Below are 228,270 nucleotides of genomic sequence, written 5' to 3' on the forward strand. Positions count from 1 at the left end.
GATGGGGAGTTTAGAACTGAAGCATGAGTCTGCGGCGGGTGATGAAGGGCGGCTGGGTGGATCGGAAGGCCGGACCGCGCGGGCCGAATGGACGAGGGATCTGCCGCTGGTGCTCGCTGGAGGTTCCGCCGCGGAGGTATACGTTTTGTTCCGCCTATTGCGTGCATGAGTGGAAGCTGCGGACGCAGCCGGGCTATGTGCGGGACAAGGTGTTTGAGCGGGATCGGGGAGTCTGCGCGTGCTGCGGGGTGGATGCGCCGGCGGCGGAACGGCAGTTGCGGTATTCGCGAGGGACTCGGCGTGCAGAGCTGCTGAAGCACTGGGGATTGAAGACGCGGACGCGGAAGAGCTTGTGGGATGCGGATCACATTGTGCCGGTGGCCGAAGGCGGCGGAGAGTGCGATCTGGAGAATATCCGGACGCTGTGCTTAAGGTGTCATCGGGTGGTGACGGTGGAGTTGCGGGTGAGGATGAGGGCAGGGGGGCGATCTATTGCACCGTAAAGGTGGCCCTACCAATGGTCGCTGACAGGCCGAGCGAATCGTAGCCTACAGCTGAAACCGTGTGCGTACCCAACGACAATCCCGAAGCCGCGTAGGTCAAGGACCAGCCGGAGTATTTATATGCAGCGTTGTTGTATGCGGCGGCCACATCTGGCCGATAAAGGCTCAGAGTAGCGTCACCCGCGTTGTTTCCATCGATCAAGATTTGCACCCGGCTCACGGGAGCGCCATCCTGCGGGTCTAGTGCCCAGCCCCCGACCACCAGATTATCCGCCTGGCTGACGGTCCTCGAGTGTGTCCGCGCATCCATGACTTGACTGATCGCGCCCCACGGAGGACCGACGCTCGTAGTAGCCACTGTGAAGGTGGCTGTGCTGAACATCCCCGAAAGGTTTAGTGAGTCGTAACCCACAGCCGAAACCGTGTGTTTCCCCAGCGACAACCCCAATGCCGGATAGGTGAAGGTCCAGCCGGAGTTCAGATAGGCAGGATTGTTGTAAGCGGCAGCTACATCGGGACGGGCCAGACTCAATGTGGCATTGCCCGCGTCGCTTCCGTCGATCAAGATTTGCACCCTGCTCACGGGAGCCCCGTCCTGCGGGTCCAGTGCCCAGCCCCCGACCACCAGATTATCCGCCTGGCCGACGGTCGACGAGTGTGTCCGCGCATCCATGGCTTGACTGATCGCGCCCCAGGGCGAGCCGACGCTCGTAGTAGCAACGGTGAAGGTGGTTAGGTCGAGCCTCCCTGCAAGGCCTAGAGAATCGTAGCCCACCGCCGAAACCGTATGTTTTCCCAGCGACAACCCCGATGCCGGATAGGTGAAGGTCCAGCCGGAGTTCAGATAGGCAGGATTGTTGTAAGCAGCAGCCACATCGGGACGGGGCAGACCCAACGTGGCGTTGCCTACACCTTTTCCGTCGATCAGGACCTGCACCGTGTTCACAGGAGAGCTATCCGGCAGGTCTAATGCCCAGCCCCCGACCACCAGCGTGTCTGCCTGGGCGACGGTTTTCGAGTGTGTCCGTGCATCCATGGCCTGACTGATCGCGCCCCAGGGCGGGGAAACGGGGGATATCGTGTCGGAACTGCTTTCGGCGTACAGCGCATCGCCCTCATAGACGGCCTTGACCTGATGCCCAGCCGGGACGCGGATGCCGCTCAGCGTGGCGGTGGCGGTCGTAGTTAGCTTGTTGATTACCACGCCCATGCCCCCAGGGTACTGCGTCAGCTCGGCTTCGAAATCCTCGATGCCGTCCCCGTTGAAGTCCGCCCCATCACGGAGGTTGACTTCTCCCGGGATATCGATCGCCGGTTCGAACGTTCCGTCTCCGTTGGCCGGGAGTATGAAAGAGACTTCGTGGTAATTCACATATTTACTTCCCGCGAGATCCGCTATGGAGTCCCCGTTGAAATCCCCTATCAACGAGGCGAGTGGTGAGGTATAGGACGCCCTCTTAAAGCCGCCGCCGCTTTCCCCAAGAAGCACCCATTGCCCCACCGAATCCCCCGAAACCCCCGCATCCAAGTCCAGGAGACCGTCTTGGTTGAAGTCCGCAACGGCTAGATAAAAAGAATAGCCCGGGTGTTCGCCCGTGTCTTGGGTCGCGTAAAAGGTACCGTCGCCCTTGCCCATGAATATGCCCACTTCCGAGTCAGGGGGTGGATAAAGTGAACCAGCTATATCTAGGTTGCCGTCGCCATTGAAGTCTCCCACCCCTAGGGGGCTAAGCCCACCCGTCGGGAACGTAACCTCCGCGCGGAAGGTGCCGTCACCATTTCCCAGCAATATACCCGACGTCGTTTGCATGTGGGACACCGCGAGATCAGGCATGCCGTCTCCATCGAAGTCCGCCACCGCCATGCCCCTGACATAATCGTTATCGTTTATTGTTATCGGGACGTCAATCGCCGGTCCGAACGTTCCATCGCCCTTGCCCAGGAGCACTTTAAGTGGGCCGACATCCCCGGAGGGGAAGACGAGGGTTGCGGCACTGATCACAACATCAAGATTGCCGTCTCCGTTGAAGTCTCCCACTGCCATGCAGTACGTGTGACCAATGTCGTCATGAATATCGTCTTGGGAAGTTCCCAGCGCGTTGAATGTGCCATCTCCGTTGCCCAGCATCATTGTCCGCCAACCTGAGACATTGCTTCCCGAGCTTTCTTTCGTTTTGACGAACACATCCGGAATGCCGTCCCCATTGAAGTCCCCGACGACCTTCGCACCACCAATCCTAGGGGCATTGACGATGGTGAAGCTCTGCGCCAGCGTGCCCGTTCCCAACTGGGCAGTTCCCAGAACCGCGTTGGCATCTGATCGATCGACAAAGGACACCTTCCCCGTCGGCGCGATCCGGCTTGCTGATCCCGTAACGCTCGCCTTGAGGGTATAAATCCCCTGCCGCCCCGTTCCGCTCTGCGTAATCGAGGTGGACGTCGCGCCGTCCGTCACGCTCAGGGTGGAGGCTGGCGATGTGCTGGGCAAATAGCTTCGCGTACCCGCAAACACTGCCTTGATGCTGTTTTCACCCAGCCGAGGCCGCAACCTCAGCACTGCCGTGCCCGCAGATGTGAGCTGGGCCGAGCCCAGAATGTGAACGTCTGTACAATATGCAGCCGCCGCATCGCAGAAGTTAACCAATCCCCTGGTCAGCGGTGTCGATCCGGACTTCACGGTTGCCGTCAGTGTCAGCACGTCCCCGAGGGAAACTGAGCTCGCCACCGCACCCCCCGCGGTCGTCACTTGAAGATCCACGGTGGTGCTAACAGCCTGCGCGCTGGCCCACGGTGCGCAACACGCACTCCAAAGCAAAAATGCTGAAAACAACGCTGAGAGCGGCTGAGTGGTCGTTCCGCACATGAGGGCGTCCCTCCCTTAGCTCGATTCGCGGGGGAGATTTTACGCATCATGATTGGAAGACACCGTGATCACCGGTACGTTGGAATGTGACAAAGTCCACACGGGGGCAATGGGCCGCGGAAGGAAGGTTAGGGGCGGCGTGATTGAAGACCATAATCGAGCTGGGTGATCGCGAGGAGGCCGCTGCGAAGCTGGGGGCAATCATGGGCGAGTATCGACATTCCTTCGAGAACGGTGACGTGGAAGGCGAAAAATACAGGTCGACCAACGTTTTGAGCAGATTCGATTCACATTACGAGCTTGCATTGGAGTTCTACAACGGTCACACATGCGAGCGCGAAGGCAATGCCAGGTAGCGGCGCGCAGGTGCTTTCGTCGATTTGCAGAAAGATGATGAGGGCCGAAGCTGTCGTTCGAGATTGTTGCAGCAGCCACCGGGTGGAACTGGCCAATCCCAGGGGGGAGTGTGTAGGTTGACCGATTGCGGGAACCGGGGCGGCTACGACGGTATGAAGTTCAGTCTCCGCGAAAAATTGAAGGCGGGCGCCGAGGCAAAGTAGTTGCCCGGGGGTTGAAGCCCGACTTGATTCCTGGCGTTCGGCACTGTTGAACAGCTAGTCGAAAAAGTCGGCAGGGGACGGCTCAATCATCGGGTGGTTACGGTTGCGCTGCGGGTGAGGATGAGGGTAGGGGAAATCTGGATCTATCGAGTCAGTTATCCGGGTAAACTATTGATTAAGAATCTGCTTTAATGAGAATTCCCTGGCCGGTAGGGACCGTCAGAATCATTCGATTCTTGCTGGCTGCAAAGTCGTTCCATGCGCGGTGTTGAGTCTCGTAGTCAGTAAACGCATAGTCGTCGAGGACAACAATTGCACCGGGCGACAACTTAGGCCATAAACGTTCGATGCTGGCTATCTCTGGGGCAGCGTTATTCAGGTCGATAGAGAGGTATGCGATTCGTTCGATCTGCGCTGTTGCGAGGCTGTCCGGAAGAACTCCCCGAACAAGTCTGGCGTTCGGGAATGGTGCGAAATTGCTTCGGGCCACGTCATAACAGTCAAAATAGGAGACCGCGTTCAACTCTGCGGCATGCGCCCTCTCCTCCGCCGACACTCGCTCTACGGGAATACCCTCGAAAGTGTCGAAGAGCCAGAATGTTCGATTCAACGTTGCGAAGTTCAGGAAATGGCCGACGGTCAGCGATAGTAGACCCGTGTTGACGCCGCATTCAACGAAATCCCCCTCCAGTAAGAGAGCGTTTCGGGCTGCCCAGCAGCAGACGTGAGCACGCCACCGAACATCAGGTACTCCGTTCGGCCAGCCCGCCCTATTCAGACGGATGGACTCGTGGTAGGCGTGATCGAATGCGCTTTCCGAAAGCGCGGAGAGGTTTTTGCCTCTCACCGCAACCCCATCAGCGTGATAGTCGGATTTGCGAAGAAGCAGAATTCCCCGCCGTTCGAGCCAGGTTCTGATTCCCAATCCCATGCTGATTTGATCCTTTCCGCAAGAGTTTCAGCGTCCGGCTGATTGGTATTGCGAGAGGAAGGAGCTTGTCGAGGATGCGTCTAAGGTACCACGTCCAGCATGGCGACAGTGAGCGCGCCATGACAGATCGATCCTGGATTACGCACAGACAGAGCAGCCGCTCAGTTCCAGCGGGAGCGGTCGTTGTGGTCTTCGTCGATCTGGCGGCCGCGGCTGTCGAGGCGGACGGTGCGGCCCTGCTTCTTCATGTAGATCTCGAATTTGCGTCCGGCGCGGCGGCGCTTCCAGCGATAGTAGCGGTTGCGAAGGCCGTATAGCCATTCGCTGGTCATGAAGGAGAGCCCTTTGCGCGGGGCGAAGCGGATGAAGAGCAGGCCGGCGAGTGCGCCGCCGAGCTGGGAGAGGGCCACGATCCAGCTTTGGCTGAAGAGCATGGCGAACGCGACGAGCGCGTAGATCAGAGCCATGTATTTGGCTTTGATGTTGATGATGAACATCATCATGAATTCGGTTTCGCCGTAGAGCACACCGATGGCGACGAGAAGGCCGAAGATTCCGCCGAAGCAGCCAAAAAGCACGGAGGAGGGGAGGACGCCGCGCCCGAGGCGGTCGGCTATGTCGTATGTGGCCGCGGCGGTGAGGGCGGTGCCCAGGACGGAAGAGGCGTAGAGGCCGGTGAGCCAGCCTGAGTCTCGGTATTGCTCGAGGAAGCCGAGCAGAAACCAGAGGGAGAGCAGCTCGAAGAGAGTCTGGGTGATTCCGACGTGGATGAAGCTGTAGGTGAAGGGCTGCCACAAGTAGCCATGCAGGAAGAGCGGCGGGTTGAACGAGAGGATGCCAAAGAGCATCCGGCCCATAGCGGGCGCGGTGAAGCCGATAACCAGAAGGGCGAAGTACGCGATCAGGTTTGCGAGTAGCAGCTTTCGGGTGGTTCCCTTGAATTCGGGGAACCCAAACGGCATTGAGCCCATTCTGGCCATCGTTGTTCAGGTTAACGCGAGCGACGCGGCGGTGTCATTCTGTTCGTACTGACAGGGTTAAGGGACGACCACGATGCCGCGGTGGCCGGCGGCGTCGACGGCGCGAACGCCGAAGATTACGTTGTCTTTGGAAATGGGCACGGTGACGGTAAGCGGACCGTTGTTGGCAGCGGGGGAAATCTTCTTTACGTACTGCCAGTCGGGCATGATGGTGTCTCTCCAGAGCAGCTCGTAATGATCGACTTTGCCGGGAGCGCCTTCCCATTTGAGGGTGGTGCCATTCTCGAGCTTCTCCGCGTCGATTTGCACCTTTTGGGGTTCACCTGGAGAGGAGGCGAGGGTAGCAAGCGTGGCGGCGTTGAGCCGGGCAACCTTTGCGACGTAGGTGAAGTCTACAAAGTCCACAAGGTCGCCGAGCACGGGATTTGCGTCACGCTGCACGTTCTGGTGCTGGTGGTTGTAGTCTTCGCGCCACTCAGTGATGCGTACGGCGGCGAAGCCCTCACGATTGAAGGAGCTATGATCTCCACCGCGCAGATAACGGTCGGGCCGGGAAACCAGAAAAGCATCGAAGGAGGTGCGGGTTTTGGCGGGGAAGTAGGATTGCGAGGCTTCCTGCATGGCGCGGGCAAGCTCGCGACTGGGCGAGTCGTTCTCGTTGCCGATGGCGCGAATGCGGCGGGCCTGCTCGGGGGTGGCGGAGACGGGAACGCCTTCAGAGAACACGCGAACGCGGTCTTTGAGCTGGAGGGTGTCGCCTGGAGTGGTGTTGCCGCCGACGATGTCGTTGTTAAGCACTCCGAGGAGATTCCAGCCCTGCTCTTTGGCGACTTTGGCCAAGTGCGCGGAGCCGACGAGGCCCTGTTCTTCTCCAGCGACGGCGACGAAGACGAGGCTGGCAGGGAACTTCATCTTGCTGAGTACGCGAGCGCATTCGAGGGAGACGGCCACGCCGGAGGCATCGTCGTTGGCGCCGGGCGCGAAGCCGTGGTCATCAAGCACGTTGGTGTTGCGCGAATCGTAGTGGCCGGTGACGAGGTACATGGTGTTGGCCTGAGCGGAGTCAGAGCCGCGCAGGATGGCGTAGACGTTAGTCATGCGCGTGGGCCTGGGGATGCGCTTTGCCCACTGGGTGCCTTCAGTGCTCTTGGGATCGGCTGTGAAGGTGTCGCGGCGGACGTCGAGGCAGCCATTGCAAGCGGTGGAGATCTGCTGGAACTGATCGTAGATCCAGTCGGCGGCGGGCTGGATGCCAGTGCCGGCGGGGAGATCGGTTTCCATGCTGGAAAGGGAGTTGCGGGTCTGGAAGCTGACCAGCTTTTCGATGATCTGGCGGATGCGGGCCGAGTCAACGCTGGCGATAGCGCGGGCGATGGCCGGATTGGCGGGTGCGGCGGCGAACGGGCGTGCCTGCCGCATGTAGTCGGGCTGAGCGTCGCAGAACTGAGCGCAAATGAAGATTCCAAAGGCAGCAAGCAGGGGAGCGAGGCGCATAATGAGTTCTCCTGGGAGGGGCGTTTTCAACTCTCTGGGGAGCAATCGAAGGCGGGTGCCCTCTTGACCTACGGGGGGCATCCATCTAAAACTAGCGGAGTCGAACTCCAAGTAAACGCAATCCTACAGTACGACGCTGCAAGGTCTATTTTGGGAAAGAGAGGTTTGGGTCATGGCGAGCTGCCCTGAATGCGAGAGCGATCTCGATATTGAACTTGATGAGGTGGAAGAAGGCGATGTGGTTTCGTGCGAAGAGTGCGGGACCGAGTATGAAGTAGTTGCGGTCGATCCTTTAGAGCTGTCCCGCGTGGGTGAGGATGACGAAGAGGATGACGAAGACTACACCGAAGAGGAAGAGGAAGAGGAAGAATGAGATATCGCACACGTCTGGTAGCGGGTGTTGTTCTGGCTGCGGCCGCTCTGGGATTTGCTCCCATAGCCAGCCGGATGGCCGTGCCTTCTGCCGAGGCGCAGAATATAGGGCAGCGCGTGGTAAACGGGTCGGTTATGGATGCGGAGTCAGGCGCGGTTGTGGGGGCAACTGTATTCCTGCGCAATACGAAGACCAAGGCCATTCGCAGCTATACATCGACGAAGGACGGGCGTTTCCGCTTTGCCCAGGTTGATATGTCACAGGACTTCGACCTTTGGGCCGAGAAGGAAGGCAAGAAGAGCCCGACCAAGACCATCAGCTCGTGGGACACACGCAAAGACGTGGAGACGGAGCTGAAGCTGAAGTAACGGTCGGATCATTTTTTCCTGTCCTTGCTTGAAAGCACGAACTGATTTCCATCGGGGTCTTTGAAAACGGCGGCCGTTCCCCAGGATTCGGCCGCAGGCTCCTTGATGAAAGTCACGCCTTTCTTCTTCATGGCGTCAGCCGTGGCAAAGACATCATCGCACCAGAACGAGACAGACTGGAACTTCCCGATCTGGTCTTCGCGACCGGGCGGCGTGAAGAGCGCGAGCCCGGAATCTGCGCCGGGAATGGTCAACTCGATCCATCTCTGGGTCGGGGTAAATGGCTGGTCGGTAAGGACCTTCATTCCAAGCGATTCAGTGTAAAACTTAAGCGCGACGTCCTGGTTGGAGACGGGGATGCCGATGAACTTGATGCCTCGAATCATGACTGCTGCCCTCCACTGTGGCGAGAATAGCCATCCGCCGAACCGGAATCAATGAGGCAGGCGTTGCTATAGTAGTAGTCGGTATAGCTATGCCGGTACTGGATGACTACATTACCGACGTCTTGATGCGCGACCTGGTGGGGCACGATCGCAAGCCGGCCGCTTTCCTGTTGTATGTATGGCTGGCAGCGGAGCAGGCCCGGCGAAAGAGCGACGTGCAGGTCAGCTATGAAGATATGGCTGAATCGATCGGGATTTCGCGAAGCTCTGCGCAGGCAGCGGTGCGATGGCTGCTGAAGCGGAAGCTGCTCGTCGTGAAGAAGCAGACTGTGACGGCCACGCCGAAGTACACGGTGCGCAGCCCCTGGCGCGATGGAGCGCGCGGCTAGCCCTCGAGCTTCTTCGTCACAAGCTCATTGAGGAGCGCAGGGTTGGCTTGCCCTTTCGAAGCCTTCATGATCTGGCCGACGAAGAAGCCGGCGAGCGTTTTCTTGCCGGCGCGATACGCTTCGACTTGCTTGGGATTCTCAGCGATGACCTGATCGATCATCGCTTCGAGCGCGGACGTGTCAGAGATCTGCTGCGGCTTCTCGCGTTCGTAGACGGCGGGGAAGTCTTCACCTTTTTCAAAGGCGATGTCGAGCAGGCCCTTAAGCTGCTTGGAGCTGATGGAGCCCGCGTCGAGCAAGTCGGCGGCAAGGACGATGCCGGCCATGGAGACGGGCGAGCTTTCCTGATCGAGGCCGAGGGCGTTGAGGCGGCCGCCGATTTCGCTAAGGAGGAGGTTTGCCACGCGGCGCGGATTCTTCGCGGTCTTCGCGGCTGCTTCGAAGCGGTCAGCGAATTCGCGAGAGGCGGTGAGGGTGCGCGCGTCCTTTTCATTCAGGTCGTACTCGGCGATCATGCGCGCGCGGCGCGCTTCGGGCAACTCGGGGAACTCCTGCTGGCGAGCGGCGAGGAATTCTGCGGAGAGGATTAGCGGAGGCAGGTCGGGCTCGGGGAAGTAGCGGTAGTCGTGGGCCTGCTCTTTGGAACGCATGGAGTAGGTGCGGCCCTCGTTGGCGTTCCAAAGGCGGGTTTCCTGGAGGACGCGGCCGCCGGATTCGAGGACTTCGACCTGGCGCTCGATCTCGTATTGCAGCGCTTCGCGGACGAAGCGGAAGCTGTTGACGTTTTTGACCTCGGCCTTGGTTCCAAACTTTTCCTGGCCGCGCGGGCGGACGCTTACGTTGGCGTCGCAGCGGAGAGAACCTTCTTCCATATTGCAGTCGGAGACGCCGGTGTAGAGGAGGATCTCCTTGAGGCGCGTGAGGTATTCGAAGGCTTCTTCGGGCGTGCGGATGTCGGGCTCGGAGACGATTTCACACAATGGCGTCCCGCAGCGGTTGAGGTCGAGCGAGGTGAACTTGGCGGAATCGGGAAGGCCGTCGTGGAGACTCTTGCCGGCGTCCTCTTCCATGTGAAGGCGGGTGATGCCTATGCGCTTCGTGCCACCCTGGGCGGTGGGGACTTCGATCCAGCCGTGCTCGGCGATGGGCTTGTCGTATTGCGAGATCTGGTAGCCCTTGGGCAGGTCGGGGTAGAAGTAGTTTTTGCGCGCGAAGATGGAGCGCGGGTTCACGGTGCAGTTGATGGCGAGCGAGGCCTTGGTGGCGAACTCGACCGCTTTCTGGTTGAGAACGGGGAGCGAGCCGGGGAGGCCGAGGCAGACGGGGCAGACGTTGGTGTTGGGCCCAGAGCCGAATTTGTTAGCGCAGCCGCAGAAGATCTTGGTTTCGGTCAGAAGCTGGACGTGCACTTCGAGGCCGATGACGGGCTCGTATTTGGCGAGGATGTCTGGGCTTAGTGCGGCTGCGGAGGGCATAGATAAATTTTAGCGCGGGGTGCGGGTGGTGGAGAGTTACACTGCGGCTTGAGCGTTAGGAGGAGTTGCACGGACAATCAGATATGGAGAAGACGGTTCGCAAGTACACTAGCCTGAAAGAAATGAAGGCAGACGAGTACCGATATTGGCAAAGCAGGCCAGTACACGAAAGAATGAGCGCAGTTGCCGAAATCACACTCGCTGCATACGCGCTGAAGGGAAATGCGCCCAGTGTTCCCAGACTTCATCGCACTCCTGTCTGCCTTCAACGCCCACAGCGTTAAATATCTGATCGTGGGCGGTTATGCGGTTTCATTGCATTCGCAGCCCCGCGCGACGAAAGATCTTGACATTCTGATCAAGGCAGATTCGGCCAACGCCGAGGCTGTTTATCGCGCATTGGCGGCATTTGGCGCACCGCTCGAGAGCATCAATGTTCGCGATCTTGCCGACCCAACCAAATTCTTTCGCTTCGGACAGCCGCCGGTTGCCGTGGACGTTCTTTGCTCAGTTGACGGCGTGGATTTCGACGCGGCATGGGAACGGCGGATCGAAGATTTGGTTGATCCAGCCAGCGGAGAGAAGGCATTCTTCATTTCTCGGGAAGACTTGATCGCATCGAAGATCGCGGCGGGACGTCTGCGCGATCTGGCGGACGTTGAAGAAATTCGCGAGGCTAGCCAGCACGGGAAGGGCTGAGAAATGGGGCTTAGGCTAGATTAATTACGGGGTTGTGTTTGGTGAGGATTTCAGGGCTTAGGGCGGCTGCGGAGGGCACATCGGGGTTTTAGCGCGGCCAGCGTAGCCAAATCCGGCCGCGCGTGAGTTTTACTGCTTCGTATCCAGTGGGTGGGAGATCTTTTCGAAGTACTCGTTCTGGATGCGGAGGCTGTCGTTGTCGGCTTTGATGGCTTTGAGGGCGTTGGCGATCTGGCTGGCCCAGGTTTTCTGGTCGAATTCGCCGAGCTCCTTTGTGGCAGCGGAGCCTGTGCCGGAGTAGTGGTTGGGGAAGCGCGCGTACCACCAAATGCCGGTGTAGACGTTGTCGGGCAGGCTAAGGCGGTGCTGGTCGGCGCCGGACTGCGAGTCGGCCTGGCCCATTTTGACGAGGTCGGGGCGCGCGATGAGCATGTTGGCGGTCTCGGTTTCGCCGGCGTGCATGTCGTTCTTGGGGTCGGACCTCATGGCGGGGCGTCCGGGCACATTCTCATTCGGCAGGCCGAAGACGTAGACGACGTAGTCGCGCGGGGTGGCGAGCTGTGCCTGCGCGAATAACGGCAGGAGCGAATTGTTTCCGCCGTGGCCGTTGACGATGACGACCTTCTTGCAGCCGTTGCGAGACATCTCCTTAACGGTCTCTTGCAGCAGTGTGAGCTGGGTGGAGAGTGAGTAGGCGACGGTGCCGGGCTGCTGCTGCGCCTCGAAGATCTGGCCGAAGTAATACGGCGGAAAGACGACAGCGTATTCCTGTTGCACGGCATTGGAGACGGCATAGCGGACGTCGAGCAGGTCAGTGCCGAGGGGCAGGTGGGGGCCGTGCTTTTCGATGATGCCGAAGGGCAGTACGCAGACGCCCTGCGCTTGATGGATGGCCTGGACGAAGTCGGGTGCGGTGAGTTCTTCCCAGTGCGGGGAGAGCTTTTGCGATTGAGCGGCGGTGGCGGCGATGAGCGAGACGACGAGTGTGAGTGCGATCTTTTTAAACATGGGCCCCTCAAGTGGCGCAAGGCGGTTGGTGTGAACTTCAGGCGCCAAAGAACAACCGCAAATTCTTCGACTCCGCACTGCATGCTGCGCTCAGGATGATAACGAGTGCTGATGGCCAGCCTTATTCCGATGGGTCGGGTGCGGTGAAGGGCGAGCAGCAGGGCTTCTCGGTGGCTTTGAGGTTCATGAGCTCGGCGCGGATGCCGTCGGGGTCATACATGTTGAACTGGCCCTTGCCGTCCTTGCCGATCTTGGTGGAGGAGTCGGCGCGCACGCCTTCGAGGCGGTTGCCGGCCTTTAGCGTCTTTAAACCTTCGTCGACGGAGTTCTGGCCGATGGCGATGTGGTCGAGCACGCCAAGGGTCTGCTGCGAGATGTTGGGGCTGTTGTTCATCATGTATTCGACCCAGTCGTGGCCGTCGGGAACCTGCTGGCTGATCCAGTCGATCTTGTCGTCGGTCATGCCGCCGAACCAGTAGGGCCGGAACCCGAGCAGCGTGCGGTAGAAGGTGTCTTCTTTGGTGCGATCATGCACAACGAAGCCGACATGGATGATGTGGTGACCGATGGCGTTGGGGGCGTCGACTTTGGCGTTGGCCGGCGGCTGCACGAACTCGATCTTGTTGCCCTCGGAGTCTAGCACCTGGAAGCGGCGGCTGCCGTCGGAGGTTTTGGTGACGGAGGCGGGCACCTGCCAGCCTTTGGCGGCGAGGTATTTGCGCATGCCTTCGGCGTTGTCGGTGTTGAAGGCCGCATGATCCATGCGGTTGACACCGGCGTTCGCAGGCAGGGGCAGTACTTCGACATATTGTGTGCCGCTCAGCGCGTACTTGACGCCTTTGGGGTTCTCGGGGTCGGCCATCTTTGCGGCGCCGATGGTGAAGGTGTAGTAGTGCTCGGTGGCGGAGGGGTTGGACGTGTAGATCGCCAGGTGCGAGACACCGGTAATTTTGGGGCGGGCCGGACCGCTCTGGGTGAAGCCGCAGATGGCGGTGGAAAGCAGCAAGGCAGGGAGGATTGTTTGCAGACGCATGGGCACCTCAGATTGGCTGACCGCACCACGATAAATCGGTTTGGCGGGGCGCGCAATGCGGAAGAGCGCTCGAAGGGGAACAGGGCGCGATGTTACGCGCGACGGGTACAATGCCGCCATGCGTTTCTTGCGATCGGACTTCCCCAGAGTTGCCCGCCTGGCGTGCCTTGGACTTTTTGCTGCATCTTCACTTGTGATGGCACAAGAGATTGCTCCGCTGTCGGCTGCCGATAAGGCCGAGGCCCGCGAAATCTTCAAGCAGCTCATCGAAATCAACACGACGGACACGCCGAAGGGCAGCGTTACGGCCGGCAACGAGGCGATGGAGAAGCGCTTTCTGGACGCGGGGTTTCCGCGCGAGGACGTGAAGCTGCTGGGGCCGGACAAGAACAAGCTGAACCTCATCATCCGCTACCGCGCGCCGGGGACGTCTGATGCCAAGCCGGTGCTCTTCCTGTGCCACATGGATGTGGTGGAGGCGCTGCGGTCGGACTGGCATACCGATCCGTTTGAGTTTGTGGAGAAGGATGGGTACTACTACGGGCGCGGCACGCAGGACATGAAAGACTCCGATGCGGGACTGGTGGCCACGTTTCTGCGCTTGCATCGTGAGGGGTACAAGCCGAAGCGCGATCTAATTCTGGCGCTGACTGCGGACGAGGAGGGCGGCAAGTTCAACGGCCCGATATGGCTGTTGAAGGAACATCGCGACCTAGTGGATGCGGCCTATGTGATCAATCCTGATTCGGGTGGCGTGGAACTGGATCATGGCCGTGCGGTGGTTGCCGATGTGGAGGCGACGGAGAAGGTCTACGCCGATTACCAGGTGACGGCGACAAATCCTGGCGGGCATAGCTCGCGCCCACGGCCGGATAACGCGATCTACGAGCTGACGACCGCGATCAACAAGCTTGCAGCGTACAGCTTTCCGTTCGAGCTGAATGATGTGACGCGCACGTATTTCCAGAACCTGGAGAAGCAGGAGTCTGGGCAGACGTCGGCGGACATTCGGGCGATTCTTGCTTCGCCGCCGGATATGGAGGCGGCGAAACGACTGAGCGCGGAGCCGAGCTTCAATTCGAACTTCCGCACGACGTGCGTGGCGACTCGGCTGGCCGCGGGCCATGCGAATAACGCGCTGGCGCAGAGCGCGCAGGCGAACGTGAATTGCAGGATTTTTCCAGGGCACTCACCGGAGGAGATTCGGCAGCAGCTTGTGCAATTGTTCGGGGATTCCAAGCTGACGGTGAAGTATGTTTCTGATGCGGGCACGGTCGTCGCTGATGTCGCGCCGGAGCGGAAGGCGATTGTTCCAGTTGCGCCGATGCCTGAGGTGATGGAGCCGCTGACGCGGATCACGCAGGCGATTTGGCCGGGAGTACCGGTGACCCCGGTGATGGAGAATGGCGCCAGCGATTCGATCTACTTCGCGCAGGCGGGCTATGCGACGTATGGCTACTCGGCTATTGCGCTGGAGCGCGACGATGATCGCGCGCACGGGCAGGACGAGAGGCTGCCGGTGGATTCGTATTGGAAGTCGCTGCAGTTCCTTTATGCGTTTGCGAAGGCTGTAGGTGACAGATGAGCGTTGCCGCGTCGGAGGCCGTGTATCGCAGGATCACGTGGCGGCTGGTGCCATTCCTGGTGCTGCTTTACACGGTTGCGGTTCTCGACCGCGTGAACATCAGCTTTGCAGCGCTGACCATGAATCGCGACCTTGGCATCTCCGATCGCATGTATGGCTTTGCGGCGGGCGTGTTCTTTCTTACCTACTGCCTGTTTCAGGTGCCGGCCAATTTGCTCCTCGCGCGGATTGGCGCGCGGCGCTGGCTGGGTATGCTGATGATGGTGTGGGGCGTGGTGTCGATGGGCACGGCGTTTGTGCCGAACTCCGGCGTGTACATCGGGCTGCGCGCGGCGCTGGGGATTGCCGAGTCGGGCTTTTATCCCGGCGTGATTTACTACTTCACCTTCTGGCTGCCGCGGCCGCAGCGGACGCGGGTGCTGGCGTTGTTCCTGCTGGCGTTTCCGCTGAGCAACATAGTGGGCTCGCCGATCTCTGCGCATATCTTGCTGATGGATCAGTTCGCCGGGTTGCGGGGTTGGCAATGGGTGTTTCTGCTGGAAGGCGTGCCGGCAGTGCTGCTTGGATTTGCGACGTGGTGGGCGCTTGCGGATGGACCAGCTTCGGCTGCATGGTTGTCGCAGCAAGAGAAGGAGAGGGTGGCCCAGGATCTCTCGCATGATGAGGCTGTGCATCGCGTGGGCTCAGGTAGTACACGGGTGAAGGTGGCTGGAGATGCAGCGGCGTACTTCATGTGGAGCTCCGGAGTGTATGGGCTCAGTTTCTTTCTGCCGAAGATTCTGGTGGCACGCGGAGCGACCGCACTGTCTACGGGATGGTGGGCGACGCTGACGTTCACTATGGGTGCGCTGGCGATGTACTGGGCCAGTCATCGGCGCGGGTATCGCATGCTGCCGGCTCTGTTTTTTGCGGCGGGAATGGGCTTTGCGGCAGCGGGGTACTTCCATTCGGTTGGCGGCGCGGTGGCCAGTTTCTGCCTGGCGGCCATGGGGTTGCTGTCGTCGTTGCCGATCTTCTGGAGCGTGGCTACCGGCCGGTTGAGCGGCAAGGCGGCGGGTGCGGCGATTGCATTTGTAAATTCAGTGGGTGCGGTGGGTGCGTTCGCGGGCCCGTACGCGATGGGGTGGCTGCACGATGCTACGCACAGCTACGTGGCTGGATTGTGGTCGATTGCGGCTTGCCTGGGCGCGGGGGCGCTGCTGACCTTGAATGCGGCCAAGCCTGCCAGCCCGGCGGCGGCAAGTTCGTGATCTTGGCGGTGCGCCTATAGGATTCATCCGACTGGTAAACTAGAGCTTGATGATTCTCCCGTTCGTCCGCGAGATTTTTGCGGACCTGGAGCATACGCCGGCATTCGATCGCGTTCGCAGGCACCTGAGCCTGGGTTCGGGGCGGCGTATTGTGTCCGGACTCACCGCGACCGCGCGTTCCCTCTACATTCCGCTGATGGCCCGGGCTGCTGGACGGCCTGTGATCGTTGCGGTCTCTGATAACAAGGCGGCCGAAGCGCTGGAGCCGATGATCCGCGCGGGCTGCGAGCTGACCGGGGCTGTCGATCCGGGGCGTGTGGTGCGGCTGCCCGCGCATGACGTGCTGCCGTTCGAGAATCTTTCCCCGCACCCGGACGTGCAGGAGCAGCGCGCGGCCGCTTTGTGGAAGCTATCGACGGGGGCGGCGTCGATCATCATTGCGCCGGTGGAAGCGCTGGCGATGCGGCTGTTCGATCGCGATTACTACGCCAGCCTTGCGGTGAGCCTCAAACGTGGGGAAGAGATCGATGTTGAGGTGCTGACCGCGCACCTGGCGAGCGTGGGTTACACGCAGATGGACCTGGTGGAGATGCCGGGGCAGTTCACGCGGCGCGGCGGCATTCTCGACGTGTATTCGCCGGAGTCGGACAGGCCGGTGCGCATCGAGTTTTTCGGAGACGAGATCGATACGATCCGCAAGTTCGATCCGGAGACGCAGCGCTCGCAATCCGGCCTGGATGAAGCGCAGCTTCTTCCGCTGACGGAGACGCCCGTCACCGAGCATCTGCTGGCGGCGGTGCATGCGCGGCTGAGCAGGCAGCGCGTCGAGATTGAGGGCGACGACGAGGCGGACGAGATGGCGATGGAAGCCGCGGCGGCCGGTGGGGTCAGCGTCTTTCCGGGATGGGAGTTTTTCGCCGCTGTTGCGGGAGCTGAGACGAATCTGCTGAAGCTGGTGCCGAAGGCTGTGCTCTTTGTGGATGAGCCGGGCATGGTGCGCAACCAGATTGACCGCTGGTGGAACAAGATTGAGCAGCGCCATGAGCGCAGCGGTATCGGCAACCTGGTTCGGCCGGAAGATATCTACCTACGGCCTGAGATTCTACAGGGACTGCTGCAGGCGCACTTCGGCATCGACGTTGATCAGCTTGGCGCGGTGGATGTGATCGATGAAGATTCGACGCTGGGCGAGATCAGCCTGAACACGCGGCCGACGCTGCGCTTCCACGGATCGATCCCCGCATTGATCGAACAACTGCGCCGGCTCATGGAAGTAGAGACGCACATCGTTGTTGCAGCGGCGAACCAGGGAGACGTGGAGCGCATGGCGACTGTGTTCCGCGAGTACCAGATCCCGTATCGCTTCGGGAGCCGCGCTGCGTCGCATAGCGGCGAGACGATGCTGGAAGAGGCCAGCTACATGGCCGGCGATCTGCGCGTGCCGGTGATTGTGCGGACGCCGATTGCGGCGGGCGTCAGCTTTCCTGAATCGAACCTGATCATCTTCGGCGCGAACGATCTCAATGATGAGGCGGACATTGCTGCGCGGCCTGAGCCTAAGCGATCGAAGACTGCTGCGTTTGTCTCGGATTTTCGGGACTTGTCGATGGGTGATTATGTTGTCCACGTTGAGCACGGGATCGCGCAGTATCAGGGCTTGAAGGAGATTGTGCAGGACGGGCTCGCGGTCGAATTCATGATTCTGGAATTCGCAGAGCAGGCCAAGCTGTATGTTCCGCTCACGCGGCTGGACCTGATTCAGAAGTATCGTTCGACGGACACGGGGCCAGCACCGGTCCTGAACAAGCTGGGATCGCAGCAGTGGGTTAAGACGAAGGCGCGCGTGCGCAAGGCCATGCAGGACATGGCGGCGGAACTGCTCAAACTCTATGCAGAGCGGCACACTGCGCAGGGTACGGCGTTCTCGAAGGACAACGAATTCCAGAAGGAGTTCGAAGACGCGTTCGATTACAACGAAACCGACGACCAGCTCGCTGCAATCCGCGCCATCAAGTACGACATGGAGCAGCAGACGCCGATGGATCGGCTGCTGTGCGGCGACGTGGGCTACGGCAAGACGGAAGTGGCGATGCGGGCGGCGTTCAAGGCTGTGCAGGACTCGAAGCAGGTGGCAGTGCTGACGCCGACCACGGTGCTCAGCTTCCAGCATTTCGAGACATTCAAGAAGCGCTTTTCGCAGTTCCCGATCAAGGTGGAGATGATCTCGCGCTTCCGCACGCAGAAGGAACAGAAGCAGATTGTGGAAGAGGTGGAGCACGGCAAGGTCGACGTGCTGATCGGCACGCACCGGCTGCTGTCGAAGGACATCAAGTTTCAGGATCTGGGCTTGCTCATCGTGGATGAAGAACAGCGCTTCGGGGTGCGGCACAAAGAACGGCTGAAGCAACTGCGCAAGGAGATCGATGTGCTGGCGATGAGTGCCACGCCGATTCCGCGCACGCTGCACATGTCGCTGGTTGGGTTGCGCGATATGTCGGTGATTGAAACGCCGCCGAAGGATCGCATGGCGATTCAGACGGTGGTTGCGAAGTTCGATGAGAAGATCATTCGATCGGCGATTGAGTTGGAGTTGGAGCGCGGCGGGCAGGTTTACTTCGTGCATAATCGCGTGGAATCGATTTATGAGCACGCGTCGCGGATTCAGGAACTGGTTCCGGCAGCGCGCGTTGCGGTTGGCCATGGGCAGATGAGCGAAGGAGAACTCGAGAAGGTGATTCTTGCCTTCATGCATCACGAATTCGACGTGCTGGTGGCGACGACGATTATTGAAAATGGGATTGATATTCCCAACGCCAATACCATCGTCATCAATCGCGCGGATAGACACGGGCTGAGCGAGCTTTATCAGCTGCGCGGACGGGTGGGGCGGTCGAATCGCCGGGCGTATTCATACTTGCTGATCCCGCAGGAGGGCGAACTGAACGAGATTGCGCGACGGCGTCTTGCGGCGTTGAAGGAGTTCAGCGACCTGGGCGCGGGGTTCAAGATCGCCGCGCTAGATCTCGAACTGCGCGGAGCGGGCAACATGCTGGGCGGCGAGCAGAGCGGGCACATTGAGGCGATCGGATTCGAGCTTTACACATCGATGCTTGAGCAGGCAGTGAAGGAATTGAAGGGCGAGGGCGGGGAAAAGAAGCCTGCGACGCAGCTCAATCTTGGCATTCCGCTGCGCATTGATGAGAGCTACGTCGCGGAAGAGAACCAGCGGCTGCGCCTCTATAAGAAGGTTGCCGGCGCGCAGAGCGAGAAGGCGCTGAGCGAACTTCGTTCTGAGATGGAGGACCGGTACGGGCCGCTGCCGGACTCGACCGTTTACCTGCTGGAGGCTGCGTCGCTGCGCCTGGAATGCGAGCGACTGGGCATTGCGCAGATCGATCGCAAGCGCGCCGAGCTGCAGATTCGCTTCAGCGAGAAGGCACAGATCGATCCGCAGCACCTGATGCGGCTCATTGCGAAGAATGCGAAGCGCGGCGCGCAGTTTACGCCGCAGGGCGTGTTGAAGTTTCCGCTGGCGGCACTGCGGCCGGATGAGATTCTGCTTGAGATTCGCGAACTGATTACCAACCTGGCGCCTGCGCCGGTGAATGCATGAAACACAGAGAGACGAACAGATGAAGCCCAGCCTTGCTGTAGTCGCAATTGGAGCGTGTATGTGCGCCACTGCTTTTGCTTCCGCCGCTGCAACGCCGCAGGAGAGCTTTCAGAAAGTATCGGACGAGTATTTCGATCAGGTGTATTTTCCGTACTCGCCAACCGGCGGGACTCTGACCGGGTACCACCAGTACGATACGCAGCTTGAGGATTTTTCGCGGAAGACGCTCGATGCCCAGGTGATGGCGCTCAAGGCGTTTGAGACGCGCGTTGCGGCGATTCCGGCTTCGGGACTGGACGAGATGACGCGCGGCGATCGCGAAATGGTGCTCAGCAACATTCGGTCTACGCTGCTGTCGCTGGAGACGATCCGCATGTGGGAGAAGAACCCGGACATCTACTCGGGCAGCATGAGCAATGCGGCGTTCTCGCTGATGGAGCGCAAGTTCGCCTCGCCGGACGATCGGCTGCGCTCGCTGATTGCGCGCGAGAAGTTGATGCCATCACGGCTTGACGAGGCGCGGGCGAATCTCAAGAATCCGCCGCGGATCTACACTGAGATCGCGATTGAGCAGCTTCCGGGGATCGTCAGTTTCTTCGAGCACGATGTGCAGCTGGCATTCGCTGAGGCGAAAGATCAAGCATTGAAGGCGGAGTTTGCGCAGACCAACGCTGCAGTCATCGCGGCGTTGAACAGCTATCAGGCATGGCTAAAGTCCGATCTGCTGCCGAAGTCGAATGGGGACTTTCGCATCGGAGCGGAGACGTTCTCAAAGAAGCTGGCGTATGACGAGATGGTGGACCTGCCGCTCGACAAGCTGCTGGAGATTGGCCGGGCCGATTTGCGCAAGAACCAGCAGCACTTCAACGAGCTTGCAAAGGAACTCGAGCCGGGCAAGGAGCCGCAGCAGGTTCTCGAAGAGCTCGGGTCGCATCATCCGGCGCCCGATCAGCTGCTCGCCAGCTTCAGGGCTACGTTCGACAGCCTGATCGGTTTCATTCGCGATCATCATATTGTGACGATTCCGTCGGATGTGCGCCCGATTCTGGAAGAGACGCCGCCGTTCATGCGCGCGACCACGTTCGCTAGCATGGACACGCCCGGGCCGCATGAGAAGCATGCCACCGAGGCCTACTTCAACGTGACGCTGCCTGACAAGAAGCTGACGCCGGCGGAGGTCGAGGGCTACATGCACTCATTCAATGTGGGCACGATTATTTCGACAGCGGTGCATGAGGCGTATCCGGGGCACTATGTGCAGTTCCTGTGGGTTCCGCAGGCGCCGAGCAGGGTGCGCAAGCTGCTGGGGGCGAGTACGAATGTTGAGGGTTGGGCGCACTATTGCGAGCAGATGATGCTCGATGCGGGTTACGGACAGCCGGGGATAGGCGCAAAGGATGAACATGAGGCGAAGCTGCTGCGACTGGGGCAGTTGCAGGATGCATTGCTGCGCAATGCGCGCTTCATTGTCGGTATCGAGATGCACACGGGCAAGATGAGCTTCGACCAGGCGGTGGAGTTCTTCCAGAAAGAGGGTTATCAGTCGAAGGAAACCGCGATGGTGGAGACCAAGCGGGGCACGGCCGATCCGACGTATCTCTATTACACGCTGGGCAAACTCGAGATCATGAAGCTGCGCGAGGACCTGAAGAAGAAGCAGGGCGCAGCGTTCTCACTGCAGAGCTTCCACGATGAGTTTCTCAAGCAGGGATTCCCGCCGATCAAGATCGTGCGCGAGGCGATGCTGGGGGATACGTCGCCGACGCTGTAACGGGAAAATGGGCTAGCAGGTTAGCGAGTCAGGAGTCAGCGTGGTTCAACATCGGACTCAACGGCTTCTGACTCGCTTTGCTATTTCCACTTTATGTTGCAGCCGACGGAGGGGCGCTGGTCTTCGGTAACGGGCTGGCCTGCGATCACGGCGTCCAAGGCGGCACGCAGATCCTGGCCTGTGATCGGGATTGCATTGCCGGGGCGGCTTGCATCGAACTGGCCGCGGTAGGCGAGTTTCAGGTCGCTGCAGAAGAGGAAGAAGTCGGGAGTGCAGGCGGCTTTGTAGGCGCGCGCAACCTGCTGCGTTTCGTCGTAGAGATAAGGGAAACGGAAGCCAACGCGCTGCGACTGGGCCTTCAATCCGGCTGGATTGTCGTCGGGATACATCACCGCGTCATTGCTGCTGATGGCCACGATGCCGAGTTTGCCAGCGTAGTCATTGCCGATCTCGGCAAGGCCCTTCTCGATGTGCTTGACGTAGGGGCAATGCGTGCAGATGAACATGACAAGCAGGCCCTTTTGGCCGCGGAAATCATCGCGGCTCACGGTTTTGCCGCTGACTACATCGCGCAGTGCGAAATCCGGCGCTTCTGCGCCGAGGTCGAGCATCATCGTGGATTGAGTGAGTGCCATGTTCTACCTCTGGAACGAAGGATAGATTGCGTCCGTATCTATTCTCGCGCGTGGTCCGGATCCTGGGTAGTTGATTCGGTTGTGGTCCACCAAAACTTCGCGGACCGATGCGGGTTTCAATGGATGTAAGGCAGGGCCGAACGGAGGTCACAAGTGAGCATCGAAGGGGTGAAGTTTTGCGATCTATGCGGCGGCGTGATCAGCAGGTATGATGTCGCGCCGGTGAGGGTGGACGAAGGCGGCCACCGTGTGGAGTTGCATCTGCATAACCGTCACAAGGGTGATTGCCTGGCGCAGCAACTGGATTTGTGGACTGAGGCGTATGCGGGCGCAATCATTGCCGCCGGAAAAGCCGGATGGACGCAGGAGGCTGTTCAGCACGAAGCCTGAAATGTTCGGCGGCCTGCGACTTCCCCTTGCAGGCTACGAAAACAGGCCAGGCTGCCGCCCCGGCATGCTGAGGCCGAAGTGCTCGTAAGCCAGCCGCGTGGCCACCCGGCCGCGCGGCGTGCGATCAAGGAAACCGATTTGAATGAGAAAGGGCTCGTAGACTTCTTCGAGCGCGTCTTCTTCTTCGGCAAGGGTCGCAGCAAGAGTGCCCAGACCCACTGGGCCGCCATCGTACTTTTGGATGATGGTCATCAGCAGGCGGCGGTCGATCTCATCGAATCCATGCGCATCCACTTCCAACATGGTGAGGGCTGCGTTGGCCGTGGCGCGATCGATCACGCCCGTGCCGCGCACCTGGGCGTAGTCGCGCACGCGCCGCAGCAGGCGGTTGGCGATACGCGGCGTGCCTCGCGAGCGCAACGCGATCTCGGATGCGCCATCGTGGTCGATGGGAACACCGAGCACTTCAGCGGAGCGCTCAACGATAACGCGCAGGTCTTCTTCGGTGTAGAACTCGAGGCGGAGAAGGATGCCAAAGCGCGAGCGCAGCGGCGAGCTGAGCAGGCCGGGCCGCGTGGTGGCCCCCACGAACGTGAAGGGGCGGATGTCCATCACGTGAGTGCGCGCGGAAGGGCCCTGGCCGATGATGATGTCGAGCTTGTAGTCCTCGAGTGCGGTGTAGAGCTTCTCCTCGAGTACCGGCTGCATGCGGTGAATTTCGTCGAGGAAGAGGACCTGTCTCTCGCGCAGATTGGTGAGGATCGCGGTGAGGTCGCCCTGGATCTGGAGGGCTGGGCCTGATGTTTGCTGAAATCCTACGTCGAGTTCATTCGCGATGATGGTGGCCAGCGTGGTTTTGCCCAGTCCCGGAGGTCCGAAGAGAAGCACGTGATCCAGCGCCTCGCCGCGCGACTTGGCGGCTTCAAGCGCGATGGAGAGCTGCTCTTTTGCTTTTGATTGCCCGATGAATTCCTTGAGCCAGCGCGGGCGCAGCTTCAGCTCAAAGCCCTGCTCTTCATCAGCGCGCGAGGCGCTGACCAGCCGTTCCGGCGACTCTTTGCGTATGGCCATGCTGGGTAGAAGTGTAGCGGGTGCTCTTCGCCGGGGCAAATATCCGGCGAAGAGCTGCTTCTGCTATACCGGAACCTTGACCTCGGGCCAATAGCGGAAGTTGCGGAATGTGGCTTGTCCTTTGCCAGCGGCGAACACCGCGGGCCGCAAGTCGAGGAAGCCGCCGAGGACGTTGTGCTGCATGCCTGAAACCTCGGCCGACTCTTCCGTCTTGCGCCAGTCGCCGCCGGGGAGCCGGTAGTAGAAATCGACTTCCTGATCATCGTTGACGGCGCGAAGCGTGGCACGCGTGACGCCCTTGTGCGAGCGGGTGGCAATGTAGTTGTTGGCTACGCGCACGCCGATGCCTTCGTCATCGAGGAGAATGCCGGTAGCGTGCTCGGGGCTGTAGAAGAGCATCAGGCCGGAGGCGCACCCCGGAGTTACTTCGACGTCCATCTCGATGGTGTAGGAGTGGCCGCCGACGGGTGTTGTGAGCGCGGGCGAGTTCTCAAGTGACGTGCCTTTCGCCTGTAGTACGAGAGTGCCGTTGCCGGTGGTGAAGCGAGCGGGATCTAACTCGTGCCAGAATGCCCATTGGAGACCGAGCTGCGGCGACTTGAAATCATCCGACGGATCAAGCAGCGGCTGTTGTTGCGTTCCGGGGATCGGCACGGGGATGGCGGATGCGGGCGTGATGCCTTGGGTTACGCGGAACCATCCGTCGTCGGTCCACTCCACCGGCAACAGAAGCAACTGCCGGCCGATGGCGCGGTAGTCCTTCTCGTAAGAATGCACGGTCATGTACCAGCGGCCGTCGGGAGTGTCGACGAGGCGACCGTGGCCGACGCTCATCCAGCGGTCGGTGCGCGACATGGTGCGGACGATTGGATTGTGCGGCGAGAACTCCCACGGGCCTTCCGCGTGCTTACTGCGCATGGCTACGACGGAGTGCGCGGTCGCGGGACCGGCGGTGCCGCCTTCGGCGACGATGAGGTAGAACCAGCCGTTGTGTTCGAGGAGCTTGGGGGCTTCGAGGCAGGTGCACTCCATGCGCGGAGGCGTGGGCATGGGCCAGGGCTCGAATGCCTTGCGCGGCGGCGTCTTTACACTGAGACCGTCGGCGGCGAGTTCGGCCATGAGCCCGCCATTCATGTAGAGGAAGCGCCGGCCGTTCTCCCCGATGTGCGCGGGATCGATGGCGTTGATGCCGAGATCGACGGGCTCGCTCCATGGGCCGGTGGGCTTGTCGGCGTGGACCACGTGCAGCTTCTGATCGGACGGGTAGTAGATGTAGAAGTGGCCCTGGTACTCGCAGAGGTAGGGCGCCCAAACGCCGCCGTAATAGCGTTGGAGCGCGGCGGCAACCGGCTTCCAGTTGATGAGGTCGCGGGAGTGCCAGATGAGCAATCCGGGCGCGTAGTCGAAGCTGGAGTGCGTGAGGTAGAAGTCGTCGCCCACGCGAATGGGACTAGCGTCGGGATGATCGCCGCCGAGGATCGGGTTGTGGTAGCGTGCGCGGGTCTCTGCTGCGGAGATCAGTGCCGGTGCGGAGGAAAGGGCGGCAGCGGCCGCGCTGCTGCGCATGAAATCGCGACGTGTAAGCATGACGGGCCAGTTTAGTCGCGCGGGGAATGCCAAGTAAAGCGATTCAACGGGGCGTGAGATCGAGCGTGTCCCGCCATTTAGACTAGAGGTGGCCCTACTCAAGAATGACGCATCATTTCGCACGGCTTCGCCGCTTCCATTTCAATTTGCCGCAGCGCATTGCCGCTGTCCTGCTGCTCGCGTTTCTGGCGCAGGGCTTTTGGCTGACTGCGCATCAGACTCTCAGCGATCGTGACTACCAGTACGCGCGCTGCGGCCGCGAGATGTGGGAGAAGCCGTCGCCGCTGGCGGGCTACTACACCAGTTGCGGGAACATTCACGATGGCGTAATTGCGTATCGTGCGGCGGGCCTGCCGCTCACGCTCAATCTGCTGGTGGAGCGAGGGCTGGATCAATTTCGCAAGCCGGAAGACCGTGTGATTCAAAGCGGAGGGCAGCAGGGTCCGCAGATTAGTACATGGGAACTGCGGCACCAGATGCCGCACGTACTGCTGCTGATGCGACTGCCGTTCCTGTTTGTGGGCGGCGTGCTGGGCGGTGCGCTGTGGTGGGTGACGCGTCGCCTGTTCGGCAACTTTGGTGGATATACGGCGCTTGCGCTCTACTGCTCTTCGCCCGCGATTCTGAAGGCTTGCGTCTCGCCCGAGCCGGACATTCTGGCCACGCTCGGCATTTACGCCGGCATCTACACCTGCATTGGTGTTGCGCACGCGATGCAGGGTCCGCGACGGAAGTGGCGTCCTCGCATTGTGCTGCTTACGTTGAGCTTCGGGCTGGCGGCGGCGTCGCACATTGCGGCGTTGCCTGTAGTCGCGTTGCTCGGACTCATCGCAATGTTGTGGATCGCAGAAGGGCGGCGTAGCCAGATTCTGCCGATCGTGCTGCTGGCATGTGTTGGAGCAGTGCTTCTGGTGTTTGCCTGCTACGGATTTTCGCCGGACGCGTTCAGTTATCTTTTCCGCTCGGCTGCCGGGTTCGTGTGGTTCTCGAGTGAGCCGGCAAAGCACTTCTTCTCCTCGCTTCCGAATGCGGGAATCACGATCGCCGCCGCGGCGTCCCTGGTTCTTTATCTCGGCGTTCGCCGCTCGCGCTACTTTGGCAACACGGCTCCCTTGCTTTGCGCGCTGGTGCTGTTGCTGCTGGTGACGACCGGCGTGACAGCCTCGCCCTGGCTATGGGCTCAGCCGTTTCTGCTCACGTTCGTCGGCGGCATTTTTGCTGATGCGTATGAGAGCCCGCGGCCCCGGCTAGCGCTGACGGCAGGCGGTTCCATTGTGGTTTTGCAGGCGATTGTATGCATACTGAGCCTGCCGGGGCTCATTTGATGGCCATTTCGCCTGCTGAATGGCGCCACCACCCGAGGCGCGGCGTTTATTTATGCCTGCCGCTCCAACCTAGTGAGATCGGAATAACATCTCAATCCGTGAGTGCGGCAGCAGTATCGACGCCGGTTCTAAAGCTAATTAAGATGACAGTCACAGTTTGTGCGCACCGTTTTGCGTGGCTTGCGATGCTGGCACTCGTTGTCTGTTCCGGGGCGGGCGCAGCCCAGGAACCTGCCTCACTATCCCAAGCCAGTCCCGCAGTAAAGCCGCCTGTTGCCCAGTCCGCTGATCCAGCAAACAGCTCAAGTGGCAGCGCGCCAAGCGACCCGCAGCCCGCCCCCAAGAGCGCCATGCTCGTCAGTCCTGTGCCAACTGTCAAACGCCCTGATTTCAATCGCAACATTTACTACAAGAACAAGCTTGAGTTCTCGCTTGAAACCGGATGGCTGCCCAACAATATTCCGTTCGTCTTCGACTTTATAGTGGGCAGTAAATACAACAGTTGGCCGCTGCATTACACACTGGTGCCGAATATAGCCTCTGTGCGTTGGCAACTAGACAATATCTGGGGATGGAAGCTGTTCCGCGGCAATACGGATTTCTCTTTCAGCGGGTCCTATACGGCGATTCCACGGGGAGCGGAGACGCGCTACTTCGCTTTTGACTATGGCATTCGACGGAATTTCATCCCGTCGCGATGGCGCGTGGTTCCTTACGTGGAGGGGCGCGGTGGTATCGGCAATATCAATGCCAAGCAGCCGCACGGGGTCTACTACTCGCAGGGACAGGACATGACCTTCACGCTCATGGTGGGCAGCGGCGCGCGCTACAACTTCGGGCCGCGCTACGCCGTGTCCGGCGGCGCCACCTACATGCACGTCTCGAATTTCTACCTCTCCGAGCCCCGTTATGAGGACTTCGGCATCAACGTCTACGGCGCAATCGTGGGCGTTTACATGCGCATTGGCAAGCCCAAAGCAGACCTCATCCGCTAGCCCGATCGCGCCTTCCCAAGCCAGAATCAGAGCACATTTCCGGTCTGCTTTTCCCGGCCCCTCTCCGGCTTGCCCATTGGTCAGCAATATCCGCAGCTAAATGTCAGAAAATAAATGCCTTGCAATCCGGCTTTCGCCTTGCTGAAAGGTGCTTCGAGCCGGTAAAATAGAAGGGCAGCCCGCACCCGGTTCCGGCCTCTCGTTACCGCTTGTTCCTGCCGCCCAGCGGCGGGCTCCCGAAACCTATGGCAGACGATCAGAATCCTCAGCTCCCTCTCGACGGTGGCACTCCCCCCGGCGGCTCCAATCACATCCCTATCAACATCGAGGAGGAGATGCGGCGGTCGTATCTCGACTACTCGATGTCGGTCATCATCGGGCGCGCGCTCCCTGACGCCCGCGACGGACTGAAGCCCGTACATCGCCGCGTGCTTTACACGATGAGCGAGATGGGTTTGGAGCACAACAAGAAGTACACCAAGTGCGCCAAGGTTGTGGGCCAATGCATGGGCGTTTACCACCCGCACGGCGACTCAGCTATCTATGACACGCTGGTGCGACTTGCGCAGCCTTTTTCGCTGCGCTATCCGCTGGTTGACGGTCAGGGCAACTTCGGTTCCGTGGATGGCGACCCACCCGCGGCGATGCGTTACACCGAGTGCCGCATGGAGCGCCTCGCCGGCGAACTGCTCGCCGACATCGAGATGGAGACCGTCGACTTTTCGCCGAACTACGACGAATCCACGTTCGAGCCGACAGTTCTGCCAACGCGTATTCCTAACCTGATCGTGAACGGTTCCAGTGGAATTGCCGTCGGCATGGCGACGAACATTCCGCCGCACAATCTGACCGAGATCATCAACGCCACCATCGACCTGGTGAACGATCCCAAGGCTGGCCTGGATGCAGTGCTCAAGCACGTGCAGGGCCCCGACTTCCCCACCGGCGGATTTGTTTACGGCAAGGGCGGGATTCGCAAGGCGTATGAGACCGGCCGCGGCCGCTTTATGATGCGCGCCAAGGTGGCTACGGAGAACCTGACCAAGGAAAAGCAGGCGATCATCGTCACCGAAATTCCTTACCAGGTCAACAAGTCTCGTCTCATTGAGCGCATTGCCGAGCTTGCAAACGAGAAGATCATTGACGACATCTCCGATGTGCGCGACGAGTCAGACCGCGACGGCATGCGGATTGTGATCGAGCTCAAGCGCGGATCGCAGCCTGAGATTGTGCTGAACCAGCTCTACAAGCACACGCAGATGCAGGAAAGCTTCTCGATGATTTTCCTGGCCGTGTTGCACGGCCAGCCGCGCGAGCTTGGCCTCGACCAGGCAATTCGCGCCTTCATCGATCACCGCGTTGAGGTTGTCCAGCGCCGCACCGTCTACCTGCTACGCAAGGCGCGCGAACGCGAGCATATTCTAGAGGGCTACAAGATCGCTCTCGACAATCTGGACACGGTGATTCGCATCATTCGGGGATCGAGCTCTCGTGCCGAAGCCCGGGAGAATCTGTATGCGTGGGGCAAGGGCAAGGACATCGTCATCAACCTCGACCGCGAGTTGCAGCCGCATGAAGAGCGCGGCCTCTCGCTGCGGCAGGTAGATGCGATTCTCGAACTGCAGCTCTATCGGCTGACGCAGCTTTCCGTCGATGAAATTTTGAACGAGTTGAAGGAGATCCGCGCGAAGATCGCGGAGTACGAATCGATCCTGGCGAGCGAGAAGAAGCTGCGCAAGGTGATCGTGAAGGAACTCGAGCAGGTGCGCGACAAGTACGGCGACGAGCGCCGCACGCAGATTGTCGACGAGTCCGCCGAGCTTCAGCTTGAGGACCTCATCGCCGACGAACAGGTTGCGGTCACGGTGAGCCACCAGGGGTATCTCAAGCGCACACCCATCAGCGTCTATCGCCAGCAGCGTCGCGGCGGAACGGGCCGCATGGGCATGAAGACCCGTGAGGAGGACTTCGTTGCCCAACTCATCATCGACTCCACGCACGCGTATTTGCTGTGCTTCACGAACTCCGGGCGGGTCTACTGGCTCAAGGTTTATGAGATTCCCGACGTGGGCGCAGCGGGCAAGGGCAAGAGCATGCAGAGCTTGCTCAACCTGCAGCCCGGCGAAAACGTCCGCGCCATCCTGCCAGTCCGCGACCTTGAAGAGGAAGGCAAGTTCGTCTTCTTCGCGACGCGGAACGGCACGGTAAAGAAGACTCCGCTCAAGGATTTTTCCAACGTGATGGCGAAGGGCATCATCGCGATTGGGATCGACAAGGAAGACGAACTGGTGGCCGCACGCATTACCGACGGCTCGCAGATTGTCTTCCTCGCCACGCGCCTTGGCATGGGCATTCGCTTCGATGAGTGCGATGTGCGCTCCATGGGCCGTCCGGCTTACGGTGTGCGCGGCGTTGACCTCGCCAAGAACGATTACGTGGTGGGCGTGGCTATCACGCCCAAGGAGCACGAGCCCGGCGCTTATCGCATTCTTGTCGTCAGCGAAAACGGCTTCGGCAAGCGCACGGACGTGGAGGAATATCGCCTGCAATCGCGCGGCGGCAAGGGCGTGAAGAACATGGCGGTGACGGATCGGATCGGCAAGGTAACGACGATTCAGCTTGTCGACGATTCGAGCGAACTGATGGTGATCAGCCAGTTCGGAAAGATCATCCGCGTCGATACGAAGACGATTCGCAACGCCGGCCGCGCTACTCAGGGCGTCCGCCTGCTTAACCTCGATACGGATGACAAGATCGCTGCAGCAGTGGTCATTCCGCCGGAGGAAGCCGCCAAGGATAACGGCGACGAGCAGGGTACGTTGATTCAGTAACGCTAAACGCTAAGTCCCAAGTCTCGATGGCCGAGACTTGGGCTTTCGTTCTTATTTGCGCGTGACTCGACCTCACCGGACAATGACCATTCAATCTGACCAAGCCAGTAAAGCCCAGAAATCCGGGAGCGCCTACTACCGCCCGGAACTTGATGCCCTCCGCTTCTTCGCCTTCCTCTGCGTGTTCAGCTTTCATCGCATGGACTATGTGCCCACCGATCCGGTGCGCGATCGCTGGCTTTATCTGATCGGAAATGTGGGTCCGTTCGGTGTTCCCGTATTCTTCCTGCTCAGCGCTTTCCTCATCACGGAGCTGTTGTTGCGCGAGCGAGATAAGACGGGGCGCGTTCACATCAAGGCGTTTTATCTACGGCGCATCCTGCGCATCTGGCCGCTTTATTTCGTCGCGTTTTTCGGACTGGCGCTGCTGAATCACTTCGTGCCGGGCCTCGGCACCTCCGATCCGCTCGCCTGTGTGGCCTTCACGTTCTTCGCGGGGAACTGGTACATCCTTCATCACGGCTGGATCGCGGGTGCCGTTGATCCGCTATGGAGCATCTCTGTCGAAGAGCAGTTCTACATCGCCATCCCGCTCATTGCCGCGCGTGCCGGCCGCCGGATGCTTGGCCTCGTTTCTGCCCTGCTGCTCGCCGTTGCGTATGTGACGATACTGCTGTACGCGTTGCACCCTACGACTGGAGATAACGGCGAGTGGACCAATAGCTTTCTTCAATTCCAGTTCTTCGCGGCCGGGACTCTCATTGCGCTGATACTGCGCGGCAGGCTTGTATGCGTTCCGGTCTGGATGCGCTTCGCGGGCTTCGTGCTCGGCTTCACCTTTTGGTTCACGGCGCTGATGCGCTTTCAGGTCAAGAGCTGGGAGCCGCATCCGACGCCCATGGGTGCGCTTGCCGGATGGCTCCTGGTCCTCGCCGGATCCCTTCTTTTCTTCCTTTCTGCGCTCGGCACTCCAGCGCGTTTAGTGCCGCGCTGGCTGGCATATCTAGGCAGGATTTCGTACGGCTTGTATCTCGTGCACTCGCTCGTCTTCTTCCTGACGTTTAACAAGGCGGTGCCGTACCTGCGCCGGAGCTTTCCTGGCGTCGCGATGCCCGAATCAGTTCGCAACCTGGTGTGGACGGTGGTTGTGCTTGCTGTCAGCATCGGACTGGCCTCTCTGTCCTTCCACTACTTTGAAAGGCCGTTTCTCCGCCTGAAGAGCCGGTTTACGTTCGTCCGATCGCGCGAGGACGTTGCACCTTCGGTCTGAGCGGGATTAATTACGCTGCGTGGGTGCCTCCCGTTTTGAAGCGGTTCCGCTTTTGGACCGGCGATCTGCCGAAAGGAGTGCATGGGCTTTGCTAGGTGGATCACGCCGGGCGTAGTTTTGGATGTATGGCGATTATGAGCGTGGACCTGGCATTTCGCCGCTGGACTGACCTGGGGCTGGTGGTGCTCGAGGGCGCGGACGACACCGCGCCAGTTCAATGCGAGATTCTGAGCTGGGACGACGGTGGCAACGGCCCCGGGCCCGTGCAGGCCGATATTCTGGCCGGACGGCTGAATCACTTCTGTAACGTGCATGGTATTCGGGTGCTCATGCTCGATGGTCCGCAGGCGTGGAAGTCGAGGAGCAACGGCCACACCCACGCACGCACCAGTGAGCGGCTGCTGAATACCGCGGCGAAGACGGGACTGCCGGGCGTGGTGAAGCCGATCACCTATCGCGGCTTCGCCGAGTTCTGCGTGGATGTGTACGACGCACTGTGCCGTCGCGGATGGCGACGGCTCGATACGACTGCCGGCCCAGATGCCGGGCAGGAGCGGGTGCTGGTCGAGAGCTATCCGTACGCTGCATGGAAGGCGTTAGGGCTGAAGCCGCTCGCCTCAAAGCGCCGTGCGCGGGTGAGTGATTTGGCCGAGGCGTTCGCGGTGCTCAATGCGCTGGTTCCGCTGAAAGTGAACAGGCCGCCGAATCACGATCAGTTGCAGGCCATAGTCGGAGGGCTGCCGGGTCTGGCGCTCGAGGCACGAAATTACGACGGTGCGCGCATCGTGGGCACGCCGCCGCGCCGCGAAGACGGCCAATGGCGTGAAGGATTTATCGTGCTGCCGGTGAGGCCCTCACGTGATCAAGTGATCAGGTGGTCAAGTTGACGCCTGGGACCGTTTCCGGGCGATCACTTGAAAACCAGACCGTTTGATCACTTGTCTTCGCTTACTCCGAAAGCTTTGTTGAGGAACTCGATCACGCGCTGCCTTGCGTCGTAGCCGTGCCACGGCTCGGGAACGGGGCGGCCGAACATGGCGCCGGCGAGTGGGCCGTGGTTGTCGCGCGGGTAGGTGACCAGCTCAACCGGTACTCCTTCCTGACGCAGAGCGCGGTACATTTCCTGCGCCTGGCCGAGGGGATCGGTAGTGTCGGCTTCGCCCTGCAGGATGAGGAATGGCGTCTTTGCGCGAGCGGCGCCGGAGAGCGGGCTCTGCTTCCACGCGTCTTGCATGTGCTCCCAGGGTTTGCCGAAGTACCAGCGGTCGTACCAGGAACCGCCCTCGGTGCCGTACTCGCTGAACTGGTCGATTACCGGTGCGCCGGAGATGATGGCCTTGAAGCGGTCGGTCTTGCCTTCGACGAATCCGGCCATTTCGCCGCCGTAGCTGTAGCCCATCAGGGCCATCTTCGATGCGTCGAGCGGATAGTGCGCGAGAGAGTAATCTACGCCTGCCATGATGTCCTGGTAGTCGCCTCCGCCTAGGTCGTTCTTGTTTGCGGCGGCGAACTTGACGCCATAGTTCGATGAGCCGCGCGGGTTGGGCCGCAGTACAGCCCAGCCGTGGCCGACGAGGAAATCGGCGAAGGGATCGTGGCGGTTCTCGAAGGCTCCGAAGGGGCCGCCGTGAACGTCTACGATGAGCGGGACCTTGCCGGATTTGGCTTGCGCGGGCATGTATAGCAGGCCTTCGATGGTGAACTCGCCGCTCTGCCACTTAACCAGTTCGGGTTCGACAGAGCGCAGATCGGCGGGTGCGAGTTCGGGGATCGGGAGCGCGGTGCAGGCGTCTCCGAGCTTGGCGGCGGTGCAGAGCTTTTCAGGCTGGCCGCCGGACTCAGCGAGCCACACCCAGCCAGTCTGCTTCCGATTGGTGTTGAGTCCGGTGATGACGGGAGCGCCGAGGTCGATGGGCTGCGGAGGCTTGCTGCCGTCGAGCGTGAGCCGGACGGGTGTGGTGCGTACTCCGATGCCGGCTTGCGCGATGAGTGTGCCGTCCGGCGTTACGTAGAGTGCCTGGCCGTTAAGCTGGCCGACGAATCCGGCTGAGAGGCGAATGACTTGTTCGCCGGAGGATCGCTTCGGTAGGGCAAAGAGCTCGTCGTAGCCGGGAGGTGCGTCTTCAGGTGTTGCCGCGGCGAAGACGATGGTGTTGGCGTCAGGTGTGAAGTCGGCGCGGCCGATTGTGGGCGGAATGGCGCTGAGCTTCTGCGGCTTGTCGGGGGTGGCGGCGTCGAGCAGGAACGCCTCGCCGGCGGGCCCGAGGTCAGAGAGATCATTGGGCGGCTCGGTGGTGACGAGCAGGCGGTTGTCGACGGGCGACCATGTTGCGCTGCGCACGTCGGGAGCAACAGATGTTACTTTGAGTTCGCCATCGATCTGGCCGTTGGCCTTCAGCGCGGCAAGATAGAGGCGCGTGCCGTGCTCATCGTGGTTGACCCACGTGGCGTCGGCCTTGGCGTCCTTCTGCTTCTTCTCGCCCGGGGTTTCGGGATCGCGCGCCCATACCGCCAGCATCTTGCCGTCGCTTGAAGTGGCGTAGCCGTTGATGTCGATGGCCAGCGGTTCGTCCTTCTTCGATTCGGGCTTCTCTTCTGGCTTCTTGTCGTCGGCCTTCTTGTCTTTTTTCTCGGCGCCGGGGGGCGGAATGGCGTTCTTCGCCTTCGACTCGTCGACTACGGGCATTACCTTCAGGTCGTAGGGCATGGCCTCGCCGCCGCGCAGATCGAGGCGGAAGAGCTGGGTGTGGTCGTTGCGATGCGCGAGGAAGAAGATGGCGGAGCCGTCGGGCGCCCACTGCGGTGCGCGTTCGCCGCGCTTGTCGGCCGGCGGGGAGACGGTGAGCTGGCGCAGCGAGTCCTTGTCTCCGCTGGCGGCGACAATCCAGATGTGGGACTTGGCGCCGTCGGCTGTGGTGTCGGTCACGACGAAGAGAATCTGCTTGCCGTCGGGCGAGAGCTGCGGGCCGCCGATGCCCTTGAGGTGGCGCAGGTCTTCGCTGGTGGGGAAGTGCGGCTCGGCGGACTTGTCGGCAGCGCGAGCGAGAGGAACAACGGTCAACACGGCACACAAGGAGAGCGATGCGGGGAAGAACCGGCTGAAGAGCATGGTGCAAGGATAAATCGCTGAAGCGTAACGCCGGCATCAGGAATATGGAAGAGCGCTGTCCTAGAAGCCGGCGAAGGCAGTTTACGTCATTGTGCGGGAGTCCACGTGCCTGCGGCTGCATTGAGGGACCAGCGATCGCGCCAGGTCATGGAGACTGAGGTGCCGGAGATTGTGAGCGGCAGCCATATGTAGGTTGAGGAGGCCAGGTCTTTCGGCATCCAGCGGTCGCCCATGTAGATGTAGGTGATGCCGCCTTTGCCTTGGACCGGAAGCACGAAGGTCGTCTGCGAGTTGAACGTGTGCGAGCCGGCGGGGGCGAAATTGGAAAGAGCCGACCACGGGCCGGCCGGAGACGGAGCGGTCGCGTACTGGTTGTCGTTCGTGTTCCAGCCAGTAAGGTGGGAGCTGAACAGGAAGTATTTGCCCTGCACCTTGATCATGGCCGGCGCTTCCATGTCGGGCAGCACGGCTACGGCCTTGGTTACGGAGAGATAGTCGCTGGAGAGTGCATCGATGCGCAGGCCGTTTACGCGGTCTTCGGTGAGCAGGTAGGCTGAGCCGTCGGAGTCCTGAAAGACGCCGATGTCGCGGCTTTGGAAACCGAGCGGGCGGAAGCTGCCGCGATAGGTGTAGTCGCCGCATACGGTCGGGCTGGTGGCGACGCCGACCTTGGCTTCGGCATATTTCGGGTCGTCGATGTGCATGTACATCACGTAGGTCTTGGTGCGTGCGTTGTAGATGATTTTGGGGCGCTCGACGACGCGATTGGGACCGAGGTCTCCGGAGGCCTGGAGCTTGAGCGTGTCGTTCACGAAGGTCCAATGGACCAGGTCTGTCGAGCTATAGCAGGAGTTGGCGTAGAACGAGCTGCCGTGGGTCTTGTTCTCGCCGATCCAGTACCAGGTTTTGCCGACCTGGATGATTCCGCCGCCGTGGGCTTGCAGTGAGGCATTGCCGGCCATCCATGGCTTTCCGGGCTGGATGAGCTTATCCGGCTGGCTGACGGCGGACTGAATGGCGAGGCACGCAAGGAGTGCGAGGCACAAGCGGCACAAGGTTCGCATGGCATCCAGCATATCCGGCGCGGAGGTGATTTGCTGGATTATCAGAGCGTGGGAGTGTTTACTGCTATGTAACTTTTGCGATTCAGGCATCAAATTCGGCCTATGAGATTTTGTATTTTGTTAAGTTGTTTGTATTTATGTTGTTATCGGAAAACTGAGACCGAAAAGCGAAGATTAGGAGAAGTAAAAACAGGGGGAGGGGTAGCTAATTTTCTAGTAAACTTCCGCTTGAATTGCGAAAGGCTGCGCTCGTCGGATCAAGGACAAACAGAGCACGGCCTTTGTGAAGAATAGCGCGATCAAAGGGGCCGAGGTCGGTGACGGCTGTCACGTGTCTTTCAGTGGTGGTTGGTGCGGATAATGGGGATCCGCGGCGGGTCGGCTGAAAACGAGCAGAAAGGTCAGGTCTCCTGATCCGAAACTTCCGAGTCGGGGGTCACTCGCCCCCAGTTCGGCCGTCGTTCCCAACTGCCTTATCCAAAGGTTCGCTTAAACGATGTCTGCCGTCGATGTACAAACGAGTTGCGACTTGCTCTGTGGCCCGCTATACTCCCGAAAAAATCCAATTCCCCAAGGAGGAGTAATGGGCAAGATCAATTACGGGCGGGTGATCCTTGGCGGTGTTGTTGGGGGAATCATAGCGTTTGTTCTCGACAGTCTTGTCAATGTGATTTGGCTAGGTCAGCAATGGCTCGATACCATGAAATCGCTCAACCGGCCGAATGGCAATCCCGGACCTTTCTTCCTCTGCCTCTTCCTTGCCGAGTGCGTTGGCGCTATCTTGACGATCTGGGTATATGCCGCCGTTCGCCCGCGCTTCGGTGCAGGTCTTCGGACTTCGGTCTATGCCGGTCTCGTCGCATGGGTCTTTGGGATTCTCCTGCCGCACGTGGTGCAGGTGGCACAAGGCCTGTACCCTCTGCGACTTATGATCTGCGACACTGGTGCTGACCTGCTCATCGCCGTCTTCGCTGCCATCATCGGATGCGCGCTCTACAAGGAAGCTGAATCCAATATCGCGGACCCGGCAACCGTCGAAGCCCGTCACACCACAGTCTGATGTGGAATCTGTTGGCCGACTGTACTTGTCTCCAGATCCTTTCCCTTCGCTTTGCTCGAGCGTCAGGATGGCAGTGCCTTGGGAAGTGGTTTGCGCCGGACTTCGGTAAGTTCTTCACGTAGGTGAAATGACGGAAGCCGCCCGTAGGGCGGCTTCGTGCATACAGATCGAAGACTTGTTATTGCGCGGCGGGGGCAGTCTGCTGCTGCGGAGGCGCGGGCGGCTTGGGCTTGGGTGGCTGCTGTTCCTGCTTCTTGCTGGGAGCCACGATGGCGTGCAGGATGGTGCCTTCCATGCGCGGCATGAATTCGACCACGCCGGCTTCGCCGATGTCCTGGATGAGGCGGTTGATGATGGCGTAGCCGAGCTCGCGGTGCGCCATCTGGCGGCCACGGAAGCGAAGGCTGGCCTTCACCTTGTCGCCCTCGTGCAGGAAGCGAACAGCCTGGTTCTTCTTGGTCTGGTAGTCGTGCTCATCCACCGTGACCGAGAACTTCACTTCCTTAATGGTGATGACCTTCTGCTTTTTGCGGGCGGCGCGCTCGCTCTTTTCCTTCTCGTAGAGGAAGCGGCCATAGTCCTGGATGCGGCAGACGGGGGGCACTGCGTTGGGGGAGACTTCCACCAGGTCCAGGCCGCGCTCACGGGCAATTTTCAGCGCCTCAAAGGGAGCCAGGATGCCGAGCTGTTCGCCGTTTTCGTCGATTACGCGGACTTCGCGCGCGCGGATACGGTCATTGATGCGAATAAAGGACTTGGCTGCTCGTTTGTCGAAAGCGATGGTACTCCTCCAAAGGGTCCGCGCGGCGGGTGTGACCTGGATGGTCCGAATAGCCGCTGTCTTACGGGACGCACCCTGAGTATAGCATTGGTTTGCTTGCGGTTGCGCCCCGGCAATCCCGGGGCGCAGGCAGGAAAAGGAGAACCTAGGCAGGAAGGCTTGTGGCCGAGCGATGGTGGGCTGGCGCAGCGCTGCCCACGGAGCGCTTGCCGATGAAGATCTCGTCGACCACGAGGCGGGCGTTGCCTTCGAGATCGAGGAATCCCACGCGGCGCTCTTCGCACATGGCGCGGTCCTGCGCCGACAGGTGCGAGGTAATCAGGACGGGAGTGGCGTCGCCCTTCTTACTGTCCGCGCTGGTGCGCAGCTTGTCGAGAGCCTTCTTCACGCCGTCCGGCTGGCCGTCAGCTACGCTGCAAACCAGCTTGTGGTTCTTGCCGAACACGTTGATGTCGGCAAGGATGTCGGTCTTGCGGTGGGCGGGCTGGAATTTGATATCGCGCGTTTTGATCGATGAGACCGAGTGCAGAAGCGCGTCCAGGGCCTCAGCCGCCCTTGACTCCATTTCATTTGGTACACGTGTTGACTTCATTGCCATCTCCTTGGGACTAGGCCCCGGGGCAGCCTGGCTGATTTAGGGGGTGGCTGCACCCGTTGTGCGGTGTTCGTTCAACTTGCTTGATGTTTCGGCCGGCCCGGCGTCCGGCTGCGTTCTGGTTCGCTTCAGGCCACCGGAATTGTCCGGTGGGGCTGCCGATGCGGCGCCGAGCTGGGTTTCAGCGTGAAGCTGTTCGTGCCTGATTGCACCATCTGCAGCGGGATCGGTTCGCCGTTGCGTCGTTCCCGCAGAACTTTGAACTTAAGCCATTCGCAAAGCCGCGGGTCGAAGATCTCCGGCTGCCCGTTCCAAAACGTCTCTGGCAAGTGACACCGGATATGCAGATCGTCGAGTCTCAGCTCCACCGCATTTATGGTGCGGGGGAAGTAGCGCCGCGCATTGGCTGCGCCTACGCGGAGACCGAAGTTGTCGCGACCGTTGCTATGCGTCCTGACGACCATTGGCTCTACCTCAAAATCTATCTGTGAGGTTAGCTAGGGGGATTAAGGTCGAACCTGGGAAGCGGTAAGATGGCGTACTTGAATAATGTCCTGGGGCCCCGTAGAATTCCGCATTCCCACGCACCAGATTAGTTCACTTTGCGCCTGTTTTAGTTGCGTGTCAAGTAAAGTTAAGCTAAAGCCATTTACCTGAAACCATTGATAAAAGCCGCATGAATAGAGGGCTGCAAAGGCTTGGCCCGAATAAAACTGATGCTCGTATGTTGGCTGAAAGACATAGCCAACGTCAGTGACGCGAGTCACACACGAGTTCAGCTTTGAGTACTCCACCGGGCTTGATTTCTGTGATCCGCGCGCTGATCAGCGAATTAGACGGCAGCGTTCCCTCTAACTCAATCGGCAGGAAGTTCTCGCTCAATAGGCTAGTGCCGTTCTTTTGCCGGAGCGCATCCGGTGTGTTGAGTGTGATGCAGGGGAGGGTGCAACCGATGAAGGTGGCGCGATGTTTTTCGGATTTTTGGTGGCCGAGCTGGCGCAGGGCGGCCATGCGTTCGTCAACTGCGGAGGCGGGAACGGGGGACTGGCGGTGAAGGTCCCAGCCGCGGGTGCCGGGGCGGGGCGAGAACGGGAACAGATGGAGATAGCCGAAGGGGAGCTGACGGATGAAGTCGTATGTTTCCTGGAACTCTCGGTCGGTTTCACCGGGGAAGCCGACCATGACATCGGCGCCAAGAGTGAGGGCAGGTCCGGCGGCTTCGCGAAGGGCTTGAACCTTTTCGACGTAGTGCCAGGGGCGGTAGCGGCGATGCATGCGGCGGAGGACGGAGTCTGACCCGGACTGCAGGGGCAGGTGGGCGTGACGGGCGAGGCGAGCACCGCCAAACTCCCGCATGAGGGTGATGAGGTCATGGTCCCAGTCCATGGGCTCGATGGAGCTTAGGCGGAGGCGGGGGAGGGGGGTCTCGGCGAAGATGCGGCGGACCAGCTGCGCGAGCGAGGAGCATGAGGATTCGGGGAGGTCGCGGCCCCAGCGGCCGAGGTTGATTCCGGAGAGGACGAGCTCGTTGCCGCCGGCGTCGACGAATCCGCGGACCTGAGCGAGGACTTTTTCTTCCGGCAGGCTGCGGGAGTTGCCGCGGGTCTGGGGGATTACGCAGAAGGTGCAGCGGTTGCCGCAGCCCTCCTGGATCTTGAGGTTGGGGCGGGTTTGTGCGCCGGGAAGGATCTGGGTTTCTTCGAGGAAGGAGTGGGCGAAGCGGTCGTCAGCGTAGATGGCGGGGCCGGCGAGGGTGTGAAGGGGGACGAGGTCGCTGATGGGCTGGGGTGCGGCGGAGGCCAGACTGGTAACGATTTGAGGTGCTAAAGCTTTGTGGCTGTTGCCGATGACGGCGGCGACGCCGGGAAGGCTGGCCAGCTCCTGGGGGGCGCGCTGGGCGTAGCAGCCGGTGACGACGATGCGGGCTTCGGGATTGAGGCGGTGGGCGCGGCGGATCCAGGCGCGGGCTTCACGGTCGGCTTCGGCGGTGACGCTGCAGGTGTTGACTACGACGACTTCAGCCTGGGGAGGGGGGGTGGGGGTCAGGCCGGAGCGGGTGAGGGTGTCGGCGATGGCTTCGCCGTCTGCGCGGGCGGCGCGGCAGCCGAAGTTCTCGATGTGGAAGCCGGCAGGCACTTCTTCATTTTAGTGGGGTGGCGGAGTGGCGGAGTGGCAAGGTGGGAGAGTCGCCTGTGGCGGCCGGGGGGAAAAAGAAGGCGCGACCGGATTGGCGCGCCCAATGCGTTTGGTTTGGTGAGCGGCGCCCGCGCCGTGCTCTCCCCCGAGAACATTGGCGCGAGACGCTCGGTCCCAATTTTCGGGACGCGTCCATCTAAATTGGGGAGTGCCTTGGGCCGCAATAACACGAACGCGGTAAGGCGCACTCTAACCTTATGTGAGCCAAATCACAGGTGCTCTCAGCAAGGCGATTGCGATTTTGGAAGTCTTGAGGCTCAAAGGCCTTTCGGAAGGGTATTATCTGTGCAGAGCCCTCCCCCATCATGCCCCAGCGGAGGTCTCTTCCCATGGTCTGCCGTAAGTGTGGCGCCAGGTATCTGCAACGAATCCCGCGCAAGGGCTTTTTCCGCGAGAAGGTGCTCCCGCGCCTTGGCCTCTATCCATGGCGCTGCGAATTTTGCGATTATCAGGGGCTCTACCGGCAGAGGGCGGTGAGCGTGCCCGATCGATCCGCTGAGATCGCTCTTGCAACGGCGCAGAGAAAGCTACGCAAACTGCCGACGAACTCCACCCCAAGGCCACCGTCTCAGACCTGATGCTGTCCGGCGTTGGGATGGCAGCAGATGTAGATCGCGCCAGGCATCGCCACGGCAGCAGACGCAACAAAACACCATGGGCAGTGTCCAGAATAAAACCGTGCAAAGTCCCCGACCGAACGCCATGACTTGCCGCAAATGCGGCTCGACGCTTTTGAAAAGGATGTCCCGCAGAGGCTTGCTGCGCAAGCGCGTGCTGCCGCTGCTCGGCTTTTATCCGTGGCGCTGCGACCTGTGCGACCATGAGGGCTTCTTCCGTCAGCGGCGCGCAACCCAGACAGACGAACCCAGCGACGCGTTAGACCGGAAGGCATCCTGAGCCGACACCCGCGAATGCGGTATTCATGGATACGGCGCAAGAGATAAAGAGGTGGCGGAAGAAAAAGGGCGCGGATAACTGCTCCGCGCCTGTACTAATTTCGCCCGAGACGCTGGCCCGGGCCTGTGGGCCGGTCGAGTCGTCTTTGATGGAATCTTCGTGTGTCGACCGGGGGAGGTAGTTGAGTCGACCGGGGGAGGAATGTGTTTCGACCAGGGAATAAAGGCAAGCTAGCTGGTTCGCACGGGCCAGAACAACTAGGAGCTTCCCTAGTGTTCGCTCTATCGCCGTCTGAGCAGGCGAGCCTAGGGAAAGCCCCAGTCGTTTGAATCTCGCATCAGGCCGTAATCTCTCTTAGCGCGGTGTCTCGCTGCGACCAAACGGGGGTGGGGATGCAAGATGGGCTCAGGGTCGGCGGGTTCGCGCGGCTCAAGTCTGGTGGTCCTGTGATGGAGATTCTTGAAATCAACGGCAGCATGGCGTTGTGCCGCTGGGTCGACCGCGGAGAGCTCCAACGCATGGTTTTGCCCGTCTCGGGTCTTGAGCTGGTGTTGAGATTGAACGAGGAGAATGAAGAGGGCGATCCAACAACATAGATAGAGCAAGCCTTAACTTGTCTATAGAAGTTGCACACGCCGCCGGGCTCAGGCGCTCTTCCGCCAAGCGCGCCTGAGCCCGCCAATTGCGCAGATCGTGACCGGGGCATCCTCGCGGGCCGTCCCTTAGCTAGCATTTCCACGAGGTCACAAACGAACCGAACCGTGACAAGCTTGGGAATGTGCATCGACAGCACGCGGAGATCGCAACGATGACAGACCCGCTCGTGATCTCCCGCCGGCTTATTCTTGAAAGCCAAACAGCCGTCGAATCGAGCCGCACCAGCATCGCCAGTGCCCACGGCGCCATTGCCTCAAGCCTAGCCAAGATCGCGCGGAGCGATAAGCTCCTTCGCGCCATCGATGAGGTTCTTAAATCGGAAGATGTTGTGGTTACGGATAAGGACTAGTCCGGCTCATGCCGCTTATGGTGAGAAAGCACACTGCTCAGCCCGCGGTCTAGACCGCCGCGGACCTGCTTCAAGCGAGACCACCAGTGGCGGGCGAATCAAGCATATTTGCCACCCGGAGCAGGAACTGTTCGGGGCCATCTTCAGAGAAGCAGGAAACTTCGGAGCCGACCCGTTCCCATTCACGTCGCCACGTCACGCGCATTATTCGAACATCTGGGCGAGTCTGCTTGCTTGCAGAAATTAACCTCAACGCTGCGTTTGTCTCGACGGTAGGGCCGACGATCACGAGTTGCACCTCATCCGGCATCTCTTCCACTCGCACGAGTTCGGAACTAGCAGAAATTACTTGGTATCCGGCGCCTTTCAGCAATAGTTCACAGGAGAACCTGACGCCTTCGTCGTTACAAATCAAACATATGCTCATAGATCATCCAATGCTTCGCTCTCAGTTTTGGAGCGAATTCTGAGAAATACGGGTCCTGAGAACTACTTCCGACTTGTGGAAGTGGCTCTGCGCTGAACTCGGCTCGCTCAGATCATTGGAAGCGCCCGTGCTTCGGTGCCGCTCGAAAGACGCAAATATGCTGGATGTTCAGAATTGCACGGATGTCGGTAGCAGTCGTTGCCCTGGATCAACTTGACTCGCGATAGACGCCGCGACACTGAGGAACTTACTGGCAGATTCTGCGGAACACCGCTACACAAGCCGCAGCTCTCCCCCTCTGAGTTAGAGAGATTGTTGCGATTAGGCTTCTTCAGAGTACGTCGCATCGAGACTTGATTTCTATGCTTGGTAATGCTCGGCCAGGCGGCGGCCCTGGCGGAGAACGCATAACGCGACGGTCATTACCATGGACGCCTCGCGCAAACCATGAAAGACCACAGATAGATCACCTATGGTCGGTGCGCCTGCGCATGTCCTCGCCTAGGCGGCGGCCATCTGCTTCAGGATTTCCAATAAATGGGGCGGCTGTACAGGCTTGATGAGCAGCTCAAAACGAAGGCCGTCCGTCTTTGCCTGATCCAGAATTCGATGAGTCGCCAATAGCCCGGTGATCAAAACAATCTGACAGCCGGGCATTGTCTCGAGAATGGCCAGCGCTACTTCGATGCCCGTGATATCGCCCAGGTGCACATCAAGCAGAGCGACGTGGGGACGGAATGTACGCGCCAGTGCGACCGCCTCCACGCCCGAGAGGGCCGACGCGGTTTCGAAACCCTGCATGTTCAGAATCATTGCCAGAGTTGATGTGATATTCGGCTCGTCATCGACGACGAGGACACGTACCGCCTGCTCCGTCATAAAACCCCTACGGTGGTTCGATCCCTGACAGGCGGTTTAAGCAAGTAGTCCGATTTCGAGGTCTTCAGTTTGCTAGCTGTAGCGGATGCCTTCCAGGCGCTGCATCATGGTTTGAGCCTACTCCGGGCGAGGGGCGGGTCCAACTAGGCATAACCCGAGGTTTGTTCCTAAGTTATGTCACTCGAGCAACTTACATTGCATTCATGGAATAGCATGCATGGCAGCTCGCCCCAACTCGGCGACCAGGTGGCTGCTCTGAATCATTGTGTCGTACTCTTCCGCTGCAGGTCGGAAAATGGGACGTCGTTGAGTTGCAGCGCAGCGCCGGATGCTGGAACAAGATCTACGGTGCGCGCTTCCTCATCGACCTTGATGACGATGAATGCTTTGTCTTGTTGTCCGCGAACGCGCACACGTTCGCTTAGACGGGGGGTATCCATTGAATTTTCAGAGGGGGAAGTCACGCTCTCAGTGGACACCAGACCGGATGCTATTAGCTGTGACGAATCGCACTCTGCCGAGGAGTGCCCCGGTCTTAGGTCTCCGCGCCGCGTGAGCGCTCAATATCGGAAAATGGCACTGCGTCTAACGCGATCGCGCGTCCAGCCGCTGAAATCAGATCTACCGTCCGAAATTCTTCATCGACCTTGATGACGAGGAAGACCTCGTCTCTTTCCCCGCGGACACGCACCCGGTCGCAAAGCCGTGGAACTTCCATTGAAGGCCCCCTGAAATGCTCCCTTGTCTCCGGGCTCAGTGGCCTATCGCTGACGGCGCGGGAGTAGAGCGAATCTACGCAATCGCAAGGGCAGATAACCACTCGGGGGAACCCCAGGTATCTGCTCCCAGCAGTGGGAGTGCGCTATGTCACGGAGGGCAACGCTTGGAAGTGCTAACTTCACTTCATCTCTGAATCGAGAAGATTGATGGGCTCGAACACAATAACGCTCACCCCGGGAACTTGCGTGCGATTGAAGTCAGGTGGTCCCACGATGGTTATCCTCGGCATTGACGAAGCCGGGGTATTTTGCGGCTGGCTCGACGGCGGAAAGCTGCGGGGCGATATCTTCGACGCCGCCGGCCTGGAACCCGCTCACCGCAACACATAGTTGCCGTGTCCGCGCCGATACGCTGGCCGGAACAAAACTGTACTCCGCCTCAGGACCGTCGCCCTGCGGCTCTGCGCTAATTTGAGTCCAGAGGGCCGCCGGCTGGATATGCGGACGGGGTGGGGGGCTGCGCTTGTATGTTCTCAATTTCGAGCGCGGAGATTCTGGTGTGGAGGATGCGCTTCAACTCGAGCACGCTGGGATCTTCGGGGTGCAGATCCGTGTTTTGCTCGAGGGTCTTGATGATGTCGCGAAGTGTTTGTGCAACGGCCTGAGCAGAATACATAGGGGAGCGCGTATAAAACGAGGCCCAAGTTTCTCACACAGATTCTATGCTTACGTCGCAATACGATCCAAAACAAATATTCGAAAGGTTTTGCTAGATCGAACCCTGTTCGTCTTTTTGCGACCGGGCTTCCATGTCAGGCTCTGGTTCGACTTCATCCAGGCGCACCTTAATCACCCGCGGCGCCCCATCAAGGGCCATCACGTGGGCAGTTCCATCCTCGACCGAGACCACGACGAAAAGACCTCGGCGGCCCTTCACGTAAAGGCGGTCACTCAATTTCGGATTCATGCACATGTTCGGTCCTTCTTCCGCGTTGAATAACAGTCAAGGCCGGTTTCTAGCCGACTCGTGCATTCCATGTCGCGGAGTGTTGGTCGTCAGTGTAGGGCCACCGGACGGTCAGTATCTACCCGTGACATCCCTAGGTTGTGATTTCATCCCTTCGACGAATCGGAGGGATTGCGGTCGTTCGGGAGGCCGGACGCTCGAGTGTTTCCGATTTCAATTGCGCGGATTTTCTCGAGCAAGATGCGCTTTAGTTCCCGCATGTCAGGATGGTCCGGACTCATGCCTGCCGTTTGCTCCACGCGCCGCATGGTATCGCGAAGCACTTCGGCATGACAACAAGGGTTCACACTTCGGCCTGCCCGTAAGAGTGCTTTGTAGCTGGCGCGGTTGCCTGGCACTCCCCCTGCGGGGAGGCGGTCTATTTCGCACCGCGGAGCAACCCTGGGTGGCAAGACCAGCATCCAGCTAAACAGGTTGGTGTCTATCCAAATGCAGTGCAAAGTGTGCGGTTCCCTTGAGGTATTTCGAGTGTCTCGCAGGGGCTTGCTCCAGAGGGTCGTGTTGCCCTGGTTCGGCCTGTACCCGTGGAATTGCGTGGTGTGCGGAGAATTGCGTTTGCTGCGTGCGCGGAGTGCGCGATCGGAGCAGACGAAAGCCGCGTAGCGGCCGGCCTGGTGGCTCGAGACGAAATTCTTTGGCGTAAGCGCATGCGCTGACGCATCAGAGAGCGCTGCAACATGCGCGTTCCCTCTTGCATTCGACTCCCACGTGCACCAACACCACTTCCGAATGTGTGCGTGCCGCGAGTATTCCGCCGAAACCGCCGGGTGCCCGAACGAAAAGAAGGGGCACGGCGTATCCGTCACACTCTTTGAGCGCGAACTTCAATAATCGTATGTTTTCTGTGAGCCCGGACCTATGACGCTGCTGATTCCGGCATAGTTGCCCGCCCCGGCGCCGTTATATGGAGCCCTGCTCGTCTTTGTGTGGCCGCGGATCCATTCTGTCGGCCAACTCAATCTCATTCAAGGGCACTGCGACGACCCGCGGCGCACCCTCCAGGGCCATCACATGGGCGGTGTGCTCTTCGATGGACACCACGATGAAAAGGCCTCGCCGCCCTTTTACATGAACGCGTTCGCGCATATCGGGAATGATGGTCATGCGTTCCCTCGCTTGCTCGCGGGAACGAGTGTTTGCCGGACGGCTGAAACAAGTAGCACCGCTTGAGCGGCAGACGACAGGGAAAAAGTGTAGGAGCGCAGCATAACTGCAGCTGGGACCTCGAAGTTCTAAGCTTATCTATCGTAGGACGATATGAGAACAGTTTAACGGAGCCGAGGAGGGGTGTCCACTGGGGACAACCCGAGGGTTCTGCGCAAAGAGAAGGCGCGGCCCCAGCCGCGCCTTCTCTTCCCCAGGCAATCCGCTCAGGCGGAAATCATGAGATCGTCTTCCATCTGCTGCAAGTCATCCGCGGGTGTGAGGAGAGCCAGCGGAATGCCTGTCTCCACCTTACGCAGGGTGCCCAGGCGGAGGAGATCGGCGAGGTGCCGCAGGTGATCGACGCGGAGCACCACGCAGATCTCGCCGACGCCTTCAATCTGCACCTTCTGGCCGGGAATGATGGGACGGTTCTGCATGGTTACAAGGTTCTTTGGCCTGCCGATGTTCCTGATTCTGGTAAGTAGAGTGACTATATCGGTAAGATCCGGCACAGAGCCACGCTCGTTTTCTCCCCAAGAGTCCTCCCGCCCCCGCGGGAGATTTCCCCGCTAAGTAAGATGCGCGACATTGGCGGGAGGGTTGGCCAGTGAAGCGCCTCTCCTGCATCAAGACAGTTTGAGGCCTTCTGTTCCTACATAGAGGGAGTAGAGGGACTGGCTGGCGGTCATGAAGAGGCGATCGCGCTTGGCACCGCCGAAGCAGAGGTTGGCGCAGGTTTCCGGTAGGTGGATTTTGCCCATGAGGGTGCCGTCAGGGGCGAAGACGTGGACGCCATTAAAGCCGTCTCCGGCCCATCCGGCGGCTGACCAGATGTTGCCGTCGACGTCGCAGCGGATGCCATCGGAAGAGCCCGGCGCCATATTCGCGAACATGCGACCGTTGGCGAGCTTCACTCCATCGACAACATCGTAGACACGGATGGGCGACGGGTCGCCTTTGTGCTTGGGAGTGCCGGTATCGACGAGGTAGAGCAGTTTCTCGTCGGGAGAGAAGCAGAGGCCGTTGGGCTTGGTGAGATCGGTGGCGACGACGGTGGCGACGCGCGTCTTGGGGTCGATGCGGTAGACGTTGGCAGGGAGCTCGAAGGCGGCTTTGTGGCCTTCGTAATTCGACATGATGCCGTAGCCGGGATCAGTGAACCAGATGCCGCCGTCGGAGTGGACGATGACGTCGTTGGGCGCGTTGAGCTTCTTGCCTTCAAAGCCATCCATGAGCACGGTGATGGAGCCGTCGTGTTCAGTGCGCGTGACGCGGCGAGAGTCGTGCTCGCAGGTGATGAGGCGGCCTTCGCGGTCGCGGCAGTTTCCGTTGCTGTAATTGGAGGGACTGCGGAAGACGGTGACTTCGCCGGTGTCCTCGAGCCAGCGCAGCATGCGGTTGTTGGGGATGTCGCTGAAGAGGAGATAGCGGCCATCGCCGAACCAAACGGGGCCTTCGGCCCAGCGTGCGCCGGTGTAGAGGCGCTCCACCGCTGCGCTGAGGATTTGGTACTTGGCGAAGCGGGGATCGACGACTTCGATGGCGGGATCGGGATAGGGCGTGGGGCGTTTCGTGTCCTGAGCGCCGGCGAAGGGCTTGAGGGCCGCGAGTACGGTTGCGCCGGCTGCCATTTGGACGAAGGTGCGTCTCTGCATTCGTGCCTCTTTCGTGAAAGGATCCGCTGCGGGCCACCTTATCACGGTGCTCTGATTGGGCGGAATGGTGTTTGTTGCGAGGAAGGAATGTCGAGAGGATGCCGAGCTGTGCTGGCCTGGTTTTCTGCGATTACTTTGCTACCGTTACCAAAGGAATGCGGCAGATGGTTATGCAAGGAATGGGATCAGGTTATGCACTAGGAGAGGAGGGGAAATTGCATCGCTCTGCATTGTTGCGGATGTTAAGCTGCCCCCATCATGATCCATGACAAGGAGCGGGTTGCGGCTTTCCGGGCTCGTGTGTTGGCGCAGATCGCGCTGATTAAGTCTCTCAAGGCGCAGGTTGCCGTGGGCGAAGTCAACTCGCTTGATATGGCTTTAAAGCAGGCTGAGGAAGTGGCGACGTTTTTCATTGCAGATCTGGACCGGCAGAACAGAACGCCGGTGGAGGAAGCGAGCTGGCTTTCGAAGGCGGAGTACATGCTGGGGATATGGCAGCCGTATCTCAAGAGATCGTCGCGGAGACTGCGGACGTCGAACGCAGTGCCGGGGCAACATTGGATGCAGGCGGGGCCGCAGCAGAATTAGAGGCGCGAGTTATTCAAGAGGCGAAGGCTGCTTGATCGGGTGGGTGGCCTGAAGCGAGGCTTCTCTAAGGTGCGGATGAGTTCCTTCTATGGCTTCCACAAAGATGGCTGAATCCCGTGCTCGTAAATTTGTGTTTCGAGTGGATGCCATGACGATCTGAGCTTGACGGCGAAGGAGTTCGTGCGTACTCTTTGGCAATGCGGTATTCGCTGGAACACAAAGCGAAGAATCACGAGAAGATTTTGTCAGTGGCGGCGCGCTCTTTTCGTGAGCGTGGCGGGGACACCAGCGGTATTGGAACGGTGATGAAGAAGGTGGGCCTGCAGAAAGGCGGGTTCTACCGGCATTTCAAGAGCAAGGACGACCTGTTTGTCGAGGCGGTGGCGCGAGCGCTGGACGAGACAGGACGCGGCATGGAGGAGGCTGCGAAGTCAGCGCCTGAGGGCCAGGGCTTGCGGGCGATCATCGATCGCTATTTAAGCGTAGCCCATGCCAATTCGCCGGGGTCCGGTTGCGTGCGTGCGGCTCTTGGACCGGAACTGGCGCGAAAGCCGGTAGCTGTACGACGCAGGGTTGAGGCGCTCCTGGCGGAATATCGGGAACGTCTATCGCCGTTCATGCCGGGACGCACTCAGCAGGAGAGGATGGAGAACTGCGGATTGCTGTTTTCGAGTATGGCGGGTGTTCTGATGATGGTGCGGGTTACAACGGATGCTGAGATGCGGGAGCAAAGGCTGGCGGCGGCGAGGAAGATGTTTTTGAAGTGCTTCTCGGACCGTTAATTTTTTTGCGTCGCAAAGAGTACGATCGCACTCTTTAGATCTATGAGCCTGGCGTTGGCCGCCAGTCACCAGCGTGAACTTTTACAGAAGGAGGACCGTCGTGCCACAACAGATGATTTTGTTTTTCGTGAGCATCGCATTCAGCCTCGTCGCGTGGGGGATCGTCACTCGTCGCTATATCTGGCCGGAACTGCGCGTCCGGTCGCGCGAGGAGGCCTTGCGGCCTCTTCTTATGCTGCATAGCTTCCGTTATATCGGACTGTCGTTCCTTGTTCCGGGCGTGGTGTCAGCCGATCTGCCATCTGGCTTTGCGCATTGGGCAGCTTATGGGGACATTGTCGCGGCGACGCTTGCGCTGGTGTCGCTGTTGCTGCTGCCTGGTGCCGCTGGCATTGCCGCAACATGGGTTTTCAACTTCGTGGGATTGGCCGATCTGCTCAGCGCTTTCTATCAAGCGGGTCGTGGTGGGATGCTGGCGGGACAGTTGGGGGCAACGTTCTTCCTTCCGACGTTGATTGTGCCGCTGCTGCTGATTACGCACGGAGTGATTTTCCGGATACTTCTGCAAACTCAACGGGAACCGGTCGTGCGACAACGGCCTGTTGGGGCTGTGCTGGATTGACCTATCAGCGGGTTCGACTTTCGGTCACCGCTGGAGGGCTGTAATCCCTGAGGTCGAACAGGGCCCAGTTGCTCGCGCCGGGCGGTTTTATCCATAGCTGGAGCGCAACGGAAACCACCGCGCCCTGATAGTAGGGCACGTGGACGGTGTGCTGGCCTTGTTCGAGACGAACGGATGCGGACCCTTCGCTCATTTCATGTAATCCATCGATGTCGATGATCTGTTTGTCATCGATTTCAAGCAGGGCTCCATCGTCGGATGCCATGTGGAAGCGGTATTCACCTGGAGTCGTAATCCAGAAAGAGGCGTGATAGTCGATGCCGAAGAGGTTGGTGCGCGGCGTCACGCCCGGAATGCCGCTTGTGTTTTGAAAGAACTGGTTGGGAACGTCGAGGGACGGGGTGTAGATGGCGCCGATTGGATCGAGAGCGCGGAAATCAGGCAGGCGGTCGGAGGGGCGCGCGAGTTCGTAGACATCGCCGCAGAACGAATGGGCTGCGGGAACGATGGACCCGAAGGAGCCGATAGTGCCCCGAGCCGGCTGATCCCAAACGGGAGGAGCTTTCTGGCCGTCCCTGCCCCCGGATGTCTCCCGCGGTTGCCGGTCTTTCGTTTGGCTGGTCGCGACTGGCGCGGCTTGCGAAGCCGGCCGTTGCTGGGGTTGCGGCAGCGTCAGATCGGCGGCGCCCATGTTGCCGGTGGCGCGATCGCGCGCAACGATCCGCGTGAGTGCGATGTGTGATGATGCGGGGAACTCGAGGATGTGAGGGAATCCGCGATCGAGGGCCCGCGCGTAGTCGGCGGAGGTGAGGACCTGCTCAAGAGGCGCGTGGAAGTAGCTGGCAGGTTTTCCGTCTGCGTCGAAGTTGCAGGCGCCATAGTCGACCGCGACGCTGCGTTGGAGTCCTGCGGAGGTTCTTGCTGTGCCATTGCTGTCAAGAGTGAGGAAGGCGAGCGAGTTTGCATCGACAGAAACCAGGTAGCGGACCACATCGGTTCGACCTGTATCGATCAAGCGCGCATGAAGCGAGATAGAGAGCGGAGCGACGGGGTAGTAGCAGGCCGACTGCTGGAGGAGCGCGTCGACATTCTGTTGCTTCAATGCTGGGGCTTCTGATGCCGATGCGGCGAGGCCGACGTAGTAGTGGTGGCGATAGAAGAGCCTTGTGTCGGGGCGCCGTGAGGTGATCGTGATCTGGTGGTAGCCGCTTGTTGAACCTGAGGGGCCGGGATGGATGGCGAGCAGATAGTGAACGGTGGAGCGCTCAAGACAGCTTGCCAGGATGCGAAAGCCGGTAGGCGTATCGCGTTGCGCGGAGGCCGGATTATTCGGGTCGAACAGGGAGAGGCTGGTGATCGGGTCGAGCGAGCGCTGTGCCGTTGACGCGCGGGAGAAGCGCGAGTGCTTTTTGTTCGGCTCGAGTTGGGTGCTTTCCGATACCTCGAGTTCGTCCGGCTTGAGATCGAGGACGGGCTTGTTGTGTCGATCAAGGGCGATGACATCGACGAGGACTTCGCGGGTGACGATACGGAAGGTGGGAATTGCCGTATCGCCCTGTGGGTTCTGATCGTGCGGGGTGCCGGCTGGTGCGGTCTGTGCGGCCAATGGAGTCGCAAGCAACGGCCGAACCAGCAGGGCGAGAAGCAGCACTTCAAGAAGATGTCGGCGCATGATGAATATGACGCTTGGTGTGATGATAGTCCAGAAAAGGGGCAGATGACGCGCCGCTGATCAATGTGTTCAATGCGCTCAAGGCGATGCGCTCGTTGAAGGGGAGAGCGAAACGCCGGTATTTCAATTTGATACTGGGCGATTGGATGTCTGAGCTGGACAACCAAGCGGTTCGCTCGAGTGCGTACCTATTCGGAGCGCAACGCCTGCATGGGCTCAATGGAAGCCGCGCGGCGAGCGGGCGCAAGCGCCGCGCAGACACAGATCAGGATCATTGCTGCAATCGCGAGAGCGAAGCTAGCAGGATCTAGTGGGGACATTTGATAAAGCATCGATTGCAGCGGGCGCGCAGCGAAGAATGTGAGCGGGATGCCCACCGCAAGGCCGGCCAGCATTACCCAGAGGCTTTCGCGCATAACCATGGCCAGCATTTGCGGGCGCGTTGCGCCCAGGGCGATGCGCAGGCCAATCTCGGCGGTGCGCCGGCTCACACGGAAGGAATGCAAGCCAAAGAGGCCTGCCGCCACAAGCAGTGCCGCCAGTACACCGAAAAAGCAAGCCATGCTGGCTAGCATCCTCTGACGGGCGTACGATTCTTCGAATTGCGCTTGTTGTGTCATTGGCTGCTCGAGCGGAACGTCAGGGTAGAGCCCGGCAACAGTTTTGCGCAATTCCGGCAGCACAGCCAACGCGCTTCCGCGGGTGCGGACTTCAATGTGCATGGCGGCAAGCGAACTCGCCTGCATCTGCGCATAGAAAGCCATCGGCATCTGTTCCTCGTCCACCGACGTGTACTTGCTGTCCGCCACGACGCCCACGATTGTCGAACGGTCTTTGCCCCATCCCAACACATGGCCCAGCGGGTTCGTGTTGCCAAGATATTTCTTCACGAAGGTCTGATTAACCAGCGCCACTCGCGAACTCTTCACAGTATCGGCGTCCGTGATGTCACGGCCCGCTACAAGCGGAATGCCCATGGTGTGATTGAATCCTGACCCGACGCTGTTATGACGCAACATCTCGCCTCTGTGGATGACGCCATCGAGCACGAACCCCATGTCGTTGTTGGCCATTCCCGAGCCGGGCCGCATTTGCGCCATAGAAACGGATTCAACCCCGGGTACCTGGCGAAGTCGGTCGATTAATGTGCGATAGAAGACATGTGTGTCTCCTTGCCCCTGCGGAGTTACTCCAAAGACGAGCAGCCCATCCATCTGCGCTCCAAGATCCTGGGCCGCATAATTCCGCAGCGTACGTAGCAGCAGGCTGGCTGTCATCAGCAATACGAGGCAAATGGCGATCTGACCCGTGAGCAAGATGCGACTGCCGAACAAGCGGACTTTATTTGCCGTGATGTTTGCCGCGGTGGTGCGCAATACCCCGGCGACCGGCGCGTGGGTCGCACTCCATAAGGGAACGAGACCAAACCCCACGGCAGCGACCGTCGAGAGTAACAGCGTAAACATGAGAACGGTCCGATCGGGATCGAATGCTGTCCCGGCATGCAGCGTGGCCGATAACAGACGCGTGGTCCAGAATGCAAGCAGCCAGCCGAGTGCCGCGCCTGAGCTCACGAGCAGCAGGCTCTCGCACAATAATTGGCGGAAGATGCTGATACGGCCGGCGCCAATGGCTACACGCACGCTGAACTCCTGTTGCCGCGCCGAATTGCGAGCCTGCACCATCATGGCCACATTGATGCATGCGATCACGAGCACCAACCCGACCAAAGCCATCATGATCCGCGCCGGCTCGTGAGCTTCGTCACTATGAACGCCTAAGCCGCGCGCGGGTACAAAGTCCAACAGGGGCTTCCATTTCGTAGGATCTACCGGACCCACAGCCTGCCGCACGACCTCGCCGAAGGTACCGGCGAGCGCCTGTTGGGCCTGCATCGAAGTCACTCCGGGGCGCAATCGGGCGATCATCCTCACGCACCACCACCGCGGCGAACCGTAGAGGGTAAACACGTCCGCGGGCGCCCCCCAGGCATTGAGCGCGGGGACATTCTGCAACGGAATCCAGAAATCTGTCGCGACGAGGGGTTCCACGCCTTCGAAGCCGTGTGTCGCCACACCCACCACCGTCATGGGGACCCCTTTTATGTAGAGTGTCTGTCCCACCACCTCTGGGTCCTGCGCATAGCTCCTGGTCCAAAAGTCGTAATTGAGAACAACGACAGAGGCGTGGGTCTTTTCGTCGGCCAGCGTCAATCCGCGGCCGCGCTCGATGCGCGCTCCCAGCCCCGAGAAGAAGTTGCCGCTGACCTCTTCTCCTGTAGCCTCCTCAGGAAGCTCTCCGTGGCGCACCGCGACTTTCGAGAGAGCGAGCGGTACATACGCAATTAACTCTTCGAATACATCGGTACGCGACCTGAGCGCCTCGAAAGTCGCTTCAGTGAAGGCTGTATTGCTGTCCCCGGTATTCGAACTGCTTCCCGCGGATCCCTGTCCGTTGGCCATTCGCACGTGCCTCAGCCCTTGACCTCGGCTGACCGGCAACAACTCGAACAGAACCGCATTCATCACGCTGAAGACCGCGGTATTCGTTCCGATACCGAGCGCAAGCATCAGCACTACCGTGAATGTGAAGCCTGGCGATCTTCGCAACTGGCGGAGTGCGTAGCGGACGTCCAGCAGGAATGCACGCATGTTCTTCACCTTGCTACAGGCTTCGACTGTAGCGTTCAGAAGAGTGAAATGCACGTTGATCGCCAACAATCGTGCTGCATTACCGGCAATTCGGTGATGTCAATCACAATTCCTTGCTCTTCCCGTGGATGGGTGTCCGCTTATAGAAGCGCATGTTCATTTGCGGACGTGTAGAGCAGGCAAATTGGAGGTCGGTTGATGCGATCAGGAGCGACGTACTCATTGGCGGGAGGCGCGGGAGATCGTCGCTACGAACTGGACGATATACTGAAACTTGAGAGTCCCGCGTCATTCTTCGCCGTTGCCTGCCGGAGATTCTCTTCATCCAACACAGACCATGAGTACGACTGCATCGGAGCGACTGAGTTCGCGGCGCATCATCGGCTACGTGTATTTCACCTTTGTGGTGTACCTGGCGATCGGGTTGCCGCTGGCGATTCTGCCGACGTATGTGCATTTCCGGCTGGGATTCAGCGCGGCGCTGGCCGGCCTCGTGATCAGCATCCAGTACATTGCGACGTTTTTGAGTCGGCCGTGGGCGGGGAGGATATCGGACCGATCGGGCGCGAAGGTGAGCGTGATCTGGGGGCTGAGCATGTGCGCGGCTTCAGGAGCGTTTCTGCTGCTGGCGGCGCTGCTTGATCACCTGCCGTGGATCAGCATGATCGCCCTGTTGCTGAGCCGCCTGGCGCTGGGAGTGGGCGAGAGCCTGGGGTCGACGGGCGCGACGCTGTGGGGCATTATGGCGGTGGGCCAGGAGCACACGGCCAAGGTCATTTCGTATAACGGCATCTGCACGTATGGCGCAATGGCGGTGGGGGCTCCGCTGGGCGTGCTGCTGGAGAATCATCTCGGGCTGAGCGCGATTGGGTTTGTCACGCTTGCGGTGCTGGCGGTGAGCCTATTTATGGCCATGGGCAAGAAGCCGGTCCCGGTGGTGCATGGGGAGCATCTACCGTTCCGGAGCGTGCTGGGGCGGGTAGCTCCGCATGGGATTGCGCTGGCGCTGGGCGGGCTAGGATACAGCGTGCTGGCGACGTTTGTAACGCTGTTCTATGTGAGCCGGCATTGGGGCGGGGCGGCGCTGTGCCTGACTACGTTTGGCGCTGCGTTTATTGTGGCGCGCCTGCTGTTCATCCACGCGATTGGCCGGTGGGGCGGGTTTCCGGTAGCGATTGTGTGCCTGTCGGTGGAGTCGGTGGGCGTGGCTTTGCTGTGGCAGGCGCGCGGACCGTGGATGGCGCTGGTAGCGGCGGCGATTACGGGTTTTGGGTTCTCGCTGGTCTTTCCCGCGGTGGGTGTGGAGGCGGTGCGGAATGTGCCGGAACAGACGCGCGGGACCGCGCTGGGCGTGTTCACGGGGTTTGCGGATGTGTCCTTTTTCCTGGTGGGTCCGGCGGCGGGCGCGGTGATTGGCTGGTGGGGCTATGCGAGCGCTTTTCTGTTTGCGCTGGTGTGTGTGCTGCTGGCCTTGGGAATTGTGTGGGCGCTGCATCGGAGGGACGGAGTGACAGAGTTACAAAGTGGCAAAGTTACAAAGTCAATGCGGGTCTAGTGGACGGGAATGGGGTGTACGAACAGAAAGCGGACGATGGCCATAGCGAGGGCGAAGGTGAATCCATAGCGGAAGCTTTCGATGGCGACGGGACGGCGCCCGCGGCGGCGGATGCCCTGGCCGAGGAAGCCCATGACGCAACCCATGGCGAGGGGGCTGAGGATGAGGCTGATGCCGTGGAAGCGTGATGGATGGACGAGCGGGTGAGGGAAGATCCAGACGCTGAGGAAGCCAGCAGCGAGACCGGCCAGGGCGAAAAGGAAGATCGTCAGCAGCGGGCCGGCGCGATGCGTGCTCACGAAAAACTTTCGCAGAAGGCGGGAGAGGCCGTCGGCGATGAGGGCGAGGAGCAGTTCGAACAGGAATTCGCCCAGGAGCTCGAAGAGGAATCCGAAGATCGCGCCGAGAAGCTCGTCCATATTGGGTTGAGGAATATGGTAGCGCGGGGAGGCGGGTAAGGCGCCGCGCAAAAGGAAACGGCCATCGCTGAGGATGGCCGTTTTCTTTTGCTCATTGTGGGTGGGTTAGGTTAGTTGGAATTGCCGGCGGTGTTTTCGACGGGGGTGATGGTGCCGAAGAGGCCGTGGGCTTCGCCGTCGCTACCGGCGCTGAAGTAGAGGGTTGTTGCCACGCCGTTGTTTCCGCCACCCGCGAAGGAGAGGCTCCAGAGTCCATCGATCATGATGGGGTTGTTGGTTTTGTCCATCAACAGGCCTTTGAAGCGGCCGGTGACGGGATCGTAGACGGCGATGTTGCCGGAGCCGAACTGGCCGACGAGGAGGTCATGGCTGTAGGGGCCGAAGTCGCCAGGCGCCATGGCGAGGGCCCACGGGCCGTTAAGCCACCAGCCGTGTTCGAGTTGACGGAGGAATTTGCCCCCGGGGGAGAAGACGGCAACATAGCCGAGGCCGGGGCCGTCGACTTCGTCGTGCTTCTGGGCGTCCTGCTTGGCGAAGGTGACGTAGATTTCGCCGCCGATGTTCTGGACGTTGAAGGGCGCGTAGCCGCGAGGCAGGTGCGCGTGGTTGTCATCGCCATGGCCCATCCCGTTGTGTTCCTCGTCGGCGAAGGCGTTTTCAATCCAGGATATGTGGTGGAATGACTCGTCGAAGACCTGGATGCGGCCCTTACGGAAGTCGGCAACGTAGAGCATTGTCATCGAGTTCGAGCCCATGGTCACGGTGGCGAGTGCTGCACCTTTAAATACCGATGCGCTTTTGGTGTTGACCTCAAGGACGGCGGCGGTGTTGGGAGTGAGGCTGGGGTTCCAGCCTGAGATGGTGCCGTCTTCAGTTACGAACATGAAGAAGGCAGGCTTGCCATTGGTGAGCAGGAAGTTCGAGCCGCCGGAGAAGACGGTGCCGGTCGGGGTGCCGGTGGGGCTCACGCTGGGGTCGCCAGTGGGAATGGTGACGACGAGGGATTGGGCGACTCCGGAGGCGTTGTAGAGAGTGCTAAGGCCGGTGCCGTTGTCGGAGATCCACCAGGGGCTGCCGGAGGAGCGCGAGAGGCCCCAGGGGTTGACCAGGTTGGGATCGGTGTTTGCGGCCATGCCGGACTGGTCGGCGGTGAGGTTGGTCTGGAGGTAGTGTTGGGCCATCGCGGGGAGGGCGAGGGGTCCGAGCATCACGGCCGCGAGAGCCGCGGCGGGGAAGCAGGAGCGAAGGTGCAGGGGCATTGTTCCTCCTGACGGTGCGGGAAGCAGCGTCAGGGAAACCGTAGTCCGCGGTGAGTGCAACTGTTGTCAGCAGAGTGTCACTGGATTGTCAGCGACGGAGAAAGTTGCGTGAACACCGGTACCGGATCAACACAGCGCAAAGCGGAGATGACAATCGGCGGGGTGTTTTGAGGTTGGACCGGGTTTCTCTACTGGAGTTGCAGAAGGCGGATTTTGCCGCCGATCCAGGCGGTGGGGAGAGCCAGGACGACGAGCGCGATGGGGTACCAGTGAGGGCCGAGGTTGAGATTCCAGGTGCCGATGGCGCCGGCGAGAGCGATGAGGGTGCCGATGGCTCCTCCGACCAGGGCGTGGCCCATCGGATTGTAGGGGGCCAGGCGCGCGGTGACCCAGGCGCTGAGAATGCCGTAGAAGGAGCGGTAGAGGGTGGCGACTGCGAGTTGCGATGAGGTGGTGGGCTGGCCGATGGAGGAATAGAAGCCGAATTGGTGCAGCAGGAGGTCGGTGACGAGCGAGAGCACGATGGCGACGAGGAATCCGGCAAGCAGGGCGAGGATGCTGCGGCCGAGATTGCGCGCGGGCGCGGGGACTGCGTGGCTGGACATGGTGCGGACCTCCCGATGCAATGAAGATGCTGGGGGGAATCTTGGGTTGCAGCTATTACACACCACGCATGGGGATGGTGGACACCAAACTTTCGAGCTTGTGTGTGGTGGGTCGGCTGAGGAGGCGGTGCTGTTTGGCGGCGGGTTCGGACGAGACAGGCAGGGTTGCCACGCCCTTCCCCACTTTCAGAATAGCGCAGGCGAGGCGGAGAAAACAGGCTGTATTTTTGGTGGCGATCCGCTACTCTCGCGAGGCTGGACAGAAACCCTGAGACAAGCGAGGAGACGGCGGGATGAAGGAATTTTTTGGGAAGGTTGCGGTGGTGACAGGCGGGGCAAGCGGCATTGGACGCGCGATGGCCGAGCGGTGCGTAAGCGTTGGAGTGAAGGTCGTGCTCGCGGATGTGGAAGCGGAAGCATTGGGTAAGGCCGGCGAAGAATTGAAGGCGATGGGCGGGACAGTGCAGTGCGTGAAGACGGATGTGTCGAAACGGGAGGAGGTGGAGGCGCTGGCGCGGCGGGCCTTCGATGAGTTTGGCGGCGTGCATCTGCTGTTCAACAATGCGGGTGTGGCGGCGGGTGGCTCGCCATGGGAAGCGACCTGGAAGGACTGGGAGTGGGTGCTGGGGGTGGACCTGTGGGGCGTGATCCACGGAGTGAAGGTGTTCACGCCGCTGATGCTGGCGCAGAACACGGAATGCCACATCGTTAATACCGCGTCGGCAGCAGGGTTGATCGCGGGAGGGTTTTCGGCTCCTTACTCGGCTTCAAAGCATGCGGTGGTGGCTCTGTCAGAGAGTCTCTACCTGGCGCTTGAGCAGCGGAAGGCGCCGGTGAAGGTGTCGGTGCTGTGCCCGGGCGTGGTGCGGACCAGTATCTTCAATTGCGAGCGAAACAGGCCCGAGGAACTGAAGAATGATCCCGTTCCGCTTTCGCCGGAGATGCAGGCCGGGCGGGCGGCAATTCAGAGCGTACTGGCCAATGCCATTCCGGCGGAGAAGGTCGCGGAGCAGGTTTTCGAGGCGATCCGCAGGGAGCAGTTCTACATTGTGACGGATTCTAGGTGGCTGGAGATGGCGCGGCTGCGGATGAAGAACATACTGGCGCTGGAGAATCCGGAGAATCCCGCGGCGATGGTTCAGCAGATTGTGAGTCAGGGAGCTAGCGGTAACAATGTGAAAGCCGCGCGTGAGTCCGATTAAAGGCGAGTTACAGGCAGCTACGGATCGAACAACAAAGCAACCGCACGGCAGAGATACTCATCTGCGGCTCCATTGCTGCTTCTCACAACTGGAGCGGCCGAGGAGTATCTGATGCCAGCTTTTAACGAGTTAGTGCGAGTCAGTGCGCTTTCACTCTGTGTTATAGCCACGCCCGTAGTAGCGCAGGTGACGATAACCGGGAACGAGCCAGTGAATGGAGGGACCTACACACTTCCGGCGCTTATCTCCGCGCACGCAACCTCTCCGCAGGGAATATCGGGGTGGCGCGTGTATTTCGGGAACACCTCGTACTACTCCAGCAGCACAGGGCTGGGCGGGAATCTGGATGTAACTATCGCATCGGTGCCGACAGGGACTTACAAGGTGACGGTTACGGCCTGGGATAATGGCGGTAACAATAGCTCGTATGTGGTGCAGACCGTGAATGTGGTGGCCTCGCCCATGCCCACGCCGCCACAGGGCACGAAAGAGTATGCGAATATTCAGAACGACTCGGCTGGCAGCTGGCAACCGTGTACTTCTAATATGATCCAGAGCAACGGGAAGCCATGCGCAGGGGGAACATCAGGGGGCACAAGCGATCTGAGGACAGGACAATCACCGTCGCTATCCGGCGGATCGCTGGCGGAGTACTCGGACTCGAGCGGCATTTATTACAACACGATGTATTACAACCACCTGGGATGCCCAGGTATTGGCTGCGATGCGGTGAAGAACATGTTGCTCGATGAGTGGATGTATCCGAAGCCGAGCCCCTCGAACGGCTTTCAGCAATTGGAGTTCGACCCGGATCTCTATGACACGAATGGGTATGAGTATTTCGGGTCAGTGGCGTGCGATATGAGCGGCGGCAGCTCCGGCACATGGAAGGTGTGGGATATGGGGGGAGGCCAGGGATGGATCAGCACATCGCGCAGTTGCACCATGCAGCCGAATCAGTGGCACCACCTTCAGCTGTATGTGACTTATAACGTCACTGGAATCGGGTGTCCGAACAGCGTTCCGTGCTACACCTACAAGACGATGACGTGGGACGGAGCGACCGTGTTCCAAAATCTTGGGTGGTCTTATAACGCGAAGAAGATAGCTAGCTCGGGTAATGGGACGCTGAATGTGGAACAGCAGATAGATAACTATCCCGCGCAGGGCGTGAATAACACTGTTTACTACGATAACTACAATTTGTGGGTGTGGTAAGGAGGGCCGTCCCCGGCGACTGTCGGCGCGCCAGGTCGCACCCTGAAGATCGAGGTCAAGATGCGCCGGCAGTAATATCCTGAAAAACAATCGCAGATTCTTCGCTTCGCTCTGAATAACATCGTGTTGGAGAATTTGGAGTAGAAGCAGAACGGCCACCTCGAGGGGTGGCCGTTTGCCGTGTCAGTCAAGGACGGGCGCGGTTCGTGGTCTCCCGCACTTGCTGTGCAAGGATGGAGCACCCGGGCTCCCGCTCGTTCTTGCGCCAGTTCGGGTCAGTTCGAGCTTCCGAAGATGTTATCTGGGTCATAGGGCCGGATGGTGCCAAAGAGCCCGTGAGTTTCGCGCGCCGGGCCGGCGGTGAAATAGAGCGAAAAGGACGAGCCGGACACCGTGCCGCTGGCGAAGGAGAGACCCCAGAGTCCTGGGATGGTGATGGGTGTGTTTGCGGTCGAGTTGAGCAGCCCTTTGAAGTTGCCGGTGACCGGATCGTAGGCTGCGACATTGCCGGATCCGAACTGGGCGATGAGGAGGTCATGGCTGTAGAGACCGAAATCGCCCGAGGCCATGGCCAGGCCCCAGGGAGCATTCAGCCATGAGCCGTGCTGGAGGCGACGCAGAAGGAGGCCAGTGCTGGAGAATACGTTGACATAGCCGTTGCCGGCCCCGGCCAGTTCGTCGTGCTTCACCGAATCCTGCAGGGCATAGGTGACGTAAAGGTTGCCGCCGATGTTCTGGATGTTGAAAGGTGCATACCCCACGGGGAGCGATGGATCCTGAAATTGGCCGACTCTAAGGACGGCGGAATGGAAGGATTGGTCGTAGACCTGGACCTGGGCCTGACGGAAGTCGGCGACATAGAGATAGGTCGTCAGGGCGCCGGAAGTCCCAGGGAACGTGGCGAGGGCAAGGCCTTTGAAGACGGATGCGCTTTTGGTATTGACCTTGAGGATCGCCTTTCCCAAGGAGACGTCAGGGTTCCAGCCAGAGACGGTGCCGTCCTCGGTGGCAAACACCAAACGAGCCGGCTTGCCGGTGGCAACTTCAAAGCCCGCGCCGCCATTGTAGACAATGCCTGTGGGAGCGCCGGTTGGGTTTTGGGTGGGATCACCCGCGGGGATGCTCACGGATAACGGCTGAGAAGCACCGAGGCTGTCATAGATCGAGACAAGACCGTTGGCATTATCGGCGACGAACCAGGCGCTGCCGCCGCCGCGCGCCAGACCCCAGGGGTTCAGCAAATGCGGGTCGATGTGGCTGGCGACGGCAGACTGGTCGGAGCTGAGATTGGCTTGCATGTAGTGTTGGGCCATTGCCGGCAAAGCAGGCAGACCGAGGGTTGCGGCGATGGAGAACGCAATCGCCAGAAAACGGGGGCAAAGAGACAAAGTCAGCAAGGAGTTCCTCCAGCCGGCGAGGAAGGACCGGCTGGATTGAACTTACCTCGGCGCACACCCCGCATTTGTCACGCAGTCGTCACTGGTTTGTCGGGGCGGCCAGCGTTGTTGCAAGGCGGTATCAAACCAAAACAGAACGGCCACCCCGAGGGGTGGCCGTTTGCCGTGTCCGTCAAGGACGAGTGGCGGTTTACCGCTCGTTCTTGCGCCAGTTGATGAGATCGCCGAGAGTGGTGGTCGAGCTGGAGACGGGAGCCTTGTGGGTGCTCTCCTTGTAGTGCTCCACTGTCGCGCGGCTGGCTTCGTGAGCCGTCGAGCGCAGGCTGAGGCCTACCTTCTTCTCTTCCACGTTGATCTTGATGATCTTGAAGTCGTGCTCGTCGCCTTGGTCCATCTTGGCGGGTGTGCCGTCGTCCGACACCGCCTCGGAGATGTGGCAGAGACCTTCCACACCCTCGGCGATTTCGACGAAAGCGCCGAACTGAGCGGTGCGGAGAACCTTGCCGTGGACCACGTCGCCGACGCGATGGGTAGCGAAGAAGCTCTCCCAGACATCGGGCTGGAGCTGCTTGATACCCAGCGAGAGGCGGCGGTTCTGCGGCTCGACGCCGAGAACGACAGCCTTGACCTTTTCGCCCTTCTTTACAACTTCAGAGGGGTGCTTGACGCGCTTGGTCCAGCTCAGGTTCGAGACGTGGACGAGGCCGTCGATGCCATCCTCGATTTCGATGAAGGCGCCGAAGTCGGTGAGGTTGCGCACGCGGCCTTCGACAACGGTTCCGGCCGGGTAACGCTCGGTGAGGTGCTCCCAGGGGTTTTCGAGAAGCTGCTTCATGCCGAGCGAGATGCGGCGGTCAGCGGGGTTGACGCTGAGGACAACCGTCTCGACCTCATCGCCGGGCTTGACCAGCTTGGAGGGGTGCTTGAGGCGCTTGGACCAGGTCATCTCAGAGAGGTGAACCAGGCCTTCGATGCCCTGCTCGAGCTCAACGAACGCGCCGTAGTCAGTTACCGACAGGACGCGGCCCTTGACGTGCGCACCCACGGGATAGCGCTCCGAGGCATCGAGCCACGGGTCAGGGGTGAGCTGCTTGAAGCCGAGCGAGACGCGCTGCTTGTCTTTATCGAACTTGAGCACCTTGACCTGGATCTCGTCGCCGACGTTGACCAGGTCGCGGGGGTGGGTGAGACGTCCCCAGCTCATGTCGGTAATGTGCAACAGGCCGTCAATGCCGCCGAGGTCAACGAACGCGCCGTAGTCGGTGAGGTTCTTGACCGTGCCGGTGAGCACGGCGCCCTCGCCGAGCTGCTCAAGGGTGTGGCTGCGCTTGGAGGTCTGCTCTTCCTCAAGGATCTCCTTGCGGGAGACGACCACGTTGCCACGCTTCTTGTTCAGCTTGATGACGCGAACTTCAATCTGCTGGCCGAGATAGCCGTCGAGGTTGCGGACCGGCCGGATCTCGAGCTGCGAGCCGGGCAGGAACGCCTTCATGCCGATGTCGACGGTTAGACCGCCCTTGACGCGGCTGACGATGGTGCCGATAACCGGCGTCTTGTCGTTGGCTGCCTTTTCGATCGAATCCCACACCCGCAGGCGCTGTGCCTTCTCGTAGCTGACGAGATAGCCGCCTTCGGGCTCCTCGCGCTCGATAACCACTTCGATCTCGTCGCCGGGATTGAACTTGACGGCGCCGGTGTGATCGACAACCTGCTCCAAAGGCACGAGGCCTTCGGACTTGAGACCCACGTCGACCACCAGGTTCTTCTCGGTCTGCTTGATGACCGTTCCGGTGACGACCTTGTCGCCGTACGCTTCAACGGCGGCGGCTTCCGCGGCCTGCTCGCGCTCGAAGGCTTCGAGGGCGGCGGAGAAGTCTTCCATCGACTCCATGTGCTCGGTTTCAGCGGGCTTTGCGGGCTCGGCTTGTACCGGGGTGGCGACTGGGGCCGGAACTTCTGCTGCAGCTTCGGGAGCCGTTTGGGGCTCTGTAGCGGCTACAGGTTCGGTTGTGGCATCGGCGTCCAGCGCGGGAGTGTTGACTTCAGCGGTCTCGGGGTTGGACGTGGATTCGTGCAACGGCTGTTCTTGCTCCGTCGCAGGCTGTTCAAGGGTGGGCATTTCCAATTCGGTGTTCAGGGTTGTGCTCTCGGTTTCGGGATTGAGGACGTCTGCCATCACTGCTGCTCCAGGACTCCATGGGCCGGATTATCTTGCGGTTGCCGGGGCCTCTGCGCAGCGGGTGCGAAGGGACCGTTAGGCCTGACTCCCTTCGAATCTGCGTGTACATGCGGAGTTCTCTCAGGGACGACGACGGAACCGGTTTGGCCGGTTGCTAATCTATTCGTCACCTTTGGGAAACACCCGGCAGGCAACTGCAGGCTGGAGGGCGGCCGCAGCTCACTGCTGGAATCCGCGCAGGAAGCTACGCTTTCAAGTGTATCAACCTTCAGATTCATGGTCAACGAAGCGGAAGGCAAATCCAAGACACCGCGCAGAACGTTGCCGCGGCGTTTATCCAGCTTTTGGGGGGTGTTCTGTGTTGTCGAAGACATCCCCCGGCGGCTGAAGCCGGATCGCCCAGGCCCTCGCACCGGCTCGCCTGAAGTCGTGCTCTCTCACGGCGTAACGGGTTTGTTCTCGCCGGCGGACGAAAGTGCGATTCAGGCTTGAGACTGGACCTCCTATACTGATGCGGACGGGCGGGAAAAGATGGAAATACTGTGGACTCCGTGGCGATTCACCTACATAACCGGGGCGGACCGGCGGGCGCGCCGCGGCGTGCCCGCGGCGCTGGATGCTTGGCCGGGCGACCTGAACTGCGTCTTCTGCAACTTGATTGCTGCCGTGGATTTTGCCGTTGAGCACGGGATGAGCCGCGAAGATGCGGAGGCTGCGGGCGGGATTGTGGTGCGGGGCAGCAACTGCTTTGTAAGCCTGAATGCTTATCCGTATATCTCAGGGCACGTGATGGTTATGCCCTATGCGCATCTGGACCGGCTGGCCAAGGTGCCGCCGGACGCGGCCCACGAAATGATGGATCTGGCGCAGAAGACGGAGCGGGTGCTGGACGCGGTGTATCGGCCTCAGGGATTTAATTTTGGGTTAAATCTCGGCGAGGCGGCCGGGGCGGGGGTAGCAGGTCACCTGCATCTGCATGCCATGCCGCGCTGGGTGGGGGATACGAACTTCATGACGACGGTGAGCGAGACGCGGGTGGTGCCGGAGGATCTGGAGGTTACGTGGCGGCGGGTGCGGGAGGGGTTTGCGGCGCTGCAGGGGTGAGCGAGTACATCGCCTAACTGGGGAGTAGGCCAGGCAGGAGGCGGGGGAGAAAAGTTGCAGGGTACACGGGGACCGAACTCGGGGGTTTGGATCTGGGCTATCCCGCCGCTTTACGTGCTTTTGCACGGGATCATCGCAACCTGCCTTCCGTCCCGCCTGGACGCACTCTCGACCGTATGCATCGTGCTGGCCGAGTGGGGCGCCGTGGCGGTGTCGATTCGTGCCGCAAAGCAGTCCGGACATCCGGCGAGGGCGTTGTGGCTGCTCCTCAGCGGCTCGATTCTGCTCCATTCCGTTGCCATGACCCTGGATGTTTTGGCGGAGACTACCGGCGCGACTGAATTCAACTTCGTTCCGGGATTTCAGATCTTCTTCTCGATGTTGTCGAGCGTTCCCATGCTCGTTGCGGTGTCGCTGCAGAGCGACCGGCGCACAGCCAAGATTGCACGCATCGCCTATTCGCTGATTTCTTTGGCGATCGGCGCCGTTCTCTATCTGCAGCTATTCACCATCCTCACTGTGAGCGGAAGCCAGAATCCCGCGGACGCGATTCTGATCATGCACCTGTTCGACGCGATCGATCTGTTTCTCGCGGCTGCCGCCACGGTGCGCTGGCTGGGTGCAGAACAGCCGCAGGAGGTTCAATTCTTTCGCGTTTTGTCGATCTTTCTCTGGATCGACGCGCTCTTGCCCGCAATTCACAATCGGATCATTCTCCGGCACGACTATGTCTGGCTGGATCTGTTTCTCTCAGCGCCTTACCTTATCCTCTGCGCGCTCATGCTGAGATCGAAAGAGCGGTCGGTGCGGGTCTCGTCACCGCGGGTGAGCCGGGTGATACGAAGCGGGAGCCCGATCTTTCTGACCATGGCGCTGGTGACTGTGGGCTTGTTCGCGATTCGCTCCCACTTCTATATCGGTCTGGGTGCTGTGCTGTTCGCGGTCGCGACCTACGGAGCATTGAATGTGCTGATCCAAACGCGCGGACTGGAGGCCGAAGCGACGCTTTTGGCAGACAAGCGTCTCCTGGAGCGACTGGCAGTGGTGGATGGCCTGACGGGGATTGCCAATCGGCGCGGATTCGACAAGGTTTTCCATCGCGAATTCTCCGCCGCACGCCGTGGGGGTACTCCGCTGTCGTTGCTCATGATTGACGTGGACCACTTCAAGGAGGTCAACGACGAACTCGGACACCAGGTTGGAGACGAGTACCTGATCCAGATCGCGCAGGCTCTTCGACGGGCACTGCCACGTGTCACGGACATCGTGGCGCGTTACGGAGGCGAGGAGTTCACGGCCATCCTGCCGGCGACGGGCAGCGCGGGGGCGGTCCATGCATGCGAGAAACTGCATGACGCGATTCGGCACCTGGGGCTTCATCACCCGACCGCGAAGGAGGGAATCGTCACCATCAGCATTGGAGTGTCGACATTCGATGGATCGGCGGCGATCGCGGCGCAGCGGCTGGTGGAGGCAGCCGACCGCGCGCTGTATCTGGCGAAGAGCGGAGGGCGCAACCGGTCTGAATCTATGGAGCCCGACGAAACGACGGTTTGATGCTTGTGTACAGGCGGCACTGCGGGGCCAAGTGGCAGGTTGCGTAAGCTAGTTCCCGTTGCAACCCGGCAGCCGTTCGGGCCATCTACGTAGCTGCAATAATGGGCCCTTCCGGTCGCGAGACCGATAGACACGATGGATTAGAATCGCCCTCCTGTAAGTTCTCTGTTCCCTTAACTTTGTGCGCTCTGCCGGTGCTCGTTCCCTTCAAGGAGACCGGATTCTATGTTGTTTTTTGCTCATCGCAGGGCATTGCTGTGTGCAGTGCTCTCGGCGGGTTTTGCGCTGGTGACAGCCGAGGCGCAATCCCAGACTTCGTTTTCAGCGCACACGGTGTATACCAGTTCCGACATAAGCGGCGTGATAGGCCATGGCGATTTCAATGGAGACGGCCGGGAAGACCTGGTCGCCTCGGATACGGCGAACGGCGCCTCGCAGAACGGGCTACTGTACCTGTCGAATAGCGATGGGACGTATGACGCGCCGATGCGGCTGCCGCAGCCGGTGACGGCGAGCCAGTTCGCCATCGGGGACTTCAACAACGACGGCAAGCTGGACTTTGTGGCCCAGGGGACGTCGGGCGCGCAGATGGTCGCATACCTGAGTAATGGCAATGGCACGTTCCAGGCGGCAAAAATCATCAGCGATGGCACGACGGATGTGCTGACGTGGCTGGTAGCCGCGGACATGAATCACGACAATAAGACCGACATTGTGGAAGCAGAGACCACGCAAGGGGGACCGGACATTCTGCAGGTGTGGATCAGCAATGGGGACGGGACCTTCAAGGCGGGGCAGCGGATCACCTCGGGAGTGATCGTTACTTCGTTCGGCATGGTGACCGGCGATTTCGATGGGGACGGCAAGCCCGACGTCGCCATCACCCACACCTTCGCGGCGGATGGCCCGACGACCATCCAGGTCTGGTATGGCGACGGCGCGGGCAATCTGGGCTCGCCGTACCAGGTGACTGATCCGCAGGGATATGAGGACATGATCGGCCCCGGCAGCGTGGTGGATATCAACGACGACGGCAAGAGCGATCTGTTGGCATCGCGCTTCCAGTACGGCATCAGTGGGACGAGCAAATACCTGCCGCAGATCGAGCTGATTGAGGGCAACGCGAATCGCACGCTGAGCTTTGTGACTGTGCCGACGAACAACTGCCCTGTTGCAGTGACAGGCGCAGACTATGACGGCAACGGCTACAACGATCTGGCCTTTGCCGAAGCGCCTTGCAGCTCCAGCATGACTACGGGGCCGTTCACCTACGTGATCAAGCCAGGATCTTCTTCGGGCACATTCGGTGCTGAACAGACCATCTACTCGACTTCGTACAACTCCGGGAGCGATCTGCAGACGATCAAGTCGACCGAGGCGAGCAAGCCGGACCTGGTGCTGACGGAGCAGACTACATCGAACAACAACGCCGGCCCGACCTCGACGGAGCTGTTGAGCAATACGAGCAGCGGGGTTTACTTCCCGCCTTGTAATACCGCAGCAATGGCGGAGGGAATCACCATGTGCCAGCCGACGGGGAGCAGTTCCACTTCGCCGGTTTATTTCTCGATAGCGGCCGCGGGGCCGACGCCGATGCGTACGGCAGCAGTGTGGGTGGACGGCCAGAAGCAATTCGAGCAGCTGATGCACTCGTTCTCGCATTACTCGTACCTGAACGAGTCGCTGTCGCTGTCGAGCGGTACCCATAACGTGACGATCTACGGCACGGGCTGGGACAACACGCTGCAGAAGAAGAGCTTCAGCATCACGGTATCGGGAACGGGCACTGGGTGCGCGCCGCCATCGAGTGCCGGTGTGCGCATTTGCACTCCGGCGAACGGGAGCACGGTCACCTCGCCCACGCAGGTGCTGGCCAGTGCCGACCTGCCGGGCACGCTGGCACGGATGGAGGTGTGGGTAGACGGTATGAAGGAATACACCGAGACCACAAGCACGCAGCTCTCGACGATGCTTTCCCTGAGCGCCGGATATCACCGCTTCGATGTCTACGCGGTGAACACGGCAGGCGCGAAGTACGAGTCAACCTCCTATGCCACCGTGAGCGGCGGATCGTGTCCTGCGGATCCGGGATACGATGTGCACATTTGCACGCCGATTTCCGGAAGCACGGTGAGCTCTCCGGTGCAGGTGCAGGCGACGGCGCACATTACCGGCACGCTAGCGCGGATGGAGGTGTGGGTGGATGGAGTGAAGAAGTACACGGAGACCACCAGCCTGAGCCTGAATGCCTCGATTCCTGTGCCGTCGGGGAAGAACCACCGCTTTGATGTGTACGCGGTGAACACGGCGGGTACGAAGTGGGAGACGACGGTGTACGCAACGGTTCCGTAGAGGCGGCTGAAAGTGAGCAGATGGCCCGGGTTCTCCGAGCCATTTGCTTTTTGGGAAGCAGGCGAGTCCCGCATTGCGCTCCGTCCGTCTATAAGAGCAAACTCGAACTTCCCGCGCTGTTTGGGAGACAATTCAGCTCATTGGAGACGGACGCATGAAGAAGCTTCTCGCATTGTGTGCAGTGCTGTTTGTGGCGATTGGCGCCGCAACCGTGTTTGCCCAGGCGGCGCCTGCCGATGTTACGGGCGCATGGACCGGCAGCATGAACGCCGGCGGCAACGATATGACCATCACCTTCCACCTGAAGCAGGATGGCGCCAAGCTGACCGGCACCGTGGAAACCGGCATGGGCGATCCGGTGGAGATCACGAACGGCAAGGTGGACGGGGAGAAGGTCTACTGGGAGACGAGCTTCAATGGATCGACGATTCAGCACGAGGGCACGGTGAGCGGCGACGACATGAAGATCAACGTCAAATCGAGCGGCGGGGAGTTTCCGGCGACGGATATGACGCTGAAGCGGTCGAAGTCGTAGCGGGGTTGGTTCGGCGAGAATTGCCGAAATGCACGTGCGCTCCATCTGGATGAGGTCGTGCATGCATCCAAGCAGTCCGAATGCCTGAACGGCATTGAGGAGAGTTGGATGGCAGACCAAAAAAAGTGTGCGCATGCGGCATGTACGTGTATGACCGACAAGAAGTACTGCAGCAAGTTCTGCGAAGACCGCAAAGACACGGCCGAGATTGCCTGCGAGTGTGGGCACCCGGGGTGCAAGGGCGACATCGCATCGTAGCTGTTAACAGAGGGGGAAGTTGCCTCCGCGTGGAAGCAGTTAAGATAGCTCCACGAGGACTCGGCTATGACTTCCCCTGATTCACGCCAAGCGTCTCTTTCGACTGTCGAAGTGTGGCCGGAGCTGCCGTGGGCGGCTTGGGGCGAAACGTGCACCACGCTGCAGATGTGGATGCAGATTGTCGGCAAGATCCGCATGACGCTGATGCCGCCGATTAATCACACATGGCACGTGACGCTGTACCCGTCGATTCACGGAGTGACGACCGGGCCGATGCCCTACGCGCGCGGGACGATGCTCGAGATCGATTTTGATTTCGTGGAGCACGTTCTTTCGGCACGGCGGTCCGACGGTACGAAAACGTTCGCGGTGGACCTGGAGCCGATGTCGGTGGCGGCGTTCTATCGGGAATTGATGGAAGGGCTGGATTGGCTGGGCACGCCGATGCGCATCTGGCCGCATGCGATGGAGGTGCCCGAGCCTGTGCGGCTGGACCAGGACGAGGCGCACCGATCGTATGACGCGGAATATGCGAACCGCTTCTGGCGCGTGCTGCTCGAGACCACGCGGGTGATGACGGAGTTTCGCGCGCGGTTTCGCGGGAAGGTGAGCCTGGTGCACCTGTTCTGGGGTGCGATGGACCTGGCCTGCACGCGGTTCAGCGGACGGACTGCGCCGGAGCACGCGAGCATGCCGGGGCTGCCGGATCGCGTGGTGCGCGACGCGTATTCGCATGAGGTGTCGAGTGCGGGCTTCTGGCCAGGCGGCCCGGGGATGGATGCGATGTTTTATAGCTACGCGTATCCGGAGCCCGCGGGGTATCGCGAGTACAAGATTGCGCCGGCTGCGGCTTCGTTCAGTGAAGGATTTGGCGAGTTCGTTTTGCCGTATGAGGCTGTGCGTAGGGCCGCGGATCCGGATGCGGCGTTGATGCAGTTTCTGCAGTCGACGTATGAGGCTGCGGCGGTTTGTGCGAAGTGGGATCGATCGGCGCTGGAAATCAGTGGGTAGTGAGGAGTGGTTAGTGGTTAGCTGCTGGGTTGAAGCTGATCTGCGTAAAATCGCGCACCCACGTTGCTCCGAGTAGTTCACTTTCTGGGAACGTGGTGCCAATCGCGATGACGGGCATGCGGGCGGCGCGCGCTGCGAGGATGCCAGCGGGCGTGTCTTCAATCACGGTGCAATCGTCCGGCGCGAGACCGAGCCGAGCGGCGGCCTGGAGATAGCCATCCGGGTCGGGCTTGCCTGCGCGCACGTCTTCATTGCCGATGAGGCACTGGGGAATGGGGAGGCCGGCAAAGCGGAGGCGGGCTTCAGCCAGAGCGCGCGGAGCCGAGGTGACGACGGCCCACTCGTTGGGCTGCAGAGTGTCTATTAGTTCGCGCGCTCCGCGCAGAGCGACGATGCCCTCGCTGCGGGTGACGGCGGCGTTGTCGAGCGCGATGGCTTCGGATTCGGCGTCGAGGTGTGGCGCAATCTCGCGGATGGTGTCGCGAGTGAGGCGGCCGTGGGAGATGGCGAGGATGTCAGCGAGTGAGATGCCATGACGTTGACCCCACGTACCCCACATGTATTCAACGCAGGCGGTGGAGTCGACCAGGGTGCCGTCCATATCGAAGAGGATGGCGCGGGAATGAATTTCAACCATAGGACCTCTGCTTGTATGGTCGCATTGGGGAGCGCGTTAGAATTCGATCAACTTCTATGCGTTTCTTTTCCCGCGCCCTAAGTGTTTGCTTTTCCGTTGCGGCTCTCGCGGTTGTTCAGAGCCTGCCTGCCCAGACGAAGTCCACGGTTCTCTCAGTCGACCTGGCGCACCCCGGCGCAGCCATCTCGCCGCAGATGTACGGCATTTTCTTCGAGGACATCAACTTCGCTGCCGATGGTGGGCTTTATCCCGAGCTGGTGAAGAACCGGTCGTTTGAGTTCAGCGAGCCGCTGACGGGATGGAAGGAGATCATGCCCACAACGGCGAAGGGCATGATTGCTTCGCACGGCGAGCTCGCGATCCTGACCGAGCAGCCGCTGAACGCGTCGAATCCGCATTACCTTGAGGCGCGCGTTCATGAGGCCGGCGGATATGGCTTCTACAACACGGGCTTTCGCGGCATGGGGATTCATGGGGGCGAGGATTATCGCTTCTCCGCTTACGTGCGGGCGAAAGGCCCGACTGCGATTCGAGCCGAAGTTACGGCAGGCGATAAGACGATCGCGAGCGGAAAGCTCGAGGGGTTCAGCGGCGAGTGGAAGAAGTACGAGACGGTGATCCATGCGAGCGAGACGGCGGATCACGCGCAGTTGAATTTGTATGTCGACGGGCTTGGGTCCGTTGATCTCGACATGGTTTCGCTGTTTCCGGTGGACACGTGGAAGGGGCGGCCGAATGGGCTGCGTAAGGACCTGGTGCAACTGCTTGCTGATATGCATCCGGGGTTCGTTCGTTTCCCTGGTGGGTGCATTGTGGAGGGGCGACAGCTTCTTACGCGCTATCGGTGGAAGACCACTATTGGCGACGTGGCGCAGCGTAAGACTATCATCAACCGCTGGAACGATGAGTTCGATTTTCGGCCGGCGCCGGATTACTTCCAGTCGTTCGGACTGGGGTTTTATGAGTACTTCCAGTTGGCCGAGGATATCGGCGCGCGGCCGCTGCCCATTCTGAACTGCGGGATGGCGTGCCAGTACAACACCAACGAAACCGCCAAGATGAGTGAGTTGGATGAGTACGTGCAGGATGCTCTGGATTTGATTGACTTCGCCAATGGCCCGGTGACTTCTCCATGGGGCAAGCTGCGGGCGCAGATGGGGCATCCCGAGTCGTTTCACTTAGAGATGTTGGGAGTAGGTAATGAGCAGTGGGGTGGCCGCTATGTGGATCGCTACAAGGTGTTCGCGGCGGCGCTGAAAGCGAAGCATCCTGAGATCAAGCTGGTTGTTGCGGCGGGGCCGTCGCCGGCGGGCGATCCGTTCGATGAGATGTGGGCGCACTGGCGCGAGCTGCACCCCGACATTGTTGACGAGCACTATTACATGGCGCCGGACTGGTTCCTCACGAACACCACGCGGTACGACAAGTACGATCGCAACGGGCCGAAGGTGTTTGCGGGCGAATATGCCGCGCAGACCGCAAGCACGACGAGTAGTGACAATCGCAACAACTGGAAGGGCGCGATTGCCGAAGCCGCATTCATGACGGGGCTGGAGCGCAACGGAGATGTGGTGACGATGGCCTCGTATGCGCCGCTGATGGCGAATGTGCACGCGTGGCAGTGGACGCCGGACGCGATCTGGTTCGACAACCTGCGGTCGTATGGCACGCCGAACTACTACGTGCAGTCTGTGTACGCGAATAACGTGGGCACGCGCGTGGTGCCGATTACGCCACTGGTGGATGGCGATGGGCTGTATACGAGCGCGACTCTGGATGAGCGCACGCATGAGTTGATTGTGAAGGCGATCAATCACTCGGCGACGGCGCGGGCTGGGACGATCAAGCTGTCTGGCGCGAAGGCGAGTGGAGCGGCGAAGGTGGTGACGCTGGCCGCCGCGGATTTGAGTGCGGAGAACAGCTTCGATCAGCCGACGAATGTTGCGCCGGTTGTGTCGACGATGGAGGTCGGTGCGGGCGATATCAGCGTGGAGATGAAGCCGTGGTCGCTGACGGTGTGGCGGATTCCGGTGCGGTAAGGGCGCTGATTGCGTCAACTGCCGAACGGGTCATCGCTTGTCACGCCCTGAGGCAAGGCCTGTACCGCTGACTGGAAGTTGGTCCAGGCGTTGGACGCGGAGTCGGACGTGAGGTTCTGGTAGAGCTGTGCGAAGGTTCCGCCGTTTCCGAGCGCGACCAGTGCCGGGGCGATCTGGTTGAGCGCGTAGCCTTGGCTGATGAGCCATGAGATGAAGGCCATGCCGCATCCCGTGCTGTCGGGGTTCTGATCCGTTGGATCGGTCTGGTTCACGAAGTCAGGCATGCCGTCCTGAAACCATTGGGGCGCGGTGGCGAAGTCGGACAGCGCATTATTGCTGACCGAGGCCGCGCACCAGCGCGACAGCGCTTCGCCGGTGCTTTGGCCGCAAATGCTCCCGCCCATGGAGCACTCGCTGAGCTCGGCCTCAAACAAAGCGGACACCCGGTTGGAGGCGCCATACGCTGCATCCACTTCGATCGCATTGCCGGTTGTAGCCGCCGTGGTCGGCGCCCCCTGTGCCGTCCGTGGCGCCGCCGAGGGCGAAAACAATCACGCTGACTGCTCCGCCGGTGGTACCAAAGATCGCATCGTTGGCGTTGGCTACGCGGTCTGCATCATTCAGCAGGTCCTGGGCGTTCTGTAGAGCAGGCGCGCCGAGGGGAGGATCAACATAGACCGTCACTCTTCCGGATGGGCTGGTACCTACTAACTGGGATGTGCCGGTGAAGCTTGGCCACTGTGGTGCGGCTGCTGCGAGTCGGGCGGTTTTACGAGGGAGTCTCAGGGGATGACTCATGGGAACGGCCTCCGGTTGCGGCAAATATGGCTATGAGAAGCGCAATCGGATTCTCGGGTTGTCGAGGGTGCGAGAGTAGCTTCGATCGGAGAAAGGATTTGCTGGTGGAGGTGTCGATGATGTTGGTGCGCGTCGGAATTCAGAGACATCGTCTCATACCAAGGACGTTTAGGTTCAACTGCAGATCCCTCCACTTCGCTGCGCTGCGGTCGGGATGACACCTTGGGAGGCCTACGGATCAGCAGAGCGCGGGTGTGGACACCCGCTACAGCCATTCTCCACCCCAGCGAGCACAAATCGCTCGCCGGGGACCCCGGGTCTGGAGACCGGCGCTACACCTGACCTATTCCGCGGTGGTCGCGTCGGCGTCAGAGTCGGGGGTGAGGGCCAGTTCGGCTTGATCCACTTCGGCGCGGTCGAGCAACTTCTGCGGAATGGACTTTGTGGTGCGGAGCCCCAGCTTCTTGAGCAGTTCGACCTGGCGGATGAGGTTGCCGCGGCCGTCGGCGAGCTTCTTCATCGCATTGGTGTAGTGCTGGTCGCTCTTGCGGATGCTGTCTCCGAGGACTTCCATGTCGGTGACGAAGCCGACGAATTTTTCGTAGAGCTCGGTGCCGCGGTCCATCACGTCTTTGACGTTGCGGGCCTGGCGCTCCTGCTGCCAGAGGACGTTGATGATGCGGATGACGTAGAGCAGCGTGGTGGGGCCGACGAGGAGGATGCCTTGCTTGTAGGCGTCGGCCCAGAGCTCGGCGTCGGATTGCAGAGCCATGAGGAAGGCCGGCTCGACGGGGACGAACATTACGACGAAGTCGGGGGCCTCTATTTCCGGGAGGCGGTGGTAGCCCGCGCGGGCGAGTCCTGCGACGTGGTTGCGGACGCTGGTGAGGTGCAGCTTGAGCGCAGCCTTGCGAGCGTCTTCGTCCGTGGCGTTGATGCAGTCGGTGTAGGCGTTGAGCGAGACCTTGGAGTCGATGACGAGATGGCGGCCACCGGGGAGGTGGAGGACCACGTCGGTGCGGACGGAGCGGGCGCGCTGGCCGGATTCGGCTTCGGCGGTGTGGGACTGCTGGAAGGTGTACTGCTCGTTTTCGCGGAGGCCAGCCTTGTCGAGCAGATCGCGGAGAATGAATTCGCCCCAGTCGCCCTGGGCTTTGGCGGAGCCGCGCAGCGCTGTGGTGAGGTTGTGGGCTTCATCGGAGAGTTGCTGGTTCATGGTGTTGAGGTTGGCGACCAGAGTCTTGAGTTCGGTGACGCCGACAGTGGATTCGGTCTGGACCTTTTCGACCTTCTCGCGGAATTCCTTGATTTGCGTTTGCAGCGGGGCGAGGAGGGTGTTGAGATCCTTCTGGCTGGACTCGGAGAAGGACTTGGATCTTTCGTCAAACAGTTTTCCGGCGAGCGCTTCAAAGTGATTCGCCAACTCGATGCGCGCATTCTTAATGAACTCGTCTCGCTCCTGGACCTTAGCCCGCTCATTCAGCAGTGCAGTTTCGAGCTCGCCAATACGGGCGGAGGACTTCGAGGCGGAGTCACTGGCGGCAGTTGACTGAGTATGCAGCGCATCGCGAGCGGTGATTAGATCTGCCGTGAGGCGGTCGATGGTGGACTGGCGCTCGGCGGAGAGGGATTCGAATCCGGCGCGGCGCTCGGCCAGGGTGCGGGACTGGGCGAGGTCGGCGCGCGCTAACGTGAGTTCGGAGGAGAGCTCTGCGGCGCGCTGGGCGAGCTGGGCCTTTTCGCTTTCGATGGCGGCGCGCTCGGATTTGGCGGCGAACTGGCGCAGAAGATAGCCGGCTACGATTCCGATGAGGGCGGCGAGAACGGGGATGAGAGCCTGCATGGCGATTTCCTTCTCTGTTCGCCAAATATACGCCTTTTTGTCTGTGAAATTGTGGGTCGAAACTCCGCCGGGTTTTCCTTCTGGTACGCGCCCCTCTCCAAAAGCGAGAGATCGGGGGCACCCGGAAATTGGATACTCGCGGGGCTTCCTCAGCGGTTCAGCAGCAGATTCCCTCCGGAATGACAGAAAGAAATGCAAGTGCAAAAGCGGGTCCTTCGCCTGCGGCTCAGGACGACAAGAGCAGAGAGTAGCGCGCCTTTACCGCAGCCCGGTTCGCCTTATAGACTTGGAACTTCGGGGACTTGCGCGATTTTTGCGCAGCGCCGGTTGTGCTGGGCAGCCGCTGGCCTATATTCTCGGCTGGATTGGCACAGGCGCGGACGCCCTGATCCGGGTTGAATCGCCTAAAGACTTTGAGGAGAGACACGCATGGCCGTGGAAGAGAAGGTTAAGCAGATCATTGTGGAACAGCTCCAGGTGGATGAGGCGGAAGTGACGCCCAATGCCAGCTTTCAGGAAGACCTGGGTGCGGACTCGCTCGACGTTGTCGAGCTGGTGATGCAGTTTGAAGAGGCGTTCGATCTGGAGATTCCGGACGAAGACGCGGAAAAGATCAAGACCGTCAAGGACGCAATCGAGTACATCGAGAAGCACGAAAAGACCGCGAAAGGCAAGTAGCCGGTGAATCGAAGAGTCGTTATCACCGGCCTTGGGCTGGTTTGCGGTGTAGGCAATACCGCTCTCGAAGTATGGCAGCAGTTGTTGGCGGGAGCCAGTGGTGCGGGGCCTATCCAGGCCTTTGACACCACGGGATTTCCTGTCACATTCGCCTGCGAGGTCAAGAATTTTGACCCGTTGAACTTCGTGGACAAGAAGGAAGCGCGCAAGATGGGGCGCTTCATTCATTTTGCCTTCGCCGCAACGCACGAAGCGCTGACGCAGTCGGGGCTGCAGATTACGCCCGAGATCGCGGACCGCGTGGGTGTGTTCATCGGCTCGGGGATCGGCGGTTTCGAGATCATTGAGCGTGAGCATGCCAGCCTTCTGGCGGGCGGGCCGCGGAAGATCTCGCCCTTCTTTATTCCTTCGACGATTGTGAACATGGCGGCGGGGCAGATCTCGATCCGCTATGGGGCGCAGGGGCCGATTTCAGCAACGGCCACGGCGTGTGCGACGTCGGCGAACTCGATTGGCGACTCGGTGCGGATGATTCTGCATGGCGATGCGGATGTGATGATCGCGGGCGGATCGGAAGCATCGGTGACGGCGCTGGCGGTGGGCGGGTTCGCTGCGATGCGAGCCCTCTCGACTCGCAACGACGAGCCGCAGAAGGCGAGCCGTCCTTTCGACAAGGACCGCGACGGTTTTGTCATCGGCGAGGGCGCGGGCATTCTGATTCTGGAAGAGCTCGAGTTTGCAAAGAAGCGCGGTGCGAAAATCCTGGCCGAGGTGATCGGCTACGGAATGAGCGCGGATGCGTATCACATGACCGGCATCGCTCCTGAAGGTCTGGGCGCGCAACGCAGTATGCGTGCGGCGCTGAAGGATGCGGGCATTGCGCCGGAAGAAGTGGGCTATGTGAACGCGCATGCCACGTCCACTCCGGCGGGCGACGGGAATGAGTCGCTTGCTGTCGAAAAGGTCTTCGGTGAGCACGCATTGAGCGGCAAGCTCAAGGTGAGCGCGACGAAGTCAATGACCGGGCACCTGCTGGGCGGCGCGGGCGGTCTGGAGGCCGGCATCACGATCCTGGCGCTGCAGAACCAGATGCTTCCGCCGACGATCAACCTGGAGAACGTCGATCCCGAGTGCAAGCTGGATTACGTGCCGAACCAGGCAATTCCGTACAGCTTTGATGTGGCGTTGTCGAATTCCTTCGGATTTGGCGGGATCAATGCATCGCTGATTATGCGGCGGTGGACGGAATAACGCAGGGAGTAGGCAGTAGGGAATAGGGAATAGAAAAGCGACGGCGCGCATCTTTGATGCGCGCCGTTTTTGTTCCTGAGTAGGACTCAAGAGAATGCTGCGTTCCAGCCAACGCCGATCAGGACGACGAGTATCCACCACCCGAAGGCTGCAATGTAACCAGAACTGCGTTTGACGCCGGCAACGGTGGCAGTGCCGATGCCCACCAAGATCAGAGTCCAGATGGTGACGATGTCGATGGACGTGGCGAGGCTGTAGATCGCCGGCCCGACGTCTGCCGGATTCAGAAAGGCTCCGACGTTGGTAGGCGCGAAATTCTTGATGTTGAACGACTCCGGCGCAGCCCCCGCGTAGATGACGATAATCCCCAACAGTGTCTTGAATATGGAGGGCAACATTGCGTACATCCAGACGGAGAGAACGCTGCCGAACTTCGCTCGGCCGCCGAAGCCGAAGTTGATGGTTCCCAGCATGACGCCGGAAATGACCAGACCCATAATGATGAGAAACACGGGTCCGGCGAGGAAGACTCCTTCCGTAACATAGGTGGAGATCTTCATCTGCTGTTCCCGCGCCTCAGGCGTGGCCTGCTGCATGCGCTCCTGAGCCTTGGGGCTGAGGTTGATCTGGTTTTCCATCACCTGGCGCATGCCGATCTTGCTGTTGACGGCGAAGAAGAAGACGTAGCCCAGCACTGCGTAAATCAGGAACGGCATCCACCAGCTACGGTGGCCATTCTTGATATCGGTAAAGGTCTTCGATGGCGCGGTGAAGGTGTTCGTTATGCGCGCGAGTTGAGACAGGCCGGGGGTGGATTCCGCCACCGGCTGAACGCTTGTGTCACTCATGTGTGCCTCTCAAATATCGGTTCACATACGTAGCCGTCGAGGGCGCAGAGGGAGTCTGCGTTTCGCGGGCCCGATTGGATCTTGCATTGAATACGCACTCTTACATTTTTGAGTTCAATTTCAGATGTGGAGTGCGGTCGCCGCGATTGTAACCCAATCCTGGGTGGAGGCAATCACATTCGTGTGAACGGGAGCCGGCGATTTAACGGCCGCGAGAGGCGAGCTCGGCTTCAGGGGCGGGCGAGTGCCTGTGGTGATGCGGGCCGGGCGGGGGCGGAGTCGGGACGTAAGTCTTGTAGACCGTGATGTGGAAGCAGGCCTGCTGGAACTCCTCTTCGACGTCGATTTGGCCGGCGACCTGGAGCGGCAGGAGCCAAGAGCGGACCCAGCCGAGTTCCTGGCGGCTCATTGTGCCTTTGGCGATGTCGACCGTGGCCCCGGTGAGGTGGGGGCTGACGACGTCGCCTTCAGCTGCGGCGGCGTTGCCGTTCACGAGAATGAGCTGCTTCTGGTACTCGACTGTGCGGACGGCGGAGCTGACCAGGATGGGGCGGTGGAAGCGTGCGGAATGGGCACGGGCGAACTCGGTGAGAAAGTGGGCGGTCCAGGGACGGCAGTAACGGCGATTCGTCGGCAGCTCGCTGTTGACCAGCAGCGAGGCAGAGGCGGGTAGCGGCACGAGAAGGTGCTGGGCAATGCGGCTGTTCAGGTCGTCGTTGTCGAGGATGCGCTCGAGGCCTTCGGACTCACTGATCTGGTTCTGGCGGGCGAGGGACAGGGAGGAGCCGAGAAGCGGGGGCGGCATGGGGGTCGGACGATAGCGATGTAGCGACACAGCTTCAACTGTGGGGCCGGCGGCGGTGAAGGGAGGGGAATGGCGGATTGCCGGCGAACGGTGCGCTTCCGGATTGTGGTGGGAGGGGCCGGCGGTGTGGCTGTGCGCCGCGAAATGGACAGCAGATCGGTGCGAGGAAGACACGTGGGCGGCCGAGGAGTTGTGACGTGCAGAGGTGCTCTGATGTGCAGAGGCTCGCGAACTAGCGGTCGCGGCGTGGGTACGCGGCGCGGCTGCATGCGAGTACGCCTTCGCCGGATGCGCTGAGGCTTTGGCGTGGTGAGAGGTGGCGGCCGTTCCGGCTGTAGCCGAAAATGCCGCCAACGTGAGCGCGATGAGGGGGTTCCGCAACACGCAGGAGTGTGCGGAGAAACCAGAGCAGGATCAGTGTAGGGTGTTTGGAGGCGTTCGCCGAGTATCAAGCAGGGTGCAGTTGGGTCTGATAACGGGACGGAAGGACCGGATGGGCCTGCGGGCTGGTAAGTGAGGACTTTTCCCGATATACTGATCGAAGCGCCTGAGGCGCAGGGGAATCCCTGTGTAGGGCGCGTTTCTGACGGGGTCCTCAGGGCTCCGTCGCAAAACGAGAAAAAAGATGCCCAAGTTGAAGACCCATTCGGGCGCGGCCAAGCGCTTCAAGAAGACCGGCACCGGCAAAATCAAGCGGGGCCACACGAAGACGCGGCACATCCTTTCGTCGAAGTCACCGAAGCAGAAGCGTAAGCTTGGTAAGAGCGCTCTCGTTTCTGACGGTGATCACGCGAAGGTAGCGCGCATGATCCCGTACGCCTGATCGTTGTCTCCGCCCTTGCGGGTGGGAACTTCAGGGCCTCAGTGGAGAGGCCCCCGGCAGCCGGAAGGCAGCCGAGTGATTAAGGCTTGCAGTCGCGAGTGAAGAGGTTCTGACCAGCCTCCAAGGCCGGTTCTCCTGCCTCCAGCCGCGTAAGACCACTTAACCAAACGGAGAAACACGATGCCCCGCGTAAAACGCAGCACAAAGCGGAGTGACCGCCGCAAGAAGATCCTTGAGCGCGCAAGTGGTTACTTCCTCACGAAATCGAAGCTTTATCAGGCAGCCCAGGAAGCCGTCGAGCGCGGCCTCAAGTTTGCATATAAGGGCCGCCGCGAGAAGAAGCGCCAGTTCCGTTCGCTCTGGATTGTGCGTATCTCTGCCGCAGCCAAGCTCAACGGCACCAGCTATTCGCAATTCGTCAACGGCCTGAAGAAGGCCGGCATCGAGCTGGATCGCAAGATCCTGGCCGACATCGCCGTGCAGGACGCCGCCGGCTTCACCAAGCTGGTGGAGCAGTCGAAGGCCGCGCTGGCCAAGACGGCAGCCGCCTAAGCAGACAGATTCTGAGCAGTTCCGAACGGCCTGAAGCCTTGCTTCAGGCCGTTTGCTTTTGGTGGAGCAGATCCGACCTCAGGCGTTCTCTTCAGTCGATTGTGCGGCTTTTCGCTCGATGCGAGGGTCGGGGACGAGCCAGATGATGGCGACCAGGACGTAGCCCGCCCCTGCAATCCATGCGTGCACAAAGGCCAGCGGAATGGCCGCGGCGTAAATCACGACTGAGAGCTTGCTTTTTCTATCTCGTCCGATGGATGTGGCCAGGGTCGAGCCGCGCCCATGAAGGCGGATAAGGGTTCTGGTGAGGATGAAATACGCTGCGCCTGCGAACATCAGCACGATGCCGTAGACCGCAGTCGGCCAAGATGCGAAGTGATTTTCGTCCATCCAGGACGTCGTGAACGGGATGAGTGACAGCCAGAACAGGAGGTGCAGATTGGCCCAGAGGGTAGCGCCGTTTACGTGCTGAGTGGCATGGAGCAGGTGGTGATGGTTGTTCCAGTAAATGCCGACGTAGACGAAGCTCAGCAGGTAGCTCAGCAACACGGGGAGCACAGGCGTTAATGCTGCCAGCGTAGCGTCGTGGGGCGGCCTCATTTCCAGCACCATGATGGTGATGATGACCGCGAGAACGCCGTCGCTGAAGGCTTCCATTCTTCCTTTATTCAATGATCCTCCGAGCGGGGCTTCCGCAGATCGAGATGAATGATGGCTACCCTCTCACGGATAGCATACGAGGCAAGGCATTCGGCGATTTCCGGCGTAGCGCTATCATTTGGGCGTGAACTTCCAGAGTCTTTTCGCGCACCAGGCCTGGGCGGACGCCGCTCTGCTTTCCGCCGTTCACGCGCATCCGCCGCTGCTCGAGGATGAGTGGCTGCAAAAGACGCTGCTGCACGTTGTCAGTACGCAGCGATATTTCCTCTGGCTGTTCCTGCAGCAGCCTTCCTTTGACCGTGAGAAGGAGATGCAGCCGCCCGCGTCGTTTGGCGAACTGGTTGAGCGATACCGTGCAACGCATGAAGCAGAGCTCGCGTTTGTGGAGGGCCTCGACGATGCCGGTCTCGAGCGACGATTCGAGTTGGCGTTCCTGAAGACCGAATTCACTGTAGCCGATGGGCTTACGCAGGTGGCGATGCACAGCCAGAACCATCGCGGGCAGTGCCTAAGGTATATCCGCAAACACGGCGGCCAGGCGCCTACGCTGGACTACATTCTTTGGGCGAAGGACCGGCCGGGGCCCGTGTGGCCGGAGTTTTGAGCGCGGCCCGACTGATGTGACGGTGAAACCAGCCATTACCGGCTTTTCTAAGGCATACTGGATGGCGCCGATCCCAATAATTCAGGCTAGGAGCGAACTGGATCGATACGAAGGTCAATTCAGGTGCGGGCGGAAGGCGGCGGGTTATGGCGGCGGGACGAACGACATGCGCGGTCCTCGCGATTCTGTTCTTCGGGCTGCCGTTGCTGTCCGTTGCGCCGATGACCGGGGCGCAAGCGAAAGGGGTTCGGACCAGGAACGTGCTGGTACTTTCCAGCGGTCGCGGGCGCAAATCCCTGAATCAAATGGAATCGTCGTTGCGGAGCCGTGTCCCATTTCCGGTAGATTTTTCAATCATTGATCTAGCGAATCCGCACTTCGACGAGGATTCGTTCCGTGCCAATCTAGCGAAGGCTCTCCACTCGGCCTACGGCGAAAAACCGGATCTCGTGATCGCCTGCATGGATCAGGCTCTGCGCTTCGCGACACAATACCACGACACGATATTTGCGGGTTTGCCTATCGTGTTCATGTCGGTCCCCAGCATGACGGCTGACCAGGAAAAATCGCCCGATGTCACGGGAGTGGCAGTGGTCCCCAGCACCCACGAGACTATCGATCTCGCGCTTCGCCTTCATCCGGATACGACGACACTTGCTGTCATATCGGGTAAGTCGGTGACGGGAGACTCTTTTCTTGCGGCTGTGCATTCCGAGTTGCTTCGTCATAGCAGCCGTGTGAAGGAGATTGACATTGTGGGGCCGCCAAGCGGTCAAATGCTCGAGAAGGTTGCAGCCCTGCCGCCCAGGACCGTGGTTTTGTTTCAACTATCTCCGGAAGATTCGGAACAGCCCGCTGTCACCGCATTTGATGTTCTGACCGAGGCCTCGCAACGCCTGCCGACCTACTCCTTAGAGCCTTCATTAGTTCTCGACCACGGCGGAATTGGAGGGGCAACCACCGACGCAACTCAGGATGCGGTTATGGCCGGGGAGATAGGAGCGCGTGTTCTCTCCGGTGAGGCGCCAGCCAGGATTCCCGTCGTGTATCTCTCAAAGTTCCAATTCCGCATGGATTGGCGGCAGCTTCAGAGATGGCATATTCCGGAATCGGCCTTGCCGCCGGGCAGCATTGTTCTCTACCGGCAGCCCACTCTATGGCAGCAGTACAAGGGGTACGTAATTGCCGGCATCTCGCTAATTCTGCTGGAAGCGGGGCTGATTGTTGCGCTGCTGTGGAACCGGGCGCGGCGCAGACGAAGCGAGAAGGAACTCGTCCTGCTTTATGACCGGCTCCGACTGGCAGTGGAGGCTGCGAGCTCAGTCAGTTGGGACGCGGACTACAAGCACGGCAAGAACCGGTGGCATGGGGACTTGCAAACCATGTTTGGCATCCCGGACAGCCAGCATGACGTGAACTTCGGGGACTTTCTTAAGCTCGTCCACCCAGACGATCGGGAAAGAGTTGCGGATACTCTGGCCAAGTCCAGAGAGAGCCGAAAGCCGTATGTGGCCGACTTTCGAGTTATTCGGACCGATGGGACGCTGCGCTGGGTTACGGCGCGTGGCAAGTTCTACCATGCGCCAAATGGCGAGCCGGAGCGCATGCTGGGCATCGCCACGGACACCACGGCGCGCAAGCTGGCGGAGGAAGCGCTAAGGCGGCTGAGCGGCCAACTTATCAACGCGCAGGAAGAAGAGCGCCGCCGGATTGCGCGCGAGATTCATGATGATTTTCAGCAGCGCCTGGCGGTGTTGGCGATCGAGCTGGAAAGCCTTTCGCAGGATATTGGGGAGAAGGATGCGATTGCGCTGGCCCAGTTGCGCGATCTTGCCAGGCAGGTGAATGCGCTCGGAACCGATTTGCATTCTCTGTCGCATCGTCTGCACTCGTCGACGCTGGACAGTATGGGACTCGTTCCTGCATTGAGAGGGCTCTGCGCCGAGTTCCGGAAGCATCATGACCTCGATGTGTCGCTGGTTGCGGAGAACGTGCCGCGGAAGATCCCGAACGAGGCGGCGCTGTGCCTGTTCCGCATTGCGCAGGAAGGGCTGCAGAATGCGAGGAAGCATAGCAGTGCGCGGTCAGCCGAGCTGCGTGTGCAGGGCCTGGAAGGGAAGCTCCACCTGTCGATCTCCGATGGAGGCGTCGGCTTCAATCTGGAAGAAGCCGTGCGTGAAGGCGGGATTGGAATCCGCAGCATGGAAGAGCGGGCCCGGCTCGTCAATGGGCGACTCGAGGTACGCTCGAAGCCGGGGAGCGGAACGACGATCGAGGTATGGGTGCCGGTTCCGGTGTCGGAGGAGTCGTTCCTGGAGGTCTAAAACACCCTACTGCCGCATGTTGTACATGAAGATGGCGCGGAGTTCGAGGAACGGTCCGTGGAAGTCGCGGGGCAGCGGCGGGTAGTTTGATCCGGTGAGCGCTCCCCAGGCGGCGCGGTCGAGCGCGGTGTCGCCCGAGCGGCCTTCAAGGACCATGCTGCCGTCCTGGATGCGGCCGTTGGGCAGGACCCGGAAGCGAATCTGCACCTGTCCCTGCTTGAGGATGGGCGGGTTCACTTCGTCGGGGATCAGCGGGTCCCAGGTCTTTTCGGTCTCGCGGTGCCAGCGAATGAGCCAGCTGTTGAAGTCGACACCCTGGGTGTCAGACAGGATCTGCACGCCGCCAGCACCTGCGCCGGGGTGCATGGACATTTCACCGGGGCTGGAGGGGAGCTGGGCGCCGTAGCCGGGGCTGCGAGAGGCTCCGCGCATGGCGTCTTTGAGCTGGTCGGCCGGATTCTGGGAACCGAAGGCGAAGCTGGGCCTTGCGGGCACGGCCTTGGGCTGCGGCGCCTCGACCTGTGACTGCGTCTGCTGCGCGGGCGGGATGGGTGGCGGCGCCTGCTCCTGTGGCTTGGGCTGTTCGAGCTTGGGCTGCTCGGGGGCCGGCGGTGGAGGAGCAGGAGGCTTGTTCAGCGCCTCGAGGGTCTTTCTGTCCACCTGGGGCTGAACACGTTTGGGCTCGACGGGCTTGACCTGCACCTTGGGCTGGTACTTCGAGACCAAGTCGGGCGGAAGGTCAAGATATTTCAGGTCTTTGCGCTGCTTGATGGCGTCGAACGGGTCGATGACCGGCGGCACCCTGAAGACGTACTTCGGAATCCAGGTGATGGACGAGAGCAGAAAGATATGGATGAGGACGGCCCAAAGGACGCCTTCGCGCAGGCGAGCCCAGCGGCGCTCGTCTTCGAGCTCGCTGATCATTTCGAGCAGTTCGTGGGTGTCGTAGTCGACCCAGCGGGAGGTGCTGCGGGGCTGGCGTTCGGGCTCAGGGCGAAGTGGAGGCTCTGGCGAGGGGTCCGGTTGAGGGGCGCTGAGTTGCGAAGAACCGGTGGGCTCGGTGGGCTCGTTCTCTCTGGTTGGCACTACGCTGAGGGGCATTCGTCCGGCTGGAGCAAGGCGGACGCCGGGCTCCGTTTGAGTCCTTTCATCTATTCTCTCATTCCTTTCAGTTCCGGCCAAACCAGCCCTGGAAGCTGCTCGAGAGGAGGTCCGCAGCCGTGGCGTGCAACCGAGGAGCGCGAAAGCGCGCAACGATACAATGGTCTTTCAGAATGGACGTTTGGGAAGGCTGAAAGGGAACCGGTTTGAAGCAGTTTTTTGCGCACTTGATGGCGAAGTGGAATGTGGTGATTCTGCCCGCCATCCTGAAGTTCGGGGTGTTTGGCGCGGGAGCCGTAGCCCTTTTGGATTCGTCTTCGATTCCGGTTCCGATGGATATCCTGATTGCCGGCTGGGTTTGGAAGGACCAGCAGCGGTTCTGGCTCTACTGCCTGATGGCGGCGGTTGGGTCGGCGATTGGTGGGCTGGTTCCCTACCTGTTGGGACGAGCGGGCGGCGAGCTATTCCTGCTGAAACGGGTGAATCGGGAAAAGTTCGACAGGCTGCGTATCCGGTTTGAAAAACAGGAGTTTCTGGCGGTGGCCATTCCATCGGCGCTGCCGCCGCCGACGCCGTGGAAGCTGTTTGTCTTCGCTGCCGGGGTGTTCGAGATCCCGGTGTGGGTGTTCATGCTTTCGGTGTTCTGCGGGCGGCTGGTGCGATGGCTGCTCCTGAGCCTGCTGGTGCTGAAGCTGGGGCCGGGCGCGGTGGGAATGGTGCAGCACCATGCGCTGAGCGCGTTTCTTGTTGTCATTGCCCTGGCGGCGATCGGGTTCGCAGTGTGGTGGCGCGCCAAGAAACGCAGCGGCGAATTGGAGACGGCTGAGCCCGAAAGCTGATTGAGCGGCCCGTCAGCCGAGCATCTGTCGGTTAGTGCAGGACTGCTAAACGTCGGAACGGCGGAGCAGATAATCAAGTCCGCCGGCTCGAAACCATCGATAGCCGTAGGGCTCGAGCACCACGGAGTACCGTCCGCGCGAGTCGGCCTCACTGTTGTCGCCGGACAGCAAATTGACGAGCAGGTTTCTCTCGCCCGCAAATTTCTTCGGCAGACGGAAACGGACCTCTTGAGGCTCCGCGATCAGGTTGTGGAGGAAGAGGACACAGTTGTTCCGCCACTCGTAGAGCACTGCCAGAGCACTGCGTGTGCGCAGCGGAAGGGTCGAGAAATCGCCCCAGCCGATCTCGGGGATTTCTTTTCTCATGCGGATGATGCGCTCCATCCAGTTGAGGAAAGAGTTGGGATCCCTGCGCTGGATGGCGACATTGACCTGGTTGAATCCGAAGGCGCCTTCCGCGATCACCGGCAGGATCGGCCTGGAGTGGGTAGTGAAGCCGGCATTCGGCTCCATGGACCACTGCATGGGAGTGCGGGCGCAGCTCCGCTCCGGCAGTTCCAGATTGTCGCCCATGCCGATCTCGTCACCGTAGCGCAGGACGGGTGTTCCGGGCAGGGTCATCATCAAGCTGTAGGCAAGCTCGAGGCGCTGGCGGTCGCCGCGCAGCATCGGAGCGAGCCGGCGGCGAATTCCGCGATCGTACAACTGCATGGATTTCTCGGGGCCGAACTCCGCGAACACGGTTTGCCGCTGGCTGACCGTGAGGCGCCCGAGATCGAGCTCGTCGTGATTGCGCAGAAACTGTCCCCATTGCGCGGTTGCGGGGCGGGGCTTGGTGAGTTGCATTGCTTCGATCAGCGGCTGCCCGTCGCCGCTTGCCAGCGCATAGAACAGGTGCTGGTTCACTTCAAAATTGAACATCATCTGCAGGCGCTCGCCCCATTTCCCGAAATACGCCAGATCATCTTTGGGCAGCACGTTCGCTTCGCCAAGAATGATGGCTCCGGCTTTTCTCCACGTCAGGAATTCGGCGAACGAGCGGAGCATGTCATACCGCTCCGCGGGGCGTTTCAGGTTGGCACCCTTTTTCGCAATTACGAAGGGCACGGCATCCATGCGAAAGCCATCCACACCCAATTCGAGCCAGAATCCCATGATCTTGAGGATCTCGGCCTGAACCTCTGGATGTGAGGTATTCAAGTCCGGCTGGAAGTTGTAAAAGCGGTGAAAGTAGTAGGCGCGCGCCTTCTCTTCCCACGTCCACGTGGCCTTCTGAACTCCGGGGAACACCACGCCAGAGCTCGCATCTTTGGGCTTCTTTTGCGACCACACATACCAGTCGCGGTACTTGGACTTCGGATTGCGGCAGGCATCACGAAACCACGGATGTTCATTCGAGGTGTGGTTGACGACGAGGTCGATGAGGACGCGAATACCGCGCTGGCTGCATCCATGCGTGAATTCGACGAAGTCGCCGAGGGTTCCGTAGCGAGGGTCGACGTTGTAATAGTCCGAGACGTCATAGCCGTCGTCGCGACAGGGCGAGGGCTGAAAGGGCATGAGCCAGATGGCAGTGATCCCCATGCCCTGGAGATAGTCGAGGCGGCGTGTCAGACCCTTGAAGTCGCCGACACCGTCGCCGTTTGCATCCATGTAGGTAGCGACGGACAGGCAGTAGACAACCGCATTTTTGTACCAGAGGTCAGTGATCATGAGGGGATCATAAGGGCAGTCTGCCGGCGCTCAAGTCGAATCCAGGAGCTAATCAATCAGATGCGCGATTTGGGATGGTGGAAACGCGCCGTTGTCTATGAGGTGTATCCGAGATCGTTTCAGGACAGCAATGATGACGGAATTGGCGACCTGCGGGGAATCTCCGCGCGGCTCGATCACCTGGTGGAACTGGGAGTCGACGCTGTGTGGATTGCGCCGATTTATCCATCGCCCATGGCGGATTTCGGTTATGACGTAGCGGATTATTGCGGGATTGATCCTATCTTCGGCAACATGGCGGATTTCGATGCGCTGCTGGATGAGGTGCATGCGCGCGGCCTGCGGCTGATTCTCGACTTTGTCCCCAATCACACTTCCGACCAGCATCCATGGTTTCTGGAAAGCCGTTCGTCCCGCGATAATCCAAAGCGAGACTGGTATATCTGGCGCGACCAGCCCAACAACTGGACGAGCAACTTCGGCGGCTCAGCGTGGGAACTGGACGAGGCGACGGGGCAATACTATTACCACTCATTCCTAAAAGAGCAGCCGGATCTTAACTGGAGAAATCCCGCCGTGAAGGCGGCGATGTTCGATGTGCTTCGGTTCTGGTTGCGGAAGGGCGTGGATGGGTTTCGTGTCGACGTGATGTGGATGATGATCAAGGACGATCAGTTTCGCGACAACCCTCCCAACCCGAGTTATCATCCGGGGCTTTCATCGAACCAACGGTTTCTTCCGCTCTACAACACGAACCGGCCTGAGGTGCATGAAATTGTCGCGGAGATGCGCGGTCTCATCGATGAGTTCCCGGATCGCGTTCTGATCGGAGAGATCTACCTACCTATTGCGCAGCTGATGACGTACTACGGGAAGGATCTGAAGGGCGCGAACCTACCCTTCAATTTCCAACTGCTGCAATGCGCGTGGTCGGCCGAGGCCGCAGCGCAGGCGATCGCGGATTACTACGAGGCGCTGCCGGAGGGCGCATGGCCGAATTGGGTACTCGGCAACCACGATCAGCCCCGCATTGCTTCGCGTGTGGGCAATCAACTGGCCCGCATCGCAGCCATGCTGCTACTCACACTGCCCGGAACTCTGACTCTGTACTACGGGGAAGAGATAGGAATGACAGACGTGCCCATTTCTCCAGAACAGGTGCAGGATCCGGCGGAGAAGAACGAGCCGGGGATCGGGCAAGGGCGCGATCCGGAACGCACGCCGATGTGCTGGGATGGAAGCGCGCATGCCGGATTCACAACCGGCGCGCCATGGTTGCCGCTTGGCCCGGACTGGGGCAGCATCAACGTAGCCGTTCAGCGGGAAAACGACGCATCCATGCTGACGCTGCACCAAAGGCTCATCGCCTTGCGTAAGAGCCATCCCACGCTGATCAGCGGGAGATTACACAAGCCCCAGGTGGAGAAGAACGTTCTGCGCTTTCGAAGAAGCGGCGACGAAGAGATCGAGGTCATCCTCAACATGACGCGCGAAGAGATTTCTGCGCCATTGCCTCGGTCGACGGTGTTGGCTGGGACTCGACTTGACCGGGAAGGGAAGATTGCGGGCGGCGATTCGACGCTTCATCCCGGGGAAGGACTTGTCCTTCTGTTGAGTTGATTCTCACGGCAATCCACCAGGAACGAGGAGCGCTCGTGTCGGCCACGTTGAACCCGGTCAGCGCTCGAAGAGGTTCTTCCACACTATGGCTGCCAGCAGGCCCAGGACGGCTAGAAAACGGATGATGGTGTGGAGGAAGGTGCCCTCGTTGGGGTGGTCGGCCATGAGCAGCATGCCATAGTTGACAGCCTGGACTGCAAAAAACAAGGTGAAAGCCGCAAACAGCGGGTCGCGCGTGGACTTCCAGAACCGCAGGAAGAACAGCGCTGCCACCAGTGAGCAGGCGACCACGAATCCCAACAGAAACACGTCGAAGAGCGGATGTGACAGTGGTGCGAGTTGTTGAACTGCCGCTGCGTTCATTGGCTCTCCCATACGAGGCCAAAGATCAGCAGTCCCATGGCGACAGCGGCGGCACCCAGGCGATAGGTGTAGAGGTCGGTCTGCAGGAATACGAGAAGATCGAGGATCTTGAGCAGGTTGGTTATGGTGAGCCCGACGAAGCAGAGGGCACTCCAAAGCAGGAGGCGCCTGCGCACCCGGGCATAGCCGCGGAAGAGCAGAACCGCGCAGAGCAGCGTGGTGATGCAGGTGAGGATATACACCGTGGCACTCACTGATCCTTGTCCTTTCTGAACCGGAATGCGCGGGCAAATTCTCGAACGGGGGAAGATGCTTTTGAATGTAGCATGGTCGAAATCCGGACGAGGTCGCGACGGTAGGCGTCGTCGATGGAGCGCATCAGATTGTTCTGCTCGTCGGAGCGGGGAAAGTAGGAGAACTTTTCGGGCGTGCCGGGGTGTTCCTGTATGACCTGCAGGCGAACCAGATCGCGGATGACGCCGTTGACTTGTTCGGAAGGGATGTAGAGACGCGAGGAAAGCTCATCGCAGGTCCAGCCCACGGGACGGCTGTTCCAAAAGAGGATCATCGCCTCCAGATGGGGCACGCTGTCGATGTATTCGTGGATGAACTCGTAAGGATCCACGACGTATTTGGCGGATTGATCGCTCATGGGCCCGTGACTCAGGGATCGCCGGGCGCAAACGAGCGAACGCCGCGGGCTGGGGAATGTCAGCTATCCCAAAGGACGGCTTGAGACGATTATTTCATATCGCCTCACGATGTAATAGGGCAAAGGTCGGGAGGCGCGTTGGGAAGGGCTGGGTTTCAGTCGAGCAGCTTCTGGATTTCGTCGAGATCGAAGCGGCAGACGCTGCCGGGCAGGTCGAATGCGGTTTCGGCCAGCGGCTCGAGGCACCCATTCCGGTAGCGGAAGTGCTTGCCTTGGGGGTCGAGCAGGAGAATGGTCTGAATGCCCATCGCCTCATAGTCGCCGAGTTTGATCATCATGCGGGCGAGAGTGTCCTCGGGGGAAAGGATCTCGAAGACGGCGATGGGGGGATGGGTAACGATCTGCTCTACCGGATGGCTCCGGTCGAGTACTGTAACGTCCGGCACGCGAAACTGATCCGCTGAAATCTGCACGCGAAGCTCAGCAGCCGCCCGGATATTCCACTCAATTCTGCGGGTACGAAAGAACTCCAGGATGGCTGCCTGCCAGTTTGCCTGGTTCCATTCTCCCGTTGGTCTTTCCTCGATCACACCATGGACGAACTCCGCGTCCGGCTCGAACGTGGAGCTCAGGTAGACCTCGAGGGGAGTGGGTTGTGGCTGCGCTGCCATGATTCCCTTTCGGGAGAATTGTACGCCCGAACCTAGCGGACCGCCGCGGCGGCCACCCGGGCCTGCTGGAGGCGCTTGACCAGCACCGGGACGCCAAAGGCCAGACCGGCCACCATGGTGGTCGAGGCGAGATCCCTGCCATAGAAGGGCAGTCCGGCGACGTAGCAGGTGATCAGACCGCCGAAGCTCTTGGCGTACATGGTGCCGCCAAGCCACACGGCGAAGTTCGACATGAGGAAGAACGAGGTGGGGCCTAACACGACGGCGGAGGCGAAGCGGGTCAACGTGGTGCGGCTGCGCAGCAGGATATGGCCGAGAGCCATGGCGGCGATATACCAGGTCCAGGTGGGGATGTAGTCCTGCCACTGGAAGCCGTAGTGGTACACGAAGAGGGTCAGGTAGAAGTCGGTTGCCACGAGGGCGGCCAGGGGGGCCAGCATCTCGCGCCAGGACCGCCGTGCGCCGAAGAAGAGCAGGGCGCCGCCCACCGCGGTGAAGTTCAACCAGTCAGGATGCGGAACCACACGGCTGAGTACGGCCAGCAACAGCAGCAGATAAGCAGGCATTTCGACCCTCGGATCTTTCAGATGTGCGCGCGTTCCGGGACGGGACGGTAGGCGGCTCTTTCCATTCTGAGGTGCGGGGGCCGATGGGTCAACTGGGAAGCACCTGCGGTGCGGCCAACTGCGGCTTCGCCGCCCATCTTGCCTGGGGAGGGGAATTGGGATTTTGGGCAGGGATCTCCTCTAGTGCGTTTGGGCGTGGGGTGAAGCGGCAATTGCTCTGGCTGTTTGATGGTCCTCTTTTCGCGGGTTGGCGGCACCTGCGGTGCGGCCACTGCGCCTTCGCGCGGTTCTTGCCTTCCCTGGGGGGGTGGGGGTCCTCTCTTGCTCACAAAAGCAGCGAGTCAGGCACCTGCGGTGCGGCCGACTGCGCCTGCGCCGGCACCTGCGGTGCGGCCGACTGCGCCTGCGCCGGCACCTGCGGTGCGGCCGACTGCGCCTGCGCCGGCACCTGCGGTGCGGCCGACTGCGCCTGCGCCGGCACCTGCGGTGCGGCCGACTGCGCCTGCGCCGGCACCTGCGGTGCGGCCGACTGCGCCTGCGCCGGCACCTGCGGTGCGGCCGACTGCGCCTGCGCCGGCACCTGCGGTGCGGCCGACTGCGCCTGCGCCGGCACCTGCGGTGCGGCCGACTGCGCCTGCGGCGCCATCCGTGCCCAAGGGGGAGGGGGGTGGGGGTGCCTGGGCCGGGGCTTTCTTGAGCGTTGGGTTGAAGGGCTCAGGGGCAGACTCGGTTGGGATCTGGCCGCCGTAATACTCCTCCAGAAGCGCATCCATCCGATTCAGCGCGGGAACCTGCGGTGCGGCGGCTGGTTTGGGTCCGTGGTCTCCCACATCTCCGGACGGTGAGGCTGTCCGCAGATATGGGGCACCCTCGGGCACCTGCGGTGCGGCGGCTGCGGCTTCGCCGACCTTCTTTCCTAGGGGGGAGGGGGGTGCGGCTGAACGAGATCCTTCCCCGGTCCCCAAGGGCGAGGGACCGGGGGCACCCACCTTGGTTTGGGCGCGGGCTTCTTTGTCGGCCTGGAGGCGGGCACGGCGGGAGGTGATGGCGACCTGGGCGGCATAGAGCAGTTTGGTGGCGTGAGAGGGATCGATGGCTCCGATGGCGAGTCCCTGGGCAACACAGGCGATGAAGGCGTCGACGTTGTCAGGAGTGGAGAGCCAGGGGAGTGCCTTGCGGTAGGCCTTGCCGGCGTAGTCGCGCTCCCAGACGCCGGGATCGACGGGGTCTTTGCAGTTCTTGCGGGCGAGGGCTTCGCGCCAGGCGTTGACGCAGCGTTGGACGGCAGAGTTGATGGTAATTTCGTCGGGTGAAGACATGGGAGGATTCCTTTACGAAGAGAATTTTTGGGCAAAGAAAAGCCCGCCGGTTTGAGCGCCGGCGGGCGGGTGTTTTCCTTCTTAATTCAAGGCTAGCAAATTCAGAGTAGTATTCGGCAATTTTCTTCGATTTGTATGTGGCTGATTCTGTGCCGCTTACAAACTATTTTTTGGGAACCCTCTTGACAAAGTTTTCCACAAGCACAGTTTTTGGTGCAGTTGCCGGGTGAACTGCGGGCTATTTTTGCTCGCGGCCGCCGATGAACTGGCCGCCGTCTTCGTGGTTGTCGAGGATGTAGACCCATCCGGAAAGGCCTGAGGGAGGCCGGGCGTTTTGTTCGCCGCGGAAGGCGTAGGCGAAACGGAGGTCGGTGAACTCGATGGTTGTCCAGGGACGGCCGGGGGGCAGGCTGGGCGGAGCGGCGCCGGGCACCGGCTCCTGGCCGAGATCGCGCACGACGGGCCATGTACTCCAGTCGAGATAGACGCGGCCGAGATATGTCTGCTTGGCGGCTTCGAGCGCGGGGGTATCGGCAGGCTTGTAGAGGATGTCGGACTGGGGGTCGGAGTCGACGGCGCCGGTGCGGGTGTTGATTTCGGCGGTCTGGTAGAAGGCTGGAGTTTCGAGAATGGCATGCCAGCGCCAGGGGTTGACGGGGAAGGGCTCGGCGGCGACGCGGGAGACGGGAGCGCTGGCGACGGAGGTGTTTTGCAGCAGGGACAGGGCGCGGGCGTGCTCTGCCCAGCGCCAGCAGCCGTAGATGGTCATGCCGAGGAGGGCGAAGATAGCCCAGCCGCGTCCGCGGAATTGGGTACGGCGGGCACCGATTTCGCGGTCGGCTAGACCGAACAGGGCCGGCATGATGAGGGCCAGGAGCAGCAGCGCCCACCAGACCGGCTCAGCGATGAAGACGAAGCTGCCGGCGTACCAGCGCGGGTTGAAGGGAAAGAACGGGCGCACGCCGTAGTTGTTGGTCCAGTCGAGAAGGATGTGACTGAGGGAAGCGATGAGGCCGGTGAGGTAGAGCCAGCCCCAGTGCAAAGCGGGGCTGGCGGAGTTAGCGGAGCTGGCGGGGCTAGCGAGACTCTTGCGGCGTTGGCGCCATAGGTGGAAGCCGCCGATGACGCCCACAACCACGGCTGCGACGACGGGTGCGCCGATGAAGGTGTGGGTAATGCCGCGATGGTGCTGGAGGTTCGCGACGGGTCCGCGGAAGCCCCAGACGATGTCGAGGTCGGCAGCTTCAGCCGCGAGCGTGGCGACGATGGTGGCGCAGGCGGTTTTGCGGTTGAGGCCGGCGCGGCCGATGCAGGCGCCGGTCAGGAAATGGGTGATGGGCTCCATTGCGTTCCAGAATACACACCTGCGGTGCGGCCAACTGCGCCTTCGCCGGCACCTGCGGTGCGGCCAACTGCGCCTTCGGCGCCGTTCATGCTTAGGGGGAGTATGCGGGCGTCAAGAGCAGGTCAGTGAGATTCGATCGTCAGGGCTCACTTTGGACCTACGCGGGGGTTGAGGATGAGGATGCGACCGCGGGTTGAGACATCCTTGCGCGCGGGGATTCCGTTGTTGAGAAACGGCTCAAAGAGCCAGCCGGTGACGCGAGCCTGGAGTTGCTCGATGACATCCCTCGGGAGCTTGCCCACGATCCTCACGTTGTCGACCCCGCCGGATGGCTCCACTGTGAAGTTGATCTGGACGTCGACTGGGCCGCTGGCTTCGGCGGTGTTGGAGACGAACATTGGAGGAATGTCGCAACGGATGCAGGGAGCGTCAGAGGGGTTCGGAAGTCCGAGCCGCGGGAGGGATCGCGATTCCCAGGCACCTGGAGGTTGGTCGTTGGAGGCGAATGAGGAGACAGTCTTGATGGCAGCGCATTGGATTGATCCCCTGGATAGCATGCAGAGGGAGTCTCCGGATCGGGCCCACTGATCCGAGAGTGAGTCGCGGGGTGGGAACTCGGCCAGCCACGTCTTCCCGTTACCGAGATCGACGGCTGAGCCATTGCGCACCATGCAGCCCTGGGGGGTGCATCCGCCGCAGCTCTCGCTGTTGCACGGCCCATTGGCGAGCGAGACGTGCTCCCATTGAGCGCCATCGTGGGAGCGGAAGGTCATCGCTACGCCGTTGCCGCCGCCGGGCTTGTCCTTACCTATGACTTCGTGGCCGATGGAGTAGTAGGCACCGTCGGCAACGAGCAGGTTGTGAATGCCGACATTGGGCAGGTAGTTCGCGCGCCAGGTGGCTCCGCCGTCGGCCGTCCAGAGATATTCGCCGTCGCTGTTTTCGCCTTCAGCCACGAGAACGGCGAGGTGATTTTTGTCGAGAGCGGCGAGGTCAATCGTAAAAGGGAATTTCTTCTGCCAGTCGGGATCATTGGCGGCGGTTATGGGATGCCAGGTTTTGCCGCCGTCGGTTGTAGAGAGGAGCGACGAACGGGTGCGGATGACTCCATTCTGAGGGTCGCCGAATGCTGCTAGCAGAATGCTTTCAGAGGCTAGCTTCTGACCGGACCAGGTTGCGCCGCCGTCGCGGGTGAACAGGACGACTCCGCCGGACCCCGCGGCGTAGCCGAACTGCTTGTTGACGAAATGCAGGACGCGGAGCACTGCTCCGTTAGCGTCGTGATGTTTGAGGGCCCAGTGAACGCCTCCATCGCTAGAGACGGCTATCGATTGCTGGGTTCCGGCGGCCCACATGGAACCATCCTTCGCAATCAATGTGAGCGGGGCAAAGCCAGGATCGGCTGAGACCCACCCGGCGGGAACTTGAGCAGGAGCCGGGGAAAGGGTGAAGGCACACCCAAGGAAAAGCACGAGCAGATTTCTTGTCTTCATACGAACGCAGATCAGTGTACCCCCGAGGAGAGCGGCTGGCGAGGGGGTTGTGGATGAGGTCAAATGCGTTATGCCCCTATAATTCGCGCATGGATGGGAAGAGGCAGACGAGCGAGACGGCGAAGCGCGCAGAGGAGTTGCGCGAAGAGATTCGGCATCATGAGCACTTGTATTACGTATTGGATGCGCCGGTGATTTCCGACCGCGATTTCGACAAGCTGATGAACGAGCTGAAGCGGATTGAGGCGGAGCATCCGGAACTGGTGACGGCCGACTCCCCGACGCAGCGCGTGGGCGGCAAGCCGGCGGAGGGGTTCAGGAAGGTGGCGCACTCGCGTCCCATGCTGAGCCTGGACAACGCATACAGCGAAGAGGAGCTGCGGGACTGGGACAGGCGGGTGCATGAGCTGGCGGGGAATCTACCGGTGGAGTACACGTGCGAGCTGAAGATGGATGGGCTCAGCATCGCGCTGCACTACGAGGGCACGCCGGATGGCGGGGCGCGGCTGGCACGAGGGTTGACACGCGGCGATGGGCAGATCGGCGAAGACGTTACGTCGAATGTGCGGACGATTCGAAGCGTGCCATTGAGTATTACGCCGGCGCGGATGAAGAAGGCCGGAGTGCCTGAGAGCTTTGAGGTTCGCGGTGAAACGGTGATGCCGGAGAAGGCGTTCGAGCAGATGAATAAAGAGCGCGAGGCGCAGGGGCTAACGCCGGCGGTGAATCCGCGGAATGCAGCGGCGGGCACGCTGCGGACGATTGATCCGAACATCGTGGCGCAGCGGCGTCTGGATGTGTATGCGTATTTTCTGCTGAGCGGAGGCGCGTATCTGGAGATTGGGCAGGAGGCAACGCTGGATGCTTTGACGGCGCTTGGGTTCCGCGTGAATCCGCACCGAGGGAAGGTGCACACGGTCGAGCAGATGATGAAGTTCATCGCCGATGCGGAGAAGAAGCGCGCCACGCTGGGGTATGACATCGACGGCGTGGTGATCAAGGTGGATGCGCAGGCGACGCAGAATCGGCTGGGGTACACGGGGAAGGCGCCGCGGTGGGCGATCGCCTACAAGTTTTCGGCTGAGCAGGCGCTGACGCAGTTGAAGGGAATTTTGATCACGACGGGGCGCACGGGGAAGCTGACGCCGACGGCGCAACTGGCACCGGTGTTCGTGGGTGGCGTAACGATTCGGCAGGCGACCTTGCACAACGCCGACTGGATTGAGCGCATGGGGTTGATGATCGGCGACTGGGTGAAGGTGGAGCGCGCGGGCGATGTGATTCCCAAGGTGGCGGCGATTGTGGAGGACGCGGAGCATCCGCGCGGGACCGAGAAGTTTGTGTATCCGACGAAGTGCCCGGTGTGTAAGCAGGATGTGGTGCGCGAAGAGGGGGAGGCCGACTACCGGTGTGTGAATGTGGACTGCCCGGCCGTGCTGCATGGGGCGCTGGAGCACTGGGGCAGCCGTGGGGTGATGAATATTGAGGGGCTGGGCGAGGTGAGCGCCGCGCAGTTGCTGGAAAAGGGGCTGGTGCGCAGCGTGGCGGACTTGTACACGCTGAAGCTCGAGGATTTGATGAGCCTGGAGCGGTGGGGCGAGAAGTCGTCGCGGACACTGCTGGAGGAGATTGAGCGCTCGAAAGGCGCAGGGCTGGCACGAGTGCTGATGGGGTTGGGGATCCGGTTTGTGGGCGAGAGGACGGCGGAGGCCATTGCGCAGGAGTTCGGGTCAATGGACGATATTGTGAGCGCAAGCGCGGAAGAGCTGGAGCGGGTGGAAGAGGTTGGGCCGCGTATCTCGCATGCGATTGTGGACTTCTTTGCGCGGCCAGCGAACCGGGAACTGGTCGAGCACCTGAAGGCTGTCGGCGTGAAGATGACCGCAGAGAAGAAGAAGCGGTCGTCAGAGCTGGCGGGAATGACGATTGTTCTGACGGGCACGTTGCCGAATCTGAGCCGCGAAGAGGCGAAGGCGATGATCGAGGCTGCGGGTGGGAAGGTGGCCGGCTCGGTGAGCAAGAAGACGAGCTACGTGGTGGCGGGGGAAGAGGCGGGATCGAAGCTGGACAAGGCGCGGGAGCTGGGGGTGACGGTGCTGGATGAGGCGGGGCTGCGGAAGTTGATAGAAGAGCGGAGCTAAGGCACCTGCGGTGCGGCCAACCACCTGCGGTGGGGCCAATTGCGCCTTCGGCGCCACTCGTGCAGGGCGGCGGGCGGCGGTCTTCTTCACTCGCGTTAGCAAAAGACGTGAGGGGCGTATTTCCCCTTGGCGATCTGGTTTTTCGCTCAGCAAGTCAGCGCCGCTGCGCGGCAAGCAAGTCAGCGAGTCAGCGGTACCTGCGGTGCGGCCAACTGCGGCTTCGCCGCGATTGCCCTAAAGACCTTTGTGGCGGGGGTGGGTGCGGAGCTCGCGGTTGCGCTCGCGCTCCCAGGCTTCGGCGCGCCAGCGGCGAGAGGCGTAGTTCGGGGTCGAGTCGATTTGCGGCGCGGGAGCTGCGGGCTCGGTGACGAGCCTTGGCTGCATGGGGAAGACCGGCGTGGCGATGAGGCGGGCGGAGGACTCGTCACCGTCGTAGGCGACGGATGAGGTTAGGCTGGCGTCGATTTCCGGGCGCGCGGGGGCGGGCTCGGAGGGGTCTGCGGTTGCGGCACGCGTGGCGGTGGTGCGGGCCATGAATTCGTCGACGAGTTTGTGAAGGCAGGTTTGCCCGCAGAGATGCTTGGTGCCGGGGCGCTGGCGCATGCGCGAGTTCCATGCACCGAGGCGGAGCTCGCCGGATTGTTCGCAGGCTACGTACCAGTGGTTGGTCTGCCGTTTTTCTGCGCCGCAGATATCACACGAAATGGCCTGCCGGATCACCGTATCCCTCTCCTGTCCGTTGGAACCCTTCTTCTATTTCATCGCGTGGGTGGAGGAACAGTTGAGCGGGAATGCGGTGTAATGAAGGGCGATTCCGATTCAGGATTGGAGGAGTGGGCGAGTGTCGGAACGGGAGGACGCAGCGGGGCTAGCGGAGTTAGCGGTGCTTGCGGAGCTAGATTCGTGCCGTGCAGAAGTTCCTTGCGGGCAAGACGCATCTCAAGCGAGTAGACTCTGCCCCTTCAAGCCAGCGGATTATCGGCATACGCGGAAAGGCCATCCCTGGCGGGATGGCCTTTGATGATTTTGCAGCAACCGTTACGGCTTGGGGGCGAAGTATCCCTTGCGGGCGAGCACGTTGTAGCGGCGGTCGTTGCAGTAGAGATAGATGGGCCGGAACGCGCCGTTGGCTTTGAAGTCGGCGGGAACGTAGGTGAGGGCGTACTGGCTGCGCAGGCTCTGCGAAATTTCGTGGAAGCTGTTGGCCATGTCTTCCGCCGAAGGGGGCCAGAAGGCCTGGCCGCCAGTGGCGTCGGCCATGCGCTTCAGCACGTCGTCGCCTCTGCTGCGGCTGGGTGTCCAGTTGGTGCTGATGGTGTAGATGATGGTGTCGGCGCGCTGGCACATCTTGATGGCTTCGTCTTCATGGACGCGGCTCTGGTCATCGTCGCCGTCGGAGATGAGGATCATGGCCTTGCGCACTGGCTCCTGGCCGCGCGCGGTGTCGAGCAGCTTGTCGCGGCAGGCGACGTAGACGGAGTCGAAGAGGGCGGTGCCGCCGGCGGGCTTGAGCCTGTTGATGCCGGTCTCGAGGGCGTCGAGATTGTTGGTCCAGTCCTGGCTGATGTGGGGTACTTCGGCGAAGTCCATCACGAAGGCACGGTCGTGGGCGGGCTTGACCATCTGCAGCAGGAACTCGATGGCGGACTGCTGCTCGAACTGGAAGCGGGTACGGATGGATGTGCTGGCGTCAATCACGAGGCCGACGCGGAGCGGGAGATTGATCTGCTGGCGGAAGGAGGTGACGCGTTCCGGAGCGCGGCCGTCATCGAGGAGCGCGAAGTCGCTTTGAGTCAGGTTGGGGATGAAGTGGCCGTGCTTGTCCGTCACCGTGAAGATCTGGATGACTTCGTTGACCTGCGTACGGATGGTGTACTGGTCCTGGTCGCTGGGATTAGCCGGCTGCTGCCCGGTTGCGGGCTGCTGCGTATTCGCAGGCTGCTGCGCGCTGGGCGCGGGTGTCTGGGCAGGTGCGGCAGGCTGTGATGCAGGCGCCGGATTTGGCGCGGGTGGAGCGGCAGGCTGCTGAGCGTTGACGAGGGCTGCCGAAAATGCGGCAGCAAACACAAGGCCCACAAAATTAGGCACGCGGCGACGCGGGGCCGCCGGCAGGAAGTTCAGCATGTCCATATCTAGGATGATTCTATCCAATCCAGGGCTGTTTCTAGTCTTTGGACGTGGCAGGTAGGGCGGCGTCACCTTCGAGGTGAGCCAGGAAGGCCTCGAGTTCGGCGGGGAGGGGAGCCTGCAACTGCATGGTTTTGCGGGTGATGGGGTGGGTGAACTCGAGTTCGGCGGAGTGCAGGAAATTGCGTTCGAGGCGCAGGCGTTCAGGGGCGGCGTTACGGCGGGCGGCGCGGGACGGGGCGGCCTGGGCGACGACCTGGTCGGTGATCTGGCTGGAGGCGCCGTAGAGCGTGTCACCGACGACGGGATGGCCGATGGACGCCATGTGAACGCGGATCTGGTGGGTGCGGCCGGTCTCGATGCGGACCTTGACGAGGGTGAACTTGCCGAAGCGCGTGCTGATTTTGCGTAGGACCTCGTAGTGGGAGACGGCAGAGCGCGCATTTTCCACTGGTTTAGTGGTCATGCGGGTGCGGCGCAGCGGGTCGCGTGCGATGGCGGCGTTGATGGTGCCGCGGGGACGGGCGACGTCGCCGTGCACGAGCGCGATGTAAGTCTTGCGGATGTCGCGGCCGGAGAACATTTCGGCGAGTTCGTTGTGGGTGCGGTCGTTTTTAGCGACGATGATCAGGCCGCTGGTGTCTTTGTCGAGCCGATGCACGATGCCGGGGCGCAGTTCGCCGCCCGTGGTCGAGAGCGACTCGAAGTGATGCAGCAGGGCATTGACGAGGGTGCCGCGGCTGCGCTCGTCCTCGGTCTGGCCGGACCCTGCGTGGACCATCATGCCGGCGGGCTTGTCGATGACGGCGAGGTTGTCGTCTTCAAAGACGATGCTGAGGGGGATGTCTTCTGCCGTAGCCTTGAGCGGGGCGGGATGCGGTTCACCGGTGATGGTGATGGATTCGCCGCCGCGGAGCTTGAGGCTGCCCTTCGGGCTCTTACTCCCTATGACGACATCACCTTGATCCACAAGGAGCTGCACGCGGGAGCGGGAGGTGTCGAGCTGCCCGGCGAGGAAGTGGTCGAGGCGCTGGCCTGCGGCTTCTGCGGGGACTTCGATGGTGCGGATTTCAGCCATGGTTGCCCTCGACGGTATCTTGCGTGAGGATGCGAGCGCCGGCGCGTTTGCGGAGCAGGATCGCGCCTGCGATGACCATGAGGACGGCGGCGATCTGCGGGCCGTTGAGCGCGCCATGCAGGAGGGAGCCGCGGCCTTCCCAGTCGCGCCAGATTTCGGTGAGGAAGATGACAACGCCCGCGCCCATGAGAGCGACTCCGGTGACATCGCCGCTCTGACGACGTGCGGGCAGAACAATGAGCAGGAGGAGCGACAGGGTGAGAAAGCCGATGGCCGCGTAGGCCTGCACGGGATGCACAGGAACGCCGAGGGGAGCGCCGCTCCAGCGCGCGGCAAGGACGTTGGTGTAGGTGATGGCCCAGCGCACGTGCGTGTCGGTGCCATAGCCTGAGCCCGCGAGTAGCGCGCCGAGCTGTTCGCAGGCGATACCGAGCGCGATGGGCGCGGCGAGAGCGTCTGCGGTGTTGAGCAGAGGGAGATGCTGCCAGCGCGCGTAGATGATCGCGGCCAATCCGCCGAGGAGAACTCCGGCGGCAACAAGCAGGGGATGATGAATGGTCGCGAGGCCAACCATCCAGAGCGGATGCCGCGCGACGTCGCGCCAGTTGATGACGAGCAGGAGAAGACGCGAACCGATGAGTGACGTGAGGAGCGCAGCGATGCAGAGGTTCCAGAGCTGAGCGGGTGGCACGCCGGCCGTGCGCGCGGTGCGCTGCGCAAGCATGAGCGCGAGAAGGACGCCGAGCGCGGCGAGTGCGCCGTAGCTGGGGATCAGCAATGCTCCGATGTGGAAGAGGACGGGATGCACTAGGAAGAGGATAGCCGAGCTAGCGGGGCGAGCGGAGCTGGCGGTGCTAGCGGGCACCTGCGGTGCGGCCAACTGCGGCTTCGCCGCAAAGTCCAAGAGCAGCGAGTCAGCGCGGAGGTTTGTGGGCTGGGGTATTGGTTCTCGAGGAAGAGGGGTATTTGGCGCGAGACGACGTGGCCGGAACGGAGCCGCAGGCTAGCTCCGCTTGCTCTGCTGCTATCAAAAAGAAGCCGACCCACTGGGCCGTGAGCAATGCGCCGGTGAACCCGTCCTAAGACGGTGGAGCTCCCCGCGGTTCATTAGGCATTCCGGACTGGCGGACACGGCACACAGAACCGATGGTCGAGTCGAGCTCCTGTTCAATGAATGTAGGTTCAACCAGCGTTGACCACCCACCTGCTTTGCAGGCCGGTTTCTATTGCGGAGTCTATGAGGACCGGGGCGGAATTGCAAGTCTTGTGCATGGTGAGTGGAATGTGCTAGGTCCGAACGGGAACGTCTGTTCATGTTGCGGAGTCGAATCAATTTTTCTGGTTCACGGGATCTGCGGCGACTTCGATCTGCTTGCGCTTCTGCACTTCGGCAGCACGTGCTACAAGCTTCTTGAGCTTGCCTTCGATATCTGCATCACCTACATGCTGATCTTCGAGCACTCCATCGGCGTCGATGGTGAACGTGGCGGGAATCGCATGGACGCCGAACTGCTTTGCGATGGACCCATCAAACCCACCATCGCGATATTGCAGCCAAGTCATGCCGTTCTTTGCGACAAAGTCTTTCCACTTGGCTTCGTCCTTATCCGAGTCGAGGCTGATGCTGAGCACCACCAGCGGCTGCTCAGAGAATTTCTGCGCGATTTTGCGGATGTGCGGCAATGCCTCGCGGCACGGGCCGCACCACGTGGCCCAGAAGTCGATGAGCACGACCTTCCCAGCCAGGCCATCGAGCGATATATGCTGTCCGTCGAGAGTGGTGACCGCAAACGGCGGCGCCATGACTGCGCGTGCAAGATCGATGTTGGCGAGGTATCGCTTTGCGCGTTCATGAACAACGGATGCCGAGTTCTCGCGCTCCAGATAGCTGCTGAATTCTTTGCGCGCCTGGTCATCCTGATGCATATGCGCGAGCGAAACTCCGAGCCCGAAGTGCGCCGCAATCAGATTCTGATCGGCATCAAGCGCCGCACGAAATTCGTCGCAGCTCTCGGTGAAGCACGAGTCTCTCTTCTTATTAACGCCCTGCTCCTGCAGGCTCAACCCGATCAGATAGTGCACGTTGGCCTTATCCTCGTTGGTCACCGCGGAGGGAAGCATCTCGCGGGCGATCTCTTCGGCGCCTTTGTAGTCGCCGGTGGTCAGAGCCAGCCTGTAGGCCCGGCGTAGGCACTCGGAGCAATGGCCGCCGTCCTGCTTGTTGGCTTTGCGGAAGTCGCTGATGGCGGAACCGTAAGCACGGTGGCGCTCCCAGTCGAGGGCAGAGTTCCAGGTCTTGAGCGCTTTGGGATCGGTGGGTTCGCCGGGCTTCGGCGGCGTGGCGGGAGTGTCGGCGGCGAAGACAGCGGTAGAAGCGGAGAGAGCGAGCAACAAAGAAAAGGCCAGAGAGCGGCGCATGCGGGACCCCGGAAGCCAATTGAATAGAAGGTTCCCGAGCAGTTTACCGCGAATTGTGAGCTAGGATCCTGTCTTGCGATCGTCGTCGAGGACTTCGTCTAGAAGACCGCGCAGGGTAATGGCGCGCGCCTGGCCTGTGCGGACCGTGGCGCCGCCTTTGGTGAGCTGCGAGAGTTCGTCGGCGAGGTTCAGCGCGGCGAGCACCGCGACGCGCAGGGAGTCGACGGTGCGGCCCTGAGCCGCGACGGCGCGCATCTTCGCGTCAACCTGCGCGGCGAGCGCACGGATGTGCTCGGGATCCTGCCCGGACAAGTGGTAGGACTGGTCGTAGATCTGGACGGTTACGTATTCGGAGGGCGCTTCGCCCATCGCCGTTTATACCTCCAGGGCATCGAGTTGCGAGAGGATCCTGTCTACGCGCTGCTTTACGGCTTCGCGCTCGGTGCGCAGGGAACCGATTTCCTTGTTCAGATTTTCGATGGTGCCGGTCTGTTCGGCCACTTTTTCTTCAGCGGCGACGGCGCGCAGTTCGGCTTCGCCGCGGGCCATGCGTTCGCGCTTGACCAGGTTGACGGCGCGCAGCACGCGCTCTTCAAGAGCCGTAAATTCATCGGCGCTCATGGCCACCGTGGCGGCGCCATTATGCTCGTTGTGAATCTCTTCCGCAACCGCGGTATCAAAGGACAATTCCGACATGTAAGGACCTCCGCGCCTGATGCGCTTTAAGTATCACAGTCGAGTATAGCCGCGGTGGCGGTTGTGGAAGGCTCAGGCGCGCAGCCGCGCACCTGCCTTGCCAACGGCTTCGACGACGCGGGTTTGGAAATCCTGCAAGTCCTCTTCGCGGAGGGTGCGATCGGGGGCCTGGAAGGTGACGCCGAGCAGGAGCGAGTAGTCGCGGCCGAGCTTTTTGTCGCGGAAAACTTCGCGGGCGTGCCAGTCGACGAGCTCGGCAATGCTGAGGCCGGCGATGGCCTGATCGATGCTTTCCCAGGAGATGCTTTCGTCGAGGATGAGGGAGAAGTCGCGGCGCACGGGCTGGAAGCGCGAGATGTCGCGGGCGGCGGGCTTGCGGAGCGAAAGCTTGTAGAGACGGTCGATATAGATTTCGCCGAGGAAAACGGTGTCTTTGATTTTGCGCGCGGCGGCCTCGCGCGGATGCAGTTGGCCGAACCAGCCGGCGGTCTCGCCTTCAACGGCGAGACGTGCGGAGCGGTAGGGATGCAGCCAAACGGGGGTGAGGCCGGATTCGGCGGGGAAGCGGTCGAAGTAGACGGAGTGGGTTTCGAAGCGCGCTGCGAGCTGCTCGACGATGCCTTTGAGGTCGTAGAACTCGATGGGGCGCGCGGCGTGAAGGGGACCCTGCTCGGGCGTGAGGCCGGCGGCGCCGAAGGCGAGGGAGGGGCGCTCTTCCACTTTGTCAGTGGTGCCACTGAAGACGGTGCCGAGTTCGAAGAGGCGGACATCGCTGACGTCGCGGTTGAGGTTGCCGGCGATCTGGGTGAGCATGCCGGGAACGAGCGAGGGGCGCATCACGCCGGCTTCTTCGCTGAGCGGGTTGCCGAGCGGGACGACGAGGCCGGGCTGCGGAGCGGTGAGCGTGGCGTCGGATGCGGAGCAGAAGGTGCTGCCAATGGTTTCGTGGAACCCGGCGGCTCGCATGGTGCTGCGCACGATCGCGTCGGACTCGGCCCAGGGGAGGGCCTGGACGCCTTCGCCGAAGGTGGGGAGGGTATTGGCGAAGCGGTTGTAGCCGTAGACGCGGGCGACTTCTTCGATCAGGTCGATTTCGCGTTCGAGATCGAGACGCCAGCTGGGGAGGGTGACTTGCCAGGCACTCTCGGTGCCGGTCAGGCCACATCCGATGGCAGTGAGGACGCCTTCGACGGTGGACGCGGTGATGCCTTCGGGATCGATGGTGGTGCCGAGAATGCGTTGCACTTCGCTGAGCGCGAGCGCAACGGCGGGGCGGTGCGCGGTGCGGGCTTCGGCAGCGGGGATACGGATGTCAACGAGGTCGCCTTCGATGTGGCCGCCGTTTTCGAGGAGAATGCTGCTGACGAGTGCCGAGGCGACTGGGGCGGCGTTGAAGTCTGCGCCGCGCTCGAAGCGGTGGCTCGCGTCGGTGTGCAGGCCGTGACGGCGGGCGGTGCGGCGGACGGCGACGGGATCGAACCAGGCGGCTTCGACGAGGACGTTCTTCGTGTTGGGGGTGATCATGGAGTCCCACCCGCCCATAACGCCGGCGAGGCCGAGGGGTTTCACGTGATCGGCAACGACGAGGTCTTCGGGATCAAGATTGCGGACCATGCCGTCGAGGGTTTTGAGCTGCTCGCCTTTGCGCGCACGGCGCACGATGATGCCGCCTTGAATCTTGTCGAGATCGAACGCGTGGGTGGGCTGGCCCATGGCGAGCCACGCGAAGTTGGTGGCGTCGACGGCGTCGGAGATCTTCTTCTGCTCGAGCAGATTGAAGTACGTGACGACGGGGGTGCCGGGCAGATCGCGGGATTCACCGATGGTGATGTTGCGCAGGACGCGGGCGGTGAAGCGGCCGCAGGCGTCCTGGGCTTCGATCTGGACGGAGAAGGGCTGCGCGGCGGGCTTTGCGTCGGGTAAGGCGAAGTGGAGCTCAGAGAGAGGGAGGCCGTAGATGGCTGCGGCTTCGCGCGCTACGCCGTAGTGGTTCATGGCGTCGACGCGGTTTGTGGTGATGTCCATCTCGTAGAGAGAGCCGTTGCCCGTGCCCAGGTCGTAGATGCCTTCGACGGCGATGCCGCGGAGGGTGAGGTCTTCGGCGAGTTGGGCGTCGGTTACGGTTAGTCCCGGTAGATACGCTCTGAGCCATTTGGTAAGAATCTTCATTGTTGGTTCTCTTTCAGCGAGTCAGCGCGCTTCGCGCAAGCAAGTCAGCAAGTCAGCCCGCAGTTCCCGGGCAAGTCAGCTGGTATTCCGTACAGCAGGTCAATGTCGGTTCGTCCGACTTGTGGTTCTCTTTCAGCGAGTCAGCGCGCTACGCGCAAGCAAGTCAGCAAGTCAGCGAGTCAGCCCGTAGTTCCGGGGAAGGTCAGCCAGTCAATCTGGTTAGGGATCCAGTACGCCCAGGAGTCCATTGATGAGGCGACCAACTTCGGAGCAACGTTCGAGGATGTCCTCTGCCGCGTTCGCAGGGAAGAGCTGCAGACTACCGGCTAATTCAGTCTGTGTTTCGAGCTCGTTCAGCGTGGCGCGGGCGGATCCGAGGCCTTTCTTCATTTCGGGATCGTTCAGGCGGCCGTGCGCGGCTGCGATGTAACTTGCTACGTGCACGGCGGATCGGCACATCGACATGCGCAGGCCGAAGGTTTCGCTCTTCGGGAACTGTTCCGTGTCGCGATATACGACGCGCGCCAAATCCATCGCTTTTTGCCAGGCGATGAGGTCGCGGTAATGGCGTGTTCTGCTCATGCGAATTGGTTCAGGAAGCGCATGTCGCCCGCGAAAAGCGAGCCGATTTCGCTGATGCCGTACTTCATCATGGCAATGCGTTCGACGCCCATGCCGAAGGCGAAACCGGAGATCTTCTTCGGGTCGTAGGCGGGCTGTTTCTCTGCCGCGAAGGCGAAGACCGCAGGATCGACCATGCCGCAGCCGAGCAGTTCAATCCAGCCGGACTGCTTGCACTTGCGGCAGCCCTTGCCGCCACAGAAGATGCAACTGATCTGGACGTCGGCAGAGGGCTCGGTGAACGGGAAGAACGATGGGAAGAAGCGCGTCTTCACGCTCGAGCCGAAGAGCGCCTTCATGGCGTGATCGAGCGTGCCCTTCAGATCGCTGAAGGTGATGTTGGTGTCGACGCAGAGGCCTTCGACCTGGTGGAAGATCGGCGAGTGCGTGGCGTCCTGCGCGTCGTTGCGGTGGACTTTGCCGGGGATGACGATGCGTACGGGGGGCGGCTGCTTCTCCATGGTGCGCATCTGCACGGGGGAGGTGTGGGTGCGCAGGAGAAGGCGGTCGCGCAGAGGGCGGCGGTCCTGGTTGGCGATGACGAGGGTGTCCTGCGTATCGCGCGCCGGATGGCCGGGCGGGAAGTTCATGCTCTCGAAGTTGTAGAAATCGGTCTCGACTTCGGGCCCGACGCCGACGGAGTAGCCGAGCGCCGCGAAGACGCTGACGATCTCGTTCATGGTGCGGGTGATGGGGTGCTCGGCGCCGAGGAGGCGGCGGGTGCCGGGGAGGGTAATGTCGATGGCTTCGGCGGCGAGTGCGGCGTCGCTGGGGCCGGAGCCTGCGGCCTGTTCAAGCAATTGCTCGACGGTGGTTTTGAGGGCGTTGAAGCGCTGGCCGAGGGACTTTTTGGCCTCGGCGGGAGCGGCTTTCAGCCAGCGGCTGGAGACGTCGTTGAGCCGGCCCTGCTTGCGACCAAGCCATTGCAGGCGGTAGGCTTCGACGTCTTCGTCGCCCTTGATTGCGGCGGCATCGGCGCGGGCCTGCTGCTCGAGCGCGGCGAAGGCTTTATCCAATGAGGCTTCGTCGAAGCCCCCCATTTCAGGAATCGGTTCGTTCGTCATGCGTAATCTTCAGGATAAAGCACCTGCGGACACCTGCGGTGCGGCTGACTGCGGCTTCGCCGCCAGTGCTGTCTGAAGTCCGCATTTTCCGTCCCAAGGGAGGCCTGGACGGGCACTAGCATCCCTCCCGCCCAAGCCGAGCTTGGACGGGGCACCCCCTACCCAGTGGCGGCGGAGGTTATTGCATCCTGAAGCGTTCGCGCATGAGGCGCTGGAGGCGCGGCCAGTAGATCAGGTTGAAGGCCAGTTCCTTGTCGGGGAACATGCCGAGGGCGAGACGACGGGTGTCGGCGACCATCTCGGAGGCCTCCTCCACGGAGAGGGACGAGTCCTGCGCGATGACTTGGGTGACCATGTTCACCACCATCTGAAGACGCCGAATCTTGCGGTTCTCTTCTTTGAGCTCCTCCGGCGATTGTGGGGCGGGATCTTGCGGGCTTGCGGAATCCAGCGGACCGAGCGGCGCCGGCAGCGAGTCAGGGTTGTAATCTGCTTCGCGGTTGTAATCTATGGAACCCATTGAGCGTGCCCTCCTGCGGGGAATGGGGAACGTTGCTGTGCATCGTATGCGCCTGACGGTGATTTATCCAGACCTCTTCTTTCGATGCGGAGGCAGTAGGCTGGGAACCAGATTGGGTAGCCAGCTTGCGGGGGCGCTCCCGACTATGCTGATTTGATTGAATTTGAGTACGGTAGCGAGGGCGGTGGTGTGATCGGGGTGACTGAAAGTAGTCCACCCGTAGAATAAGAATGGATGGCTTTCACTGAACAATACGATGTCGCCGTCGTGGGCGCCGGTCACGCCGGGTGCGAGGCCGCCATGGCCGCCGCACGGATGGGGCTCAAGACCGCGCTCATCACCATGAATATGGACCTCATCGCGCAGATGAGCTGCAACCCTGCTGTGGGTGGAGTAGCCAAGGGGCACCTGGTGCGCGAGGTGGACGCGCTGGGCGGGATCATGGGCGAGGTCGCGGATGCCGTCGGGATTCAGTTCCGGCTGCTGAATACGTCGCGGGGTCCGGCGGTGTGGAGTCCGCGGGCGCAGTGCGATAAGGCGCAGTACCGCGTGAAGATGCGGGAGGTGCTGGAGGGTCAGCCGGGGCTGCATATACGGCAGGCTGAGGTCGTGGATCTCGTCTTGGACGAGGGACCAGGCACCAGGGACCAGGGACCGGAAGGCAGGGAACAGGGAACAGGGAACAGGGAACAGGAAGGCAAAGGACAGGGAGTAGGGAGTAGGGAGCAGGGAGTAGAAGAGCGTGGCCGCAGACAGGTTGTGGGCCTCAGGCTGCGGGATGGGCGGCAGCTGATGGCGGGGGCCACCATCATTACTACCGGCACGTTTCTGAATGGGTTGATTCACTGTGGTGAGGAGCGGTATCCGGCGGGACGGAGCGGGGAGCCGGCGTCGGTTCTGCTGGGCGAGGCCCTGCGGCGGCTGGGGCTGCGGACTTGCCGGCTCAAGACGGGCACGCCTCCGCGGCTGGATGGGCGCACGATCAAGTGGCACATGTTTGAGGAGCAGCCGGGGGACGCGGATCCCACGCCGTTCAGCTTCAGGACGAAGAAGATTGTGCAGCCGCAGATCTCGTGCCACATCGCGTTTACCACGCCGGAGACGCTGCGGCTGATCCGCGAGAACGTGCATCGGTCGGCGATGTATTCGGGACAGATCGAGGGGGTGGGGCCGCGGTACTGCCCGTCGATCGAAGACAAGATCGTCAAGTTTCCTGATAAGACGCAGCATCAGTTCTTTCTGGAGCCCGAGGGGCTGAATACGCACGAGGTTTATATCAATGGCATGTCGACCTCGCTGCCGATGGAGGTGCAGTGGCGGATGGTGCACTCCATCCCCGGGCTCGATGAGGCCGAACTGCTGCGGCCGGGATATGCGATCGAGTACGACTCAGTGGATGCGACGGAGCTGGACCGCTCGCTGCAGGTGAAGTCGATGGAAGGGCTTTATCTTGCGGGGCAGATCAACGGAACGAGCGGGTATGAAGAGGCGGCGTGCCAGGGCATCATGGCGGGGATCAATGCAGCGCTGTGGGTAAAGGGAGAGGCGCCTTTCACGATGGATCGGACCGAGGGTTACACGGGGATTCTTATCGATGATTTGATCTCGAAGGGGACGAACGAGCCGTACCGGATGTTTACGTCGCGGGCGGAGTTCCGGCTGCACCTGCGGATTGATAACGCCGATCGGCGGCTGACGCCGTATGGGCGGAAGCTGGGGCTGATCAACGACGAGGCGTGGGCAGAGTACGAACAGAAGCAGGCGCGCATGGTGGCGCTGGAGAAGCTGCTCAATATCCGGAAGGTAGACGCGGAAGCATTGAATGCGGCGGATCTGGGTGGGCTTACGGCGGTGGCGGGATTGACCTGGGCGCAACTGTTGAAGCGGCCGGAAGTGACGATTGAGCCGGTGATGCGGGCGCTTGCGGAGGATTTGCGGAAGGAGCCGGTGCTGGCCGAATTTGTTGATCGGCATCCGGATGATGCTGTGGCGCGGGCGGCGTTCCGTAATGAAGCGCGGGCGGTGGAGACGGAGATCAAGTTTGCCGGGTATCTGGACCAGCAGAAGAAGTCGATCGAGAAGCTGAAGGCGGCGGAGGCTGTGTCGATTCCTGAGTGGCTGGAGTATGGGGCGATCAGCGGGTTGAGCCGCGAGATGCGGGAGAAGCTGGAACGCGTGCGGCCGCAGACGATCGGGCAGGCGAGCCGGATTCCGGGTGTGACGCCGGCGGCGTTGAGCCTGGTGCATGTGTCGATCCGACTGCAGGGAGCGCGGCGAGCGGTGGATCGGGTGGAGACTGCATAGAGCGACGGGAATTTCATGGAAGTGGAGAAATCCCTCCTGCCCAAGCGGAGCTTGGACGGGGCACCCGCGAATTGTTCCGGGCCAGCGAGTCAGCAAGTCACCCCTTAGGTTCCTGCTGGCAGGTACCGTGAAGCTGTGCAGAGGGCGGTAGACTTTGGCATGCACAAGCTCTCTGTTTGCTGTTTGGCAATGTTCTTGAGCGCACAGGTGGCGATGACGCAAAACGATTCCAGAATTGTTCGGGCAAGGGACCTGGGTGTGCCGTTCGACGGGACGCCGGGAGCTTTCAACGCCATCACGGATGTGCCGGGTGTGGAGGTTGGCACGACCACGATCATTCGGGGGGATGGGCCGCTGAAGGTGGGGGAGGGGCCGGTTCGGACCGGGGTGACGGCCGTTCTTCCGCGCGGCAAGAACGATACACATCCCACGTATGCGGGCTGGTTCAGCCTGAACGGCAACGGCGAGATGACTGGAACCGCGTGGGTGGAGGAGTCCGGTCTGCTGGAAGGGCCGATCGGGATCACAAACACGCACAGCGTTGGCGTGGTGCGGGACACCATTATTCAGTGGGCGCTGCGCAACAAGTTTGTGAAGGAAGACGAGTGGTCGCTGCCGGTGGTGGCGGAGACCTGGGATGGCTACCTCAACGATCTCAACGGATTCCACGTGAAGCCGGAGCATGTTTTCTCGGCGCTCGATTCGGCGCAATCGGGGCCGGTTGCCGAGGGGAATACCGGCGGCGGGACGGGGATGATCTGCTATGGATTCAAGGGGGGGACCGGGACATCGTCACGGGTGATTGCGAAGGAGGACGGCGGCTACACCGTAGGCGTGCTGGTGCAGTGCAACTGCGGCCAGAGGAGGCTGCTGACGATTGCGGGCGTACCGGTGGGCAAGGAGATTCCCATGGGAGCCGAGCAGGCGGCCAATGCGCCGGGCAGTAACTCCCGCGGGGATGTGGGTTCCATCATCATTGTTGTTGGAACGAATGCGCCTTTGCTGCCCCACCAGCTGAAGCGGATTGCGAGACGGGCGTCGATGGGGCTGGCACGGACGGGGTCGATCTCGGGGAATGGATCGGGGGATATCTTCATAGCTTTCTCGACGGCGAATGCGAATGCGGATAATGCGCCGGGTCCAAATAAGGTGGAGACCGTCTCGAACGAGAAGATCAGCGCGTTGTTCGAGGCGACGGTGCAGGCCACCGAAGAAGCGATTGTGAATGCGATGGTGGCGGCGAAGACCATGACGGGCGTCGATGGGCACACGGTTCCCGCACTGCCGCACGATGAGCTGACCAGGCTGATGAAGAAGTATCAGCGGTAGGGCAACCAGTCAGCGAACCGGCAGGTCAGCGAGTCAGACGCGAAGTTCTCATTGCCTTACTACTTGGAGATCAGGGGGATGTGGAACGGCTGTTCCGCGCCATTGCCCTGCTTTTTCTTGGATTTGCCCGGGGGGCCGTCTTCGCGGAGGATGGTTCGCTGCGAGTTCACGCAGATCCAGCTATTGCGCTGTTTTTCGAAGACATGGGTGAACACGCCCTTCTCGTCGACCGAGCCGGAACTGCCTTTGCGGTGCAGCTTGTAGGTGCCGTTGGCGACGGCGATATCGCCCAGCATGCGGACGGTGATCACGCGCTGATCGAGATGGTCGATTTTGTCCTGACCGCTGATGACGCCGGCCAGTTCCTGGTTGCGGGTGGTGATGTCGCCGGTGGCTGAGATACCCACAAAGACAGGAGACAACACAAGTTCCAGGGCGTACTGGTCGCGGGCGTTGACCGCGTCATCCCATTTGTCTTCGATCTTCTGAAAGGTCTGCACCTCAGGGGGCGCGGTGGAGGTAATTCCGGGCTTCGCGGTGGCTTCGGGCGCGGGGGCCTGATCCTGCGCGGCGACCGCGACACAAGAGAGCAAACCTGCAATGAAACAAAGCATTTTCCGGGTCATCGAGTGAAAAACTCCATGTGTCATGATGATATCTCTTTGACTCCGCAGGACGGTTTCAGTTGCGGGTTTTTGGTGGCCGGCTCATGGAGGGTTGGGAGTGAGGGTGGCTCATGCTAAATGCCGCAAAAAGGCCAGGATAGCGTGATGCCATCCCGGCCTTGGGAACGTAGGAGTTCGGTATCGATGCTACTGCAGCGATTCGAGCGGATCGAGGTGGTGAATTGTCACCAGCGCGTCCTCGATCGAGATCCAGCCATCTTTGCGGAACTGGCCCAGGGTTCGCGTGACCGTCTCACGCGTGGTGCAGGTCATGGATGCCATTTCTTCGTGGGTCAGCAACAGGGGGAAACGGATTTCCCCTGAGGGCAGGGTCTCGCCAATCTGGTTGCCGAGGTCCACGAGCAGATGCCCGAGACGTCCGGCCACCGTTTCAGCCAGCGCGATGCGGCAGGCGTCCTGCAGGGCAAACCGGTATTCCTGGCAGATGCATTGGACTGCGCGCATCTGGGCTTCCTTGTGGGCCCGCAGGAAGCTCTGGAAGCGATCGCGCTCGACGGGCCGCAACTGTGCCGGCGTGAGCGATTCGGCGCTGACTTCGTAGACTCCGTGCGAGAGCACGGCATAGAGGCCGAGCATGGAGCCAGGCCCCGCGACCCGGACGATCATTTGTTTATCGTGCGCACGGCACGAGGTCAGTTTCATGTAACCGCTGCATATCAGATAAAGGCAGCGGGCGTCTTCGCCCTGGGTAAACAGGGGTGCCTGCGCCGGCAAAGCGATGGTGCTAGTAGCTAATTCAAGATCGGCCAGGACAGCGCTACCGAGAGAGCAGAACCACCCAGGGCGCCGATTGGAACAGGCCGCACACCCCACCGGCGATTGCCGTGAGACGAACCGGTTTCGCGTGTGAGGTATCGGAAATTGCCCTAAATCCGCCATGTCAAACTTCGTTTCTGCCGCTACCAAGGGCATTTGCCGTCCACCGAGGCTCCAGGGCGGTCGAATACCCGAAGCAGTTCCGGCCCCGAGTAGATTTTTCCTTGTACCAATATTGGCCAAGTTTCGCCTCCACGAATGTGACGAGGCTCACGGTCATGAGTGTTTTTCGCGATATTCCATGGCTCTGGCGGGCGAACTACGCACAGAGGAATGCCCGGGATCCCCTCCCGGGACTCCCCGGGGGGAACGACTGTCAGTTTTCCGGATGTGATTGGGAGGGCTTATCTGACCAACTTGGAGCGTATGGCGTGTGATTAACATCACCGAGCAAGTCCACTATCCCCGGGTAAGCTCACACAGTAAGGTGACGCTGCGCACGGCAGTTGCCGAATTGAGAAGCAAAAAACTTGTGATTTGGGTATTGGAGCCGATGCATCCTAGGTGGCCCTGATCACAGGGAGAACGGTGCGAGGGGCCACAAGCTTGGAGGCAAGGCGGAATTCATGCTGATCGGTAATCCGTTACTGAAGTTGATACGTCGTGCGGTTCCGGGAAAGAAACGAGAACTGCAAGCTTGTTCATACCTCTTATTTGGGGCTTTGATACTGACCACGGGCGCACTGGCCGTTCCGGGCGCGAAGCCCGCGGGCAAGCAGGCGGCTGCTCCGGGTACCACTCCGGCTGCCGCTTCGGACTTTGTCGGATCGGAGACCTGCTCCGGATGCCACGAAGAAGTTTCCACCAAATTCGCGGCGAATCCGCACACCAAAATGGCCCAGATGCATGGCAAGCAGGGCGTGACCTGCGAAAACTGCCATGGTGCGGGCAAGGCCCATGTGGACGGCGGCGGCGATGTAACGAAGATCTTCAATCCCGCCAAGGCCTCGGCCAAGGAAGTTGACGCGAAGTGCCTGAGCTGTCACCAGGGCCAGCATGCCAACTTCGAGAAGTCAGGCCACGGGGAAGGGAACGTGAGCTGCGTTGGGTGCCACAGCGTCCACGCGGGCAAGGATCCGGAACACCTTCTCAAACTGGCGCAGCCGACTTTGTGTTTCCAGTGCCATTCCGATGTGAAGCCGCAGTTCTCGATGCCGTTCCATCACCGCGTGGAAGAAGGCGCGGTGAACTGCTCGGACTGCCACAATCCGCACGGCACCTTCAAGCAGAAGGGGCTGCGCGCATCGGCGCAGCAGGACGCGGTCTGCACGAAGTGTCACAGCGAGACGGCTGGTCCGTTCGTATATGAGCACGCGGTGGTCAAAACGGAAGGCTGCACTTCATGCCATTTCCCGCACGGCGGCCCCAATCCTCGGCTGTTGAACAGGGCGAACGTGAACACGATCTGCCTGCAGTGCCACTCGGTTTCTCCCAGCTTTACGACGGGTGAGCCGCAGGGACCGGCGCACAACCAGGCGACGCAGTACCAGTCGTGCACGATGTGCCACAGCGACATACACGGGTCGAATGTCAGCCCGGTGTTCTTCAACACGCACTAGGAAAGGGGGCGAGCGATGACGAATCAGACATATTCAGCGAAGAGTCTGGGCGGGTCGCAGGCCGGGATGGTTTCCCGGTGGCGCACCCTTTTGGTTGCGACGATGGTGGCCGGTGGATTGGCTCTCGCCGCTTATGCACAGGAACCAACAACTCCGCCTGCGGCGGGCCAGCCCGCTGCACCTCAGCAGCCTGCGACGCCGCCGAAGCCGGCGCCTACGCAGGCGAAGCCTCCTGCGGACACGAACGGAAAGACGATGGGCGGCTACCAGGTTCACTCGATGGTTGACCTGGGCGGGCGGTTCGCGGAAAAGAATGGCAGCAGGGCGATGTGGGCAACGATGGTGAACCAGACCACGGGCGCACGGGTTCTGGGGCAGGAAGTGCAGATGCACACCGTCGACCCGCACAAGACGCCGTTCTTCGATACGCTGAGCAGCTCAAGCTTTGGATATGGCGGGGATCCTTACGATGCGACGTATCTGAGCTTCTCGAAGGGCAAGTGGTATGACTTCGGGAGCAGCTTCCGCCGCAGCCGTCAGTACTTTGACTACAACCTGCTGGTGAATTCGCTGCTAGGGCCGAACCAGCTTGTGCCGCAGCCGAACTCACTGCACTTGTACAACACGGTACGCCGGAACACGGATACGCTGCTGACGGTTCTGCCGGTATCGCTGTTCAGTTTCCGCGCTGGTTACAACCACAACACGCACGAAGGGCCGTCGTACTCGACGATTCACCAGGGCGGCGACGTGCAGGAGAACATGTGGTTCCGGAACGCGACCGATACGTGGGTGGGAGGCGTGGATTACAAGCCTTTCCACAACACGACAGTCAGCTACGACCAATTCCTTGTTTTCTACAAGGGCGATACGAACTACCACCTTGCTCCTCCACCGTTTGTGCTGCCTAACGGGCAGCCGGTAACTGTGGGAGTGAACCTGCTGACGACATCGAAGTGCGGTACCTCGGGTACGGCGAACTATACGCTCGCGGTGGTCAACGGGGTAGTGAATCCGTTCTGCAGCGGCACTACGACCGAGGACCAGACTGCGCCGACGCGGACGAGCTTCCCGACGGAGCAGATGCGTTTTGCGTCGAAGGTGACGGACAAACTCGTGATGAACGGGCGGTTCCTCTATAGCGGCGGCAACAGCCGGGTGAACAGCTTCAATCAGACGTTCATCGGTTTGAACAGCCGTACGCTCTACAGGGAGATCATCGACACCGGCGCGCTGCCGAACGGGCATCTGGCGAACAACAAGCGTATCAACGTGAATGGCGATTTCAGCGTACGCGCCGAAATCAACCCGATCGTGGCTGTTTCGGACGTGGTGGATTACTGGGATGTTCGGGTTCCGGGGGAGACGGCGTGGAATGAGTTCACGCTGAAGGGAGTCGCTACTCAGAAGGGGCCACCGGTGAAGTACGGCACGTCGATGCTGACGCCGCTGAACGATCCGAGCCTGACGGCGAATACCGTGCTCAATACGGACTCGCACTATCTGGCGCATAAGAACATTGGCAACACGGCTCTGGGCATCTTCACGATAACGCCGCAGGTGAAGCTGACCGGCGGGTGGCGCTTCAATAATCGGGAGATCAGCCTCGACGACGATCCGACGCTGGCCTGGCACCAGAACTGGCTGCTGATAGGGTCCGTTCTGCAGCCGTCGTCGATGTTCCGGTTGAATCTGAACTACGAGCTGATGCATTCGAGTTCGTCGGGTTCTGCAACGACGACGAATACCTACACACGCGAGGCGCCGAACCGGATTAATGATTTCCGCGCGCGGGCGCAGATCAAGCCGGCGCACTGGATCAGCGTCGCGGCCGCGGGCATTCTGTACTACGCGGAAAACAACGATCCGACGGTCAATCACAAGGAGCATAACAACGATTTCAGCTTCAACGTGCATGTGACGCCGCGGGAGAATATGGGTCTGGATGTCGATTTCGCGCACGATAGCGTGTACTCGAGAACGGACCTCTGCTACCAGGCGAATCCAGCGCCGCCTGATGCGGTGCCGGGCGGCTATTGCACCAATTCCGCCAGCGGCAACACGCTGCTGGGGAACGGCCTGTACGAAGCTCCAATGACGTTCTTCAACGGCATGTTCAACTACGCAGGGTCGAAGTGGGTTGGGTTCGATGTAGGCGGCCGAGTGAATCATGTCACCGGTAGCGCGGAGATGCTGAATCCCAACATGGTTCCGGGCGCGTTGGATTCAACGTACTGGTATCCGTATGCGAACCTCATCATTCACATCGCGCCGAAGTGGTCGTGGCATGGTGACTGGAACCGTCCTGATTATGCAGAAGCAGGAGCACCGGGTCCGGCGCCGCGGAACTTTAACGGCAACATCTTCACGCTGGGCGTGAAACACCAGTTTTAGCAATTACTGCGGCAAGGATGGAATTCAGGCCAGCCTTGCCGCAACACCTCAACGCAACATCAACCCTGGTTCTGAAGCAAAGCCAGGGCGAAAGGGCCCGGCAGACTCAGCGGCGGGGCTGGCAATTGGCAGCGCCGCAGACATAGCCTTCGGCATTCTCTGTCCTGGCAGGTCGGGACGGGAAGTGTCGCCCTACAACGGGGACGTCACAAGGGAAAAGGAGTTTCTCGAGTGAATACAAAGGCCAGAGTCGCAGGTTTAGTGCTGCTTGCTTTTTCAGCGGTTGCACCAGTGTTGGCGCAGGATTCGGGCGCTGACGTTTACAAGGCGAAGTGCGCGAGCTGCCATGGCGCAACGGGCCTGGCAGACAGCGGCGCGGGTAAGGCCATGAAGGTAAAGCCGGCGACCGATCCGGATGTCAAGAAGATGACGCTGGACGAGATGATCGCCGTAACGACGGACGGGAAAGGGAAGATGCCTGCATACAAAGGCAAGCTGACCGACGCCCAGATCAAGGCATCGGTTGAGTTCTATCGGACCTTTGCCAAGTAAGCAGTTCGGATTTTTCTATGGTTGCGCGAGCCGGGGTGGGGATGATTGAATCCTGACCATCTCCGCCGGCCCGCATCGCAGAAGACCTTAGCGGCGTGATTTCCGGCCCCTCGGAATGTGCTCGCTTGAACGAAGGCAGTACCAACACGGAGGTCACGGGATGAATACCAGGATCAGAATGGCAGGAATGGTTCTGCTGGGTCTTTTGGGGGTCGCACCGATGATGGCGCAGGCGGGCGCCGACACTTACAAAGCAAAGTGTCAGAGCTGCCACGGCGCAACGGGCATGGCGGACACTGGCGCGGGCAAGGCGATGAAGGTGAAGCCCGCGAATGACGCCGATGTGAAGGCGATGACGGAAGACCAGATGATCGCAGTGGTAACGGATGGTAAGGGCAAGATGCCGGCTTACAAGGGAAAGCTGACCGATGCCCAAATCAAGGACTCTGTGGCGTACTATCGCACTTTTGTGAAGTAGGGGTCCTGCGATTCGCCTTTGGGCGCATCGTGCAATAAGCAGTAAGGGCCAGGCAACTCGCCATCGCCTGCCGGGTTTTAAATTCCAGGGAGTGATGAGATGAAGAACATGATTCGGAAGCAGGTAGTGTTGGCGATGGTTTTGGCCGCGGCCGGCACTGTGAGCTTCGCCCAAAGTGGGGGCGATGCGATTTACAAGGCGAACTGCCAGAGCTGCCATGGAAGCACTGGCACACCGAATGCCGGCATGGCGAAGATGATGGATATCAAGCCCGCCAAGGAGTACACGGCCAGCGAGAAGGATGAGATCGACGCAGTGAAGAACGGCAAGGGCAAGATGAAGGCTTTTGCCGGCAAGCTGACCGACGACCAGATCAAGGCCAGTGTGGAGTATTTCCGCACGCTGAAGTAGTTCGACTTGCAGTGCCCGAAGTAGAAGTTGTTGGACTCATGGCCCGCACAGGGTTTCTCCAGTAGTGCGTTATTGCGGTGGAGATGCGATGGGGCGGGCCATTTTATGCGGTGAACCTGGGGAGGTCACTTGCCCATTCTAGGGAGATTTCGCGAACACTGGGTTCGGCCGGCGCTGTTTTTCGGCAATAACCCGATAAGCCTTGCCGGCGGCGCCATTACCACGGCGGCCGGCGTAACGATGATCGGCCACTGGGTTCTTGAGATCGTCGGCCACTCGATCGACAATCCATATCTCAATATCATTTTCTTCCTGATTCTTCCTGCGCTGTTCATACTCGGTCTGGCACTGATCCCGATCGGTATGATCATCCGCCGCAGGCGTTTGCGGAGAGAGGGCACGATTCCCGCGGAGTATCCGAAGATCGATCTCAACGATCGCATTTTCCGGCATGGGATCGACATCGTCCTGATCGCGACGATCGTCAACCTCCTGGTTGTTTCCGTTGCGAGCTATCGCGGTGCTTCGTATATGGACTCCGCTGAGTTCTGCGGCAAATCGTGCCATGTGATGCATCCGGAGTACGCTGCCTACCAGGTTTCCGCGCACTCACATGTTGATTGTGTCGCGTGCCACATCGGCTCAGGTGCAGGATCCTACGTTCAAGCCAAAGTGAACGGCACCAAGCAGCTGATCGAAGTCACGCTGCGGCCGGTGGCTGGTGTCGCGCCCAAGCTGATTCCTACGTATCCGCAGCCGATACCATCGCCGGTGCATAACCTGCGTCCTGCACGCGACACCTGCGAGAACTGCCATACGCCTACCCGGTTCTACGGCGATAAGTTGCTGGTCAAGTCGACCTTCGCGGATGATGAGAAGAACTCGCAGACGCAGAGCGTGCTGGTGCTGCACCTGGGCGGACGAGATTCGCTCTCGAACCTGCTTGGTATTCATGGCGTGCACCTGGGGCACATCGAGTACATGAGCACGGATGCCACGCGCACGGAGATTCCGTGGATCGAGCGCACGAATCCTGACGGGTCGAAGACAACTTACGCTGCTTCGTCTCTGAAAGGGGAGATGCCCAAGGGCGAGCGCCGCACGATGGATTGCGTGGATTGCCATAATCGCGCAGCGCACACGATGCAGACCGCGGAAGATGCGCTGAATCGCGCGATGGCTGACCGGGTCATCAATCCTGATTTGCCGTGGGTGCACAAGGAAGGCCTTGAACTGCTGAAGGCCACTTATTCATCGAGCGAGGAAGCGCAGCAGAAGATTCCCGCTGCACTCGATGCGTTCTATCGCACACAGCACGCCGATGTGTACGCGGCGAAGTCGGCCGAGATCAAGGCGGCCGGCGATGGGCTGGTGAATATCTTTACGCACAATGTGTTTCCGGAGATGAAGGTGACGTGGGGAACGCATCCCAATCACATTGGGCACATGAGCTATCCGGGGTGCTTCCGCTGCCACGACGGCGACCACTCAACCAAGGACAGCAAGCAGACGATTAGCAATGACTGCGCCGCGTGCCACAACCTGCTGGTGGTGGACGAGAAGCAGCCCAAGGTGCTGTCGGACCTCGGCATCGCGCAGCAATAGAGCTTCACAGCAGTACCTTGCAACCAACTCCCGGAGGCCCGGCAAACCGCTCGAGCCTCCGGTTCTTTTTTGGTGCTGGTGATGCGGAGAAGGCTGCTTTACTGCGGCTGCTGTGCTCCCTCTTTGGCTCCCTCAGCAGCGCCCTTGGTGGTGCTCTTCGTCTTGTGCCAAGCCTTCTTAGTGCCGTTCTTGGTGGAGTGATAGGCCTTCTTGGTTCCGTGCTTCACGCCGTTACCTGCATCCTTCGCGGCGTTCTTGGTTTCGTGGCCGGCACTCTTCATGTCCTGCTTCGCCTGAGAGCCATTGTCCTGGGTCTGGGGCTGAGTCGTGTCGGTCTGTTGACTGAACCCGGGAGCCGGTACACACATGAGGGCGGCGCCGAGGAACATTGCCGGTACGTAGAATCTGGTCTTCATATAGATAAAGATTCGAATTGGAGGTTCAAAGTTGGTTTGAACGCCCTATTTGTGTTCTGGGGACGAATAGCTCCGGAAATTTCACCCGATTCTTTTCGCCCGGCCTAAAATAATCGCGCTTTCACTTCGTCTTCAGCTTTGGATGAGCAAGGTATCCGCGCGATGACTTCCGTTGAGCAAGACCGGCAGATCTCTGAAGTCATGGCGGAGCAGAGCTCGCGCCTGCGGAACTTCATTCGACGGCGCGTGCCGGCGGGCGAGGATGTGGAAGACATCCTGCAGGAGGTCTTCTACGAACTGGTTCGGGCGCACCGGCTGCTCATGCCGATCGATACGGTTTCGAGCTGGCTGTTCAGCGTGGCGCGAAACCGGATAACGGACTTGTTCCGGAAGAAGAAGCCGGATCTGTTCAGCGATATGGCCGCGGAAGGCGATGCCGGCGAGATGCTGGAATTCGAAGACCTGCTGCCATCGCCGGATGCGGGGCCTGAAGCTGCGTACCTGCGGAAGCAGCTTCTGCAGGCGCTTGAATCAGCTATTGCCGAGTTGCCGCCGGAACAACGCGAGGTATTCGTTGCCAATGAGGTGGAGGGCCGCAGCTTCAAGGAACTGGCAGCCGAAACAGGGATCAGTATCAACACTTTGCTCTCGCGGAAGCGCTACGCGGTGATCACGCTGCGACGCCGACTCGAGAACCTTCACAAGGAGATGAGTACGAAATGAGGCGTCCCATGAAAAAGCTATGGATTGCACTGATTGCACCACCGGCTATTGTTCTCTTCGTGTGGCTCTTCGGCGAGATCATCATGCATCTCTGGAACTGGCTGCTGCCGTCGCTGTTTGGATGGCATGTGATCACGTTCTGGCAGGCTCTCGGACTCCTGGTGCTGTGCCGCATTCTTTTTGGTGGATTTGGCAATAGCGGCAATCGCGGCGGGGGGCGACGCCGGCGGCGCGAACGGGAGATGTGGGAGTCGATGACGCCCGAAGAACGCGAGGCGTTTCGGCAAAGTATGCGGAACCGCTGCGGGCCGTTCAATGCGCCGGGCGGCGGAACGCAAGAACCAGCATAGGGGCAAGCGAGCCGGCCAAGTGATACGCGGTCCGGCCGGCTCAGCACTCACCGCGGGTGAGCTGTAGAGCTTCACCTGACAGGCGAGTATCTCATCGGGCGGTCGTTTCTGCCGCATGGCAGCGCCGTCAGGACGCGACATGCCTCCGCTCAAGAGCTGATCCCCAGCCCTTTCGACGCCAGCGAGCATCGCGCGACGAAATCGATTGAATTGTAAGATTCGGCGCGTATAGACCGCTGGATTCCGCACCTTTTTTGCACACTCGAAAACTGGCGCGTTCTCATCCCGCCACAGGATACAATCGCACCCAAACACAGGAAATGGGCAGTCCGTTTACCGAAAAGTGGTAGGGCTCAACTAGGGATCGCTGCGGGAAGATTAGATTGGGAATCCTGTGCAATATCCGGGCGGAAGTCACCGGGGATGGACATACGAAAGACGAGACATGGCATATATGCGATGGATGAGTTTGCCCCTGGCGCTTGGGCTTGCGGCCGGAGTTTCAGCCAATGCCCAAAACGCGACGACCGCAGTTGCCTGTTCCCCGGCCCCGGCCTCAGTGAGTTCGAATCAAGGTTCCGGTGGTTCACGCATTGTCGGCGATTGGCAGGCAAGCTCTGCTGTGTCTCTGCCCGCGAGCAAGCCGCCCGCGCTTCGTGAGGGAGTGGATCTGGGGCTCGCACCGGGCAGCACGCGTCTCGACCGCATGATCCTGCTGCTGGAGCCATCGGCGGCGCAACGCGTTGCGCTTGATGGGGAACTGGTTGCGCAGCAAACCCCCGGTTCGTGCGAATACCACCATTGGCTGACGCCGCAGCAGTTTGCGAGCGCCTATGCCAACTCCGTCGCAGATGTGAATGTCGTCGCGTCATGGCTTGGGGCGCAGGGCTTTACGGTCGCTCCGATACCGACCTCGCGCGGGTGGATTGAATTCTCAGGCACGGCTGCTCAGGTCACCCAGACTTTCGGCGCGCAGATTCACGCTTACTCAACCGCAACAGGAACCCGCTATGCGCTGCGCAGCGCAGTTTCTGTTCCTGCCGCACTGAGCCCAGTGATTCACGGACTGGTGTCACTCGATGGGTCCCGCTCCGCCGCTGCCATCACGACGCCGCTGAGCATGACGACATCCGCTGCCGCGCTTGCGGAGGAAACGGATGCCAGCCGAGCCGAGGCATTGACGCCGCAACTCGCTGCGCAGGCTATGCATTTCGATGGCATGCCACAAGGCGCAGGCGAGTCGATTGCTATTGCCGCTCGCAGCAATATTGAGGCTCAGGATGTCGCGTCATTCCGCAGTACTTTCGGTCTGACGGCGAACCCGGTTGGCGTCGCTCTCGCCGGGGCTGATCCTGGCATGAATAGCGATAGGGCGGCCATTGAACTTGCGGCCTCCTGGGCGGGAGCCGCCGCGCCCTCGGCACGCGTCCTTGTAGTTCCGGCAGGAAGCACTGCGGCGACGGACGGCGTGGATCTCGCGCTTACGGCGATTGTGCAGCAGTCTCGGGCACACACGATGCTGGTGGGCTATACCGCGTGCGAGGCCGCGCTCAGCGAATCGCACCAGGCATTCTACGCCGCGCTTTACAGGCAAGCGTCTGCGCAGGGTATCTCGGCAATTGCTGCCACGGGCGACAGCGGAGCGGCGGCGTGCCATGCTGCGGGCGTAAATGTTCCGGTGACCACGGGCTACTCGGTAAATGCGCTGGCTGCCACGCCGTGGAATACGGCTGTGGGCGCAGCGGCATTTGGTGTGTCGGGCGCGACTGAATTTGCGGCGTGGTCGCCGGTGAACGCGGCGGAGCCGTCGTATGCAACGGGTGGCGGACGGAGTGCAACCTACGCCGCGCCTGTGTGGCAGGTGGGGCTTTCCGGAAACTCTTCGCGGTCGTTGCCCGATCTCAGTTTTCCAACGGCGGTGGACTCGGCGCTCAGCCGGGGCCTTGCGTTCTGCTTCAGTGGTTCCACTTCGTCGTCCGGATGCAGCCTTGTGCGCGCGGGAGGTAGCGGCGCTGCCGCGGCAATCCTCGCCGGTGTCTCGGCTGCAATCGCTCAGCAGGATGGTCCGCAGGGCAACCTTGCTCCGCGGCTTTACGCATTGCGTAGCCGCGAGGGCGTATTCAGCGACGTTCAGACGGGAAACGCGCGATTGGCTTGTGCGGCCGGCACGCAGGGCTGCGATGCGTCAGGAACGCTGGGCTACGGAGCCGAGGATGGATTCGATCTTGCCTCGGGCCTAGGTGTGCCTGATCCCGTTGAGCTGCTGAAAGCGTGGCCCCAGGTTGGATCGGCGACTTCGATTGTGAATCTCAGCGTTTCACCTACTGAGCCCAACCAGACTTATAACCCGCAAGCTGCCATCACCCTGACGGCGACAATCACGGGGGGCGCCGGGACGCCGACGGGCACGGTGGACTTCTTTGATCAGAAAACCAACTCGAATCTGGGATCGTCGACGCTCGATTCGACGGGTGTGGCGGCTCTCGCGCTGCAAGGGAACATGCCGCAGGGCGGCAACACCATCATTGCGAAGTACCTGGGCGACTCGAATTATGCGGCAAACAATTCTTCTGCGTTGACGATTAACATTCAGCCAAGCACTACAACGACCACAGTCACGCCCTCGACGACTACGCCAAAAGTGGGCACGGCCTTTACAGTGAAGGCGACGATCGCCGTGGGAAGTCCGCCAGCCGGTGCAGTTACGCCTACGGGGAACGTCACCCTTACAGTGGACGGGCTGAACTACGCGATCAGCGCGGCTACAACATCGGGAGGAGTTACCACCGCCAGCTTCAACGTGACGATAAGTTCCACCGGCAGCCACAATCTGCAGGCTGTTTATGCGGGCGACTCCAACTACGATAATTCGACCTCGTCAGCAGTTGCTGTCAATGTGGCCAGCAATACTGCGGGCGTAACGCTGGCTGTTTCGCCGGTTCAGGGCACCTATAATCCAAGCGCTTCGCTGACGTTCACGGCGACTGTGGCGTCGCAATCGGGCGGAGCTACGCCGACGGGAACGGTGACCTTCGTTAACACGTCCACGGGGCACAATCTGGGCACGAACCCGGCCCAGCTCAGTGGTTCGGGAGTAGCCACGTTGACGGTGTCGAGCGGTTTCGCGGTGGGCAGCAACGCGATCGTGGCCCAATACAGCGGAGACACCGACTATGGCTCGGCCAACTCCAAGGCCACAACCGTGAATATGGCTCTCAGTTCCACCACGACGACAGTGACACCTTCGACGCTCACGCCAAGGGTGAACGTCGCATTCAGCGTTACGGCGGCTTTGACGGTGGGCAGCCCTACGGCTGGAACGCAATCGCCCAGCGGCAACATTACGCTCACTATCGACGGGACCAGCTATGCGAGCGTTGCGGTTTCGACGAGCGGTGGAACCACCTCCGCCACATTCACGGGAGTCAAAGTCACCACGCCGGGGAACCACAGCCTCCAGGCAGTCTATGCAGGCGATTCCAACTATGCCACATCGACTTCAACCGCGCTCGCGGTGAATGCCGCAGCCAACACGGCGAGCGTGACTCTTTCGGTGGCGCCCACGCAGCCGAATGCTACGTACAATCCTTCTGCGGCGATTGTGTTTACCGCGACGGTGATCTCGACTTCCGGCGGGTCTACTCCGACGGGGGATGTGAACTTCCTCGACCAGGCTACGGGTTCTAATCTCAACACGAGTGCGGTGGCGCTCGATTCGAGCGGGAAAGCAAGCATCACCGTCACGGGAGGGATGCCCCAGGGCGGAAACGCAATCATCGCCAAGTACGCGGGAGACGGGACGTATCCGGCGACCAATTCGCAGGCGTTGACGGTCAACATTCAGCCCAGCACAACGACCACTACGGTCACCCCGTCCACCACGACACCGCCGGCGGGAGTGGCGTTCCCGGTTACAGTGACGGTTGCGGTGGGCAGCCCGCCTGCGGGAACGGCGCCGCCAACAGGCAAGATCAATCTGAATCTCGACGGTCTGGCTTATGCGAGTGCCGATGCCTCGACGACGGGGGGTAAGACGTCGGCGACCTTCAGCGTTTCGCTTCCTGCCGGTGGTTCTCACAATCTGCAGGCCATTTATGGCGGCGACAACAACTACTCCGACTCGACCTCTGCAGCTGTAGCGGTGAACGCTACGAAGGGCGCCACCGTCACAACTCTTACAGCGACTCCGACCACGTTCAGTCCGGGAACTGCGGAGTCGTTTACGGCCACGATTGCCGCGGCGAGCGGTTCCTCGACAAAAGATACCTTCACCGGGACGGTGACGTTCTTCGACAACACGGGCCAGCTCGGAACGGCGACCGTCGCCTCGAATGGGGCGACGTTGTCGGATGTGAATCTATCGGGGACGTCGACGCATGTCATCACAGCCGTCTATTCAGGCGACGATAGCTGGGCTGGCAGTACGTCCAATGCGATCACGCTGAAGCCGATTCTGATTCCTACGATCACCACACTTGCGGTGTCTCCGGCGACAGCAGAGCCTGGGCAGGTGGTGACGTTGATTGCTACGGTCAAGCCAACCACCGCGCCGGCTACATCGGTGGAGCAGAACCCGACGGGCGACGTGGTGTTCTACAACGGAACCACGGTGCTGGCCACGGTGGCTCTTACGGCGGCTGCGAATAATACGGCGACGGCCCAGTTACTGTACTCGACTCTTCCGGCGGGCCAGAACTCATTGAGTGCCGTGTACGTGGGCGACTTGTTTTATGCGGCTTCGACGTCGAACACCATCACGATCACCGTGCAGGACTTCACGCTCACTCCGGATCCGGGCAATCCGCCCTCGGACCTCGACATCATCAAGGGCACGTCCGGCTCATTCGCATTTCAGGTTACAGGGCAGGGTGGATTTAATGCGCCCGTGGCCATCACGTGCGCGGTTCCTGCCACCGTCTATATGACGTGCGTGCCGAATGTGCTGACCGTCACTCCGAATGGCACGGTGACGTTCGTGGTGAACACGTTCCTTACTGGAGGCCTGAAAGCCGGAAGCAACACGCCGCCGCATCTGTGGCCGCATGCTGCCGCCGGCACGGCTCTGGCGGCGCTGCTCTTCTTCCTTCTGCCGTGCGGCCAGCGCGTGCGTATCTTCTCAGAGCGCGGCCGGCGCATGCTGATCCTGCTGCTTCTGCTCGGTTCCCTCGGGGCGGCCGGAATGGGCTGCTCCAGCACGAGTGGCGGGAGTACGGGGGGAAGCGACGGAACGCCTTTGGGTGAGACGACTCTGAAGATCACGGCTGCTGCCAACGTGGACAACACAGTCTTCAGTCATACCGCGTTCATCAACGTGAACGTTCTGCCTCCGGGATCTACAAGTACTTCGCGGCCCGTGGTTGGATCCAAATGATACGCTGGGACTTTTCGGGAGCTTTCATTCATGCAGACCACGCACTCCACCCAGCCCGTGCATTTCAATCTTGTGGCTGCGGCACATGCGGCCATGCTCGAGCACGGATTTCAGCCTGATTTCCCGGATGGAACAGACGGGGAGCTGACAGCGATTCTTGCCGAGAAGACTCCGCCGTCCGCGTCGCCCAGATTTCGCAGCGATTTCGTCGACTTGCGCAGCCTGCTCTGGTCATCGATCGACAATGACACGTCGAAGGACCTGGACCAGATTGAATGGGCCGAGCGGCTGCCCGACGGCAGGATGCGCGTACTCGTAGGTGTCGCCGATGTCGATTCGCGCGTTGTGCGCGGGTCATTGATCGATACGCACGCACGGAGTGAGACCACGTCGGTTTACACGGGGGTCAAGGTGTTTCCGATGCTGCCGCCGGAGCTCTCCGAGGGCATTACCTCGTTGAACGAAGACGAGGAGAGAGCGGCTATCGTCATCGAGTACTGCGTGGACGATGCCGGCGCGGTTAGTGGAGGCAAGGCTTATCGCGCGCTGGTGCGTAATCGCGCACAGCTCGCTTACAACGGTGTGGGTGCGTGGCTCGAGGATCGAGGGCCGGCGCCTGCGAAGGTAGCCGCTAATCGCGAACTTGCCGCTCAGCTCAAGCTGCAGGATGAAGCAGCGCAGCGCCTGGTGGGAAGCCGTTATCAGCACGGAGCGCTCGATCTGGAGACAGTTGAGACTCACCCTGTCATGCACGCCGATGAAGCGGTCGACCTTGCGCGGATGGAGAAGAACCGCGCTACCTCGCTGATCGAGGAGTTCATGGTCGCGGCCAACGGGGTGCTCGCGCGGACCTTTGACGGCGCGAAGGTGGCTTCCATCCGGCGGATTGTGCGGACGCCGAAGAGGTGGGATCGGATTGTGGAACTCGCCGAGGGGTTGGGGCACATGCTGCCCAAGGAGCCGGATTCGAAGGCGCTCAACGACTTTCTGCAGACGCAGAAGGAGAAGGATCCGGAGCACTTTCCAGATCTGTCACTTGCGGTGGTGAAACTGATGGGGCCGGGTGAGTATGTGCTGGTGCGGCCGACTGATCCGGACCCCGGGCATTTTGGCTTGGCGGTGCAGGACTACACGCATTCGACGGCGCCGAACCGGCGTTTTCCTGACATGGTGGCGCAGCGGATTCTGAAGGCGGTGATCGGATCGACGGCGCAACCTTATTCGGAAGAAGAACTCAACGCGATTGCCGAGCGGTGCACGCTGATGGAAAACATGGCGCGGAAGGTGGAGCGCGAGATGCAGAAGCGGATTGCGGCGGTGGTGCTGCATCCACGGATCGGGCAGGTGTTCCGGGCTATCGTTACAGGCGTGAACGAGTACGGGACTTTTGTGCGAAGCCTCGATCCGCACGTTGAAGGGAAATTAATCAGAGGCGGAAAAGGATTGGACGTAGGAGATCGGCTTCAGGCGCGGCTCATCGGGACCGATCCTGCGCGGGGGTTTATCGACTTCGCGGCGTTGTGATCTGTAAGACGTTATCCCCGGGGCCGGGCCGACGACCCGGCCCGGGCAGCCGTGAGGTTATTGGAAGTCGTCCTGGGATGAGTTGGAGGACCGCGGGTTGGCGGCTTCAACTAAACCGACAACGCGACCTTCGGGATCAGTGAAGAGAGCGATGACTGGACCGTTGGGCAGGGGCTCGGGGCCCAAGACGCGCTTGCCGCCCCGGCTTTCTACCCGGCTCAATGCGTCCTGGATATTTTCGACTTCGACATAGAAAGTGACGTGGCCGGGTCCGCCGTCCATAGACTTGCCGATGCCGCCACTGATACCGCGGCCGGTGGACACCATCGCATAGGTGTCGGGCGCTTCGCTGTTGGCGGGTGTCATCTGCCATTCGAACAGGCCTGCGTAGAAGCTCTCCAGGGCGGCTTTGTCGCGGCCGAGAATCTCGAAGAAAACGACGGGATTGGGCATCAGTACTCCTCGGACGCTTGGATGCGGCTGCAGTTTTTCGTGGTCGCATGGCGGCGCGGCAGAGCTTGTTCTGTCGCATTTTCTAAAGGTGTGGGACACTCAGGCTACTCAGCCATTCGAAGGAAACGCAGGGGCACACACCAGGGGGACGCATGCCGGAAGCTCTGCTCAAGGCGGAACGGGATCGGCGACAGGGCCGCAGAAACGCGTGGATCGTGGCGGTGCTGACGGTGGTCGCGGTGTCGGCGGCACTGATTTTGAATCTGCCCTGGTTCTATTACCTGCGGAGTGATTGCCGGGCGATGGAGACTTTTCTGCGGAATCTGGATGCCGGCCGCTATGGGGACGCTTACGCGGTGATTTCCCCGGAGATGCAGGCCCGTACCGACTACCCGGCGATGGTGCGGCAGCAGGAGGGGATTGCGTCACGGCTGGGGCGGCTGCAATCGGTGAACGTCAGGCACCTCGACTCTCACGGGAGCCGCTCACGCAGGATCACCAACTTGCGGGTTCATGTGGTGTACGAGCGGGGCGCGACAGACTACCAGTTTCTACTGCTGGAGAGCTATGGCAGGTGGACGGTGTGGTCGTTCGAGCCAGTCAGCTAGTCCGTCAATCAGCGAGCCAACGAAGCAGGGAAAACTAAGTCTCGGGGTGCCTAGCGGATGGGCGGTGGAAAACTTTCCTGTTGACAAATATTGCAAATCGCAATAATCTTTATTGCAGATTGCGATAGGTTGATGTAGAGCAATGAGCCGATCGCAAGCGATTCCCGGGGATGATCTGCTCAACCGGCGGAATCGCGGAGCCAGTAAGTGAAGCTGGGCGACAAAATTCGCTACCTTCGCGAAGTGGAAGGCAGCCTCCGGGGCCTGAACCGGGCGATGAGCCAGTTGGAAATGGCACGCGCCATCGAGGCCGAGACCGGCTCGAAACTGAGCCAGAGTTACCTCTCCCAAATTGAGAGCGGGGCGCGGCCGCATATGACGGGGAAGACGCGGCAGATTCTCGCGTCGTTCTTCAAGGTGCACCCGGGGTACCTGGTGGATGACCCGGAGGGGTATTCGCCGGAGCTGCAAAGCGAGCTGCGGAAGGTGGAAGACCGGCTCGACATGTGGCTGGTGGATGGGGCGGAGCGGTTCCGGCGCGATCCCGAGCTCAAGCAGGCTCTGTTGACGCTGGCGCGGCACGAGCACTCGCGGGAGTGCCTTCTACTTCTGGAGGCGATTCTCGAAACTCCGGGGCTGGCGCCGAGGTTGAGTGAGGTGCTTCGCACAGGGAACAGAGAACAGGGAACAGGGAACAGGGAACAGAAAACGGGGCGCGGTACGAAACAGGGGGCGCAGAAATGATTACGTTCTACCTGGTTTGCTTTCTTGTGGGGCTGATGTTGAGCGTGGTGATGCTGCTGGGAGGGATGGGGCACTTTGCAGGGCACATGGGCGGGCACGTGCATATTCCGCATGTGCACGTGCCGCATGCTCCGCACGTGCCTCACGCCGGTGGGGGTACGCCGTCCATAGACGGCGCGGCGACGGTGCCGTGGTGGAACGGGTTTTCCATCATGATTTTTCTGTGCTGGTTTGGCGCGGCGGGTTATTTGCTCACCAAGTACGGCACGTTTGTTCTGAGCGTGGTGCTGGTGCTGGCGGCGATTGTGGGCGTGGCCGGAGGAGCAATTATCTTCCTGTTTCTCACGAAGGTGTTGATGAAGCACGAGCGCGAGCTCACAGCGGATGAGACGCAGGTAGTCGGAGCGGTGGGCCGGGTGTCGTCGCCGATTCGGGCGAACGGAACGGGCGAGATTCTCTACCAGCAGCTCGGCGCAGTGGTTTCGGCGCCGGCGCGCTCAGAGGACGGCATCGATCTGCCGCGCGAGGAAGAGGTCTTCGTGGTCCGCTACGAAAAAGGGATTGCTTACGTGCGGAGATTCGATGAAGCCAGGGAATAGGCAGTAGGGAATAGGGAGTAGTCAGTCCGAACTTATCTGGAACTTACACAAGGCCAGCCGAGTGGCAATTTCTGAGTTAGTCGCTGGAGGCTGCCGTGATCCGGTTGAAAGGACCGGAGATGCAATGACGAGCGATACGACCGTGCTGATGACGGACATGGCCATCCTGGTGGCGATCTTTCTGCTGGGATTCCTCGCCAAGGTTTTTCCGAAGAACCGCCGCAAGGCGAAAGAGTAAGCACCTGCGGTGCGGCTGACCGCGCCTGCGGGGCCGAGCCAGGGAAGTGTGGACGTATAACCATCAACCCTCTCACTCCCGGTTGAAAGGACCGGGATCGCAATGACCAACGAAACGATCATGTTTGTCGGAATCGGCGTACTGGTGCTGATTATCCTGATGGGCATTTTGGCCAGGATGTATCGCAAGGCGGGTCCCAACGAAGCGCTGATTGTCTATGGATTTCGGGGGCCGCGGGTTATCAAGGGTCACGGAACGGTGATCTTCCCGATGGTGGAGAACTGCCGCGAGCTCTCGCTGGAACTGATGAGCTTCGACGTAGCGCCGCAGCAGGATCTCTATACCAAGCAGGGTGTGGCGGTGACTGTGGAAGCTGTCGCGCAAATCAAGGTGCGCAGTGACCAGGCTTCGATTCTGACGGCGGCCGAGCAGTTTTTGACGAAGGCTCCGCAGCAGCGCGAAGGGCTGATCCGGCTGGTGATGGAAGGTCACCTGCGCGGCATTATCGGCCAGCTGACGGTTGAGCAGATTGTGAAGGAACCGGAGATGGTTGGCGACCGGATGCGGTCGACGTGCGCCGATGACATGAGCAAGATGGGGCTCGAGGTGATTTCGTTCACGATCAAGGAAGTCCGCGACAAGAACGAGTACATCGCGAACATGGGCCGGCCGGATGTGGCGAGGATCAAGCGCGATGCCGATGTGGCGACAGCCGAGGCGGAGCGGGATACGGCGATTCAGCGGGCGAATGCGCTGCGCGAGTCGGCGGTGGCTAAGGCGAAGGCAGACCAGGACCGGGTGATCGCGGAGACGGCATCCCAGACTCGCCAGGCCGAGGCGCAGCGCGACCTGGACATCAAGAAGGCGGAGTATGCAGAGCAGAGCCGCCGGCAGCAGGCGTCCGCCGATAAGGCGTACGAGATCCAGACGAACATCATGCTGCAGCAAGTCACCGCGGAGCAGGTGAAGGTGCAGCAGGTGGAGAAGGAAGGGCAGATCAAGGTGCAGGAGGCCGAGATCGCGCGCCACGAGAAGGAACTGATTGCGACCATTCTCAAGGAGGCCGAGATCAATCGCCAGAGGATCGAGACGCTGGCAGCCGCGGAGAAGGCTCGCCTGGTGACGGAAGCGGAAGGCCGCGCCGCATCGATCCGCGCAGAAGGCGAGGCGGAAGCGAGCATCATCTTCCAGAAAGGCGAGGCGGAAGCGAAAGCGATGAACGTGAAGGCCGAAGCTTACCAGGAATACAACCAGGCTGCCGTTATCGACAAGCTGCTCACAGGCCTGCCAGAGGTGGTGAAGGCGCTGGCCAGCCCCCTAAACAACGTGGACAAGATCACGATCGTATCCACAGGCGGGGACGCTGCGGGATTGAACAAAGTGACCGGCGATATCGCCAAAATGGCGGCGCAAGTTCCGGCGCTGTTCGAGACGCTGAGCGGTATGGACATCAAGCAGTTGATGGCCAACGTGCGGGGCATCAAGGAGAAGAGCAACGGCGAATCGAAGCAGGTGTAATGCCGATTGCGAGAGGATTTCATCGCTGTTCATCGCATAACGACGGGCACCGGCCAACGCTTAAAGACGTTGGCCGAGTGGCCGCAAACGCGGAGGGCAAAGCTCTCTGAAGGAAGTTGAAATGATGAATCGCTCGAAGTTGGTTGTTGTTCTCACGCTCGCTCTCGGTGCTCTTCCGTTTGCAGTTGCGCAGGCGCCTGCGACGGAAATTACGGAGGCGCAGACCAAGCCGACGCCGGTGGTGCCGGAGGATCAGCGGCCGACGGCGAGCCAGCTCGACCGGTTGTTTGAGGTGATGCGGCTGAAGGAGCAGCTGGCGTCGACGACGAAGTTGTTGCCACAGCTTGCGCAGCAGCAGATGGCGCAGGAGATGGATGGGATGGTGAAGGATCATCCCGAGCTGGCCAATCTCACACCGGAGCAGAAGCAAAAGGCGACGCAGGTGGTGAGCAAGTTTGCGGGCCAGGCGCTGACTCTCTTCAGCTCTGACGAGGTGATCGCCGAGATGAAGACGATCTATCAACGGCATCTGACGGGCAATGACGTCGAGAACCTGATCGGGTTTTACGGCACGCCGTCAGGCCAACACATGCTCGACATGGTGCCGGTGGTGATGCAGGAGTTTCTGCCGAACTTTATGCAGAAGATGCAGGCGAAGATGCGTCCGCTGGTGGCGGAGATGGCGAAGGAGATGGCGGCGATTGTCGCGCCGGCTGCGGGAGACAAGGCGCCCGCGAAGCCGGATCAGCCGAAGTAGAAGCTGGTCCGCATTGGGTTTTAACGGCAGCGCCGCGGAGGATTGCGGCGGCGCCGAGAAGGGGAATGGAGGTTTTGATATGTCGTTACTTGATCGCGTCAGCACGCTTCTGCGTGCCAATTTGAACGACCTGGTGGAGAAGGCCGAGGATCCGGAGAAGCTGTTGAAGCAGATCGTCCTCGACATGGAGAACCAGCTGATGCAGGTGAAGACGCAGGTCGCCATCGCGATCGCGGACCAGCATTTGCTGGAGAAGAAGCGCAAGGAGCATGAGCAAGAGGCGGACGAGTGGCGGCGCAAGGCGGAACTCGCGGTGGAGAAGGGCAATGACGATTTGGCGCGCGCCGCGCTGGAGCGCGCGCTGAGCCACGACCAGCTGATGCACGGGTTCGCCGCGCAGGCTGAGGATCAGAAGCATGAGGCCGATGGGCTACGGCAGGCGCTGCGCAAGCTGGAGCAGAAGCTGAGCGAGACGCGGGCGCAGAGCGAGATGCTGATTGCCGAGCACAGGCGGGCTCGCGTGGTGGGACGCACGACGAAGGTTCGGCAGGCCGTGGGCGCCGGGCAGGAGCACGCCGTCGAGAGGCTGAAGAGCCGGGTGAATATCGAGTCGGCGGAGAACGCGGCGACGGCGGAGGTGATGGTTTCCGAGTCGCTGGAGGACCGGTTCAAAGCGCTCGAGAACCACGACAAGGTGGAGCTGATGCTGGCGGAGCTGAAGCAGAGGAAGGCGCTTCCGCGGTAATTTCGTCTGTGCGTGCGGCGTCCTCTTGCGGTGGTCTGTGGCCGCGGGAGGGCGCCGTTTTATGTTTACTCGGAAATAACACTTCGGAAAAATTCCGCGAAAATTGGGGCGGAGGATATATGTTTTTTTGTATCGCATTAAGATGTTGACTCGGCGATACTTAACTGGAAATTTTGCCTCTAAAAGCGAAGAAATGGAGAAGTAAAAACAGGGGGAGGGGTAGCTAATTTTCTAGTAAACATCGGCGCTTCCATGTTCAAGGGATGAGGGCGGAGGACACTACCGCCGTCTGTGAGTACGGTAACGCGTTGAGGAGTGCGGGTCTGTGATGGTGGTCACGGGTGGCTAGCCCCCAGTTTTCAGTTGTCGGTTTTCAGTTGTCAGTCCACCAGGTGGCTGGGCCCGTTGTTCGTGTGTCGGAAGAGGGAGAACGGGCAACCGCAGATCCCTCCACTTCGCTGCGCTCCGGGTCGGTATGACAGGCTCTATGGCTGGAATAAACAAAGACAACTGCAGGTCCCTCCGTCCGCTGATGATCACCCCACGGACGAAGACCTATCCGTGGGGACCCCGATGAAACGCGCGGACGGTCGGGATGACACTTCGGTGGGGAACGGACCCATGCAGCCCGACAGCAAATGCAAAGTCTGTGGTCGGTTTGCAGAGCCTGCTCACTTGAATGCAGAGTCGGGGGTCGTGTTGGCCACCTGACTGGCTACGCCGTTGCCGGACTGGTCGAGGTGGACGCGGAAGGTGGGGGCGGCGTAGTCGGGGGGGAGGTGGGCGTCGGGTATGGTGACCTGGTTGCCGTCGCGGAGCGAGGAGTAGTGGGGCGACATGATCTCGACGCCGCCTTCATTGAACTTGTCCTGGATGTTGGCGTGGAGCTCGGCGTAGATGTCGGGCATGCGTTTGGCGTTATCAGTGTAGGCGTTGATCTCGTACTGGACGTAGAAGTCGCTGAGGGCGGTTTGCCAGACGAACGGGCGGGGTTCGGGGAGGATGTCTCTAGTCGAAAGGGCGGCGTCGATGAGAAGCGCGTGGACGGTGCGCCAGGGGGCGTTGTAGCCGATGGTGACGGAGGTGTGGAGGATGAGACCGGCGGTGTTGGCGTGGGTGCTGTAGTTGATGATCTGTGCGCCTAGGACCATGGCGTTGGAGATGGTGACTTCTTCGTTCTTGATGGTGAGGACGCGGGTGACGAGGAGGTTTTTCTCGATGACGTCGCCGAGGGTGTCGGCGATGCGGACGCGGTCGCCGGGGCGGAAGGCGCGCATGTAGGTGAGGATGACTCCCGAAACGACGTTGGCGACGGCGGAGGTGGAGCCGAGGGAGAAGAGGACGCCGACGAAGATGGAGATTCCGCGGAAGGCGGGCGAGTTTGAGCCGGGGAGATAGGGGAAGACGACGATGGCGGTTAGAGCGTAGATGCAAAGGCGGGCGATGTTAAAGGTTGGCTGGGCCCACTCGGGGTAGAAGCCGGAGATGCGGATGGTACCTTTTTCGATTTCATTGAAGACGACGCGGACGAACTTGATGATGTAGAACGCGAAGGCGAGGATGACGGCCGTGAAGAAGAAATCGGGGAGGTAGGCGCGGAGGGCGGCACCGATGGCCTTGAGGGGATCGATGATGTAGCTGAGGAGCTGCTGGGCGTAGGGGCGAGTCCAGGGGAAGAAGCCGAGCACGAGCGAGGCATAGATATAGAGCAACTGCAGGGTGATGAGCAGACGGATCAGCTTGACGAATCCGATGACGACGCGGCCGAGGCGGTCTGCGGCGGCGATCTCAAACTGCTGGATGTGCAGCGAGGGCATGCGGGCGGACCAGGCTTCGATCTTGCGGTAGATGCGCGGGAAGGCGAGGGCCAGGAGCCACAGCAGAACAAGGAAGATGATGGTGCAGATGGCGGCGTAAAGGGTGTTGATGGCCAGGCGACGTGGGCTGTGTTCTTCGCGCGAGGCCTTGATGCCGGCGGCGATTGCCTTCGCGCGATCCAGGGCCATCTCATGGCGGGTCATGCCGGAGTCTTCGGCGTCCTGGTCAGTGATGCTCATGACGATGAGGTCGCCGGCCATGATGTCGGTGGTTTCTTCCGCGTCAGCAACGGTGAGGGTGTCGGGGTTAAAGAACTGGTCTTCTTCGAGGTCCTGGATACGGGCGCTGAGGAGCGTGGCGCGCGTGGCGGCGGGCAGGGAGAGGATGCGGCCGATGGTGAAGAGCTGCCGGTTGCCCAGCATGACAGGGGCGTGGGCGACGACGGGAGCTTCGGGCTGGGGAGCGGGATGGGCCAGTTCGGTGGGGAGCTGTGTCGTTGCGGTGGATGCGGGATGCGGGGTTTCGGCGGTGGCCTGGGCGGGCAGACGGAGAGAGCAACTTGCAGCAATTGCCAGTGAGAGGAGTGTGGTTACGGCAATTCTGGAGGTGGTTTTCATCGGTTCCCTCCCCGCGGGACTGGTGCGGAGTTCGGTTGCGAGGGTCATGGTAGGCATGTTGAGGAGGGGGCGCAACTGGAAGGACTTACGGGGGTTCTGCTTTTCGGGTGGGTGCCAGTTGGGGCTGCGCGGCTCGTCTAACCGGCAGGGTTCCGGTAAAACGGCTGTCCTGGGGTTATCCGTCACAATAGACAGTGGTGCTGGAGGAGTGCGGTTGCGTAGAACTAGGGGTATGAGACGTAGGTTCGCCCTGGCGGCGGCTATAGCAGTTCCTGTTTGGTTGGCCGCAGTTGCCGGAAGCCGCAGTGCGTGGGCGCAGAACCTGACAGCTCCTTCTGTTCCTGTTTCTATGGAGAGCTTGCCCGATGTGCCGGTACCTGCGGGTCAGGAGCCGGGGACGCCGCCACCTGCACAGCCGCAGGGCGACAGCAGTTCGCAGAGTGGGCAGACGCCGGTTGAACAGCAGCCTGCTGTGCAGACGCAAAGCGAGCGGGAGAAGGCGCAGCAGCAGATCAAAGAGCAGGAGAAGCAGCGTGTGCTGGGCATCGTGCCGATGTTCAACACTTCGTATGTGAACGATGCGGTGTCGCTGACGGCGGGGGAGAAGATCAAGCTGGCGTTCCGGACGGCGATCGATCCGGTGAGCTTTGCGGGGCCGGCGGTGGTGGCGGGTCTTGGCGAGATCGATGCGCCCGAGAATAACAATGGCTTTGGATGGGGGCCGGGGGGGTACTTCAAGAAGTGGGGCGCGGCTTATCTGGATTCGTTCAACGGCACAATGCTGGGGAGCGGTTTTTTCCCCGCGCTCCTGCGGCAGGATCCGCGCTACTTTCGGCTGGGCCGCGGGAGCACGATGAAGCGGACGATGTACTCGATTGCGACCGTGGCGATCTGCAAGCACGACAAGACGGGGAAGTGGGAGCCGAATTATTCAAACATCGGCGGCAACTTCGCGGCGGGCGGGCTGGCGACGCTGTATTACCCGTCCGGCGGCGAGCGGCAGGGCCCGGAGCAGGTTGTGTCGAGCGCGCTGATTGTGACCGCGACGGGGGCGCTGGGTTCGTTGTTCCAGGAGTTCTGGCCGGACATTTCGCGGAAGATGTTCAAGAAGGATCCGACGAATGGGCGGGACGCGCAGATCAGGGCGGCCGAGGAGCAAAAGAAGACCTCCGGCAAGGAGAAGCAGCCGATTGCGCCGTCGCCGAAGTAGCGGTCAGGTGGTCAGGTGGTCTTAGGTGCTCGTGAGGGTCGGTCTGCGGCATTGAAGGTCTTTCAGGACAATCTACTTCTGTGGAGCTTTTCTGCGGGCCGCTCATCCCTTGAGTGAAGTTGCCTGTCGTTTGGTTGGCGGGTGATACTTCAATTCCGCGATGGATGTTTGTCGCGTTTTGAGGAGCGTCATGCCCGAAGCTGTTGTTGTCAGTGCGGTTCGAACTCCGGTGGGCCGCGCGCCTAAAGGGACTCTTGCTACTACTCGGCCCGACGATCTGGCGGCAGTTGCGTTGAGCGCGGCGTTGGAGAGGGCTCCGGGGCTGGATAAGGCCGAGGTGGAGGACGTCATTCTGGGCTGCGCACAGCCGGAGGGCGAGGCAGGCTTCAACATGGCGCGGTTTGCGGCGCTGAGGGCGGGGCTGCCGATCGAGGTGCCGGGCGTGACGGTGAACCGGCTGTGCTCGTCGGGGCTGGAGGCGATTGCGCTGGCGGATATGCGGATCCGCGCGGGGGGCGACAAGGTGGTGCTGGCGGGCGGCGCGGAGTCGATGTCGATGATTCCGATGGGCGGCGCGAAGCCGAGCCCGAATCCATGGCTGGCGGAGAATTATCCGGCGTCGCTGCTGACGATGGGGTTGACGGCGGAGCGGGTGGCGAAGCACTACAACGTGAGCCGCGAGGACCAGGATGCGTTCGCGCTGCGGAGCCATCAGAAGGCGGTGGCGGCGCAGGAGGCGGGCAGGTTCGCCGATGAGATTGTGCCGGTGCCGGTGACGATCGCTAGTCCGACGGAGAAGGCGGGCAAGCCGCGCGTGGAAGAGAAGATGTTTGCGGCCGATGAGGGGCCGCGGGCGGATACGTCGGCGGAGGCGCTGGCCAGGCTGAAGCCGGTGTTTCATGCGCAGGGGACGGTGACGGCGGGGAATTCGTCGCAGACTTCGGATGGAGCGGCGGCGGTGGTGCTGATGGAGTCCGTGCGAGCGAAGGAACTGGGACTGAAGCCGAGGGCGCGGCTGGTTTCGTATGCGGCAACGGGGTGCCTACCGGAAGAGATGGGCGTGGGGCCGATTTATGCGATTCCCAAGGCGCTGAAGATGGCGGGGCTGAAGCTTGAGGATATCGACCTGATTGAGCTGAACGAGGCGTTTGCGGCGCAGTCGCTGGCGGTGATTCGGACGCTTGGGATCGATCCGGAGCGGGTGAATGTGAATGGCGGTGCGATTGCGCTGGGGCATCCGCTGGGGTGCACGGGCGCGAAGCTGACGGCGACACTGCTGGCGGAGATGGAGCGGCGCGCGGCGCGCTACGGGATGGTGACAATGTGCGTTGGCGGCGGCATGGGGGCCGCGGGGATTTTTGAAAGACTAAGTTGAAGGGCGTTAGTGCCAGAGATCCCTATAAAGATCGGCTAGCTCAATCATGTGGTTCCATGTGAGCTTCATGCGGCAATCGCTGTATGCCACAGCTGCCTGACTTCTCTCCCATTGCGTCGACATGGATTTGCAGCTCTGTTCGCGGTACTGGTGCCACAGTTCCTCCCCCACATCGAAGGGGAGCTTCTTTGCCGACGGGGCCTCGCCGAGCAGCAGCATTCCACGAATGGCTCGAGCATAGGCAAGGTAGTTACTCTCCGTTATCTTGCCTTCAGCAGTCAGGCATTCGCCGATAGCAGCGTTGCCACCCGGGAAGGCCTTCTCGCACAACTCGACCTTGGCGCGGGCGCGCTCCCTTTCGAGTGCTTCAGTGCCTTGCGCGCGGAGTTTCGTCTGCTCGGAGTAGTCGATGGCCGAGTTTGCGTGCTGGCTCCATGCGGTCGCCGACAGGACGACCATTGCTGCCGGGAGGATCCAAAAGCCTTTCATGAGTCAGGCTTGAGGTGCCGCGCGCCGCGCGGACCAGAGCCATCCAGCAGACAGCAGGGTGAGGATCAGGATGAGGCCCTGCGAAATGACGCAGTAGAGGCAGTAGACCATCAACACGAACTTCTCGATGTAGGTGAGGTAGAGGGCGAAGCCCAGGCCGATAAGGGTACCGGCCAGTAGCAGGGCGCGCAAACGCATCATGGCCAGGACACCGAGAAGGACGTAGCCGGCCATGCCGATGGCGGCGACCGGCACGGGACCGATCATGGCGAAGGGGCTGTGATTCACTACGCCGCAGTCCCAGTGAGCATTGATGTCGCAGGGTTCGACGTCGTTGGAATAGTGGACGCGCAGGGCCAGGTACGATACGACCAGTCCCGCCAAAGCAAGCACCGTAATTATGTATCGCATAATTGTCATCGATAGTAAGGCATTTCGGCTGGGTGGAACGTGTTGGAAAGCGGTTTTTGCGCTGGCGCCCGGTTGCACGCGGTGACGTGGCGCTCTGAAGAGAGTCCTACAGGCATGCACGGAATGGATACAATGCTGGCAATGGTTTACAAGAAGAGCTTGCCCCTTCGTCTCAGTCTTGCGGTGTTGTTGATGGCGCTGGGCATAACGGCGCTGGCGGCGCAGTCAGGCCGGCAACCGACCAGCGTGAAGGACGCCTCGGCATTGCATCCGCCGGCGGGCGCGAACGTTGCAATTGTGGAGTTCAGCGACCTGGAGTGTCCGGCGTGCGCGCGGGCCAATCCTTACCTGATGCAGGCGGCCGCGCAATACAAGATTCCGTGGGTGCGGCACGATCTGCTCATTCCGAGCCATCCCTGGAGCCCGACGGCGGCAGTGAACGCCCGCTGGTTCGATGAGAAGGGTAACGGGCTGGGCGATGCCTATCGCAATGCCGTGTTTGCGAACCAGTCGTCGATCTACAACGTGAATGTGCTGGCCACTTTCACGCAGAAATTTGCGCAGAGCCATGGGGTGGCGATGCCGTTTGCGGTGGATCCGCAGGGCAAGCTGATGGCTGCTGTGAAAGCGGACACGGACCTGGGCATGCGCACCGGAGTGACGGTGACGCCGACGGTGTTCGTGGTGACGGCGCACTCGAAGGGTGCACCGTATATCGAAGTGCTGAATCCCGAGACGGATCTGTTCAGGACGATCGACCAGGCGCTGGCGGATACGAAGCAGCCGGCTGGAGCGGCGCGGCATAAGTAGGCCCGGAAACACGAACAGCCGGGAACGAGTCCCGGCTGTTGGGTAAACCTGAATTTTTGAGGAGCTTAGGCGGTAGCCAGGGCCTTGACGCGGGCGTTGAGGCGGGCCTTGTAGCGGGAGACAGTGTTCTTGTGGAACACGCCCTTCTGGACGCTCTTGTCGAGAGTGGAGACGGTCTCGCGGTACTGCTCCTGCGCGGCCTTGGCATCGCCCTTGGTCAGCGCCTCGCGGAGGGAGCGCAGGCTGGTGCGCACGCGGCTGCGGTTGGCGCGGTTGACGGCGGTGCGCTTCTCGGTCTGACGGGCGCGCTTGAGCGAAGAGACGTGATTTGCCATTCCAGTTCCTTGATTCTGAAAGAGATGATGCGGTGCAGAATGCAGTGAGAGCCGCATCCCTCGCAATTACTTAGTCTACGGGAAATTGGGTGTGGGGTCAACGGAGGAAGACAGGCGGTAGGGAGTAGGGAGTAGAAAGGACAAAGAGGCGGCGGGATGGGCCCTCGCTCCTCCATCGCAGAGGGTAAAGAGGCACGGCCCGTCCAAGCGTCGAAGCGGGGCCGAGTATCCGGAAAGAGAATCTGGTTCAGTTGTGCGGGGCGGAGCCCGAAGTGGGCTCGCGGAGGAGGTCGAGGGTATCGGCCTCTTGGCCGTCTCCGAAGTCGAGCGAGTCCAGCTCCCAGAACCTTGCCCGTTTGTGCGCTTCAACGTAGAGGTTCCCTTTGCCCTTGGGGCCTGAGACGGAGAACGTCAGTTCGGCGTGGCCGGCTGCTTCATTCACTGAGATTTCGCCCTCGGAGAACCAGCCGTACTTCAAGGGGTGGCCGAGCCGCGCGGCGAGGGTCGGGCTGGCATCCGCGCGGAGGATGGCCAGCTGGCGAGCCTCGCTGTTGTGCATGAGGTACGCGATCGGGAAGAAGATGCCGGCCAAGGCAAGGCATACGGGCAGGATCCATTTCCAATGTCTCTGGATCCAGCTCTTTTGCGGGGTGATGTTCGCTGTTGGCATTCGAGGGCACCCGTTAATGCGGCTGGTCGATTTTTACGTTGGTGAAGGTGGCGGTGGCGAGGCCGTCCTCATCGTGTGCGCAGAACCCAAGGCCCACGTAAACTTCGGCCGTCATTGGTACCCGGTAGCTGGCGAAGGGGTGGTCGAACCTGCCCTTCGGCCCTTGTGCGTAGGCGGTGAAGATGTCGCCTTTGCGCTCCAGGCGGAGGGTATTGAAAAAGCGCCTGGGAGCGGTCGAATCGCGGGTGAGGCCGCCTGAGTTCTCACGCCACTGGAGCGCCACGTGGCCATCACGGTGGATGGCCACGTCGGCATAGGCGGAATCCGGGGCGAGGGACTGGCGGACGATCAGTACGGCTTTGGCCAGTGGTGTCGATCCGATCTCGCCGGGGTAGATGTCGGCAGTGATGGTGATGTCGCCCGACAGCCTGATCCAGGTGAGGTGGAAGTCATCGGAAGTAGACCACATATCGGCGCCGCCGCCGGTGAGGTAATACGACCTGGTGACCGGGTCATACCGGTCGTTGCCGGGCTCCGTTTTGCCGATGTCGGTGGAGCCGGTGAAGAGGCCTTTCTGCGATTGAGCGGAGGCGGCCGCGGCTAGAGCAAGGAGCAGAGCTAGGGCTTTCATGGGTTTGGAGACACTATACAGCTGGTAGGTGGAAGCCGGTAGCCGGTAGCTTTCTAATCGAGGAACTACAATTTGTGGCAATGAAATGGATTGTGGCTTTGATTGCTTTCGCGTCCGCTTGGGCGTTTCCCGCACACGCGCAGACGACACAGCAGCTTAGCGAAGGCTGTGTGGAAACTGTTGGACAGAACAAGGTCAACGCGTTTCTTGCCTTCGATGCTGATTTGCGTGCTGCGCTGACTAAGGGCGATGCGGCGGCAGTAAGTATGTTGATCGAATATCCGCTGCGCGTGAATGAAGCGCCGGGGAGCGGGTTGTTGATCGAGGATCCAGGAGCGCTAGTCCGTCACTTTCATGAGGTCTTTCCAGAAAGAGTCATAAAGGCGGTGATGGAGCACGATCTGTTTTGTATTCACGGCGGCATCCTGTATGGCAACGGCGAGGTACAGGTGCATGTGATGAAGTCCGGGTTTGGTGTGGGAACCGTAAACGTGGAATCGCCTGAGACTGCGAAGGCATCTCAGTTCGCGCCTGTGTTTGTTTGCCGGACGGAGAAGCATAGCGTGCTAGTCGAGCGGGGACCTCGGCAGAGTGTGCGGTATCGCTCCTGGAACTCCGGGCATTCAGTTCTTGGCAAGCCGGATCTGGAGATTGCATCCGGGAAAGGCGAAGTCCACGGGACGTGGCCGTGCACTTATTCGGAATGGACCTTCAAGAACGGGAAGGCTACTTACACGGTCAGTGGACTCGGGTGTTTCCCTGATTCGAATCAGCCTCCGGAGAACGCGAGAGGGCAACTGAGCGTCAAGGTGGAGGGGCAGAAGGACGTGGTTTCACGGTGGTGCTACTGAGGTGCATTCGGCGGAAGAAGGTTGCGAGCGCCGTCCCTACGGGACTTCGAGGATATGAGTGAGGATGCGTTCCCCACGCTGAAGCGCGGGGCTAACGACCGTTGCGCCTCCGGCGCGGTTGAGTGCGGCCTCGATCCTTTTTGGGCACCTTTGGGGGCTGGTTTTCCGCCCGTGCCGAGGGACCTTGGAAGCCAGCTCCTAACAGCAGATTCCCTGCGGGAATGACAGAAAGAAAAGCAAGGGTAAAAACTAATGCAAATGCGGGTCCTTCGCCTTTGGCTCAGGATGACAAGGTTGTGGTGAAGGGGCGTCTTTTAATCGTAGGGGATTTCGATTTTGTCGCCGGGTAGGGGGACCTGGAGGTCGGGGCTGTATTCGCGCTTCTCGCCGGGGGAGAGGGGGTGGAGCTTGAAGAGGACGAGCTGGTTGCGTTCGGAGTGGTCCATGGCGGCGAATACGGCGACCTGCTCGAGCGAGTAGTGGATGTGGAGGTCTTCGAGGGTGCCGGGGTCGATGTCGTTCCAGGTGGCCCACCAGCCGGGTTGGTAGACGGGGAGCTTGTCGGAGAGGTCCTGGGTGCCGAAGTCATCGCAGAGGGAGGGGAGGTGGGTGATCATCGAGATCTCGTCGGCGCTGATGGAGACGAGCAGGCGATTGCCGTTGGGGTGCTGGTCGATGTAGCGGGTGAGGTTGCGGGCGGCATTGACGAAGGTGTATTCGGGATGGGCGAGGTACTGGGCGGTCGAGAGGGCGTTGAATGCGGTCGCGAGGGCCGTGGCGGCGACGATGGTGATGCCGGCCAGGCGCGGCCAACCTTCCCTCAGGGGCTGAAGCCCCGCCATTTGAAGCGGCTTTTCGGCACGACTGAAGTCGTGCCCCTTCAAGACCGAGCCAGGCGGAGTTTTCTTAATACCTGCGCCGGATGTGACGAGGGCTTCGGCGCCGAGGGCGATTACGAAAAAGGCGAAAAGGGCGACCACCACGTAGTAGCGGGGCTGCGGGTGGTTCTGGTAGGTCATGAAGAGGATGTAGCCGGCGAGGGCGAGGACGGGTGCGCCGAAGACGGGGTCGGCCCAGAGGCGGCGGGATGCGCCACGACGCAGGGCGAGAGCGAGCACAAGTAAGACGACGATGCCGGCGAGGGGGATGAGGATGTGGTCGGCCCAGAGTCCGCCCTTGATGGACCACCAGAGGCTGAGCAGAGGCCAGTACCATTCGGTGGGCTTTATGTACTTGTTGATGAAGAAGAGGTAGCGGTAGTCGCGGAGGACGCCGGCGTGGATGATGAGGGCCATCCACGCGCCGAAGGAGAGGGCGGCGGAGGCTGCGGCGGCGACTGAGCAGATGACGGCCTTGCGGCGGTCGGGCCAGAGGGCGGCGAGGATGGCCCAGCCTAGAGCGGGGAACAGGAAGACAGCGGTGGTCTTGGTGAGCAGCATCAGCGTGAACAGGACGCCGATGACGATGCTGACCAGGACGGGGCGGCGGAAGCGGGGGAGGCGCACGGCGAGGTTGAGTCCGGCGAGCAGGAACGTGACCAGCATGGGCTCAAGAATGGCCAGGCGGCTGAAGGCGTAGAGGAAGGGGCTGGTGACGGCGAGGGTGACGGCCAGGAGGGCCATCCAGCGGGGGCCCCGGGTGCGGAGGAGCAGGTAGCCGAGGATCAGTTCGAGTACGAAGAAGGAGACGGAGAGGGAGCGGGCCGCGACGATGTTGACGCCGGTGAAGGCGAAGACGATCCACTCAAGGAAGGGCCAGACGGGCACGGCGGGGGCGGGGTTGAAATCGCCGGGGACGTACCAGTGGCCGGTGAGGTGGGCGCGGACGGCGGCGTTGCCGTACCAGCCTTCGTCGGTGTACTTGGCCCAGTCTTCGATCCAGGGGGAGTGGTTGGGGAAATCGGCTTCGAGATGAATGTAATGGGAGACGGCGAAGGCGATGATGAGGACGAGCCAGGCGGCGTAGGCCCAGCGTTTGTAGGAAGTCTGGCGCAAAAGGCTCCCCCGTTGGCCGGAATGATTCAGGAATTTAGTGGACAGTCAAAGTATAGCTTGGAGTGCGGTTGGAGTTGGATGTCAGTCCGGAGGTGGTTAACAGCAGATTCCCTTGTATCTCTGAATGAGCGGCAGTTTCGGTGAGACTGTTGCAGTGGGGGAGCCGAGGCATCGGCTCCCCCGCGGGCGGGCGGCTCCCGTACGTCCCCAGGTGATCGCTCACCGTCCCGGAGCATAGGGACCGCTGCCCAAGTCACGTACGACCGAACAGTCGCACGATCTCATTCGAACATACAAGGCAGGTTATCGTGACACAGATGGTTTGTGGCGTAGATGTTGCTTCCGAGTCCCTGGAAGTTCGCATTGGCCAGCAGGGTGCGGCAGGGTCTTTCCCCAACACCCCCGAAGGGATTATGGCGCTGGGCGCCTTTTGCCAGGCACATCAGGTTGAAATGGTGGCCATGGAAGCCACCGGCGGGTACGAACAACTGGCGTTTGCGCAGCTATCGGAACAAGGCCTTGCGGTGGCCATCGTGAACCCGCGCGCGGTGCGCCAGTTCGCTCAGAGCATGGGCTCACTGGAGAAGACCGATCGCATCGACGCCGCCATGATCGCCTGGTACGCCGAAGTGAAGAAGCCGCAGCCAGCCTGCCTGACGCCGCCCGGCCAGCAGCAGTTGCGGGCGCTGGTCACGCGTCTTCGCCAGCTGACCGATGTGCGTACGGCGCAACGCAACCAGCAGCGGTTGGTTACCGATCGCGCCGTGCAGGTTTCCTTCGCCAAGTTGCTGGCCTTCGTTGCCCGCCAGATCCGCGATCTGGAGCAGCGCATCGCCAGGCTGATCGAGCAGGACCCGCTGTGGCGGGAACTCAACCAGGCATTTCGCACCATCAAAGGCGTGGCCGACCGCACCGTGGCGCGGTTGATGGCGGAGATGCCGGAGATCGGCCTGCTGTCCAACAAGACCGTCTCCAAACTGGCCGGGCTGGCTCCTTTGGCCAACGACTCGGGAAAGCAGCAGGGCAAACGCGCGGTGCGGGGAGGACGCGCCGCGGTGCGCGACATCCTCTACCTCGTGGCTGGTGTGGCGGGCCGCTTCGAGCCGGACTTCACCGCCTTTCAGCAGCGCCTCCGCGCGGCCGGCAAGCCGCCCAAGGTCGTCCGCATTGCGCTCGCCCACAAGCTGCTGGTGCGGCTCAACGCCAAGGCCCGCGAGGTGCGCTGTCGGCTGGCGCTTCAGACCACTTCCTCCCGGGCTTGCGCCTGAACATGCTAATCTCCCACTCGCCGTAGCCGCTCGGTTGTGGGAAAGCGGGAAACGCGCTCTCTGCGTTTTCCGAGGCGCAGCGCGCCGTCTTTTCCAGCAACCCCTCCATGAACCCTTGACAAATCAGACAGTCGCTCCGGGAATGACAGTAAGAAAAGCGAGGGTTCGGCCGGCCGGGGGCTGTGGTCTCCCACCCATCGCGCGATCAGGCTGCGCGATGGATGGGGCACCCGGAATCGTGCAGATGCCAAAGCAGATTCTCATTTGACTATTCGTAGGCGAGGGCGTCGATGGGGTCTTTTCTGGCGGCCATCCAGGCGGGGTAGAGGGCACCGAGGATGGAACCGGCGAAGGCGATGAAGGCGCCTTGGAGGAGCCACCGGCTGGGGATCTGGAACTGGAGCGTGGTGGCGTGGAGCATAGCCACACGCACGCCATAGGAGCCGGCGATGCCGAGAATGACGCCGACGACGGCGAGGATGGCGGTTTCGCGAAGGACGACGGAGACGATCTCCGGCTTAGAGGCGCCCATGGATTTGAGGATGCCGATTTCGCGGGTGCGCTCGAGGACGGCGGTGTACATGGTCTGGAAGATGACGAGGAAACCGACGACGACTGCGATGACGGTGACGGAGTTGAGGGCGAGGTTGAAGCCGGGGAGTTTCTCGGGGGTCATCTCGCTGAGCCACTCGTCCATGGTTTCGACGGGATAGTTCTGGAGGCCGCGGGTGTTATGGATGGCGTCGATGACGGACTGGGCGTTGGCGGGGTCGTCGAGCTTGAGGTAGAAGTTGGAGGCCTTGCCGGGGTTGTTGATGAGCTGGCCCATGGTTTCGATGGGAATGAGCTTGCGGCCGCCTTTGCCGTGCTGGACGATGCCGCAGATATGGAAGTCGGTGTTGAAGATGGAGAGGGTGTCGCCGAGCGTGTAGGGCTTGCCGGTGGCGGGATTGACCTTAGCGGCCAGGACGTCGTCGACGATGACGTCGTCGGGGCCTTTGAAGGGGGTTCCGGCTACGAAGGTGAAGGGGCGAAGGGCGTTGTAGGAAGGGTAGTCGATGCCGAACTGGATTTCTACGCCGCTGGTGGAGGTGATGAGCTGGAGGGCGGCGGGAGAGACGACGGTGACGTGGGGGATTTTGCGGAGTACGTCGACGAATTTGACAGGCATGGAGACGGGTCCGGCGCCGTTCATGTTGCTGGCGTTGGAGCCGCGCATGATGAGGTCGGCGCCGATGCCGTTGGTGCGCTGCTTCTGGTCATTGAGCATGCCCATGAAGATGCCGACGATGGAGAGGATCATGATGACCTCAATGGCGACGGCAAGGATGCTGATGATGGAGCGCAGGGGGCGGTGCAGCAGATTGGCGACGATGAGCTTGTTCATGCCTGAGTTCAAGGGTATCAGTAAGGCAGCCTCCAGCTGCCAGCTTCCAGCTCCTAGCTGAAGGCTTGGGAGTCCTCAGCAATGAGCCCTCAGCAGTTTCGCGGGTTACTTGATGGGAAAGCGGCCGATTTGGGCAGAAATCCCTAAGAATCCGTGCATAAACCGGAACATGATTTTGACTGGCACTGGACTTCCGTTTGCGATTGGGAGGAAAATCCACAGTAAGGGCCTTTAACCCCTGTCTGGTTAAGCCGATGGGCAGCTTCGGAGAAGACCTGCGCATGGAGCGGATGTCCCGCGGCATTGCGCTGGAAGACATCACGGCGGTAACGAAGATCAGCCAGCACCACCTGGTGGCTCTGGAGCAGGAGCGTTTTCGCCTTCTTCCGGGGGGAATCCTCAACAAGGGAATCGTGCGAGGGTACGCGAGTGCCGTGGGGCTGGACCAGCAGGACTGGACGGACCGGTTTATGCGGGCCTACCAGGCGTCGGGTCAGCCGGATGACGGCGACTGGACTACGTTCGCCTCGAATGTGGGCAAGGCGCGGCTGCAGCAACGGGAGGCCGCGGAGTTCCGGCTGCGCTGGCTGGGCGTGGTGCTGCTGCTGGCACTGGTGACGGCTCTGGGCTACGTGGCTGTGCGGATCTATGGCGCGAAGGCGGGCTGGTGGCCGACGGTGATTCCGTCGAACCATGTGGGCGAGACGGTAGGCACCTGGGTTTCGTCGGCGCGCGCATGGGTGGGGAAGCTGCTGGCCTGACGGCCGCACCAGTTCTTAGTTCGCAGTTCCTAGCTCGCAGTTGCGGAGAGTGCGGCGTATTGTTGGCATCGGGTGCAGCGCTTTGCTGCCGCTAACAGCTTGTGAGCTGCTTCGACTACCATGCTCCAGAATTGAAATCCCGACTTTGAAAGGGACGTCATTGAGGGCTGCGTCGAATACTGTCGACCTGCGGGCATGGTTCGAAGTTAGCAGGGCGTTACTCGTCGTCCTGGTGCTCTGGCCGGTGTCTCTCTATGCCCAAGCTCAACCTCAAGACATTACCTGCGAGAGCGGAAGCGGTGAATACAGCACACGCTTCTCCACCGGGGTCACTGTGAAGGTGAGTCCGTTGCGGAAAGGAGCCTTCGCGGAACGGGCATGCGCCGCGAAGCTAACGTGGGGCGCGGAAGAAATTACGGTTGCATCCAATGTCGAGCAAGTGGGCATCGATGTCCTGGGTGCTGATTTAGGTTTCGGTATGCCTGTGGTCGCGTTCCAAATCGATGGGACCGGAGATCATGCTCACCGCAAGTATCAAATCTATTCGCTGACGAAGCCGGCTCGTCTCCTCAATACGATCACCGGGGCGGATTCGTATGAAGCCGCGGATAGTGATCTTGATGGGCAAATAGAAATTTGGACCGATGATGCAGCTGCGCTTGATGGATTTGAGGGGGTGCCGCTCCGGTCCTTCGATTTTGCGCCAACTGTTGTGCTGCGCTTCGAAAAGAAGCGACTCGTCGATGTGAGTCCGGAATTCAGCTCGTACTACGATGCTCAGATAGCCGGTCTTCGCGGCCAACTCGATCCGCAGGACCTCGCCGCGTTCAAAAGCAGCGATGGGGCGCTTTCAATGAACATTTCCCGCTCCGGTGATGAACGGCATCAGTTGGCACGCACAAAGATCAAAGTGCTGGAGATCGTGTGGGCGTACTTGTACAGCGGGCGTGACTCGGAAGCCTGGTCTGCGCTGCAGGATATGTGGCCTCCTCAGGATCTCAATCGCATTCGGGTGGCGTTGTCGGACGTCCGCGGGCGCGGGATTCTTCGCGGCATCGATCGTGCTTCGAAGGCAACAAAGCACAATCGCCAGGTTCATGTTTATGACGCGACGGGCAGTTCAGGTGCGACGAGCCATGCAGTGTTAAACCCCAACGGGGGTGCACCTGAGACCTCTGATTACGAACCTATCGTTGTTCAGCCAAAGTCGATCCTGCTCCGTCGTCCGCCACCTGACGAAGTTGAGCAGCTTGGTGCGAGTGACGCGGCACTGGAACTGCTCGTTGACTCTGCAGGGAAGGTCCGGTCGGCGAAATTGTTGAATGGGACAGACAAACGGTGGATCCAAGCCTCTGCTGGTTGGCACTTTATCCCTGCGCTTCGCGACGGCAAGCCAGTCGCTTGCCGGTTCCGGCTATCGGTCTGGAATTTGAAGTAGGGTGCACGCAGGCAGAGACGCGTGTCGGGCCAGTAGGTCCGAGTCCGCATAGGGAGATCGAGTCCGAATCAAAAAGGCCGACCCGATCCCCTGGGGAGGGGCCGGCCTGAAGGAAGAACGCTCGCTTTGGACGCGGCGATTTATTTCGGAAGAGCGAATGAGGGCCGGCGATGTGAAGTAATCATCCGGTTCACTTTGAGGGAGTGGGCTTTCATGCCCTTCCAGTCAGGCACATTCATGCTGAATGCGCCATGAGCGTGAAGCTTGCCGGGAGTGGAGACTGTGCAGGAGTTTGCGGAGCCGAGTACCGGGTGAGGCAGGTCGGTTTCGAGGACCGAGGATTTATCGCAGGCGACGGCACCACCGGCATTGGAGCTGAAGTTCGAGCCTTCGATGTCGAGGGTGGCGTGCGTCAGGCCGAGAACGCCGGGGCCGCCATTGTTCCTGATGATGGCATCGGTGAGGTAGAGTTGCGAACCCTGTTCGACGAGGATTCCGGCGCGATGGCTGTCGGTGCCGGTGCCGTTGTGGGAGATCTGATTGTTGCTGTAGAGGACGGCTGCCTGGCTGTTGCCATAGAGGCTGATGCCTGCGGTGGTGTGATCAGAGATGGTGACGCCACCGATGACGGTCAAGCTCCCGCCGAACTCCGAAGAGATGCCGAAAGGACCATTTGCCTGAATGGTCTCGAGGTAGGGTGCCCAGGTGGTGTTGCCGCCGGTGGAGATTTCGGAGGACTCCCAGAGCAGGATTCCGCCGCCCTCGTTGCCGGTGATGGTCACGGGGCCAAAGAGGGCGAAGAGTCCCGCCTTGGCGCCGCCGAATTCGGCGATCCCGGAGCCGGTGGGAGTGGTGCTGTCCGACTGGGCGTGCGTATTGGTGATGGTCATGGTTCCGAATGCCATCATGACGGAGCGATCGAGGTTGATGCCTTTGTCGACGTTGTTGCTGATGTCGACATTTCCGCCCCAGGCGACCACGGAGAGAAGAGAGTTATTCCCGGCATTGATTCCCCTGCCTCCGTTGTTGCTGAAGGCACCTGCGCCACCTATGGTGACATTGGATGTTGCGATTGCCAGTCCCATGCCGGAGTTATTCACACTCTGAACGAAGGTGAATGAGACGTCAGTGCTGTTGTTGACGTTGATACCGTCGCCGTGGGGGTTGGTCACGACCATTCCCTGGATTTCAATGGTTTGCGAGGACTGGATGGTGAGACTTCCATTGAGGTTGAAGGTTTGCGCCCAGTCGGTGCCGATGGCGATGTTGCGGAGATAGCCGATGGTCACATTCTCGGTGCAGGTTTGTCCTGGCGGGACCCAGATTGAGGTTCCGTCAGTGGCTGCCGCGAGAGCGGAACTGATGGTGGGAAACTGCGCTGCAGGATTGGAGCAGTCGACTGCAAAAAACTGGGTGAACTGCTGTGCTGAGCCTTGAGCTGGGCCAGCAAGAAGGCAGAGAGAAACGAGTGCGCCGAGGCACGCAGGCGAACAAAGCCGAGGGATCATTGGTTGCTCCTTTTAAGCCGAATTGGTTCGGGCCCGGACGATCCGGCGCTGAGGCGCGCGGCCGGAGGAGGAGCAAGAGAGCCGTGCACCCTTCGAATTGGCGGCGCCAATCGTGCTGGCGGTTGAGGGCAGGCGAAGCGGGAGCAAGGATGCGACTCAACCGCGGCGACCATCTTAGCACTGATTCGGGCGAGGGTTAATGCATTGGGATGAAATGATTTAGGGCAGGTTTGGTCCAAAATTGTCGGGCGGCGACGGCGGCGTGGTTCAGGGTGGGCTCGAGCAGGACATCGATGCCAGTTCTCTTCATGACCCCATTAGGCCTGGCTGTTTCCCACTGTCGCCACAATCAATGCGACAGGTGGGGCACTCGAATCGCAACAGGCGTTATTCTGCGAGCGGCGGCGCTCCGCCTGTTGAGAGAGCAATGAACGGCGTCATGACCCCACGGGCGGAGAACGCCCGCATACTAATCGGGATTAAGCTGGCGCATACGGCAGTGTGGGCGATGTTTGCGGGGTGCATCGGGGTGTTGCCCTTCGCGGCGCTCACGCGGCATTTCAGGCTGGCGGGGTTTCTGGCGTTGGCCGTTTTGGCGGAGTGCCTGGTACTGGTCGTGAATGGACGGCGCTGCCCTCTGACCGATGTTGCGGCCCGGTATACGGAAGGGCGGCGCGCCAATTTCGATATCTATCTGCCCGAATGGCTGGCGCGCTCGAACAAGGTGATCTTCGGGACGCTGTTCGTTGTAGGCCTGATCGTGTTTGGTATGGCCTGGCGGATGCGATGACCGAGGGCGAGCCTCGCCCGTCCCTACGGGACTCGGGAGGAATCAATTTGGGGCGTGTCCCGGGACTTCCGTCCCGGGCTATTGTCGCGCGTTCCTCCGGAACTAGTCAGGTGCGCTGCGGGATCTGCGGTTGATCCACGCGAAACTCGCTGCGCGAGTGGGGCTGCTCAGAATGACGAGGTATGGAGGGACGGGCGGGCTATTCGTGGGTTTCCGCGGGACGGGGACTGGCGGTGTCTTCTTCGTGGACCGGCGGGAAGACGCGGACGCGGTCGATGCGGCGATCGGTGGAGGCGACGACTTCCATGCGCAGGCCGGAGCTGGTTAGCTCGACGACTTCGCCGGCAAGGGGGATGCGGCCTTCAATCTCGCTGACCAGGCCGCCGACGGTGGCGGCTTCGTATTCCTCGGGGACCTGGAAGCCGTTGCCGAAGAGGCCGTGGAGCTCGTTGACGGGGAAGCTGCCGGGGACGACCCAGGCGCCGGTCTCTTCACGCTGCGGGTTTTCTTTGGGTGCTTCGACGTCATGCTCGTCGCGGATTTCGCCGACGATCTGCTCGAGGAGGTCTTCGATGGTGACGAGGCCGGCGACGCCGCCGTACTCGTCGATGACGATGCGCATGTGCTGCTTTTCGCGCTGCATCTCGCGGAGGAGCTCGTATCCCTTTTTGGTTTCGGGAACGAAGGCGGCGGGGCGCTGGATGGAGGCGACGGTGCGGGTGCGGGCGTCGAGGTCGGCTATCTGGAGCAGGTCGTGGGCGAAGGCGATGCCGGTGATGTTGTCGAGTGTACCGGCGTAAACGGGGACGCGGGAGAAGTTGTGCTCCTTGAGCTCGACCAGGAACTGCTCAAGGGTGGTGGTGTCTTTAACGGCGAAGACCTGGGGGCGGGGGGTCATAACTTCCTTGACGAGTACGTCTCCGAATTCGACGGCGGAGCGGACGAGCTCGCGGTCGGTCTCTTCGAGGATGCCTTCTTCCTCGCCGGCTTCAAGGAGGGCTTCGACGTCAACGGAGCCTTCTTCTTCGTCGGCGGCGGGCGGCTCGGCCAGGGCGGCGAGCGAGAAGAAGAAGCGGATGACGACGGTGATGGGGGTTACGGCCCAGAGCAGCAAGCGGATGGGCCACATGAGGCGGCGCGGCCAGCGGCCCTCGGTGCGTTCAAACAGGAGCCAGGGGATGAACTGGTTGCAGAAGACGACGACTAGGATGACGCCGAGCGCGGCCTGCACAAATTCGCCGGGAGTGGCGCGGGCTACGTTGAAGGCGCGGTCGAAGAGGAGATCGGTGAAGACGATGGCGATGCCGCAGAGAGCGAGTTGCTGCGCGACGGCTGCGGAGAGGGCGGCGTGCTCGCGAGTGAGGCCGATGTGGGGCTCGATGAGCTCTTCCCAGGCGTCGAGGTTGTCCTGAACTTCGCGGGAGAGGATCTTGCCGAATTCGGCGTAGACGCGGCTGATGTAGGAGGCCAGGATCTCGAGGAGAGCGAGGGCGAGGATGGCGAGGAGGGCGGTCAGGGTCATTTTTGCCGCCTCTTCTTTGGTGACTTCGATGCCACCGGTGAAGACACCCGCGCTACAGCCGGTCGGGAGACGGGCGCTGCTTTTCGCGGCGGCGCTACTTTTTGTGGCGTGATGGTGCGTTCGATGAGGCCGAGGGGGAGGTTGAGCTGGGCGCGCAGGGTGCGCTCGCGGCGGGCCATCTGGCCGGTGTCGGTTTCGTGGTCGTAGCCGGCGAGGTGGAGGAGGCCGTGGAGGATGAGGACCTTGATTTCGGTAGAAAGGGGGTGGCCCTGGCCGGCGGCTTGGGTACGTGCCGTATCGATGCTGACGGCCAGGTCGCCGGCGGGTTGATCGGTGGGTCGGAGACCGGGGAGGGGGTCGGCGGGGAAGGAGAGGACGTCGGTCGCCTTGTTCTTGTGGCGGAAGTCGCGGTTAAGTTTGCGGATGGCGGGGTCGGTCGTGAGGAGGACGCTCACCGCGCCTTTGAGGCGGACGGCGGATTGGGCTTCGCGGAGGAAGGCGTTCAGGGTGCGCACGGATGGCAGGCGGGTGGCAAGTTCGGCTTTGCGGGATTCAGGCGAGGGTGGACCCGATTTCGTGGAGGGCCGGGAGTCGGGGTCCAAGTCTGGGTCGAGGATGATCATCGTGCGCGAGGCCGTCTGCGGGTGCGGACGGCCTCGATTAGTTTCATTTTACGCGAAGAGCCCGCATTTACTGAGGCTTAACCGACTGCTGGGTTCGGGGTTCGCGGGGTTGCGCTGGCTGGTCGTAGGTCTCGCCCATGTTGAGGGGGAGTTCCTGTTGCTGGGGTTTGGCGGCGTCGTAGGCGCGGACGATGCGCTGCACGAGGGCGTGGCGCACGACGTCGGAGTCTTCGAAATGGCAGAACCTGATGCCTTCCACGCCTTCGAGGACGTTGATGGCGTCGACCAGGCCGGACTTGCGCGGGTTGGGCAGGTCGATCTGGGTGATGTCGCCGGTGATGACCGCACGGGAGTTGTTGCCGAGGCGGGTGAGGAACATCTTCATCTGCTCGATGGTGGTGTTCTGGGCCTCGTCCATGATGATGAAGGCGTCGTTGAGGGTGCGGCCGCGCATGAAGGCGAGGGGGGCCACCTCAATGACGTTCTTCTCGAGCATCTTGTCGACCTTTTCGGGGTCGAGGAGGTCGTAGAGGGCGTCGTAGAGCGGGCGCAGGTAGGGGTCGACCTTTTCCTGGAGGGAGCCGGGGAGGAAGCCGAGTTTTTCGCCGGCTTCGACGGCGGGGCGGACGAGCACGATGCGGCTGACCTTTTTGGCGTTCATGGCGCTTACGGCCATGGCGACGGCAAGATAGGTTTTTCCGGTGCCGGCGGGGCCGACGCCGAAGACCATGTCGTTCTGCTCGATGGCCTCGACGTATTTCCGCTGGTTGACGGAGCGGGGCTGGACGGTGCGCTTGACGCCCGCCGAGCGAGCCTTGCCGCTGTCCGCCAGTGACTTAAGAGTGACGGAGGGGTCAGCGACCACCATCCGAAGCATGCCGTTCAACTCGCCGTTGTGGGGATTGATGCCCTGGCGGCGGAGGGTTTCGAAGTCCTGAAACACGCCCCGGACGCGGTTTACGCCCGATTCCGGACCTTCCACGTGTACGGCGTCGGAGCGGAGATCGATCCGGACGCCAAGAGAATCTTCCATCAACCTGAGGTTTTCATCGCGGGTCCCGAACAGGGGCTCAAGGTTTGGGGTGATCTCAAGAGCGATCTTCAAGGTTTTCGGCAGCCTCCAAGGCTTCTGGTTAAGTTGAACGTTCGCAAGCCGTTGCTGGTTCCGTCCGCCTGCTCTTTTGGCGGGACGGGATCAATAACGGCGCCTGTTCTTTGGATGCGGAAACAGGACTGAAGGCGCAGTGGCACCGGCGTGGAGACCGGAGCGCGTGCGGATTGAACTGGGGTGGGATGAGGCTGTTTGCAGGGGGTGGATCTGCCGGTCGCGGGGCGCAGGGTTGAGCGGAGGCTCTTTACTGCCGGTTGAGGGTGCGAATTGGTGTACGCGACCAAGTAGAGGTATCTGCGAAAGAGAGTAGCCCGACTGAGTTCCGGCGTCAACAGGAGGATGCATGAATATTTCGGGTTACTTAGGGTTTTGACGGGTAGAGGCAGGAATAGAGACAGGGAACAGGGACCAGGGAACATGAAAAGCGGGGTTAGAGACCAGGCATTAGGGATTAGGCATTAGAAAAGGGCAAAACATTGGAGGGTGTTGGGGTGCGCGTTGCATTGTCGTTGGCGAATGAGATGCTGCTCTGCTGATCCGGAGGATGGATCGGAGTGTGTCCTATGATGTGACGCTGCGTGGCTGCAATGCGGATGGCGGTCGTTGCGAAATGCATTTAGAAACGCGGCCTCATTTGGTACTGGACCGATGCACCGCGCGCGCACTGTGACTGCAATCACTCGACAGTGGTACATACGGATGTTACAGTTCCGGTGAAAATTTTCCCTCGTTCCAGAGGTCGCGTTTTTCGAGTCGTCCGTCATACGGCTTCAAACCTAAGTCTGGGAGGACTTGTGACTGTACAGGAGTGCGAGTACCTGTTTTTGGGAGTGATTATTTTGTCACTGATTGCGGCGTGGTCTTGTAGACGTCGCTTGGTTGGCTCGGCTGCAAGCTCCGTTCCGGGCTCCGTGGCTGTGCAGAGGATCGCGGCGGCTGTGAGGAACGGCATTGAGGGATTGCTGGGCCGGCGGTTGAGGACCGCGATGGCGCTTCTGGGTACGGTTGCATTGCTCCCGGCGTTTGCCGGTGCGCAGGAAAAGGCCGGTGGCGGAGAAGCCAACCTGGTACTGCCTGATCTGTCGAGCGTGAGTTTTCTGGGGATGACCGGGCATGCGCTGCTGACGGTCGGATTGCTGTTCTGCGTGGGCGGACTGCTGTTCGGCCTGGCGATTTATGTGCAGTTGAAGAACCTTCCAGTGCATCGCACGATGCGCGACATCTCCGAACTGATCTACGAGACCTGCAAGACCTATCTGTTCACGCAGGGCAAGTTCATCCTTCTCCTATGGGCTTTCATTGCGGTCATTATCGCTTTGTATTTCGGCGTTCTGGCTCCGGTGGGAAATGTTGGCGTGACGCTGCCCATCATCCTTCTGTTCAGCCTTGTCGGTATCGCGGGCAGCTACGGCGTGGCGTGGTTCGGCATTCGCGTGAACACGTTTGCCAACTCGCGCACTGCGTTTGCGGGACTGCGCGGCAAGCCGTATCCGTGCTATGCGATTCCGCTGAAGGCCGGCATGAGCATCGGCATGGCGCTCATTTCGGTTGAACTGCTGATCATGCTGTTCATCCTGCTGTTTATTCCGGGGAACTATGCAGGTCCGTGCTTCATCGGCTTCGCTATCGGCGAATCGCTGGGCGCGGCGGCGCTGCGTATTGCGGGCGGTATCTTCACCAAGATCGCCGACATCGGATCGGATCTGATGAAGATTGTCTTCAAGATCAAGGAAGACGATGCGCGTAACCCGGGCGTGATCGCAGACTGCACGGGCGACAACGCAGGCGACTCGGTTGGACCGAGCGCGGACGGATTCGAAACGTACGGCGTGACAGGCGTGGCGCTGATCACGTTCATCCTGCTGGCGGTACACGACCAGAAGACGCAGGTGCAGTTGCTGGTGTGGATCTTCGTGATGCGCGTGGCTATGCTGCTGTCGAGCGCGGGTGCGTACTTCCTGAACAGCGCGATCGCCAAGGCGAAATATGCCAATGCCGATGAGATGGACTTTGAGCATCCGCTGACCACGCTGGTATGGCTTACGTCGGTTGTCTCCATCGTGCTCACGTACATCGTGTCTTACGAACTGATCCGCGACATGGGCGATGGAACGATCTGGTGGAAGCTGGCTTCGATCATCTCGTGCGGAACGCTGGCGGGCGCGCTGATTCCAGAATTTGTGAAGGTGTTCACATCGACGAAATCGGCGCACGTAAAGGAAGTGGTGACGTCGGCGCAGGAAGGCGGAGCTTCGCTGGGAATTCTGTCGGGCTTTGTGGCCGGCAACTTCTCCGGCTACTGGCTGGGCTTGTGCATGGTTGCGCTGATGGGCACTGGGTACTACTTCAGCATGGGCATTCCTTCGGGGCCGGCCGGATTGATGCTGGCTCCGGCAGTGTTCGCGTTCGGACTGGTGGCGTTCGGGTTCCTGGGTATGGGCCCGGTGACGATCGCGGTCGACTCGTATGGGCCGGTGACGGACAACGCGCAGTCGGTGTACGAGCTGTCGCTGATCGAAAATGTGCCGAACATTGAAGCCGAGCTGAAGAAGGACTTCGGTTTTGCGGCGAACTTTGAAGCTGCGAAGCACTGGCTGGAAGCCAACGATGGCGCGGGCAACACGTTCAAGGCGACGGCGAAGCCGGTGCTGATTGGAACGGCGGTGGTGGGCGCGACCACGATGATCTTCTCGATCATCATGGCGCTGACCGATGGCCTGACGCACAGCGTTGAGAACCTCTCGCTGCTGCATGCTCCGTTCATGCTGGGCTTGATCACGGGCGGCGCGGTGATCTACTGGTTCACGGGCGCGTCAACGCAGGCCGTGTCCACGGGTGCTTATCGCGCGGTGGAGTTCATCAAGGCCAACATCAAGCTGGAAGGCGTGGAGAAAGCGTCGGTTACGGACTCGAAGAAGGTGGTTGAGATCTGCACGGTCTATGCGCAGAAGGGCATGTTCAACATCTTTCTCGGCGTGTTCTTCGCGACGCTCGCTTTCGCGTTCTTCGAGCCGTACTTCTTTATTGGCTACCTGATCTCGATCGCGATCTTCGGCTTGTACCAGGCCATCTTCATGGCCAATGCCGGCGGTGCATGGGACAACGCTAAGAAGGTTGTGGAAGTCGACCTGAAGCAGAAGGGCACTCCGCTGCACGATGCAACCGTGATTGGTGACACCGTGGGCGATCCGTTCAAGGACACGTCGTCGGTGGCCATGAACCCGGTGATCAAGTTCACAACGCTGTTCGGGCTGCTGGCGGTGGAGCTTGCACAGACCCTCAGTGGCGATAAGATGACAATGAAACTGATCCTGGCAGTTGCGTTCTTCCTAGTGTCAATGTTCTTCGTCAGGAAGTCGTTCTATGGAATGAGGATTCAGTCGAAGTAACTGGCTGATAACTTCGAGTTGCCAAACGCCGCCTGGAAACGGGCGGCGTTTTGTTTGTGCCGCAGGCGGTAAGATGGCGTCGAACGAATTCTTCTTTCGCTCGTCTTGTGCCTGAGGAGGGTCCTGATGAAATCGAGTCGGATATGTTCGGCTGTACTGTTCCTGGCTGTTGCTCCGGCGCTGCCCGCACAAGTTGCGCAAGAAGGCGGCGACGCCATCGCGCTGTTGGAGAGTGTCGCCAAGGCCTATGCGAGTGGGACCGATTCATTCCGGATTGAATCAATCATCGACAGTACAACACTGACGGAGTTGCGTCACGACTGGAACCGGACGTATCGGACTGCCATCAAGGGAAGCGGGAATCTGTACCGAATCGAAGTGCGTACGGGCTTTGGCTCCTATGTGCAACTTTCGGATCGCACGAATGAGTGGGTGTACCAAGTGGAGACGAATGCATATATCAAGCGTCCTGTGCCTGCCGATTGGCCGAAGTTTCCGAAGGTGATGGACATGGGCTTTAACGAGATGCGGCAGGCCTGGCAGCAGCAGCAATGGCTTGAAGAAACGGCGCTCGGCTACAAGCGGGCCAGGATGCTGCCGGAAGAGACCCTGGTGATCGATACACATCGCTATCCGTGTTTTGTGGTGCGAGCCAGCAGCGATGACTCAATTCACAGTCACGACAAGGAATTTCACGAGGAGGTCACGTTCTGGATCGATAAACAGACCCATGCCTTTCGGAAGATCCTACGCGATGCCGACTCGTACGTGATGGTGACGCCTAAGCTGCATATCCCCATGCGTACCGAGACGACGGAGATTTTTCCGGTGGTGGATTTCGGCCCGCAGAGCGCGCCGGAGGAGTTTCGGTTTACACCGCCAGCGGACGCCAAGGAGGTGGCGAGCCTGGAGCCGGATTGGGGTGGCCCTCCGCCTGAGCATCCCAAGGCGCAAATGGTTGGGCAGATGGCGCCGGATGTCACCCTTGCAGGGCCGGATGGAAAGAAGGTGGCGCTGAGCTCGTTTCGAGGGAAGCCTGTGCTGATCGATTTCTGGGCTACCTGGTGCGGACCTTGTTTGCTGTCGATGCCTTCGATCGGCAGGATCTACGCGGACGCCAAGGGATCGGGGTTGACGGCTGTGAGCGTGGATGAGAACAGCAACGCGGAGGACGGCGCCGTTTACTTTGAACGCCATCACTATGCGTGGCCGAACTTCCACGACAATGAGAAGGCGATTCAGAAGGCTTTCAAAGGCGAGGGAGTCCCGCTGACCGTTCTGCTGGACGCGCAGGGGAAGATTGTCTATTACGACTTCGGCGGGGATGAGGCGGGGCTGCGCGGCGCCATTGCCGGATTGGGGCCCGAGTTTGCTTCGCTGTCGGATGCGGGAACGAAGGCTCCTGAGTCGGCTAGAAAGCGATAGGGGAATGTTCACTGGCCGATCGAGTGGGATCCCGTCTTTTACAGTCGCCAACAGATGGTGCACCGGTAACAAGGCGCTGGTGAGCACCGCTCCAGGCTTGAGCAGAAGGACAGGCGCCAGCGGCGCCGGATGGGGTTTTCTCCGAATTGAGGTTACTTTCGTCTGTGGCCTTTGGTAAGGTTTCGCTCATGAAACTCTCGCCTTGACATTGATCAAAATAGGGATACTCTCCATCTAGTAACCCTCCCCCAACACGGCCACATCGACCTCATGTGGCGCGATTGAGCGCCAGGTATTCCTTTGTTGCGGCTACATCTCCTGCGTGGCCGCGTGGCATCGTGTTGAACCCGAGTTCGCTCAACTAATTCGGATTATCAAGATTGGAGGTTGTCATGGCTTGTACGTTAGATGTTTGCCCCACGGTCGAAGCTGATTACCAAGGTCCGACGGGCGCCTCTTTCGAAATAGCTGTCAGTTCTTCGTCCGGACTAGCGACGATGATTGTTGCACGTTACAACGGCATAACCCTCACCGCAGGGCCATGGAAATTCGATATTGCGAGCGGAGTGAACCTCCTGACACTCGTCATAGAGAGTACGGAGGTAGGCGACAGAGTGGCAGTGAACGAAGTTACGAACGGTTGCAGTCAAGTGCTGGATGCATTTCATTACTCCCCCTCGAGTGCTCCAGAGGGATTGGAGATTAAGGGACTATGAAGAAGGTAATTTTGCCGCTGCTTGCTCTTAGCTGTTTGCCCTGTTTCGCGCAAGGCGTTGTCAACAAATATGGCTACTGCGCAGATCTGGACAATGTGCTGAGCATTTCCAAAGTCACAGATAAGGCCAACAAGCCTCAAGTCCAAAAGGCCCTTGAGATCGGGCGCGGCTGCAACTTCACTATCGTTACAGAGTATATTTTGACGCACCCGAAAGAAATTTCCTCCCCGTTTTCCTCTGCCCAACAGGAGCAACTTGCTCAGCAACTCCTCAGTTACGCCGAGCAGGCCCGCCAAGACAAACAGGTTGGAGCATCCGAGAGTTCGAACGGCACCACGTCGTTGGTAAGCAAGGGGGTCGGGGCGATTGTGGGGATAGCCCTCGAGAGCGGCTCCATCAATCGAACCACCAATGGCAATACCACCACGGTCACGCTGAATGGCGGGCAAGCGGCCGATTTTCTGACACTCGGAAACGTTCCGCCTTGCGCGATTATCGAAACGTCGTGTGGCGTCGGAAGGACGCTTCTGACCGCCCTCACGGTATCGAGCAGTTTCGATGTCTCACAAGCCAACACGTCGAACACCAGTTCAGCGGCTCAAGATGCCCTTGCCGCGCTGGTCGGGAGCAATACTCCGGCGTTCTCTGGGATAGGTGCACGCCTCGATTTCCACGCTAGAAAGAAAGACGTGACGTTGCAGGATGTGATGCAAGCGTACCAAGACCCGAAATATCTCGACGTGGCCACCACCTATGCCGCAGCCTATGATGCCCTGACCAGCAAGGTTAGAGAAGATCCGGCCTACTTGAGCGCGCTCGGGCATGCGATCGAGACACTCGAGAGCCCAGGTACTACCAAAGCACCTGAAGACGTAGATCGCGCAATTCAGGAGTTGGTGCAGAAGACCGCGAGCATTATCAATGCAAACGCCGCGAATACGGTTGCGTTCCGAACGTTCGTATCAGCTCAGAGTGCGTATCGCGGTGCGCGCGATAAAGCGTTGGGGGCTGTGTTAAATAAGTGGACGGGATCCTTTGAGTACGACTTCAATCGTCTGCCGAATCAGCCTGACCAGTCCGATTTCAAGGCGATCTACAGTTACCGAGGTGATGCCAAGAACAGCGATCGCTTCGTGCAGGTCACCGCAAATGCCGGTGCAACCATGTACAACTCAACGCTCGGAAGCAGTACCTCGCAGGTGCGCAGCGCACAGGCCGCGCTCCAGTTCGACTACACCGCAGCGTCAACGTCATCGAAGGTTCAGGCAGCCGTAACCGGGGGTTATTACTTCCAATACATGATCGCCAACGGGCTGCTCACTTTACCCGCAGATCAGCTCGCGCCCGGCACCGCGATCCCTCTGCCTGGGAATGCATCCGAACTGTTGAATACCACAGGCCCGATCCATATCGGGCAGGGAAAGGTCACTATAAGTGTTAAAGGCACGAACGTGAACATCCCTCTAGCACTGACGTTCTCGAATCGTACTGATCTCATCAAGGCGTCAAAGGTCGGCGGCAATTTTGGCATCACTTACGATTTCAATTCGCTGCTCGCCAAACTCAGACCGAATTGAGATGTTCGGCTGAATCTACACGTCGAGGCCGCTGGCCACCGCTAGCAAGCCTTGGTGCTGACTGCCGTTTGAGTCGAAGTTGCGGACATCGAGCCACGATTCGAAGGCCTGCTTTCTTGCGGGCCATTCGTGGTCGAGCATGGCGAACCAGGCGGTGTTGCGGTTGCGGCCTTTGACGACCATGTGCTGGCGGAAGATGCCTTCAAAGGTGAAGCCGAGGCGCTGGGCGGCGCGGCGACTCGGCTCGTTCAGCGCGTTGCATTTCCATTCATAGCGGCGGTAGCCGAGATCGAAGATGTGGCGGCCCATGAGGTACATGGCTTCCGTGGCGGCGGTGGTGCGCTGCAGCGCGGGCGAGAGCAGGATGTTGCCGACTTCGATGACGCCGTGAGTCGGTTCCATGCGCAGATAGCTGGCGAAGCCGGCGGCGGTTCCTGTGGTGGCGGGAATGATGGCGTAGTAGATGCGGTCCGTCGCGCGCTGCTTGGCCTCGATGTCGGCCGTGAAGGCGGCTTCGTTGGCGTAGGGGCCTTCGAAGAGCCACTGCCATACCTCGTCGTGGTCCCGCACGGCGTTCCAGAGGGCCGCCGCGTGACGTGATGCGTCGAGAGGCTCAAGTGTGACGGTGCGGCCCTGCATGGGCTCGCGGCGGGGCAGGGGAACGGGCTGCCAGCTCGTGAGGATGGCGTGAGTTTCGGGCATATCTCCACGTTAACAGCATGCGAATCGGTGTATGATCAGGCACTACTGGCAGCCATTAAACAGCCTCGTTACAGGTCCTGCGCTTTTCCAATCCCCGGGTGCTCTTAGTTTTTTCCAGCTTCGTTGATTTCGAGGCCGGTGTACGTGTCTTTATCGGTCATGGAGGGGTCCTTATGCAGCAGTCTTACGAATCCAGGGAAGCCGCCCGGGTGCTGGGCGTGGATGAAATTGCGAGCTTGTATGAGGAGGGCAAGCCCGCGGATACGCTGATGAACGTGGTGGCGCTGATTGCGTCGCGGTTCAACACGGACGTGTGCTCGACGTATCTGCTGGAGCCGGACCGGTCGAATTTGGTGATGGCGGCGACGGTGGGGCTGCATCCGCGGTGCATTGGAACTCTGCGCATGCCGCTGCACGAGGGCCTGGCGGGGCTGGTGGCGGAGCATGTGATGCCGGTGGCCGTGCCGGATGCGCGGAATCATCCGCGGTTCAAGTACTTCAAGGAGTCGGGCGAGGAGGAGTACCGGTCGTTCCTGGGAGTGCCGCTGATCGATCGCGGAGTGCTGCAGGGCGTGCTGGTGGTGCAGACGAAGGAAGCCCGGACATTTGGGGACGAAGAGATCCAGTAGCTGGCGGATGCGGCAAGCGAGGTGGCTCCTGCGGTGAGCGAGGCGCGCACGCTGGACCGGTTTATCGCGCCGGCGCAGGAACGGTTATGGGCGCTAGCGAACAACATCTGGTGGAGCTGGGATCCGGAGTGCATCAGTTTGTTCAACGATTTGAATCCGATACGGTGGCGGCAGTTGAACCAGAATCCAATTGCACTGCTGAAGGAGACTCCGCTGCGCGAGCTGGAGCGGCGGGCGTCGGAACTCGGGCTGCACAGCAGGATCAACTACTGCTATCGGCGGCAGCAGGAGTATCTGAACGCGGACCGGACGTGGGGCGCGAACAATGCAGGCGTGTTGCGGCCGCGGCCGGTGGCGTATTTTTCGGCGGAGTTCGGGCTGCATGAGTCGCTGCCGATTTATTCGGGCGGATTGGGCGTGCTGGCCGGCGATCACATCAAGAGTGCATCGGATCTGGATATTCCGCTGGTGGGCGTGGGGCTGTTCTATGGGCAGGGGTATTTCCTGCAGCGGCTGGACGCGGATGGCTGGCAGCACGAGGACTACATTGCGACGGACGTGGGCACGCGGCCGATGCAGATTGCGATTGGCGAGAACGGTGAGCCGGTAACGGTGGAGATTGCCACGCGGTCGGGGTCGATCCACTCGAAGGTGTGGCGGATCAAGGTGGGGCGCTGCGATCTGCTGCTGCTGGACTCGAACGTGGAAGGCAACGCGCCGGAGGATCGCGAGCTGACGTCGCGGCTCTATGGCGGCGATGGAAGGACGCGCATCCGGCAGGAACTGCTGCTGGGCGTGGGAGGCCATCGCGCGCTTCGGGCCATGGGGATCTCTCCGGGTGTGCTGCACCTGAATGAGGGGCACAGCGCGTTTGTCGTGCTGGAAGCAATCCGGTGCCGCATGGAAGACGAGGGCGTGGACTTCAAGACTGCGGCGAGCCACGTGGCACGCGAAGTGGTGTTCACGACGCACACGCCGGTGCCGGCGGGGCATGACCGCTTCCCGGCAGACCTGATTGAAGAGCACCTGGGGCCGCTGCGCGATGAGCTGGGGCTTTCGCAGGAAAACCTGATGGGCTTTGGGCGCGTGTATTCGAACGACGATGCCGAGACGTTCTGCATGACGGTGCTGGGGCTGAAGCTGTCGCGGCGGGCGAATGCGGTGTCGGCGCTGCACGGTGAGGTTTCGCGCGAGATGTGGTGGAAGATGTATCCGGGCAAGCCGGAGGATGCGGTGCCAATTGGGCACATTACGAATGGAGTGCATGTGCCGTCGTGGCTGGCTCCGCAGATGCGGCGGTTGTATGACCGGCATCTGGGCGTGGGATGGGGGTTCCGCAGCGGGGACAAGCATACGTGGGCCGAGATCGAGAAGGTGGATGACGGCGAGTTGTGGGAGACGCACCTGAGCCTGAAGGCGCAGTTGATCGAATTTGCGCGGCAGAGGGCGAAGGAGCAGGCGGCGTTCCGCGGCGAGGCGCAAGAGGCGATCCAGCGGCTAGGCAAGGTGCTGACACAGGATGCACTCACGATCGGATTCGCGCGGCGGTTTGCTACGTACAAGCGGGCGAATCTGATTCTCAAGGATATTGAGCGGCTGGCAGGGATGGTGAACGATCCGAAGCGGCCGGTGCAGTTTGTGTTTGCGGGCAAGGCGCATCCGCACGATGTGCCGGGGAAGACGGTGCTGCAGGAGATTGCGCGGCTGATGAGGGATGCGGATCTGGGAGACAAGTTCGTGTTCATTGAGGACTACGACATCAACGTGGGGCGGCACCTGGTGCAGGGAGTCGATGTGTGGCTGAATAATCCGCGGCGGCCGCTGGAGGCATCGGGGACGAGCGGGCAGAAGGTGGTGCTGAACGGCGGGCTGAACCTGTCAGTGCTGGACGGGTGGTGGGCCGAGGCATACGACGGCCTGAACGGGTTTGCGATTGGGAAGGGCCGCACGCACTCGAATATGGATGTCCATGACCGGCGCGATGGCGACGATCTGTATCGCGTGCTGGATGAGGAAGTGATTCCGCTCTACTACCAGAGAGATCGCGATGGGCTGCCGCGGGGATGGATCCAGCGGATGAAGCGGACGATCCGGACGCTGGGGTGGCGGTTCAACGCCGATCGCATGGTGATGGATTACAGCATGAAGTGCTACGTGCCGGCGGCGGGCGGGACGTCGAGTGAGATTCGGGAACCCTAGAGGCAGGGAACAGGCAACAGGGAACAGGGATCAGGAAGGTGGGACAGGGGGCCGCATATCCCTGACCAACTGGTCTAGTAATTCTGGCAGTGCCCCTCCGGCATTGATTCTCATTAAATTGATCACCGCGTGGGGACACGGGTGAAATGCGTGGCCTTGTCCCTGCAAGGCGCCGTCAACCGCTGCTGCGAAGTCACTCAGCGTTGAATCGAGTGCAATGGAGGGCAAGTGAATTTTATATCCAAGTATTGGAAGGTGAGTACTGCCGTTGCGTTAGTCGTGGCTATGACAGCCGTTCCTGGATTTGCGCGCGAAAAGTATGAAACGATCGACGCCCAAGCCTATGGCACGAGCACCCAGTTGGGGCAAAATGGCACGATCAGGCTAATCATCTATGAGTATTCCACTGCGGAAGACAGACAGATTCTGGTCGAATCGTTTCAGAAGGGTCAGAACGATGGCCTGTGCAACGCACTTGAGAAGATGAAGGCAGTGGGCCGGATCACAATACCGGGGACCCTGGGTTTCGACGTCTCCTATATCCGCGAGATCAAGACTCCTACAGGACGGTCGATCCGTTTCATCACGAACCGCAAGATTGCTTTCGGGGAAGCCTACTGGTCCACCCAATCGAAGTCTTTCAATCTGACGGCGGGCGAAATCGTTATCGACGATCAGGACAAGGGCAAGAGCGGCGGCGTCCTCTACCCAGCAACTCAGCTCACCATCAACAAGGATGGCGAGCCACAGTGGGATCTGAGAATGAACCCCTGGAAGCTCAACAACATTATTGTGTGGCCGGGCGGGGATAAGGAGAAGGAGAAGTAAGTCCTTCCTGTTCGCGTCTTCAAACGGTGGTTCACAAGTCCTGCGAGGAATCGATCCATGAGAAAGCAGCTGCATTCGTGCAGAGTCGCGCTGGTGATAGCTTTCGTGCTGATGGGCAGTACCTTGACCCAGGCGAAGAGCAAGTACATCTGTGATGAACCGCAACCGGCGGACCTGTGCACGGCCGCCAATACCTGCGGATCGGCATCCGAGTCCTGCAAGATCGACATCCGGCGATCGGGGGGTGGTGCGAGCGTCAAACCGGGAGTTCCCAACGCAAAGAGCAATCAGTTCTTCTGCGTAAAGGCCGGCACTGAGGTCGTGTGGATGACCTCTAGCAAGAACACCGGCTTCTCCGTTTACTTCGGGACAGATTCGCCCTTTACTCCGGATGATCCGATTGTGGGTGGCGGAAGCAAGCCGGTAACGGTAAAGGCACAAACCCCCGGCTGCTACAAATACGACGCAGGCGCGTTCTACTCAGGCGCGGTCTTCGGCATGAGCGGTGGCAGCAAGCCGGAGCTTGTCATTCTGCCCTAGGCCATCCGGGATCATCGCTTGAGGCAGTTCCAGGTTCAGAGAGGGGCTGGGCCTGGAGAACCACGGTCGAAACGGTGACACCGAAATATCCTGCGGCCACTTCTGCGAGATCCTCGTCGGTCATGACGCCGTATTCGATGTGCGGCTCTTGGCCGGGTGCGATGAGGTAGTAGCCTACCTTGATTGGACCGGCCCGAAAAGTTAGCGTGCGCTTGCCTTTTTGGACGCGAAAGAAGCTTCCGTCCAACTCCCGGAATTCTATGCCGGCCCGCTGCAGTGTGGGGCCAACCTGGCCGGCGTAGAACACGAAGTCGCTGAGTGCGTCGGATTCCTCAGGTGCGGCATTCGACCTACCGTCAAAGAATGCGATGACAGTTGGTTTGACGATGGTGATGGTAGTCAGGGTCTGGCGCGTCTGGCTCCGCAAGGCAGGAGCAGAATCAAGGCCGCAAAAATGGCTAACGTTCTCATTGTTTGACAAATTGTCTACCACTTTCGAGGCATCTCCGGGGACTGATTCTTCTTCGTTCCGGAACGGGCTGATTCCCGAAGGCGAATTACGTCACCGGTTGTCCACATCTGCACAGGTTTGGCCTTTATTTCCACCGGGTTGCGGCCTTGTGGCGGGACGGCGTGCGGCATAGGCTGGAAGGGTCGAAGTGCCGGTGGATGCAGGGCCGCCGGCGAGATGGGAAGCGACGGGTGGGTATCTGGGCATTTGAGGGGCCGGACTTCGCGCTGCCACTGGCGATTTGCACTTTCCACAGGGCAAATGCTGGGGTTTTGAGCCTCGGATCCATCAAACGCAATCAAAACACAAGATATTGTGGTTTGGTGTTGACACGCACCATAGACAGCGGTATTTTTTCATCTGCGGCTGTAAAAGGATCATTAAACGGACTCAGCGTAAAGACGGCTTGAAAGCGCTGATAAACGCCGCAAATCGGATCACAATTCGCACTCATTTGTTTTTGCCCGGATTCTTTCTGTACGAAATATTTCGCGGGTTCACACCCGAGGTTTTTGATTGAGGAATCTTATCCGCTTCCGCCGACTAAGGAGACCCCCCATGAACGAGGCCCATGTACAAACGTCTACGACCACCACAGATACGAGCACTGCGATCCACGGCGGATTGAAATTTGCCCGCCGGTTTACGCGGCCAGGCATTTCGCCCTATGACGAAGTGCAATGGGAGAAGCGCACCGCGCTGATTACCGACAGCAAGGGCAACACGATCTTCGAGCAGAAGGACGTGGAAGTGCCCATCGACTGGTCGATGACGGCCACGAATATCGTGGCTTCGAAGTATCTGCATGGGCAGATGAACACGCTGGAGCGCGAGAGCGGCGTGCGGGCGCTGGTGGGGCGCGTGGCGGAGACGGTGCGGGACTGGGGCATCGAGGGCGGATACTTTGCGACGGCTGAAGACGCGGCGGTCTTCTATGACGAACTGGCGCACATGCTGCTGTCGCAGAAGGTGGCGTTTAATTCACCGGTGTGGTTCAACGTGGGGTGCGACCGGCTGGAGCCCAATGCGGAGGGTTATAGCTGGCATTGGGATCCGGCGACGGGATGCGTGAAGTTCGAGCCGACGGGCTACAAGAATCCGCAGTGCTCGGCCTGCTTCATCAATGCCGTTGAGGACTCGCTGGACTCGATTCTGACGTTAGCGAAGACGGAAGGCATGCTGTTCAAGTGGGGATCGGGCACGGGGACGAACCTGTCGACGATCCGCGGATCGAAGGAGACGCTTTCGGGCGGCGGCGAGGCGTCAGGGCCGTTGAGCTTCATGCGCGGATTCGATGCGTTTGCCGGCGTGATCAAGAGCGGCGGCAAGACGCGGCGCGCGGCAAAGATGGTGATCCTGAATGTCGAACATCCGGACATCATCGACTTCATTGAGTGCAAGGCAAAGGAAGAGGCCAAGGCCTTCGCGCTGATCAGACAGGGCTATGACGGATCGGGGCCGGACTCGGAGGCGTATTCGTCGATCTTCTTCCAGAACGCAAACAACTCAGTGCGCGTGAGCGACGAGTTCATGCGTGCGTACGAAGCAGATGGGGATTTCCAGACGCGTACGGTGAAGGAAAAGAAGCCTGTGCAGACCTACAAGGCGCGCGACATTATGCAGAAGATCGCGAAGGCCACGTGGGAGTGCGGCGATCCGGGACTGCAGTTCGATACGACGATCAACAAGTGGCACACGAGCAAGAACACGGCGCGGATTAATGCGTCGAATCCGTGCTCGGAGTACATGTTCCTGGATAACTCGGCGTGCAACCTGGCGAGCTTCAACCTGCTGAAGTTCGTGAATGCGGCGGGGCAGTTTGATATTCAGGCGTACCGGCATGGTGTGTCGGTGATGATCACGGCGATGGATATCCTGGTGGACAACTCGGGATACCCGACGGAGTCGATTGCGAAGAACTCGCATGACTATCGGCCGCTGGGACTGGGCTATGCGAACCTGGGCGCGCTGTTGATGGCGTTCGGATTGCCGTATGACTCCGAGGCGGGACGCGATCTGGCCGCGGCACTGACGGCGATCATGTGTGGTCAGTCGTATCTGCAGTCGGCGATTATTGCGGGCTCGTGCAAGCCACTGGCTTCGGCAACGACTCTGACGGCCAGCGTGGAGCGGCAGGGCGGCGCGTGCCCCGGCTTCTATGTGAACCGCGAGCCGTTCCTGGATGTGATCCGCATGCATCGCGCGGAAGTGAACAACATTGGCAAGTCTAAGGGGAGCACGGAGCCGTTTGTGGTGCCGCAGCTGGATGCGCTGCTGGATGCGAGCCGCGAGTGCTGGGACATGGCGCTCCTTTATGGTGAGCGGCACGGCTATCGCAACTCGCAGGTGACGGTGCTGGCGCCGACGGGCACGATCGGCTTCATGATGGATTGCGACACGACTGGCATTGAGCCGGACCTGGCGCTGGTGAAGTACAAGAAGCTGGTGGGCGGCGGCATGATCAAGATCGTGAACAACACGGTTCCGGCGGCGCTGTTCAAGCTTGGCTACAAGGACGAGGAAGTGAACGCGATCGTGAGCTACATTGATGCGACGGGCACGATTGAAGGCGCGCCGGGGATCAAGCCGGAGCACCTGGCGGTGTTCGATTGCAGCTTCAAGCCGGCGAAGGGCACGCGGTCGATTCATTACATGGGCCACATCAAGATGATGTCGGCGACGCAGCCGTTCCTGTCGGGCGCGATTTCAAAGACGGTGAACCTGCCGCATGAGGCGTCGATTGATGACGTGGCCGAGGCGTACGCGGAGAGCTGGCGGCGGGGCATCAAGGCAGTGGCGATTTATCGCGACGGCTCGAAGGGCACTCAGCCGCTGAACACGAGCCTCGACACGAAGAAGGAGCCTTCAGCTCTGGATGTGGTAGCAGCGCGCATGCTGAGCGACATCGCGGCTGGCCGGGTTGCGGCTGACGCGGATGTGAAGACGCTGGAAGCGAAGATCGGCGACAAGCTGGAAGTGACGGCGAAGCAGGTGATCGCGGCTGCCACCGCGTTCCAGAAGTCGATGGATGAGATCGCGAAGGCGGCGTCGGTCCCGGTGATCAAGGTGAACCCGGTTCCGATGACGCCGACACCAGAGCAGCAGGATTTGAATGCGCCTCCGAGGGCAGTGCGACACCGGCTGCAAGAGGAGCGCGCATCAGTGACGCACAAGTTCTCGATTGCCGGGCACGAGGGCTATATCACGGTGGGACTCTATCCTAACGGGCAGCCAGGCGAGATCTTCATCAAGATGGCGAAGGAAGGCTCGACTGTCTCCGGCCTGATGGACTCGTTCGCAACGGCGATTTCGCTGGCGTTGCAGCACGGTGTTCAGCTCCGCACGCTGTGCGAGAAGTTTGCGCACACGCGGTTTGAGCCGAGCGGCTGGACGGGCAACGAGCAGATTGGCTACGCAAAGAGCCTGATGGATTACATCTTCCGCTGGCTGAGCCTGCGCTTCCTGTCGGGCACGCAGCTCACGCTGTTCCAAGGACTCGCACCGCAGGCACCGCAGCTTCCTGCTTCGCCGACGCTGCTGAGCAATGCGGAAATCGAAGACGAAAGCGCGATTCCGCAGGATCAACTTTCGCGGCTGGCTGAGGAGGTTGCGCGCAAGCTGAACGAGGTGGGTGTGCAATCACCGGTGCAGGGGATGGGAAGCACGTCGTCTCCGGCGGGCGGGATTGCGCCGGAGATGCACGGGTCGAGCGCGGCAGCGGAAGTTCCGGAGTTGAAGGATCGCGGGATCTACCACGCTTCGGATGCGATGCGTGACCTGTACGACATGGGTGATGCGCCGAGCTGCGGAGTGTGCGGGGCAATCATGGTGCGCAACGGAAGCTGCTATCGATGCATGAGCTGCGGGTCGACTTCCGGGTGCTCATAGCTACAACGTAACTACCAGGACGACGACGACGGGAACGGGAGCAGAAGACTTCACGGTCTGCTCCCGTTTTTCTTTGGGGCAGAACGAGGCTGCTAAGCTGGAGCACAATGCGTGCCGTGGTACAACGTGTGTCCAAAGCTTCTGTGGTGGTGGACGGCCAGGCGGTTGGCGAAATTGGGTCGGGCCTGCTGGTGCTGCTTGGTGTTTCCACGAGCGATACGAACGGCGACGCTGACTACCTTGCAGAGAAGATCGCCGGACTGCGCATCTTTGAAGACGGCGATGGCAAGATGAACCGGAACGTGGCGGATGCGGGCGGCGCGGTTCTCGCCGTTTCGCAATTCACGTTGTATGGGGATGTGCGGCGTGGCAAGCGGCCCTCATTCGACGATGCCGCGCGGCCGGAGCGCGCTCGGGAACTCTACGAATACTTCGTTGCGGAGATTCGCCGGCGTGGTCTGCGGTGCGAGACGGGCCAGTTCCAGGCGATGATGTCGGTGTCGCTAGTGAACGAGGGGCCGGTGACTGTGCTCCTGGATAGCTCGAAGTTGTTTTAGCCGACTCAGGTGATGCGCGGATTGCCCTTGAATTTTGTGTAGGGTGGACTCAGGTCGTAGCGAATGCCGGGTTCGGTCAGGTCGCGCTGATTCGAGGAGAAGATCGCTGTGCCCTGTTTGATTAGATAGTCGGCGGTTCTTGCGGCGAGTGCTTGTATGGTGAGGCCGGGATTGGCCGAGCCTTGGGTGGGGAGAATGCTGCCGTCGCAGACGAAGAGATTCGGGATGTCGTGAGTGCGTCCGAATTTGTCGACGACCGATGAGGAAGGATCGCTGCCCATACGTACGGCGCCGACCAGATGTGCAAAGCGCGACTCTTGCACTACCTGCTTGGCGCCTGCGGCCCACATGACCTCCATCACCTTGTTCTTGCCGAACTCAATCAGCTTCTCGTCGTTGTCGTGAAGGTTGAATGTGACCTTTGCGACGGGTATTCCGTGCTGGTCCTTTTCTTCGGCGAGTTCGACGCGATTGTCTTCCCAGGGAAGGATCTCGCCGAGCACGCCGAGAGTCGCCCAGTGGTTGTAATCCATCATGACGCGGCGCATGCCCCAGCCCCACGCGCCCATGGCGGCCACCATCTGCTTGGCAAAGGCGACGGGAAGCGGGCCGACGGTTTGAATCGCGAAGCCGCGGGCGAATCCGCGGCGCGGGTCGGTTTCGTAGAACTCCTCTGAGAGCGCATGCGCGGGTGGCGCTTTGTAGAGACGAATAAGCTCATCGAACCTGCCGGCTACGACGTTGCCCGCTTGCGCCATAAGATATTTGCCGAGCGTTCGGCTTGAGTTGGCGAGGCCATGCGGGTGCGCAGGACAGACGGAGTTCAACAGCAGGCGCGGCGTTTCGATCGCATATCCGCTGACAATGACTGCGCGGGCGCGCTGGAAGTGTTCGCGACCTTCGCGATCGAAGTAGATGACGCCGTCAACGCGGCCGTCGCTGCGAAGACTGATGCGCGAAGCCATTGAGTGGGCTCGGATCTCTGCGCCGCCAGAGATGGCGTCGGGCACGTGCGTGATCAGCGTGCTGGCCTTGGCTCCAACCTTGCATCCCTGCAGGCAGAAGCCGCGATAGATGCAATGCGGCCTGTCGCCATGCGATGCGGAGAGAATCGCAACCGGGCCGCCTGCAACTGTGCGGATGCCAAGCGAAGTGCAACCGCGTACGAGCACGTCGCCCACACCGCCGAGTGGATGCGGACCATAGGGGTGGCCGTGCGGATCGCCCCAGGGAAACCAGGCAGGGCCTGCGACAGGGATTTCGCGTTCGAGCAGTTCGTAGTAGGGTTTCAGATCCCAGTAGGACATCGGCCAATCGACGCCAACGCCGTCCTGCGTGTAGACGCGGAAATCGGAGGGATGAAATCGGGGCGTGAAAGCGGCCCAGTGCACTGAGCCTCCGCCGACACCCTTGCCGCTGTTGTTGGAACCCAAGGCGAGCGGGTGCTTTCCGCCGGTGATGCGCAGGTCGTTCCAGTAGAGCTCGCGCGAGCCCTTTTCGTCGCTAACCCAGTCTTTTTCGGTGTCCCAGAAGGGGCCGGCTTCGAGCGCGACAACGCGAAAGCCCGCGCGCGCGAGTCGCTGCACCAGCACTCCTCCGGCGCTTCCCACGCCGACGATGCAGTAGTCGACGGTCTCGCCTTCATCGAAACGACGCATTGGTGATGGAAGCGTCTGCATGGGCCCGAGGCGATGAGGCATCAGTGACTGCCTCCATGACCATGCAGCGAGCCGTACTCAGGGGGGGCACCCTCTTCGTCGAGTTCCGACACCGAGTCTGCGGGCACGTTCCATTCATAGCGCTGTTCGTCCTTCTCCCACGGCTCGGGCAGGCCGTTCTCGAGGCGCATGTAACCGCGCGGATATGCAGGGCCGCCGAAGCCGATCTCATCCCAGGCCCACGGGTGCGCATAGTAGGCGGTGACGCAGTCTTCCATCAGCATGGCCCAGAAGCGATGTACGGGCATGCGATGCCACGCTGCGTGATCGGGATCGGGGTGACCGTCGTGCAATGACTTGAGGATCAGCTCCTGCCGATGCACGGTGAGATCGATGAAGGCCTGGCCGAAACGTTGCTGGGCCATTGCGTCGATGGCCTCGATGGCAAGCTTGTAGGCTTCCTGATCGGGCGGCATGTCTTCATAACGAAAGCCGCTGAGCTCGTTGTTGAAGAGCCGCTGGTCGAGAGCAGGGAGAATCGGAACTGTGTGCGCCTCAGCGCGATCGTCCTGCGGCAGGACGCGATCGATGATTGCTCCGAGTAGTGCGGCTTCCTGCGGCGAGAAGAAGCGGATGGGCGGCGTCTTCATCACGCGACTGGTCACGGTTTCGCGCGTTGCGTCATCCCACTTCCGCTGCTGCGCTAGAGTGCTGTAGCCGGCGTAGTAGCCGGGCTGCTGAAGAGCTCTGATCTCGCCGCCTGTGGCGCGGAACGGAAAGGATTTCTTCGTCATCGAGTTTCTCTCCGGAGCAGACTGGCCATGATGCCGAGAAATCCGCATGCAGCGAACAGGAGCGGCGCAAAAATGGGAGGACCGTAAAGGATGTTGTAGATGGGCTTCTTGACCCCGCCTGGCCGCCGCACGATGCCGCGCGCGTGATAGAAGAAGCCGACACCACCGTTGGCGAGGGCGAGTGTGGAAGTAGCGGGAAGAGCCGTGTTCGCGATGCGCCGGCTCTTGATCGCTCCGATAGCTGCTGCCATCAGAATCGGCGTCAGCAGGACCGGAGTCCATTGAGCCTTGTAGCGGAAGTTCGTTTTGTAATGCGAGTAGAGTGCTTCAAAGCCGCTGAAGAATGCCCATGCGGCCGTGACGGCCGAGAGATGCTTTTGAAATTTGCCGTAGCGGAGTTCGGTTCGCCAATCGGGGCGTTCGCTCTGCATCGAGTCGTCGGGAGCGTCTTCGGTTTGGCCCAGTTCTTCTTCGCGGCGGAGGTATGAGGCCATCAGTCCCAGGTAGGCGCTGGTGCCGAACAAGAGCGGCGCGAAGATAGGCGGCCCCATGACGATGTTCGTGATGGGAAGGCTCCACCCTCCGGGCTTGCGCGCGATGCCGCGCACGTGGAAGAAGAAGCCGATGATTCCGTCGGCGAGCGTTGCGATGCTGACGTAGCGGAGGATGCCGGTGGCTGCGTTTCTGCTAAATACGCCGAGCAGGCCGGCGCCCGCGAGCGCGCCGCTCAGCGCCACTGGCGTGTACATCACCGGATTGCTGTAGCTGCCTTTGTAGTGCTCGTATCCGACTTCAAGCCCGCTGGCAACGCTGGTTGCGGATACGACGAGACAGAGACTGCGCTGAAAGCAGCCCTGGCGCAGATGCTCAAGGGCAGTGGTAATCGCCTCAGATGCGGGCAAAGGAAGATTGTTTCGAGCGACCTTCTCAAGAGCGGTTGTAAGGATGAAGGTCACTTGCTTCTCCATGTGAGGTACCGCTCTGCGTCTTTGCGTTTGAATTCAAGGCCCAGACCAGGGCGCGATCGATCAGGCTTGAGATCGCCTTGCTCGGGCGCAATGAAGCCGTCGAAGAGCATCTGCTCGATGCGCGCGTGATCATGAAAATACTCGACGTGGCGGACGCCGGGAATCGCGCAGCAGATATGCATGTGAAGCGATGGCGCACAATGTGCGGAGGTCGGGCATCCAAAGCTGGCGGCGATGGCTGCTCCCTCAAGAAAGCCTGTGAATCCTTTGCAGCGGGTTGCATCGAGTTGAAGGACGTCGACAGCTTCGGCCTCGAGCATGCGCCGGAAATAGAGAGAGTCGTAGCCATACTCGCCAGCGGCAATCTCCATTGCAGCAGGGGCGCGGTCACGTACGCGCCGAAGGCCATTGAGGTTATCGGAGCTCACAGGTTCTTCGAACCAGGTGACGCGAAACTGATCGACCTTGTCTGCAAATGCAATTGCCTCGCGCGCGTTGAAGGCGCCATTCGCGTCAACGAAGAGTTCTACTTCAGGGCCAATTGCTTCGCGAGCCACGCGCACGCGTTGGGGATCATCTTCTGGATGTTGGCCGATCTTCATCTTCACGCGCTTCAACCCGCTGGCTGCCCAGCCGGACATCTGTGCAGCTAATTGCTGGTTGGTGTAGGTTGTGAAGCCGCCGCTTCCGTAGGCGGGTACACTTGCGCGAGCAGCGCCCAGGAGATCGAGGACAGAGCAATCGAACAGCTTCGCCTTGAGGTCCCAGAGCGCGATGTCAAGCGCCGAGATTGCCATCGATGCAATTCCGGAACTTCCGTCGTTGCGCGCCTGCTGAAGCATCGACGCGTGCAAGAGCGGGATATCGAGGGGCGAGCGGTTGTGCAGGCATTTAGAGCCAAGATGATGCGCCGCGTGAGCGGTGGCCGCTGCGCCGTAGCTGTATCCGAGGCCCGTTCGACCGGAGGCTGAGACCTCGCACAGGATCAGAGTCGTCGAGTCCCACATCAGCGTGCCGTCACCCTCGGGTGCATCGGTGGGGATTGTGTAGGCTGAGACCTCCACGCTCTCTATCGATGTGCTGGAAGGCTCTATGCGCAAGACAGTCCCCTGGCGACTACACACCCTTGGACGCGCGATAGACGGGCCGGGTTTGATCATACGTCAGAACCGTCTTGAGTTTTGAACTGAGGTTCCAAGTGCCAAACAAAAAAGCTCCTCTCTGCGCCGTGAATCGGATTATCCGATCACGGCGCGAAGAGAGGAGCCGGGAAGCTGTGAAGTTGGTTGCTGGTTTAGAAGGTGTACCGCAGGCCGAGTTCGAGAATGCGGCGCCCTTCCTTCAGAGGAGCGTACCCGAACTGCGGATTGGCCGCTGCGCTGGAGCTTTGCAGCGCCTGGTTCACGTCCATGCTGTTCGTGGCCTGGCTGAAGTTCATGGTGTAGTTCTGCGTGTTAACCGCAGTGAAGCTGTTGTTGGCGTGGTTGATGAAGTTGAACGCGGCAACGCGGAGCTGAATGTTGTTGCGATCGCTAATTTTGAAGTTCTTGGCTGCTGTGAGGTCCGTATCGAAGAACGCGGGCCCGGTTACGTGGCCGTAACGATACGCGCCGTTGGTGCCGAGCGCCGGCAGCGTGAAGGCGTTCGCGTTTACGTACTGATTCGAACCGCTGTGGATAGCCGGATTGGCAACCACGCGGGGCTGCAGGTTTACGTCCGGCGTGCCAAGGATGTTGGTGTTGCTGACCGCCAGCGTGCAGGTGCCGGTGCCGGAGGTCGTGGCGCAGGTGCTGTTGTTGTTGGCATTGACTGCCGCAACCGCACCCACCGGCACTGCGAGCGATCCACCGATTCCGAAGTTGGAGCTGATCATGGAGGGGAGGTTCGGGCCGCTCTGATATTGCACGATGCCCGAGAGCTGCCATCCGTTGGTGACGCCGCCGATGAACCGCTGCTTCACGAAGTTGCCGAAGTCGTAAGACCAGGCCGCGTTGAAGATGTGGCTGCGATCGAACGGCATGTAGCTGTAGTCGTTGTGATAGTTGAAGGGATCGGCCGGATAGCTGTAGGTTGACGAGCCGCCGATGCCGAGGATGCCCAGTGCCTTCGACCAGGTGTAGTTCACGGAGTAGTGCGCTTTGCCGGTCTGACGCGCGAGGCCCACCTGAAGGCCGTTGTAGTTGGCATAGGCGTTGTGCCGCGGCACGAACACGTGGTTGTAGAGCGGGAAGCGCTTGTAGGTGTCGATGTGCGCCTGGTCGAGCGAGCTGACGCTGGTGTTGTTTCCGCCGACCGTGGGACCAAACACTGGATAGACCATTCCGGCGGTGGCCGCCGTGTCAGGGCGCGAGTTGGGCTGCGGCTGGAAGAGCGAGCCGACAGGCAGTGCGTTGAGATCGTCGAGGGTGGTGTTCTGCGTGGAGCCGTCGTTCAGCAGCATGTCGCTGGAGTTTCCAACGTAGGAGAGCTCCAGGAGCATGTTGTAGGGGAGCTTCTGGTCCACGGACAAGTTGTAGGTTCGGACGCGCGGCTCCTCGTCGTCCTTGGAGTCAAATGCGTTGACGCTGGTATCAGGCGTGAAGCCGGAACCGTTGCTCACCTGGGACTGATAGGAGCTGATCGAAGAGAAAAGCAAGGGGCCGTTCACGGTGTACGTGCGCATGCCGATTACTGTCTGGCTCTCGTTCGACGCGTCGTTGTAGGAGTCGTGGGTGCGGTATACGCCGAACCCGCCACGCAACATGGTGTTACCCGTGCCGAAGATGTCGAACGCAAAGCCGAGACGAGGTTCGATAAAGCCCCAGCGCGTAGGACGGCCGGCGTTGGGGATGGAGTTATTCATTGCATGCCACTGCACGCCAGGCAGGGAAGGATTGGTTCCGTTGGCGTAGGCATCGGCTGAGAAGGTCGCAATTCCAACGCCGTGCGCATCGCTCCACGGGGTGGTGTGCTCGATACGCAGACCGTAGTCGATGCTGAGGCGCGGAGTGAGACGCCAGTGGTCCTGCGCATAGCCGGCCAGGTTCCAGAAGTACAGATTGGGCTCGGGCATGATGTTCGTCTGGTTGTACTGGAACACGATGCCTTCAGCGAAGTTGGCGAGATAGTTGCCGCCATTGCCGCTGCCCACCGCACCCGTAGAATGCAGGGTGCCCTGCACCGGGTCAGTGAACGTTTCGCCCACGTAGTACTCGTTGATGGTGCCGTTGGTGTTGATGAAGGGGGCGACCTGCGGATTGTTATCCCACTGGTAGAACATGCCTGCGCGGAACGTGTGCTGGCCCATCACCTTGGTCACGTTGTCGCCGGCAATGCGAACCTGCTTATTGGCGAAGATGCCGCCGTAGGTGGTATCGGGCGTGCGCAGCAGTGGCAGGCCGTCGTTGCCGTAGTCCTCAAGCGTGGGCTGCACATGGCTGCCGTTGTTGAAGACGCCCTGGTAGGGGTTGTTGTTGAGGGCTGACGGAGTCTTGGGCAGGAAGTTGGAAGTCACATAGCCGCCGCCTGCGTAGAACTCGTTGGTGAGCGACGGGCTGAAGATGTGCGTGTAGTTCAGGCTCATCACGTGCGAGCCGTACTTGCTGGTGAGACCGCCGCCGGGAACATTGATTCCGCCGAGATTGCCGCGCGCCGAGTAGTACTCGTTCTGCGGCACGTAAGACAGGCCCTTTTCAATCGAGTAGGTGGCGAACAGCTTATCGTTGTCGCTGATGGCGTAGTCGACACGGCCCTTTGCCTGCCACAGGTTGTTGTTGACGAGGTTGGTCGTGATCCAGTTGTAGATGCCGTTGCTGGTGGTGTTGGGCATCGGCATTTCGTTCATCACGATCTTGCCGAGCGGATCCATGTAGGGCGCGATGTTGCCGTTGGTGAGAGCACTGCCGTTGGGAGCAGTCTGAGGCACACGGCAGATATTGAGGTCTGGGATGTAGCCGGAGCTGGAGCCGTTGTACGTGCAGCCACCGCCGTTGGGACTTATGCCGTAAGCGGGTCCGAGGTACTGCTGGAGTTGCCCCGCGCTGAAGTCGCCGTTGCGCATGCCTGCGGTGGGGACAAGAGCCGTGAGAGTTGCACTGGAGGCGCTTCCATATGCGTAGGTGTTGCGCTGCGCATAGTCTTCAGCACCGACAAAGAACGTCAGCTTCTTGTCCTTGTTGAAGTTCGTGTGAGGCACCAGAACGGGACCGCCGAAGGTGAAGCCAGGATAGACATAGCGATCCGGGGGCTTGTTCTGTCCGCTGTACTTTGCAATCCAGTCAGCGGAGTTCAACTGCGTGGTTCGAGCGAAGGTATAGAGCGAGCCGTGGTATTTGTCGCCACCCGACTTGCCTACCGCGTTGACCACGATGGGACCGTGAGCCTGGTCGGCCGTAAAGCTGGAGGTTTGCACCTTCACTTCGGCAACCTGTTCGTAGTTCACGTTCTGCATGCCCTGGGCCATGTTGCCGGGATCGGTGATGTCCATGCCGTCGGAGAGAAGCGCCTGGCCGTTCACCGGAGTTCCGTTTGCGGCGTACTGGCCGAGAGCGCCGCCCGGAGTTACCTGGGCAGGATCGTACTGACGGTTGTCAACGTTGCCGCTGCCGCCGTTCGAAATGGCGAAGCCGGGGAGGATCTTCAGCAGTTCGGTTACGTCGCGGCCTTCGACCGAGAGGTGCTGGATCTGCTCGGCGGAGATGAGCGAGCTCTGTTCGCCGGAGTCGAGCGTGATGGAGTCGGCGGCGGACGTGACGTTTACGGTTTCAACGGCGCCAGACAGCTGCATCTGGATTCCGCGCACCGTACGCTGGTCGCCGGGATCAAGGTGAATGGCGGTCTGCTGGAAATCGTGGAAGCCAGTGGCGCTGATGGTGATGTCGTAGTTTCCAGTGGGAACGGCGGAAAACGAAAATGCGCCTGTACCGTTCGAAACTGAACTCCGAGTGTCGCCCGTCGACTCGTTCTTGAGCGTGATGGTCGCGTTGGGAATGACGGCGCCGCTTGCGTCCGTTACGACGCCTCCCAAAGTGGCGGTCGTAGTCTGCGCGCCTGCACGGTTAAAGGCCAATCCCGCGATCACGAACATCATGGCCCACAACGCAATGAGGCGCCCGTAACAAGAAGTAGTGCTGTTAATCATCTGGTCCTCAGGTCGAATGAAAAGGTATGAGAGGCTCTCTTCGCGCAAGAGGGGGCCCATGGCTGTGCAGCATTGCGCAGGCCAACGAGAGATTGCTCCGAAGATGCGAGGAAAGAGAACCTTAGGTTTGAACCGGGTTTAGCTGTTTAACTCCATAAATGCCGAACGAACTCGAAACGATATACGGGCCCGTTTCCTACATGCTGCTCGACTTTCATAACGTACGCAGAAAGCAGCTGTCAAATCGCTTTACTTGAAGGGTTTTGGATGGAACGCGGCAAGAAGAGCTAAATGCTTTGCAACGATGGAATTACATTTGGCCGCAGCGCGCAGAGCTGGAGTGCCCTCTAGTAAAGCGATTTTCGAACGAATTTATGCGATTCTAATCGCGGGTCCCACGTTGCGAAACCGAGTCTTCGCGCTAACTTGGGGGGTTGTTCCCAGAGTTCGCGCGAGAACAAGAGGAAGGAGGGGGGGGAAGTGGCTCCGAGTGGTGCCTACTCAACCGTCACTGATTTGGCGAGGTTCCTTGGTTGATCGACGTCGCAGCCGCGACGCACGGCGATGTAGTACGCCAGCAACTGCAATGGCACGATCTCAAGCAGCGGGGACAGTAGTTCGATCGTGGCCGGAATATGGATCACGTGCTCCACAAGCTGGCCGATCGTGGTGTCTCCCTCAGTAGCAATCGCGATCACGCGCCCTGAGCGCGCAGTGACTTCCTGAATGTTCGAGAGGGTCTTCTCATAGCGTAGTTTCGATGCGGGATCGGACTCGTCGCGCGAGGCGAGCACCACCACGGGCAGAGTCTCGTCGATCAGCGCATTCGGCCCGTGCTTCATCTCGCCGGCCGGATAGCCTTCGGCGTGAATGTACGAGATCTCCTTCAGCTTCAGGGCGCCTTCGAGCGCGATGGGGAAGTGGATGCCTCGGCCCAGATAGAGGAAATCGCGGGCATTCGAAAAATCCTTCGCGAGCTGTTCGCATTGCGGCGAGCTGATGCGCAGCACCTCTTCAATCTTGGCGGGAGTGCGGCTCAGCTCCTCCATCAGCGCGACGGACTTTTCCTTGTCCAGGCGCCCGCGCAGCTGTCCCAGCTTCAACGCGAGCAGAAATAAGGCGGTGAGCTGCGATGTGAAGGCTTTGGTTGAAGCTACGCCGATCTCTGGTCCTGCGTGCGTGTAGATGGCGCCATGTGCTTCGCGTGCAACCATTGCTCCAACGACGTTGCAGATGGCCACTGTTTTGGAGCCGAGGTTCTTCATCTCGCGCTGCGCGGCCAGCGTGTCGGCGGTCTCACCCGACTGCGTGATTAACAGTCCAAGTGCGTTGCGATCGGGGATTGGATTCCGATATCGATACTCGCTGGCATAGTCGACGTCAACCGGCAGACGCGCCAGCCGCTCGATCATGTACTTGCCGGCCATGCCCGCGTGCCAACTTGTTCCGCAGGCGGCGATGTTGATGCTTGAAGCGGCGGCGAGCTCCTCGTCATCGATATCCATCTCGCCGAGGTAGACCTTGCCCGAGTCGAGAGAAAAGCGGCCCAGGGTGGTGTCACGGATGGCGCGCGGCTGCTCCCAGATTTCCTTGAGCATGAAGTGCTTGTAGCCGCCCTTTTCCGCCTGGATGGGATCCCACTGGATGCGCTGCAGCTCGCGCTTGACCGGCTCGCCGGCGAAGTTGGTGAGCGTCACGCCATCAGGCGTGAGGATGGCCATGTCGCCGTCGGCCATAAAGTACATGTTGCGCGTGTGATGCAGAATGCCTGGCACGTCGGAAGCGATGAAGTACTCACCTTCGCCCACGCCGATCACCACCGGAGGCCCGAGGCGGGCGGCAATGATCTTGTCCGGCTCAGCGGAAGAGAGAATGCCGAGGGCGAACGCGCCGGTCAGATGCTTCACTGCCTGGCGCACCGCGTCTTCAAGTGAGATCGGCTTGTCTCCTGCTTCCGCGTCCTTCTGAATCTGTTCGATCAGATGGGCGATGATCTCGGTGTCGGTCTCGGTAACGAACTTGTGGCCCTTCCCGATCAGTTCGTGCTTGAGCTCAAGATAGTTCTCAACGATTCCGTTATGAACGACGACGATGCGGCCAGTGCAGTCGCGATGAGGATGAGCGTTTTCTTCCGTAGGGCGGCCATGTGTAGCCCAGCGCGTGTGGCCGATGCCGAAGGTGCCCTTCAGCGGCTTGTCGTGAAGGACGTCTTCAAGTTTCTGCAGCTTGCCAGGCGCCCGGCACACCTGCAAAAGCGCGCTTTCGGGTCCGCCAATTGCGATACCCGCCGAATCATATCCGCGATACTCCAGCCGACGCAGTCCTTCGATGATGACCGGAACCACTTCCTTCCGGCCCACATAACCTACAATTCCGCACATAGGCTGATTTTAAAGGGATGAGCCGTCAAGGAATGAGACAAAAGGATCCCGACGCATTAACTAATTCGCAATCCTGATGCGGTCTTTACTTATTCCTCAATGCGGTATGAGAATTCCTCGATCACGGGGTTCGTCAGCACGTCCCGGGCGATCTTCTCTACCTGCTCGCGCGCCTGGTCGGCCGCAAGCCCGTCGGCAAGCGACAGAACGAAATACTTGCCCTGCCGTACTCCGTCCACCTGCCCGTACCCGATCTTCCGCAACGCGTTCTGGATCGTCTGGCCCTGGGGGTCCAGGACCGAAGTCTTCAAAGTGACATAGACATGCGCCTTCATTATCCGTGATTATAGTTCTGTAAGTACCCCGCGCGCTCGGAAGGGCCCGCAGGCCCGCGATCTTCCCCAGTTGTCCGCTTTCACCCCGCTGCCAGGGAACATGACGGCCGGTCCATAGGTTTTTGTCACTGGCCCGCATCAAAGGATCGTGTAGCACTAGCGTGGTAGCACCCATCGTGCCGCACTCACGTGTAGCACTCACACCCGAGCCATAGGCTGCGAACTGCGCAGCACTACTTAGGAGAGCAAGAGAAATGATTAATTATTTGGAGCTGCCCATTGGCGATCGTTCGCCCGAGGTCTTCCGGGCTGTAATCGAGATCCCCAAGGACAACACAAACAAGTTCGAGTACGACAAGCAGTTGCACGTTTTCAAGCTCGACCGCAACCTGCACTCGCCTGTCCACTACCCCGGCGATTACGGCTTTATTCCCTCTACTTTGAGCGATGACGGAGATCCTCTCGATGTGCTGGTGCTGGTTCCGTCGCATAGCTTCCCGGGATGCGTGCAGGAAGTGCGGCCCATCGGCCTGCTTGAAATGCTGGACCAAGGCGTTCTGGACGAGAAGGTTCTGGCGGTCGGCAAGAACAATCCTCGCTATGCCAACGTGTGGAATTACACCGATATCTACCCGCACCTGCTGAAGGAAATCACGCACTTCTTCTCCATCTACAAAGATCTGGAAGGCAAGCGTGTCGAGATCAAGGGATGGCATGACGCAGCCTATGCCCGCGACCACGTGGTGAAGGCAACTAAGAACTTTGAAGAAACCAAGCTCAAGAACGCTACCGCCAAGCAGATCGAAGCCAAGGTCAAGGTGGGCTAAAGAGGCGAATTGGATTAACTGGATAAAAATGCCCTCGCCTGAGCGAGGGCATTCTGTTTTTGGAGGCTTACCAGAGCCGGGGGGGCCGGTGACTAACCCTTCCGGCGATAGAGGATCTGGAAGTCGTAGCCCTGATTTGCCGGGAACAGGGCGGCAACTGCTCGCAGGCGTTCGGCCAGGGCCGGCGCGGCCAGCAGCGGATACTCGCGCTCGCGCAGATCGTGATAGTCGAAGTCGACCGCCAGGGAGAGCATGTAGATGGCCAACGCGTCGGAAAATGCGGACTCAATGTAGACATTGCGCGCGCGTTCATCCACGGCGCGGCCGTTTCGATTGTCCTGAACACGACGGCGGGTTTCCCATGCATCCTGACTGGTTTCGCCGCGGACCTGCGCCTGGGCCTGCGACCAGGCCAGGGCACCGAATTCCTCCGGCACGCCGGCAACTTCAACAAAATTGTGAGCCACATTGATGAAGAACTCGAATGCCAGGCCGAAGCGGTCTTCGACAAGCCGCGTGGAGAGAAACACCGCTTCCATGGAGCCAAAGGTGCAATTGCGATGACACACTGCGCGATCGCCGAGGTCGGCTGTGTAGGCCGGCGCGATCATAGTGTCACCGGTGTCGGCGATGGCCAGCGGTACAAAATAGTAAGCGCGCCGACTGAGGGCCGGAGCCAGCGTGGCTGGTACCGCGCCGACTAGGCGTTCGAGGTCAGCGTCGGAGATCCGCGTCTCTCCCCATGCTGAGTAGCGGACTCCGTTCGGCGCTATGGCGGCTTCAGCCTGGGTGGCCACCTTCTCCGCTTGCCAAAGTTCAAGTTGTGCGCTGGATGCCATCGAATAGGTATTCTAGACGACAGGGGTCATGCTTCAAATGACGGATTCTGCACATATAGCGTCGGGCCACGCCACGAGACCGATCGGAGGCGGGGGCGGCAAGATATTCGGCTTCCCTTTGCGCGGCTTCGGACTGGTTTCGAGCCTGCTGCTCAGCTTTGCCTCGGCTTTGTTTACCTTCTGCGTGACCACGATGGTAGCAATCTTCGCGCTGCTGATCTACCGCGCGAATGGGCATGCCGCGGTGGATATGGCCATCAGTTACCGCGATTTCGGCTTCCCGGCCAGTTTGGTGGTGCTAGCCATCGCGCTGCCTCTTTTCCTCACGCTCTGGATCAGAGCCAAGATCATGGGTTAGCCAGATGCCAGTACACGCCATTTCGCTCGATGCGTTGAATTCGGCCTTGCATGGCGGCGAGGGTCAACTGCGCGCGTGGGCTGCACAGCTTGAGGCCGGAGGAGTGATCTACTTCCCGCAAACGCCGGTGCCCATTCCGCCCGCCGATCTGGAGGTGCTGCTGGGGCAGAAGCAGACGCACAGCAGCCTGCATAAGAACATCGCTTACAAACCCAATCGCGATGAGTTGACCGGCGTCGATGCGAAGTCCTCGCCCGCCGAGGCAGTCGAGCAGTTGCAGGGAATTATGCGGCGCTATTCGAAGAGCGTTGAAGGTTTTCTGGCGGAGTTTCTTGCGCCTTATGAGCAGCGCTGGACCCTGGATTACGCGAGCTATCGGCCGATCGAGGAGCAGGGAAGGGACCTGTCGACGCGCAAGCGGAACGACCTGCTGCACACCGATGCCTTTCCAACGCGGCCCACGAAGGGATGGCGGATCCTGCGCTTCTTTCACAATATCCACCCGACGCGAACGCGCGACTGGGTGACGGGCGATGCATTCGCAAAAATCGTGGGCAACTTTGCGCCGGGCAAGCTGGCAATTCCGCAGCCGGACGGCGCGGTAGCGAAGGCCGGAAAGGGGCTGGCGAAAGCAACGGGGCTGGCTGGCCTTGTTCCGCAGTGGAAGCGCACGCCCTATGATGAGTTCATGATGCAGCTACACAACGCCATGAAGGAAGACTCGGAGTTCCAGGGCGTCTGTACCAAGGAGTACTTCCAGTTCGCTCCGGGATCGAGCTGGATGGTGTACACGGAGACGGTGCCGCATGCGGTGCTCGCCGGTCAGTATGCGCTGGAGCAGACGTTCCTGGTGGATCCGGATGCGATGGTCACGCCGGAATCGGCGCCGGTGAGGGTGCTGGAAAAGATGGCGGGGGCACGGCTGGTGTGAAAAAGGCAGGCATTAGGGTATTGGTATTAGCGGCGGTGGATTCGACAAAAGAGAGAAAGGCCGCGAACTGGAGTTCGCGGCCTTTCGCTGTCTAATCCTTGTTACCTGCTCTTACATTCCTGCCGGCCGGGGATTCTGGGGATCGTATTGCGCGACCTTGATCTTCTTGGCCAGGCCGGTGACCTTGAGTAGCCAGATGCCCCAGTAGTTGGGGTCTATCTCGTACCACTTGAGGCCGTGACGCGCGGAGACCGGGTGTGCGTGGTGGTTGTTATGCCAGCCTTCGCCGCCGGTCAGCAGGGCTACCCACCAGCTGTTGCGCGAGTCATCCTTGGTCTCGAAGCGACGGCTGCCCCACAGATGCGTGGCTGAGTTCACCAGCCAGGTGGCGTGGAGGCCTACCGTAACGCGGAGGAATACGCCCCAGAGAACCATCCCAACGCCATTCTGCCATCCGCCAAACGCCCAGCCGAGGGTGAGCAGCAGGATGCCGCTGACCGTCACCGTGAGCCAGTGGTACTTGCTTAGCCACATGTAGAAGCGGTCCTTCTTCATGTCGGGCGCGTAGCGGCCCAGGGCCTCGTTCTGCGAGTGCAGCGTCTCCCCATAGAGGATCCAGCCGGCGTGCGCCCACCACCCGCCTTCATGCGGAGTGTGGGGATCGCCCTGGTGGTCGCTGAGCTGGTGATGCACGCGGTGCGTGCCGACCCAGAACATCGGACCGCCCTCGAGGGAGAGCGTCGCGCAGACCGTCATCGCGTACTCCAGCCACTTGGGCACCTGGTAGCCGCGATGCGTGAGCAGGCGGTGATAGCACATGCCGATGCCCACGTTGATGGCGAGCACGTAGAGGATCGCCGCGACGGCCAGCCGCTGCCAGCTGAAGAAGAACAGCGCAGCCAACGCTCCCACGTGGAACGCGCCCATGGCGACCAGCGTGATCCAGTTAATGCCGTACTTCTCAGTGGCGGCGCGGCCCATGCGCACCTGATCGCGGGCGGCCACAACGTGGAGCACGGGCGCAGCGCTGGGGTCTGCGACTCCAACCTTCAGTTTGGCTGGCGCAGCGGTGGTGGTTTCAGTAGGAGAAGGGACGGGGACGACAGATGCCATTCAGTAGGTTTTCCTCACACAGATGGGGCGGAGTCCCACCCATTTACCAATTGTAGCCGAGGGCTGGATTTTAAGGACCTGTTAAATCCAGAAATCACACGAATTAGCCATGGGCGCCTGGAATCAGACACTTCCGTGGCAGCCGTCGGGCCGACTCTTCCTCTCAGATGCTTCCCAATCAAAAAAGGCGTCCCAGGGTTCGGTGCCGTGAAAATTGTCTCCTAGCAACTCGCAATGCGGTACATGCAATCTACTCAATTGCACGCCTGGATCTACTTAGATAGAACCTCAGGAGTATCCCAGTGACAAGCAGTACCTACCTTCTTCCCCTCACAGTGTGGGCGGCTGCCGTTGTGTGCGCCGCACAGACTTCCCCCACTTTCTCCAATAAAGTTTCCACCCCCGGTGCGCGGCCCACCATTACCTTATCCGCCGATTTGAACAATGACGGCTTCCCTGATCTGATCGAGGACTCGGCTTATGCGCCCATTGGATTCACCATCCAGCTTGCCAACGGTGATGGCACCTTCAAAGCACCCGTCTTTCATTCCGTCTCAGGCGGGAACGGCTCGCCGGCTCCAATGGCCGTGGGTGACTTCAACAATGACGGCAAGGCAGATGTCGCCGCGGTCCTTCCCGGCAAGAACCAGGTTGCCGTCTATCTCGGCAATGGCGATGGCACGTTTCAGGCTCCGAAGTATTCCACTATCGCCCTCAACTCCGGCCAGACCTTCGCTTCCGCGCCCGTTGTCGCTGCGAACTTCAATGGCGACGGCAAGGTCGATCTCGCCGTCGTAGGTGTCGCCGGCAATGACCAGAGCGTCTATGTGCTCCAGGGCGACGGTGCCGGCGGATTTAACAGCCCCCGTGACGCCATCAATCTTCCCGCGTACTACCTGGTCCAGAACATGGTCACTGGCGACTTCGACGGTGACGCCAAAGCGGACCTCTTTTTTACAGGCGTCTTCGGCTGCGGTACCACGGGCAGCTGCACCACCAATGTCTATGGCCTGTTTGGCGATGGCAACCTAGGCTTTGAGATCACCACGCCATACTCGAGCTACAACACATTTGAAATTTCGGCCGGTGACCTCGACAGCGATGGCAAGAGCGATCTCATCGGCTATGACCGCGCGACCGAGCAGATGATCGCGTTCTACGGGCAGGCAGACCGCACCATTGCCAGTTACTCGTGGACCATACCAAACGTTAACGGCTACTTCGCCGACGGGTGGACGGGTCCTTTTCAGGTTGGCGACTTCAACGGCGACGGGCACATGGACATCGTTGGCCATTTCACGAACAACGTGAAAGACGGCACCGACTACGAGTTCCTCATTTTCCTTGGCACTGCAAACCGCGGTCAATTCACCAGCTATGTGCAATTTCTGCCCGCTTCGTCCATGCCGGTCGATATTCAGGGAACAGCGCCGGTAACCGTCGATGAAAACGCTGACGGCAAGCCCGATATTGTTGCTTATCAAACTCCCGGGCCCGCAGCCACAGGACCGAGCGACAACGCTCCCCTCCTCGTCACGGCAGTCAACGCCACTGCCAGCGGCAACTGGGGAGGCTGTACTTATCTGAACAAAGCGCAGGGAATCCGCCTCTGCAGCCCAGGATCCACTTCCTCCAGCCCAGTGAGCTTCAAGGCCTCAGCCACTTCCTTCGGACAGCTCCGCAAGATCGAGCTGTGGGTTGATGGCAAGAAGATGGCGGAGAACTTCCACGCGTGGGAGCACGACGCGTGGTTTAACTACACCGGGACGTTCCCTGCTGGATCGCACCAGGCCACTCTGTACGCGGCGGATGTGGACAATCGGCTTCAGCGGATGAGCTATACCTTCGCGGTCGGATCGGGTGGTACGTGCAGCGCGCCATCGTCCTATGGCGTGCATGTCTGCTCGCCCGCAAACGGCGCGACGGTGTCCTCACCGGTCAGTGTGCAGGCTGCGGCGAAGATTGCGGGCACGCTGGCGCGCATGGAGGTATGGGTGGACGGCGTGAAGAAGTTCACTGAGACCACCAGCCCCTCATTCACAACCAGCATCAGCCTGGCGGCGGGCGGTCACCGATTCGATGTGTACGCGGTGAATACGGCCGGGACCAAGTACGAGACGACGGTGAACGCGACCGTGAAGTGAGAACAGGCGGCAATAGGGAAGGAGGTCCCGCGGGAACTTCCTTCCTGTTTCGTTCTTCTATTCCGGCATATTCCCAGCCAGATTGCCGCCGAACGTGGTGAACAGCTTGTCGGCGCGGCCGCGCATGATCCGGTAGAGCGCGAACTGGCGGGTTGTGTCGCCCCGAAGCTCGAAGAGCAGCTCGCCGCGGTTATCGGCCAGTGCGTCGACCGCATCCACCAGGCGCATACGGGGCGTCTCGTCGAGGCGCGATCGGTCAGTGACGTTCTTCACCAGCACCATCACGTTGCCGTAAAGGTCTGGCTGAGCGATTAGCGTCACAAACTTCTGGTCAGCGAGTGGGCCGGTGGTGTGCGCAGACAGAACCATCGTCGCGCCCGCTCCATAGGCCAGTTCGAAAACCCGGAACTGCTCTTCTTCGAGCGGCGCAGGCGTGGGCGGTGGAGGCGTGACTACCTTCTTTGCCGCAGTGCTTCGATGCGCAGTTGATGTTTTCGCGGGCGGTGGAGGCGGCGTGATCCCGAGCGCCTTCCGTGCGATGTCCTCCATCTGCTCTTTCATCTTCATTTCGTCGTCGGGATTCGCCCAGCTATACGTCCACGTGTGCTCGGGGCGGTTGCGGGCGTCGGAGATGGCGACCGCCTGCTTCATATCGTCCGGCAAGCCCATCAGAGTCGGTTCCACTTTTGCGGGGCCGGCATCTTTGGCTCCGCGTTTCAGGCGCGGGCGGTCAGGATCATCGATATCGGGAAGCGAGCTTACGTTGCCGGCAGCATCCACAGGCGTCTCGGGCGCCTTCGGCTTGGGCTTTGTCATCATGGGCCGATCGGGATCTACAGGCGCTGATCCGCCCGAATTTTCGGTCGTGGTGTCTTCGGTCTTCTTGTGCAGCTTGGGGCGGTCGGGGTCGTCCTCGGCCGACGAGTTGCTCTTCGCATCCTTAGTGTTGCTCGAGGCTGTGCCACCGGATTTGGCGCTGGAGTCGTCGCCCTTGTGCTTGCGGTGCAGAACCGGCTTGTCGTCGTCCCCGAGGTCTTCGTCGATCTTCTGCGGAGCGGCCGCAGCCTTGGGCTTCGGGAGTGGCTTCCAGTCTCCGAAGCCGACCCAGGAGCCTTGGACCTGGCCCGCGTTCTTCACCTCGAAAAGGCCGATCGTCTTGCCGTTGTCTTTCAGTTCGTACTCCACCGCGTAGGAAACGGCCAGTGGATACGGGCGCGCGAGGTAAAGGCCGGCATCCTGCAACTGCTCGCCGTCATAGATGGTGACTGGCACAATACGGCTGGCGGTGGGTTTGCCGGCGTCCCCGGTCCACTCCAGCACCGCCACGGCGCGCATTTCGGGCGTCTTGTCGGCGGCCTTTTTGTTGACCTGGCCGGGATATTGAGCGAATCCAACATTTGCTGCAATCAGGCACAGCCCCGTCAAAGCCAGGGAGAGTCCACGCGATGACACGAGCCGGGCGGGTCGGGAATAATGCTGACTGACGGTCACTACCTTCACCTGATGAGGGGTCGCCCCATGGAACTGCACGATAAGATTGCTGATTTTACTCTTCAAACCGACGAGGATAAGACTGTAAGTCTTTCCGATTACTCCGGCAAGCCGGTGATTCTGTTCTTTTATCCCCGGGCGGATACGCCGGGCTGCACGATTGAGGCCTGCGGCTTTCGCGACCAGTTCGAGAAGCTGCAGAAGGCGGGTGCGGTGGTTCTGGGTATCAGCCGCGACACGCCCAAGGCCCAAGCCAAGTTCAAAGCCAAGTACAACCTGCCGTACACACTCCTTGCAGATGTAGACGAGCGAGTGTGCAATCAGTTTGGGGTGATGAAGGAAAAGAACATGTACGGGAAGAAGGTTTGGGGCATCGCCCGCACCACATTCGTGATCGGGCCCGACCAGACTCTCCTTCACGTCTTTCCAAACGTTACCCCTGAAGGGCATGCCGAACAAGTGCTCGAGTTGCTCAAGGAATGGAACAAGGCACATAAGAAGTGAAGATGCCGGGGCGGCTTCTGCCGCGCAAATTTTTCGAGACGCGGCCGGAGTGGGTCGCCCCGCGGCTGCTGGGTAAGCTTCTGGTGCAGCAGACCGACAGTACGGCCATGGTGGGCAGGATCGTGGAGGCGGAGGCCTATCTGGGTCCGCACAACGATCCTCCCGACCCGGCTGCCCACTCACATCGAGGTCCTACGCCGCGGAACCTGGTGTTGTTCGGGCTGCCGGGGCATGCCTACGTCTACTCGATCTATGGCAAATATTTTTGCCTGAACATCTCCTGCGAGATCGAGGGCCAGGCCGGATGCGTGCTGCTGCGGGCGCTGGAGCCGGTTTCGGGAATTGAGCAGATGGCGGTGAACCGCGGCCTGCCGCCGGACCTGGAACGCAGCGAGGCGTTTCTGCGCCAGCTCACGACCGGCCCCAGCCGGCTCTGTCTCGCCCTGGGGGTCGCGCGGGCCAGCCACAACGGTCTCGACGTAACCAGCGCCGGATCTCCGCTTCAGGTCCGAGACGACGGCTCTGCATTGACGGAGGCCATGGCAACGCCGCGCATCGGGATCAATCCGATGAATGAGGCGTTGGAATGGCCGCTCCGGTTTGCGGTTCCGGGGAACCGGTTTGTGTCAGGACCAAAGAACCTGAAGGGGAAACGCGTCCCGGTCCCGTAGTTTTCCGTCTTACAGATAGAACCTGAACAACATTCCCCGGCCGAGGTCTTCTCCGCTTGAAAAGATTCCTTTCGCCTTTATCTGCCGCCGCGGCTGTTTTATTGACTGCGGCGATTGTGGCCGCGTCCGTGGCCGCGCAGTCTCCTCAACCGCAGCCGGCGGGTGCAGCTGCCCAGCCTCAGCAGGGAGGCCCACTGCCTGGTGGACCCAGCGGACCGCCGCATGAGATGCCTGCCCCTAAGAATTTGAAGGTTCTGCCTAAGAACCTGACCGGGAATCAGGTGCACGACATCATGGAGGGCTGGGCCGGCTCGCTGGGCGTTCATTGCGATAACTGTCACTCGGTCGATCCTGGCAAGGTGGGGCCGAACGGTCGGCCGCGTCTGAACTTTGCCGACGATTCGAAACCCGAGAAGAACACGGCCCGGCTGATGTACACCATGACCCAGAAGATCAACGACGACACCATGAGCATGGTGAACGACGGTCAATCGAAGGTGACTTGCGGAACCTGTCACCGGGGTCATAAGAAGCCGGAGGCGTATGTGCCGCCGAAGGAACACGACGGCCCGCATCCGCCGGCTCCGGGCGAAAAGCCGCCCATCCCACGCTGATCGAATTCAGCGGCTTCGGAGCGTCTCTGCTTCGTTGAATCGGCCGGCAGTCTGCCGGCCGATTTCCTTTGCAGCTCAAAAGTGACGGCGAGTTTGGACAACTCGCCCCGCCTCTCCGCCCTCTCAGTACAGGAGCTTTCGACCCCTGTGAATGCGGTCATGAAGCCAAGGAGGATAGGCATGAAGTTGACTCGAGTGCCGGCGCTGGCCGGCTGTTTTGCCATGGCGCTGACTGTTTCCGCAACGTGGGCGCAAACACCGCGCACCCCCACCACAGGAGCGGGGCAGACAAGCGGCTCTACACCCGGACAGACGACCGGAACTTCAGCCGGGCAAACAAGCGGGTCTGCTGGTGGGGCGGGCGGCCAGATGCAGGGCGACACGATGGGCAACAGCCCCGCAGGCAGCGACAAGAAGTTCGTGAAGGAAGCCATGGAAGGCAGCATGGCCGAGATCCAGCTGGGGCAGCTCGCGCAGCAAAAGGCCACCAGTCCGGACGTGAAGCAGTTCGGACAGCGCATGGTCACCGACCATCAGAAGCTCAATGATCAGATGACTCCCGTAGCGAGCCAATTGGGAATAACACCGCCCGCAGAGCCGGATATGAAACAGAAGGCAATGCAGAAGAAGCTGCAGGCAATGTCGGGCGATGAGTTTGACAAGGCCTACATGAAGGCTATGGTGAAGGATCACAAGAAGGATCTTGCGGAGTTCCAGAAGGAAGCTTCTTCAGGCAAGAATCCGCAGGTAAAGGACGCGGCGCAGCAAGGTTCGCAGGTAATCCAGCAGCACCTGCAGATGGCCCAGGATGTGGCGCAGAAGGTGGGCGCAGGTGGCGGCAAAGGAAGCAAGAGCGGGATAGGCCGCAACGGCGACACCGGAGCAGGTACGTCGGACAACAAGGAACACCAGTAAGGGAACGGCAATATAGGGCCGCATCACGCGGCCCTTTCGCTGCCTACAAGCTAAGCCGCGCGCTTGAACTCGACCGTGGATCTTCGTAGCCGGTTGGCGGCGGTGAGGCTGGCCCGCAATTTCTCCCGCGTGATGTTGGCGAGTTCCCGCAGGATCTGCCCATCTTCGGCGGGATCCAGGCTCTTCTTCGCCAGCTCGTGCAATTCGACCCAATCATGCCATTCGCCGGCGAGGTCCTTGACCTCTCCGAGCGCATCGATGCGCTGCCGGTAGGTTTCTGGCGAAAGCTGCAGCATGTAACGCAGCTCCTTGGCGCGAATGCGGAACTCGTGCAGGTTGGCGGCATCGATCCTGGGCCAGTGGTCGAGCTCTGCACCTAGAATCTGCGGTGCAACCGGGCTGAGCATGGCGTTCCCAGATTCGAGATGATGCTCAAAACGACGAATAGCTCGCCGCACCGGTTTGCGACGTTGCGCGATGATTTGGCTGAGATGGACGACATGCTTTTCGCGCCGCCGCGCGATCTCCTCCGTAAGGCGCACCAGTCCTTCTCCGGTGGAGTCATCCCCGATCTGGTGGGTTTTGGCGATGAACACGTCCATATCGCGCACCTTGCCGAGTGCCTTCCTGACCGGCTTGGTGAGTTTGAGTAACCGCTGCGCCTCGCGATCGGAATCGGACGAGAACGTGTGCACGACCGCTTCGAGGCGGCGCGTTTCCGTTCGAAGCTTGTGCACTTCTTCGGGCGCAGGATGGGCGGGGAAATCCTTCAGCTTCTTGTGCAGCTTGCGGAGCGCCTTGAGCGCTGCCTGGACATCAACGTTCATGGGGAGGTTGGAACCTCGCAAGGGCCCCGGCGTTGCCGCGGTGATCAGATCCAATGGAGGGCAGCACATGATGGTTCAGGCTGTGGAAAAGAGCATACCACCGCCGGCCCGCTCGCGAATGTGATCAGGCTTGAGCCGGCAGCACGGTGAACCGCCGACGCACAATCCACAGCAGTACACCTGTGCACGCCCAGACGGTGCCGACGATCTTGGCTTTGGGATCCAGATTCCACCAGAGCATGGCGCAGGTGAGGAAGCCGCCCAGAGACAGCAGGATCGGAAACCATTGCCGCCCGCGACTGTGACGCCAGCCCCACAGCATCGAGGCGCCATTGACCCCCATGAACGCCAGCAAGGCGCCGAAGTTGAGTAGATCCGCTCCGAGCGAATAGCTGAAGATCATAGCTCCGCCGAGGCAGATTGCCCCGATGAGAATCACGTTGTTGCGCGGGATGCGGTTCTTCTGTGAGACGCTGGCGAAGAAGCGGCGGGGCAGTGCACCGTCCTGACCCATGGCGTAGAGCAGGCGAGCCGCGCCCAGTTGCGATGCCATCCCAGAGCCGACGTTGGCCAGCAGGAGCGCGCCGTTGACGACGGCGAAAAGCAACGGGCCTCCCACGCGTCCAGAGACGTAGACGTAAGCTGTGTTGATGTCAGGAAATGCCGCGCCACGTGGCCAGATGAGTTGCGCGAAGTAGACCTCAATGGCGGCCAGAATGCCGGTGATCAGGCAGGTCAGAACAATGGCGCGCGGCACGTTGCGTTCAGGATTTCGTGCCTCATCGGTGAGCGTGGATATGCCATCGAAGCCGATGTACGTCAGTACCGCCGTCGCTGTTCCGCGCAGTACGGCGCCGGTGTGGAAGGTCGATGGGTTATACAGCGGATCGAGGAACATCGCCGCCGAGGGATTGACGATACCGAGCATCCAGCGCACCGAGGCCGCAAGCACCCATACGATGACAAGGCCCAGCACCGCTGCCATCAGTGCGTTGATCCGCGCCGAAGTCTCGATGCCATTGCAATTCAACGTTGTGAAAAGGATCGCGAAAAATGCAGCCCACGCAACGTAAGGCACATGCGGCAGAAAATTCATGGCCGCGCTGGAGCACCAGATCGTACATATTAGCGGATTGATTATGTAGTCCATCACCAGGCACCAGCCGGTGATGTATCCGAGGCTGGAGTGGATCTCCTTGCCGACGTAGAGGAATGCTGAGCCTCCATGCGGGTAGACGCGTGCCATGCGTCCATAGCTGATGGCCGTGAACAGCATGGCAACGAGCGCAAGGAGGATGGTCGCAGTGACGTGGCCATTCGACTTGTCGTAGAGCACACCAAAGACGGGCATGGGCGCAGTGGGCTGAATCAGGATGATGCCGTAAAGGACAAGATCCCAGAAGCGCAGGCTGCGCTTGAGTCCAAGCGTCTCTACGGAAGTCGTTTGGCCGGCCTCCACTATTCGCCACCACGCGCCGAGGCGGCAGTTGGGGTGAGAGTCATTGGAGCGATGTTCCAGCCATCGACGTGAATGACGGTGGAGGAGGGTCCGTTTTCGGGTAGGTCGGCTGTCAGGGTGACCGATTCTCCTGGCGCGAGTTCGACCCAGTTGTCGGACCAGAGCACCGGTGCGATCAGACCGCCGTCTGAAGTGCGCGGAGCGACCCTCACCTGGAATGCAAGCGTGGAGGATGGATTCTCAAGATGCACCGCAACGCGCTGCCCGTGCTGGGTCTGGTCCGTTGTCGCTTGCGCCTTGATTTCCGCCTTGGGCAAGGTCGTAAGAGCGGTCAGGTCTTCGTGGCGCTGTGCCGGCGTGTGCGTGTAATCCGTGCGCGGGAAGTCAAACGTCGTGAGAGTATAAGGAACCCAGTAGAAGTTGCGGCTGACTTCGCGGCCGTTTGCGTCCGAGAGCGAGAGATCGATGAAGAAGATCTTGTCAACTCCCGACATGAGGCTTTCCGGAAGTTCGAACACGGTCTGCGCACTGTCAGCGGTGGCATCCACGCTGGCCTCGGCGCTGTAGAGCTCTTTCCACCCAATTCCGTGAACCCGCACTTTTGCATGCAGCCCCGAGACAAGAGCATAGCTGCTGTTGACGACCACGATCGAGCGGTCATCGTACGAGTACTGAATGTGCAGCGGCTCGCAGGCTTTCTTCGCCGCATAGTAGCCGGCAGCGGTGTCGAGATAGTAGTCGTACAGATGCCAGATCATCGACGGCCACGCGTTGTTCAGCATCCATTGGATGACGCCAGTGGAAACGTACTTGTTCTTCGAGTAGGCCTCGAACATGGCGCGCTCTGAATCGTAGGCCATGGTTTGCGCAATGCGCTCGTAGTCCGCGGCCGAGCCGGGCTTCGCGTAGGCAGCGGCCATTGACTCATCCAGCACTTTCAGGTTCATGAATCCGCCGCCGCCGTTGTGATAGGACCAGTTGGCCGACGGTGGCCAGGCCTCGGGATCAGGCAGGAACTTCGCGCGGCTGGCCAGCGACGTGATCGCCGGCCCAGGGCTGGTTTCGGTGTTGAATCCATAAGCGCCGCCATTGTGCACGTCAACATACCAGTAGCTCGGCGCGACATAGTCATATGGCCCGGTCATCTTCACGCCGTTCGGTCCCCCACCGACGGTGTTCTGTGTGGAGGCAGCCGAAAGGATCGGATTCGGCCAGTGCACATCGGATTCGACTTGAAGGTATGCCTTCTCCACATTCGCCGGCGGCGCGTTGTCACTGCCGTTGAGCCACACCAGCAGGCTGGCGTGCGAGCGCAGGCGCAGTAGCTGCGAGCGGAGCGATGCAGTCGCGATGGGCAGATCCTGCGGGCCCCACTCATTCCAATGCTCCCAGTGATCGCAACAGCACCATCCGAGCATGACGAGAATGCCCTGCTCGTCTGTAAGGCGGAAGAAGTCCTCTGTCTCGAGCTTGCCTTCCAGGCGAATGGTGTTCAGGTGCATGTCGCGGACCATGCGGATCTGGTCGCGCAGGCGATGTTCATCGGTGCGGAGCAGCATGTCCTGCGACCAGCCCGCGCCGCGAATCAGGATGGGCTTGCCGTTGATGCGGAACATCCGTCCGCCGGTCGCAGTGAGCTCCGAGGTGATTTCGCGGACGCCGAAGGCCACGGTCTGCTCGTCGGTCTTGATGCTGCCCTGGTTGAAGCTCATGGTGAGCTGTTCGAGATGCGGTTCGCCCATCTGTGCCGGCCACCAAGGCTTTGGATTGCGAATGCGCAGAGTGGGGAACTGCTCTGGCGAGAAGACGACGGTCTTGTCTTCGTTGGCAGCCAGCTTCACCGGTTGCTCGATGCGCACACCAGCCACGGTGCCGCTGACTGTGCCCTGCACCTCATGGTCGGTAGCATTATGCAACTCGGCGTAGACGGTGAGCTCCGCGGCGGAGAGCGAGGGGTCCGTAAAGTGGGTCACCGTCATGGGCGAGCGCAGCGTAACCGCGCCGGTTTCGACGAGATTCACATCGCCCCAAAGACCCATGTCCTTGTCCGGCGGGCAGGGGTTCCAGTCGACCCAGTTGATGCCGAGATCCTTTTCGGTGGGCGCAAAGGTCTGCACGGCGAGGACATTCTTTGCGCCGGGCTTGACCGCATCGGTCACGTCGAATTCGTAGGTGCGGTAAGCGCCGGCCACCTGGGTGGAATCCGCGATGCGATGTCCATTGAGCCAGATCTCGCCACGGTAATTGATTCCGCCGAAGTGCAGCCAAACGCGCTTGTCGCGGCTAGTTGCGGGAGCGGTGAAATCGGTGCGATACCACCAGCCGCAGCGGTAGGGGCTGTCCTGCGGCATTGGCAGATTCGAGAAATTGTGCCCGATCGGATAGCTCGCGCCGGGAATGTTTCTCAGGTTCATGCCGAAGTAGGGATCGGGATAGACTTTGCCGGCGACTTGCGCGGCCAGGACCGTATTGGGCACCGAGGTCTTGAGCCAGTCGTCCGTTGCAAATCCTGCAGCCGAGATCGTTGCCCCGTCAGCCTTGATGGTGCATCCGGATTGCAGACGCCAGTTGTCGTGGAGCGGTGTGGTGGTGGCGTAGGAGGACGCGACGGGAACGAGAAGGGACGCGAAGAGAAGGATCGACTTGCGCACGTTCATGTGAGTGCCCCGATGGAAATTCGATGGCGCCGCCGCCGAACGTCTGAATGATCACCGATGGCTTATTCAAACGTTTTAAACAGGCTCGTGAGCGGGGCGCCGTCTATCGTCCGAATCGTATCACGAAGCTACCGCCTCGGGGTCACGGCAGCCGATTTTCGCACGGCAAGAGTGGTGATCAACTCACAATTCTTGTCGATCTGGTGGCCGGCGGACGATTTTTCAGTGATTGCGCCGGTAGGGCACGCCTGCACGCATTTACCGCAACTGGTGCAGCTCTTTGAGGCGCCCCAGTCGTCGTTCAGATCGCTCACCAGGCGCGACGCGATTCCTCGGCCGCTCACTTCCCACACGTGGGCGCCCTCCAACTCCGCACAGACGCGCACACAGCGCGTGCAAAGGATGCAGCGGTTGTGGTCGAGCACGAAGCGCGGGTGCGTCATATCGACGCTGAGGCGCGGACTGTTGTAGGCATAGCGAACGTGCGTTACTCCGAGCAGGCGGGACAGATCCTGCAATTCGCAATAACCGTTCGAAACGCACGAAGAGCAGATATGGTTTCGCTCAATGAGCAGAAACTCAATGGCCATCTGCCGATATTGCGTCAGCTTGGCGGACGACGTCTTGATCGACATGCCTTCCTGCATGGGCGTGGTGCAAGCGGGCAGCAGGCGTTCCGTCCCTGCCAGCTCCACCATGCACACACGGCACGAGCCAACGGGGCTCAGCCCCTTGAGATAGCAGAGAGTGGGGATGTGCTTGCCACATGAGCGCGCCACGTCCAGAATTGTCTGGCCTTCGATTGCCGTAACGAGTTCGCCATCAATACGTGCGGAAATGGTCCTGGGTGCCAAGGTTTCGCTCCTCTCGGTCATCCGTTCTGGTCCACTAGGACGCGCAGGTCGCAATGCAGACAGCGGCGGCATTCTTCCAGCGCCTCAGCAGCCGTGAGCGCGCCGACAACTTCTTCCTGCGAGTGGATGCGGCGGCCGGCCGGCAATGCGGGTGCGGCGTGGCGGCGAGAAAGGCTCGGCTCGCCAGGCGCCGTGTGGCTGTAGTCGAACTCGGGAAAGAGCTTCTGCCAACGCCGCTCGCCCGTGAGCCGTTCGTCGATGTGCTGCGCTGCCTGCTTTCCGGCGCCCATCGCGTTTGAGACGTTGGAGGCGCCGGTAATCACGTCACCCCCCGCGTAGAATCCTGCGCGGCTGGTTTCAAAGGTCAGACGATCGGTCTTGATGGTGCCCTCTTCCTTAAGTTCCAGGCCTGAGGCGCGACAGAAGTCGAGATCGAACGTCTCGCCTACTGCGAGGATCACGCCGTCACACTCGAAGCGCTGCACCTCGTCTGTCAGCACCGGCCGCCGGCGGCCCGATTTGTCGTATTCGCCCAGGCGCGTCTTCACTGTCTCGAGCGCCTTCACCTTGCCGTTGCTATCACCCAGAATGCGATGCGGTGCAGCGAGGAAAACAAAGCGCACCCCTTCCTCTTCGGCAGCGTGGATCTCCTCGTCGATAGCAGGCATGTCCTTGCGCTCGCGGCGATAGAAGATGGTGGCGCTTGCACCCTGGCGCAGCAGTGTGCGCGCCGAATCGATGGCCGCGTTCCCGCCACCGATCACAGCAACACGCGTGGCATTCAGAACCGACTCTCCCCGTGCCGCCGCCTCGAGGTACGGCAGAGCTGGATGAACGCCCTTCAACTCCGTGCCCGGCAAGTAAAGCCACGACTCCTTCCATGTGCCGATGGAGAGGAAAACCGCGTCGAATCGGCTGGCGAGGTCGTTCAGCTCAACATCGATGCCAACGCGCGTGTTGAATATGAAGCGCACGCCGGCGCGCTCAATCAGCGCTACCTCTTTGCGAAGCACGTCCTTCGGCAATCTGTACTCAGGTATGGCAAAGCGCAGCATGCCGCCTGCTTCCGCGCGCTCCTCGAACACCGTGACATCGTGGCCCAGCATCGCGAGATAGAAGGCCGTCGTTAATCCTGTGGGGCCCGAGCCCGCTACCGCGACCTTCTTTCCTGTTGTCGGTAGCCTCTGCGCCAGCAGTCTGCCGGCAATCGCGTCGAAGGTATCCGATGTGTAGACGGAGTCCGCAATGAAGCGATGCACTTCACGGATGTTAACCACCTCATCGAATGACTGACGCCGGCAGCGCGTGTCGCACGGATGCTGGCAGACGCGGCCCGTTGATGCTGGTAGCGGATTGTCGAGGATGATGGATGCAAATGCGTCTTCGAGCCGCCCCTCCTGATACAGCTCGAGGAAGCGCGGGATGTTCATGCGCAACGGACAACTGTTCTCGCAGGGAGATACCGCCAGATCCTGGCACACGCCCGCGCTGCAGCGGTGTGCGAGGATGTGGTCTTCATATTCATCCCGGAAGTGTCGAATCGTTGTGAGCACAGGATTCGGCGCAGATTGCCCCAGTCCGCACAGAGAGCACTCGCGGATCATCCTGCTCATCTGATCCAGCAGCGCAAGCTGCTGCTGATTCCCCTGTCCCTTCGTGACGTTGTTGAGTATGCGTAGCGCCTTGTCGAGCCCTACTCTGCAGGGTACGCACTTGCCGCACGATTCCGAATGGGTGAACTCGATGAAGTAGCGCGCCACATCAACCATGCAGTTGTCTTCATCCATCACCACCATGCCGCCGGAGCCCATGATGGACCCGATCTGCGCCAGGCTCTCATAGTCGACTGGAGTGTCGAGCATCTCGGCCGGAATGCATCCCCCTGACGGCCCGCCGGTCTGCACGGCCTTGATGGGACGACCGCTGATTCCGCCTTCGCCAATGTCGTAGATGAAGCTCTTCAGCGGCGTGCCCAGGGGCATCTCCACCAGGCCGGTGTTGCGGATCTTGCCGACTAATGAGAAGACCTTCGTCCCAGGGCTCTTCACGCTGCCGGTCTCGGCGAACCATCCCGCGCCGCGCGCAATGATGGGCGGGATATTGCACCACGTCTCCACATTGTTGATGTTGGTGGGCTTGCCCCAGAGACCACTCTGTGCCGGGTAAGGCGGACGCGAGCGCGGTCGTCCCGCCGCATCTTCAAGAGACGCAATGAGCGCTGTCTCTTCGCCGCAGACAAATGCGCCGGCGCCCTGTATTAGTTCAATATCGAAGTTGAAGCCTCGGTCGAGAATGTTCTTTCCCAGCAGTCCGTATTCACGCGCCTGCTCGATAGCCTTGCTCAAGCGGTGCACGGCCAGCGGATACTCGGCCCTGACATAAATGATGCCGTCGGTCGCGCCCGTCGCGTAGGCGCCGATGATCATGCCTTCGAGCATGGAATGCGGATCGCCTTCCAGCTCGTTGCGGTTCATGTAGGCGCCCGGATCGCCCTCGTCAGCGTTGCAGATGACGTACTTCACATCCGACTTCGCCTTCGCCAGGAAGTCCCATTTGTTGCCAGTGAGGAAGCCCGCTCCACCACGCCCGCGCAGGCGCGCTGCCTTCACCTGCTCGATCACCGTCTCGGGCCGGCCGTCGATCAGCACCTTATAAAGCGCCTGGTAGCCGCCAACACCGATGTACTCCTCGATGTCTTCCGGGTTGATGAGGCCGCAGTCGCGGAGCACAATCTTCTTCTGCCCTTTGAAGAAGTTCGTCCCATTCCACAGCGGAATCTCCGGATAGCCCTGCCCGTAGCGAACTTGCCCGGTGAGGTGGTCCCACTCTTCGATCTTGCAGTAGATCAGGTCGGGCGGCATCACATGTGTTGAGACGCCTTCAAGGATGCGCGATGCGTCGCTTGCCAATACGTGCTTGAGGATCACCAGCGGGCCCCCGGGCAACCTGACGGTTACCAGCGGCTCCTGGAAGCACGAGCCGAAGCAGCCCACGGGCGCAAGCAGAACATCTTGCCCGCTGCGATCGATGGCATCGAGCAGGGCGTGGTACACCTCCTCCGCTCCGTTGCCGCGGCCGCAGGTTCCCATGCCAACTGTAACTCTGGGCACGTTGGGAAGCAGCTTCGCCAGCCCCGCTTCGCGGGCCGCATTAAATGCGCCGATGTCCTGGATGCGCGGCATCATTTCCTCTCCTGCGTGAGTGTCTTCAGCTCGCGCTGCAGCGTGCGCTCATTTACATGGCTAAGGATGTGGTGATTGATCTCGACCACCGGAGCCAGTGCGCACTGGCCGAAACAGGCGACGGTCCGAATCGTGAACTTGCGGTCTGCCGTGGTGAGCGAGAGTTTGTCGGCATCGCTCAGGTCCTGCACATCCTGTCCGCCCAGACCCAGATCCATGCAGAGCTTGGTAAGCAGGTCGCGCGAGTTGCGCGTGTGGCAGGCCGTTCCGCGGCAGACGCAGACGACATTGTCGCCCTGCGGATCAAGGTTGAAGAGGGCAAAGAACGTGGCCGTGCTGTAAACGGTTGCGGGAGGAGTGCCTGTCTTCTCCGCCACGTAGCGCAGCGCTGCAGCAGAGAGGAACTTGTGGGTGTTGGCAGACTGAATCGACTCCAGGATGCTCAACAGAGCGCCGGCACGCCCCGCGTGTGCGGCAACGGCCTGCTCAATGAGCGTCTTCTCCCGGGCATCCAGAACGTGATCGGCACAAGGTCGCATTCGCAATCCTCCCTCCGCCGGACGGGAAGAACGCTACGACCGCGTGCTCTCCCCGAATCGTGCCCCGCAAAACTTTGCGCTCGACCGGTGGATCAGGATGTGCCGGGAATCACAGGCGGTTGTGACAGGGGACGGTAATTCCTATTTCGAACCCAGTTTCTATTCAAACCGGTGGCCCGAAACTTGATCACAACGGGAATTTTTGATCATTTCATTGCATGTTTGCATTGCATATGGCACTCTTTAGGAAACAGACCCGAAACGGCGATAGAGCGGATTCGATGCCCATTTTGAACCCTATATTTGAGTTGTGCGCACCTGGCTTGGAAGCCGCTATCGCCGCTGAGCGGGGCGGCGCAGATCGCATTGAATTGTGCTCCAACCTGCCCGTGGGAGGCGTCACTCCCGACACTGTCCTGCTCGAATCAGTGCTCGGGGCTATCTCAATTCCGGTGCACGTTCTGATCCGCCCGCGGGCAGGCGATTTTGTCTACTCCCGGGAGGAGTTTGCCGAGATGCGGCATCAGGTCGAGGCCGCGAAGGCAGCGGGGGCCGGTGGAGTGGCTATCGGTATCCTGATTCCCGATGGCCGTGTGGATGTGAGCAGAACTCGCGAACTGGCGGAGTTAGCACGTCCGATGAGCGTCACATTTCATCGGGGCTTTGATGAGGCGGCAGATCTGGACGAAGCGTTGGAAGCGGTGATCGAGACGGGAGCGGATCTACTGCTGACTTCAGGCGGAGCGGAGAACGTGATGGCCGGCGTGGACGCGATCGCTCGCATCCGCCGGCAGGCCGGAACTCGGCTCGAGATCATGGCCGGCCGCGGGCTCCGCCTTGAAAACCTATCCGAGATAGTTCTTCGCACTGGCGTCTCATGCGTTCACGGCTCGCTCACGCCGACGCCTGTCGGCAATGGCAACGGGTCCTACGCCAAGCAGCTTGAAGAAAATGTTCGTCAGGCGGTGCGCCTGCTGCGCGATGCCTGTTTGGATCGGCCGATCACCGCCGCCGCGGGATAATGTATTTCCTGAGTCGCCGTATCCGGGACCTACGCGATCGAATCGACGCGACCTCAAGGAGCGGCGACCCTGCACAAAATAGGCGAGGACACAGTAACTCAGGAAATGCCGTAAACCAGCGCGGCAGCGGGTGCACCCCGGGCAAAGGTTTGCTTACTGAGGAGTTACGGTCAGCTTCTTGCGTGCCGGCGGCTGGGCCGCGGCCGTCGCGACGATGCCGCTGTCGGGATTGGCGGCGGGCGCGGAGGCGGCATCGTTCGCAGCTTGCATCGAGGCCAGCTCAGCCTTGCCATACTTGGGCGCGCTTACGTAGCCGTGGATGTGGTCTTTGCTGATGCCGTTGATCACGATCTCCACTGGCTGAGGGCTGTCCGGCGTGTAGAACATCGACGGCTGGTAGAGATTGATGTGCTTCTGCGACAGGTTGCGGTCGTCGACAATCAGTTCCATGTCAGCGTACTGGTGCTTGACGTTGGCCTTCTTGAGGCGGAGGCCGAGCGGTCCTTTGTGCTGGAAGTCCTTAGATTTGTTGATGTCGAATTCGATGTAATTGCGCTCACCGCGTTTCTGGAGGAGGACCAGTTCCTCGTGCGTGTGGGCGATGGAGCCGGTCAGCTCGGTGCGGGTGTTGACCAGGTCACCTTGCGTGCCGGCGAGGGCATTCTGGGTGTCCTGAATGGCTTTGCCCTGGGCATCGAGCTGGGCCTGTAGCTTCTTATAGCGGGATTCCTGGTGGACGCCTGCGGACGGGCGCTTCGCGGAAGGACGCGCAGGTTGGGCAGCCGGAGCGGCTTCAGGAGCGGCCGCGGGCTGGGTGTCGGCGCGGGCGACCAGCATATTGACCTTGCTGGTGAGGTCGGTGAGCTCCTTCTTGGTGTCGTTCAGTTGAGACGTGGTTTGCTGATTCTTGTCGGCTAGAGCTTTGGCGGTGTTGTGCTCATGGATGGCGTATCCGCCGAGGGAGCCGCCAAGGACGACAGCGGCAGCAGTGATTGCAATCTTCTTAGTGGCGAGCGAGGCCGGCGAAGCAGAGAACTCGAACATGGTTCCTCCGTGGGAGAACGAGGACGTTCTTCAACTCAGGAGAAAGCACGTAACGGACCAGATGAGCGACTTGGAGCTAAGTTATTGACCCTGGGAGGCTTGATTGTGATTCGCCGTGAGGGGCGGAGGACGGAAAGGTTGCTTTGCAGGTAAAAGTTACCTGGATCAGAGGAGCTGTCTGGGAGCAGTTTTCAAAAAGGCGTCCGGCCGGGGTTTGCGAAGGCAGGAGCTGCTGTTTCGGGCTGTTTACTACGGAGTAACTTTCGTGTTTTGAGGCTCAAAATAGGCCTATGAGATTTTGTATATAGTCAAGTTATTTTGAATGAATAAATTAGCTAAAATTTTTGCCCAAAAAGCGAAGATTAGGAGAAGCCAAAACAGGGGGGAGGGGTAGCTAATTTTCTAGTAAACTTTGGCTCAGACTGCAAAGGGCTATGCTCCTGGACAAGAGCACAACCCATGCTGAGACGGTAGCGCGTGCCGGGAACCTGAGTCGGTGATGGTTGTCACGCTTCGCCAACTTCGCCGGACTCACGGCTCATAGCCCGGCCCGCGGAGCACTTTGCCAGGGAGCGCGTTCGTCATTACGCCGTTGGCGATCACAGGGACGCCGTTGACCAGCACGAAGTCCATGCCTTGCGAGAGCTGGTTGGGCTGCTCGAAGGTGGCCATGTCCTTAATCGTCGCGGGGTCGAAGATCACGATGTCGGCTGCCATGCCGGCTTTAAGCACGCCGCGGTCAGTGAAGTGCATGCGCTGGGCGGGAAGCGCGCTGAACTTGCGGATGGCATCTTCAAGGCTGAGGGCGTGCTCCTCGCGGACATACTTGCGGAGGATGCGGGGGAAGGTGCCGTAGGCACGGGGGTGGGGGTGCTCGCTGCCGAGAAGGCCTTCGGTCGAGGTGCCCTGCGAGTCGTTATCGACGGAAACCCAGGGCTGCTGGAGGGCTAGCTTCACGTCCGGCTCGGACATGCCGAAGACGGCTACCTCGGTGAATGCCTTGTCTTTAATAAGGATGTCGCAGAGGGCGTCGATGGGGTCTTCGTGCCATTGCTCCGCGACTTCGCTCAGCCGCTTGCCCTGGAGTGGGCGCAGGTCAGGATTCTGCACGACGGCGATGAGGATGTCCTTGGGGCTGGAGATTTCCTGCCATTCGTTGTCCCAGTCGCCTTTGGGGTCGAGCATGTCCTTGCGTATGCGGGCGCGGGTGGCTGGGTCCTTGAGGCGCTCGACGAGCCTGGCGTCGCCGCCATCGTGGGCCCAGGGCGGAATGAAGGCGGAAAAGGAGTTGAACCAGGCGGTGTAGGCGTAGGTGTTGGCGGAGATGTCGACGCCGGCATCGCGGGCGGCTTGGATCTGCGCGACGATCTGCGGCATCTTGCCCCAGTTGTTCTTGCCGGCAGCCTTGAGATGCCAGATCTCTACTGGGATGTGGCCTTCTCTCCCGATGCGGAGGGCTTCGTCGATGGCGGCGGGCTCCGCGTCGCCTTCGCTGCGCATGTGGGTGGCGTAAATGCCGCCGCGCCGGCCGGCGGTGAAGGCCAGGGCGATGAGCTCGTCGGTCTGGGCGTAGGGGGCGGGTGCGTATTGCAGAGACGTGGAGACGCCGACGGCGCCGTCCTTCATGGCCTGGTCAACGAGGGACTGCATCTCGGCTAGCTGGCTCTGCGTGGGCTGAATGTCGGCATCGCCGAGCACCATGCGGCGGACGCTGGTGGCACCTACGTAGCTGGCGAGGTTGATGCCCATGCCCTGCTTCTCAATCCGGGCGAAGTATTGGCGGAAGGTGGTCCAATCGGGATTGATCTTGAGGTGCTCGTAGCCGGCACGGTCGGCGGCGATCATCTGCGCGTTCAGGGGCGCAGCGGATTCGCCTTCTCCGGTGACCTCGGTGGTGATGCCCTGGAAGATCTTCGAAGGCAGGTGCGGGTCGACGAGGATGCTCATCTCCGACTGGCCGAGCATGTCGATGAAGCCAGGGGCGACCACCTGGCCGTGAGCGTCGATGGTGCGGGCGCGCGGGGTCCGCTCGAGATTGCCGATGGCGGCGATGCGGCCGGCGCGGATTCCGATCTCGCCGGAGTACCAGGGCGAGCCGGTGCCGTCGATGATGTGGCCGTTGGTGATGACGATGTCGAACGGCGCGGCAGGCTGGCTTTGGGCGGAAGCGGCGAGGGGTGCCAGCAGAAGGGCGGCGGCGAGTATCGGTGCGCGCATAGGCCTCGTGTGCATGGAATTGGCGTTGAACGGCGTGGGTGCATCGTAACACCGGTTACGCGCTGGAAGGAAAACACAAAGCGTACGGAAGCAGTGCAAGTTGCATCTGACTCAGCGTTGAGAAGTGCAGATCGCGAGGTGAAACGATGAAGTGGGTATCAGCGGATTTCCAGAACTTGCGCGACTTGTGGATCAACCAGCTTCGGGTGCTGCTTTCGGCCGAGGAGCAGATTGTCCGCGCGCTGCCTGACATGGTTACGCATGCGACTGATGAGCAACTGAGGGGCGCGTTCCGGTCGCACCTGCAGGAGACGGAAGAGCATATCAGGCGGCTGGAGCAGATTCTGGCTGCCCAGAAGAGTGTTGACGCAAAGATTGAGAGCACCGGCCCGGAGAAGTGCAAGGCGATTGCGGCACTCAGGGGAGAGGCCGAGGACATGTTTGTGGATGCGCGCGACGCGTGGGTGCGGGATGCCGCCCTGATTTCGGCAGCGCAGCACGTGGAGCACTATGAGATCGCCTCGTATGGAACGGTGCGGCAATGGGCCATGCTGCTGGGCGAGACCGCGGCGGCCGAGCTGCTGGACAGGACGGCGAAGGAAGAAGGACATGCGGACCATCTGCTGACCGAGATCGCGGAGAGGGTGAACACGAAGGCCAAAGCCGCCTAACCACCTGCGGCCACCTGCGGTGGGGCCACCTGCGGCTTCGCCGCCAGCCGTACCGAATCGAGAGTTGTGGCTCGAATCCTCGCGCCAGAAAGAAGGCGCGAGGATTTCCGGGCAGACTTAGCACCAGTGTGCGAGCCCGCGCGGGGGCAACTTCGTGTGAGGGGCGGGAATCTGACTGAAAGAGAAGGAGATTCTGGGTGGCGCGTCCGTTCTGGTCGGGGCAGATTCAGATATCGCTGGTGTCGTTTGGCGTGAAGCTGTTTCCGGCGACGGAGGCGAAGAGCGAAATCCATTTTCACCAGATCAGCAAGAAGACGGGCGAGCGGGTTCGGCACCAGAAGGTGTCGGGCGGCGCAAGCGGCGACGAAGAGCCGGTGGAGAAGGACGACATCGTCAAGGGCTACGAGTACAGCAAGGGTGAGTACGTGCAGATCGATCCGAAGGAGATTGCCAACCTTCGGATTCCTTCGCGGCGCACGCTGGAACTGCAGCAGTTTGTTGATTTGAAGGACCTGGATCCCGCGTACTTCGAAAAGCCATACTTCGTGACACCTGAGAACGAGTCGCAGGCCGAGGCGTTCGCAACGGTGCGCAAGGCCCTGGCTGACACGCACAAGGCGGGTTTGGGCAAGATCGCGATGAGCGGCCGCGAGCATGTGATTGCGATCAGTGCGCCGGAAGACGATTCGCTGCCCGGTTTGATGGGATACGAGCTGCGATACGCCGAGGAACTGCGCAAACCCGAAGAGTACTTCGCGGACATCAAGACTCAAAAGATAAGCGAGGAGTCGCTGGATCTGGCGAAGGAACTCATCAAGCGCAAGAGCGGCAAGTTCGAGATGGAGAAGTTCAAGGACGAGTACGAGGCGGCGCTGCGCGCGATGATTGAAGCGAAGATGAAGAATGTGCCGCTGCCGAAGGAAGAGAAGCCGGCGAAGCGCGGCAAGGTGATTGACCTGATGGACGCGCTGCGGGCCAGCATTGGCGAAGGCGGGAAGAAGCCTCCGGCGCATGAGTCAGCGGGGCATGGCAAGGCAAAGAGCAAGGTTGCGGTGATGCCGCGGCGTGGGGCGAAGAAGAGCTCTGAGAAGCGACGGAAATCCGCGTAAGAGATCAGATATGGCATAGATACTCAGGGCTGTTTAATCTGCACAATCGAATCGAGCAGGATTTCTCCCCGCTGAAGCTTTCGAGTGTCGTTTGCCGTTTTCTAACATCCAACGAGTTAGAAAGCGACTTTCTCCCGATCTGGGAAGGAAAAGCTCAGTGTGAAGCAAGGGCTGTTGGGCTGACTCGATTTCTCATTGACAGATGAAATTTAAGTTGTGGGGCTGACTGAGTGCCGTTGCTCCATGTGTCTCTTGAACCAGGTGATTGCATGCGACGCGTTCCACATTCGACTTACCGGCTGCAGTTGAACAAGCAGTTTACGTTCGACGATGCGGCTGCTATAGCAAGTTATCTAAAGGATCTCGGCGTCACGCACGTCTATTGCTCGCCGTATCTGCAGGCTGCTCCGGGAAGCATGCATGGGTACGACGTGGTTGATCACGAGAAGGTGAATGAAGAATTGGGCGGCGACCGGGGGCACCGGCGGTTCTGCGAGCGGTTGCGCGAGTTTGGCCTGGGGCAGGTGCTCGACATCGTCCCGAACCACATGGCGCTTGGCCGGCGGAATCGCTACTGGATGGATGTGCTGGAGAACGGGCCATCGAGCCGGTATGCGTCGTGGTTCGATATTGACTGGAACTCGGACGAGGTGAAGCTCAAGAACAAGGTGCTGATTCCTGTGCTTGGCGATCAGTACGGAAAGGTTCTTGCCTCGGGTGATATCCGGGTCGAGCAGCAGGGCGAGACGTTTTGCTTGCGCTACTTTGATCACTCGTGGCCAGTTGCGCCCGGTTCGCTGGCCAGCATTGTGCAGTTAGCGGCGAAGTTTCTTTCCGAGGACACGCTGGGATTCATTGCCGACAGTCTCGCCAGGTTGCCATCTCCGGATTCGAATGACCCAGCGCTGGTGCAGGAGCGGCAGCGCGACAAAGACGTCATCTACGCGCTGCTGGGCCGTGCGTGCTCCGAGAAGAAGGAAGTTTGTGAGGCAATCTCGAAGGCTGTCGATGCGATCAATGCGGACGTCGATCTCCTGGACGATCTGCTGAATCAGCAGTTTTACCGGTTGGCATACTGGCGCACGGCGGACCAGGAACTAGGTTATCGGCGGTTCTTCGACGTCAATACGCTGATCGGACTGCGCATGGAACGGCAGCATGTGTTCGACGCGACGCACGCGCGCATTCTGGAGTGGGTGCAAGATGGGGTGCTGGATGGTATTCGCGTGGATCATCCAGACGGGCTGCGCGATCCGCAGCAATATTTCGATCGTTTGCGGGCGAAGGCGGGGGACGCGTGGATCATCGGCGAAAAGATTCTTGAGCCAGGCGAGTGGTTGCGCGAGAGCTGGCCGATTGACGGCACCAGCGGCTACGACTTCATGAACGTGTGCAACAGCCTGCTGGCGCATCCGGAGGGGCTGCGTGAGTTCGGCGCGATCTACCGGGATTTCACAGGACGCGCGCAGAGCTTCGACGACATGGTTCACGACAAGAAGCTCACCGTGGAGCAGGAGGCGCTGGGGAGCGATGTGAATCGGCTGGCGAGCCTGTTTGTCGAGATATGCGAAGGCAATCGCGACCGGCGCGACTACACCAGGGCGGAGATTCGACGCGCCATTCGCGAGGTGGCCGCGTGCTTCTCCATCTATCGGACTTATGTGGTGGCGGAGCGGAACGAGATCACCGAGGAGGATCGCCGCGAGATCGAGCGTGCAGTGAATTGTGCCAAGCAATACCGCCAGGACATTGATGCGGGCCTGTTCGACTTCATGGGAGATGTGTTGTCGCTGCGGTATCGCGGCGCACTGGAGAGCGAGTTTCTGCTGCGGTTTCAGCAGTTCACGTCGCCGGTGATGGCAAAGGGTGTGGAGGATACGGCGTTCTACTGCTTCAACCGTATGATCGGGTTGAATGAGGTGGGCGGCGCGCCGGCGACGGATGGAATGAGCGTTGAGCAGTTTCACGACTACTGCGCGCACATGCAGGCTACGCATCCGCTGAGCATGACCACGCTTGCGACGCATGATACGAAACGAGGCGACGATGTGCGCGCGCGGCTGGCGGCATTGACGGAGATTCCGGCGCGGTGGAAAAGCGCGCTGCAGCGCTGGGGCAGGATGAATGCGAAGCTCAAGACGAATGCATTGCCGGATCGCAATACGGAGTATTTCCTTTATCAGACGATGATCGGCGCGTGGTCGATCTCAGAGGAGCGCCTGCAGGCCTACATGCTGAAAGCTGTCCGCGAAGCAAAGGAGCAGACAAGCTGGACACAGCAGAACAAGGAATTCGAAGAGGCGTTGCAGGCGTTTATCGGCCAACTCTACAAGTCGGGCGAATTCATAGCGGATCTCGATGCGCTGGTGAGGCGCGTGGATCGCGCAGGGCATGTCAACAGCCTGGCGCAGACTCTGCTGCATTTCACCGCGCCTGGGGTTCCGGACACTTATCAGGGCGGGGAGCTTTGGGATTATCGGCTCGTTGATCCTGATAACCGCACGCCTGTGGACTATGATCTGCGGCAGAGAATGCTGAATGAGCTGAAGTCCGGCATGCCGGCGAGCGAGATCATGCGGTGTGAAGACACCGGCTTGCCCAAGTTGTGGGTCGTTCATAAAGCGCTGATGCTTCGGCGCGAGCATCCGGAGTGGTTTGGGGCTGAAGCTACATATGAGCCGCTGGCGGTGAGCGGCCCGAAGGCTGCGCACGCGGTGGCCTATCTGCGGGCAGGACGGGTGGCGACGCTGGTTCCGCGATGGCCGGTTAAGCTGGGCGAGAGCTGGGCGGGGACGACGCTCGCGCTTCCGGAAGGAAGATGGACAAGTCTGCTCACGGGCGACGTAATTGAGGGCGGCCGTTCACGCGGCAATTTGCGCATCCAAGCGCTGTTGCGGGATTTTCCCGTTGCACTTCTGGTGAGGAACGCGGAGTAAGGCATGCACAGGTTTAAGGTTTGGGCGCCGCTGGCGAACAAGATGTTGGTAGAAGCTGACGGCGTGCGCGCAGCAATGCAGGGGCCCGATAAACACGGGTGGTGGACGGCCGATGTTGAGGCTGCGGGGCCGGGCACGAAGTACGGATTCGTGATTGACGATGATGCGCGGGCGTATCCCGATCCGCGTTCGCTGTGGCAGCCCGATGGCGTGCACGGATTGTCGCGCGTCTACGATCAGCATGCTTTTGCGTGGAGCGATGCGGGATTCGAAGCGCCGCCGCTGGCGAGCGCGATTGTCTATGAGCTGCACATCGGCACGTTCACCCAGGAAGGCACGCTCGACGCAGCGATCGGAAAGCTGGATGCGCTGAAGGAACTGGGCATCACGCATGTTGAACTGATGCCGGTGAATGCGTTTGCCGGGCATCATGGATGGGGCTATGACGGGGTCGCGCTGTTTGCGGTATATGAGCCCTATGGAGGGCCGGATGCGCTGAAGCGCTTTGTGGACGCGGCCCATGCGAAGGGACTCGCGGTGCTGCTCGATGTGGTCTACAACCACTTTGGGCCTGTGGGGAATTACACGGGCAAGTACGGCCCCTATGTAACGGAGGCGCACCACACGCCGTGGGGCGGCGCTGTAAATCTGGAAGGCCCATGGTCGCACGAGGTCCGCCGGTTCTTCCTCGACAACGCGCTGATGTGGATGCGGGATTTCCATATCGACGGATTGCGTCTGGACGCGGTGCATGCGTACGTTGATCGCTCTGCTATTCATTTCCTGGAGCAACTCGCGTTTGAGACGGAGGCTCTCGAAGCCGAGACGGGGCGCCAGTTGGTACTGATCGCGGAGAGCGATCTGAACGATCCGCGTTTCGTGAGCCCGCACGAGGCCGGCGGCTACGGGATGGACGCTCAGTGGAGCGATGACTTCCATCATGCGCTGTTTACCGTGCTCCTTCCCGGGCAGGGGGGATACTATGACGATTTTGGAAGCATGGGGCAGCTGAAGAAAGCGCTCGAGGAGACGTTTGTCTACGACGGCGTGTGCTCCAAACACCGCAGACGTGTGCATGGCAAGCCGGCCCGGCATCTCTCGCAGCACAAGTTCCTGGGCTTCATTCAGAATCACGATCAGATCGGAAACCGCGCGGTGGGCGATCGTGTCCACGAAGCTGCAGGCTTCGCGCGTGCGAAGGTGGCGGCAGCGCTGGTAATGACCGCGCCGTTTGTCCCGATGATCTTCCAGGGCGAAGAGTGGGCGGCATCTTCGCCGTTCCAGTACTTCGCGGACCACGATGACCCCAAGATGGCGCGGATGGTTTCAGAGGGCCGCAAGCGCGAGTTTGCGGCATTCGGATGGGACCCGAAAGATGTGCCCGATCCGGAGAAGAAGGAGACGTTCGAGCGTTCCAAGCTCAAGTGGGATGAGATCGCGCAAGGGCAGCACGCAGAGATGCTGGCGTGGTATCGCAACCTGATCCGGACGCGGCGCACAACGCCGGATCTGAACGTCGGTCACCCTGGGAACACAAGGGTCGTATGCAGCGAGGAAGGGAAGTGGTTGGAGATGCGGCGGGGTGCTGTTCGCGTCTTCTGTAATCTGGGAGACGGAGCGCGGAGTTTCACCGTCCGCTCTGGGGCGAGAGTCCTGGTGCACTCGGGAAAACAGACCGAGTTGCAGGATCAAGCGCTGCTGGTCGGAGCCGATGGAGTGGCGGTTGTTCTGGAGGAATAAGGACTTCCGCCGAGCAAACATGCGCAAAATTGCACCAGATACAACTTACCGTTAACACCCGCATCCTACCTTCCAGAGACAAGAACCCTATCGAGTGGTTCGGCTTTCGTTTGTCTATTTCGGGGTCGTAAGGTTCCTCGTAAATTCTGGATTTGTATATGGCTGCATCCACGGTGAATATCGCTGATTTCCGCTGCCGCGATCTGAAAGCCCGCTTCGGGCATGCGCAGTCGGGCTTTGAGAACCCCAACGGACTTGAGCTTGTCGAGTCTGCGCCGGCCGCCGACGAGAGCGAGGCCGAACTCGTCGAGGAGAATCCGGGCGTTCTGGACATCAGCGTTGCGCGTGACAATCCGCGGATGCGTCAGCGTTTCGTTCTACACGCTGCGACGGCTTCGCGCCATCGGTCAAACCTGGTCCGGTTCAACGAGCCGCACGTTACTGTGATGAAGGTCAATGCGGTGCGCGCCCTTGAGAGCTCTGACGACTACGATTTCCCTCCGGCTGCGTAGAGCGCCGGAAGAAAGCAAAGGCCGCTGATCCACTGGATCAGCGGCCTTTTTCACGTGTGGCCCTACTTGCCGACGTAGCTCACATGCCAGATGGAGCGGGTGCCGTCATCGGAGACGAAGAGGCTGCCGTCTTTTGCGACGGTGACGCCGACTGGGCGTCCCCATACGTTGCCGTCGCCGAGGGTGAAGCCAGTGAGGAAGTCCTCGTACTCGCCGGTAGCCTTGCCGTTCTTCATCGGGATCCGAATCACCTCATAGCCTGTACGCTGCGCGCGGTTCCATGAGCCGTGTTCAGCGGCGAAAGCATCGCCTTTGAATTCGGCGGGGAACTGCGAGCCCTCGTAGAAGGTCATTTCCAGCGAAGCCATGTGCGGGTTTACCAGCACGTCGGGCGTGATCACCTTCGATTGCAGCTCCGGGTGCTTGCCTTTGTGCCGCGGATCCTGCACCCCGCCCTTGGTCCCCATCCAGTAGTAGGGCCATCCATAGAAGCCGCCCTCTTTGATGTGGGTCACGTAGTCGGGAACCAGGTTGTTGCCGATGGCGTCGCGCTCGTTCGTGGAGCACCAGAGCTGGCCGGTGGTGGGATTGATGGCCTCACCGACGCAGTTGCGGATGCCGTAGGCGTACACCTTCACGAACTTGCCGTCGGGGGTGAACTCGAGCACGTCGGCTCGATCCTTCTCTTCGGGATGGGTATCGGGGTCGTCGACATTGGAGTGCGAGCCCACGGAGGCGAACAGCTTCGTGCCGTCCTTGGAGAAGACCAGATCGCGTGTCCAGTGGCCGCCGCCGCGGAGGCGTCCGCCACCGGGGAGGTCGGCCAGCTTCACCATGGGGCCGGTCGCTTTGAGATCGCCGTTGTGATACGGGAAGCGAATGATGGCATCGGTGTCGCCAACCAAGATGTACTGCGGGTTGTCGCCATTGGGGTAGAAGGCGATGCCGAATGGCTGATGCAGGCCTTCGGCGAAGACGGAGGTTTGCTGCGGATGGCCGTCCTTGTCGACGCCGCGGAAGACACGGATCTTGCCGGTCTCCGACTCGGCCAGGAAGATGTCGCCGTTGGGCGCGGTGCGGAGCAGCCGTGGATTGTCGAGGTTGGTCGCGTAGAGCTCGACCTTGAAGCCCTTGGGCGCCTGCGGCCAGGCATTTGGCGGCCGGGGAACCATGTTTGTGCCGTTGTCGACCGACTCATCGGGTTTGGGGCCGGGCAAATCAGCGGTGGTCAGATGACGGCGCGTCCCGGGAGACTCGTGTGCCGCGTCGGTGAAGGCGTTCTGGCCGGTGAGGACTTTTTTCTGTTCGGGCTGGCTGAAGGCGGCGGAAGAAATCAGGAGTACAGCAATGGGGACACAAAGGCGATGCATGCGTGACCTCGGGGTAAATGTTCTCTTCAGGCGCGGAACGGGGAAAACTCGCCTGTGTTTTGACGATAGCGCAGGCGTTCGCGCCGCGGAAACTGCTCACGCGTAAAGATTTGAGTGTTGGAGAGGGATCAAGATTGGCGTCGGAGATGGGGAGGGGGGAGGGCTTACTAATGCTGAGATGGCGGCTCTTCAGAGGAGGTTGTCTGTTCCTGGGAAATATTCTTTCCGGCGGCGAGAGAGGCGAAGAATGAGGGTGGCAGGGCGGCTTTGATGACCACCCGGTTGTGGCTCTGGGAGATTTCGGCAGTCTTGAGCAGGTCCTTGAGGCCCCGGTTGGCCGGATTGTCGTTCAGAGGCGCGGTAGCACCTTTGGCGAGATCAACCAAGGTTGAAATGGCCGCTGACTGAGACGCTGCTGCGTCCTCACTCGGGGCAATCTCCTCCACGCGCACCTTAAGCGCTCCGGCGAGGGGCAGTTCCGGCGCAACGCTGGCGATGATGGTGGAGTCCGACTGGATGGGAAGCTGCAGTCCGAAGACCTGGATAGCGCCGCTTTCGTTGAAGGGAAGACCGATCTGGCCCACGCCCCAGGCTAGCGAGAGCAGCGGTACCTCGTGGTAATGGTGAGTCAGAAGCGTGGATCCGGAGAAGGGAAGCGCCGCGGTGCGATGACGGTCGACTATGGAGTGGATTTGCTCAGTGGTGGGCGCGTTGGAAACCGCCACCATGTCATAGCCGATCTGAGCGACGCGAACGGTGCGGCCTTCGGACGGTATGGAGTAGATGGTCTTGCCGCCGTAGGAGTCCTGGGCGGTGGCGTGCGATGCCAGCCAAGCTCGGAGTTTGGGGCCGGTCAGCTTGCCCACCAGGACCATTGAATAGGCGACCTGGCCGTTGGGTCCGTTGGGATCGGGCATGCGATGCAGGGCAACGGCGGCCTGGTCGAGGTCGCGTTCCCAGTCGATGCCGGTTGCGTCAATGAACTGCTGGTACTCGGGATCGTGGGGTGCCGGCTTCCATTCCTTGCGGAAGAACGTACGGACGGGACGGAGGTCTACATAGACGATGCCGTCGGATTCAGGGAGCAGGCGCGCAGCTTCAGGAGGGGCCTTGGAGCGGAGAAAGATGGCCACCGCCAGCATGATCAAGACTGCGGCTACCACTAACAGCGTTCTTCGCGTGCGTCGTTTCATTGCGGTCGGCAAACCGAACCCGGCGGTCGGCAAAAAGCCGATGCAGCCGGAACGGGCGCACTCTCTCAAGGGCCGTTAGAACTAACCTAACATCCTTCACCCGGACTGATTCGATGGCAGGCCGCACACAAATGAAGGTGAGCCCGCCGGGCAATGACCCGGGCGGGCTCTTTTGGTGCGCGTGCGAAATAAGAGTCGGGAAGCTGGAAGGAAGACGGATGGTGTTGCAGGTTTATGCGCGCTGGCTGAGGTAAAGGAAGTGTGATGCGGTCTGGGGCGCCAAGCGACCGGAACGCCTGGTGGAGGAAAGCTGGTTGGATACTGGGCGAAGTTTCGAAACGGGGATGCAGGCAAGATAGCCGGGCTGGGAAGTTCCTGCCAGGTCGACCTCGCGGCGCTCACTGTTGCAGGCAATCACGATGTAAATGCCTTCGTGGCCCTCGACCGCGACGCGATCGCGAAGCCGGGGGAGATCATGCAGCGGGGGAATCGCTGAATCCATCAAGCTTGGCCTCTTTCTCATCACTTGATTCTGTTTTCGGTGGCAGAACGATGCGAACACTGGAGGTTGGGAAGCGTTCGATGCGGCCAGGTTTCCGCACCGGAAGCAACTGCAAAGATTGGGAATTGCGGTCAACTTCAACTACGACAAACTCACCGTCGCGTCCTTCGACGAAGACATGTTCGCCCACTTCAAACGAATACCCCTGAGCTGTTTGTGAGGGCGTGCCGCGGAGATGAACCTTCATGATGATGCACCCAGGTTCTGATTTAGATGATGGCTCAAAAACTGAGAGTTGCACAATCGTCCGACAGATTGATGTGGCGCCTAAAAGGTCTTTCGTGACGGTGGTTCGTACCACAATCTGAGTTGATGCACCTGACACCGGGGGCGACTTCCGCCGTAAGGGGCGAGCATGGAACAGCGAACAGGGTCAGGGGGGAATATTACGAAGCCTGCTCGGAGAGCTGCGCGTTGTCGATGGCTTGAGAAGTGTCACCGGTCTGGGATGCGGCCGATTCCACTGCGCTGAGCAGCGCCAGGGGAACTCCCGCCTGCACCTTGCGCACGGCGCCCTGCCGCAGCAGGTCGGCCAGGTGGCGGATCTTATCGACGCGAAGAATAAGGAAGACTTCTTCACGGCCGTCGATGCGGACGTGCTGACCTGCTCGAAGCGCGTTTTTGGGAACGGCGGAAGCTTGCGGACCCTTACGTCTGCCAACCGACAAAGCTAATGTATCTACACTGCCATCGAAAGTGTTAAACACGTAAAACCCCGGGGGAGAGAGTCATCAGTACAAAATTCGATGCTGAGGGTCAGACCCGGGGTTGTGCCGGGGCACCGCAGGGGCAGATCGGCCACGGCTGGCCAGATGTGTCACTGGAATGGGGTGCTCCCGGCGATTTGGGTCGTGTTTCGGCGGCGCGAGTCCATAGTTGAGTCAGCCGAAACGGTCTTTTAGCGAAGGATTGTCGATAGAGCTACCTCCGTGGGCTGGATGCCCGGTTCCTCGGTTGACCATGGGCGGAGTGCGCGATTCCATGACGCCCTCCGCAGAAATCCGCGAATTCTCCCGCGGATTAAACTCGTGCTCTTTTGCCCACGCTCAGGCGACGGAGCGGGATCGCACGGCCGGGGTGTCGGCGCCCTCCAGGTTCACACGGCCGGCGATTTCGGTGAGGACAGCGTCGGCGTTCTCCTCCTCGGCTTCAATGGATTCGAGAAGCGCCGCGTCTTCATCGTGGCCGAGGATTTCGGCCCAGCGGCGCAGGGTTCCATACACGGCAATTTCGTGGTGTTCCACCTGCTGGGCGGCACCGATGAGGGCGATGTCGCGGATGGTGGGATCAGTCGCATCCTTTATGGTGTCTGAGGCCTCGGTGGAGAGGCCGTTGATGACCTTGCAGGTTTCAGTGGCGGCTTCGCCGATGTGGTTGCGCAGAATGCTTTCCACGGTGGATACGTGCCCCTGCGTTTCGTCCAGGTGCAGGCGGAAGGCATTGGCGAGTTCAGGGTCACTGGCGCTCTCAATCAGCTCGGGCAGCGATTTGGCGATCTTCTGCTCCATGTCGAGCGCCTTTTTGAGATTGCTGATGTAGAGGCTGCGTAGATCTTCAATGTGGGCTGAGAATAGCTTCATCGTTCCATCTCCTCCGCAACGAATGAGGGTCGCGAGCTCGACGCCCGCTCGCCTTCATGCTGTGAGAAAGGCGGACGCGAAAGCAGGTTGCCCTGCGACTTGTTTGCGCGAAAGAAGAAGGCCCGGCGCGCGCGAAGGGAGTTGCGCATTGTCACCGGGCCGACGGTATGAAAGGGCTATTGAATGGAGCTGACGGTGATCGTGTTCTGCTTCAGTTCACCCTGCACGGTTACATGCTTTCCGGCGAGCTTACTCACGTCGTCGGCTTTGCCAGCGAGCGTGTAGACCTTTTTGTCGGTTATGAGCACGTAGGCGGATCCGGCCTTGATGCAGGCCTTGATGCAGTCCGCGTCGGATTTGCCGGGCATCATGTGCTTCTTCTCGCACATGGAATCGCTGATGGTTCCTTCAAACGTCTGAGTGGCGGCGCGCGCGATCGGCGAGATGACAGAGAAGCCTGCAGCAATCATCAGGGCAGCAGTAATGGTCTTCATGGAATTCTCCTGTGGGTTCGAATTGATTTCTTCGGTCGAAGGGAGGCACCGCCGGCCAGAGGGGTCCGGCGGTGCGGGAGCGACGATATTACTGGCCTTCAGTGGATGCCACTTGTGCCAGCCGCTCCTGATCGCGGGCGAGCCTGTCAGCGTCCTGAGCGCGCCGGGTGAGCGATTTGAACAGGAAGTCGCAGTGGTTCACGGTACCGAAGTGCGCCTTGTCATTGTTGGTGGCGCTATTGGCCATGAATTCAGCCAGCATTTTGGCGTGCACCTGGGCCTGGGCGCGATACTCCTGCGCCTTCAGTTCGTAGTAGTTGGCAATGCGCTCGTGATCGGCGGATGTCTTGGCGTTTGCAACCAGCGCGTTGAGCTGCTTTGCGGAGAGGTGCTCGGTGGCGAGCTGGCTTACAGGCGTTTGCGCGGATACGAAAAGGGCGGCAAACAGAACGGCGGAAACGATGAAAAGATTGCGGAACATGATGATTCTCCTTGCGAATCGGGGCTGAGAGTAGAGGCACGCCGGGGCGGGAGCCCAGGCAGAACTCGGCAGTCCGCAAGGAGGATTTAGATGCGAAACACCTGGAAGAGGACACCGCGATCCACGGGCGCGCGGTCGCCAAACGCAGGATGAAGCGAAACGCTGCCAGCACGTGTCGACACCGGCGGCGTGAAGGCGGGAAGAGAGACAAAGACCGGAATTCCGTCTTCCAGGGTGTGCTGCCCGGCGATCAATGCTTCTCGCGTGATGACGACCGTCGACGGCAACGGCTGCCCGCATCCGGAGTTGGCGGGCAGCGCCTCCATCATGCTGCTGCAGCTCATGCCTGAGTGCATCGAGGCGCCGTGGATCATGCCCGGCATATCCGGCATGTCGCCGCAGCACGCGGCGGGGCAAGTACTGCCTGAACATGCCCCCAGGCTGCAAGACAGATACCCAAGGGCCGGCTGCGCCACCATGAGGACTGCGGCGAAAAGCACGACGAACTGGGCAAGCCGTTTCATGAAACTGAAGCAAGTATGGTCGTCACCGTGGATTCAGCATGTGATCCCTATCACCATACTTGCCCAGTGCCACTGACTATTTCTGCGGTTTGACTTCCGTAACGGGAGTTGCGCCCTGTCCATGGGGCTCGAGGCGGAAGGTATCACCCTTCTTGTCGTAGGTAACCTTGGCGGCCGCGACCAGCTTGCCCGTTCCCTCGCCCTTGGAGTCGACTGTGACCTGGAGGAACGCCAGCGGATATCCCGTGGACACGCCCCGCTGCTTCATCTCGAAGCCCGACATGCGGCGCGCGGAGATCATGGTGATAACGGTCTTGTCGCCGTTCTGCCACTTCTCGGCCACTGCGATCTGGTTGCCAGTGTTGCCCACCGTGCTGATGCGGCCGGCGTCCAGTTTCAGCAACTCCTCAACCAGGGCATCCTGACCCTTGTCCTTGAGAATGCTGCCGAGACGCTTGATATCGTCCTGTGAGGCCCAGGTGGTGATGGTGAAGTTCAACTGCACCTGCTGAGCGCCGGTGCTGCCAGCGGTTTGGGCAATCGCGGTGTACGACTCGTTCTGCGCTTTAGCGTCGCGGCCGGCGAGGGATAGCGCCAGGCATAGAACTGCGGAGAATGTCAGCATCTTCTTGGACATACGAACCCCTCCAGGATCTTTGGCTGGCGCAACGGTAAATCGGTTTGTGTGTGTCCGGAACGCGTATTTTTGCCAGTCTGTAAAGCGGCGTCCGAGGAGCGTCGAGCAACGCTGGATCAAAGCATCCGACAGGTTACGGAGAGTTAGGCGAGTTGTTTGTTTTTTTGCACTTTTCCCGGTGCAATCGTTATTTCCTTCCACACCCCGGTTCTGTCATACTTGATTGTGCCCACCAGGTATTCCCAAGCCCAACATTTAAGTGAAGAGGTTGCATCGATGTCGGCAAAGTATGTCTTTGTGACGGGTGGAGTTGTGTCCAGTTTAGGCAAGGGTCTTGCGGCCGCTTCGATCGGCTGCCTGCTCGAGAGCCGCGGCCTCCGCGTGAACATGATGAAGTTCGATCCGTACCTCAACGTCGATCCGGGGACCATGTCGCCATTCCAGCACGGCGAGGTTTTTGTGACCGACGATGGCGCGGAGACGGACCTCGACTTGGGACATTACGAGCGCTTCACGCACGCGCCTCTCTCGCGTGACAACAACCTGACCACGGGGCGCATTTACGAGCAGATCATTCTGAAGGAGCGGCGCGGGGATTATCTCGGCAAGACCGTGCAGGTCATTCCGCACGTGACGAACGAAATCAAGAACGCGATGCGCAAGGTCTCGGCGAACGGGGCGGACGTGACGATCGTGGAAATCGGCGGCACGGTGGGCGATATCGAATCGCTGCCGTTCCTGGAAGCCATTCGCCAAATGCGGCAGGAACTCGGCCGTGAGAATACGGTTTTCGTGCATCTGACGCTGGTTCCGTGGATCGCAGCCGCGCAGGAGCTGAAGACCAAGCCGACGCAGCACTCGGTGAAGGAACTGCTGAGCATCGGGATTCAGGCGGATGTGCTGCTCTGCCGCAGCGATCGTAACCTGGGGCGCGAGATGAGACAAAAGATCGCCGCGTTCTGCAACGTCGAAGAGAAGGCTGTGATCGGTGCGACGACGGTGCCTTCGATTTATGAAGTTCCGCTGAACTTTGCGGCGGAAGGGCTCGATAGCCTGATCCTCAAGTATCTGCACAAGTGTGCCCCTGAAGCTGACCTGAGCCGGTGGAAGGATCTTGCGCACCGCGTGCATCACCCCAAGGACGATGTGAACATCGCCATCGTGGGCAAGTACGTGGAGTACGAGGACAGCTATAAGTCTCTGAAGGAAGCCCTGACCCATGGGGCGATGTCGCAGAACCTGAAACTGAATATCACCTGGATCGAGGCCGAAGGGTTGGAATCGAAGACGCCGGAGGATCGCAGCTTCGAAGAGCAGCTCGCCGGCTACGACGGTATTCTTGTTCCGGGCGGGTTTGGCAAGCGCGGCATCGAGGGGATGCTCAATGCCATTCGCTATGCACGTGAGAAGCAGGTGCCCTATTTCGGGATTTGCCTGGGCATGCAGACGGCGTGCATTGAATTCGCGCGCAACGTGTGCGGCTTGAAGGATGCCAACTCGAGCGAGTTCGACCCCGCCACCCAGCATCGCGTTATTTACAAGCTGCGCGAGCTGCTGGGCGTGGAAGAGATGGGCGGAACAATGCGGCTGGGCGCCTGGACCTGCATCATGCAGGAAGGTTCGCTGGCTTCAACCGCTTACGGCGGCGCTACTGAAATCAGCGAGCGCCACCGCCATCGCTATGAGTTCAACCGCGAGTATGAGGCGCTGCTGACGGGAGCAGGACTGCGGATCAGCGGGTCGACGCCGGACCAGACTTACGTCGAAATCGTCGAAATTCCGGGGCATCCATACTTCCTGGGCTGCCAGTTCCACCCCGAGTTCAAGTCGAAGCCGCTGGAGCCGCATCCGCTGTTCCGGGAGTTCATTGTGGCCAGCTACAAGAACCGCGGCGCGCGGCAGGAGCAGGGCACACTGGCGATCGAGACGATTCAGTAGCGGCCTGTGTGGGACGGCCGCAGCTAATTCAGCAGGATCGCACCTTTGGCTTTTCCGGCGAGGGCCTTGTCGAATGTGACCAGGGTTAGACCGGCGGTTTCTGCAAAGGCTGCCAGGTATGCATCCTGCCAAACCTTTGGCGAGCGCTGTTCCGTCACTGTCCGCGAGTAGAAGTTGCGCTCCAGCCCTGGCGGTTCATTCCAGCATGAGGCTCGTCCGCCTTCAATCCACTTTGTGTAGAGTTGCCAGCACTCCCGCTGCGTAAGCACTTCGGCCTTCATCAAAGTCTCCGTCGACAGCAGACGAAGAAATCCGATCTGTGTCTGGCGGCAGAAGATCAACATGCTTCTCTCGTCGAGTGCGCCAAACCATGAATGCGCCGCCCGATGATGAAGGTGAATCTCATGGTTGAGCGCCACCCAGACGTTTACATCAGGTAAAAGCTGTAAGCTCATCGATTTGCTCGTTTGTCAGGTCAAGTGTGCCGGGATTCCTGGAGCGAATCACCGGAATTTCGAACTTTTCTGCCGGTTCACCTCCAACAATCTCGAGCTCGCGTTTGATCGCTCGTAAGGCTATCTCGCGGAAGGTTTTTCCCTCGCGCGCCGCCTTCACTTTAAGTTCGCGGTAGGTCTCGTCGGGGATATCGATGGTGGTGCGCATAAATACATAGTCGCACATTTATGTCTTTATGGAAAATGATCCTCGTCCGCCCTGTGACAGCCATCACATTGCCGTGTGTCAAACGCATTTCTCCATTGACAAGCCTTTTTCATGGGGCCTAGCTTTGCTGCGTTTTTCCGGGTAAAGGAGGGTACGCATGACCGCCCAATTTGAGCTTCAGCCCGCGGAAGGCGAGCTGCAAAATCTCGCAGAAGAGTATTGGCAGAAGTCCTGTAATCGGGAGCGGCAACTAGAAGTCGAGGCTTTCGAGGCCGGAGCTTCCATCCGCAACGGCGAATACACGCTGGTCAATCTTGAGGCGATCGTTCGCTGGAAGTCAGAGCGGCTGGTGCACTACCTGATTGGCAACGGGAGTCTGCGGATCAGGCGTGCGCTGGAAGTTGCGGCTTCTCCTGAAGCGAATACCGAGCAGGCGATGAAGGCTCTGCTGGAACTGCACGGAGTGGATGTGCCGATGGCGTCGTCGATTCTGGCGGTGATCTTTCCCGAGCGCTATATCGAGCTCAACATAGAGGATCTTGAGGCGTTGGGGCAGCGTCGCCAAGACATCAAATTCTACGAGGAATACCTCAGTTACTGCCGTGGTCTGGCTCAGCGCGGTGTATTGCATCCGCAGGAGAGCGTGCCCGGCGCTACACCATTGCAGGCGCTCGATCGCGCACTGGCGCAATGGGCGCGGAATCATACCGTCTGAGTTGAAGCGCAGCAGGCTCGGCGGATTCGCGTGCGTCTAGATGACGCTACCTGTGGGCGTGTGAGCGTAATAGCCTCTAGCAGAGAGCAAGAAAACGGAGCGGCGGGCTTGCCCGCCGCTCCGTTTTCTCAACGAGCGGGATACTAAATGACCGGGATACCGCCCAGGAATCCCCTGCCGGGCAGTATGGGCTGGCAGGAAACCGCTGCTCCGCCCGCTTCAACCAATGGGCCTGAGTCACTTGCGAGGTAGTGCGCGTCGCCTCCGTAATGGGCTGTAAGAGAATGCGAGCCGGGGCCCAGATGCGGCGTGGACAATGTTATCTTTCCATTGCTGAGCGTGCCGGTAGCAAGGGTCCGGGTGCCGTCGAGGATAGAGACCTGGCCAGTAGGCAGAGTGCTCGATGTGCTTGTAACCGCGACCGCAAACTGCATCGGAGCGCATCCGCTGGTGCTCGCGGTGGGCGAAAGCGAGACAGACGCGCCGATCTTCACCGCCGTCACCACAATACTTACGCTGACCGGACCAGTGGCGGCGTAGTTGGCGTCGCCGTTGTAGGTTGCAGCAAGCGAGTGGGTGGTTTGTGTCAATCCGGTCACGCTGGTCGAGGCGGTGCCGGTTCCTGAAAGGGTCACGGGTCCACCAAAGTTTGCGCCGTCTACCTTGAACTGCACCGTGCCGGTAGGCTGCGATCCTGAGGTTGATGTCACGCTGGCGCTGAGGGTGACAGGGGTACCCGATGTAAACGAGGCGCCGTTCGTCGGAGAGGTGATCGCCAATGTCGGTACGGGTAGCGTCCCGTTGCCAATTAGGATTGCGTCACTTGTCCCGCTCACCGTGTTGCCTAGCAGGCGGAAGACCGCGGACCGGCTGCCAGTGGCTGTGGGTGTGAACTGAAATCCTACGTAGCACGTTTGACCCGCATATAGGGTGCCTCCGGTGGTGAGAGGACAAGTCGTTGCGATCGAAAGAACTTTGAAATCCGAGGTGTTATTCCCCCACATGATGTAGTTGCCGGAGAGTACCAGGGTGCTGTTTCCGGTATTGGTAATGGCCAACTGCAGCGAACCACTGCCGGTGCCCTTTGACTGGTTGCCGAAATTGAGGTAACCGTTGGGCCCGATCTTGCGGATAACCTGCGCTGAGCCCGAAGAGGCAGAGTTGCTGATGACGTAGACGCTCCCGGTGGAATCAACACCCACGCCTGTGGGAGCGTTAAGGGTAGCGAACGTGGACTGTCCGCCGTCACCCGTGTACCCCGCAGTGCCGTTTCCCGCGATGGTGCGGATCACTCCTGTGGTGTATTCGATTCTGCGCACGCGCTGGTTGGCCGAGTCGGTGAAGTACATGTCCCCGGCGGTGTCAAACGCGATCTGGCCAATGGAAGTGCCGATCTCGGCGTTCCCGGCCAGGCCTTTGTCGCCGGCGAAGCCGCAGGTATGCCCCCCGGCTATCTTGGTGAATGCCTGATTATTGTTTTCGGCGTTGTAGAGGGACTGCTGAACGATCTCGCAGTCTCCGCTGGTGCCCCAGAAGCTGTAGATGTTGTCGCTCGCGTCCATGGCCGCGGGGCCCTGGGTCACGGTCTGATAGGGGAACGGGTCATAGAGAAAGATCAGGTTGGCGGGCACC

General features: G+C 60.6%; 204 protein-coding genes (1 of these 204 only partly in view). 95 read left to right on the forward strand and 109 right to left on the reverse strand.

Going from position 1 to position 228,270, the window contains the following annotated elements; all coding sequences use genetic code 11:
- Positions 1 to 23: 23 nt before the first annotated feature.
- On the forward strand, positions 24 to 503 hold the full coding sequence (locus tag MOP44_RS10655; RefSeq protein WP_260796015.1) for an HNH endonuclease: 480 nt from the start codon (positions 24 to 26) through the stop codon (positions 501 to 503).
- Here the strand turns inward: MOP44_RS10655 and MOP44_RS10660 are convergent.
- A complete protein-coding gene (locus tag MOP44_RS10660) occupies positions 490 to 3,228 on the reverse strand; it encodes an FG-GAP-like repeat-containing protein (protein ID WP_260796016.1) in 2,739 nt (912 codons plus the stop codon). The two genes, MOP44_RS10655 and MOP44_RS10660, sit on opposite strands and share 14 nt — an antisense overlap.
- A 281-nt stretch (positions 3,229 to 3,509) precedes the next feature.
- On the opposite strand from MOP44_RS10660, the gene MOP44_RS10665 reads away from it, so the two are divergent.
- Positions 3,510 to 3,722, forward strand: a complete 213-nt coding sequence (locus MOP44_RS10665; protein ID WP_260796017.1) for a hypothetical protein — start codon at positions 3,510 to 3,512, stop codon at positions 3,720 to 3,722.
- A 379-nt stretch (positions 3,723 to 4,101) separates the two neighbouring features.
- On the opposite strand, the gene MOP44_RS10670 is transcribed toward MOP44_RS10665, so the two are convergent.
- The 3 genes from MOP44_RS10670 to MOP44_RS10680 all read right to left on the reverse strand — a co-directional run bounded on the left by MOP44_RS10670 (position 4,102) and on the right by MOP44_RS10680 (position 7,331).
- The gene (locus tag MOP44_RS10670; RefSeq protein ID WP_260796018.1) at positions 4,102 to 4,857 is read right to left on the reverse strand and encodes a TylF/MycF family methyltransferase; all 756 of its coding nucleotides are present in this window, start codon (positions 4,855 to 4,857) and stop codon (positions 4,102 to 4,104) included.
- A 161-nt stretch (positions 4,858 to 5,018) separates the two neighbouring features.
- Positions 5,019 to 5,837, reverse strand: coding sequence for a rhomboid family intramembrane serine protease (locus tag MOP44_RS10675; RefSeq protein WP_260796019.1), 819 nt, complete (start codon positions 5,835 to 5,837; stop codon positions 5,019 to 5,021).
- A gap of 57 nt (positions 5,838 to 5,894) precedes the next feature.
- Positions 5,895 to 7,331 carry a M28 family peptidase gene (locus MOP44_RS10680; RefSeq protein ID WP_260796020.1) on the reverse strand — a complete coding sequence of 479 codons (1,437 nt, stop codon included), beginning with the start codon at positions 7,329 to 7,331 and terminating at the stop codon, positions 5,895 to 5,897.
- A gap of 172 nt (positions 7,332 to 7,503) precedes the next feature.
- Here MOP44_RS10680 and MOP44_RS10685 point away from each other — a divergent pair, with 172 nt between their 5' ends.
- A complete protein-coding gene (locus tag MOP44_RS10685) occupies positions 7,504 to 7,704 on the forward strand; it encodes a hypothetical protein (protein ID WP_260796021.1) in 201 nt (66 codons plus the stop codon).
- On the forward strand, positions 7,701 to 8,072 hold the full coding sequence (locus MOP44_RS10690) for a carboxypeptidase-like regulatory domain-containing protein (protein WP_260796022.1): 372 nt from the start codon (positions 7,701 to 7,703) through the stop codon (positions 8,070 to 8,072). Before MOP44_RS10685 ends, MOP44_RS10690 begins: the two co-directional genes overlap by 4 nt.
- Before the next feature lie 8 nt (positions 8,073 to 8,080).
- Here MOP44_RS10690 and MOP44_RS10695 read toward each other — a convergent pair whose 3' ends face one another.
- Entirely contained in the window at positions 8,081 to 8,458 is a 378-nt protein-coding gene (locus MOP44_RS10695) for a VOC family protein (protein ID WP_260796023.1), read from the reverse strand.
- Between the two features lie 89 nt (positions 8,459 to 8,547).
- Between MOP44_RS10695 and MOP44_RS10700 the strand changes: the two genes are divergently transcribed.
- On the forward strand, positions 8,548 to 8,847 hold the full coding sequence (locus MOP44_RS10700) for a helix-turn-helix domain-containing protein (RefSeq protein WP_260796024.1): 300 nt from the start codon (positions 8,548 to 8,550) through the stop codon (positions 8,845 to 8,847).
- On the opposite strand, the gene gatB is transcribed toward MOP44_RS10700, so the two are convergent.
- Positions 8,844 to 10,322, reverse strand: coding sequence for an Asp-tRNA(Asn)/Glu-tRNA(Gln) amidotransferase subunit GatB (gene gatB, locus MOP44_RS10705; RefSeq protein WP_260796025.1), 1,479 nt, complete (start codon positions 10,320 to 10,322; stop codon positions 8,844 to 8,846). The two genes, MOP44_RS10700 and gatB, sit on opposite strands and share 4 nt — an antisense overlap.
- 222 nt (positions 10,323 to 10,544) lie before the next feature.
- Between gatB and MOP44_RS10710 the strand changes: the two genes are divergently transcribed.
- Positions 10,545 to 11,021, forward strand: coding sequence for a DUF6036 family nucleotidyltransferase (locus MOP44_RS10710; protein ID WP_260796026.1), 477 nt, complete (start codon positions 10,545 to 10,547; stop codon positions 11,019 to 11,021).
- Between the two features lie 129 nt (positions 11,022 to 11,150).
- On the opposite strand, the gene MOP44_RS10715 is transcribed toward MOP44_RS10710, so the two are convergent.
- Together MOP44_RS10715 and MOP44_RS10720 are read right to left on the reverse strand one after the other, a co-directional pair.
- Positions 11,151 to 12,029 (reverse strand): creatininase family protein, encoded by an 879-nt coding sequence (locus MOP44_RS10715; RefSeq protein ID WP_260796027.1) that lies wholly within the window; start codon positions 12,027 to 12,029, stop codon positions 11,151 to 11,153.
- A 121-nt stretch (positions 12,030 to 12,150) separates the two neighbouring features.
- Positions 12,151 to 13,062: a VOC family protein gene (locus MOP44_RS10720; RefSeq protein WP_260796028.1), complete on the reverse strand. Its 912-nt coding sequence runs from the start codon at positions 13,060 to 13,062 to the stop codon at positions 12,151 to 12,153.
- Positions 13,063 to 13,180: 118 nt separating this feature from the next.
- Here MOP44_RS10720 and MOP44_RS10725 point away from each other — a divergent pair, with 118 nt between their 5' ends.
- From MOP44_RS10725 to MOP44_RS10740, 4 genes are read left to right on the forward strand one after another with little or no spacing between them, the layout of a single operon-like run.
- The gene (locus MOP44_RS10725) at positions 13,181 to 14,647 is read left to right on the forward strand and encodes a M20/M25/M40 family metallo-hydrolase (protein ID WP_260796029.1); all 1,467 of its coding nucleotides are present in this window, start codon (positions 13,181 to 13,183) and stop codon (positions 14,645 to 14,647) included.
- On the forward strand, positions 14,644 to 15,897 hold the full coding sequence (locus tag MOP44_RS10730; RefSeq protein ID WP_260796030.1) for an MFS transporter: 1,254 nt from the start codon (positions 14,644 to 14,646) through the stop codon (positions 15,895 to 15,897). Before MOP44_RS10725 ends, MOP44_RS10730 begins: the two co-directional genes overlap by 4 nt.
- A 49-nt stretch (positions 15,898 to 15,946) precedes the next feature.
- Positions 15,947 to 19,510 (forward strand): transcription-repair coupling factor, encoded by a 3,564-nt coding sequence (gene mfd / locus MOP44_RS10735; protein WP_260796031.1) that lies wholly within the window; start codon positions 15,947 to 15,949, stop codon positions 19,508 to 19,510.
- A gap of 58 nt (positions 19,511 to 19,568) precedes the next feature.
- On the forward strand, positions 19,569 to 21,281 hold the full coding sequence (locus tag MOP44_RS10740; RefSeq protein ID WP_260796032.1) for a DUF885 domain-containing protein: 1,713 nt from the start codon (positions 19,569 to 19,571) through the stop codon (positions 21,279 to 21,281).
- An 80-nt stretch (positions 21,282 to 21,361) separates the two neighbouring features.
- Here the strand turns inward: MOP44_RS10740 and MOP44_RS10745 are convergent, their stop codons facing one another.
- Complete coding sequence (locus tag MOP44_RS10745; protein WP_260796033.1) at positions 21,362 to 21,916, reverse strand: thioredoxin family protein; 555 nt, start codon at positions 21,914 to 21,916, stop codon at positions 21,362 to 21,364.
- Between the two features lie 153 nt (positions 21,917 to 22,069).
- Here MOP44_RS10745 and MOP44_RS10750 point away from each other — a divergent pair, with 153 nt between their 5' ends.
- Positions 22,070 to 22,306 carry a hypothetical protein gene (locus tag MOP44_RS10750; RefSeq protein ID WP_260796034.1) on the forward strand — a complete coding sequence of 79 codons (237 nt, stop codon included), beginning with the start codon at positions 22,070 to 22,072 and terminating at the stop codon, positions 22,304 to 22,306.
- A 33-nt stretch (positions 22,307 to 22,339) separates the two neighbouring features.
- On the opposite strand, the gene ruvB is transcribed toward MOP44_RS10750, so the two are convergent.
- Positions 22,340 to 23,377, reverse strand: coding sequence for a Holliday junction branch migration DNA helicase RuvB (ruvB, locus tag MOP44_RS10755; protein WP_260796035.1), 1,038 nt, complete (start codon positions 23,375 to 23,377; stop codon positions 22,340 to 22,342).
- A gap of 63 nt (positions 23,378 to 23,440) precedes the next feature.
- Positions 23,441 to 24,964, reverse strand: coding sequence for a family 43 glycosylhydrolase (locus MOP44_RS10760; RefSeq protein WP_260796036.1), 1,524 nt, complete (start codon positions 24,962 to 24,964; stop codon positions 23,441 to 23,443).
- A 104-nt stretch (positions 24,965 to 25,068) separates the two neighbouring features.
- Here MOP44_RS10760 and MOP44_RS10765 point away from each other — a divergent pair, with 104 nt between their 5' ends.
- From MOP44_RS10765 to MOP44_RS10785, 5 genes are all read left to right on the forward strand, one after another.
- Complete coding sequence (locus MOP44_RS10765; RefSeq protein WP_260796037.1) at positions 25,069 to 26,289, forward strand: ArnT family glycosyltransferase; 1,221 nt, start codon at positions 25,069 to 25,071, stop codon at positions 26,287 to 26,289.
- 143 nt (positions 26,290 to 26,432) lie between these two features.
- Positions 26,433 to 27,284, forward strand: a complete 852-nt coding sequence (locus MOP44_RS10770; RefSeq protein ID WP_260796038.1) for an outer membrane protein — start codon at positions 26,433 to 26,435, stop codon at positions 27,282 to 27,284.
- Between the two features lie 245 nt (positions 27,285 to 27,529).
- On the forward strand, positions 27,530 to 30,115 hold the full coding sequence (gene gyrA, locus MOP44_RS10775) for a DNA gyrase subunit A (RefSeq protein ID WP_260796039.1): 2,586 nt from the start codon (positions 27,530 to 27,532) through the stop codon (positions 30,113 to 30,115).
- A gap of 82 nt (positions 30,116 to 30,197) precedes the next feature.
- On the forward strand, positions 30,198 to 31,385 hold the full coding sequence (locus tag MOP44_RS10780) for an acyltransferase family protein (protein ID WP_260796040.1): 1,188 nt from the start codon (positions 30,198 to 30,200) through the stop codon (positions 31,383 to 31,385).
- 125 nt (positions 31,386 to 31,510) lie between these two features.
- Entirely contained in the window at positions 31,511 to 32,272 is a 762-nt protein-coding gene (locus tag MOP44_RS10785; RefSeq protein ID WP_260796041.1) for a DUF429 domain-containing protein, read from the forward strand.
- A 47-nt stretch (positions 32,273 to 32,319) separates the two neighbouring features.
- On the opposite strand, the gene MOP44_RS10790 is transcribed toward MOP44_RS10785, so the two are convergent.
- Both MOP44_RS10790 and MOP44_RS10795 read right to left on the reverse strand, forming a co-directional pair.
- The gene (locus MOP44_RS10790; RefSeq protein ID WP_260796042.1) at positions 32,320 to 34,494 is read right to left on the reverse strand and encodes a S9 family peptidase; all 2,175 of its coding nucleotides are present in this window, start codon (positions 34,492 to 34,494) and stop codon (positions 32,320 to 32,322) included.
- 86 nt (positions 34,495 to 34,580) lie between these two features.
- Positions 34,581 to 35,558, reverse strand: coding sequence for a family 43 glycosylhydrolase (locus MOP44_RS10795; RefSeq protein ID WP_260796043.1), 978 nt, complete (start codon positions 35,556 to 35,558; stop codon positions 34,581 to 34,583).
- Between the two features lie 583 nt (positions 35,559 to 36,141).
- Between MOP44_RS10795 and MOP44_RS10800 the strand changes: the two genes are divergently transcribed.
- Entirely contained in the window at positions 36,142 to 36,618 is a 477-nt protein-coding gene (locus MOP44_RS10800) for a DUF1761 family protein (RefSeq protein WP_260796044.1), read from the forward strand.
- Positions 36,619 to 36,796: 178 nt separating this feature from the next.
- Here the strand turns inward: MOP44_RS10800 and infC are convergent, their stop codons facing one another.
- The 4 genes from infC to mtaB all read right to left on the reverse strand — a co-directional run bounded on the left by infC (position 36,797) and on the right by mtaB (position 40,130).
- Entirely contained in the window at positions 36,797 to 37,654 is an 858-nt protein-coding gene (infC, locus tag MOP44_RS10805; RefSeq protein ID WP_313901072.1) for a translation initiation factor IF-3, read from the reverse strand.
- Positions 37,545 to 37,991, reverse strand: coding sequence for a hypothetical protein (locus tag MOP44_RS10810; protein WP_260796045.1), 447 nt, complete (start codon positions 37,989 to 37,991; stop codon positions 37,545 to 37,547). The genes infC and MOP44_RS10810 overlap by 110 nt, the downstream gene beginning before the upstream one ends.
- Positions 37,992 to 38,122: 131 nt before the next feature.
- Entirely contained in the window at positions 38,123 to 38,458 is a 336-nt protein-coding gene (locus tag MOP44_RS10815) for a hypothetical protein (RefSeq protein WP_260796046.1), read from the reverse strand.
- A gap of 286 nt (positions 38,459 to 38,744) precedes the next feature.
- Entirely contained in the window at positions 38,745 to 40,130 is a 1,386-nt protein-coding gene (mtaB, locus tag MOP44_RS10820; RefSeq protein ID WP_260796047.1) for a tRNA (N(6)-L-threonylcarbamoyladenosine(37)-C(2))-methylthiotransferase MtaB, read from the reverse strand.
- A gap of 801 nt (positions 40,131 to 40,931) precedes the next feature.
- Between mtaB and MOP44_RS10825 the strand changes: the two genes are divergently transcribed.
- The 3 genes from MOP44_RS10825 to MOP44_RS10835 all read left to right on the forward strand — a co-directional run bounded on the left by MOP44_RS10825 (position 40,932) and on the right by MOP44_RS10835 (position 42,093).
- Positions 40,932 to 41,087, forward strand: coding sequence for a hypothetical protein (locus tag MOP44_RS10825; RefSeq protein WP_260796048.1), 156 nt, complete (start codon positions 40,932 to 40,934; stop codon positions 41,085 to 41,087).
- A 392-nt stretch (positions 41,088 to 41,479) separates the two neighbouring features.
- Positions 41,480 to 41,683, forward strand: a complete 204-nt coding sequence (locus MOP44_RS10830; RefSeq protein WP_260796049.1) for a hypothetical protein — start codon at positions 41,480 to 41,482, stop codon at positions 41,681 to 41,683.
- A 212-nt stretch (positions 41,684 to 41,895) separates the two neighbouring features.
- The gene (locus MOP44_RS10835) at positions 41,896 to 42,093 is read left to right on the forward strand and encodes a hypothetical protein (protein WP_260796050.1); all 198 of its coding nucleotides are present in this window, start codon (positions 41,896 to 41,898) and stop codon (positions 42,091 to 42,093) included.
- A 70-nt stretch (positions 42,094 to 42,163) separates the two neighbouring features.
- Here MOP44_RS10835 and MOP44_RS10840 read toward each other — a convergent pair whose 3' ends face one another.
- The 4 genes from MOP44_RS10840 to MOP44_RS10855 form a co-directional block, all read right to left on the reverse strand.
- On the reverse strand, positions 42,164 to 42,466 hold the full coding sequence (locus MOP44_RS10840) for a hypothetical protein (RefSeq protein WP_260796051.1): 303 nt from the start codon (positions 42,464 to 42,466) through the stop codon (positions 42,164 to 42,166).
- A gap of 555 nt (positions 42,467 to 43,021) precedes the next feature.
- The gene (locus MOP44_RS10845; RefSeq protein ID WP_260796052.1) at positions 43,022 to 43,399 is read right to left on the reverse strand and encodes a response regulator; all 378 of its coding nucleotides are present in this window, start codon (positions 43,397 to 43,399) and stop codon (positions 43,022 to 43,024) included.
- A 260-nt stretch (positions 43,400 to 43,659) separates the two neighbouring features.
- Positions 43,660 to 43,839 (reverse strand): hypothetical protein, encoded by a 180-nt coding sequence (locus MOP44_RS10850; protein WP_260796053.1) that lies wholly within the window; start codon positions 43,837 to 43,839, stop codon positions 43,660 to 43,662.
- Between the two features lie 95 nt (positions 43,840 to 43,934).
- Complete coding sequence (locus tag MOP44_RS10855; RefSeq protein ID WP_260796054.1) at positions 43,935 to 44,117, reverse strand: hypothetical protein; 183 nt, start codon at positions 44,115 to 44,117, stop codon at positions 43,935 to 43,937.
- A gap of 208 nt (positions 44,118 to 44,325) precedes the next feature.
- On the opposite strand from MOP44_RS10855, the gene MOP44_RS10860 reads away from it, so the two are divergent.
- Entirely contained in the window at positions 44,326 to 44,508 is a 183-nt protein-coding gene (locus tag MOP44_RS10860) for a YodC family protein (RefSeq protein ID WP_260796055.1), read from the forward strand.
- A gap of 76 nt (positions 44,509 to 44,584) precedes the next feature.
- Here MOP44_RS10860 and MOP44_RS10865 read toward each other — a convergent pair whose 3' ends face one another.
- The 5 genes from MOP44_RS10865 to MOP44_RS10885 form a co-directional block, all read right to left on the reverse strand.
- Complete coding sequence (locus MOP44_RS10865) at positions 44,585 to 44,794, reverse strand: hypothetical protein (RefSeq protein ID WP_260796056.1); 210 nt, start codon at positions 44,792 to 44,794, stop codon at positions 44,585 to 44,587.
- A 93-nt stretch (positions 44,795 to 44,887) separates the two neighbouring features.
- Positions 44,888 to 45,085, reverse strand: coding sequence for a hypothetical protein (locus tag MOP44_RS10870; RefSeq protein ID WP_260796057.1), 198 nt, complete (start codon positions 45,083 to 45,085; stop codon positions 44,888 to 44,890).
- Positions 45,086 to 46,045: 960 nt separating this feature from the next.
- Complete coding sequence (locus MOP44_RS10875) at positions 46,046 to 46,249, reverse strand: hypothetical protein (RefSeq protein WP_260796058.1); 204 nt, start codon at positions 46,247 to 46,249, stop codon at positions 46,046 to 46,048.
- A gap of 266 nt (positions 46,250 to 46,515) precedes the next feature.
- Positions 46,516 to 46,728 (reverse strand): hypothetical protein, encoded by a 213-nt coding sequence (locus MOP44_RS10880; protein WP_260796059.1) that lies wholly within the window; start codon positions 46,726 to 46,728, stop codon positions 46,516 to 46,518.
- 189 nt (positions 46,729 to 46,917) lie between these two features.
- A complete protein-coding gene (locus tag MOP44_RS10885; RefSeq protein WP_260796060.1) occupies positions 46,918 to 47,946 on the reverse strand; it encodes an SMP-30/gluconolactonase/LRE family protein in 1,029 nt (342 codons plus the stop codon).
- Between the two features lie 258 nt (positions 47,947 to 48,204).
- On the opposite strand from MOP44_RS10885, the gene MOP44_RS10890 reads away from it, so the two are divergent.
- The 3 genes from MOP44_RS10890 to MOP44_RS10900 all read left to right on the forward strand — a co-directional run bounded on the left by MOP44_RS10890 (position 48,205) and on the right by MOP44_RS10900 (position 49,938).
- On the forward strand, positions 48,205 to 48,534 hold the full coding sequence (locus tag MOP44_RS10890; RefSeq protein WP_260796061.1) for a hypothetical protein: 330 nt from the start codon (positions 48,205 to 48,207) through the stop codon (positions 48,532 to 48,534).
- Positions 48,535 to 48,731: 197 nt separating this feature from the next.
- Entirely contained in the window at positions 48,732 to 49,316 is a 585-nt protein-coding gene (locus MOP44_RS10895; RefSeq protein WP_260796062.1) for a TetR/AcrR family transcriptional regulator, read from the forward strand.
- A gap of 100 nt (positions 49,317 to 49,416) precedes the next feature.
- Positions 49,417 to 49,938 carry a hypothetical protein gene (locus MOP44_RS10900; protein WP_260796063.1) on the forward strand — a complete coding sequence of 174 codons (522 nt, stop codon included), beginning with the start codon at positions 49,417 to 49,419 and terminating at the stop codon, positions 49,936 to 49,938.
- A 4-nt stretch (positions 49,939 to 49,942) separates the two neighbouring features.
- On the opposite strand, the gene MOP44_RS10905 is transcribed toward MOP44_RS10900, so the two are convergent.
- Positions 49,943 to 51,610 carry a PA14 domain-containing protein gene (locus MOP44_RS10905; RefSeq protein WP_260796064.1) on the reverse strand — a complete coding sequence of 556 codons (1,668 nt, stop codon included), beginning with the start codon at positions 51,608 to 51,610 and terminating at the stop codon, positions 49,943 to 49,945.
- 188 nt (positions 51,611 to 51,798) lie between these two features.
- The gene (locus tag MOP44_RS10910) at positions 51,799 to 54,261 is read right to left on the reverse strand and encodes an ABC transporter permease (protein WP_260796065.1); all 2,463 of its coding nucleotides are present in this window, start codon (positions 54,259 to 54,261) and stop codon (positions 51,799 to 51,801) included.
- Positions 54,262 to 54,598: 337 nt separating this feature from the next.
- On the opposite strand from MOP44_RS10910, the gene MOP44_RS10915 reads away from it, so the two are divergent.
- Entirely contained in the window at positions 54,599 to 55,816 is a 1,218-nt protein-coding gene (locus MOP44_RS10915) for an MFS transporter (protein ID WP_260796066.1), read from the forward strand.
- Here MOP44_RS10915 and MOP44_RS10920 read toward each other — a convergent pair.
- The 3 genes from MOP44_RS10920 to MOP44_RS10930 all read right to left on the reverse strand — a co-directional run bounded on the left by MOP44_RS10920 (position 55,813) and on the right by MOP44_RS10930 (position 58,099).
- Positions 55,813 to 56,235, reverse strand: a complete 423-nt coding sequence (locus MOP44_RS10920) for a hypothetical protein (RefSeq protein WP_260796067.1) — start codon at positions 56,233 to 56,235, stop codon at positions 55,813 to 55,815. The two genes, MOP44_RS10915 and MOP44_RS10920, sit on opposite strands and share 4 nt — an antisense overlap.
- Before the next feature lie 110 nt (positions 56,236 to 56,345).
- Positions 56,346 to 57,494: a TIGR03118 family protein gene (locus MOP44_RS10925; RefSeq protein ID WP_260796068.1), complete on the reverse strand. Its 1,149-nt coding sequence runs from the start codon at positions 57,492 to 57,494 to the stop codon at positions 56,346 to 56,348.
- 188 nt (positions 57,495 to 57,682) lie between these two features.
- The gene (locus MOP44_RS10930) at positions 57,683 to 58,099 is read right to left on the reverse strand and encodes a hypothetical protein (RefSeq protein WP_260796069.1); all 417 of its coding nucleotides are present in this window, start codon (positions 58,097 to 58,099) and stop codon (positions 57,683 to 57,685) included.
- A gap of 293 nt (positions 58,100 to 58,392) precedes the next feature.
- Here MOP44_RS10930 and MOP44_RS10935 point away from each other — a divergent pair, with 293 nt between their 5' ends.
- Both MOP44_RS10935 and MOP44_RS10940 read left to right on the forward strand, forming a co-directional pair.
- Positions 58,393 to 59,301, forward strand: a complete 909-nt coding sequence (locus tag MOP44_RS10935; RefSeq protein WP_260796070.1) for an SDR family NAD(P)-dependent oxidoreductase — start codon at positions 58,393 to 58,395, stop codon at positions 59,299 to 59,301.
- Positions 59,302 to 59,412: 111 nt separating this feature from the next.
- A complete protein-coding gene (locus MOP44_RS10940) occupies positions 59,413 to 60,519 on the forward strand; it encodes a hypothetical protein (RefSeq protein ID WP_260796071.1) in 1,107 nt (368 codons plus the stop codon).
- Positions 60,520 to 60,794: 275 nt separating this feature from the next.
- Here the strand turns inward: MOP44_RS10940 and MOP44_RS10945 are convergent, their stop codons facing one another.
- Both MOP44_RS10945 and MOP44_RS10950 read right to left on the reverse strand, forming a co-directional pair.
- The gene (locus MOP44_RS10945; RefSeq protein WP_260796072.1) at positions 60,795 to 61,916 is read right to left on the reverse strand and encodes a TIGR03118 family protein; all 1,122 of its coding nucleotides are present in this window, start codon (positions 61,914 to 61,916) and stop codon (positions 60,795 to 60,797) included.
- 190 nt (positions 61,917 to 62,106) lie between these two features.
- Complete coding sequence (locus MOP44_RS10950; protein ID WP_260796073.1) at positions 62,107 to 64,092, reverse strand: 30S ribosomal protein S1; 1,986 nt, start codon at positions 64,090 to 64,092, stop codon at positions 62,107 to 62,109.
- Between the two features lie 534 nt (positions 64,093 to 64,626).
- Here MOP44_RS10950 and MOP44_RS10955 point away from each other — a divergent pair.
- The 6 genes from MOP44_RS10955 to MOP44_RS10980 all read left to right on the forward strand — a co-directional run bounded on the left by MOP44_RS10955 (position 64,627) and on the right by MOP44_RS10980 (position 70,912).
- Complete coding sequence (locus MOP44_RS10955; protein WP_260796074.1) at positions 64,627 to 65,199, forward strand: HIT family protein; 573 nt, start codon at positions 64,627 to 64,629, stop codon at positions 65,197 to 65,199.
- Between the two features lie 54 nt (positions 65,200 to 65,253).
- Complete coding sequence (locus MOP44_RS10960; protein ID WP_260796075.1) at positions 65,254 to 66,756, forward strand: GGDEF domain-containing protein; 1,503 nt, start codon at positions 65,254 to 65,256, stop codon at positions 66,754 to 66,756.
- Positions 66,757 to 66,981: 225 nt separating this feature from the next.
- Positions 66,982 to 69,108, forward strand: a complete 2,127-nt coding sequence (locus MOP44_RS10965; protein WP_260796076.1) for an FG-GAP-like repeat-containing protein — start codon at positions 66,982 to 66,984, stop codon at positions 69,106 to 69,108.
- Positions 69,109 to 69,262: 154 nt separating this feature from the next.
- Positions 69,263 to 69,643, forward strand: a complete 381-nt coding sequence (locus tag MOP44_RS10970) for a hypothetical protein (protein ID WP_260796077.1) — start codon at positions 69,263 to 69,265, stop codon at positions 69,641 to 69,643.
- A gap of 108 nt (positions 69,644 to 69,751) precedes the next feature.
- On the forward strand, positions 69,752 to 69,901 hold the full coding sequence (locus MOP44_RS10975) for a hypothetical protein (protein WP_260796078.1): 150 nt from the start codon (positions 69,752 to 69,754) through the stop codon (positions 69,899 to 69,901).
- Positions 69,902 to 69,967: 66 nt separating this feature from the next.
- A complete protein-coding gene (locus MOP44_RS10980; protein ID WP_260796079.1) occupies positions 69,968 to 70,912 on the forward strand; it encodes a DUF5996 family protein in 945 nt (314 codons plus the stop codon).
- Between the two features lie 10 nt (positions 70,913 to 70,922).
- On the opposite strand, the gene MOP44_RS10985 is transcribed toward MOP44_RS10980, so the two are convergent.
- Entirely contained in the window at positions 70,923 to 71,549 is a 627-nt protein-coding gene (locus tag MOP44_RS10985; protein ID WP_260796080.1) for an HAD-IA family hydrolase, read from the reverse strand.
- A 56-nt stretch (positions 71,550 to 71,605) separates the two neighbouring features.
- Between MOP44_RS10985 and MOP44_RS10990 the strand changes: the two genes are divergently transcribed.
- The gene (locus MOP44_RS10990) at positions 71,606 to 73,588 is read left to right on the forward strand and encodes an alpha-L-arabinofuranosidase C-terminal domain-containing protein (protein WP_260796081.1); all 1,983 of its coding nucleotides are present in this window, start codon (positions 71,606 to 71,608) and stop codon (positions 73,586 to 73,588) included.
- Between the two features lie 14 nt (positions 73,589 to 73,602).
- Here MOP44_RS10990 and MOP44_RS10995 read toward each other — a convergent pair whose 3' ends face one another.
- The 3 genes from MOP44_RS10995 to rmuC form a co-directional block, all read right to left on the reverse strand.
- Positions 73,603 to 73,992, reverse strand: a complete 390-nt coding sequence (locus MOP44_RS10995) for a hypothetical protein (protein WP_260796082.1) — start codon at positions 73,990 to 73,992, stop codon at positions 73,603 to 73,605.
- Between the two features lie 22 nt (positions 73,993 to 74,014).
- Positions 74,015 to 74,386 carry a hypothetical protein gene (locus MOP44_RS11000; protein WP_260796083.1) on the reverse strand — a complete coding sequence of 124 codons (372 nt, stop codon included), beginning with the start codon at positions 74,384 to 74,386 and terminating at the stop codon, positions 74,015 to 74,017.
- A 343-nt stretch (positions 74,387 to 74,729) separates the two neighbouring features.
- Positions 74,730 to 76,229 carry a DNA recombination protein RmuC gene (rmuC, locus tag MOP44_RS11005; RefSeq protein ID WP_260796084.1) on the reverse strand — a complete coding sequence of 500 codons (1,500 nt, stop codon included), beginning with the start codon at positions 76,227 to 76,229 and terminating at the stop codon, positions 74,730 to 74,732.
- A gap of 429 nt (positions 76,230 to 76,658) precedes the next feature.
- Between rmuC and MOP44_RS11010 the strand changes: the two genes are divergently transcribed.
- Positions 76,659 to 76,907 (forward strand): acyl carrier protein, encoded by a 249-nt coding sequence (locus MOP44_RS11010; protein ID WP_260796085.1) that lies wholly within the window; start codon positions 76,659 to 76,661, stop codon positions 76,905 to 76,907.
- 3 nt (positions 76,908 to 76,910) lie between these two features.
- Complete coding sequence (fabF, locus tag MOP44_RS11015; RefSeq protein WP_260796086.1) at positions 76,911 to 78,158, forward strand: beta-ketoacyl-ACP synthase II; 1,248 nt, start codon at positions 76,911 to 76,913, stop codon at positions 78,156 to 78,158.
- Positions 78,159 to 78,244: 86 nt separating this feature from the next.
- On the opposite strand, the gene MOP44_RS11020 is transcribed toward fabF, so the two are convergent.
- Both MOP44_RS11020 and MOP44_RS11025 read right to left on the reverse strand, forming a co-directional pair.
- Positions 78,245 to 79,006: a Yip1 family protein gene (locus tag MOP44_RS11020; protein ID WP_260796087.1), complete on the reverse strand. Its 762-nt coding sequence runs from the start codon at positions 79,004 to 79,006 to the stop codon at positions 78,245 to 78,247.
- A 202-nt stretch (positions 79,007 to 79,208) separates the two neighbouring features.
- A complete protein-coding gene (locus MOP44_RS11025; RefSeq protein WP_260796088.1) occupies positions 79,209 to 80,195 on the reverse strand; it encodes a DUF5715 family protein in 987 nt (328 codons plus the stop codon).
- Positions 80,196 to 80,436: 241 nt separating this feature from the next.
- On the opposite strand from MOP44_RS11025, the gene rpmI reads away from it, so the two are divergent.
- Together rpmI and rplT are read left to right on the forward strand one after the other, a co-directional pair.
- Positions 80,437 to 80,634 (forward strand): 50S ribosomal protein L35, encoded by a 198-nt coding sequence (gene rpmI / locus MOP44_RS11030; protein ID WP_260796089.1) that lies wholly within the window; start codon positions 80,437 to 80,439, stop codon positions 80,632 to 80,634.
- A gap of 180 nt (positions 80,635 to 80,814) precedes the next feature.
- Positions 80,815 to 81,186, forward strand: coding sequence for a 50S ribosomal protein L20 (gene rplT / locus MOP44_RS11035; RefSeq protein ID WP_260796090.1), 372 nt, complete (start codon positions 80,815 to 80,817; stop codon positions 81,184 to 81,186).
- 78 nt (positions 81,187 to 81,264) lie between these two features.
- Here rplT and MOP44_RS11040 read toward each other — a convergent pair whose 3' ends face one another.
- A complete protein-coding gene (locus MOP44_RS11040) occupies positions 81,265 to 81,843 on the reverse strand; it encodes a TMEM175 family protein (RefSeq protein WP_260796091.1) in 579 nt (192 codons plus the stop codon).
- Positions 81,844 to 81,970: 127 nt separating this feature from the next.
- Between MOP44_RS11040 and MOP44_RS11045 the strand changes: the two genes are divergently transcribed.
- Complete coding sequence (locus MOP44_RS11045) at positions 81,971 to 82,450, forward strand: DinB family protein (protein WP_260796092.1); 480 nt, start codon at positions 81,971 to 81,973, stop codon at positions 82,448 to 82,450.
- Positions 82,451 to 82,596: 146 nt separating this feature from the next.
- Positions 82,597 to 84,774 carry a PAS domain-containing protein gene (locus tag MOP44_RS11050; protein ID WP_260796093.1) on the forward strand — a complete coding sequence of 726 codons (2,178 nt, stop codon included), beginning with the start codon at positions 82,597 to 82,599 and terminating at the stop codon, positions 84,772 to 84,774.
- Positions 84,775 to 84,780: 6 nt separating this feature from the next.
- Here the strand turns inward: MOP44_RS11050 and MOP44_RS11055 are convergent, their stop codons facing one another.
- Positions 84,781 to 85,860, reverse strand: coding sequence for a TonB C-terminal domain-containing protein (locus tag MOP44_RS11055; RefSeq protein ID WP_260796094.1), 1,080 nt, complete (start codon positions 85,858 to 85,860; stop codon positions 84,781 to 84,783).
- A 221-nt stretch (positions 85,861 to 86,081) separates the two neighbouring features.
- On the opposite strand from MOP44_RS11055, the gene MOP44_RS11060 reads away from it, so the two are divergent.
- On the forward strand, positions 86,082 to 86,714 hold the full coding sequence (locus MOP44_RS11060) for a YqaA family protein (RefSeq protein ID WP_260796095.1): 633 nt from the start codon (positions 86,082 to 86,084) through the stop codon (positions 86,712 to 86,714).
- A gap of 45 nt (positions 86,715 to 86,759) precedes the next feature.
- Here MOP44_RS11060 and MOP44_RS11065 read toward each other — a convergent pair whose 3' ends face one another.
- Positions 86,760 to 88,427 carry an alpha-amylase family protein gene (locus MOP44_RS11065; RefSeq protein ID WP_260796096.1) on the reverse strand — a complete coding sequence of 556 codons (1,668 nt, stop codon included), beginning with the start codon at positions 88,425 to 88,427 and terminating at the stop codon, positions 86,760 to 86,762.
- Positions 88,428 to 88,487: 60 nt separating this feature from the next.
- Between MOP44_RS11065 and MOP44_RS11070 the strand changes: the two genes are divergently transcribed.
- Entirely contained in the window at positions 88,488 to 90,047 is a 1,560-nt protein-coding gene (locus tag MOP44_RS11070) for an alpha-amylase family glycosyl hydrolase (RefSeq protein WP_260796097.1), read from the forward strand.
- Between the two features lie 57 nt (positions 90,048 to 90,104).
- Here the strand turns inward: MOP44_RS11070 and MOP44_RS11075 are convergent, their stop codons facing one another.
- The 8 genes from MOP44_RS11075 to MOP44_RS11110 form a co-directional block, all read right to left on the reverse strand.
- Entirely contained in the window at positions 90,105 to 90,410 is a 306-nt protein-coding gene (locus tag MOP44_RS11075; protein WP_260796098.1) for a DUF5985 family protein, read from the reverse strand.
- A complete protein-coding gene (locus tag MOP44_RS11080) occupies positions 90,407 to 90,664 on the reverse strand; it encodes a DUF5985 family protein (protein WP_260796099.1) in 258 nt (85 codons plus the stop codon). The genes MOP44_RS11075 and MOP44_RS11080 overlap by 4 nt, the downstream gene beginning before the upstream one ends.
- Complete coding sequence (locus MOP44_RS11085; protein WP_260796100.1) at positions 90,661 to 91,062, reverse strand: hypothetical protein; 402 nt, start codon at positions 91,060 to 91,062, stop codon at positions 90,661 to 90,663. Before MOP44_RS11085 ends, MOP44_RS11080 begins: the two co-directional genes overlap by 4 nt.
- Positions 91,063 to 91,217: 155 nt before the next feature.
- Entirely contained in the window at positions 91,218 to 91,733 is a 516-nt protein-coding gene (locus MOP44_RS11090; RefSeq protein ID WP_260796101.1) for a Uma2 family endonuclease, read from the reverse strand.
- 32 nt (positions 91,734 to 91,765) lie between these two features.
- Positions 91,766 to 92,299 carry a DUF6580 family putative transport protein gene (locus MOP44_RS11095; RefSeq protein ID WP_260796102.1) on the reverse strand — a complete coding sequence of 178 codons (534 nt, stop codon included), beginning with the start codon at positions 92,297 to 92,299 and terminating at the stop codon, positions 91,766 to 91,768.
- A 341-nt stretch (positions 92,300 to 92,640) separates the two neighbouring features.
- Positions 92,641 to 93,618: a hypothetical protein gene (locus tag MOP44_RS11100; protein WP_260796103.1), complete on the reverse strand. Its 978-nt coding sequence runs from the start codon at positions 93,616 to 93,618 to the stop codon at positions 92,641 to 92,643.
- A gap of 238 nt (positions 93,619 to 93,856) precedes the next feature.
- Positions 93,857 to 94,963 carry a metal-dependent hydrolase gene (locus MOP44_RS27855; protein WP_313901063.1) on the reverse strand — a complete coding sequence of 369 codons (1,107 nt, stop codon included), beginning with the start codon at positions 94,961 to 94,963 and terminating at the stop codon, positions 93,857 to 93,859.
- A gap of 146 nt (positions 94,964 to 95,109) precedes the next feature.
- Positions 95,110 to 96,456, reverse strand: coding sequence for a YCF48-related protein (locus MOP44_RS11110; protein ID WP_260796104.1), 1,347 nt, complete (start codon positions 96,454 to 96,456; stop codon positions 95,110 to 95,112).
- Positions 96,457 to 96,545: 89 nt separating this feature from the next.
- On the opposite strand from MOP44_RS11110, the gene ligA reads away from it, so the two are divergent.
- Positions 96,546 to 98,597, forward strand: a complete 2,052-nt coding sequence (gene ligA, locus MOP44_RS11115; protein ID WP_260796105.1) for an NAD-dependent DNA ligase LigA — start codon at positions 96,546 to 96,548, stop codon at positions 98,595 to 98,597.
- 234 nt (positions 98,598 to 98,831) lie between these two features.
- Here ligA and MOP44_RS11120 read toward each other — a convergent pair whose 3' ends face one another.
- From MOP44_RS11120 to MOP44_RS11170, 11 genes are all read right to left on the reverse strand, one after another.
- A complete protein-coding gene (locus MOP44_RS11120) occupies positions 98,832 to 99,317 on the reverse strand; it encodes a hypothetical protein (RefSeq protein WP_260796106.1) in 486 nt (161 codons plus the stop codon).
- Positions 99,318 to 99,635: 318 nt separating this feature from the next.
- Entirely contained in the window at positions 99,636 to 100,727 is a 1,092-nt protein-coding gene (locus MOP44_RS11125; protein ID WP_260796107.1) for a VWA domain-containing protein, read from the reverse strand.
- Between the two features lie 34 nt (positions 100,728 to 100,761).
- On the reverse strand, positions 100,762 to 101,802 hold the full coding sequence (locus tag MOP44_RS11130; protein WP_260796108.1) for an RluA family pseudouridine synthase: 1,041 nt from the start codon (positions 101,800 to 101,802) through the stop codon (positions 100,762 to 100,764).
- Entirely contained in the window at positions 101,795 to 102,610 is an 816-nt protein-coding gene (locus tag MOP44_RS11135) for a prolipoprotein diacylglyceryl transferase (RefSeq protein WP_260796109.1), read from the reverse strand. The genes MOP44_RS11130 and MOP44_RS11135 overlap by 8 nt, the downstream gene beginning before the upstream one ends.
- A gap of 521 nt (positions 102,611 to 103,131) precedes the next feature.
- Positions 103,132 to 104,220, reverse strand: a complete 1,089-nt coding sequence (locus MOP44_RS11140; RefSeq protein ID WP_260796110.1) for a redoxin domain-containing protein — start codon at positions 104,218 to 104,220, stop codon at positions 103,132 to 103,134.
- Positions 104,221 to 104,280: 60 nt separating this feature from the next.
- Positions 104,281 to 104,589, reverse strand: a complete 309-nt coding sequence (locus MOP44_RS11145) for a cell division protein ZapA (protein ID WP_260796111.1) — start codon at positions 104,587 to 104,589, stop codon at positions 104,281 to 104,283.
- Between the two features lie 6 nt (positions 104,590 to 104,595).
- Positions 104,596 to 104,916 carry a hypothetical protein gene (locus MOP44_RS11150; protein ID WP_260796112.1) on the reverse strand — a complete coding sequence of 107 codons (321 nt, stop codon included), beginning with the start codon at positions 104,914 to 104,916 and terminating at the stop codon, positions 104,596 to 104,598.
- Between the two features lie 72 nt (positions 104,917 to 104,988).
- Positions 104,989 to 107,085, reverse strand: coding sequence for a phenylalanine--tRNA ligase subunit beta (gene pheT, locus MOP44_RS11155; RefSeq protein WP_260796113.1), 2,097 nt, complete (start codon positions 107,083 to 107,085; stop codon positions 104,989 to 104,991).
- Between the two features lie 219 nt (positions 107,086 to 107,304).
- Positions 107,305 to 107,667 carry a four helix bundle protein gene (locus MOP44_RS11160; protein WP_260796114.1) on the reverse strand — a complete coding sequence of 121 codons (363 nt, stop codon included), beginning with the start codon at positions 107,665 to 107,667 and terminating at the stop codon, positions 107,305 to 107,307.
- On the reverse strand, positions 107,664 to 108,770 hold the full coding sequence (gene pheS, locus MOP44_RS11165; protein ID WP_260796115.1) for a phenylalanine--tRNA ligase subunit alpha: 1,107 nt from the start codon (positions 108,768 to 108,770) through the stop codon (positions 107,664 to 107,666). Before pheS ends, MOP44_RS11160 begins: the two co-directional genes overlap by 4 nt.
- 178 nt (positions 108,771 to 108,948) lie before the next feature.
- The gene (locus MOP44_RS11170; RefSeq protein ID WP_260796116.1) at positions 108,949 to 109,290 is read right to left on the reverse strand and encodes a hypothetical protein; all 342 of its coding nucleotides are present in this window, start codon (positions 109,288 to 109,290) and stop codon (positions 108,949 to 108,951) included.
- A 234-nt stretch (positions 109,291 to 109,524) separates the two neighbouring features.
- Here MOP44_RS11170 and mnmG point away from each other — a divergent pair, with 234 nt between their 5' ends.
- A complete protein-coding gene (mnmG, locus tag MOP44_RS11175; RefSeq protein ID WP_260796117.1) occupies positions 109,525 to 111,594 on the forward strand; it encodes a tRNA uridine-5-carboxymethylaminomethyl(34) synthesis enzyme MnmG in 2,070 nt (689 codons plus the stop codon).
- 189 nt (positions 111,595 to 111,783) lie between these two features.
- Positions 111,784 to 112,923: a DmpA family aminopeptidase gene (locus MOP44_RS11180; RefSeq protein ID WP_260796634.1), complete on the forward strand. Its 1,140-nt coding sequence runs from the start codon at positions 111,784 to 111,786 to the stop codon at positions 112,921 to 112,923.
- A 59-nt stretch (positions 112,924 to 112,982) separates the two neighbouring features.
- Here MOP44_RS11180 and MOP44_RS11185 read toward each other — a convergent pair whose 3' ends face one another.
- On the reverse strand, positions 112,983 to 113,549 hold the full coding sequence (locus tag MOP44_RS11185; protein WP_260796118.1) for a nuclear transport factor 2 family protein: 567 nt from the start codon (positions 113,547 to 113,549) through the stop codon (positions 112,983 to 112,985).
- A gap of 186 nt (positions 113,550 to 113,735) precedes the next feature.
- Positions 113,736 to 114,521, reverse strand: a complete 786-nt coding sequence (locus MOP44_RS11190; RefSeq protein ID WP_313901064.1) for a Crp/Fnr family transcriptional regulator — start codon at positions 114,519 to 114,521, stop codon at positions 113,736 to 113,738.
- A gap of 566 nt (positions 114,522 to 115,087) precedes the next feature.
- Between MOP44_RS11190 and MOP44_RS11195 the strand changes: the two genes are divergently transcribed.
- From MOP44_RS11195 to MOP44_RS11220, 6 genes are all read left to right on the forward strand, one after another.
- Complete coding sequence (locus MOP44_RS11195; RefSeq protein WP_260796119.1) at positions 115,088 to 115,984, forward strand: DmsE family decaheme c-type cytochrome; 897 nt, start codon at positions 115,088 to 115,090, stop codon at positions 115,982 to 115,984.
- A gap of 15 nt (positions 115,985 to 115,999) precedes the next feature.
- On the forward strand, positions 116,000 to 118,378 hold the full coding sequence (locus MOP44_RS11200; RefSeq protein WP_260796120.1) for a hypothetical protein: 2,379 nt from the start codon (positions 116,000 to 116,002) through the stop codon (positions 118,376 to 118,378).
- A 231-nt stretch (positions 118,379 to 118,609) separates the two neighbouring features.
- Positions 118,610 to 118,930 carry a c-type cytochrome gene (locus MOP44_RS11205; RefSeq protein ID WP_260796121.1) on the forward strand — a complete coding sequence of 107 codons (321 nt, stop codon included), beginning with the start codon at positions 118,610 to 118,612 and terminating at the stop codon, positions 118,928 to 118,930.
- Positions 118,931 to 119,090: 160 nt separating this feature from the next.
- Positions 119,091 to 119,408: a c-type cytochrome gene (locus MOP44_RS11210; protein ID WP_260796122.1), complete on the forward strand. Its 318-nt coding sequence runs from the start codon at positions 119,091 to 119,093 to the stop codon at positions 119,406 to 119,408.
- 99 nt (positions 119,409 to 119,507) lie between these two features.
- On the forward strand, positions 119,508 to 119,819 hold the full coding sequence (locus tag MOP44_RS11215) for a c-type cytochrome (protein WP_260796123.1): 312 nt from the start codon (positions 119,508 to 119,510) through the stop codon (positions 119,817 to 119,819).
- Positions 119,820 to 119,948: 129 nt separating this feature from the next.
- Positions 119,949 to 121,424 carry a NapC/NirT family cytochrome c gene (locus tag MOP44_RS11220; protein ID WP_260796124.1) on the forward strand — a complete coding sequence of 492 codons (1,476 nt, stop codon included), beginning with the start codon at positions 119,949 to 119,951 and terminating at the stop codon, positions 121,422 to 121,424.
- Positions 121,425 to 121,522: 98 nt separating this feature from the next.
- Here MOP44_RS11220 and MOP44_RS11225 read toward each other — a convergent pair whose 3' ends face one another.
- The gene (locus MOP44_RS11225; RefSeq protein ID WP_260796125.1) at positions 121,523 to 121,840 is read right to left on the reverse strand and encodes a hypothetical protein; all 318 of its coding nucleotides are present in this window, start codon (positions 121,838 to 121,840) and stop codon (positions 121,523 to 121,525) included.
- A gap of 162 nt (positions 121,841 to 122,002) precedes the next feature.
- Here MOP44_RS11225 and MOP44_RS11230 point away from each other — a divergent pair, with 162 nt between their 5' ends.
- The 4 genes from MOP44_RS11230 to MOP44_RS11245 all read left to right on the forward strand — a co-directional run bounded on the left by MOP44_RS11230 (position 122,003) and on the right by MOP44_RS11245 (position 129,808).
- On the forward strand, positions 122,003 to 122,563 hold the full coding sequence (locus tag MOP44_RS11230) for an RNA polymerase sigma factor (protein ID WP_260796126.1): 561 nt from the start codon (positions 122,003 to 122,005) through the stop codon (positions 122,561 to 122,563).
- An 8-nt stretch (positions 122,564 to 122,571) separates the two neighbouring features.
- Positions 122,572 to 122,913 carry a hypothetical protein gene (locus MOP44_RS11235; RefSeq protein ID WP_260796127.1) on the forward strand — a complete coding sequence of 114 codons (342 nt, stop codon included), beginning with the start codon at positions 122,572 to 122,574 and terminating at the stop codon, positions 122,911 to 122,913.
- Positions 122,914 to 123,376: 463 nt separating this feature from the next.
- Positions 123,377 to 128,284 (forward strand): Ig-like domain repeat protein, encoded by a 4,908-nt coding sequence (locus MOP44_RS11240; protein ID WP_260796128.1) that lies wholly within the window; start codon positions 123,377 to 123,379, stop codon positions 128,282 to 128,284.
- 30 nt (positions 128,285 to 128,314) lie between these two features.
- On the forward strand, positions 128,315 to 129,808 hold the full coding sequence (locus tag MOP44_RS11245) for an RNB domain-containing ribonuclease (protein WP_260796129.1): 1,494 nt from the start codon (positions 128,315 to 128,317) through the stop codon (positions 129,806 to 129,808).
- 57 nt (positions 129,809 to 129,865) lie between these two features.
- Here MOP44_RS11245 and MOP44_RS11250 read toward each other — a convergent pair whose 3' ends face one another.
- Positions 129,866 to 130,261 carry a VOC family protein gene (locus MOP44_RS11250; protein ID WP_260796130.1) on the reverse strand — a complete coding sequence of 132 codons (396 nt, stop codon included), beginning with the start codon at positions 130,259 to 130,261 and terminating at the stop codon, positions 129,866 to 129,868.
- A gap of 152 nt (positions 130,262 to 130,413) precedes the next feature.
- Between MOP44_RS11250 and MOP44_RS11255 the strand changes: the two genes are divergently transcribed.
- The 6 genes from MOP44_RS11255 (at position 130,414) to MOP44_RS11280 (ending at position 135,470) form a co-directional block, all read left to right on the forward strand.
- Complete coding sequence (locus MOP44_RS11255) at positions 130,414 to 130,869, forward strand: hypothetical protein (RefSeq protein WP_260796131.1); 456 nt, start codon at positions 130,414 to 130,416, stop codon at positions 130,867 to 130,869.
- Positions 130,870 to 131,076: 207 nt separating this feature from the next.
- On the forward strand, positions 131,077 to 131,613 hold the full coding sequence (locus tag MOP44_RS11260; protein WP_260796132.1) for a helix-turn-helix domain-containing protein: 537 nt from the start codon (positions 131,077 to 131,079) through the stop codon (positions 131,611 to 131,613).
- On the forward strand, positions 131,610 to 132,212 hold the full coding sequence (locus tag MOP44_RS11265) for an NfeD family protein (RefSeq protein WP_260796133.1): 603 nt from the start codon (positions 131,610 to 131,612) through the stop codon (positions 132,210 to 132,212). The genes MOP44_RS11260 and MOP44_RS11265 overlap by 4 nt, the downstream gene beginning before the upstream one ends.
- A gap of 340 nt (positions 132,213 to 132,552) precedes the next feature.
- Entirely contained in the window at positions 132,553 to 133,968 is a 1,416-nt protein-coding gene (locus MOP44_RS11270) for a flotillin family protein (RefSeq protein WP_260796134.1), read from the forward strand.
- 121 nt (positions 133,969 to 134,089) lie between these two features.
- The gene (locus MOP44_RS27860) at positions 134,090 to 134,725 is read left to right on the forward strand and encodes a DUF2059 domain-containing protein (RefSeq protein ID WP_313901065.1); all 636 of its coding nucleotides are present in this window, start codon (positions 134,090 to 134,092) and stop codon (positions 134,723 to 134,725) included.
- A 79-nt stretch (positions 134,726 to 134,804) separates the two neighbouring features.
- Complete coding sequence (locus tag MOP44_RS11280) at positions 134,805 to 135,470, forward strand: PspA/IM30 family protein (RefSeq protein WP_260796135.1); 666 nt, start codon at positions 134,805 to 134,807, stop codon at positions 135,468 to 135,470.
- Between the two features lie 671 nt (positions 135,471 to 136,141).
- Here MOP44_RS11280 and MOP44_RS11285 read toward each other — a convergent pair.
- Positions 136,142 to 137,905, reverse strand: coding sequence for a mechanosensitive ion channel family protein (locus MOP44_RS11285; RefSeq protein ID WP_260796136.1), 1,764 nt, complete (start codon positions 137,903 to 137,905; stop codon positions 136,142 to 136,144).
- 232 nt (positions 137,906 to 138,137) lie between these two features.
- Here MOP44_RS11285 and MOP44_RS11290 point away from each other — a divergent pair, with 232 nt between their 5' ends.
- Positions 138,138 to 139,115 carry a hypothetical protein gene (locus tag MOP44_RS11290; protein ID WP_260796137.1) on the forward strand — a complete coding sequence of 326 codons (978 nt, stop codon included), beginning with the start codon at positions 138,138 to 138,140 and terminating at the stop codon, positions 139,113 to 139,115.
- Between the two features lie 190 nt (positions 139,116 to 139,305).
- Positions 139,306 to 140,490 (forward strand): thiolase family protein, encoded by a 1,185-nt coding sequence (locus tag MOP44_RS11295; protein ID WP_260796138.1) that lies wholly within the window; start codon positions 139,306 to 139,308, stop codon positions 140,488 to 140,490.
- Between the two features lie 6 nt (positions 140,491 to 140,496).
- Here the strand turns inward: MOP44_RS11295 and MOP44_RS11300 are convergent, their stop codons facing one another.
- Positions 140,497 to 140,979 carry a hypothetical protein gene (locus MOP44_RS11300; RefSeq protein WP_260796139.1) on the reverse strand — a complete coding sequence of 161 codons (483 nt, stop codon included), beginning with the start codon at positions 140,977 to 140,979 and terminating at the stop codon, positions 140,497 to 140,499.
- Between the two features lie 3 nt (positions 140,980 to 140,982).
- Positions 140,983 to 141,390 carry a vitamin K epoxide reductase family protein gene (locus tag MOP44_RS11305; RefSeq protein ID WP_260796140.1) on the reverse strand — a complete coding sequence of 136 codons (408 nt, stop codon included), beginning with the start codon at positions 141,388 to 141,390 and terminating at the stop codon, positions 140,983 to 140,985.
- A gap of 141 nt (positions 141,391 to 141,531) precedes the next feature.
- Here MOP44_RS11305 and MOP44_RS11310 point away from each other — a divergent pair, with 141 nt between their 5' ends.
- Entirely contained in the window at positions 141,532 to 142,200 is a 669-nt protein-coding gene (locus MOP44_RS11310) for a DsbA family protein (protein WP_260796141.1), read from the forward strand.
- A 65-nt stretch (positions 142,201 to 142,265) separates the two neighbouring features.
- Here MOP44_RS11310 and rpsT read toward each other — a convergent pair whose 3' ends face one another.
- The 3 genes from rpsT to MOP44_RS11325 form a co-directional block, all read right to left on the reverse strand.
- Complete coding sequence (gene rpsT / locus MOP44_RS11315; RefSeq protein WP_260796142.1) at positions 142,266 to 142,535, reverse strand: 30S ribosomal protein S20; 270 nt, start codon at positions 142,533 to 142,535, stop codon at positions 142,266 to 142,268.
- A 247-nt stretch (positions 142,536 to 142,782) separates the two neighbouring features.
- Complete coding sequence (locus MOP44_RS11320) at positions 142,783 to 143,205, reverse strand: cytochrome c oxidase assembly factor 1 family protein (RefSeq protein ID WP_260796143.1); 423 nt, start codon at positions 143,203 to 143,205, stop codon at positions 142,783 to 142,785.
- A gap of 13 nt (positions 143,206 to 143,218) precedes the next feature.
- Positions 143,219 to 143,836, reverse strand: a complete 618-nt coding sequence (locus tag MOP44_RS11325) for a DUF1349 domain-containing protein (protein ID WP_260796144.1) — start codon at positions 143,834 to 143,836, stop codon at positions 143,219 to 143,221.
- Positions 143,837 to 143,916: 80 nt separating this feature from the next.
- Here MOP44_RS11325 and MOP44_RS11330 point away from each other — a divergent pair, with 80 nt between their 5' ends.
- Positions 143,917 to 144,687, forward strand: a complete 771-nt coding sequence (locus tag MOP44_RS11330) for a hypothetical protein (RefSeq protein WP_260796145.1) — start codon at positions 143,917 to 143,919, stop codon at positions 144,685 to 144,687.
- A gap of 314 nt (positions 144,688 to 145,001) precedes the next feature.
- On the opposite strand, the gene MOP44_RS11335 is transcribed toward MOP44_RS11330, so the two are convergent.
- Positions 145,002 to 146,681: an ArnT family glycosyltransferase gene (locus MOP44_RS11335; RefSeq protein WP_260796146.1), complete on the reverse strand. Its 1,680-nt coding sequence runs from the start codon at positions 146,679 to 146,681 to the stop codon at positions 145,002 to 145,004.
- Between the two features lie 308 nt (positions 146,682 to 146,989).
- Between MOP44_RS11335 and MOP44_RS11340 the strand changes: the two genes are divergently transcribed.
- The gene (locus MOP44_RS11340; RefSeq protein WP_260794022.1) at positions 146,990 to 147,949 is read left to right on the forward strand and encodes an IS110 family RNA-guided transposase; all 960 of its coding nucleotides are present in this window, start codon (positions 146,990 to 146,992) and stop codon (positions 147,947 to 147,949) included.
- A gap of 268 nt (positions 147,950 to 148,217) precedes the next feature.
- On the opposite strand, the gene MOP44_RS11345 is transcribed toward MOP44_RS11340, so the two are convergent.
- On the reverse strand, positions 148,218 to 149,336 hold the full coding sequence (locus MOP44_RS11345) for an ABC transporter permease (protein WP_260796147.1): 1,119 nt from the start codon (positions 149,334 to 149,336) through the stop codon (positions 148,218 to 148,220).
- A 254-nt stretch (positions 149,337 to 149,590) separates the two neighbouring features.
- Here MOP44_RS11345 and MOP44_RS11350 point away from each other — a divergent pair, with 254 nt between their 5' ends.
- A complete protein-coding gene (locus tag MOP44_RS11350; protein ID WP_260796148.1) occupies positions 149,591 to 150,097 on the forward strand; it encodes a helix-turn-helix domain-containing protein in 507 nt (168 codons plus the stop codon).
- Between the two features lie 439 nt (positions 150,098 to 150,536).
- Positions 150,537 to 151,535, forward strand: coding sequence for an energy transducer TonB (locus MOP44_RS11355; protein ID WP_260796149.1), 999 nt, complete (start codon positions 150,537 to 150,539; stop codon positions 151,533 to 151,535).
- Positions 151,536 to 151,675: 140 nt separating this feature from the next.
- On the opposite strand, the gene MOP44_RS11360 is transcribed toward MOP44_RS11355, so the two are convergent.
- Entirely contained in the window at positions 151,676 to 153,043 is a 1,368-nt protein-coding gene (locus tag MOP44_RS11360) for a right-handed parallel beta-helix repeat-containing protein (protein ID WP_260796150.1), read from the reverse strand.
- 427 nt (positions 153,044 to 153,470) lie between these two features.
- Here MOP44_RS11360 and MOP44_RS11365 point away from each other — a divergent pair, with 427 nt between their 5' ends.
- Positions 153,471 to 153,833, forward strand: a complete 363-nt coding sequence (locus MOP44_RS11365; protein WP_260796151.1) for a hypothetical protein — start codon at positions 153,471 to 153,473, stop codon at positions 153,831 to 153,833.
- Between the two features lie 199 nt (positions 153,834 to 154,032).
- On the opposite strand, the gene MOP44_RS11370 is transcribed toward MOP44_RS11365, so the two are convergent.
- From MOP44_RS11370 to MOP44_RS11380, 3 genes are all read right to left on the reverse strand, one after another.
- Complete coding sequence (locus MOP44_RS11370; RefSeq protein WP_260796152.1) at positions 154,033 to 155,355, reverse strand: hemolysin family protein; 1,323 nt, start codon at positions 155,353 to 155,355, stop codon at positions 154,033 to 154,035.
- On the reverse strand, positions 155,352 to 155,957 hold the full coding sequence (gene ybeY / locus MOP44_RS11375) for an rRNA maturation RNase YbeY (RefSeq protein WP_260796153.1): 606 nt from the start codon (positions 155,955 to 155,957) through the stop codon (positions 155,352 to 155,354). Before ybeY ends, MOP44_RS11370 begins: the two co-directional genes overlap by 4 nt.
- Positions 155,958 to 156,045: 88 nt before the next feature.
- Positions 156,046 to 157,083 (reverse strand): PhoH family protein, encoded by a 1,038-nt coding sequence (locus tag MOP44_RS11380; RefSeq protein ID WP_260796154.1) that lies wholly within the window; start codon positions 157,081 to 157,083, stop codon positions 156,046 to 156,048.
- A 992-nt stretch (positions 157,084 to 158,075) separates the two neighbouring features.
- On the opposite strand from MOP44_RS11380, the gene MOP44_RS11385 reads away from it, so the two are divergent.
- The 3 genes from MOP44_RS11385 (at position 158,076) to MOP44_RS11395 (ending at position 164,196) form a co-directional block, all read left to right on the forward strand.
- Complete coding sequence (locus tag MOP44_RS11385) at positions 158,076 to 160,478, forward strand: sodium-translocating pyrophosphatase (RefSeq protein WP_260796155.1); 2,403 nt, start codon at positions 158,076 to 158,078, stop codon at positions 160,476 to 160,478.
- Between the two features lie 126 nt (positions 160,479 to 160,604).
- On the forward strand, positions 160,605 to 161,903 hold the full coding sequence (locus MOP44_RS11390; RefSeq protein ID WP_260796156.1) for a TlpA disulfide reductase family protein: 1,299 nt from the start codon (positions 160,605 to 160,607) through the stop codon (positions 161,901 to 161,903).
- 712 nt (positions 161,904 to 162,615) lie between these two features.
- On the forward strand, positions 162,616 to 164,196 hold the full coding sequence (locus MOP44_RS11395) for a hypothetical protein (protein WP_260796157.1): 1,581 nt from the start codon (positions 162,616 to 162,618) through the stop codon (positions 164,194 to 164,196).
- 15 nt (positions 164,197 to 164,211) lie between these two features.
- Here the strand turns inward: MOP44_RS11395 and MOP44_RS11400 are convergent, their stop codons facing one another.
- Entirely contained in the window at positions 164,212 to 164,898 is a 687-nt protein-coding gene (locus tag MOP44_RS11400) for a GNAT family N-acetyltransferase (RefSeq protein ID WP_260796158.1), read from the reverse strand.
- 173 nt (positions 164,899 to 165,071) lie between these two features.
- Between MOP44_RS11400 and MOP44_RS11405 the strand changes: the two genes are divergently transcribed.
- The 4 genes from MOP44_RS11405 (at position 165,072) to MOP44_RS11420 (ending at position 169,094) form a co-directional block, all read left to right on the forward strand.
- The gene (locus tag MOP44_RS11405; RefSeq protein ID WP_260796159.1) at positions 165,072 to 165,527 is read left to right on the forward strand and encodes a GAF domain-containing protein; all 456 of its coding nucleotides are present in this window, start codon (positions 165,072 to 165,074) and stop codon (positions 165,525 to 165,527) included.
- A gap of 33 nt (positions 165,528 to 165,560) precedes the next feature.
- Positions 165,561 to 167,726, forward strand: coding sequence for an alpha-glucan family phosphorylase (glgP, locus tag MOP44_RS11410; RefSeq protein WP_260796160.1), 2,166 nt, complete (start codon positions 165,561 to 165,563; stop codon positions 167,724 to 167,726).
- Between the two features lie 228 nt (positions 167,727 to 167,954).
- The gene (locus tag MOP44_RS11415) at positions 167,955 to 168,554 is read left to right on the forward strand and encodes a hypothetical protein (RefSeq protein WP_260796161.1); all 600 of its coding nucleotides are present in this window, start codon (positions 167,955 to 167,957) and stop codon (positions 168,552 to 168,554) included.
- A gap of 57 nt (positions 168,555 to 168,611) precedes the next feature.
- Entirely contained in the window at positions 168,612 to 169,094 is a 483-nt protein-coding gene (locus MOP44_RS11420) for a hypothetical protein (protein ID WP_260796162.1), read from the forward strand.
- Here the strand turns inward: MOP44_RS11420 and MOP44_RS11425 are convergent.
- A complete protein-coding gene (locus MOP44_RS11425) occupies positions 169,081 to 169,521 on the reverse strand; it encodes a hypothetical protein (protein WP_260796163.1) in 441 nt (146 codons plus the stop codon). The two genes, MOP44_RS11420 and MOP44_RS11425, sit on opposite strands and share 14 nt — an antisense overlap.
- A gap of 642 nt (positions 169,522 to 170,163) precedes the next feature.
- Here MOP44_RS11425 and MOP44_RS11430 point away from each other — a divergent pair.
- Both MOP44_RS11430 and dtd read left to right on the forward strand, forming a co-directional pair.
- Complete coding sequence (locus MOP44_RS11430) at positions 170,164 to 173,493, forward strand: vitamin B12-dependent ribonucleotide reductase (protein ID WP_260796164.1); 3,330 nt, start codon at positions 170,164 to 170,166, stop codon at positions 173,491 to 173,493.
- Between the two features lie 107 nt (positions 173,494 to 173,600).
- On the forward strand, positions 173,601 to 174,050 hold the full coding sequence (dtd, locus tag MOP44_RS11435; RefSeq protein WP_260796165.1) for a D-aminoacyl-tRNA deacylase: 450 nt from the start codon (positions 173,601 to 173,603) through the stop codon (positions 174,048 to 174,050).
- A 5-nt stretch (positions 174,051 to 174,055) separates the two neighbouring features.
- On the opposite strand, the gene MOP44_RS11440 is transcribed toward dtd, so the two are convergent.
- From MOP44_RS11440 to purS, 7 genes are all read right to left on the reverse strand, one after another.
- Complete coding sequence (locus tag MOP44_RS11440) at positions 174,056 to 175,708, reverse strand: GMC family oxidoreductase (RefSeq protein WP_260796166.1); 1,653 nt, start codon at positions 175,706 to 175,708, stop codon at positions 174,056 to 174,058.
- 41 nt (positions 175,709 to 175,749) lie between these two features.
- Complete coding sequence (locus tag MOP44_RS11445) at positions 175,750 to 176,502, reverse strand: gluconate 2-dehydrogenase subunit 3 family protein (protein WP_260796167.1); 753 nt, start codon at positions 176,500 to 176,502, stop codon at positions 175,750 to 175,752.
- Entirely contained in the window at positions 176,499 to 177,458 is a 960-nt protein-coding gene (locus MOP44_RS11450; RefSeq protein ID WP_260796168.1) for a hypothetical protein, read from the reverse strand. The genes MOP44_RS11445 and MOP44_RS11450 overlap by 4 nt, the downstream gene beginning before the upstream one ends.
- Positions 177,455 to 178,570: an enolase C-terminal domain-like protein gene (locus tag MOP44_RS11455; RefSeq protein WP_260796169.1), complete on the reverse strand. Its 1,116-nt coding sequence runs from the start codon at positions 178,568 to 178,570 to the stop codon at positions 177,455 to 177,457. Before MOP44_RS11455 ends, MOP44_RS11450 begins: the two co-directional genes overlap by 4 nt.
- 194 nt (positions 178,571 to 178,764) lie before the next feature.
- Positions 178,765 to 182,589: a Plug and carboxypeptidase regulatory-like domain-containing protein gene (locus MOP44_RS11460; protein WP_260796170.1), complete on the reverse strand. Its 3,825-nt coding sequence runs from the start codon at positions 182,587 to 182,589 to the stop codon at positions 178,765 to 178,767.
- Between the two features lie 497 nt (positions 182,590 to 183,086).
- The gene (glmS, locus tag MOP44_RS11465) at positions 183,087 to 184,970 is read right to left on the reverse strand and encodes a glutamine--fructose-6-phosphate transaminase (isomerizing) (RefSeq protein WP_260796171.1); all 1,884 of its coding nucleotides are present in this window, start codon (positions 184,968 to 184,970) and stop codon (positions 183,087 to 183,089) included.
- Positions 184,971 to 185,059: 89 nt separating this feature from the next.
- A complete protein-coding gene (gene purS, locus MOP44_RS11470) occupies positions 185,060 to 185,305 on the reverse strand; it encodes a phosphoribosylformylglycinamidine synthase subunit PurS (protein ID WP_260796172.1) in 246 nt (81 codons plus the stop codon).
- Between the two features lie 254 nt (positions 185,306 to 185,559).
- Between purS and MOP44_RS11475 the strand changes: the two genes are divergently transcribed.
- Entirely contained in the window at positions 185,560 to 186,132 is a 573-nt protein-coding gene (locus MOP44_RS11475) for an inorganic diphosphatase (RefSeq protein WP_260796173.1), read from the forward strand.
- 92 nt (positions 186,133 to 186,224) lie between these two features.
- Here MOP44_RS11475 and MOP44_RS11480 read toward each other — a convergent pair whose 3' ends face one another.
- Positions 186,225 to 186,971: a hypothetical protein gene (locus MOP44_RS11480; RefSeq protein ID WP_260796174.1), complete on the reverse strand. Its 747-nt coding sequence runs from the start codon at positions 186,969 to 186,971 to the stop codon at positions 186,225 to 186,227.
- A 37-nt stretch (positions 186,972 to 187,008) separates the two neighbouring features.
- Between MOP44_RS11480 and MOP44_RS11485 the strand changes: the two genes are divergently transcribed.
- Entirely contained in the window at positions 187,009 to 187,329 is a 321-nt protein-coding gene (locus MOP44_RS11485) for a hypothetical protein (protein WP_260796175.1), read from the forward strand.
- 4 nt (positions 187,330 to 187,333) lie between these two features.
- The gene (locus tag MOP44_RS11490) at positions 187,334 to 188,260 is read left to right on the forward strand and encodes a Kdo hydroxylase family protein (protein WP_260796176.1); all 927 of its coding nucleotides are present in this window, start codon (positions 187,334 to 187,336) and stop codon (positions 188,258 to 188,260) included.
- 111 nt (positions 188,261 to 188,371) lie between these two features.
- Here MOP44_RS11490 and MOP44_RS11495 read toward each other — a convergent pair whose 3' ends face one another.
- A complete protein-coding gene (locus MOP44_RS11495) occupies positions 188,372 to 189,373 on the reverse strand; it encodes an acyl-CoA desaturase (RefSeq protein ID WP_390905478.1) in 1,002 nt (333 codons plus the stop codon).
- A gap of 302 nt (positions 189,374 to 189,675) precedes the next feature.
- Between MOP44_RS11495 and MOP44_RS11500 the strand changes: the two genes are divergently transcribed.
- Positions 189,676 to 191,517, forward strand: a complete 1,842-nt coding sequence (locus MOP44_RS11500; RefSeq protein WP_260796177.1) for an FG-GAP-like repeat-containing protein — start codon at positions 189,676 to 189,678, stop codon at positions 191,515 to 191,517.
- A gap of 57 nt (positions 191,518 to 191,574) precedes the next feature.
- On the opposite strand, the gene MOP44_RS11505 is transcribed toward MOP44_RS11500, so the two are convergent.
- Positions 191,575 to 193,008, reverse strand: a complete 1,434-nt coding sequence (locus MOP44_RS11505) for a hypothetical protein (RefSeq protein WP_260796178.1) — start codon at positions 193,006 to 193,008, stop codon at positions 191,575 to 191,577.
- Between the two features lie 27 nt (positions 193,009 to 193,035).
- Here MOP44_RS11505 and bcp point away from each other — a divergent pair, with 27 nt between their 5' ends.
- From bcp to MOP44_RS11525, 4 genes are all read left to right on the forward strand, one after another.
- Positions 193,036 to 193,512, forward strand: coding sequence for a thioredoxin-dependent thiol peroxidase (gene bcp / locus MOP44_RS11510; protein ID WP_260796179.1), 477 nt, complete (start codon positions 193,036 to 193,038; stop codon positions 193,510 to 193,512).
- A gap of 2 nt (positions 193,513 to 193,514) precedes the next feature.
- Positions 193,515 to 194,183: a DNA-3-methyladenine glycosylase gene (locus tag MOP44_RS11515; RefSeq protein ID WP_260796180.1), complete on the forward strand. Its 669-nt coding sequence runs from the start codon at positions 193,515 to 193,517 to the stop codon at positions 194,181 to 194,183.
- Between the two features lie 56 nt (positions 194,184 to 194,239).
- A complete protein-coding gene (locus MOP44_RS11520) occupies positions 194,240 to 194,797 on the forward strand; it encodes a c-type cytochrome (RefSeq protein ID WP_260796181.1) in 558 nt (185 codons plus the stop codon).
- 180 nt (positions 194,798 to 194,977) lie between these two features.
- Positions 194,978 to 195,712, forward strand: a complete 735-nt coding sequence (locus MOP44_RS11525; protein WP_260796182.1) for a DUF4142 domain-containing protein — start codon at positions 194,978 to 194,980, stop codon at positions 195,710 to 195,712.
- Between the two features lie 50 nt (positions 195,713 to 195,762).
- Here MOP44_RS11525 and MOP44_RS11530 read toward each other — a convergent pair whose 3' ends face one another.
- From MOP44_RS11530 to MOP44_RS11555, 6 genes are all read right to left on the reverse strand, one after another.
- On the reverse strand, positions 195,763 to 196,593 hold the full coding sequence (locus MOP44_RS11530; RefSeq protein WP_260796183.1) for a CHAD domain-containing protein: 831 nt from the start codon (positions 196,591 to 196,593) through the stop codon (positions 195,763 to 195,765).
- A 70-nt stretch (positions 196,594 to 196,663) separates the two neighbouring features.
- The gene (locus MOP44_RS11535) at positions 196,664 to 197,998 is read right to left on the reverse strand and encodes an APC family permease (RefSeq protein WP_260796184.1); all 1,335 of its coding nucleotides are present in this window, start codon (positions 197,996 to 197,998) and stop codon (positions 196,664 to 196,666) included.
- Positions 197,998 to 200,655 (reverse strand): glycoside hydrolase family 2 protein, encoded by a 2,658-nt coding sequence (locus MOP44_RS11540; protein WP_260796185.1) that lies wholly within the window; start codon positions 200,653 to 200,655, stop codon positions 197,998 to 198,000. Before MOP44_RS11540 ends, MOP44_RS11535 begins: the two co-directional genes overlap by 1 nt.
- Positions 200,656 to 200,783: 128 nt before the next feature.
- Positions 200,784 to 201,509 (reverse strand): 2Fe-2S iron-sulfur cluster-binding protein, encoded by a 726-nt coding sequence (locus MOP44_RS11545; RefSeq protein ID WP_260796186.1) that lies wholly within the window; start codon positions 201,507 to 201,509, stop codon positions 200,784 to 200,786.
- Between the two features lie 17 nt (positions 201,510 to 201,526).
- Positions 201,527 to 204,694 (reverse strand): NADH-ubiquinone oxidoreductase-F iron-sulfur binding region domain-containing protein, encoded by a 3,168-nt coding sequence (locus MOP44_RS11550; protein WP_260796187.1) that lies wholly within the window; start codon positions 204,692 to 204,694, stop codon positions 201,527 to 201,529.
- Positions 204,691 to 205,230 (reverse strand): NADH-quinone oxidoreductase subunit NuoE family protein, encoded by a 540-nt coding sequence (locus MOP44_RS11555; protein WP_260796188.1) that lies wholly within the window; start codon positions 205,228 to 205,230, stop codon positions 204,691 to 204,693. Before MOP44_RS11555 ends, MOP44_RS11550 begins: the two co-directional genes overlap by 4 nt.
- A gap of 281 nt (positions 205,231 to 205,511) precedes the next feature.
- Here MOP44_RS11555 and MOP44_RS11560 point away from each other — a divergent pair, with 281 nt between their 5' ends.
- Positions 205,512 to 206,252: a copper homeostasis protein CutC gene (locus MOP44_RS11560; RefSeq protein ID WP_260796189.1), complete on the forward strand. Its 741-nt coding sequence runs from the start codon at positions 205,512 to 205,514 to the stop codon at positions 206,250 to 206,252.
- A gap of 153 nt (positions 206,253 to 206,405) precedes the next feature.
- On the opposite strand, the gene MOP44_RS11565 is transcribed toward MOP44_RS11560, so the two are convergent.
- Both MOP44_RS11565 and MOP44_RS11570 read right to left on the reverse strand, forming a co-directional pair.
- On the reverse strand, positions 206,406 to 207,296 hold the full coding sequence (locus tag MOP44_RS11565) for a hypothetical protein (RefSeq protein ID WP_260796190.1): 891 nt from the start codon (positions 207,294 to 207,296) through the stop codon (positions 206,406 to 206,408).
- A gap of 531 nt (positions 207,297 to 207,827) precedes the next feature.
- On the reverse strand, positions 207,828 to 209,513 hold the full coding sequence (locus MOP44_RS11570; protein WP_260796191.1) for an N-acyl-D-amino-acid deacylase family protein: 1,686 nt from the start codon (positions 209,511 to 209,513) through the stop codon (positions 207,828 to 207,830).
- A 146-nt stretch (positions 209,514 to 209,659) separates the two neighbouring features.
- On the opposite strand from MOP44_RS11570, the gene MOP44_RS11575 reads away from it, so the two are divergent.
- The 5 genes from MOP44_RS11575 (at position 209,660) to MOP44_RS11595 (ending at position 216,481) form a co-directional block, all read left to right on the forward strand.
- Complete coding sequence (locus MOP44_RS11575; RefSeq protein WP_260796192.1) at positions 209,660 to 210,184, forward strand: YciE/YciF ferroxidase family protein; 525 nt, start codon at positions 209,660 to 209,662, stop codon at positions 210,182 to 210,184.
- Positions 210,185 to 210,381: 197 nt separating this feature from the next.
- A complete protein-coding gene (gene ku / locus MOP44_RS11580) occupies positions 210,382 to 211,293 on the forward strand; it encodes a non-homologous end joining protein Ku (protein ID WP_260796193.1) in 912 nt (303 codons plus the stop codon).
- A gap of 269 nt (positions 211,294 to 211,562) precedes the next feature.
- Positions 211,563 to 214,229: a malto-oligosyltrehalose synthase gene (gene treY, locus MOP44_RS11585; protein ID WP_260796194.1), complete on the forward strand. Its 2,667-nt coding sequence runs from the start codon at positions 211,563 to 211,565 to the stop codon at positions 214,227 to 214,229.
- A gap of 3 nt (positions 214,230 to 214,232) precedes the next feature.
- Positions 214,233 to 215,969, forward strand: a complete 1,737-nt coding sequence (treZ, locus tag MOP44_RS11590) for a malto-oligosyltrehalose trehalohydrolase (RefSeq protein WP_260796195.1) — start codon at positions 214,233 to 214,235, stop codon at positions 215,967 to 215,969.
- A 158-nt stretch (positions 215,970 to 216,127) separates the two neighbouring features.
- A complete protein-coding gene (locus MOP44_RS11595) occupies positions 216,128 to 216,481 on the forward strand; it encodes a hypothetical protein (protein WP_260796196.1) in 354 nt (117 codons plus the stop codon).
- Positions 216,482 to 216,543: 62 nt separating this feature from the next.
- Here MOP44_RS11595 and MOP44_RS11600 read toward each other — a convergent pair whose 3' ends face one another.
- Together MOP44_RS11600 and MOP44_RS11605 are read right to left on the reverse strand one after the other, a co-directional pair.
- The gene (locus MOP44_RS11600) at positions 216,544 to 217,851 is read right to left on the reverse strand and encodes a PQQ-dependent sugar dehydrogenase (RefSeq protein ID WP_260796197.1); all 1,308 of its coding nucleotides are present in this window, start codon (positions 217,849 to 217,851) and stop codon (positions 216,544 to 216,546) included.
- A gap of 167 nt (positions 217,852 to 218,018) precedes the next feature.
- Positions 218,019 to 218,993, reverse strand: a complete 975-nt coding sequence (locus MOP44_RS11605; RefSeq protein ID WP_260796637.1) for a hypothetical protein — start codon at positions 218,991 to 218,993, stop codon at positions 218,019 to 218,021.
- On the opposite strand from MOP44_RS11605, the gene MOP44_RS11610 reads away from it, so the two are divergent.
- The gene (locus tag MOP44_RS11610; protein WP_260796731.1) at positions 218,977 to 219,123 is read left to right on the forward strand and encodes a hypothetical protein; all 147 of its coding nucleotides are present in this window, start codon (positions 218,977 to 218,979) and stop codon (positions 219,121 to 219,123) included. The two genes, MOP44_RS11605 and MOP44_RS11610, sit on opposite strands and share 17 nt — an antisense overlap.
- A 394-nt stretch (positions 219,124 to 219,517) precedes the next feature.
- Here MOP44_RS11610 and MOP44_RS11615 read toward each other — a convergent pair whose 3' ends face one another.
- From MOP44_RS11615 to MOP44_RS11645, 7 genes are all read right to left on the reverse strand, one after another.
- Positions 219,518 to 219,793 (reverse strand): hypothetical protein, encoded by a 276-nt coding sequence (locus MOP44_RS11615; protein ID WP_260796198.1) that lies wholly within the window; start codon positions 219,791 to 219,793, stop codon positions 219,518 to 219,520.
- Positions 219,794 to 219,992: 199 nt separating this feature from the next.
- Positions 219,993 to 220,274 (reverse strand): hypothetical protein, encoded by a 282-nt coding sequence (locus MOP44_RS11620; protein WP_260796199.1) that lies wholly within the window; start codon positions 220,272 to 220,274, stop codon positions 219,993 to 219,995.
- A gap of 378 nt (positions 220,275 to 220,652) precedes the next feature.
- Entirely contained in the window at positions 220,653 to 221,186 is a 534-nt protein-coding gene (locus MOP44_RS11625; protein WP_260796200.1) for a YciE/YciF ferroxidase family protein, read from the reverse strand.
- Positions 221,187 to 221,362: 176 nt separating this feature from the next.
- Positions 221,363 to 221,680 (reverse strand): hypothetical protein, encoded by a 318-nt coding sequence (locus MOP44_RS11630; protein ID WP_260796201.1) that lies wholly within the window; start codon positions 221,678 to 221,680, stop codon positions 221,363 to 221,365.
- A gap of 88 nt (positions 221,681 to 221,768) precedes the next feature.
- Positions 221,769 to 222,161, reverse strand: coding sequence for a hypothetical protein (locus MOP44_RS11635; RefSeq protein ID WP_260796202.1), 393 nt, complete (start codon positions 222,159 to 222,161; stop codon positions 221,769 to 221,771).
- A gap of 86 nt (positions 222,162 to 222,247) precedes the next feature.
- Complete coding sequence (locus MOP44_RS11640) at positions 222,248 to 222,685, reverse strand: hypothetical protein (RefSeq protein WP_260796203.1); 438 nt, start codon at positions 222,683 to 222,685, stop codon at positions 222,248 to 222,250.
- A gap of 76 nt (positions 222,686 to 222,761) precedes the next feature.
- On the reverse strand, positions 222,762 to 223,322 hold the full coding sequence (locus tag MOP44_RS11645; RefSeq protein WP_260796204.1) for a hypothetical protein: 561 nt from the start codon (positions 223,320 to 223,322) through the stop codon (positions 222,762 to 222,764).
- A gap of 276 nt (positions 223,323 to 223,598) precedes the next feature.
- On the opposite strand from MOP44_RS11645, the gene MOP44_RS11650 reads away from it, so the two are divergent.
- A complete protein-coding gene (locus tag MOP44_RS11650; protein ID WP_260796205.1) occupies positions 223,599 to 225,260 on the forward strand; it encodes a CTP synthase in 1,662 nt (553 codons plus the stop codon).
- Positions 225,261 to 225,283: 23 nt separating this feature from the next.
- Here MOP44_RS11650 and MOP44_RS11655 read toward each other — a convergent pair whose 3' ends face one another.
- On the reverse strand, positions 225,284 to 225,715 hold the full coding sequence (locus MOP44_RS11655; protein WP_260796206.1) for a TA system VapC family ribonuclease toxin: 432 nt from the start codon (positions 225,713 to 225,715) through the stop codon (positions 225,284 to 225,286).
- A complete protein-coding gene (locus tag MOP44_RS11660) occupies positions 225,693 to 225,923 on the reverse strand; it encodes a hypothetical protein (protein WP_260796207.1) in 231 nt (76 codons plus the stop codon). The genes MOP44_RS11655 and MOP44_RS11660 overlap by 23 nt, the downstream gene beginning before the upstream one ends.
- A gap of 157 nt (positions 225,924 to 226,080) precedes the next feature.
- On the opposite strand from MOP44_RS11660, the gene MOP44_RS11665 reads away from it, so the two are divergent.
- A complete protein-coding gene (locus MOP44_RS11665; protein ID WP_260796208.1) occupies positions 226,081 to 226,638 on the forward strand; it encodes a hypothetical protein in 558 nt (185 codons plus the stop codon).
- 143 nt (positions 226,639 to 226,781) lie between these two features.
- On the opposite strand, the gene MOP44_RS11670 is transcribed toward MOP44_RS11665, so the two are convergent.
- Positions 226,782 to 228,270: the 3' portion of an Ig-like domain repeat protein gene (locus MOP44_RS11670; protein ID WP_260796209.1), read on the reverse strand. 938 nt of this gene lie beyond the right edge of the window; the window shows 1,489 of its 2,427 coding nt (coding positions 939–2,427); the start codon falls outside the window, past its right edge; it ends in the stop codon at positions 226,782 to 226,784.

Source organism: Occallatibacter riparius (assembly GCF_025264625.1).
GTDB classification, from domain to species: domain Bacteria; phylum Acidobacteriota; class Terriglobia; order Terriglobales; family Acidobacteriaceae; genus Telmatobacter; species Telmatobacter riparius.

Excerpts from the sequence above, each read along its gene's own strand:
- MOP44_RS11420 (WP_260796162.1), top strand. The coding sequence starts at position 168,612 with ATGAGAAAGCAGCTGCATTCGTGCAGAGTCGCGCTGGTGATAGCTTTC.
- gyrA (WP_260796039.1), top strand. The coding sequence starts at position 27,530 with ATGGCAGACGATCAGAATCCTCAGCTCCCTCTCGACGGTGGCACTCCC.
- MOP44_RS11020 (WP_260796087.1), bottom strand. The coding sequence starts at position 79,006 with ATGAGTGACACAAGCGTTCAGCCGGTGGCGGAATCCACCCCCGGCCTG.
- rplT (WP_260796090.1), top strand. The coding sequence starts at position 80,815 with ATGCCCCGCGTAAAACGCAGCACAAAGCGGAGTGACCGCCGCAAGAAG.
- MOP44_RS10985 (WP_260796080.1), bottom strand. The coding sequence starts at position 71,549 with ATGGTTGAAATTCATTCCCGCGCCATCCTCTTCGATATGGACGGCACC.
- MOP44_RS11090 (WP_260796101.1), bottom strand. The coding sequence starts at position 91,733 with ATGGCAGCGCAGCCACAACCCACTCCCCTCGAGGTCTACCTGAGCTCC.
- MOP44_RS11125 (WP_260796107.1), bottom strand. The coding sequence starts at position 100,727 with ATGGACATGCTGAACTTCCTGCCGGCGGCCCCGCGTCGCCGCGTGCCT.
- MOP44_RS11065 (WP_260796096.1), bottom strand. The coding sequence starts at position 88,427 with ATGATCACTGACCTCTGGTACAAAAATGCGGTTGTCTACTGCCTGTCC.
- MOP44_RS11320 (WP_260796143.1), bottom strand. The coding sequence starts at position 143,205 with ATGCCAACAGCGAACATCACCCCGCAAAAGAGCTGGATCCAGAGACAT.
- MOP44_RS10855 (WP_260796054.1), bottom strand. The coding sequence starts at position 44,117 with ATGGAAGTTCCACGGCTTTGCGACCGGGTGCGTGTCCGCGGGGAAAGA.
- mfd (WP_260796031.1), top strand. The coding sequence starts at position 15,947 with ATGATTCTCCCGTTCGTCCGCGAGATTTTTGCGGACCTGGAGCATACG.
- MOP44_RS10940 (WP_260796071.1), top strand. The coding sequence starts at position 59,413 with ATGCCAGCTTTTAACGAGTTAGTGCGAGTCAGTGCGCTTTCACTCTGT.
- MOP44_RS11245 (WP_260796129.1), top strand. The coding sequence starts at position 128,315 with ATGCAGACCACGCACTCCACCCAGCCCGTGCATTTCAATCTTGTGGCT.
- MOP44_RS11480 (WP_260796174.1), bottom strand. The coding sequence starts at position 186,971 with ATGGCATCCAGCGCACAACTTGAACTTTGGCAAGCGGAGAAGGTGGCC.
- MOP44_RS10890 (WP_260796061.1), top strand. The coding sequence starts at position 48,205 with ATGATCCATGACAAGGAGCGGGTTGCGGCTTTCCGGGCTCGTGTGTTG.
- MOP44_RS10720 (WP_260796028.1), bottom strand. The coding sequence starts at position 13,062 with ATGCGTCTGCAAACAATCCTCCCTGCCTTGCTGCTTTCCACCGCCATC.
- MOP44_RS10760 (WP_260796036.1), bottom strand. The coding sequence starts at position 24,964 with ATGCTTACACGTCGCGATTTCATGCGCAGCAGCGCGGCCGCTGCCGCC.
- MOP44_RS11385 (WP_260796155.1), top strand. The coding sequence starts at position 158,076 with ATGGCGCTTCTGGGTACGGTTGCATTGCTCCCGGCGTTTGCCGGTGCG.
- MOP44_RS11445 (WP_260796167.1), bottom strand. The coding sequence starts at position 176,502 with ATGACGAAGAAATCCTTTCCGTTCCGCGCCACAGGCGGCGAGATCAGA.
- MOP44_RS11300 (WP_260796139.1), bottom strand. The coding sequence starts at position 140,979 with ATGAAAGGCTTTTGGATCCTCCCGGCAGCAATGGTCGTCCTGTCGGCG.
- rmuC (WP_260796084.1), bottom strand. The coding sequence starts at position 76,229 with ATGCAGGCTCTCATCCCCGTTCTCGCCGCCCTCATCGGAATCGTAGCC.
- MOP44_RS11110 (WP_260796104.1), bottom strand. The coding sequence starts at position 96,456 with ATGAAGACAAGAAATCTGCTCGTGCTTTTCCTTGGGTGTGCCTTCACC.
- MOP44_RS11160 (WP_260796114.1), bottom strand. The coding sequence starts at position 107,667 with ATGAGCAGAACACGCCATTACCGCGACCTCATCGCCTGGCAAAAAGCG.
- MOP44_RS10920 (WP_260796067.1), bottom strand. The coding sequence starts at position 56,235 with ATGGACGAGCTTCTCGGCGCGATCTTCGGATTCCTCTTCGAGCTCCTG.
- MOP44_RS11560 (WP_260796189.1), top strand. The coding sequence starts at position 205,512 with ATGCCCATTTTGAACCCTATATTTGAGTTGTGCGCACCTGGCTTGGAA.
- MOP44_RS10995 (WP_260796082.1), bottom strand. The coding sequence starts at position 73,992 with ATGGGCGGGAGCATTTGCGGCCAAAGCACCGGCGAAGCGCTGTCGCGC.
- MOP44_RS11475 (WP_260796173.1), top strand. The coding sequence starts at position 185,560 with ATGATTAATTATTTGGAGCTGCCCATTGGCGATCGTTCGCCCGAGGTC.
- MOP44_RS10710 (WP_260796026.1), top strand. The coding sequence starts at position 10,545 with ATGCGCCCAGTGTTCCCAGACTTCATCGCACTCCTGTCTGCCTTCAAC.
- MOP44_RS10915 (WP_260796066.1), top strand. The coding sequence starts at position 54,599 with ATGAGTACGACTGCATCGGAGCGACTGAGTTCGCGGCGCATCATCGGC.
- MOP44_RS11665 (WP_260796208.1), top strand. The coding sequence starts at position 226,081 with ATGACCGCCCAATTTGAGCTTCAGCCCGCGGAAGGCGAGCTGCAAAAT.
- MOP44_RS10865 (WP_260796056.1), bottom strand. The coding sequence starts at position 44,794 with ATGTATTCTGCTCAGGCCGTTGCACAAACACTTCGCGACATCATCAAG.
- MOP44_RS10930 (WP_260796069.1), bottom strand. The coding sequence starts at position 58,099 with ATGTCCAGCCACGCAGTCCCCGCGCCCGCGCGCAATCTCGGCCGCAGC.
- MOP44_RS10780 (WP_260796040.1), top strand. The coding sequence starts at position 30,198 with ATGACCATTCAATCTGACCAAGCCAGTAAAGCCCAGAAATCCGGGAGC.
- MOP44_RS10875 (WP_260796058.1), bottom strand. The coding sequence starts at position 46,249 with ATGACCATCATTCCCGATATGCGCGAACGCGTTCATGTAAAAGGGCGG.
- treY (WP_260796194.1), top strand. The coding sequence starts at position 211,563 with ATGCGACGCGTTCCACATTCGACTTACCGGCTGCAGTTGAACAAGCAG.
- MOP44_RS10740 (WP_260796032.1), top strand. The coding sequence starts at position 19,569 with ATGTGCGCCACTGCTTTTGCTTCCGCCGCTGCAACGCCGCAGGAGAGC.
- MOP44_RS10785 (WP_260796041.1), top strand. The coding sequence starts at position 31,511 with ATGGCGATTATGAGCGTGGACCTGGCATTTCGCCGCTGGACTGACCTG.
- MOP44_RS11235 (WP_260796127.1), top strand. The coding sequence starts at position 122,572 with ATGAAAAAGCTATGGATTGCACTGATTGCACCACCGGCTATTGTTCTC.
- MOP44_RS10685 (WP_260796021.1), top strand. The coding sequence starts at position 7,504 with ATGGCGAGCTGCCCTGAATGCGAGAGCGATCTCGATATTGAACTTGAT.
- MOP44_RS11215 (WP_260796123.1), top strand. The coding sequence starts at position 119,508 with ATGAAGAACATGATTCGGAAGCAGGTAGTGTTGGCGATGGTTTTGGCC.
- MOP44_RS11190 (WP_313901064.1), bottom strand. The coding sequence starts at position 114,521 with ATGCCCTTGGTAGCGGCAGAAACGAAGTTTGACATGGCGGATTTAGGG.
- MOP44_RS11605 (WP_260796637.1), bottom strand. The coding sequence starts at position 218,993 with ATGCTGGCGGTGGCCATCTTTCTCCGCTCCAAGGCCCCTCCTGAAGCT.
- MOP44_RS11400 (WP_260796158.1), bottom strand. The coding sequence starts at position 164,898 with ATGCCCGAAACTCACGCCATCCTCACGAGCTGGCAGCCCGTTCCCCTG.
- MOP44_RS10765 (WP_260796037.1), top strand. The coding sequence starts at position 25,069 with ATGACGCATCATTTCGCACGGCTTCGCCGCTTCCATTTCAATTTGCCG.
- MOP44_RS11645 (WP_260796204.1), bottom strand. The coding sequence starts at position 223,322 with ATGTCCAAGAAGATGCTGACATTCTCCGCAGTTCTATGCCTGGCGCTA.
- MOP44_RS11180 (WP_260796634.1), top strand. The coding sequence starts at position 111,784 with ATGTTCTTGAGCGCACAGGTGGCGATGACGCAAAACGATTCCAGAATT.
- MOP44_RS10845 (WP_260796052.1), bottom strand. The coding sequence starts at position 43,399 with ATGACGGAGCAGGCGGTACGTGTCCTCGTCGTCGATGACGAGCCGAAT.
- MOP44_RS11240 (WP_260796128.1), top strand. The coding sequence starts at position 123,377 with ATGAGTTTGCCCCTGGCGCTTGGGCTTGCGGCCGGAGTTTCAGCCAAT.
- MOP44_RS11370 (WP_260796152.1), bottom strand. The coding sequence starts at position 155,355 with ATGACCCTGACCGCCCTCCTCGCCATCCTCGCCCTCGCTCTCCTCGAG.
- MOP44_RS11555 (WP_260796188.1), bottom strand. The coding sequence starts at position 205,230 with ATGCGACCTTGTGCCGATCACGTTCTGGATGCCCGGGAGAAGACGCTC.
- MOP44_RS11600 (WP_260796197.1), bottom strand. The coding sequence starts at position 217,851 with ATGCATCGCCTTTGTGTCCCCATTGCTGTACTCCTGATTTCTTCCGCC.
- MOP44_RS10670 (WP_260796018.1), bottom strand. The coding sequence starts at position 4,857 with ATGGGATTGGGAATCAGAACCTGGCTCGAACGGCGGGGAATTCTGCTT.
- MOP44_RS11345 (WP_260796147.1), bottom strand. The coding sequence starts at position 149,336 with ATGAACAAGCTCATCGTCGCCAATCTGCTGCACCGCCCCCTGCGCTCC.
- MOP44_RS10955 (WP_260796074.1), top strand. The coding sequence starts at position 64,627 with ATGGAAATACTGTGGACTCCGTGGCGATTCACCTACATAACCGGGGCG.
- MOP44_RS11085 (WP_260796100.1), bottom strand. The coding sequence starts at position 91,062 with ATGAGCGATCAATCCGCCAAATACGTCGTGGATCCTTACGAGTTCATC.
- ligA (WP_260796105.1), top strand. The coding sequence starts at position 96,546 with ATGGATGGGAAGAGGCAGACGAGCGAGACGGCGAAGCGCGCAGAGGAG.
- MOP44_RS10860 (WP_260796055.1), top strand. The coding sequence starts at position 44,326 with ATGGGCTCGAACACAATAACGCTCACCCCGGGAACTTGCGTGCGATTG.
- MOP44_RS10675 (WP_260796019.1), bottom strand. The coding sequence starts at position 5,837 with ATGGCCAGAATGGGCTCAATGCCGTTTGGGTTCCCCGAATTCAAGGGA.
- MOP44_RS11525 (WP_260796182.1), top strand. The coding sequence starts at position 194,978 with ATGAAGTTGACTCGAGTGCCGGCGCTGGCCGGCTGTTTTGCCATGGCG.
- ruvB (WP_260796035.1), bottom strand. The coding sequence starts at position 23,377 with ATGGCCATACGCAAAGAGTCGCCGGAACGGCTGGTCAGCGCCTCGCGC.
- MOP44_RS10730 (WP_260796030.1), top strand. The coding sequence starts at position 14,644 with ATGAGCGTTGCCGCGTCGGAGGCCGTGTATCGCAGGATCACGTGGCGG.
- mnmG (WP_260796117.1), top strand. The coding sequence starts at position 109,525 with ATGGCTTTCACTGAACAATACGATGTCGCCGTCGTGGGCGCCGGTCAC.
- MOP44_RS11185 (WP_260796118.1), bottom strand. The coding sequence starts at position 113,549 with ATGACCCGGAAAATGCTTTGTTTCATTGCAGGTTTGCTCTCTTGTGTC.
- MOP44_RS10965 (WP_260796076.1), top strand. The coding sequence starts at position 66,982 with ATGTTGTTTTTTGCTCATCGCAGGGCATTGCTGTGTGCAGTGCTCTCG.
- MOP44_RS11365 (WP_260796151.1), top strand. The coding sequence starts at position 153,471 with ATGAACGGCGTCATGACCCCACGGGCGGAGAACGCCCGCATACTAATC.
- MOP44_RS10815 (WP_260796046.1), bottom strand. The coding sequence starts at position 38,458 with ATGGTCGTCAGGACGCATAGCAACGGTCGCGACAACTTCGGTCTCCGC.
- MOP44_RS11140 (WP_260796110.1), bottom strand. The coding sequence starts at position 104,220 with ATGCGCCGCTCTCTGGCCTTTTCTTTGTTGCTCGCTCTCTCCGCTTCT.
- MOP44_RS10680 (WP_260796020.1), bottom strand. The coding sequence starts at position 7,331 with ATGCGCCTCGCTCCCCTGCTTGCTGCCTTTGGAATCTTCATTTGCGCT.
- glmS (WP_260796171.1), bottom strand. The coding sequence starts at position 184,970 with ATGTGCGGAATTGTAGGTTATGTGGGCCGGAAGGAAGTGGTTCCGGTC.
- rpsT (WP_260796142.1), bottom strand. The coding sequence starts at position 142,535 with ATGGCAAATCACGTCTCTTCGCTCAAGCGCGCCCGTCAGACCGAGAAG.
- MOP44_RS10700 (WP_260796024.1), top strand. The coding sequence starts at position 8,548 with ATGCCGGTACTGGATGACTACATTACCGACGTCTTGATGCGCGACCTG.
- MOP44_RS10835 (WP_260796050.1), top strand. The coding sequence starts at position 41,896 with ATGACAGACCCGCTCGTGATCTCCCGCCGGCTTATTCTTGAAAGCCAA.
- MOP44_RS11390 (WP_260796156.1), top strand. The coding sequence starts at position 160,605 with ATGAAATCGAGTCGGATATGTTCGGCTGTACTGTTCCTGGCTGTTGCT.
- MOP44_RS10910 (WP_260796065.1), bottom strand. The coding sequence starts at position 54,261 with ATGCGTGCATTCCTGCTGGACGTCCGCTACGCACTCCGCCAGTTGCGA.
- MOP44_RS10870 (WP_260796057.1), bottom strand. The coding sequence starts at position 45,085 with ATGAATCCGAAATTGAGTGACCGCCTTTACGTGAAGGGCCGCCGAGGT.
- MOP44_RS10810 (WP_260796045.1), bottom strand. The coding sequence starts at position 37,991 with ATGAAGTCAACACGTGTACCAAATGAAATGGAGTCAAGGGCGGCTGAG.
- MOP44_RS10970 (WP_260796077.1), top strand. The coding sequence starts at position 69,263 with ATGAAGAAGCTTCTCGCATTGTGTGCAGTGCTGTTTGTGGCGATTGGC.
- MOP44_RS11495 (WP_390905478.1), bottom strand. The coding sequence starts at position 189,373 with ATGGCATCTGTCGTCCCCGTCCCTTCTCCTACTGAAACCACCACCGCT.
- MOP44_RS11050 (WP_260796093.1), top strand. The coding sequence starts at position 82,597 with ATGGCGGCGGGACGAACGACATGCGCGGTCCTCGCGATTCTGTTCTTC.
- MOP44_RS11305 (WP_260796140.1), bottom strand. The coding sequence starts at position 141,390 with ATGCGATACATAATTACGGTGCTTGCTTTGGCGGGACTGGTCGTATCG.
- MOP44_RS11395 (WP_260796157.1), top strand. The coding sequence starts at position 162,616 with ATGAAGAAGGTAATTTTGCCGCTGCTTGCTCTTAGCTGTTTGCCCTGT.
- MOP44_RS10795 (WP_260796043.1), bottom strand. The coding sequence starts at position 35,558 with ATGCGAACCTTGTGCCGCTTGTGCCTCGCACTCCTTGCGTGCCTCGCC.
- MOP44_RS10830 (WP_260796049.1), top strand. The coding sequence starts at position 41,480 with ATGCAAGATGGGCTCAGGGTCGGCGGGTTCGCGCGGCTCAAGTCTGGT.
- treZ (WP_260796195.1), top strand. The coding sequence starts at position 214,233 with ATGCACAGGTTTAAGGTTTGGGCGCCGCTGGCGAACAAGATGTTGGTA.
- MOP44_RS10935 (WP_260796070.1), top strand. The coding sequence starts at position 58,393 with ATGAAGGAATTTTTTGGGAAGGTTGCGGTGGTGACAGGCGGGGCAAGC.
- MOP44_RS10725 (WP_260796029.1), top strand. The coding sequence starts at position 13,181 with ATGCGTTTCTTGCGATCGGACTTCCCCAGAGTTGCCCGCCTGGCGTGC.
- MOP44_RS11440 (WP_260796166.1), bottom strand. The coding sequence starts at position 175,708 with ATGCGTCGTTTCGATGAAGGCGAGACCGTCGACTACTGCATCGTCGGC.
- MOP44_RS11650 (WP_260796205.1), top strand. The coding sequence starts at position 223,599 with ATGTCGGCAAAGTATGTCTTTGTGACGGGTGGAGTTGTGTCCAGTTTA.
- MOP44_RS10975 (WP_260796078.1), top strand. The coding sequence starts at position 69,752 with ATGGCAGACCAAAAAAAGTGTGCGCATGCGGCATGTACGTGTATGACC.
- MOP44_RS11595 (WP_260796196.1), top strand. The coding sequence starts at position 216,128 with ATGGCTGCATCCACGGTGAATATCGCTGATTTCCGCTGCCGCGATCTG.
- MOP44_RS10880 (WP_260796059.1), bottom strand. The coding sequence starts at position 46,728 with ATGCAGAACCGTCCCATCATTCCCGGCCAGAAGGTGCAGATTGAAGGC.
- MOP44_RS11295 (WP_260796138.1), top strand. The coding sequence starts at position 139,306 with ATGCCCGAAGCTGTTGTTGTCAGTGCGGTTCGAACTCCGGTGGGCCGC.
- MOP44_RS11040 (WP_260796091.1), bottom strand. The coding sequence starts at position 81,843 with ATGGAAGCCTTCAGCGACGGCGTTCTCGCGGTCATCATCACCATCATG.
- MOP44_RS11325 (WP_260796144.1), bottom strand. The coding sequence starts at position 143,836 with ATGAAAGCCCTAGCTCTGCTCCTTGCTCTAGCCGCGGCCGCCTCCGCT.
- MOP44_RS11290 (WP_260796137.1), top strand. The coding sequence starts at position 138,138 with ATGAGACGTAGGTTCGCCCTGGCGGCGGCTATAGCAGTTCCTGTTTGG.
- MOP44_RS11010 (WP_260796085.1), top strand. The coding sequence starts at position 76,659 with ATGGCCGTGGAAGAGAAGGTTAAGCAGATCATTGTGGAACAGCTCCAG.
- MOP44_RS11430 (WP_260796164.1), top strand. The coding sequence starts at position 170,164 with ATGAACGAGGCCCATGTACAAACGTCTACGACCACCACAGATACGAGC.
- MOP44_RS11515 (WP_260796180.1), top strand. The coding sequence starts at position 193,515 with ATGCCGGGGCGGCTTCTGCCGCGCAAATTTTTCGAGACGCGGCCGGAG.
- MOP44_RS10715 (WP_260796027.1), bottom strand. The coding sequence starts at position 12,029 with ATGTTTAAAAAGATCGCACTCACACTCGTCGTCTCGCTCATCGCCGCC.
- MOP44_RS11250 (WP_260796130.1), bottom strand. The coding sequence starts at position 130,261 with ATGCCCAATCCCGTCGTTTTCTTCGAGATTCTCGGCCGCGACAAAGCC.
- MOP44_RS10950 (WP_260796073.1), bottom strand. The coding sequence starts at position 64,092 with ATGGCAGACGTCCTCAATCCCGAAACCGAGAGCACAACCCTGAACACC.
- MOP44_RS11615 (WP_260796198.1), bottom strand. The coding sequence starts at position 219,793 with ATGAAGGTTCATCTCCGCGGCACGCCCTCACAAACAGCTCAGGGGTAT.
- MOP44_RS11350 (WP_260796148.1), top strand. The coding sequence starts at position 149,591 with ATGGGCAGCTTCGGAGAAGACCTGCGCATGGAGCGGATGTCCCGCGGC.
- MOP44_RS10790 (WP_260796042.1), bottom strand. The coding sequence starts at position 34,494 with ATGCTCTTCAGCCGGTTCTTCCCCGCATCGCTCTCCTTGTGTGCCGTG.
- dtd (WP_260796165.1), top strand. The coding sequence starts at position 173,601 with ATGCGTGCCGTGGTACAACGTGTGTCCAAAGCTTCTGTGGTGGTGGAC.
- MOP44_RS10825 (WP_260796048.1), top strand. The coding sequence starts at position 40,932 with ATGTCCCGCAGAGGCTTGCTGCGCAAGCGCGTGCTGCCGCTGCTCGGC.
- MOP44_RS11610 (WP_260796731.1), top strand. The coding sequence starts at position 218,977 with ATGGCCACCGCCAGCATGATCAAGACTGCGGCTACCACTAACAGCGTT.
- MOP44_RS11070 (WP_260796097.1), top strand. The coding sequence starts at position 88,488 with ATGCGCGATTTGGGATGGTGGAAACGCGCCGTTGTCTATGAGGTGTAT.
- MOP44_RS10745 (WP_260796033.1), bottom strand. The coding sequence starts at position 21,916 with ATGGCACTCACTCAATCCACGATGATGCTCGACCTCGGCGCAGAAGCG.
- MOP44_RS11100 (WP_260796103.1), bottom strand. The coding sequence starts at position 93,618 with ATGTCTTCACCCGACGAAATTACCATCAACTCTGCCGTCCAACGCTGC.
- MOP44_RS11660 (WP_260796207.1), bottom strand. The coding sequence starts at position 225,923 with ATGCGCACCACCATCGATATCCCCGACGAGACCTACCGCGAACTTAAA.
- MOP44_RS11405 (WP_260796159.1), top strand. The coding sequence starts at position 165,072 with ATGCAGCAGTCTTACGAATCCAGGGAAGCCGCCCGGGTGCTGGGCGTG.
- MOP44_RS11310 (WP_260796141.1), top strand. The coding sequence starts at position 141,532 with ATGGTTTACAAGAAGAGCTTGCCCCTTCGTCTCAGTCTTGCGGTGTTG.
- MOP44_RS11270 (WP_260796134.1), top strand. The coding sequence starts at position 132,553 with ATGACCAACGAAACGATCATGTTTGTCGGAATCGGCGTACTGGTGCTG.
- MOP44_RS11485 (WP_260796175.1), top strand. The coding sequence starts at position 187,009 with ATGACGGATTCTGCACATATAGCGTCGGGCCACGCCACGAGACCGATC.
- MOP44_RS10905 (WP_260796064.1), bottom strand. The coding sequence starts at position 51,610 with ATGCGCCGACATCTTCTTGAAGTGCTGCTTCTCGCCCTGCTGGTTCGG.
- MOP44_RS11460 (WP_260796170.1), bottom strand. The coding sequence starts at position 182,589 with ATGATTAACAGCACTACTTCTTGTTACGGGCGCCTCATTGCGTTGTGG.
- MOP44_RS11635 (WP_260796202.1), bottom strand. The coding sequence starts at position 222,161 with ATGTTCCGCAATCTTTTCATCGTTTCCGCCGTTCTGTTTGCCGCCCTT.
- MOP44_RS10850 (WP_260796053.1), bottom strand. The coding sequence starts at position 43,839 with ATGGATACCCCCCGTCTAAGCGAACGTGTGCGCGTTCGCGGACAACAA.
- MOP44_RS11490 (WP_260796176.1), top strand. The coding sequence starts at position 187,334 with ATGCCAGTACACGCCATTTCGCTCGATGCGTTGAATTCGGCCTTGCAT.
- MOP44_RS11230 (WP_260796126.1), top strand. The coding sequence starts at position 122,003 with ATGACTTCCGTTGAGCAAGACCGGCAGATCTCTGAAGTCATGGCGGAG.
- pheT (WP_260796113.1), bottom strand. The coding sequence starts at position 107,085 with ATGAAGATTCTTACCAAATGGCTCAGAGCGTATCTACCGGGACTAACC.
- MOP44_RS11170 (WP_260796116.1), bottom strand. The coding sequence starts at position 109,290 with ATGGGTTCCATAGATTACAACCGCGAAGCAGATTACAACCCTGACTCG.
- MOP44_RS11655 (WP_260796206.1), bottom strand. The coding sequence starts at position 225,715 with ATGAGCTTACAGCTTTTACCTGATGTAAACGTCTGGGTGGCGCTCAAC.
- MOP44_RS10895 (WP_260796062.1), top strand. The coding sequence starts at position 48,732 with ATGCGGTATTCGCTGGAACACAAAGCGAAGAATCACGAGAAGATTTTG.
- MOP44_RS10990 (WP_260796081.1), top strand. The coding sequence starts at position 71,606 with ATGCGTTTCTTTTCCCGCGCCCTAAGTGTTTGCTTTTCCGTTGCGGCT.
- MOP44_RS11000 (WP_260796083.1), bottom strand. The coding sequence starts at position 74,386 with ATGAGTCATCCCCTGAGACTCCCTCGTAAAACCGCCCGACTCGCAGCA.
- MOP44_RS10800 (WP_260796044.1), top strand. The coding sequence starts at position 36,142 with ATGGGCAAGATCAATTACGGGCGGGTGATCCTTGGCGGTGTTGTTGGG.
- MOP44_RS11265 (WP_260796133.1), top strand. The coding sequence starts at position 131,610 with ATGATTACGTTCTACCTGGTTTGCTTTCTTGTGGGGCTGATGTTGAGC.
- MOP44_RS27855 (WP_313901063.1), bottom strand. The coding sequence starts at position 94,963 with ATGGAGCCCATCACCCATTTCCTGACCGGCGCCTGCATCGGCCGCGCC.
- MOP44_RS10690 (WP_260796022.1), top strand. The coding sequence starts at position 7,701 with ATGAGATATCGCACACGTCTGGTAGCGGGTGTTGTTCTGGCTGCGGCC.
- MOP44_RS11285 (WP_260796136.1), bottom strand. The coding sequence starts at position 137,905 with ATGAAAACCACCTCCAGAATTGCCGTAACCACACTCCTCTCACTGGCA.
- MOP44_RS11360 (WP_260796150.1), bottom strand. The coding sequence starts at position 153,043 with ATGATCCCTCGGCTTTGTTCGCCTGCGTGCCTCGGCGCACTCGTTTCT.
- gatB (WP_260796025.1), bottom strand. The coding sequence starts at position 10,322 with ATGCCCTCCGCAGCCGCACTAAGCCCAGACATCCTCGCCAAATACGAG.
- MOP44_RS10655 (WP_260796015.1), top strand. The coding sequence starts at position 24 with ATGAGTCTGCGGCGGGTGATGAAGGGCGGCTGGGTGGATCGGAAGGCC.
- bcp (WP_260796179.1), top strand. The coding sequence starts at position 193,036 with ATGGAACTGCACGATAAGATTGCTGATTTTACTCTTCAAACCGACGAG.
- MOP44_RS11625 (WP_260796200.1), bottom strand. The coding sequence starts at position 221,186 with ATGAAGCTATTCTCAGCCCACATTGAAGATCTACGCAGCCTCTACATC.
- MOP44_RS11540 (WP_260796185.1), bottom strand. The coding sequence starts at position 200,655 with ATGAACGTGCGCAAGTCGATCCTTCTCTTCGCGTCCCTTCTCGTTCCC.
- MOP44_RS10925 (WP_260796068.1), bottom strand. The coding sequence starts at position 57,494 with ATGCCCCTGCACCTTCGCTCCTGCTTCCCCGCCGCGGCTCTCGCGGCC.
- MOP44_RS11330 (WP_260796145.1), top strand. The coding sequence starts at position 143,917 with ATGAAATGGATTGTGGCTTTGATTGCTTTCGCGTCCGCTTGGGCGTTT.
- rpmI (WP_260796089.1), top strand. The coding sequence starts at position 80,437 with ATGCCCAAGTTGAAGACCCATTCGGGCGCGGCCAAGCGCTTCAAGAAG.
- MOP44_RS11550 (WP_260796187.1), bottom strand. The coding sequence starts at position 204,694 with ATGATGCCGCGCATCCAGGACATCGGCGCATTTAATGCGGCCCGCGAA.
- MOP44_RS10770 (WP_260796038.1), top strand. The coding sequence starts at position 26,433 with ATGACAGTCACAGTTTGTGCGCACCGTTTTGCGTGGCTTGCGATGCTG.
- purS (WP_260796172.1), bottom strand. The coding sequence starts at position 185,305 with ATGAAGGCGCATGTCTATGTCACTTTGAAGACTTCGGTCCTGGACCCC.
- MOP44_RS10695 (WP_260796023.1), bottom strand. The coding sequence starts at position 8,458 with ATGATTCGAGGCATCAAGTTCATCGGCATCCCCGTCTCCAACCAGGAC.
- MOP44_RS10885 (WP_260796060.1), bottom strand. The coding sequence starts at position 47,946 with ATGCAGAGACGCACCTTCGTCCAAATGGCAGCCGGCGCAACCGTACTC.
- MOP44_RS11640 (WP_260796203.1), bottom strand. The coding sequence starts at position 222,685 with ATGAAACGGCTTGCCCAGTTCGTCGTGCTTTTCGCCGCAGTCCTCATG.
- MOP44_RS11095 (WP_260796102.1), bottom strand. The coding sequence starts at position 92,299 with ATGCCTGCTTATCTGCTGCTGTTGCTGGCCGTACTCAGCCGTGTGGTT.
- MOP44_RS11210 (WP_260796122.1), top strand. The coding sequence starts at position 119,091 with ATGAATACCAGGATCAGAATGGCAGGAATGGTTCTGCTGGGTCTTTTG.
- pheS (WP_260796115.1), bottom strand. The coding sequence starts at position 108,770 with ATGACGAACGAACCGATTCCTGAAATGGGGGGCTTCGACGAAGCCTCA.
- MOP44_RS11225 (WP_260796125.1), bottom strand. The coding sequence starts at position 121,840 with ATGAAGACCAGATTCTACGTACCGGCAATGTTCCTCGGCGCCGCCCTC.
- MOP44_RS11570 (WP_260796191.1), bottom strand. The coding sequence starts at position 209,513 with ATGCGCGCACCGATACTCGCCGCCGCCCTTCTGCTGGCACCCCTCGCC.
- MOP44_RS11565 (WP_260796190.1), bottom strand. The coding sequence starts at position 207,296 with ATGTTCGAGTTCTCTGCTTCGCCGGCCTCGCTCGCCACTAAGAAGATT.
- MOP44_RS11255 (WP_260796131.1), top strand. The coding sequence starts at position 130,414 with ATGCCGGAAGCTCTGCTCAAGGCGGAACGGGATCGGCGACAGGGCCGC.
- MOP44_RS11075 (WP_260796098.1), bottom strand. The coding sequence starts at position 90,410 with ATGAACGCAGCGGCAGTTCAACAACTCGCACCACTGTCACATCCGCTC.
- MOP44_RS11280 (WP_260796135.1), top strand. The coding sequence starts at position 134,805 with ATGTCGTTACTTGATCGCGTCAGCACGCTTCTGCGTGCCAATTTGAAC.
- MOP44_RS11630 (WP_260796201.1), bottom strand. The coding sequence starts at position 221,680 with ATGAAGACCATTACTGCTGCCCTGATGATTGCTGCAGGCTTCTCTGTC.
- MOP44_RS11130 (WP_260796108.1), bottom strand. The coding sequence starts at position 101,802 with ATGGCTGAAATCCGCACCATCGAAGTCCCCGCAGAAGCCGCAGGCCAG.
- MOP44_RS10980 (WP_260796079.1), top strand. The coding sequence starts at position 69,968 with ATGACTTCCCCTGATTCACGCCAAGCGTCTCTTTCGACTGTCGAAGTG.
- MOP44_RS11145 (WP_260796111.1), bottom strand. The coding sequence starts at position 104,589 with ATGGGCGAAGCGCCCTCCGAATACGTAACCGTCCAGATCTACGACCAG.
- MOP44_RS27860 (WP_313901065.1), top strand. The coding sequence starts at position 134,090 with ATGATGAATCGCTCGAAGTTGGTTGTTGTTCTCACGCTCGCTCTCGGT.
- MOP44_RS11150 (WP_260796112.1), bottom strand. The coding sequence starts at position 104,916 with ATGTCGGAATTGTCCTTTGATACCGCGGTTGCGGAAGAGATTCACAAC.
- MOP44_RS11575 (WP_260796192.1), top strand. The coding sequence starts at position 209,660 with ATGAAGTGGGTATCAGCGGATTTCCAGAACTTGCGCGACTTGTGGATC.
- MOP44_RS11200 (WP_260796120.1), top strand. The coding sequence starts at position 116,000 with ATGACGAATCAGACATATTCAGCGAAGAGTCTGGGCGGGTCGCAGGCC.